The following is a 230,686-nucleotide window of genomic DNA, read 5'->3' as shown; positions in this document are numbered from 1 at the left end:
CACAACGAGATCACAACTCATACGGTAAAACCGAAATGTGGTACATAATGGATCACGAAGAAGAAGCAGAGATCATATTAGGTCTTAAAGATAAAAATGCAAATACAGAGATCTTACGTGATGTGACAGGAGATAATGTATATGATGTATTTAATAAAGAAAAAGTAACAAGAGGCGATGCCTATTTTATCCCTGCAGGAAAGATACACGCCATAGGAGCAGGTGTACTCGCAGCAGAGATACAGCAAACCTCAGATATCACCTATAGAGTATATGACTGGGATCGCACAGATAAGGAAGGTCAAAAAAGAGATTTACACCTTGACCAGTCTGTAGCAGCAACTAAGGAGTTTACTGAAGAATGTAAGAAAGAATGTAAAGTAGAAGATAATGTATCACAGAATGTTGTTGCTTGTGATTATTTTACAACAAATAGCTTTAATGTAAATAGTACATTTCAAAGATCATTTACTAACCTAGATTCGTTTGTTATCCTTATGTGTGTTGAGGGTACAGCATCTGTAACTGTAAATGGTAAAACTGAGATAGTATCTATGGGAGAAACACTTCTCTTACCAGCACAAAGTGAAGAAGCATATTTTTTTGCTCAGAATGCAAAATTTCTAGAAGTGTATATTGATTAATCAAAAAATCTATGATTTAGAAATCTTTGTGAACCTATAATGTACGTTGTTGTTATTGTTACATAAGATAGGTTACACTAAACGGAGAATAATTAATAGATTATAAATAAATCCGCATCAACAATGTAGCGTTGTTTGCGGATTTTTTTTGCGCTTTCGCGAAAGCGTACTACAACACTCTACATCTAAAATAATTTATAGTATTTTAGTCTATCCCACATAAGCTAACCGGTACTTGTGGGGGCAATTGTAAATTGCGTACAGCCTAACCTCAATATAATGGAAGATCTTCTTACTTTTTCTTTAACCGTATTTACCAGCTTTTTTGCGATTACAAACCCTATATCAAATATGACAATCTTCTTGTCACTTACAGATGGTGCCAGTAAAAAGGTAAAAAAGGATATTAATAAGAGAGCAACGATTGTGGCCTTTATTATTGTAGCTCTGTTTGTACTATTAGGTAAGTTTATTTTTGAATTATTTCACATAACAATTCCAGCTTTTAAAATTTTTGGAGGTATACTCGTTTTTCTTATAGGTTTTGATTTACTTCAGTCTAAGAAGTCTAGTGTAAAACACCTCAAAACGGTAGATGTAGATGAGAATATTGCGATATCACCTCTAGCTATACCTATAATCGCGGGACCGGGTACCATTGTTACTGCGATGAACTCTGTTGCAGATGCGAGTTATATGCAAATAGGTCTTGTAATTTTAATTTTTGGGCTTATGTGCTTATTGACATATATCACATTTCGCGCAAGCGATTTTATCGTAAAAGTCTTAGGTAATAATGTGATCTCTGTGATAGGTAAGATTATGGGATTAATCATTGGCATAATAGGTACTGGGATGATTATCGAGGGAATTAAAATTTCGTTTAATTTATCATAAGTAAGCTCGTTCTAAACGTGAGTTGTGAGATATACTATAAATTAAACCTCAGACGTTGATATCTTTGTAAATGATAAACCTCCTGCTCAGACATATACTAGAAAACAAGACAGCCTTTTTATAATATCTAGAGATAATAAAAGGCCTCAGATCTATAAAGAACCTATTAATTATACGACCATCCAATTATTTTTTGAAGAGCCCATAGGTTTAACGAGCTGTTATTCTGAGGAGGATGGAAGTATTAATAAACTAGTAGCGCTGGGTAATCATTGGTATAAAAAGGTAAATGCTAAAGGCCGAGAAAACCTTTACTTCTATAAAGAAGGGAGACTTATAAAAGCAAGTATAGACGGTGGGATTATACAATTTGAACTTGTAGCCACAGCTAAGATGTAAAAGTCCAATTATAAGAATGTGTAGAAATAAAAAAAACCTTACAATCATTTGATTGTAAGGTTTTTGTGACCTCGACAGGATTCAAACCTGTAACCTCTTGAGCCGTAATCAAGTGCGCTATTCAGTTGCGCCACGAGGCCGTTTAGAAACAATAATTACTTGTTTGTTTCGGGGTGCAAATATACAATCATTTTATTGTTATGCACAAGTAAAAGATGAAAAAAATGAGATTGTTTTTCTATACAAAAGTATAGTTGTCGTTCATTCAGTGTTTTACATCACAGATTAATTTAAGGCAGAAACTTTTATATATCTTAGTGCTATAAATACTCACTTTATCTATGCAAATTTCAGACTACATAAGAGACGTTCAAGACTTTCCCAAAGAAGGAATAACTTTTAAAGATATTACACCTTTGCTGGGAGATAAGACCGCTTTCGCGAAAGCGGAAGAAATTCTATACACACTAGTGCCAGAAGTAGCAATAGATGTAGTAGTAGGAATTGAAGCGAGAGGTTTTTTTTATGGACCACTGCTTGCAAAAAGACTCAATGCTGGATTTGTACCCGTGCGCAAGCCTAATAAACTACCTTATACTACCATTAAGAAAGAATATGATCTCGAGTATGGTACAGATGTGCTAGAGATGCACAGTGACGCTATAAAGCCGGGAGATAAAGTATTATTGCACGATGATGTACTCGCCACGGGAGGAACAGCTGCAGCTGTCGTTGCAATGATTGAGGAGCTAGGGGGAGAGGTAGTACAGTGTAATTTTATTATAGAACTCGATTTTTTAAATGGTAGAAGCAAACTGCCAGGTAAACACGTTGCTGCTGCTATAACGTATTAAAAACTGTACTGAAGACTAAAGTTAGGGGTGATACCTAGAGACTTAACCGTGATTTTTTGAATTTCATCTTCACTGTTAATTAGATAATAAGTGTTAAGAATATTATTGTTGTCTAGTAAGTTCCAGATAGAAGCTCCTACCTGTACATCTTTATCAAAAAGTTGAAATTTGTATATGGCAGATATATCAAAACGTAAGAAGCTATCTGAGAGACTACTATTGGGTAAGTCATAAATAATAGCTCCATTTACAACAGGTTGTTCTTCTCGTGGTTGTGTAAGAGGTGTGCCTGTACGCCAGTTAAAACCTAAAGAAAATTTAAAATCATTAATGGTATACGTAGAGCCATAAGTGAGAGAGTGCCTTATATCTGTGTTATTAGGGAAGCGACTACCATTATTTAAACTCTCAAAATCAAAATTATTTTTACTAAACGAGTATGACAGCCAAGAGCCAAACTTATTAAACTGTTTATTTACTAAGAAGTCTATACCCATCACATCATATGAGCCTACCGCATTTGTAAATTGAAACTGATTTTGAAAGCCTTGACTACGAGAGGAAATTCCATCTACATTTTTCACATATCCTTCTAGGCTTAATAGCCACTTGTTTTGGGTGTAATCTAGACTCACCGAGGCTTGTTTACTTTTTAAAACGGGTAGCGTGTCATCATTTGCAGCAACCCAGCGACTGCGTTGTAATCCCAAAAAGTCATTAGGTTGATCTATGATTTGAAAGATAGATTGACTTTTAAATTCACCTAAGGCACTTACTTTAAAATAACTCAAAACTCGCTGGCTAAAGCGTACTCTAGGCTCTATAATAACTGTATTAAACGCATCTAGGTAATTACCTCTTACACCAGTAATAAATTGAGTTTCCTTAGAAGGTGATAAATATGAAAGCTCAGAGTATAGACTATGTGTGCGTATCACATTGCGGGTATTTCTAAAGAAAACAGGTCTATTAGTCTGAGCAAGATTACGTGCGCCTACCTCTGTAAATTGATACCCATTGTTCCATATAAAGGAATCACTTAGTTTACTGCTTAGCTGTAATTTTGACCCTATATCAAGCACCTCATTTTCTTGATCTAGTTGCTGGCCATTTTCTAAATTAAAATTACGTGCATTAAGATTATAGTTAGATAGATAAAGTGTAAAATCTGTAGTGTGTTTATCATTCCACTTTCTGGTATAAGCTAGCCTTACTCCATTATTACTTTGATTAATACCACTACGTTCATTAATGTCTAGAGCTTTGATAGTCTCATCATAACCTAATTTATTGTAAATACTGGTGGCGCTTATTTTTAGATTATCCTTTTCTGTGATGTCGTAAATAAGGTTTGTGCTTACATCATAAAAGTAGAAGTTAAGGTCAGAGACTTGTGAGTCTTTATCACTATTTACACTTAAGTCTGTGTCTTGAAAAATGCGATCTGTATAGCTCGTATATGTAGGGCTTTGTATAAAGTCTGTGTTAGACCTTCTTGCAGAGAGTGAGAGGGTGATTTTTTTAGAAAGCGGTAAAGTTGTATAGCCTTTAAAATGGAGTAAGTTTGCACTTATACTCCCTTCATAATCTGTAGCAACCTTGTCATCTAGCTCGATATTTATAGTTCCAGATACACCATCTCCATATCGTGCACTTGTGCCGTTTTTAATTACTTCTACACGTTTAGTTAAATAGGGGTTAAAAGCAGATATGAGACCAAAAAAATGTCCAGATTGATACATTTTTATACCATCCCATAAAATAAGATTTTGATCATTTGTACCACCTCTTATATTAACATTAGACACGGTTTCTTCGGTACTTATAATACCGGGTAATGCCTGTACCGTTTGTAAAACATCTGGTTCTATAATACCCGGTAGTATACCAAACTGTGCCGGTTTTATGCGTGTTACCCCAGATCTAGATTTTGAAATCCCGGTAGTAAGAAGGTTAGAGATGTAAATCTGGTCAAGCTCTTGTACCTCATTTATAATATTTTCTGTGATGACTATAAAACGTTCATTAAGAAAGTCAAAGCTTAAATCTGTGGTGTTCTCTATAAGAGATAGTGCTTGTGCTAGGGTACTATTATCTAGTAAATCCCTTGTGTATATAGGTGCAACAATATGATCTGCATAAGAAAAGCTCACATTAAAGAGCGTCTCTATTTTACTTAAAACTGTGGCTAGAGGTACGGTTGCTGTATTTTGTTCTTGAGATTTTAAATCAGAAAAAAATAAGCAACAAAGTAAGGTACAGCATATAAGTACTCCTTTTTTAGTCACGAGATAAAGTTACCTTATTTCCCTGTTTTTTGTGGGATAAATTAAACGGTAAGCTTATTGACTTTAAGGCAATTTTCATATTAGTATGAGTAAAAGAACCTGTAAAGAGCACATCTTCAACATCCTTGTCAACCGTTACAGATACATCATAGTGTCTTTCAAATTCTTTAAGAACTTCTTTAAGAGGTGTTTTTTCAAAAGAAGTTTCGTCACTTACCCAAGATGGTTGTAGTGTGGTAGATTGAGGTGTGTTACTTGAGATTTTTACGCTTTCGCGAAAGCGGTCTCCAGGTTTTAATATCACAGTTTTTGTTGCTGTCTCTACTTGTACAGAGCCTTCGTAGCAATATACTTCAAACTTATCATCTCTATTGCGCACATTAAACTGGGTCCCTAGTACTGAGACGAGCCCATTAGGGGTTTCTACACTAAAAGTTGCACCTTTTGCTACCTGAAAATATGCTTCACCATCTAGCGTTACGGCTCTGTTATCATCCCAAGTGGTTGGGTCATAATATAAGTTAGTCATCGCATTTACGGTAACTACAGAGTTATCTGGTAGGGTAATAACTTCTTTTTGGGCAATGTCTGTTTGTAGATTTACTGTTTTTTGAGTTGAGGTTGTTGCATAGTAAATACCAGCAAATAAGATGAGAACTGCTGCAATTTTAAGTAGCGGTTTTAAATATATTATTACAGATTTTTTATCTGTATCTAATGTTTTTCTTAATCTTTTATACTCTCCGGGAGTATGATATACTGGCGGTTCTAGTTGCTTTGTGATCTCTGCGATGCGCACAAGATCATCATAGTCTTCAAGACTTTTGAACGCCTGTAGCTCTGCTTCAGAAAGCTCGTTGTCTAGCCATTTTGATATTAATTGTTCTCTTTCCATAGTATTACCTGTGTATATAACAGTGTGCGTTAAGAAAGTCCTACTTAAGTTCTGTAATTTCTTTTTTAAGCTTTGCTAGCGCTCCATAAATACGCTTTTCGACTGCTTTTTTTGAGATGCCTAGCATCTCTGCAATTTCTTTGTGTTTTTTCCCTTCTATTCTGTTTAATAGAAATGCGCTACGTTGTGCTTCACTTAAATTTGCAATGGCCGCTTGTAGTCGGGCGTTGTACTCTTGTTCTTCTAGTACAAATTCTGGAGACTCATTAGTATAGCTTTGCGGCTTTGTTTGTCTAAACTTTAAAACTACCTTTTGATGTGCGTAAGCATTAAGTGTAAGGTTATTTGCGATGGTAAAGAGATAACTCTTTGCTTTGGCCTCGGGTACTTTTGAGCAATTTTCCCATAATTTCACAAATGCTTCTTGAACCTTATCCTCAGGGTTGTAAAGGCTTCCGTACTTGTAATATAAAAAGTTGAATAGGTTTTTAGAATGCGCGTTAAAGACCCTGTTATAAACAGTTTCTTTGCAAACACCTTCTTTATTTTTACTACTCATTGATACTGCAATATTAAATAAACACTTATAATTACTAGGGCAAGGTAGGAGTTTTTTAAATGTAGATGTTCTATAATTGTAATCACTCAAGCGATTACTTCATTATGATTTTTAAAAACCTGTCTTTACGTTATTACCTCGCTAGCCTATCGCTATTTATAGTGCTTATAGGTGCAGTGAGTTGTCAAGATGATTTATCTCAAGATGAGTCGCTTACAGAGGTGATGAACGAGGCAAATGCAAGTGCACAATTGTTGCAGTTTATGCATAATGTGGCGCTTAATGATGGCTCTGTAGATAATATTATAGACAGAGCAAGCTGCCTTGAGATGGTGTTGCCTATGACTATTGAGCTAGGCTCATCTACCTTTACCGTAGAGAATCAAGAAGATTTAATTACAGTAGAAGAACATCATTATGAGCACCCTGAAGATTCTATTACTATAAACTACCCTGTAGACGTAATTTTAATGAATCACGAAGTTGTTACTGCAACTTCACAAGATGAAATGGATGTCCTCGTAGAGACTTGTAGTGACCCTTCATTATCAGATATAGATATAGAATGTGTAGATTTTCAATATCCTATTACCTTCAACACATTTGATCCAGAATTTCAAGTTGCCGAAACTGTCACTGTAAGTAGCGATGCACAGCTACTAGTATTTATAACCTCTTACACAGGTAGTAGCAATGTAGTAGGAGTTGCATTTCCCATATCATTATTAAATCACGATGGTACCATCGTAGAGATTACAGACTATACAGCCCTAGAAGATGCTCTTGTTGAAGCGGTATCAAGCTGTGATGAGGATGATGGTGTAGACTTCGAGACGCAACAAGGCTGTCCAGAAGAGCAAATTGATCAATACCTAACGAGTTGTTACTGGCAAATCACATCATATAATGATGAAAATACGTTAAGTAATTATACCTTTTTCTTTAGTTCAGAAGATGGTTATATGTTCTTTTATGATGTAAACACCTTTGTTGAGTCTACCTGGTCTACCTCACAGTCTGACTTAGGTGGTGTTCTCTCGTTTACAAGTATCCCAGTGCTTAGTCAAGAGTTACAAGGCGACTGGACTGTTACAGAGTGCAGCGCGACCACATTATTAATGCAACGAGGTGACGACACCCTGGTTTTTGAACGTAACTGTTTTAATGAGCCACTAGATTGTTTTACAAGTGCCATACTGGGTGTGTGCGATAATGGTACTACAAATGAAGCCAGCCTAGATCTAGAAGCTGCTCTTTTAGGATGTGATACCACAGAGGTGAATGTAGATTATTACATTTCTGAAGAAGATGCAATGGCAGAGATAAATGCTATTTCTAATCCAGAAACGTATGAGTTTACTGGTGATATAGTAATCTGGTCTCGTATAAGTTTACTTAGTGATCCTAGTACATATAAAATTATATTCTTAGACCTCACTGTGGTAGATTGTTGTGACAACCCACAATTGTTTCTTGAAGAGGCTGTAATCTATATGCCTATGTCTGAGTATCCATTAGAACTTTTGAGCGGTTATTATAATGAGACTGCTCTTAATGACTGTGTGGTAGACAGAGATGGTAATGATCACTGTGCAATTGCTTTTGCACAAAATGATTTTACAATACCCGTGACAGATGATAATACACTGTTACAAGGAGACGCATTCTCTATAAGTATTTGGTTTAAAATGCAAAACGAAAACCCTGGAGATTACGAGGTGTTTTTTCAAAAAGGAACTTCTTCTGGAGAAGGGTTTCAACTAGGTGCATATGACCTTAACGCACCCATTTTTTCTAGTGGAAACTTTAGTATTTGGGATGAAGACTGGTCTAACGAGGTGGATGTTACTTGGACTAATACAGACTGGCATCACCTTGTGGTAACTGTAGATGAGAGTAATACGGTGAGACTTTACAGAGACGGTATTTTACGTAATGAAATTACAAACGCTGTACTAGATATAGGAAGTACAGCACTTAATGTATACACACTTGGACAGGGCTTTCAGGGTTATCTAGATGACCTTAGAGTGTATAATAGTACTTTAAATCCTACTGAAATCAGTCAGCTCTATGCACTAGAGGGTGATTGTTATACCTGTCTATAGAGCAGCTTAATTTTTAAGGTTATTAAGTTGTATAAAGGGCTATCTTCTCAGATAGCCCTTTATTATATTATGCTGTTATGTTTTATGCTTTCGCGAAAGCGTAAGACGTATCGTATTTATAGATTGCAGATTACTCATCGTCTTCTGTAGACTTTTCTACATTGCGTAATTTGTAGCTTTTTACGGCTCCTAGAAGTCCTATTACGGAGAGTGCAAGTATCACACTCTCTACAGAGATAAGTGATAAAAGAGCACTTATCCCACCGGTTACGAGAAGTATAAGACCTATGATAGTATTACTTACAGAGACGTAGTTTGTTCTATCATCACCAGTGGCCATATCTATGACATAGGTTTTTCTTCCTTGACGCACGCCACTGTGTGCGATTCCCAGTATAAAGAAAGCAATAGGGTATAACCATAGTTGCGTTTTAAGGTCATTACTAAAAGAGATAATAAAAAATAGCACAAGCCCGCAAATAGAGGCAATAGTAACTGCATATGCCATTGTGTTTTTACTTGATTTATCTGCCATTTTACCCCAGTATGGTGAGCTTATAATTGATGCCAGCCCGTTAGATATGATGAGTAAACCTAGAAGGTAACTCGTGTCTTTTACATTAGTTTGTGCTGCTGTTACATAAAATGGAGCAGACAGGGCAGAGCATAATAAGAGTGACCTAGCGATTACAAAATCTCTTAGATGTGTATCTTCTTTGAGCAACTTGAAATTATCTATGATTCCATTGCGCTCATTACCATCCCTGTTTACCGAGCTAGGAAACTCCTTTATTGAGGCATAAATGAATGATGCAATAATCCACATAGAGGCCGCAAAAAAGATTAGGTTAGTATAAAACTGTATGTTTTCTGTGGTTTTTGAAGTATAGGTGATATATAAACCCGCTATAAGCACGAGTATACCAGAAAAGGACGAGGTGTACCCACCTAGTTTTCCCCTACGAGTTTTTGGTATAGCTTTACCCTTTATATCTTTAGAGCTTACCGAGGCTAGACTGCGCGCAAGACTAAATATCACTAAGCAAAGTATTATTAACCATCCCGCTACCTGTTTATCAAAATGTAAGGCCACAAGACCTATACCTGCAATGGCAAGCCCTTGTATGACAGATCCGGCTATCCATATATACTTACGTATGGGTTTTGTCTTTACATAATTTGAGATGGCTACTTGCGGGATAAGAGCACCAGACTCACGTATAGGCACTATAAGACTTATAAGAAACACAGGGGCGTTTACATAATTCATTAACCAGGTGAGTACAGTTTTTGGGTTACTGAGCGTGTCACCTAGTTTTGTAAAAGTGTGAGTAAAGAGTATGGCAAAAAAGTTTTTTGCAACGTGATCACACGCCTCATCTGTTATGCCTTTACATACACGGTCTTTACTTTCATTATTGAGGTAATCATAAAGTTTATTAAAAGTAGATGTTAGCATATGGTGTGACTAAGTAGGAGGTATGTTTCTTATACTAATCCTAAATATACACCTATTTTACAAGGTGTTTACAAAGAATGATTGTTTAGAGTTGTGTATACGCTTTCGCGAAAGCGTAAAAAAGAAGAAGACCTTATGATCTTCTTTTCTTTAATTGTACTCTTACTACCGTTATCCCTATAAGCACGAGCAGTATGGTCGCCGCGGCTATTTTGCCAAAAATAAGCCATAGTAACCAGTAGGCTAGTAGCAGTGCACTAGCATAAAAAGAGACCGCTAGCAGCATTACAAGGTATAAGGCTATTGTCTTCATTTACTCGGTATGCTTATTTTGTTTTAGGCTCAAAAACTGGTAATAGCTTAGTTGATACTTCGCCAAAACCAATGCGTGGGTAATCCTTAGACTTAGAGTAACCACGTATAATTACCGTATCATTATCTTCTATAAACTTGCGGTCACCACCTTCTTTAAGTTTTACAGGTTTCTCACCTCTCCACGATAACTCAAGCATAGAACCGTATGAGTCTGGTGTAGATCCAGACAGTGTACCACTACCCATCATATCTCCAGCATTTACTGGGCAACCATTTACTGTGTGGTGTGCAAGCTGCTGGCTCATATTCCAGTACATATATTTAAAGTTAGACTTACACACGGTAGTCTCCTTCATACCTTCTGGCTGTAATGCCACCTCAAGGTTAATGTCAAAACTCTTTTTACCTTCAAACTTAAGGTAAGGTAAAAGTTCTTTTTTAGGCGCTGGGCTTTCTACTCTAAAAGGCTCAAGTGCATCTAGTGTGACAATCCACGGAGAGATAGATGAGGCAAAGTTTTTTGCAAGAAATGGTCCTAGTGGCACATATTCCCATTTTTGAATATCACGTGCACTCCAGTCATTAAATAGTACAAGTCCAAAAATATTTTCTTCGGCATTTTCTGTAGAGATAGATTCTCCTAAATTATTTGCATCTGTTGTTATAAAAGCCATCTCAAGTTCAAAATCTATAAGTCTTGATGGTCCAAATATCGGGTTTGTCGCACCGTTAGGTAGCTTTTGTCCTTTTGGTCTGTGTACTGGTATTCCAGATGGTATTACAGAAGAGCTACGACCGTGATATGCGACAGGTAGGTGTAACCAGTTAGGCATAAGCGCGTTTTCTTCACCACGGAACATTGTACCTACATTAGTCGCGTGCTCAATACTTGAGTAAAAATCTGTGTAATCACCTATCTGTACTGGAAGTTGCATTTCTACTTCATCCAGTTTAAAGATAACCACGTCACGATCTTTTGCATTGTCACGCAGTGCTGCGTTGCTTTCCTCAAAAATTTCAGAAATACGGTTACGTACGAGCCTCCACGTCTTACGACCATCTGCAATAAAGTCATTAAGCGTGTCTTGTAAAAAGATATCATCTGTAAGAGGTATTCCTTTAAAGTACCCTAATTGATGTAGCGCGCCTAGATCTATCGCATAATCACCTATGCGTGTACCTATTGTAATTACATCATCACGAGTTAAGAACACTCCAAAAGGAATATTCTGTATAGGAAAATCTGTATTCTTAGGCGTGTCAAGCCACGTTTTTCTAGATGGGTCGTTTGCAGATAGAGGCATTCTATATGTTTTAATAAGTTGTTTGTAAATCTCTTCCTCAAATATAGGATTTATAGCAGTCTTAAAAAGAGTTTATAGTATTTTTGTATCACTTTAACAAACATTATAAATATGCAACGCGACACCGCCATTTTTGACCTAATACAAGAAGAAAAAGAACGCCAACTTAATGGCCTTGAGCTTATTGCTTCAGAAAATTTTGTAAGTGACCAGGTAATGGAAGCTGCTGGATCTGTACTAACTAACAAATATGCAGAAGGGTATCCTGGTAAGCGTTATTATGGTGGTTGTGAAGTAGTAGACGAGGTAGAGACACTTGCAATTGAGCGCGCAAAGGAACTTTTTGGAGCCGCCTATGCAAACGTACAGCCGCACTCAGGTTCTCAAGCAAACACGGCTGTTTTTCACGCTTGTTTAAAGCCAGGAGATAAATTTTTAGGTTTTGACCTTGCTCACGGTGGTCACTTAACACACGGGTCGCCAGTTAACTTTTCTGGTCGTTTATATACACCAGTTTTTTATGGAGTAGATAAAGAGACAGGACTACTTAATTATGATAAAATACAAGAAATCGCGACTGCAGAGCAGCCTAAAATGATTATCGCAGGTGCCTCTGCATACTCACGTGAGATAGATTATAAACGCTTTCGCGAAATTGCTGACTCAGTAGGAGCTATCCTTCTTGCAGATGTTGCTCACCCAGCAGGTCTTATTGCAAAAGGAATTATAGCAGACCCTATACCACACTGTCACGTAGTAACAACTACTACACACAAAACCCTAAGAGGGCCACGCGGCGGAATGATACTTATGGGTGAAGATTTTGAAAACCCTTTTGGAATCACACTTAAGAGTGGAAAGAAACGTATGATGTCCTCTCTACTAGATAGTGGTATTTTCCCAGGGAACCAAGGAGGACCATTAATGCACGTGATAGGAGCAAAGGCAATTGCCTTTGGAGAAGCACTTACAGATGAGTTTTTACACTATATGGTGCAGGTTAAGAAAAATGCAACTACACTAGCAGATGCACTTGTGCTTAAAGGGTATGACATTATATCTGGAGGTACAGATAACCATATGATGCTTATAGATCTACGCAATAAAGATGTAACAGGTAAAGCTGCCGAAGAAGCGCTAGGTAAGGCAGACATTACGGTAAACAAGAATATGGTTCCATTTGATGACAAGTCACCTTTTGTAACTTCTGGTATACGTATAGGTACTGCAGCGGTTACTACACGTGGTCTTGTAGAAGGTGATATGCACGAGATTGCAAACTTTATAGACAAGGCAATACAGCATCACGATAATGACGAGGTGCTAGAAAACGTTGCAAAGAGTGTAAACGAAATGATGGGCCACAGACCATTGTTTAAAGCCTAGTAAACACACACACACACACACACATATATTTAAAAAGCCAGTAATTTTATTACTGGCTTTTTTATGTTTGCTTGTAACAAAAGTTTAAAAGTACAGACCTACTATAAGAAAATAAGATTTATGAAACGTATACATTATAATCAGAATAGTTGGTTTTGGGTAACCGTGCTGGTACTCTCTCTGGTATGTATACTCGCAGGCACCTTTGAGTTTTATGAATTTGAAAATCCTGGTATAAACAGGAAGATTGCTGCAGCTGGTTTTTTGCTACAGGTGATATACTTTTTTCGATATTTTATTTATAAGAATGATGTGCAGGTAATTAAAAATGTAATAATGATACGTCTTAATTCGTGGAATGGTAAACGCATATATTTTGACCACATTTCTAGTACAGATCTTACAGAAAGTACTCTTATAGTAACTAAAACGAATGGCGAGCAAATTACTTTTGATGCAAAAAGAATTCATCCAGAAGATTTGCAAAAACTAAACGAACTTCTATTAAGTAAGTCAGAAAGTCACTTAAAAATAGGGTAAGGACCTATTTATGGGGTGTTTGTATGTAGGTTGTTTAAGTCTTTAAGGTTTTAAAACCAGTTTGATTAAAAACAGAAGCACCACAAACCCAATAAAACCAAGCAATACCCATTTACTTCCTTTGTATTGCTTTTTATGCAGGTTAAGATCTTTGCGATAACTCCATATAATGAGCGTTATGAAAGCAATCACAAAAAAAAGTACGAATATAACCTGACCAGTGCTAAACATTTGGAGTATTTTAGAAGTGTAAAAATACGTATGAGTACGCTTTCGCGAAAGCGTAATAAAATAAATTTAACTTATGAAAAATAAAATAGCAGCCGTAACTCTTTTTCACGACACTTATGGGCTGGATAAAAAGGCTTCACCTACAGCTCAACTCTCTAAAGCAAAAAATGAGTTACGTTATAACTTGATGAAGGAAGAAAATGAAGAGTATCTAGAAGCTGCAAATAATGGAGATCTTGTAGAGGTGGCAGATGCGCTAGGGGATATGCTGTATATTTTATGCGGGACTATTATAGAACACGGTATGCAAGATAAAATAGAGGAGGTTTTTAATGAGATACAGCGATCTAATATGAGTAAGCTGGGTGAAGATGGAAAGCCTATTTATAGAGCGGATGGTAAAGTGCTTAAAGGGCCTAACTATTTTAAGCCAGATATCGCGAGTATACTTAACAAGTAAAACTATAAAAAAGCCGCTCTCTTAAGAAAGCGGCTTTTTTTATGATGTAGTACGGTTATTACTCCTCTATTTTGATGCCCATTTTTGCAAGTACAGCCATCGTGATGTCTGATGCAGGATCTGCATATGCAAAGTTGTTATTATTACCTATAGTAAGGATGTGTGAGAAGCCTTGCTCTTTTGCCACTACAGTTACTATTTCACCTATTTTCTTATAAAGTGGTTGTACTACTTCAGATTGTTTAAGTTGTAAAAGTTGTGCTCCATTCTGACGGAATTTTGAAATATCATCTTCTAGAGCAATGATTTCTCCTTGCTTAGTTTTTCTTTCTTCGTCTGTAAAGCCTGCTTGTCCCGCTTGGTATAGTTTTACTTTTGCTTCATAATCTTCAATCTTTACTTTCATTTGAGACTCAAGATCAAGATTATATTTTTTTACTTCTTCATTTGCAGCAGTAAGTTCGGGCATTTTTGTAAGGATAAAATCTGCATCTACAGTTCCTACTTTACTTTGTGCGAAAGCTGTTGCTGTAAATAGCACGACTAACATTGCGAGTACGATTTTTTTCATTGTATGTGTTTTGTTAAGGTTTATCATTTGCGCGTGCAAATATATGTGATTGAAGACAATATCTGTGCCAAGGGTGCTTTTTTAAGTAAAGAGCTGTCCTCTGTGTGGTTTTAAGTCGTCTCTCACTGGTTTCATAGCATCCTTGTCTACAACGAGATAAGCGAGTGCAAAGTCTTCAGATTGGCTTTCTACGCCTGTAAGAGGTGCGTTAAGTCCTTTTGCACTAGCATACTCTTTAAGATGTATCTCGTGATGAAGGGCAATTTTTTCTGAGTCTGGACCCCTAAAGTCCCATATAAGTTTAAGTCTTTTCAATGGTGTTGCTCTAATATTGTGAGTTCAAAAGTATATAATATGCTGCTTACACAGCAGCATAGATGTACTAAAGATTACTTAAAACCGTTGGTATTGCACAGTGGTTGATTATGCCTATTTTTGCAAATAACTAATCCCTTATATGCGTTACCTCTTTATAGTTTGTTTTTTTATGTCTTTTGTCTCTTTAGGACAGCAAGATGTATTACTTAAAGTAAATAATGATGAAGTAACTACAGCAGATTTTGTGCGTGTTTATGAGAAAAATCTTGCTCTCATAAACGACGCAGAAGAAAACTCACCAGAACAATACCTAGACCTATTTATAGATTATAAGCTTAAAGTTCAAGAAGCTTATAGAAAAGGGCTTCATAACAAAGCGTCTTATAAAAAAGATATAGCCTCATATAGAACACAACTGGCAAAAGATTATCTCAATGATGTACAAGTAACAGATAAGCTTGTAGAAGAGGCCTACAATAGAACTAAAAATGAACTTAGAGCTAGGCATATTCTTGTAAGAGTGCGTCCAGATGCATTACCAAAAGATACGCTAGCGGCTTTTAATAAATTATTAGAGGCAAGAAACCGTATTGTGGCAGGAGAAGATTTTGCTTCCATTGCACGTAAGTATAGTGAAGATCCATCTGCCAAGCAAAATGGCGGAGACTTAGGGTGGTTTAAGGCTTTTAAAATGGTTTATCCTTTTGAAAACGCCGCATATACTACTGAGGTTAATGAAGTTTCTCAACCCTTTAGAACGAGTTTTGGGTATCATATAGTACAACCTACTGCTTCCAGAATAGCACAGGGGTCTGTTCAGATTGCTCATATAATGATTGCTTTAAAGCAAAAAGATTCTAGTATTATAGCAGAGGAAAAGATCAAAGAAGTAAGAGCGTTACTTGCAAAAGGCGCAGCTTTCGAAACATTAGCACTTAATTATAGTGATGATAAAAACTCTGCAAAAAAAGGAGGGGTATTAAGTGCTTTTGAAAAAGGTCAATTAAGTAGTTCCAAGTTTGAGAATACGGCATTTGATCTTAAAAAAGTAGGTGACATTTCTGAGCCGTTTAAAACGAAATTTGGATGGCATATTTTAAAATTAATTAAGAAGAATCCCGTGCTATCTTTTGAAAAAATGAAGCCTTCACTTACTAAGAGGGTTACAAGAGACTCCCGTGCTCGTGTTCTATCACAAGAACTTAATACTAGATTACGAGAACAGTACAACATCACTCAAGAACCAGAAATCATAAGCTATTTTACATCTGTTTTACCAGAGGTTTATGATGAGAAGTTAAATGTGTTTACAGATGGTAGTGCGTTGTCAAAAGAGGCATTTAAGGTTGGAGATCAAGTTTTTACTTATAAAGATATTGCTCAAGTACTTGAAAAAAAATACCGCAAGGCTCCATACGTTTCAAGAGACTATTTTGTAAAAAGAGAAGTTGAAAATTTTGTCAATAATGCGCTAATCACTTATCACAAATCACATCTAGAGGAGCAAGACTCAGATTTTGGTCTTCTTATTAAAGAGTATAAAGAGGGATTGTTACTTTTTGACCTTTTAAAAACAGAAATCTGGGATAAGGCTCAGAAAGATAGTGTAGGTTTAAATACATTTTATGTAAATAATATAGAAAGGTATAAGTCGCCACAAACTTTTACAACGCGGGTCTTTACTACATCTCAAAAGAAGATTGCCAGTACTTACTTAAAGCGCAATACACAAGGAGAAAATAGTAATAGCGTACTAAGTGTATTAAAGAAAAAGCACGATTCGCCTATTATTATAACCTTGAAAGATTATGTAAAAGAAGACCTTCCTATGTCTGGAATAGTAAGAATAGGAGATAAAGAACTTTTAAAAGAAGGCGGGAACTATGTGGTATATGAAGTTGTTTCTATTAATGAAGCAATGACTAATACATTACAAAATGTAAGAGGGCAAGTTATGAGTGATTATCAAAAATTTCTTGAAGATATATTTGTAAATCGTCTAAGGGAAGATAGTAACATCACTGTAAACAAAACAGTTTTAAATAAGCTTATATCTAGATATAATGAGTAATTATAAATCATTTTTTATTTTAGGTAGCTTAACTTTTTTGTTGGCTGGATGTGGTTATTTTCAAAAGACAGAAGAAGAGACTGTCATTGCTAGAGTAAATGACCATACACTTACAGAAGAAACATTAAAAGATATTCTGTCATCAAATACGATTACAGATAGTGCGTCTTTTGTACAGAACTATATAAATAATTGGGCGACAGATCAATTACTGCTAGATGGTGCTATGCGTAATTTACCCAAAGATGATCAAGAAGCCTTTGAGGCGCTAGTATCAAATTACAGGAAGGATTTATATATACGCTATTATAAAGATGCGCTTATTAACAAGCAGTTGGATAGTATAGTTTCAGATAATGAAGCAAAAGCATTTTATGAGAATAATAAACAGAATTTCTTACTTAACGAACCCTTGCTTCAGTTTAAGTTTATACAAGTAGAAGAAGACTATAGCGACTTAAGTGAATTAAAAAAGTTATTTCGAAGTTCAGATTATAGAGACGCCAAGACATTAGATTCTCTAAGGTTTCAATATAAAAATCATTTCCTTAACGACTCAATATGGGTAAAAGAGCGAGTTGTGATAAACCAAATAAATATTATTAACAACGAAAATTCAAAACAGTTGTTAAAAAAAACAAATTTCATACAGCTACGAGATTCATTAGGATTATATTTGATCGCTGTAAAAAATACGCTAGGACGTAACGATATCGCACCGTTAGAATATGTACGTCCTACTATAAATCAGATTATTAATAACAAAAGGAAGTTAGCCCTTATAAAAAGGCTTGAAAAGGAGATTAAGGATGATGCTATTAAAAACAAGAAATTTGAAATTTACAACTAACATATTAGTCCTACTTTTTGCTATACAAATAGGTTTTGCGCAAACTACAGAGGTGACTGCAGCAGCAGTAACTACAGAAGTTGAAGAAGCACCAGTAGTAAAAAAGGACACTATAAAAGTATCTATAGACAAATTTAAGGTAGATGGAGTTGCAGGTGTAGTAGGAGAGTACCTTATTCTAGAAAGTGATATAGATAAGTTCCTATCAGATATAAAAAATCAAGGACAAGCAGCTTCAGAGGTTACACCTTGCCAAGTAATGGGTAATTTACTTGAAAGCAAATTACTTGCTCACCAGGCAGTTCAAGATAGTCTTATCGTACAAGATGCTAGAGTAAACAGTGAGGTAGATCAAATTATACAACGTTTTTCGAGCCAGTTAGGTTCAGAACAAAAGGTTGTAGAATTCTACAAGAAGGATAATATGGCAGATCTAAGAGCCGAACTTTTTGGAATTAGAAAAGACATTATCTTATCAGAATTAATGAATGATAAAATCATTGAGACGGTAGATGTAACACCAGACGAGGTTAAGACATTTTTTGAGAGCATTCCAGAAGATCAAGTACCTACTGTAGGAGTAGAGTTAGAAATATCAAGAATCGTAATTGAGCCCAAGGCTTCAGAAGAAGAGCGTCAGAAGGTGATAGATCGCCTTAAAGGTTTTCGTAGAGATATTCTAGAGAACGGAAGTAGCTTTGCGACAAAGGCTGTACTATATACTCAAGACCCAGGTTCAAGATCAGAAGGTGGTCTTATGGTAATAGACCGTAGCACACCGCTTGTAAAAGAGTTTAGGGATGTTGCATTCAGTCTTCAAGATGGTGAGATAAGTGAGCCTTTTGAGACAGAGTTTGGTTTTCACATCGTGTATGTAGAAAAAACAAGAGGAGAGCGCAAGGATGTACGTCACATACTGCTTGTGCCAGAAATTAAAGAGGCTCAAGAAGAAGAAGCAAAAGATCTAGTAAAACTTGTAAGAAAGCGCATTGTAGACGGTGAGTTAACCTTTGAGGAGGCTGCAAAAGAGTTTTCAGATGAGGAAGAAACAAAGTATGATGGAGGGTTACTTACAATACCACAAACCGGAAGCAGACGTTTTGAGCTCACTAAAGTAGATCCAGATATTTACTCAAAAATAGATGACCTTGAGGATGGTGAGGTATCACTTGTTTTTACAGATCAAACTAGAACAGGGCAAAAGCAGTATCTTTTGTACTCAGTAAATAATAGACTGGAAGAGCATAAGGCAGACTATGTAAACGATTACATAAAAATTAAAGAACTTGCCTTACGCCAAAAGCAAATTAAAGCCATAGAGAAGTGGCAAGAAGAAAAAATTGCAGAGACTTATATCAAAATCAATGGAGAAAACCGTGATTGTGATTTTGTAAGTAACTGGTTAAAAAAATAAAGAAATAGATGTCTGACGTTGCAGCCATAAAGAATCTTGTGCAAAAGCACGGATTACTCAAAACAGAAATATCAAAAATAATAGTAGGTCAAGAAAAGGTAATAGATGAAATTCTCCTCTCTATTTTTTCTGGTGGCCACGCTCTATTAATAGGTGTTCCTGGGCTCGCAAAGACATTAATGGTAAACACTATTGCCACTACCTTAGGTCTTGATTTTAAACGTATACAGTTTACTCCAGACTTAATGCCTAGTGATATATTAGGATCAGAGATACTAGATGAGTCTAGACAGTTTAAGTTTATTAAAGGCCCTATCTTTTCTAATATTATTCTAGCAGATGAGATTAACCGTACACCACCTAAGACTCAAGCTGCCCTTCTAGAAGCAATGCAAGAGCGTGTGGTTACAGTTGCTGGGCAGAGATATCCTTTATCACTACCATATTTTGTGCTAGCTACTCAAAACCCTATCGAGCAGGAGGGTACCTACCCACTGCCAGAGGCACAGCTAGATCGCTTTATGTTTTCTATTAATCTTGATTACCCATCTTTTCAAGAAGAGGTAGATGTTGTAAAAGCGACCACATCAGACAGTAAGCCTACAGTAAGTGCATTATTAAATGCAGCTCAGATTATAGAATTTCAGCAACTAGTGAGGCGCATCCCTGTTGCAGATAACGTGATAGAGTATGCAGTAAATCTAGTAAGCAAGACGAGACCTAAGACAGAAAAAGCTGCTCAGATAGTAAATGATTACATAGACTGGGGAGCGGGACCACGTGCGTCTCAAAACTTAATACTTGGTGCAAAGACACACGCAGCTGTAAATGGTAAATTCTCGCCAGATATAGAAGATGTACAGGCCGTAGCTACCGGTATCCTTAGGCATAGAATGATTAAAAACTATAAGGCAGAGGCAGAGGGACTCACTATAGAGTCTATTATTAAAGATCTTTTTTAGTACGCTTTCGCGAAAGCGCTATTACCTAATACTTCATATACAGCAAGTGATTGATAAACAGTAAAATGTTTATTTTGGGGTTTGTGTTGTCTAATATTTTCTCAATATCTGCCATATTTAAGATATTTCAATACTTGGGTAAAAACGCAAAATTTGTGTATTTCATCGAATATTTGTGTTTTTCAACGATGATTTGAAGTGTTTGTCATACATTTGACTTATACGCCCCAAATCATAAGTATGATGAAGAAATATATATACTATGCAGCGCTAAGCTGTTTACTAGCTTTTACTTCTTGCTCAGTAGAAGAAACAGTGCCTAATAATACATTAGGTAATGAGAATGGATTTCAGTACAATAGCGTTGCTTACATTACAGATATGGTATATGTGACGCCAGAGGGAGATGTTATTCTTACCAGTAATAATCTTTCAGATGATGGATCTGCAAATGATGTTGATGCAGCTGTCTTTAAAACCACTGCAAATAGCTTAATTGAAAAGTCGTATTATGTAGGCGGTGACCTCACAAATTTTGTTACTGTTGCAAATGGTAACCTCAATCAAGGAGAAGTGACAGACGGTGAGTTTATTCTTGATGAGCAAATCGTTTCTTCTGGTTTCTTCAGAATTGTTTCGCTTGACAGAAATAAAAAAGAAATCTATATCATTTTTGAATTTCAACGCACAGATGGTGAGCTAGTAGCTGGTTCTTTTGATGGGAATTACGCATTGAGTACATTTTAATACAACGTTTTCGCGAAAGCGTAATTAGCAACACATAAATTTAACCCCTTCAAATTATTAATATGATAATTTGAAGGGGTTCTTTTTTGGAATTGTGTAATCTGAAGTTTAATTTTTATGCACCTTCATAAATCTCACTTTCTTTAGATGAAGCGCCCATCGTACTATTGCTATTAAGTAGGGTATTTTGTACTTTCGTAGACCGTTTTTAGAACGGAATTATTTAACAACCTAATACATAAATATATGGCATTTGATATTGATATGATCAAGAAGGTTTATGCAAGTATGGCAGAGCGTGTAGACGCGGCTCGTGATCTTGTAGGTAAGCCCCTTACACTTTCTGAAAAGATTTTATATTCTCACCTTTGGGATGGGAAGCCTTCTACGGCATTTACACGTGGTAAAGACTACGTAGACTTTGCTCCAGATCGTATCGCTTGTCAAGATGCTACAGCGCAAATGGCGCTATTGCAGTTTATGCAGGCTGGTAAGGATAAAGTAGCAGTGCCTACAACGGTGCACTGTGATCACCTTATACAAGCAAAAGAAGGTGCAGCAACAGACCTTAAAAATGCAAACAATGTCTCTAGCGAGGTTTTTAACTTCTTAGAGTCGGTTTCAAATAAATACGGTATTGGTTTTTGGAAACCAGGAGCAGGTATTATACACCAGGTAGTTATTGAGAACTACGCATTTCCTGGAGGAATGATGATAGGTACAGATTCTCACACTGTAAACGCAGGAGGTCTAGGTATGGTCGCAATAGGAGTAGGTGGAGCCGATGCTGTAGATGTTATGGCTGGTATGGCTTGGGAGCTTAAATTCCCAAAGCTCATAGGTGTAAAACTTACAGGTACTATATCTGGATGGACAGCGCCAAAAGACGTTATCCTTAAAGTAGCAGAGATTCTTACTGCAAAAGGTGGTACAGGTGCTATTGTAGAGTACTTTGGCCCTGGTGCAGAGTCTTTATCTTGTACAGGTAAAGGTACTATTTGTAATATGGGAGCAGAGATAGGAGCAACAACTTCTACCTTTGGATATGATGCTTCTATGGAGCGTTACTTACGTGCTACAGATCGTGCAGATGTTGCAGATGCTGCAAACAACATAAAAGAATACCTTACTGCAGATGCAGATGTATATGCAAATCCAGAACAATATTTTGACCAAGTAATTGAGATTAACCTTACTGAGCTTAACCCATTACTTAACGGTCCTTTTACTCCAGACCTTTCTACAGCTGTAGGGTCTGATATGACAGAAAAAGCAACAAAAAATGAGTGGCCACTAGAAGTAGAGTGGGGGCTTATAGGTTCTTGTACTAACTCTTCTTATGAAGATTTATCTAGAGCTTCATCTATTGCACAACAAGCTATAGATAAAGGAATAAAAATGAAAGCAGAGCTTGGTATCAACCCAGGGTCTGAGCTTGTACGTTTTACAACAGAGCGTGACGGTATCTTAGATATTTTTGAAAATCTAGAGGCAAAAATCTTTACAAATGCTTGTGGACCTTGTATTGGGCAGTGGGCTCGTTATAGCGATCCTAAAAATGCGCCAAAAAACAGTATCGTACACTCGTTTAATAGAAACTTTGCAAAGCGTGCAGATGGTAACCCAAATACTCACGCCTTTGTAGCATCACCAGAGATTACTGCTGCTATAGCAATTGCAGGTAGACTTGATTTTAACCCAATGACAGATACGCTTCTTAATGAAGATGGTCAAGAGGTTAAATTTGATGAGCCTACAGGATGGGAATTACCTCCTAAAGGATTTGAAGTACAAGATAATGGTTACCTAGCTCCAGTTGAAGATGGAAGTGGTGTCGTTGTAAGTGTATCTCCAGATTCTGAAAGGCTAGAGCTCTTAACGCCATTTACACCTATCCAAGATAGTGAGATGCAGGGTATGAAGTTACTTATCAAAGCATTTGGTAAGTGTACAACAGACCACATTTCTATGGCAGGACCTTGGTTACGTTATAGAGGACACTTAGATAACATTTCTAACAACTGTCTTATAGGTGCTGTAAACGCCTTTGGAAAAAAGACAAACTTTGTTAAAAATCAACTTACAGGTGAGTATGGTGGAGTGCCAGACACACAACGTGAGTATAAAAAGGCAGGAATTAAAACTGTAGTTGTAGGAGATCATAACTATGGTGAAGGTTCTTCTCGTGAGCACGCGGCAATGGAGCCTCGCCACCTAGGCGTAGCTGCAGTGATTGTAAAATCTTTTGCACGTATACACGAGACCAACTTAAAGAAGCAAGGTATGTTAGGTCTTACCTTCCAGAACGAGGCAGATTATGACCTTATTCAAGAAGATGATACTTTTAACTTTATAGATATTGCAGATTTTGCTCCAGATACTCCACTTACAGTTGAGATCGTTCACGCAGATGGAAGCAAAGACACTATTAAAGTAAACCACACGTACAACGATGCTCAAATCGCTTGGTATCGTGAGGGAAGTGCTCTTAACTTAATTAAAAAAGAAAGCGCTGCATAAGCACATCTCTTTTAAGTATATAAAAAACTCCGCTAGTAATAGCGGAGTTTTTTTGTTTATGCTGGTTTGCCTGTGTAAGCGCCAGATGAGTAGGTTAACTCATAACTATGTGTATATACCTCAAAAACAATCCCAAAAGGATCTTCTACATAACACATCTTAAATGGTTTCTCTTTTGGGTAATACTCACGTATAGGCATTCTTTGTTTTCCCCCGTGAGCGACTATTTTATCTACGAGTTCTTCAATATGAGGATCTTGTATACAAAAGTGAAATAACCCAGTATGAAACGGATTAAAAGCAGGAGCTTCTTTGACTCCGTGCGGAAATGAAAATAGCTCCACACCGATACCGTCTGATGTGGCTAGGTGCGCAATTTCAAACTCTTCCCAGTCTGTCCCAAAAACATCAATACACATTTGCCCTATCGCAGTATCTGTTTCTTTTTTTACGGTAGATGGTTCCATAATTACATACCATCCCATAACCTCTGAGTAAAATTGTACTGCAGCTTCTATATCCGGAACGGTGAGCCCAATGTGGGAAAATGATTTTGGATAATTATTTTCTGTTTTCATAGATTGTTATTTTAAAGTCAAAATTAGAGTATATTGTACTCTAAGGCAATAACGCACCATAAAGTATGATAGTTACTAAAAGGTGTAAAATAATGATTATTAAATGATTAAAAATTAAACATTTGGAAAATAATAACATTTGCCCACTCCATTATACGATGCAACTTATAGGCACAAAGTGGAAACCGCTTGTACTTTTTCATTTACTTGACCAGCCGCTTAGATCTGGTCAACTCCAAAAGCACATTAAAGGGATATCAAATAAAATGTTTACTCAAACGGTAAGAGAGCTCGAGAGGGATGGACTGGTTTTTAGAAAAGTATACCCTGTAGTGCCGCCTAGGGTAGAGTACGGACTTACTAAGAGAGGCGAAACGCTTAGGGATATACTACTCAGTTTAGATAAATGGGGAGTAGATGATGCTGCGAGTAGCTAGCATTTATAAGACGCTCTTAGGTTTTTAACAGTTTTGAGTACGCTTTCGCGAAAGCGTGATTAACCTCTCAATATTTACTATAGTTGTAAGAAAATGTTAAAATGTTCGACATAGCTTATGATCACTAACTTCATACTGCGATGTCAAAAATTTGGTTTTTAGAAGATGTAAATGTTTTTGGAGCCTTATGCCCACATAAAACAAAAAGATATAGAGAGCGCAATCATTTTTGCCAGTACGGAAAGCAAGATTATATCTACTTTGAAGAAGATGCGGCTACAAAGGTCTACCTGATAGAAAAGGGTAAAGTAAAACTAGGTTACTATGCCGAAGATGGTAAAGAAGTGGTACGTGCAATACTTACAAGGGGAGAATTATTTGGCGAAAAAGCAATACTAGGTGAGGAGTCTCGCAGTGAGTTTGCACAATCGCTAGATGCTCAAACTATGGTGTGCCCAGTGCCAGTAGGGCAGATGCAGGAGTTAATGCGGTCTAATAGAACCTTTAGTCTCAAAGTATATAAGTTTTTAGGAATGCGTTTTAAAAAATTAGAACGTCGCTTAGATTTATTACTTTTTAAGGATGCTACGACTCGTGTAAAGGAATTTCTTGATGAACTTGCCGAAGATTTTGGCTACTGCTGCCCAAATACTGGAGACACAGTAATAAAACACCCATATACACAAAAAGATATTGCTAGTCTTATAGGAACCTCACGTCCTACTTTAAATGCTATAATGAATGATCTCAAGGCGGTAAATTTTTTAGACTTCTCACGCAATGAAATTAGACTTAAAGTCGCATAATTTTTCCAAATGTAAGCTAGCTTACATTTAAAGATAACAGATGGTAATAGTTTTACAGTATAAAAAACAAATTACTATCAAATGAAAAAACAATTGCTATTAGGATGCTTAGCTCTAGGAGCTTTATTTGCATCTTGTGAGTCTGATGATGACAACACAAACACAATCACTCCAGAGGCAGGTATGCTAGAAGGAGGTCCATTTACATTCTTTGTAGACGGTATGCCAGATATGGTAACAGGAGTCTCAGTGAGTGGTGAACTTGCCGGTGATGTTACTACCTTTGTGGTAACAGATGCAGATCGTAATATTTTAGGAATCCCACCTACGATTGATGCCTTAGAAGGAGTAAACTTTGATGATGCTGGAGTAGGTGCTTGTTATGTGTACCATCTTGCTTATCAAGACGGTCTAGCTGGACTTGCAATGGGTGAAAATCTAGATGACTTTTCTGGAGATTTTGATTTATCTAACTTTATTATCGTAAATCGTAATGCAGGACCTATGGCTGCAGAGATTGTAGGAGGACCTTTTGAGTTTTGTGTAGATGGAACACCAGATATGGTGAGCGGTTTATCACTTACTGGAGATTCTGTAGGATCTGAGAGAACGTGGGTAATCACCTCGGACGCAGGGGAGATTTTAGGATTACCACCTACACTTGAAGCGGTACAAACTGTAGTAGATTTTGATGCTGCCGGACCAGGAGTATGTCTTATATGGTATATGCGATATGAAGAAGGCGTAGAGGGTCTAGAAGTAGGAGGAAATACAAATGATCTCACGGGACCTTTTGATCTTTCAGAACCTGTAGAAGTTGTGCGTAACCAAACCCTAGCTGCCGAAATTACGGGAGGACCTTTTACCTTTACTGTAGATGGCACGCCAGATATGGTTTCTGGTTTAGGCCTAACGGGTGACAGTATGGGGTCGCTTAATACTTGGGTAATTACATCAGATACTGGTGAGATTTTAGGATTGCCACCTACGCTTACAGCTGTAGAGGGAGTAAACTTTGACGATGCAGGTACAGGCGTTTGTCTTATCTGGTACCTACGTTACGAAGATGGGCTTGAAGGTTTAATGGTAGGAGCAAATGCAAATGATCTAGAAGGATGTTATGACCTCTCTGAGCCTGTAACGGTTACTCGTAACTAGCGGTTACACCGTTTTAATAATAAAATATGTAAGTTTAATGCGTGTATACGACTCTTGTATACACGCATTATTTTTTATGAAAAAGCAAAAGAAGTTTACCTGGCAAAATGTTCTATTTATAGTAGTGATATTGTTGTTACTTATCCCACAAACTAGAACGCCTATACAGGTGGCCTTAAATAAAGTTAAGGTGGCAATTTTCTCTCCTTCCGCTTTCGCGAAAGCGGACCAACACCAACTTAAACCATTTACATATAGCCTTACATCACTAGATGGTGCGCCCAAAGAAGTATCTATAGGAACAGGAAAAGTAACCTTTATAAGTTACTGGGCTACCTGGTGCCCGCCTTGTATAGCAGAGCTACCATCTATAGAAGCTTTATATAAAGATTATGGCGACAAAGTAGAATTTTTACTTATCACAAATGAAAACCCAGAAGTAGTAGCGCGGTTTATGGCAAAAAAAGATCACAAACTACCGGCAGTCTTACCTGCTATGGAAACTCCAGAACAACTCTTTGAGCGCTCTATACCTACAACATATATTATAGATAAAACAGGTCATATCACTATAAAAGAAAAAGGAGCTTCAAACTGGAACAGCGATACTGTGCGTACTACACTAGATAAGCTTATTGCCGAAGATTAATCTTCCATTCTCCAGAAGATAAATGGTATCTCTGTATCCTCTGCAGAGATAGTTGCAGTGAGCACATCATCAAAGTACGAGTACGTAATTACCTTTGGGAACTCATTTTCAGGATTTACAGCTGTAAATGCACTGTTAGTATGTTGAGTGATTTTAAAAAGTGTCGGGTTTTCATTAGGACCACTTATAGAAAGCATCCACTGTTCTTGCTTTTTATAAATGCGCATACGTTCATTAAAAACTGTATCCTCGTCTTCTATAGTATAACCGTGACCTCTCAAGTCTTCGCTAGTTACCGCCCTCCAGTGTTCTGAAGTTGCACTACCACCTTTACTATTAGTACGTTCCCAATCACCTATGAGGTAATCAAATTGAGTAGTAACATCAGCGTGTTTCTCTTCATTTTTACAAGAGTAGAGAAGGAGTGTAAAGAGAGATAATAAAAGTAATGTGTAGCGCATAATGATGATAATTATACCTTATCCGTGCATTGTTTCTTTAACGCTTAGATCTTTCATTACTTGCTTTTCAAAATCAAGTAATTCTTGCCACTTAGCGTCTACCTTTTTGCGATCTCCATATTGACGAGCAAAATTTAAGAACATTGTGTAGTGTCCCGCCTCACTTATCATAAGCTTACGGTAAAACTTAGCGAGTTTTTTATCTTCTAGTTGTTCAGAAAGTAATCTAAAGCGCTCACAACTTCTTCCTTCTATAAGTGCTGCTACGAGTAATCTATTTATCAAGCTTTCTACTCTTGAGCCACCTTTTGGGAAGTAAAAACGTAGTTTATGTACATATTCATCTTTACGCTCTCTACCTAAATGTAAACCTCGTTCTACCATAAGGTCGTGCACCATTTTAAAATGGCTCATCTCCTCGATAGCTAGATCACTCATTGCAGCTACAAGTTCTGAGTATTCTGGAAAACCTATAATAAATGAAATTGCGCTTGAGGCTGCTTTTTGCTCACAATATGCGTGATCTGTAAGGATTTCTTCTATGTTTTTTTCTACAATATTTACCCACCTTGGATCTGTAGGTAGTTTAAGATGTAGCATCTGTATTGCTTCTTTATTTTCCATAGCAAAGGGTTTTATAAGTCTAGGTCAAAGGTCTTTCTTAAAATATCTAGAGCAGGATTCTGCTCTCTTAATTTATCGTATTTTTCTTGAGGAGTGTAGGCATATTTGCGCTGTACTTCTTCATTTACAGTGATATCAAGGGTGATATCATAGTTTTTTAAACTTCTTTTTAAATATTCAAGTAGTGGGCCTTGAGCTCGTTCTACCTCAATTTTCATTGTTTCGTTAGGGTACTCAAGTTCTATGGTAGTACCGTTAAGAGTAGGTTGGTCTGCCTCAAGATTTGAAGCGATGATGCGTTCTCCTTTTTGTAGCAATTTTTGTACGTAAGAAGCCCAAGCGGCTTGCATTGCGATTTCTGTAAAATGTTCTGATGGCAGGTTTTGCACATCTACTTTTTTATCTGCCTTTTGTTGCTCAAGTTCTTTTTTGCGTTGCAATCCTTTTAGAGAAAGCCCTGATATTCTGTCTTTACGTATAGATAGGCTAGGGGTTGCCTGTGTAGTAGGTGAGCCTTGGGCAGGTACAGGTTGCTCTGGTTGAGTAGGAGTAGCTGGACTTGTTTGTTCTGTTGCCGGTGCAGTTGCATTAGCTTCAACGGTGGTTGGTGAGACTTGTGCACTCACTTGCGACTCATCATTACTTACTGGAGTAGCTGTATTGTTATTTACCGTCTGCTTTTCTGTAATAGCTGGTTCTTGCACCTGTTGTACAGGTGATGTTTGTTGAACTTGCGTAGGGCTATGTACGGCTTGCTCTTGTGGAGTTTCCGGTTGTGCTACTTGCTGTACGGCCGGAGTGTTAACTTGAATTTGTACTGTTTGTGTAGCACCTACCTTGTAATAAGATGGCGGAACTATGAATGGACCGTCATTTTTTTTTTCTCCATCAAAAGTGATAGAGGCAAGTTGCATAAGGCTTAGTTCTACCAGTAATCTCTGGTTACGGCTAGTTCTATATTTGAGATCACAACTGTTTGCAATATCTATCGCTTCCATTAAGAAAGCCATTGTTGTCTTTTGTGATTGCTCGTAATATTTTTTCTTAGTACTGTCACCTACTTCTAGTAAATGTATTGTAGGTGGGTTTTTACAAACCAATAAGTCTCTAAAGTGGGATGCAAGACCTGCGATAAAGTGATGCCCGTCAAAACCTCTTGCCAGGATATCATTAAACTGTACTAGCACTTGTGGGATATCATTTGCAAGTAAAAGATCTGTAGTGGTAAAGTAGGTGTCGTAATCTAATACGTTTAGATTTTCGGTTACTGCTTTTCGCGAAAGCGTTTTTCCACTAAAACTTACTACTCTGTCAAAAATTGATAATGCGTCACGCATTGCTCCATCTGCTTTTTGTGCGATAATGTGCAGTGCTTCTTCATCTGCTTCTATCCCTTCTTCGGCAGCGATTTGTACAAGGTGCTTGCGCGCGTCTGCTACTGTGATACGTTTAAAGTCAAATATTTGACAACGTGAGAGTATAGTAGGTATGATTTTATGCTTCTCTGTGGTGGCAAGTATAAATATGGCGTGCTTAGGTGGTTCTTCTAGTGTTTTAAGAAAAGCATTAAAAGCCGCTGCAGAGAGCATATGAACCTCATCTATAATATAGACTTTGTACTTACCTACTTGAGGAGGGATACGTACTTGATCTATGAGGCTTCGTATATCATCTACAGAGTTATTTGAAGCGGCATCTAGCTCAAAAACATTGAAGGCAAAGTCTTCATCTGGGCTAGTATTTTCGTCTGTATTTATCTGTTTTGCTAGTATACGTGCACAACTCGTCTTTCCCACTCCTCTAGGACCACAAAAAAGTAGTGCCTGTGCTAGGTGGTTGTTGTGAATCGCATTTTCAAGCGTGTTAGTAATAGCCTGTTGTCCCACAACATCTTTAAAGGTAGTAGGGCGATATTTTCGAGCTGATACTATGAAGGGTTCCATACTCACAAATATAAAGGGGTATGTAAAATTATACTAGTGAGTATGGTCTCTTTCTTGTTTACTTATTAACAGTAAGGGCAGATACTTTTTGATCTATGACCTTTACCATTATTTGATAGCTGTGACTTGCCATCTCATCTCTACCGTTCCATTTTTTTGCATTTGTGATTGCTTTTTTACGGTACGACTTTAAACGCCTCAGTTTTTCTGAGGAATAGAATAGGGATTTCATATAAGAGTGTTTAAGGTTTGCTGTTGTAAAATAGAAAAAATCTTACAATACTTAATAGAAAATCAAAACATTATGTTAAAAAGTTATGAATGTCGTGATATCTCTTTTTCTATTTCGGCAGCTTCTGCATATAGCTTATCGCTTGCACTTCGGTCACTCTTAGATAGTTGGAAGGCTTGTTCTAGTATCTTTTTGTGCTTTTCTTGTAGTTTTTCAACTGGGCTTTTCTTTTTAAATAATCCAAACATTTCTTTTTTCTTTTAAAGATACGGCTTGTGGCGATCTTTTTCAAGGCTACCGCTGCCAGTTTTACAATTGGGGGCATATTTTCTACAATTCGGTAACTGCAACTTTAAAAAGAAGCAATTTGATATGATATTTACACCATCAATCAATAACAAAGTAATTATGAGAACTTCAGATCAAGAAAACAAATATCAAAGAGCACAGGCAAGAGTAGGAGAACTTAAAGAGTTTTATAACCATCTAGGCATTTATTTAATTTTTGTCGTATTCTTTCTAGCGCTTAACTATTTTACGAGCGGTTATTTTTGGGCAATCTTCCCTATATTAGGCTGGGGGCTTGGTATATTAGGCCACGCAGCAAATACCTTTAGATGGAATCCTTTTTTCTCAAAAGACTGGGAGCAGCGCAAAATAGATGAGTACTTACGTAATGATGATTTAAAATAATAACATATGGAAACGCCACAAGAAAAATATCAAAGAGCTGCGGCTCACGTACAAAAGGTACGTAAGTTTTATGGTAAAATCATAAATGCTGTCATCGTTTGTGCCGTTATCGCAGGGATAAATTATTATGTAAATGAGTTTAGAAATCCTTGGGTACTGTGGGTAGTAGGCTTCTCACTTCTAGGCATTGTGATAGACGGTCTCAAGCTGTTTGGTCTAGGTATCTTTTTAGGAAAAGGATGGGAACAGCGTAAAATACAAGAACACCTAGAGAGAGATGAAAGAGAAAATTCTTCAAACCCTATAATAAGAAAGTAATGGAGTATAGTAAAGAAAAATATGAACGCGCAAAAAAACGCGTAGCAGATGAGAAAGGTTTTTACAATCACCTTACCGTCTATCTAGTAATAAACACCTTACTACAGCTGTTTTATTCAGGAATCTTTTTTGACTTACATATTGGTGAGTATGCGCCGTGGTGGGTGCGATTTACAACACCATTTTTTTGGGGATTGTCTCTATTTATACATTGGATTTATGTTTTTAAAGGCTTTAGATTCTTAAAAGGCATACGTAAGTGGGAAGAACGCAAGATTAAAGAGTTTATGCAAGAAGAGGAGGAAGAGTTTTCTTCACGCTTTCGCGAAAAATAGAAGCTATGAAAACACTATTACTCTCGCTCCTGCTAGTTATAACTTCTATATCTAGCGCTCAAGGAGATTTTGTTATAAACAATGTAACCCTATTTAATGGAGAAGAAATTTTAGAAAACCGTTCTGTAGCAGTAAGTAACGGAACGATAACCAAAGTATCTAAAAGACCTCAAAAAGCCGAAACCATCATAGACGGGCAAGGCAAATTCTTAATGCCAGCTCTTACAAATGCACACGTGCACACTTGGGCATTACCACAGCTTAAAGAAGCAGCTCAAGCAGGAGTGCTCAACCTACTAGATATGCACGGTATGGAACCTATACAAAAAGTAATGGTAGATGCAAGATCTTCTGTAGATGGCGCTAGATTATACAGAGCAGGATATGCTGCCACCACAGAGGGTGGTCACGGTACACAATATGGATTTCCTATACCTACTTTAAGCAAACCAGCAGATGCTGAACCGTGGGTGAATGACAGAGTAGCTGCAGGGGTAGATTATATTAAAATCATAGTAGAGCCGTGGAAAAAGACACTGGATAAAGAAACGGTAGCACAGATTATAAAAGAAGCACACAAAGCAAGTAAAATTGCAGTTGTACACGTTTCAAATGAAGAAGATGCTTATAATTCTTTAGTAAATAATGCAGATGGACTCGTACATATCTATCACGATAAACCTATGACAGACCAGCATTTACAAGAGCTAGTAGAAGAGAAGGACTTCTTTGTAATTCCTACAATTTTAACCACAGTGTTGATACAGCCTTTATACTTTAATAAAACTACAGAGGAGACAGCTCTTATAGAAGCAAATCTTTTAAAAGAGGTAAAACGTTTGTTTGACGCTGGTATACCTATACTAGCAGGTACAGATCCACCTAATGCAAATATTAATATAGGAAGTGATTTGTATAAAGAGTTAGCTTTTTTCGCGAAAGCGGGATTACCCATAGAGGCTGTACTAGCAAGTGCTACGTCACTACCTGCAGAGAAGTTCTCTCTAGAAGGAGTAGGGTACATAAAGAAAGGCTATAAAGCAGATTTGCTATTGCTGGAGCAATCACCAGTAAATGATGTAATGAAGCTCAATACATTATCACATATCTGGAAAGAAGGTACCCTTGTCGAGCAAGAATAAGAATTAGTATTTTTACGTAAATCAAAGCATAAATAAATGAATGTACTCATCATAGAAGACGAAAAACCATCTGCTAGAAGACTTAATAGAATGCTAGCCGAACTAGGAGTAACTGTAAACGAAATGCTACACTCTGTAGCAGAAGCAGTGGCTTGGTTTAAGTCTAATGCGCATCCTGATTTGATTTTTTTAGATATCCAATTATCTGATGGCTTGTCTTTTGAAATTTTTGATGAGATAGAGGTTAAGAGTGCTATAATTTTTACTACAGCTTTTGATGAGTATGCTTTACAGGCTTTTAAACTTAACAGTGTAGATTATTTACTTAAACCCATAGATGACGAAGATCTTGAGAAGGCGGTAAATAAGTTTAAGGAGCGCGCACCTAAGCCGCAAGATGTGGCACTTAACTTTGAAGATATACGTAAGCTTCTAGGCGCTACACCGGTAGAGCGGGAGTATAAAAAGCGTTTTACTACTAAGATAGGGCAGCATATAAAAATGATTCCTATAGACGAGATTGAGTGTTTTTATAGCGAAAACAAAGGGACATATGCAGGCACTATAGAGGGGCGCAATTACTTGCTAGATACTACGCTGGAGCTTCTGGAAAATGATCTAGAGCCTGAAACGTTTTTTCGCGTAAGCAGAAAGTATTATGTAAATATTAATGCCATTGCAGATATTATAGCATACACAAATTCTAGACTTAAGATAAAACTTAATAACTGGGATGAGCAAGAAATAATTGTGAGCCGTGAGCGCGTAAAAGATTTTAAAACCTGGATTGCTTAATCTTCAAGGTTTTCATTAAAAGCACTTGGAAGCATTTTTGGGATAAGTCGCACGAGTATAGGTAGTAACAAACCACCTCCAGGCAGTAAAAATACTGCCAGTGACGGTATACTTTTACAAATATCTAACAGCTGATTTTTTACTAGTTTTCGTTCGTCTTTAGATAAATCGCGCGTGGTAGATTGCCCCAGTAATATGACCAAATCGCGGCTCTCACGTATCTCTCTTACTAGTCTTTTACTATTGCGAGAGATGAGATTACTTACCGTGCTAGTGGTCTGGTTATAAAAATGCTTTACGGGATTACTGTAGTTGAGATAAGCAACTTCATCACTATGCTCGGTAAGGAAGGTTTTTACAGCCAGTACACCCTCTAGATAGCCTTTTTCATCTAGGCCCATTACTCTGCAAAATTCCATAATAAAAAGACGCTCGTGCTCATCTATTTTTTGATCATCCCAAAGGGATAAACTACATAAGTCAAGCAGGTATTGTTGCTCTAGCGGTTCTGTGACTATACTTAAGTCTATCTCTGTAACCCGTGTATGTGTGTGCTTAATTAATGAGTTATAACGCAGCGAACTTTCAAAAAGTTTTATGAGTAGCTTGTTGTACTCATCTTTACTTTCCTTTTGTTGCAAGGCTAGCCAGATGGTCTCAGTAAGTACTGCTTCTAGCTTTTTTGCATACTCATAAGGATCTTGTTGTGTAATAAGGTAGTGGTCAAAACTTAAGATGTCTATATAAACCAGTGCATTAGTTATAATATGACTAAAGTTTTTTTGTAAAACAGACTCGTTAGTCTGTACACGCTGGTGTATGATTTTTTCTACCTTATACTCAAGTGACCCCTTACCTATAGGGATATTTATGATGTACTGTTCCTTCTTATCAAGTAATTTGTAAAAGGCAATGATGGCCTCGAGGCAATCTTCTTTTCTTGCATTTGTAATAGTATCGTAATAGGTGAATGCAAGTGCGTCAAAAAGGTTGACCTTTGTCTTTTCTTGAGTAGTCCAGGTAAGACCTTTTGATTCTTTTTCTGTAAGTGTGTCTAGTGAGTGTCCATAAATAAATCCCACTGCTCGCAAAGCCTCGTAGAAGTCTTCTTCATCCATCGTATTCTTGTCTATAAAGTCAAGAAATGATGAGAAGTGCTTTTTTACCCAGCCAGTTGCAGAGGGATTCATTTTATTTATTTTTTAAATAGATTGCTATCTGTTATGCATTTTTTTGAGCGGTAAGCTCTGCAATTTTTACAATGACCTCAACGGCTTTCATCATACTCTCTACGGGAACATATTCATACCTACCGTGAAAGTTATGACCGCCAGCAAAAATATTAGGACAAGGTAGTCCCATAAAAGATAGTTGCGATCCATCTGTACCACCACGTATAGGTTTTATGAGTGGCTCTATATCAAGTGCCTTCATAGCTTCTTCTGCAATGTCTACAATGTGCATTACAGGTTCTACCTTTTCACGCATATTAAAATATTGATCTTTTACCTCAACGGTAACGAGCTCTTTTTCTAGCTGTGCATTAAGCTCATCTGCTAGTTGTACCATCATAACCTTGCGAGCTTCAAAATGTCCTTTATCGTGATCTCTTATGATGTACTCAAGTTTTGTGCTATCTACACTCCCTTCTATGTTATGAAGGTGAAAGAATCCTTCTCTATCTGAGGTATGCTCTGGAGTTTCTAGTCTAGGTAAGCTATTTATATAATCTGTAGCGATATACATACTGTTTACCATCTTACCTTTTGCATAACCGGGATGAACTATTTTGCCCTCTATGGTAACCACAGCACCTGCGGCATTAAAATTTTCATACTCAAGTTCACCTATCTGGCTACCGTCCATCGTATATGCCCAAGCGGCTCCAAATTTATCTACATCAAATTTATGCGCTCCGCGGCCTATTTCTTCATCTGGGGTAAAGCCTACACGTATCTTACCGTGTTTTATTTGAGGATTTGCCAGCAAGTATTGCATTGCTTCCATAATCTCAGTAATCCCAGCTTTATCATCTGCTCCTAGAAGGGTAGTACCATCTGTAGTTACAATAGTTTGACCTTTGTATTGTTTAAGATCTTCAAAATAATCTGCAGATAATACAATATTCTGCTCCTTGTTAAGCATAAGATCGCCTCCATCATAGTTTTCCCATATTTGCGGTTTTACATCTTTACCCGTAAAATCTGGAGTGGTGTCAAAGTGTGCGACAAACCCTATAACTGGCACCTCATAATCTACATTGCTAGGTAATGTAGCCATTACGTATGCATTCTCATCTATAGTAACCTCTGTCATCCCCATTGCTTCTAGTTCATCACGCAGTTGTCTTGCGAGGTCCCACTGGCACTCAGTACTAGGGGTTGTGTCACTTGCGGGATCACTTTCGGTATAGGTGGTTATGTAGCTTATAAATCTTTTGAGTAGTGCGTCTTTATCTATCATTGTGAGTGGTTATGAGTGCGCTTTCGCGAAAGCGTAAAAATCATCATTCAGTTCTACTTCAAAAATACCTCTTTTTGGAGTATTTTTGCACCACAGAAATCACCGAAATGTACAAACTTCTTATACGCCCGATTCTATTTTCTTTTGATCCAGAAAAAGTGCACTATTTTACCTTTAGATGGATAAAACGCCTGCATAAACTCGGACTTTCTGGAATACTCAATAATATGGGTAAAGTAGAAGATAAGCGCCTAGAGAGAAAAGTATTAGGTCTTACCTTTAAAAACCCCGTAGGGCTTGCCGCAGGGTTTGATAAAGATGCAAAACTCTTTAATGAGCTAGGAGATCTTGGTTTTGGTTTTATAGAGATAGGTACGGTTACACCTAGAGCTCAAGAAGGAAACCCAAAGCAACGCCTCTTTAGACTAAAAGAAGATCAAGGTCTCATAAACAGAATGGGGTTTAACAATGGCGGTGTAAAAGAAGCAGCAAAGCGTCTTAAGACTAGAAAGAATAATTCTATTATAATAGGAGGGAACATAGGCAAAAACACCGACACAGACCCAAAAGATTATACAGCAGACTATCTTACGTGTTTTCACGAGTTACATCCCGTGGTAGATTATTTTGTACTTAATGTAAGTTGTCCTAATGTATCTAGTCACGCAAAACTTAATGATAAGGATTACCTAGAAGAGCTCATACAAGCAGTACAAAAAGCAAATGCGTCTTATGAAATACAGCGCCCTATTGTTCTTAAAATCGCACCAGACTTAAATGACCAGCAGCTAGATGAGATTGTGGAACTTGTAAATGACACAGGCCTAGATGGTGTAATAGCAAGTAATACATCTGTAAATCGTGAGGGACTTAAAGCTACAGATGCTAGGCTAGAAGAGATAGGTAACGGTGGTTTAAGTGGTAAACCTGTAACAGATCGCTCTACAAGAGTTATAAAATATCTAGCAGATAAGAGTAATAGATCATTTCCTATTATAGGGGTAGGTGGTATACACAGTGCGCAAGATGCGCTAGATAAAATAGAAGCTGGTGCCTCGCTGGTGCAATTGTATACGGGGTTTGTGTATGAAGGGCCAAGTCTCATAAAAGACATAAATAAAGCAATACTAGCGAAAGGTTAATACACAACTCTCGTCTACAAGTTTTTGTTTACAACTATGAGAAATTCTCACAAACTTATTTTTGCCTCCATTGCCGTTATGCTTTTTGCAATGAAGCCAGATGTGGCAGCATTTATACCACAATGGCTCAAACTTGCAGTTGCGGGCTTGTTACTATTTTTAGGTTTTTACACAATGTGGAAAGAACGACAGTGGTAATCGTATTTGCTTTTTCCTTATTTTAGGGCTTTATAAACCTACCTATCTGTGATAGCATCTTTACTAGCCTTTCTTGCAGCAACTGCCTTACTAGCATTTTCACCTGGACCAGATAATATATATGTACTTACTCAAAGTATTGCAAATGGGAGTAAATCTGGACTGGCAACTACAGCAGGACTTATTACCGGTTGCATTGTGCATACAACGCTAGTTGCCTTTGGACTCTCTGCAATTATAGCAGCTTCTCCTTATCTGTTTCTTGCTATAAAAATTGTAGGGGCAATTTACTTACTCTATCTGGCTTACAAAGTATTTAAAAGCGACAGTACCATAAACCTAGCAGAAGGAGCGCCAAAGAAAACATATCTCGAACTCTTTAAACAAGGCGTACTTATGAATATCCTTAACCCCAAGGTGACTATATTTTTTCTAGCATTTTTTCCAGGTTTTCTCTGGGATCCTGAGGGTAATACGGTGTTTCAATTTTATGTGTTAGGTCTTCTATTTATGTTAGAGTCGTTTTTGATTTTTGGAAGTATAGCCGTTGTTGCTGGTAAAATATCACATATACTTCGCACCAGTGAGAAAGCTGGGGTTGTCTTAAAATGGCTGCAAATTATTGTATTTATTGGTATTGCGATATTTGTACTATCAGACTACTAGTTTTCTAATTTATATACAATAGCTTGCCAAGGTCTTAATAAGAATTCTTTAAAAGTTTTATCATCAAGTATTTTGTCATTTGAGATGAGTTTTATCTTTCTATTGTAACTTAATGATAAGGGTAATGAGAATCGCTCCACCTCGTCAGAAAAATTGAGAAGTATGAGGAACCTCTGGTCCTCTTGGGTTCTTGTATAACAGTATACACGGTCGTGCTCTGGGCGTATGCACTCATAATCTCCATATACTAGTGCCGGGTGCGCTTTTCTAAATGCAGTAATTTCTTTAAAATAAGAAAGAACAGAGTGCTTGGTTTTTATCTGGGCTTCTACATTTACACCTTCTTCATAATCTGGATTTACTTTTATCCAGGGTGTTGCGCTTGTAAATCCAGCATTTGTGCTTGCATCCCATTGCATAGGTGTGCGTGCATTTTCTCTAGCGGCGTGTTGTTCACTTTGCATAAAGGCTTCTAGATCGCCTCCTCGATTTTGTACAGTTTTATATCTATTTATTGTATTTATATCTCTATAATCTTCTATATCTGTAAAGCATACATTAGTCATACCTATCTCATCACCTTGATAGAAGTAAGGCGTACCTCGCATAGTGAGTAAAAAGGTGTGAAGCAGGGTAGCACTGTTTTTCCAGTGTTCTGGACTGTCATTTCCCCAGCGGCTTACTGACCTCGGGAAGTCGTGGTTTGCGAGAAATAAGGAGCCCCATCCAGCTTTTTGAAAAGCAGCATCCCAGTCACTAAATACTTTTTTAAATTCTACAAGACTATATCCTCCTTCTCTCATTTTAAAAACTTCGCCTGGAGCTCTATCTAAGCTCATCAAGTCAAAATGAAAGAACATATCCATCTCCTTGCGATCTTCGTGCACAAAATCTAGCGCTTGGTCTATAGCTATGCCAGGACCTTCACCTACGGTAAATGCATCATATTTTGAGATTACCTCTGTATTAAGTTCATTAAGATACTCGTGTACCTTAGGCCCATTTGCATAATAGGCAATATACTCGTGCGGCTCAGTCGCATTAATCTCTGGATAGCTAGTGTCTTTACTTATAAATGGAATAACATCCATACGGAAACCATCTACTCCTTTTTTAAACCAGAAATGCATCATATCATATACCTCCTTGCGCACGGCTGGGTTTTCCCACTTGAGATCTGGTTGCTTTACGGCAAAGTAGTGCAGGTAGTAGGCATCTGTTTGCTCATCATATTTCCAAGCATTTTCTTCTACATCAAAGTAGCTCCATCTTTTAGGCGGTGTTCCTTTTTCGGCGGGCCACCAGTGAAAGTAATCTCGATAGGCATTATCTCTAGAAGATCTACTCTCTTTAAACCACTTGTGCTCATCACTGGAGTGATTAACTACAAGATCCATAATGAGACGTAACCCTCTTTCTTTCATACCAGAAAGTAGCTCATCAAAATCTTCCATAGTGCCAAACTCTGCCATTATCTTGCGATAATCGCGTATGTCGTACCCATTATCATCATTTGGCGAGTCATATATTGGGTTTAGCCATATAATGGTAACACCAAGACTCGCTATATAATCTAGTTTTTCTATAATACCACGTAAATCTCCTATACCATTTCCGGTAGTGTCATTAAAGGATCTAGGGTAAATCTGGTATACAATACCTTCTTTCCACCAGGTTTTAGTTTGCGACATAATGTGTAAAATATGATGAGTTACGAAGTTAGGTATCTGTACGCTTTCGCGAAAGCGTAAAAAGTTCTTCTCTTCATCTAAGCTCGCGTTTTGATAATCAAGGCGTTAAACAAAAACAGCAAATCTAGACTTTATTAATTAAATTTTGTAAGAATAATCTTCGAAATAAATTGCTAATATTTTTTAAAAGTAGTTAATGTTAAATTCGTAAAACACTGAAAACGTTATGCTTAATCGGGTGTTGAAAAAGAATTTTCTCACATTATCGAAAAATTGTAAGAATTTACTTTTTGTTTAATTTTCTGTTTTAGCTTTACAATGTTGATAAAGAGCAAACGCCTTCCCCCTTTAGTTTGTATCTCAACACTCTCCCCGTAATAGATTGATTATATGCACGTTTGTGCACACCATACTATTGTAAAAAATAGCATAGGATACTGTATTTATTAACCATTTATTATTAATCTAATTTTTTAAACTATGAAAAAATTAATGATCAGTGCTGCGGCGCTAGTATTTGCTACAACAGTTGTAGCGCAAGACAATGTAAGCTCTGTAGAGCAAGTAGGAGATGCAAACCTTTCTGGGGTATTACAAGTAGGATCTATTAACAACAACAAACTAGTTACTAAGGGGGACAATAATACTGCAGAGGTAGTATCTCTAGGTAGAAACAACCGTAACGTAAACAGTCAAGGTGGAGATGATAACAACTTTGAAGTATTACAAACAGGAAGTCACAACTCTTCTAGAATTAATCAAGGTCAAGTATCTAGTAACGGTGCTGTGACACGTGTAGGTAGCCGTAATGAAGCAACTCTTCTGCAAGATGGAGGAGGCAATAAATCTGTTATAAACCAGTATTCTGCAACATCTGGTCAATTATCTAACGATAATATCGCTACTGCAGAACAACTAGGTGATAATAATGAGAATGTTATAGCGCAAGATGGTGATGATAACCTAGCAACTATCATACAAAGTGGAGACTCAAATGATTCAAACATTTTACAGCAAGGAGATGACAACAGAGCTATTACAAGGTTTTATGGTGATAGTAATTTAAATGATGTAGACCAAGTAGGTGATAGAAATAACACTGTTGTACAGGTTTTAGGAACTGGTAACAGTACAAGCGTATCACAATCTGGAGATGATAACAGTGCTCTTACGGCTATAGATGGCGATCGTAACATTTCAAGTTTTTCGCAAACTGGAGATCGTAATAATGCAGGTGATGATTTCTTGCCAGGTGACGGGATAAATATAACTGGAGATGATAACACTACAGAAATTATCCAGACTGGTAATGATAACAATAGCTTTGCAACAGTTTTAGGAGATGATAATGTGTCTTCATCTAGACAAGTAGGAGATGATAATAACTCTGTACTTACACAAACAGGAGATGATAACCGTTCTATCTTACGTATAAACGGAGATGTAAATACTACAGTTATTGATCAGTTAGGTGATCGTAATAATGCGGTTACAGAAGTTTTTGGTAATTCAAATTCTGTAACAATATCTCAAGTAGGTGATGATAACAGTGCTCTTACAGATATAGATGGTGGAAATAATAACACAGTATTATTTACACAATCTGGTGATCGTAACAATGCTGGTGATGATTTTCTTCCAGGAGATGGTGTTTACATTAAAGGAGATAGTAACCTAGCTGTTATTGGACAGTTTGGAAATGATAATGATGGTTTTACAACTATTAATGGTAATAATAACCTATCTGTAACTTTGCAAGTAGGGGATATGAACACTTCTAGTATAACACAAACAGGAGATAGTAATGGAGCATTAACTGCTCAATTCGGTACAGGAAACGTATCTACAGTATTACAAGACGGTACGTCTAACGGGTCACTAGTAGGTCAGTTAGGTACAGGTAACACAAGTACAGTTTCACAAACAGGAACTGGTAACGCTTCTGTAGTATTACAAGCTGGATTCTAAGCATAAAAACATAAAGCCATTATAGACATTGTAGTTATTATTAATTAATAATTATATAAATGGTGAAAGCACTACCGTATGGTGGTGCTTTCTTTTTTTAGAGAAGGGGTTGCAGAGTACGCTTTCGCGAAAGCGTAACAAACCCTACCAGTAAACCTTAATATTATGTAACTTTGTCCTCCGAACAGATTTCGGAAATATCTATGAGCCAAAAAGTACTTCTTAACGCGACAGAGATCAACATCATTCTCAATCGTCTGGCTTGTCAACTCATTGAGAATCATCTAGATTTTAAAGAAACCGTTTTAATAGGTATACAGCCTAGAGGTGTCTACCTAGCCGAACGTATTAAAAAGTTATTAATAGAAGAATATGCCATAGAAGAAATAAGGCTAGGCTATCTTGATATCACTTTTTATAGAGATGATTTTAGAAGAACAGAGAAGACGCTAGAAGCAAATAAGACCAAGATTGATTTTGTAGTAGAAAAGAAAAAGGTAGTCTTTATAGACGACGTTCTTTATACAGGTAGAAGCATTAATGCTGCTCTTACTGCAGTACAAAGCTTTGGACGTCCAGAAGAGGTAGAGTTACTATGTCTTATAGATAGAAGGTTCTCTCGACACCTACCTATACAACCAGATTACAAAGGGAGACAGGTAGATGCCATTAACGAAGAAAAAGTAAAGGTGTGCTGGAAAGAAAATGAAGGCGAAGACACCGTATATCTTGTAAAAAGCTAATTTTTGAGTATGAGTGAGCTTAGTGTCAACCATTTGCTGGGTATTAAATATATCACCGCTGCAGATATTGAACTTATTTTTAAAACGGCAGATCATTTTAAGGAAGTGATTAATAGACCTATTAAAAAAGTTCCTTCTTTGCGTGATATTACCATCGCAAATCTATTTTTTGAAAACAGCACCCGTACAAAGCTCTCTTTTGAGCTAGCCGAAAAGAGATTAAGTGCAGACGTGATTAACTTCTCTGCTGCAGCCTCTTCTGTTAAGAAGGGTGAAACACTTATAGATACCGTAAATAACATCTTATCTATGAAGGTAGATATGGTGGTAATGCGTCACCCTAACCCTGGAGCAGGTATCTTTTTATCAAAACATATTAAGGCGAGTATTGTAAACGCTGGAGATGGAGCACACGAGCACCCTACGCAAGCGCTACTAGATAGTTACTCTATACGTGAGAAACTAGGTGATGTTGCTGGAAAAAACGTGGTTATAGTGGGCGATATTTTACACAGTAGAGTAGCACTCTCAAATATTTATGCCCTTAAGCTACAAGGAGCAAATGTAAAAGTTTGTGGGCCCAAAACATTAATGCCTAAGTACGTTGAGTCACTAGGTGTTGAGGTAGAACTAGATTTAAGAAAAGCACTAGAGTGGTGTGATGTGGCAAATATGCTTAGAGTACAAAACGAGCGTATGGACATAAGTTACTTCCCTAGTACTAGAGAGTACACACAGCAGTATGGAGTAAATAAACAACTGCTTAACTCGCTTAATAAAGAAATTGTAATAATGCACCCAGGTCCTATAAATAGAGGTGTAGAGATTACCAGTGATGTTGCAGACTCAGACCAGGCTATTATTCTAGATCAAGTACAAAATGGGGTAGCCGTGAGGATGGCTGTCATCTATTTACTTGCTTCAAAAATTAAGCAATAATGAAAATTACAGAAAAAGATACATACACTATACTAGGAGACGAGCGTGATGACGTGTTAGACTTTGCGATGTATCTGGAGAAAATAGTGCCACTACATTACGATAAAAAAAATCTAGTTATAGATTTATTAAAGTATGAGAATCTCACTCTAGACCAGCTAGTACAGTTTATAAAGTTATCTAACTACCAGCGTGGTGGTAAGCTCTCTTATGTGATTGTAAATACAGGTATAGATTATGATCTAGTACCAGATGAGATGGTGGTAGTCCCTACGCTAGAAGAGGCTGGAGATATTATCGCAATGGAAGAGATAGAGCGCGACCTCGGATTTTAAAAAGTGTCATAATGTCTAGCAATCTACATCTTACCATTTTAGGTTGTTATGCAGCAGCGCCAGGTAGTTATAAAAATCCCACCTCTCAAGTTTTAGAAATACGCAATAACCTATTTCTCATAGACTGTGGTGAAGGTACTCAAGTAGCCTTACGACGCAATAAGATTAAGTTTGCCCGCATTAAACACATTTTTATATCACACCTGCACGGTGACCATTTTTTTGGTCTTATGGGCGTGATAACAACTTTTAGTTTACTTAAACGTACTGCACCACTTACCATTTATGGCCCTAAGGGTATAAAAGAGCTTATCTTACTGCAATTAAAACTCACAAAAGGATTTACAAGCTATCCCTTACACTTTCGTGAAATAACAAGTAAGGAGCCAGAAGTGATTTTAGAAAATGAAGAGATTACGGTAACCACTATACCACTCAAGCATCGCATCTATACAAATGGTTTTTATTTTGAAGAAAAACTAGGTGAGCGCAAGCTAGACATAACCGCTTGTTTAAAATTAGATATAGATCGTGCATATTATAATAAAATAAAGCAGGGAGGAGACATCACATTAGATAACGGGACAGTTGTAAAAAATGAACAACTCACCTTTGATCCGCCACAACCTAAAAGTTATGCTTATTGTAGTGATACTGCTTATTATGAAGCAATTGTTCCACAAATACAAGGGGCAACAGCATTGTATCACGAGGCTACATTTTTAGAAAGTCACGCACACTTGTGTAAACCTACTGGACACAGTACAGCAGCACAAGCAGCTCAAATAGCAGCTATGGCTGGAGTAAAAAATTTAATATTAGGTCACTACTCTGTACGATATGGTGATTTACAAGAATTTATAAAAGAAGCCACACCCTACTTTGAAAATGTACATCTAGGTGACGATGGTAAGAATTTTACCTTTTAAAAAAGATTATGATGGAAGAAGAAGTAAAGAAAATAGCAAAACCTATTTTAGCAAGATTACAAGTACATTTTGATGGTTTAATCCCTCGTAACCTGTTTCTTGTTAATCCAGATATACGTCTTAAAAAAGTTAATAAAACCTACGGGTCTACCTCTGTAAAGGATAGCATAAGTATTGCGTTTAAGGTTTTCATTTTTGAAGATCAATATATCTGTGAGTACTTTTTAAATGCAGATGGATACACTGAGCACCGCAGGTATAATATAGATAGAGATCAGGTAGAAATGCTTGAGAACTTTGAGGGGCAGTTTGGTGCAGAAGATTTTGAAGATGATGATATGGACTATGAAGAATTTACCCGTATTAGAAAGCACAATGATAAGGTGAGAAAACTCTTGATAAAGAAAGGGTTTATGAGGAAATAATACTCCTGCTTCCACTTTTAATTTTATAGCGGTCTTTGTACATTTACTACAATGAACAGAGACTTACACGACTACAGAAAATCATACGAAAAAGGCGAGTTACTTATAGAAAACGTCGCACAACATCCTATAGATCAATTTAAAACTTGGTTTAAAGAGGTAGAAGAAGCTGGAGGTGTTGCAGAGCCTAACGCGATGACGATTGCCACACTAGGTGATGACGGTTTTCCAAAATCAAGAATTGTACTTCTTAAAGAATATGACCAGCAGGGTTTTGTATTCTACACAAACTACACGAGTGAGAAAGGAGTGAGTATCGCACAGCACCCTAAAGTGGGGGTTTCTTTCTTTTGGCCTAATTTAGAGAGACAAGTTATCATTAAAGGCGATATAGAAAAAGTTTCGGACGCTCGTTCGGATGCATATTTTAATAATAGACCTAAAGACAGTAAGCTTGGGGCTTTAGTTTCAGACCAAAGCACCGTTATAAAAGATAGATCTGTTCTTGAGGAAAAGATGATTTCGCTTAAAGCGAAATATAAAAATCAAGATGTACAGCGTCCCTCACATTGGGGTGGTTACATCATAAAGCCAGTTACAGTTGAGTTCTGGCAAGGTAGACCTAGTAGATTACACGACCGTGTGCGCTATCGTAAAGAAGGTGATAACTGGATAATAGAGCGACTAGCCCCTTGATATGAAAACACTATACCTTGTAAGACACGCAAAGTCAAGTTGGAAATTTGATGTAATAGACCACGAGCGACCGCTTAATGAGCGCGGCCTTGAAGATGGACCAAAAATGGCTGCACATATTGCGGCTACAATGCCTAAGCCAGATCTTTTAATGAGTAGTGACGCCTTAAGAGCAAAGACTACTGCAGTGTTTTTTGCAAAGGCATTTACAATTCCAGATACAGAGATTATACTTAATCATAAAATGTACGATTTTGAGGGACGTGATCTGGTTGAGGTTATAAAGAGTGTAGGTGATGAGGTAGATACACTTATGGTTTTTGGTCATAATAATGCAATGACAAATTTTGTAAATTCCTATGGTGATTTACGAGTAGATAATGTAGCTACTGCAGCCTTTACGGCTATCACATTTGAGATTCATAGTTGGCAAGATTTAATACCCGGAAAGACAATTTATCATAAGGCTCCAAAAGAACTTTAAAATGACGCAGACTAAAGAAAATAGGTATATAAATAGAGAACTAAGCTGGTTACAGTTTAACGCACGTGTATTGCAAGAAGCAGCAGACGAGAGTGTACCGCTTATAGAACGCTTTAGGTTTTTAGGGATTTTTTCAAATAACTTAGACGAGTTTTTTAAAGTGCGATATGCCACTGTACGTAGGATTGTAGATGCAGGTAAGACGGGTAGAAAAGCACTAGGAGTATACTCTGCCGAAGAGTTGCTAGGTAAAATAACCGAGATTGTTATTGAGCAACAGACTGAAAGTCTCGAGATTCTAGAAGATATTTACAAAAAGCTAGAAGAACAAAATATTTATATGCTTACTGAGGAGGAGGTGACACTTCCTGAGCATAAGGAATTTATAAAAGACTTTTTTACAGATAAAGTAGCCCTTGCGGTAGAGACTATCATATTGCGTGAGGATTTAGAATTGCCACGTATACAAGATCTTGATGCTTACCTAATGGTAAAAATGAACCTTACAGAAGAGCAAAAGCCGCTATATGCACTGCTTGAGATACCTAGTACATTAGATCGTTTTGTAGTATTACCGCAGGTAGATGGTAAAGATTATATAATGATTCTTGATGATTTGATTCGTTATAACCTAGATACCATTTTTAGCATTTTTGAATATGACAGCATTACTGCACATATGATTAAAATAACGCGTGATGCAGAGCTAGATATTGAGTCAGATCTTGGTAAAAGTTTTTTAGAGAAACTTACTCGTAGTGTAAAAGGAAGAGAAGATGGAGAGCCTGTACGTTTTGTATTTGATAAAACTATAGAAGAAGAGACACTGCAATTCTTACTCAATAAACTAGGTATAAAACGTAAGGATAGTATTATACCCGGCGGGCGTTATCATAACCGTAAAGATTATATGAATTTTCCTGCCTTTGGAAGGCAAGAGCTTTATTATCCTAGTGTAAAACCTCTTCCTATACCTGGTATCACTCTAGAAGATAACTTATTCTCTATTGTTGCAAAAAAAGACTTTTTACAATATACTCCTTATCAGAGCTTTTCATATACCATCAAGTTCCTTAGAGAAGCTGCTCTAGACCCCAAAGTGAGATCTATAAAAATCACCATTTATAGGCTTGCAAAGCTCTCAAGTATAGCGAGCGCATTGATAAACGCTGCTCAAAATGGAAAAGAAGTAACCGTGCAGATTGAGCTTAGAGCGAGATTTGACGAGGAGTCAAATATGCGTTATGCAAAAAAGATGCAAAACGAAGGTGTAAGACTCATATTTGGCGTGCCTGGTCTCAAAGTACACAGTAAAGTATGTGTGATTGAGCGTGAAGAAGAGGGTAAAATTGTGCGTTACGGCTTTATAAGTACTGGTAATTTTAACCACGCTACGGCGCGTATATATACAGATTACACACTGTTTACAGCAAATAAAGAAATACTTAAAGACCTCTCAAAACTCTTTAACTTTTTCGACACAAATTATATCGTAAATAAGTACAAACATTTAGTAGTATCTCCTCATTACTCACGTACTAGAATGTATAAACTCATTCAAGAGCAAATAGAGATTGTTCAAAATGGAGGAGAAGGTCTCATAAGACTTAAGCTCAACAGTATCTCAAACTATGACATTATAGATAAGCTATATGAAGCTAGTCAAGCTGGTGTAAAAATACAAATGATAGTGCGTGGTATATGCTGCCTCATTCCAGGAGTACCCGGTATGAGTGAAAACATAGAAATCATAAGTATTATAGATAAATTTTTAGAGCATCCACGTGTATATATCTTTGGTATACCTGGAGAAGAAAAGGTTTTCCTATCATCATCAGACTGGATGAGTCGTAATCTAGATAATAGAGTAGAGGTCTCAGTACCTATATATGATGAAGATATAAAGCAAGAAATTATAGATACCCACGAGATATCTTGGAGCGATAATGTAAAAGCGCGTGTACTTAATAAGCAAATGGATAATAGGTACAAAAAAGATGATTTACCTTTTGTGAGATCACAATTTGCCACTTATGAGTATTATGTAAATAAACTTAAAGACCTATAGTGCTTAACATATCAAAATACGCTGCAATAGACATAGGGTCTAACGCAATAAGATTGCTCGTTGCAAATGTTATAGAACAAGAAAACGGGCCTACACTATTTAGAAAAAATGCCCTTGTGCGTGTCCCCATAAGGCTAGGAGAAGACGTTTTTATTAATGGAGAAATATCATTAAAAAATCAAAAGCGTATGGAAGATGCAATGAAAGCCTTTAGATTGTTAATGAATGCTCACGAGGTAAAGCAGTATCGTGCTTGCGCTACAAGTGCGATGAGAGATGCAAAAAATGGTCACGCTTTCGCGAAAAAAATAAAAGAAACAACAGATATAAATATAGAGATTATAGATGGTGAAGAAGAAGCACAAATCATTGCCGCTACAGATCTTCAAAGTTTCATTAAAGAAGATAGAACTTATATTTATGTGGATGTAGGAGGTGGGAGCACAGAGATAACCATTTACCATATGGGAGAAGTTGTGGCCTCAAAGTCTTTTAAAATTGGAACAGTAAGGCTGCTTAATGATCTAGTTTCTTCAGAAGATTGGGATGTGTTTAAAAACTGGATACACCAGCACTGTAAAGATTTTAGCCATATCGATCTTATAGGCTCTGGTGGAAATATTAATAAAGTGTTTAAGCTAAGTACAAAGAAGCCAGGTAAAACCTTATCATATTTATTCTTATCACAATTATACAAGGACTTAAGTGCGATGAGTTACGAGCAACGTGTGATAGATTTACAGCTCAACCCAGACCGTGCAGACGTTATAATACCTGCCTTAAGAATATACCTACAAGCAATGAAGTCATCAAAAGCAAAACAAATTATAGTCCCAAAAATTGGTCTTGCAGATGGTATTATCAAAAGTTTATATCTTTCAAAAAAAATGTTGACATAGTATAAATAATGTATATTTGTCCCCTAACCCTCTGAAAATTCGATAAATGAAAAAGTTTTTATTTAGTACAATTGTCATAAGTTTATTTGTATTTACGACTGTAAATGCTCAAGTTACATCAGGATTTAAAGCCGGAGTAAACTTCTCAGACATTAATAGCTTTGAGTTTAATAATGATGGTTCTTCTGCGGCAAATACGATAGAAGATCAGCTAGATGGAAGGCGTACAGGTTATTTTGTAGGTTTTTTAGTAGATATTCCTCTTACAGAAAAGTTAAGTTTTGTTCCAGAATTTATCTTCTCTCAACAAGGTAAAAATTTAGAGAGCTTTAGACTTGATTATTTAAACTTACCACTTGGTCTTAAGCTAGAGATAAGTGATTTATATGTAAGCGTAGGCCCACAAATAGGTGTAAGGGTTTGGGATTCAGATAAATCTGGTGAGTTTGCAAACTTTGAAGCATCGGCTTTTGGAGGAATAGGGTATATTTTTGAGTCTAACATTTTTATTGAGGCGAGATATACACTTGGTCTTACAGATATCTTTCAAGATAATAATGCAACTACCTTTAGTAATGGAGGCGGAACAACGTTTACAAATCTTGAAGGAAAAAATGCGGTAATACAATTAGGCGTTGGTTATAGACTTTAAGTCTAGAATTGCAGCTTGTCGATTGTAAGTTGTTTTTTATAGTATTAAGAAGGCTTTCTTATATAAAAGCCTTTTTATATTTAATATAGCGATTATCTTTACATTCTAGTAGTTTCCCAGCAACACAAAAATGTTATTAACGACTATTATATTATTGATATGAAAAAACTAGTACTTTCTTTATTATTTTTTGCATTTATATGCAGTACACAATTGTTTGCTCAAGGCGCAAGAGTTGGCTTTAAGGCTGGATTAAGCTATAGTCAAATAAGTGGTTATGAGTTCGATCTTTTTAATAGAATGGGTGATGCCGCTAGACCTGCACCTACCGGAGCAGAAGAAGGACGTTATGGGTTTGCTGTAGCATTTCTAGCCGAATTCCCTATTAATGATAAAATAAGTTTTCAACCAGAATTTGCATTCTCATCACAAGGTAATAAGTATGAGGGAACACGTTTTGATAACTTACAGTTGCCACTAGGTTTGAGAATAAACTTCAATCAGCTTTTTGTTATTGCTGGACCACAAGCTGGTATTAAAATATCTGATCCATTACAGTCTAAAAATTATAAATCTTTTGATGTCTCTGCCTTTGGAGCAATAGGGTATCATTTTAACGAGAGTGTTTTTATAGAAGCACGTTTTACAAGAGGATTTTTAGAAGTATTTGAGGATGATTCTCAAATAGTAGTTCCTTATACGCCAAGCGGTGATGATCCTGGGGCAAATAGCAATAGCCTTGTAAATAGCGATAATTTTCTTATCAACAATACTGGAAACAATCAGTACTTTACCTTTAGTGTAGGATATAGATTATAAGACCATAAATACACATTAAAAGCCTAGATTATAATATAATCTAGGCTTTTTTAGTTTGACAAATATATGAGCTATTAGACTTTCATTCGTAGTATGATACATACAGGTACAAGTAACGTGTATGTTATAAAGAAAGGGATACTAAGTTCTGGGCTTTGTAGTACCAGTAATGTAGCCATTATTAATAGTTGAAAACCTAAGCCAAAGGTTGATACAAGAGTCATTAACCAGTTAGGTATAAGCTTACCTTTAGCGGCTCTAGGATCTAGCGTATAGATTATTTTATCAAATAATCCATATAGAACTTTATAGGTGTAAAAAAGAGCTGTTACCGTAACTTGCTCTTCACCCGGTAATGCTTGGGGTGTTCCCGTTTCGGTGATTCGGCTTGTAGTATCACCGTTGAGTTTATATCTCAAGATAACATAGTAGTAATTATATAAAGTCCCTTGTATTTGAAGTGCTATAAATGCAAGAATAATAAGCCAAACATCTGCATCTGTCTTATAACCTATCATTAAAAGGAATAACGCATTAAGTACAATATCGAGTATAGAATCTAGATATCGACCCGTGTAGGAGGGTGTTTTTTTTACTCTCGCCAGTTCCCCATCTGCGGCATCAAGTATAGATTTTAGAATCATAAAAATTGCCGCGAGTATATAATATTCTGTGTAGATACAATAGATAGCAATCATTCCCGAAACAAAAAAGAGAAGCGTAACCTGGACAGGAGTAGCGCTGGTATCCTTTAAAAATCGTACTATATACTGAGCGGGTTTTCTTCCATAGTCTGATAAATCTGTAAAACGATGCGCCTGTGGTAATTTTGACATAAAATCTAGGTTTTAGCATTTTTAAAAACCTAGAAGGGCAATTTAAAACAGCAATTGTTAATTAAATATAACTAATACAAAGGTAGTTTACGCTTTCGCGAAAGCGTAATTAATCACTTGTTAATTTGACTGGTTATAAAAGGATATATAGATAGCATTAGAAACATAAGCACACTAAGAACTACACTTATTGATATGAAACTAAAGACTTCTTCAAGATTAAAGAGTATGATAGCAATGGGTTGAAATACACCAAAAATTATAAGTAATACAACGAGTGTAAAGGCTATATTCATAATTTTTGGGACGCGCTTTACTGCCTGAAGGGTGAGTGCGAGTAATTGCGGTATAACCTCATCAGAGAGGTGCATACCTAGTTTGGAAATGAGTTCTTCACTAAAGCCTACATCTTGATAGCGTATGGTGTCTATTTGAACAGCATAATTTATAATCTTTTCTTGATGTCGTTCATATATTCTTGAAACATCTAGCTCTTCTTTAAACTGATTATATTTAAAACCAAAATAATGGTTCCAGCCAGTACCTACTTTGTGCTCTGCCCATTTTTTGAGCATACGGCTATCGTACTCTTTTGGGTTCATATAGTTATCTACTCTTCCTTTACTTGGGTCGTTAAGAAGTATGGCTTTAGTCTCTAAATATAAAATTTCTGTTTCTCCATAGCGATCTTTTTCTTCTATATACTCAAGTGCAAGCTTAGATCTACCTTTATAAAATTCTTTTACTAGAAAGTAGTTTAGGTTAGTAAACTCTTCATCTATATATTCTTTTAAGCCAGGTGCCCAAACTTTTGATCGTACAAGTATATCTGCAATATCTCTAAAGTAATGCACTTGCTGGGTGAGCTTCTGTATTTCTAATGTTGTAGAGTCTCCTGTAAATTGTAGTTGAGACGTTTTGGTAAGAATGAAACCTAAAATAACAACAACGAGCAGTATGCTTATAACAACTATTATTTGTACAGTGGTAAGTAGTTGTGATTTATTGTCAAGCGGGAAATATAGTATAAGACCTATAACCAGCAGTAGGCCTCCACAAACGCTTATAAACGCCGGGATAAAGGGTGTGACCAACTTGACAAAATTACGCAATTTTATCTAACTTTTTAATTATTAAGTAGTTGGGCCCCTTACCGTGAGGTAATAAAAGGTAGGCAAATAAACAATTTATAATTGGATATACAAAATTGTAAGAAAACGATTTTTAATAACAGTATTTATGTAATCTTTAATAGCTAGTGAGTTGTTAGTCACAAAATCCTTATTCATTTATAAATGCCACGCTGTGACAGGCTACAATGGCAGCGGTCTCAGTACGTAGTCTACTATGACCTAGTGATACAGGTGTTATATTTTTTTGTAGGGCTTGTTGTATTTCTGTAGTTGAGAAGTCTCCCTCAGGGCCTATTAAAATTGTGTAGTCTGTTCCAGGAGATAGGTCACTTTTAAGGAGACTTTTTTTATCGTCTTCACAATGGGCTATAAATGTATTGCTATGTGCATTTGTTATAAAATCTTTAAAAGGCGTGAGCGGGTTTAGTGCGGGTAGGTGATAGTGCAGTGACTGCTTCATTGCACTTTGCAATATTTTAAGAAAGCGCTCCTCCTTTATTACTTTGCGTTCGCTATGATCACAAAGTAGTGGTGTGATTTCTGTAACACCTATCTCTGTTGCTTTTTCTAAAAACCACTCAAATCTATCATTGAGTTTTGTGGGGGCTACAGCGAGGTGTAGTTTGTAATCTCTTGGCTCTTGGTATGTGTGGCTTGTGATAGATAATTTACATTTATTAGGATTTGCATCATATACCTGCGCAGTAAACAGGTAACCATTACCATTAGTAAGATAGATAGTATCACCAGGCTGCTTACGTAGTACCCTTATAACGTGCTTACTCTCATCCTTAGGTAAAGTGTATGAGGTGCTTTCTATATCAAGACTCTTGCTGTAAAATAGTTGCATACTTATATTTTCAATCTAGATTGAGCACTTACTTCTAAGTTTTGAAAAGAATCTTTCTCTACAAGATCTTTATACTTAAGGTATCCCACAATGCCTATCATCGCTGCGTTATCTGTCGTGTATTGAAATTTTGGTAAAAATGTTTTCCAGCCGTGAGTAGTTTCTGCCTTTTTTAGCGCGGTTCTTATACCACTGTTTGCAGATACGCCACCACCTATAGCGATTTGAGTAATGCCAGTTTCTTTTACCGCTTTCTTAATTTTATCCATTAAGATATTTACAATGGTATATTGTATTGAGGCGCACACATCATCCCTATGTTCTTTTAAAAAGTCAGGGTTTGCCTCCTGTTGTCTTTGTACAAAGTACATTATTTGTGTTTTAAGACCGCTAAAGCTAAAGTTAAGACCATCCACCTTGGGTTTTGTAAAAGGAAAAGCTTTTGGATTACCCAGTTGTGCATACTTATCTATGAGCGGTCCTCCTGGGTAGGGTAAATCCATAATTTTTGCACTTTTATCAAAGGCTTCACCCACGGCATCATCTATAGTCTCACCTATGACTTCCATTTTAAAGTAATCATCTACACGCACTATTTGTGTATGGCCACCAGATATTGTCACTCCTATAAAGGGAAAACTAGGTTTATCATATCCTTCTTCATCTATAAAATGGGCTAGTATATGCGCTTTCATATGGTTTATGTCCAGCAGCGGTATGTCTAGCCCCATCGCAAAAGATTTTGCAAATGAGGTGCCTACCAGAAGGGACCCAAGTAAGCCAGGTCCACTTGTAAAAGCAATGGCGCTTAGTTGTTTTTTGTCGATATTTGCTTTACGTAATGCAGCGGTAACAACTGGCACTATATTTTGTTGATGTGCACGCGAGGCAAGCTCTGGAACTACACCTCCATATTCTTGATGAATCGCTTGGTTTGCAACAACATTTGAGAGTACCTTATCGTTTTGTAATACAGCAGCAGCAGTATCATCACAAGAAGATTCAATAGCGAGAATGTAAGTTTTTTGAGAATCAGTATTCATAAGGCACGTAAGTTGCAATAAGTTTACAAAGTTAAAACAATAAGCCCTATCAAGAAATTTAAAAAAATAGCACTTCGCACGCTTTTGGTGTTGTTCTTACTATTTGGGCTCATCGTGCTACTTTTTTCTATTCCAGCTGTACAAACGCATATTGCAAAAAATGCAACAGATCGTATTAATGAAAAATATGGTACAGAAATACACCTAGAACGCGTAGGACTTAAATGGAATGGTGATGTACTGGTAAAAGGTACTCTCATAAGAGATCATAAAAATGATACAATGATCTATGTGCGTGAGCTTGCCACAAGTGTTTACAGTGTTAAAAAGGTATTGGATAGTGATCTTGATCTAGGTGATATAAGTCTAGAGGGTGCACGGTTTTACCTTACTAAATATGAAGGAGACACCTCAGATAACCTTACAATCTTCTCACGTAAATTTGCTTCAAACAATTCTCAAGGAAACACAAATTTTCTATTAGCATCAGACGATGTGCTCATTACCGATGGCAGGTTTATGTATATAAATGAGGAGCTTAACGATCCCTTTGTGTTAGATTACCAAAATCTCACTACAGAGTGGGAAGATTTTGTTATCAATAATCAAACTGTTGATGCACATATAACTTCGCTCTCATTTGATGCTATAAAAGGATACCAGATTAGAACACTAGATGGTATATTTCACTATGATCCAGATTTAATTTCTCTCAACGATTTTTCATTAACTACAAATGATTCTTCACTTGAAGGTGACATTACCTTAGATACCTCAGACGGAGCACTAGACGATTTTAACACGCTGGTAGAGGTGAAGGCCGCTTTCGCGAAAGCGGAAATATCAACAAACGATATACGCCCATTTTACAATGACATTGCACCAGATGTTACCTTAAGCATACAAGGAGATCTCTCCGGCTATCTCAATGATTTTAGAGTACCTAATCTCGAGGTGAAAGGTCTGGGGAACTCTATGATACGTGGAGATGTCTTTTTTGAAAATTTGCTAGACAGTAACAAGTTTAGAATTAGTGGTGATTATAAAAGTGTGCAAACAAATTATTTTGACCTTAAAAAGTTACTCCCAAAACCACTGGAAAGCCTACCTACAGAGATGACGCAGCTAGGTACAATACGCTTTACGGGTAAAAATAGCCTTACAAGAGCTACTGTAGTTACAGCGGGTGTTATAGGTACAGATCTAGGTACTGTTAACCTAGACCTGGCAATGACAGGCTTACAAGATGCCGAAAATGCTGGTTATGAAGGTACTGTAATGGTAGATGATTTTAACTTAGGAAAGTTGCTTAATGACGATAGGCTGGGTAAGGCAACTTTTAATCTAGATGTAGACGGTAAAGGGTTTATACAAGAGACTATTAATACTAAGCTTTCTGGTACTATAGCAAGTATAGGCTACAATGATTATGATTATAAGGATATTACCATATTTGGAAATCTTAAGGCTCCGGTTTTTGACGGAGAAGTGCTTATAGATGATCCTAATGCTCGTGGTAAGTTTAATGGTCTTGTGGATATATCAAAAGAGATTAATAGTTACGACCTAGAAGCACAAATAGATTATGCAGATCTTGTTTCTCTTAATTTTATAAACGACAGTATCTCTGTACTTAAAGGTAACGTTGTTGTAGATATGAGGGGTACTGGTATTGAGAATATGTATGGTCGTATTTCTTTTGAAGATGCGAGTTACCAAAATAAAAACAACACTTACAGTTTTAAAGATTTTGAGATCACTTCAAAGTTTGATAAAAAACAAGTGCGTACCATTGCTATAAACTCTACAGACATAATAAGTGGTGAGGTGAGTGGTATTTATAAATTTGGCGAAGTGGTGCCACTTTTTAAAAATGCCATAGGTAGTTTATATACAAATTATCAACCTGAGATTCTCACAGAAAATCAGTTTATGGATTTTGAGTTTACGATCTATAATAAGATTGTAGAAGTATTTGTGCCAGATTTAAAACTTGAGCCAGAAACTATTATAAGAGGTAGTGTGGTGGCAGACGACTCTGAGTTTAAACTCACCTTTAAGTCACCGCAAATAGATGCCTTTGGGTATATGGCAGAAGCTATAGAAGTACGTGTAGATAATAAGAACCCACTATTTAATACATACGTCGCTGCAGATAGTATAAACGCAGGATTTTATGCGGTATCAGACTTTAACCTAATTAATGTGACTCTTAAAGATACACTCTTTATGCGCTCAGAGTTTACGGGTGGTAAGCGCAATGATGACTCTTTTGATTTGTCATTATATCATACTATTAATGAAGAAGGAAACTCGGTATTAGGTTTTAAAAAATCTGAAATTGTATTCAAGGATACGCCTTGGTTTATAAACGAAAAAAACGACCAGAATAACAGTGTCGTATTTGATAATAACTTTAAAGATATAGATATTAAGACCTTGGTGTTAAGTCATAAAGATGAGCTTATTGATCTTAAAGGCCAGATACGTGATAGCACCTATAAGAATATAAAAGCAAATTTTAAAAACGTAGATCTAGCCAAAGTAACTCCAGAGCTCGATAGTCTCAACCTGGGAGGACGCATTAATGGACAGCTAGATGTACTTCAGAAAAATGGTGCTTATTTACCTGTTACCTCACTAGCAATTTCAGACTTCTCTGTAAATGAGACTAACCTTGGGCAGCTAGATATTAATGTAAGAGGTAATGCAACTTTATCAAAATATGAGATTGAGTCTCGCCTTGCACGTGAGGGATTAAAATCCTTTACAGCAAATGGGACTATAGATGCTGCAGGCACTATACCTATTATAGATATGGCTGTGGGCCTTAAAGATCTTGATTTAAGCCCATTTAATCCTATGGGGCAGGGCGTGATAGATAGAATACGTGGCTTAGTGAGTGGTAATGCAAAAGTAGAGGGAGACTATCGCAACCCTGAGATAAATGGTAATTTGACCTTAAAAGATGCAGGTTTACAAATTCCTTATCTCAATGTGGATTATGATTTTAGAGGTATTTCAAATGTTGTTTTAAGAAAACAAGAGTTCGAGTTTCAAGCTGTACAACTGGAAGATATCAAGTATAAAACCTTAGGTGTCCTTAATGGCAAGATAAGCCACAAATCCTTTAATGATTGGAAACTCGATTTAGGTATAAGCGCCTCTCGAATTGCCGTACTCGATACCGAAGAAAATCTAGAGTCGCTCTATTATGGTACAGCTTTTCTAGAAGGAGAGGCATTTATTAAAGGCCCTACAGATAATCTAGTGATAGACGTTTTTGGAGAAACTGCCAAGGGTACCGTTTTTAAAATCCCTATAGATGACTCAGAAACTCTAGGTGACAACTCCTACATAAAGTTTTTAAGTCCAGAAGAAAAAGAGGCTCGTATTAACGGTGAGAAAATTATCACAGAAGCGGTAAAAGGTCTTTCTGTAAATTTTGACCTAGATATAGATCCAGATGCAGAGGTAGAGGTGGTTGTAGATAAAACTAATGGTAGTACCTTAAGAGGGAGAGGAGTAGGTACCTTACTTATACAACTTGATACGAATGGTAAGTTTATAATGAATGGGGATTTTATTGCCACCGAAGGAGTTTTTAATTTCCGTTACGGAGGTATTGTAACAAAAGACTTTATATTACAACAGGATGCAAACATACGCTGGGATGGTGATCCAGCAAAAGCTATACTAGATGTAAGCGCAATCTATAGAACGCAGGCTAATCCAAGTACATTACTAGAAACTTCTACCGTAAATAGAAAAATACCAGTTAACGTAATTATTAACCTAGCAGGAGAGCTGTTAAAGCCAGATATTACTTTTGATATTGAGTTTCCTGGTGCCGGTAGTACCGTGGTGTCAGAGTTAGAATTTTTATTACAAGACCGTAATGCAAAAGAGCTTAACGCTATATCTCTCGTTTCGCAAGGAGCATTTTTAAGCTCGGCTAGTGTAAATACTGCTACTGCAGCTGTAAATAATCTTCTTGAGACTACGTCTTCTATACTATCTGGTATTCTCTTTAATGATGATGATAGTATTTTTGACGTGGGAGTAGATCTTGTACAAGCAGAGCGTGACCCTACGGCAAATATCCAATCTGCAGGTAGAGTAGGAGTGACCCTGTCTACTCAAATTACAAACCGAGTTCTTATAAATGGTAAAGTAGGAGTGCCTACAGGAGGTATTAGTGAGAGTGTGATTGTGGGTGATGTAGAGATAGATTTCTTACTTAATGAAGATGGAACGTTACGAGCAAAAGTCTTTAACCGCCAGACAGATATTCAGTTTATAGGAGAGATAGAAGGTTATACCCAAGGAGTGGGACTTTCATATGCTGTAGATTTTAATACTTTTAAAGAACTACTACGTAAAGTATTTAAAGGCAAAGTAGAAGAAGCTGTTCTTCAAGCTCAAGGCGAAAGAGATGTCCCAAAAAAGATTGGACCAGATGGCGTTCAATTTAATAAATAGGAAAAGTCTTTTTTTACGCTTTCGCGAAAGCGTAATTCTTCCTCATTTTATCATTTTCGGCTTCTTTTTGATGTGTCATAATTAAGAATTCCAAAAAACTTTTCAACCGAAAACGTTTGAAATTGACAATCCAATAAATTACACCCCAATTCATTGATTTTTCTACATTAAGTTTGCTAAATTTAATCTAAAATTGTGCTTATATGAGTAAAAAAATCACCAAAATAGCAGTTATGACCTCTGGAGGAGACGCCCCAGGAATGAATGCTGCAGTAAGATCTGTTGTACGTACTTGTGCTTATCACGAGTTAGAATGTGTAGGGATACACAGAGGGTATGACGGTATGATTGAGGGTGATTTTATTCCGCTAGACGCAAGAAGTGTACGTGGTATAATTAATAAAGGAGGAACCTTTTTAAAATCTGCCAGGTGCGAGCGTTTTAGAACTACAGATGGTAGACAGATTGCTCATAACCAGATGGTAAAGGCAGGTATAGATGCACTTGTAGTAATAGGTGGTGACGGTACATTTACAGGAGCACTTCATTTTAACGCAGAGTTTGACTTCCCAGTGATAGGTATACCTGGTACAATAGATAATGATATAAGTGGTACAGACCGCACACTAGGGTATGATACAGCACTTAATACTGCTGTAGATGCTATAGATAAAATACGTGATACTGCACACTCACACGATAGGCTCTTTTTTGTAGAAGTAATGGGCCGCGATGTAGGTCACATTGCTCTAAATGCTGGAGTAGGTGCTGGTGCCGAAGAGATCTTAATACCAGAAGAAGATATGGGTATAGAACGACTAGTAGAATCACTACAGCGTTCTAAAATATCTGGAAAATCATCAAGTATCGTTGTCGTAGCCGAAGGTGATAAAATAGGGAAATCTGTTTTTGAACTTAAAGATTATGTAGATGAAAATCTTGAGGGGTATGACGTACGTGTTTCTGTACTAGGGCATATGCAGCGAGGAGGATCTCCTACTTGCTATGATCGCGTGCTAGCTAGCCGTATGGGAGTAAAGGCTGTAGAGAGTCTTATAGAAGGAAAAAGTAATTATATGGTAGGTACCATACACGATACAATGACCCTTACACCGCTAGAACAAGCAATTAAGGGGGAGAGTAAAATAAATAAAGAATTAATCCGTGTGTCAGAGATAATGACCACATAATAATAGAGAAGAACAATGGCAAATTTAAAATTAGGAATAAACGGTTTTGGACGTATTGGACGTATCGTATTTAGAGCGACAGTAAAGCGTGATAATGTAGATGTAGTAGCAATAAACGATTTACTGGATGTAGATCACCTAGCGTACCTTCTTAAATATGACTCTGTACACGGACGTTTTGATGGAACTGTAGAGGTAAAAGATGGACACCTTGTTGTAGACGGTAAAACTATACGTGTTACTGCAGAGCGTGACCCAAAAAACCTTAAGTGGGATGAAGCTGGAGCAGATGTTGTAGCAGAGTGTACGGGTATCTTTACGACTCTAGAAACTGCAAATTACCATATAGAGGGTGGAGCAAAGAAAGTCGTAATATCTGCGCCTTCTAAAGATGCACCTATGTTTGTAATGGGAGTAAATGATGGAGATCTTACGGCAGAACACACCGTAGTGTCTAACGCCTCTTGTACTACAAACTGTCTAGCACCTATGGCAAAAGTTATAGAAGATAACTTTGGTCTTGAAGAGGCTCTTATGACTACAATACACGCAGGTACTTCTACACAATTTGTAGTAGACGCACCTAGCCGCAAGAACTATCGTCTAGGCCGTAGTGCTTTAAATAACATTATACCTACATCTACAGGAGCTGCAAAAGCAGTAGGGAAAGTACTACCAGCAGTAGATGGAAAACTTACAGGGATGGCTTTCCGTGTACCTACAGCAGATGTTTCTGTAGTAGACTTAACTGTGAAGACTTCAAAAGCAACGTCTGTAGAAGCTATTAAAAAAGCATTTAAAGATGCTGCCGAAGGATCTATGAAAGGTGTGGTAGGTTATACAGAAGATGCAGTTGTATCTCAAGATTTTGTAAGCGAAACACGTACTTCTGTATTTGATGCAGATAGTGCAATAGAATTAAACCCAACTTTTTTCAAGCTTGTATCTTGGTATGATAATGAGTTTGGATACTCAAACAAACTCGTTGACCTTGCAGAAAAAGTAAATACACTTTAAGATGCATTAGCGCGCTTTTGTAGTTATATATCTAACAACCTAAGAATATTAGGTTGAGTATATATTGCTGCAAAAGCGTTTTTTATTTTTTTCTTCATACACGTATTATATGATTTTAGTAGTAGATAGCGGTTCGACAAAAACAGATTGGATTGCGCTAACTGATGATGGTAAAAGTCTTTTCCAAACACAAACCTTAGGGTTAAACCCTCAAGTATTGTCTCAAGAGATATTGAGAGAACGTATTGTAAACAACTTTGAGCTTTATAAACATAGAAAAGATGTAAAAGCACTTTACTTCTATGGTGCTGGTTGTGGTACAGAGCGCCCTCGTGTTTTAATGAGAAGTGTTTTTGATGAGATATTTACAAAAGCTACAGATATAGTACTTAAAGAAGATACCTTTGCTGCATTATATGCTACTGCTAAAGAGGGAGAGAAAAGTATAGTTTGTATATTAGGTACAGGTTCCAACTGCAGTTACTTTGATGGAGAAAAAATAATCCAAAAGGTAGTATCTCTAGGGTATGTAGTAATGGATGATGCTAGTGGTAATTACTTTGGACGTCAACTTATACGTGATTATAAATTTGGTAAAATACCAGAAGCGCTAGCCCAAAAATTTGAGTCAGAATATGATTTAAGCTCAGAAAATATAAAGAATCACCTTTATAAAAATCCTAATCCTAATACGTACCTAGCAACCTTTGCACGTTTCATTATTGAAAATAAAGATGAGGAGTATTGCCAAGGCGTTATAAAGGAAGGGCTTTCTGTATTTGTAGAACACCAGATTGTTCTTCAGTTTCCAGATGCAAAAGACATACCTATACACTTTGTAGGTTCTATAGGTTTTTATTTACAAGCAGAACTCAAAGCAGTATTAAATAATTTTGGACTTACAGCTGGTAAGATTCTTAAGCGACCTATAGATGGCCTTGTCGCGCATCATAAAGAACACATTCTTGCCAAGTAGCAACACTATTAATTATAAAAAGAAAACAGCTGGAGTATATTAAGTTTTAATACCGTTATACAGAGAATTATAACCCATAAAACAACACGAATCCAGTTTCTTGAAACAAGTGACCTAAGATCTCCATCTGTGTGAGTATTTTGGGTCACTTTTTTATGTAGCGGTACAAATATAAGTGCAGTGGTAACCCAAGTAGATAATACGAAGACTAGATAAATAGTTCCTATCGTATATAAACTACCAGTAAATTCAGTATAAACAGCTAGTAAAAGTTGTATGACCATAAGTGGCCCCACTATTACAGCAATCTTACCTGTATACTTGTTATGCCAGTTTACAAGATTATCACGATTATAATATAAGAAGCTAGGGTATATTATGAGCTGTACGATTAAAATAAGTACGACTAGAGCCGCATCTACAGCAAGACTTATGAGGCTTAGTAAATCTATCATAAATGTGTTACCCGTATAAATGTGTTCTATAAATCTTTGCGATACGTTCTTCTACGTTTGTGAAGCTTGTGTTCGTAATTTTTCCAGAGCTGTTGTATGGCTTTATTTTCTTCTAGTTCTGGGTTTGTTTCAACTTGTGTAATCCCTCTAGAGTTAAATAGTTCTTGCATTTTCTGAAAAATAACAGCCGTAACCCCTTTGTTTTGATACTCTGGATCAATACCTATAAGGTAGAAGGCAGCAGTGTCATTTTTCTTTTTTGCTTTAAGCAAGTGATAAAAACCAAAAGGAAAGAGCGATCCATTTGCTTTTTTAAGCGCTTCATTAAAAGATGGCATTGTAATAGCAAAAGCAACTAGTTTACCCTCCTTATCTTGTACACACTTTATAAAATCTGGATGAATATATTTTATATATTTCTCCTTGTAGTGATCTATTTGATACTGCTGTATAGGTACAAAGGTGCTAAGAGTATTATATGTTTTATTAAGTAACCCAAACATCTCATCTACATACGGCTTTACATCTGCAGAGGTTTTAAACTCTAGTGGGCTAAGCTCATAGCGCTTTGCAATAATATCTGCAAATTTCTTCACTTTAGGGTTCTGCTTTTCTGGTGGGTCTATTTGAATTTTATATTCAACCCATTCGGCAGCTTTTTCAAAACCTAGTTGTTCAAAGTGATCCTTGTAATACGGGTAGTTATACCAAGTAATCATTGTGTTGAGATACTCAAATCCCTCTATAAGTAATCCTGCTTTCTCCATATTAGAAAAACCTACAGGTCCTTCTATAAACTCAAGATTATTTTCTTTTCCAATAACTGAGACTTTAGATAACAGTGCTTTAGTTACTTCTATATCATCTATTACATCAAACCAGCCAAAACGCATTTTAGGTTTCTTTTGCTCGTTGATTTCTATATGATTGATGATAGCACAAATTCTTCCTACGGCTTCTTGTTTTCCGTTTTCCGCTTTCGCGAAAGCAAGAAAATAACGTGCCTCTGCATTTTTAAACACAGGATTTTTTGCAGGGTCCATACTATCTAGCTCATCTGCTATGATGGGAGGTACCCACTTAGGTTCATCTTTATATAGGGAAAATGGGAACTTAACAAATTGTTTAAGTTCTTTAGGGGTAATCATTTCCTTAAGCGTAATCATTTGCAATATTTAGGGGGTATTATTTAATGCCGTCACCGTCAGGATCTACTGCATCTTTACGTTTTTTGTTTTTATTTATGCGCTCCGCTTGACGCTTTGATGAGCTCCTTTTGTCACCATCTGCATCTCTATCTTTTATAATCTCATCCTTCTCGTGTAAATCTAGTCTATAAGAAACTCCTGCAGAGACGTTCCAGCGGGTAGGGGTGTCTTTAAAGTTTGCCAGACCACTTAGGTCTACTTGTAGGTTTTTTGTGATAAGATATGCAGCTCCCGCTCGTACTAGATAATCTGCATAGAGATCACCATCTATAAGCTGGTACTCTGCAAAGCCAGCAAATTTTGAATTAAAGGAGTGTGTTAAGGTTGTAATCCAAGAGTTAGTAGGGTATGTGGTACCTGCTCTATCTACTATAATATTATTTACCCACACCCAGCGACCCCAGTTATGCTGGAGTATAAGCGCTAAGTTAGGACTAATACCATCCTCACGAATAGAATTAAACTGGCTGTTTTCAAAATCAAAAACACCTCCAGCATATACTGTTACAGCAGGGATAAGTGACTTCCACTTAAAACGTCTATTTGCGTGGTAACTGTATAGATTTACCTCGTCACTAGCATATTTATATGGGTCATAAATAAGGTATTTGGCACCTATTTGTACCGTCTCTAGTCCTGCGATAACATCTGGCGTGGCAGATCCAGAAATAAATGATACCTCATTGCGCTGGTATCTCATAAACCCGTTAAGCTCTAGTTTTTCAAAAAATAAACCGTAACGTAAATTGAGGTTATACCCCAGTATATCCTTATCTGTTTGTAAAAGCGAGTGGGTGTCATTCCCTATGTCAAAACCAGTTTCTACCTGTAAAACACGAGTACCCACACTAAAAGCGCCTTGAGATTCTCCAGGTCTGTTTGAGTTAATTGTCTCTGTGTATTGTGCTGTAATGGAGCTTGTTGTAGCGACACAAATTAATAGAGTAACAATAATACGTACGGTGTGCATAAAGGTTATGGGTTAGTCGTTCAAATATAGAAGAATTTATCTTTTTTTTAGGCTTCTGCATCTCTTTGTTGCAAGCTATAATTACTAATTTTGAAAAAAAAGTAAAGATTATGCTGCTAGTTGCAGAAATTCCAAGTTTTATTAAAACGATTGCCATCATACTTCTGGTATATTTTGGACTTCGTTTCTTGGCAAAATTAGCTTGGCCATACATTGTAAGGTACATTACAAAAAAAGCCGGTCAGAAAATGGAAAATGCCTTCAAAGGCTTCCAGCAACAGACGCAACACTATGGGCAATCACAACAAGAGCCTACAAGAGATGTTCCTAAAAAATCTTCAAAAGTAGTAGGAGAGTATGTAGACTATGAGGAGATAGATTAATGTTGAGTACGCTTTCGCGAAAGCGTAAAAACCACATTTCTACCCCCATTTTTTAGAGTCATTACGCACTTCAAGATTGCAAAGCACTTATCTTTGCGCTATGTCTACACTTGTACAAATAAATGTTCTCCCACACCAAGCCGAAGATGATGACTACATCGCAGAGGTTGCTTTTAAAAAAGCCCGACTTCGTGCAGACGACGTGCGTGAGTGGGATATACGTAAGCGCTCTATAGACGCTCGTAAATCACCGGTAAAAATATCGCTACAAATAGAGTTTTGGAAAAAAGGCGAGGAGCGACCTAGTATCCCTCCATTTGTGCCTCAAGATGTTTCTAACGCTCCAGAGATAGCCATTATAGGAGCTGGTCCTGCTGGACTGTATGCCGCATTACGCGCCGTAGAAGGGGGACTAAAACCCATAATTTTTGAGCGAGGTAAAGATGTAAGAGCTAGAAGACGAGATCTTGCGGCTATAAATAAAGATCATATTGTTAATCCTGATTCAAACTACTGTTTTGGAGAAGGAGGCGCAGGCACTTACTCAGACGGTAAGCTTTATACACGATCAAAAAAGCGTGGTAATGTACTTAAAGCTCTAGAGTGGTTCGTACACTTTGGCGCGGTAGAAGATATACTAGTAGATGCGCATCCTCACATAGGTACAAACAAGCTTCCTAAAATTATTACGGCGATGCGTGAGGCTATTATAGCACACGGCGGTGAAGTACGTTTTGATACGAAACTCACAGATCTCAAAGTGGTGGATAACCAGATTACGGCTATACAAGTAAATGATACAGATTGGCTAGATTTTGATAATGTGATACTAGCGACCGGTCACTCGGCGAGAGATATATTTTACTTACTTCATAAGCGTAATATTAAGATTGAGGCAAAGCCATTTGCCATAGGTGTACGTATAGAGCACCAGCAAGAACTTATAGATGATATACAGTATCACTCAGATGGTGATAATCCTTATTTACCTCCAGCGTCTTATAGTCTAGTACAGCAGGTAGACGGTATGGGGGTCTACTCTTTTTGTATGTGTCCAGGTGGTATTATAGCACCTTGTGCAACAAGTCAAGAAGAAGTAGTGACAAACGGCTGGAGTCCCTCTAAGCGTGATAATCCGTATGCAAACTCAGGTATTGTCGTGAGTGTAACTCCAGAAGATTTGCCTAATTATAAAAAGGATGATCCCTTTGTATGTCTTGATTTTCAAAAGTCTGTAGAGCGTGCTTGCTGGGAAGCCGCAGGAAAAACCCAAGCAGCACCTGCACAGCGTATGCGCGACTTTGTAGACGGTCGGGTGTCAAAAAACTTCCCAAAGACGTCATATCAACCCGGTATTGTTTCTGTAGATCTCAATAAAGTTTTACCAGATATTTTATCTAAACGTTTAAAGAAGGCGTTTAGAGCTTATGGTAGAAAGATGAAGGGCTACCTTACTAATGATGCCGTAATACACGCACCAGAGAGTAGAACGTCATCACCCGTATCCATACCACGTGAGTGGGAAACCCTAGAGCACGTAGAGGTAAAAGGCCTTTATCCTTGCGGGGAAGGAGCTGGATATGCTGGAGGTATCATCTCTGCAGCCATAGATGGTATAAATTGTGTTGATAAGATTATTGAAAAGAAGCAGGCGTAAAGTAACACAACTCTTACAAGTCCGTTTTTAAAATCCTATTTTTACAAAGTGAGTAAAAAGGTAAAAATAATAGAGTGTCCTCGTGACGCGATGCAAGGCATAAAAGATTGGATTCCTACGGAGTCTAAAATACAGTATATCCAGTCGCTACTGCGTTGTGGTTTTGATACGATAGACGTAGGTAGCTTTGTGTCTCCTAAAGCAATCCCTCAGATGAAAGACTCTGCAGAAGTATTGCATAGCCTTGACCTCTCAAAAACAGATAGTAAACTTCTTACCATAGTCGCAAACCTGCGTGGTGCGCAAGATGCTGTACAACACGAGATGGTAGACTACCTAGGTTATCCTTTTTCTATCTCAGAAAACTTCCAGATGCGTAACACGCATAAAACCATAGACCAGTCTATAGATTTACTACAAGACATTATAGAGCTCGCAGACTCAAAAAGTAAAGAGCTTGTAGTTTACATATCAATGGGCTTCGGAAATCCATATGGAGACCCTTGGAATGTTGATATCGTAGGGGAGTGGACAGAACGACTAAGTAAGATGGGAGTAAAAATATTATCACTATCAGACACGGTAGGTACCTCAGACCCAGAAACTATAGACTACCTTTTTTCTAACTTAATACCAAGGTACTCAAATATAGAATTTGGAGCACATTTACATACCACACCTACTACCTGGCACGAAAAGGTAGATGCCGCTTACAAGGCAGGTTGTGTGCGTTTTGATGGAGCAATACAAGGTTTTGGCGGTTGCCCTATGGCAAAAGATGATCTTACCGGTAATATGCCTACAGAGAAGCTAGTTTCTTACTTTGCCTCTGTACAAGCATATGATAACATCAACACGATGAGTTTTGAGAGCAGCTATAACGAGGCGCTCAAAATATTTCAAAAATATCACTAGAAGAAAATAGTTTTTAGGACGCTTTCGCGAAAGCGTAATCTTACTCCCTACGAGCAAATCTATAAAAGGCAATAGACGCCACAAGCCCCACCGCCGAAAAGATGGCTAGCATCCAAAAAACAGCAAAGTGACCTTCTTTACCAGGAATACCATCAAGGTAATAGCCTATCATAGGCCCTGCAAAAATATCTGGAGTATAGCCTATAAAAGAGATAATACCCACCGCCGTACCGGTTAACTTAAGCGGTATTTTACCCTCTTGCATAACAGCAAAGTAGAGGACTCGTGCTGCATAAACTCCAAGAGCTGTGATGATGATGGTTAAGAAGAAAAGTACGGTAGTATCTTCACTAAGTATGTCTGATGCAAAAAGTATGGCTCCTATAATAGATAGTGCAAAACCCATACATAGGTAAAGTGAGGCACGCGACCTATCTGCCAGAAATCCAACGATAACACCCACTAGCGGCCTTATAAATAGTAAAAATGTACCCGTCTTTGCGGCGTCTACCTCGCTATAATTCATCACATCTTTTGCATAAAGAGAGAAGATGTCTGTGATTTTATAACCTACATAGGCACATAAAATGATGATCATAAGTAACCACACAGATGGTAGTTTAAGGACTGTTTTTATAGCATCTAGCGTAATGGTTTGCTTGTTATTTTCTTGTTGAGTCACATTAGTTTTCAAAAATAAGAGTACAATAATACCTACCAGAGCTACTATAGCAGAAGAGGCATATACAATAGTTTGGAAAGCTTCTACTTGTTGTGCACTTGTAAGTGCTACATTATCTTCTACTATAAAAAGTGAGAAGATAACAACCCCAAGCAACCCAAAAGATGCGCCTACCAGACCACGACCGCCGTCTAAAAAGCCAAAGGCTTTACCTTGATTATTAGCTCCACCCCATACACGTGTAGCTTTAATCATCGCAGCCCAAAATAAAAATATAGTCGTAAATCCCCAGAAACCGTAAAGTACCCGCAGTGTGAGCAATGATGGATTACTAGCATACACTATCCCGCCCAGAGCTGTGAGTATAAGACCTATACCCATTAGGTTTTTTGGCGGATATTTATCGGCGAGTGGGCCGCCTATTATATATGATATTAAAGCAACAATCCCATAAATGGAGAAGCAATAACCTAGTTCTGTATTTGTAATTTGAAATACGTCAAGCACTGTTGCTCTAAAAACTCTTGCTAGTACAAAAGGAAGTATAAATACTGCCTCGCCAGCTAGTACAAGTAGTATAATGTAAAAAGGAGATTGATAACGTGTGGTACTTTGCACAGAGCTGTGTATTAAATAGCTTGATAGTTTTTAGAATTATTACGCTTTATGTAACCGTCGAGTAAGCCGTTTGTTTTCTGTTGGATTTTTTTACCCATAAAGCCTGTCCAGCCTAAAAGTAATCCTGGAGTGCCCAGTGCCTGTTTTGACCACGTATACATATCAAAGGTGTCGTGATGTGCTATAATCTTTCCATCCTGAAGTTCAAACGCCGCTTGGACGTGGTTTACAACCTTTCGCTTTTTTGGGCCGTAGGTATAATGAGCCGTCCATTTTGCTGTTGCTGTATTACCAGAAACTTGGACATCACTATAATCTATAGTCATAGCCCCGTTTGAGCGCTCTATAAGCATATGCCACATAGCTTTTGCTCGATTGCCTTGAAGCTCTCCAAATGCAGGATCAGAAAATACGATATTATCGTGATAGCAAGCAGTCATCCCGCTAGCATTACCTTCTTGGAATGATTTATAAAATGTCTCTATGGTATTCATATTTTTTTGCTTTCGCGAAAGCGTCATTAAGGTTATATAACAACTATAGCGGTTTGCTATTCTTGCATTCTAAGTATACAGCGATTAGGCTGTAAGATACTTATTAAAAAAGGCAATTGTTCTATCCCAGGCTAGGGTTGCGGCCTTCTCATCATATCTAGGTGTTGTGTTATTATGAAAACCGTGATTTGCACCTTCATAAAAATGTGCTGTATGCGGGATATTATTTGCTGTGAGTACTTTTTCATAAGCAGGCCATCCAGCGTTAACGCGTTCATCAAGGCCACCATATTGAAGTAGTAGTGGTGCTTTTACCTCTGCGGCTTGCTCATCTTCTGGTTGTCTACCATAAAATGGGACCGCAGCAGCAAGATCTGGGACGAGTACTGCCATCATATTAGAAATCCATCCGCCAAAACAAAAGCCTACAACAGCAACCTTGCCATTACAATCTTTGTGGTTTTTGAGATGGTGATATGCAGCAATAAAATCTTCTAGCATTTCCAGTCTATCTCTTTTGCGTTGCATTGCACGACCCTCATCATCATTACCAGGATAGCCGCCCAGCGGTGATAGTGCATCTGGAGCTAGTGATAAGAACCCTGCCTTTGCAGTACGCCTGCCTACATCTTCTATATAAGGATTAAGACCTCTGTTCTCGTGTACCACTATGACCCCTGGTAATTTGCCAGAAGCATTTGCAGGTTTACTATATAATGCCTTGATAGACCCACCACCTTTTGGTGAGTCATAGTTTATAAATACACTTTCTATGGTAGGATCATTTTTTGGGACCGTTTGTGTAGTCTCATAATCTGGACTTATAAAACTCAAGAGTGCTGGAAGGGTCACCGCACCTACAGCAAATACAGATAATCGCTCAATAAAAACTCTGCGATCTATTTTATTATGAGCATAATCATCATAAAGGTCAAAAACTTCTTGTGAGATATCTTCTTTGCGTAGTGGTTTCATATAATAGGTGTTTAATTATTATGAGTTAATCAAGTCCTCCTTTTCTTATGGGAGAACGAGGCGTAGGCCATTCTCTTTGTTTACCAGACCTTCTATCTAGTGGGAGCACTGCTTGCTCACGAGAGGTAAATTCTGGGTCTTCACTGGCCATATATGTAAGTATTGCAGTAAGGATTACATTATTGCGTACATCATCAAAAACTATTTTGTCATAAGTGTCACGGTTAGTGTGCCACGTATAATTCCAGTACGACCAGCTCAAACTACTGAGACTAAACCCTGGAGCTCCAGCAGCTTGAAATGAAGCGTAGTCTGACCCTCCTCGTGCTGGCGCACCAGGAAATGTAGTTTCTATCTCATCTGTTATTTCCTTAGGTACAGCATTTAGCCATCTGTTTAAATAATCATAACTACGTAAGAACCCGCCACCATTAAGGCGCACAACACGACCTGTACCATTATCTTGATTAAATGATGCTTGCACTTTTTCAACAATTTCTGGGTGATCTTCTACAAAGGCTCTTGAGCCATTAAGCCCTTGTTCTTCACTTCCCCAATGACCTACTAGTATAGTACGTTTTGGGTTAGGATAGATTTTTTTAAGTACACGCATAGCTTCCATCATTACAAGAGTACCCGTTCCATTGTCTGTAGCTCCTGTACCACCATCCCAAGAGTCAAAATGAGCCGATAATATGACATACTCCTCTGGCTTTTCTGTTCCCTTTATTTCTGCTATGGTATTAAATGTAGGTACGGTACCCAGTTCTTTTGAGATTGCTGTAATATTTATTTTAGGAGTATTACCAGATTCAGATAGTCTATAAAGCATACCGTAATCTTCTAGTTCAAGATCTACGGTAGGTATTTCTTTTGTTCTAGCACTAAATATCTTATTAACTCCAAAACCTCTTGACCAGTTCGAAGTTACGATACCTACGGCTCCTGCATTTTCTAATGCTTCTGGTAAACCTCTACTAGTGTATCCCGTGCGCTGTATGTTGTCATTCCATAAGTTTGATAGAGAGTCCCGTTGTTTTTTCATTTTGGCAAACGACTTTTCGGTAGCAAACTCTTCCCAGTTATAATCTGGGCGTCCCGTGATTTGCGGTTTTGAAATAAGAACAATCTTACCCTTTACTGTTGGCAGCCATTTTTTAAACTCCGTTGCGTTTTTAATAGTAGGTAGGGTGATAACCTCTGCAGTAACACCTTCCTTTGAAGTACTTGGATTCCAGGCTAGTTGCGTACCTCTTAAACTCTGTACTCTGGGCTCAAGCATATCTATGTGAGAAATTCCTCGTTCCCATCCTCGCCATTCTCCCCATTGCTCATTGCGAGCCTCTATACCCCAAGATGCGTATTGTTGTACAGCCCAGTCATTTGCAGCTTGCATTTGTGGTGTACCCACAAGTCTTGGACCAAGCACATCTGTGATCTGGTGGGCAAGCGATTCTAACTGTGAATTTTGTGTGGCTTCCTTTATTAAAGCCTGCACCGTAGCATTGTCTCTCTGAGCTGTGAGTATTGAGCCCATAAGCATACAAAGTACAAGTGAAGTAATACGTATTTTCATTTGGATTGATTTTAGACGTAGAAGTTACGAATGATAAATCAAACTCAATTAGAAAAAGAGGCAATTAACCTCATATATGCTTTGTAATGACTAGCCGGTGCTTAAAGTTTAAGGGATAAAGTTGCCGCTTTCGCGAAAGCAAAATTCGCCCTACTCATTAGTGATAACTACGTTCTCACCATTCTCTTGGTATGAGATTTTAAAGCGATTTGTTTTAAGGTTTGCTTGTAATACAACCTTGTTTACATCATTAGACCACGTGATACCCATTTCGTTTGTAGTACTGTTTGATATAGCCATCGTACCATTAAAAGCAGGAGATGTGTTACGTAATCGTAGCATCGCTAGTTGCATTTGTACCACTGGTTTCTGTAAGCCAGATGCAATATCTTCTTGAGTAAGAGTTGTGCGGTTTATCTCTTTATGACCACCTGTCCCGGCAGCATCTGCGGCGGCATAGTCATTTTTACCTGCAAAGAGGTCTAGGTACCACACCTGTGGGATACCTGGCATAAATATTTGTAACGCTCTTGCCAGTAGTAGCTTATTATCATCTTCACCTAGCGCACTGTAAAAGGTTGCATTTACTTGGTAGTATGAGATTTTATTACCCTCTGGGTCATATATATTTTTAACGCGACCACCACGGTCAAGTATCGTATCTATAATATGCTCAATCTCTTGGTCTTTAAGTAGTCCTTGGTGTGTATTTCCTTCTTTATCTATGATGCCCTTAAGGTCTAAAACAGGGATTCCGTCGTGGCAACCTAGCATATTTACTGTCTTATAGCCCTTTGTAACAACTTCTGTTGCCCATTTTGTGAGCGCCGTATTATCACCAGTCTCAATGGTATGAATCACTAGACCCGGAAAGAAAAAATCATAAATCTGATATCCCTCGCTTGCCACCTCGTCGTGTAAACCTAGTCCATACTCTGAGTGTATTTCTGGTAAAAGGGTAAGATCATACTTTTCGGCAATCTGGCGTATGCGCTCTAAGTAGGTCCAGGTGCCGGGTTTATTAAAAAAGTTAGTCTGTCCTACTTCTTTATGTAAGTAAGCAAAGGCATCAAGACGTAGTATCTTACATCCAAAACTTGCCACCTTGCGCAGTGTTTCATCATAAAAATCCCATACTTCTGGCGCATTTGCATTTACATCCATCTGGCCCAGGTATGATCTATTTTTATGTACTATGTTTAATACATCTTGCTTGTGGGGTTGTACGCTTTCGCGAAAGCGTAATTCCTCTAGTATTCCTCCTGCCTCAATGGTGTCATTAATAAGAGTTATAGTGTGATCTTTATCATCTTGTGATAGACCTAGATGTGCTATGTCTTCAAGAGTAATGGGTTGTAGGGTAATTTTTTGGTAAAAGGTATTCCAGTAAGGGTGCTCTGTGCCGTCTGGAAAAAGTACGTTAAGCACAGGTAGGCCTGGCTTACGCATAAATAACTTATCGAGATATTGCTTTTCTGGAACTGCAACGCCATCTTTATAAGTTGCGGTATGATTTTTCCAGAAGTTATTCCAGTCTATAAAGAAGTCTTTATAAGGTGATGCGTCACCGTTTTTTAATATATCCTTAAACTGTGGAGAACCTACAGAAAGGTGGTTGAGCACAATATCAAATTTGAGCATAATATCTAGCTCTTTAAGTGCGTCAAGATCTGCTTGAGAGACAAGCTCTTTATTAATATTATAATCTACGATAGAAAACCCTCTGTCTAAATCACTATTAAAAAAGGTAGGTAAGACGTAAAATAACGAAAATACATCCTTAAGCGCTGGTTCTTGAAGCAATGCAACGATATCACTGAGGTTAGTACCTATGCTATCTGGATATGCGTTAAGCATAACGCCGTTAGGGATTTGCGAAGTATTTTTTGCCATATCGGTAGTTCTTTGTGTTAACAGGTAAAGACCGTGTTTGAGTAGTTAAAAATAAAGAATCTTTGCTAGTCACAAATAGATATGCACCTACAATTATAATGTTGTATGCTACAGTACCTGTACTAAGCTATAAAAAGAAGTTACAACACTAAAAGTCCTTTTTCTTTAAGTGTTTCCAGAGGTTTTGAAAACCAAAAAAGCTCAAAGTGCTCAAACTGTTCTTCATACGAGCTTTTAAGTTTTGAGAAAGTCATTAACTGCTCACTCTGAGGGATTAGAGCCGGTAGTATAGTAATAAGCCATCTCGCTTCTTCCTCGCTGAGAGTAATTGTAAACTCGTCACTTGTGGTGTGAAATAGGAGTGTGGCAAGCTGTCTCTTTTTCTTTGAGAAGTAACTCACGATAGGCGTTGTACCTATCCAAACTATTTTTGCCGTAGGTTTTACACTTAGTTTTGCCTCTGTGTTGAGACAGTCTTCTATGTAATATGGATCTATAGTAGATGGAGGGATATTAAAATCAAACCAGTCTTGTAACGGCATATCGAAGCCTATACCGTGCATATAATTAAAGAGCGATTTCTTGAGTCCGTAGCTAAAGCTAGCGTGGTCTATCCCTGTGCTATCTGTAAAGTCTACATCATTATTTGCAAAGGTAATCTCATTATAATGGGGTGTCACACCATATGCTTCTGGATCTTGCCCTACGGGACTGTGAGCTGTAAGCGCAAACTGATGCCAAAATCCAGATTGTATAATACCTAACTCAAAGAGCTGTCTTACCATCTCAAGGCTATCTACCGTTTCTTGTACCGTCTGTGTGGGATATCCATACATAAGGTAGGAGTGCACCATAATGTTTGCCGCTGTAAAATTACGAGTAACTTGTGCCACTTGTGCAACCGTCACACCTTTGTCTATAAGTTTAAGCAGCCTATCTGAAGCTACTTCAAGCCCTCCAGACACGGCAATACATCCAGATTCTTTAAGAAGTAAACATAGATCTGCAGTAAAGTTTTTTTCAAATCTAATATTTGTCCACCAGGTTACTACAAGCCCTCTTCGCAGTATTTCTAATGCTACGGCTTTCATAAGAGCCGGAGGAGCAGCTTCATCTACAAAGTGAAAACCGTTTTCGCCCGTTTGAGCGATAAGCGCTTCCATACGGTCTACAAGCGTGCGTGCTGCAACAGGTTCATAAATCTTTATGTAGTCTAGTGAGATATCACAAAAAGTACATTTACCCCAGTAGCAGCCGTGTGCCATTGTGAGTTTGTTCCATCTACCATCACTCCAGAGGCTATGCATAGGGTTTGCAATCTCTATCACAGAGATATACTCATCTAGTAGCAAGTCATTATAATCTGGAGTTCCTACTTGTGCTTGCTTATAGTCTTGTCTTGCCGTGTTATTTTTATAAACCACAGCACCATTTTCTATGAGAAACGTACGTTTATAGGTTGGGTTTTCTACTTTATGTATCACTGCATCTATGAGCAGTGCAACAGGTAGCTCGCCATCATCTAGAGTGATAAAATCTATAAACTCAAAAACTCTGGTATCTGTAATAGAGCGCAGCTCTGTGTTAGGAAACCCGCCGCCCATAGCCACTTTTACCTCCGGGTAATTTTCTTTGATGTAAGCACCACATCTTAGGGCGCTGTATAAATTTCCGGGAAAAGGTACTGAGAGTAGTACTAGTTTTGGAACGCTTTCGCGAAAGCGGGCTTCTAGCAACCCAATGGTTATCTCATCTATATATGTGAGTTCTTGCTGTAACTCGTTATATAATTCGTCGAAGTTATTTGCGCTTTGACCTAGACGTTCTGCATATCTACTAAAGCCAAAATTTGGGTCTACACATTCTACTAGAAAATCTGATAAATCTTCTAGATACAAGGTAGCAAGATGCTTTGCTCTGTCTTGCATTCCCATTTCACCAAAAGCCCAAGAGAGATCATCTAGTTGCTCAAAACGAGAGGCACGCGGTAAGAAGTTATCTGTACAAATGAGTCTAGCAAGCGTCTGGTTTTTACCTTGTAAGAAGGCAATTATTCTATCTAGCGGTTGCACGTACTGCGTACTAAGTGCGAGTATGCGCTGTGCATTTTCTGAGAGTGATAGGTCTTGTGTTTTTACACTATCAAATATTTCTTGAAAGCTATCACTGGTAAATAAATTGAGTATTACCTCAATACCCAGATCCATCTGGTAGCTTGTAATATCTATAGTATTAAGAAAACCTTTTATGTATGCTGTTGCCGGGTATGGCGTGTTAAGCTGTGTAAAGGGTGGTGTTATGAGAAATACGTCTTCCAATAGATTGAGAGGCTCTTTTGTGAGGTGCAAAGATAGTTTAATATCTTACTATCGTTGTGCTGCGATTATTTCTCCTACGGCTTTTTGATACTTCATAGGGTTGCTTGCTTTTTTTATAGCCTTAAAAACCTTCTGTGGGTTGTGTGTAGATTGTGCAAAAAACTCCCAGAAGCCTTGCATTTTCATTTTGATAGGAGTGGGGCCAGAGAGGGCAGCATCATATTGTGCATAAATCTCATCGTGAAACTCTCTAAAGATTGCCCATCTATTTTCTGGATAGGCAGTAGTATCTGCCTTAATCATACTTGGTAAAAAAGGATCTGCAATAAGACCGCGACCTATCATAAAATGCTCGATAGAAGGGAAGCGCGCTCTCATTTTTCTAAACTGTGCTACCGTTGTGATATCACCGTTGTAATATAATTTGTGTTTTGCCGTGTCTATGCATTTTTGAAAACCTTCAAGATCTACTCCGCCTTTATATAATTGCTTACCTAGACGTGCGTGTATAGCCACACTCTTGAGCGGGTATTTTTCAAGAATAGGAAAAGAATCTATAATCTCTCCTGGACTTTCATAACCCAGTCGCATTTTCATTGAGATGGTAACATCTGTTTCCGTATGCGCACGGTCAAGTATGTGGTCTATTTTTTCTGTATTGCAAATAAGTCCAGATCCCATACCGCTTTTTGTGACCATAGGGTAGGGACAGCCTAGATTCCAGTTAAGTTCTTTATAACCTAGCGACTGTATATATTTAATTACAAAAATAAAGTCATCTGGGTCTGCCGTCATTACTTGCGGGATGACCTCTAGCGATGTGTTTACTTCTGGATTTAAGTCTCGCTGGTAAGAGCCTTTTATAACTTGTTTTTTATTAAGTCGTATGTAAGGAGCATAGTAAGTGTCTATACCTCCAAAATATTTTTGTTGTGCATTACGAAAACGAAAATCTGTAAACCCCTGTAAGGGCGAAGAAAGGAGGTGGTAACTCATTAAAACTAGTATCTGCTGCGAAGATAATTTTAATACACCTTAGTCTCGTTATTTTGCACAAAAAGTTACACCCCTATGTATGACATTGTGCCTTACATAGGGGTGCAATAATAATAGGTGTTATCTCGGCTATATCTTAACGAGCATCTTACCGGTGTTTTTACCATCAAAGAGGTCTATAAACGCTTGCGGTATATTTTCAAAACCTTCTACAATAGTATCTTCGTGGTGAAGTTTACCTTCTCCGTACCACTTACTAAGTTGTTGTACTCCTTCTGGAAAAGAATCCATATAATTAGACACTATAAACCCTTGCATCAAGGCACTATTCTTTATTAAAAACACCTGCGGACTCACACCTGTAGGGACTTTATTGTCATTATACACGGCAATTGCACCGCAGTTTATAATACGTGCTTTCTGGTTGATATTAAAGAATACAGCGTCTGAGAGTTCTCCTCCCACGTTATCCCAGTACACATCTACACCATCTGGGCAGGTTCTCTGTATAGCAGCGTTTAGATCATCTTCTGTGTTGTAATTGAAGCCATCGTCATAGCCAAAATCTTTCTTAAGCTTTTCTATCTTTTCATCAGAGCCTGCAACACCTACCACGCGGCAGCCTTTTATTTTTGCTATTTGCCCTACGATACTTCCTACGGCGCCTGCTGCACCAGATACGAGTATGGTTTCTCCTTCTTTAGGTTTTCCTATTTCTTTAAGGCCAAAGTATGCAGTAAGACCGGTCATACCTAGAGTACCAAGATATGCGGGTAGGGGAGCATTGTCTTTTGACACTTTATGTAATTCTTCTCCAGTAGATTTCTGTATCTCTTTCCAGTCTAGCATCCCAGATACATAATCTCCTTCTTTAAAGTTGTCATTTTTGGTCGCTATAACTTTTGCCACTACACCAGAGTGTATAGGCTTATTAAGCTCGAAAGGCGGTACGTAAGATTTTGCATCTTGCATTCTTCCTCTTAGGTAAGGATCTACAGAGACGTATGTAGTTTCTAAGAGTATCTCACCATCATTTATTTCTGGTACTTGCTCTTCTGTAAATTCAAAATCACTAGATGACGGTTTGCCGCTCGGTCTATTTTTAAGTAGTATAACTTTTGTAGTATTCATATCGATTTAGTTTTAATTTAAAGTACAAGTTGTGTTGTATAATTCCTATTCCCTAGGTGATATTAGGTTTTATTTAACGCCGGTTGTAAATATGAAGTTAAGGTACTTTTGAGATGGGGTTTTATTACGCTTTCGCGAAAGCGGACTCACAAACTATAAAAGTAATTGTACTATTGAGAACAAAAAAAGCCGCCTGTCAAGAGGCGGCTTTACCGAGTATCTCACCAAAAATTGTGAGATGCAGGGGGTGGCTTATTCAAGAGTTACAACGAGATCATCTTGAGACACCATTGTTCCATCTGTCACGATTATAGATTGTACTGTACCATCTTTAAAGGCAACAACGGTAGTTTCCATTTTCATAGCTTCTATTATAAAAAGTGGGTCATTTTCTTTTACTTCTTGCCCTTTTTTGACCAGTACTTTATACAGAGAGCCTTGTAATGGAGCGCCTATGTGGTTTTCATTATCTGGATCGATTTTTATGTTTTCTACCTTTTTGATATTAAGGGAAGTATCGTGTACCTCTACAAAACGATTTTCTCCATTTACTTTAAAGAATACCGTGCGCATTCCCTCATCATTAGGAATACCAATAGAGAGTAATTTGATGATCACCGTTTTTCCAGGTTCTAGCTCAATGAGTGTTTCTTCACCTAGTTTCATACCAAAGAAGAAATTCTTAGTAGGTACGAGCGCTAGGTTACCGTATTTCTTATAGTTTTCGTGTGCTTGCTCAAAAACCTTTGGGTAGAGCATATATGATAGAAAATCTTCTATCTCTAGTGGTCTGGTAAACCCTTTTTGGAAGGTCTCTGTAAAGACTTTATACTCCTTATCAAAATCTACTGGCGCAAGGTGTGCATTAGGTCTATCTGTATAAGCTTCTTTATTTTTTAAGATAATGGCTTGTAACTTTTTTGGGAAACCACCTACTGGCTGACCTAGATCTCCTTTAAAGAAGTTTATAACAGACTCTGGGAAGGAAATGGTATCACCACGCTCCATCACATCTTCTGGTGTGAGGTTATTGGTCACCATAAAAATGGCCATATCACCTACCACCTTAGAACTAGGCGTAACCTTTACTAGGTTGCCAAACATTTTATTTACAGCGGCATACATCTTTTTTACCTCAGTAAACCTATCTGCAAGACCTAGAGCAGTTGCCTGAGGGCGCAAGTTTGAGTACTGCCCACCTGGTATCTCGTGCTGAAAGACTTCTGCCGTTCCGGCTTTAAGTCCAGACTCAAAAGGGTAGTAGAGCTCACGCGTATCTTCCCAATAATTTGAAAACTGATTGAGTTTTTCCATCTCAAATGGGTGTTCTCTATCTTGATACTTAAGCATCTCTACTACAGCATTAAAGTTAGGTTGTGAAGTTAATCCAGAAAGTCCTCCTAGAGCTACATCTACCACATCTACATTTGCCTCAATGGCCTTGAGGTAAGTAGCTGTTTGTAAAGAAGACGTGTCGTGTGTGTGCAGGTGTATAGGTACATTTACCGTGTCCTTAAGCGCTGTAACAAGTTCTGTCGCGGCATATGGTTTTAATAATCCTGCCATATCCTTAATGGCAATCATATGTGCCCCAGCATTTTCTAGGTCTTTTGCAAGTTGTGTGTAATACTTGAGGTTGTACTTAGTTTGCTTAGTATCTAGAATATCCCCCGTATAACTTATAGCACCTTCGGCTATTCCTCCTGTAAGATTACGCACGTATTGTATACTAGGTTCCATCGCTTTTACCCAGTTAAGAGAGTCAAAAATACGGAAGAGGTCTACACCATTCTCCCAAGACTTCTCTACAAACTTTTCTATAAGGTTATCTGGATATGCTTTGTAACCCACACCATTAGATCCACGAAGGAGCATCTGGAACAAGATGTTAGGTACTGCCTTGCGTAACTCTCGTAAACGTGTCCAAGGGCTCTCGTGTAAGAATCGCATACATACATCAAAGGTTGCACCTCCCCATACTTCCATACTAAAGGTGTTAGGGTGATTTTTTGCAAAACTTGATGCTACTTTGAGCATATCATAAGAGCGCATACGCGTTGCCAGTAAAGACTGGTGTGCGTCACGCATTGTGGTATCTGTAAAGTGTATTTTTTTCTCCTCTAGTAACCACTTACAAAATACCTCTGGACCTAGCTCTGTAAGCATATCTTTTGTCCCTTTTGGAAACGGATCAGACAGGCTGTAAAGTGGCACTTTTGGGGTTGTAAATACCTTTTTTGGATCTTTTGTTTTTACATCACTATTACCATTTACACTCACATCTGCCAGAAACTGAACAACCTTAGAGGTACGATCTTGAGAAAGTTTAATATTAAATAGGGAAGGAGTATTCTGAATGAAATTTACTGTGGTCTCTCCATTTTTAAAAACATCTGTCTGTATGACATTTTGAAGAAAATGAATGTTGGTCTCTACACCACGTATTCTAAATTCTTTTAAGGCGCGCACCATCTTACGTATTGCACCATCCAGCGTTCTTCCGTGAGCAGATACTTTTACAAGCATCGAATCAAAAAATGGACTCACTTTATACCCTTGATAAATGCTACCGGCATCTAGACGTATGCCCATACCAGAGGCGCTACGGTAGGTTGTTATCTTTCCGTAATCTGGTGTAAATTTATTAGTAGGGTCTTCTGTGGTAAGTCTACACTGTATTGCAAAGCCGTAAGTACCTATAGACTCTTGTCCATAAATCTTTATCTGCTTATCTGATAGTTTATAACCACCAGCCACAAAGATTTGTGTCTTTACAAGGTCAATACCTGTAACCATTTCGGTTACTGTGTGCTCTACTTGTATACGTGGGTTAACCTCGATGAAGTAAATATTATCATCTGCATCTACGAGAAACTCTACAGTACCTATGTTGTTATAATTTACCTCTGTAGCAATAGCTACAGCATACTTATAAAGGTTATCGCGTAGCGTTTGTGATAAGTTATATGAAGGAGCCATTTCTACCACCTTCTGGTGCCTGCGCTGTACAGAGCAATCACGTTCATAAAGGTGTCTTATATTACCGTGTGTGTCTGCTACTATTTGTACTTCTATATGTTTTGGATCTTCTACATATTTTTCTAAAAACATTGTATCATCTCCAAAAGAGTTGAGCGCCTCATTACGTGCAGAGTCAAAACTAAGCTGTAAATCTTCTTCCTTACGTATGATACGCATACCGCGACCACCGCCACCAGAGGCAGCTTTGAGCATTACTGGGTATCCTATTTTTCTAGCTTCACTTAGGGCAGTTTCTAGTGAATCTAAGTCTTTTTTATTACTCTCTATTATAGGTACTCCACAAGATTGTGCTACTTTTTTTGCGGTGATTTTATCACCTAGTGCATCCATTACTTCTGGCTCAGGGCCAATAAATATAATGCCATTTTTTGCACATCTTCTTGCAAATTCTGAGTTTTCAGATAAGAAGCCGTAGCCGGGGTGAATGGCATCTACATTTTTAGATTTTGCTAGATCAATGATTTGATCCATATCTAAATAGGGTTTGAGCGGCTCATTATCTGCTCCTATCTGGTAAGACTCATCTGCTTTGTTGCGATGTTGTGAGTATCTATCTTCATAGGTGTAGACAGCTACGGTTGCAATATTAAGTTCTGTACAGGCACGCAGTACTCTAATAGCAATCTCCCCGCGATTTGCGACGAGGACTTTTTTAATTTTCATTGTGTAAAATAGGTTGTTGTGTTACGAAATCGTTGTAGTAGTAGGGTACAAAAAAAGCCACTTCGATAGGGAAGTGGCTTTGTTGATATTAAATTTTCGCGCAAGCGAATACATAAACATTTAAGTCATTTTCAATACGTAATCTAGTACACATAGTTTTAGTGACTTAAAAAAATGTATTATCCGTCAAAGCGGTATTTACCATTTTCTTCAACATCTGCAGCAATCTGGTTGCGCAGTGCGATTACATTAGGTTGGTTTGTATACTTTGTAAAACGTTTAAGTCCCATAAGCATCATACGTTGCTCATCACCTTCGGCAAAAGAGATAATAGCTTCTTTTGCTTTAGTCTGGATGATATCTACAGCGTTAAATAGGTATAGTTGAGACATTGCAACCTGTGTTGCTTGACTCTCTAGACCAGTGCGCTTAATGTTTTTCTCAGTACGTAGTATAGCACTCTCTGCCATATAGATTTCTATAAGAATATCTGCAGCTGCCATAAGTAGTTGCTGATTTTTCTCTAGCTCTGTTCCAAACTTTTGAGCTGCAGATCCTGCAACCATAAGGAATACTTTCTTAAGGCTCTTGATAAGTGCTTTTTCTTCAGAAAGTGTCTCAGAGTAATCTGGAGTGTCAAAAGAAGGGATACCCATAAGTTCATCCTTTACAGCCATTGCTGGTCCCATAAAGTCTACGTGTCCTTTCATTGCTTTCTTTACCATCATACCTACAGCGAGCATACGGTTAATCTCATTTGTACCTTCATAGATACGAGAGATACGTGCATCACGCCAAGCAGACTCCATAGGAGTATCTGCACTGAAGCCCATTCCTCCAAAAATCTGGATACCTTCATCTGTAGTATTCTGTACATCTTCAGATACTGCAACCTTAAGGATAGAACACTCTATAGCATACTCCTCAACACCTTTAAGCTCTGCTTCTTGGTGTGTGTTACCTTCTGCCTGACGCATAACGATACGGTCTTCAATGTTTTTGGCAGCACGGTAAGATGCAGACTCATCTACATATACGTTTGTAGCCATAAGCGCAAGTTTTTGCTTAATTGCTCCAAAGTTTACAATAGGAGTTTTAAACTGTACACGCTCTTTTGCATACGTTACAGCCTCATTTATCACACGTCTCTGTGCATCAAGACAAGCAGCTGCAAGTTTAATACGACCTACGTTAAGTGCGTTCATTGCGATTTTAAAACCGTTACCACGGTCAGAAAGCATATTCTCTACGGGTACTACTGTATCATTAAAGAAGACCTGACGAGTAGAAGAAGAGTGTATACCTAATTTCTTTTCTTCTTCACCTAGTGTGATTCCATTAGAAGGATCATTTTCTACGATAAATCCTGTAATGTTTTTATCATCTTCTATTCTAGCAAAAACGATAAATAGATTACAGAAACCGGCGTTAGAAATCCACATTTTTTGTCCAGAAATCTTATAGCTCTTTCCATCTTCAGATAGAACGGCTTTTGTTTTTCCAGAGTTTGCGTCAGATCCTGCACTAGGCTCTGTAAGACAGTATGCTCCAAACCACTCACCAGTAGCAAGTTTTGGTACATATTTTTTCTTTTGCTCTTCATTACCATAAAGTGTGATAGGCATTGTACCTATCCCAGTATGTGCTCCAAAGGCAGTACTAAAAGATCCAGTAGCTCCAGAAATGTAATCACAAACAAGCATTGTAGATACAAATCCCATCCCAAGACCATCATACTCTTCTGGTACAGCAACACCTAGTAAACCTAGTTCACCAGCTTTGCGCATAGTCTCCTCTGTGTATGCATAATCTTTCTTTTCAAAACGCTCCCAGTGTGCCCAAAGATCGCGGTCTACAAATTCTCTTGTAGATTCACGCATCATCTTTTGCTCTTCATTAAGATCTTCCATTGTGAAGACATCTTCACAAGCTGTTTCCTTTACGATAAATTGACCACCGCGTAGGATATCATTTTTTGTTGTTTCTGTGCTCATTGCTATTGCTAATTAATTTTTTTCTTTCTCTATAAGAAATATGTACTATAATTTTTTGTTTTTACGCTTTCGCGAAAGCGGAATTACTTCAAGAATTCATAAATCCCTGCAGCTCCCTGTCCGGTACCTACACACATTGTAACCATACCGTATTTACCTGACATATCACGCTTGCGCATCTCGTCAAATAACTGTACTGATAGTTTACCTCCAGTACATCCTAATGGGTGACCTAATGCGATCGCTCCACCATTTACGTTTATAATATCTGGATCAAGTCCTAACTCGCGTATTACTGCAAGTGACTGTGATGCAAATGCCTCGTTAAGCTCGATAAGCTCAATATCATTTTGCTTAAGTCCAGCTTGTTTAAGCGCTTTTGGAATGGCAGCTACGGGGCCTATACCCATTATACGTGGTGGTACACCTGCTGCTGCATAATTTACCATACGTGCGATAGGCTCGATGTTAAGTTCTTTTACCATCTCCTCACTCATAACCATTACAAAGGCTGCACCATCACTCATTTGTGAAGAGTTACCAGCAGTTACACTTCCTCCAGCAGCAAATACTGCTCTAAGTTTTGCAAGTGCTGCTTTATTTGTTCCTGCACGAGGACCTTCATCCTTGTTTACTGTATAAGATTTTGTAGCTTTCTTACCGTTTGCATCTATATACGTTTGCTCTACATCTATAGGTACAATCTGGTCTTGAAAACGATCTTCGGCTAGTGCGCGTAGGGCTTTCATATGTGAGTTATATGCAAACTCATCTTGATCTTCACGAGAGATGTTAAATTCATTTGCTACTGCCTCTGCGGTGTTACCCATTCCCCAGTAGTAATCTTCGTGTCCAGACTTTACTACGGTATCGTAGTTAAGTTCTGGTTTAAATCCTGTCATAGGTACAGAAGACATAGACTCTGCTCCACCGGCGATAATACAATCACCCATACCAGCTTGAATCTTTGCTACTGCCATCCCTATAGTTTCTATTCCAGAAGAACAAAAACGGTTTACAGTTACACCAGGTACGTCTATTACGTCTAGTCCCATAAGAGATATAAGACGCGCCATATTAAGACCTTGAGATCCTTCTGGCATTGCGTTACCTACGATAACGTCATCTATTCTCTTTTTATCAAATTCTGGCAGCTCCTTCATCATATACTGAATCGTTTCTGCAGCAAGCTCATCTGCTCGCTTGAATCTAAAGACACCTTTGGGAGCTTTCCCAACGGCTGTTCTATATGCTTTTACTATATATGCTGTTTTCATTTTAGTTTGCTTTTGGCTATAAGCTGAAAGCTTTAAGCGGTTTATCATTGCCTATAGCTTAGCGCTTAAGGCGTATTGCAGAAACTTTAGTTTCTTAATGGTTTTCCTTTTTGTAACATATGCTGTATACGCTCAAGTGATTTTCTCTCAGTAGCTAGAGATAAGAACGCTTCACGCTCTAGATCTAGTAAATACTGCTCAGAAACTCTTGTAGGCTCAGATAAATCTCCTCCGGCCATTACATAAGCAAGCTTGTTTGCAATTTTCTTATCGTGCTCTGATATATAGTTAGATGCTTGCATAGAGTCTGTTCCTACTAAGAACATACCTAGTGCCTGCTTACCTAATACTAGTACATCGTTACGTTTTACAGGTTGTGTGTATCCCATATCTGCCATTTGGCGTGCAACAGCCTTTGCCGTAGCAATCTGGCGATCGCGGTTTACAACTACAAGATCTTTACCGTGCTTAAGGATGTTAAGATCGTACGCCTCGTGTGCAGAGGTAGATACTTTTGCCATACCTATAGTAAGGAAGTGCTCCTGTAATACGTTAAGTTGTACATCACCTTTATCAAACTTATCTGATGCTCTAAGGGCCATTTCCTTAGATCCACCACCACCTGGTATTACACCTACACCAAACTCTACGAGTCCTATGTAAGATTCGGCAGCTGCGACAACTCTATCTGCGTGTAGTGTCATCTCACAACCACCACCTAGTGTCATACCGTGAGGTGCAACAACTGTAGGAATAGCAGAGTAGCGTAAACGCATACACGTATCTTGGAAATATTTTACAGCAGCATTAAGCTCATCATACTCTTGCTCTACAGCAAACATAAAGATCATCCCAATGTTTGCTCCTACAGAGAAGTTGGTACCTTGATTACCTACTACTAGACCATCAAAGTCTTTTTCGGCTAGATCTATTGCTTTATTTACTCCTGCAAGTACATCACCTCCTATAGAATTCATCTTAGAGCGGAACTCAACGTTTAAGATTCCATCTCCTAGATCTTGTACAGATACTCCCGTGTTTGAGAATACTTCTGTTTGTTTTCTAATGTTATCAAGAATGATAAATGAATCTTGACCTGGTTTCTTTACGTGCGCTTTCGCGGAAGCGGAATACACATAAGTAGCACCATTTTTTACAGAGTAGAAAGTCTCACTTCCAGCAGCAATCATATCTGTTACCCAAGTGGCAACTTCAAGACCTTCTGCCTTCATAAGCTCGATACCTTTTTCTACACCTACAGCATCCCAAATTTGGAATGGTCCGTGCTCCCAGCCAAAACCAGCCTTCATAGCATCGTCTATTTTGTAAAGCTCGTCTGTAATCTCAGGAATACGATTTTGTACATAAGCAAATAGGTGTGCAAAAGACTTGCGGTAAAACTCACCAGCTTTGTCTTTACCACCTACAAGCACTTTAAAGCGATCGTAAACGCTGTCTATATTTTTAGTAAGCTCTAGGGTAGCAAATTTTGCTTTCTTGTTAGAGCGGTACTCCATAGAATCAAGGTCTAGTGTAAGAATTTCTTTCTTACCAGCCTCATTTACACTCTTTTTATAAAAACCTTGACCAGTTTTAGACCCTAGCCATTTGTTTTCCATCATTGTACTAATGAAGCCTGGAAGCTCAAAAAGAGACTTGCGCTCATCATTAGGACAGTTTTCTGCAATACCGTTTGCAACGTGTACAAGGGTATCAAGACCTACAACATCTACCGTACGGAAGGTTGCAGATTTTGGACGTCCTATAACTGGACCTGTAAGTTTATCTACCTCTTCTACCGTCATACCCATATCTTTTACAGTATGGAAAAGTGACATAATAGAGAAGATACCTATACGGTTACCTATAAAGGCAGGTGTATCTTTTGCAACAACAGAGGTTTTACCTAAGTATTGCTCACCATAGTTATTTAAGAAATCAAGAACGCTCTGGTCTGTTTTTGGCCCAGGTATGATTTCAAATAATTTTAAGTAACGTGCTGGGTTAAAGAAGTGAGTTCCACAAAAGTGCTTTTGGAAATCTTCACTACGTCCCTCAGACATAAAGTTAATAGGGATACCAGATGTGTTTGAAGTAATAAGTGTACCTGGTGTTCTATGCTTTTCAAGGTTTTCAAAAACTTGTTTCTTAATATCAAGTCTCTCTACTACCACCTCAATGATCCAGTCTACGTCTTTTACTTTTGCGATATCATCTTCAAGGTTACCCGTTGAGATTCTTTTTGCAAAAGCTTGGTTGTAAATAGGTGACGGCTTACTCTTAAGTGCTGCAGTAAGCGAGTCATTTACCATTCTATTACGTACAACTTTGTCTTGAAGTGTAAGTCCTTTAGCTTCTTCTTTTGCAGTAAGCTCACGAGGAACGATATCTAGCAAAAGAACGTCAACACCTATGTTTGCAAAATGGCAAGCAATACCACTTCCCATTATTCCACTACCGATGACGGCTACTTTCTTTATTCTACGTTTTGCCATTATTTTATTGCGGTTTCTTTTTGGTTAAATACTCTTCTATTTTGAATCAAGTCATTAATGGTCTCAATGACTTCGTAAAAATTATTAATCTTTTCTTCAGATATATTACCGCGCACAGCATCATTAAAAGTTACGACGCGGTTTTTTGAGAAATTTCTTTTTTCTAGCCCAAATTCTGTAAGATGTATAAGAACGCCTCTGCCATCTGCAGGATTAGGTTTACGTTCTATAAGACCTTTTTCCTCCATAGTCTTAAGTGTACGTGATAGGGAAGTAGCTTCCATACCCATACGAGGCCCCAGTGCTGTAGAGGGAGTTCCCTCTTCTGGATCTATACTAAGTAGTGCAAACCCTACTGCCATAGTAACATCATACTCGGCAGCCTGTTCATTATACATTTTCATAACTGCTTGCCAGGTGGCTCTTAAGCAGTAGTCTATAGTTTTATCTTTCATATAGTGCTTCACAAAGTGATTGTAAAGATAATAAAATATACTATGCACGCACAGTAATTAATGCAAATTTATATGAAACTTTTAAGAATATGGTAGTTACGCTTTCGCGAAAATGAGAACATCATAAATATAAGCCATATTATTTAATAAATATGAAGTCAACCATTTAGATAATTACAAGTACAATCAATAACGTTAACATATTCTGTAATAAAGCAACATCATTTATGATTGAATGGTATTTTTGTATCTTAAATACTTAAAAAGTTTACAAGTTATATGATTGCACCAGACATTCCTCAGAATGAAAAACAGCGTATGCTATCGCTATTAAGTTTAGGTCTACTGGATACAGAACAAGAAGATGATTTTGACTACATAACAAAGCTTGCAGCCTACATCTGTAAGACCCCAGTAGCTTTAGTAACACTTGTAGATGAAGATAGACAGTGGTTTAAAAGTAAAGTAGGTATGGCGTTATGTGAGACTTCACGTGAAAGCTCATTTTGTGCGCACGCCATCTTAACTCCAGATGAGATACTAGAAATACCAGACGCCACAAAAGACATTCGTTTTATAGATAATCCACTTACTAAAATGGATGATCCAGTTATCTTTTATGCCGGAGTACCCCTGCGCACCACAGATGGTATGACAATGGGATCTTTATGTGTTATAGATCATAAACCTAATAAATTGAGTAATGAACAGCGCACTGCCCTCATAACACTCGCAAAACAAGTTGAAAGATTATTTGAGTTAAGACTAGTTAATAATCAATTAGAGCAAACCAAGGCGAGTCTTACAAAACATAATACATTGCTCAAGGATTTTGCAGGTACTGTATCACACGATTTAAAAATGCCTCTTGCAAATTTGATACTTACCTCAGATATATTAAAAAAGAAGTATACAGCATCACTAGATGAGTCTGGAGTAAATTACCTTGGGTATCTCAAGAAGTCTTCACTCTCTATGAGCAACTATATAACAAACATACTTGCTCACTACGAGAGCACAGCATATGATAGAGAAGACGCCCACGAGTTTATGTTTAACGATATGTTAGAAGATCTAGTAGATCTATTAAATATAAACTTTGAGTGTGAATTTCATTTTCCAGAAGTGAATATAGAACTTAGATGTAACCGGTCTGCACTTGACCAGATATTTTTAAACCTTATAGGTAATAGTATAAAGTATAATGATAAAGACCATACTATTATAGATATAGATGCTACAGAATATGATGATTATTATGAGTTTACCATCAGAGATAACGGGCGTGGTATAGAAGAAGAAAAGTTAGAAGGTATTTTTACCCTGTTTAGTACAGTTGGGCACCTAGATAAAAATGGAGAGAAAGGCCACGGTATAGGATTATCTACGGTAGAAAAATTAGTACATAATCTAGGTGGTACCATAAGTGTATCCTCAGTGCTAGGTGAGTACACAACATTTACGTTTACAGTTGCCAAAAGTTAAAGTATATTAAATATTCGGTTCTGGTGCGCTTCTTCTGTTAGTAAAGCGTTAATAGATATGGATGTTGCTGTTTACTCTATTACCTTTAGGTCACACTATCCAATCTAACCAATAAATGATCAAAATTTACAAAGCATTTCTTGTGATACTATCTATTGTAATCACAAGTCAACTTGTTGCTCAAGACTTACCCGTCGCAACAATCCAGAAGAATATCGAATCTTTTAAAGAAAATCCGCGAGGCCCCTATAAAAAAATAGAGTGGTTTTGTGAAGATGGTACGATGCGAGAAGCACGTGACCCTTGTCCAGATAATATAGGTGGTGGTGTGCAGCACGCAAGTTATAGTGAAGATCTAATAACGCTAGGTACTAAGTATCACCTCTTTTTTGCAGATATACTTGCAAACACAGATAAGGTAGCTTTCTGGGATGTAACAAATGATAATAGCCGCATCAAACAATATCAACTAGCTAGATACCTTGCAAGTGTAGATAATGGTTGGGTACAGCGCAAGTCACAGTTTTACCGTGGTGCCATCCAGTCTGAAGATGAGGAGGCCTGGGGCGTTGAGTTTTATGAGTGGTTATTGCGTAGCGATACTCGTTTTAGACAAAACTACTATTTACTACGCCAGACCTTACGTGATATTCCTCACGATGGCGATAGCAACATTGCCCAGCGTATGCGTAGTGAGTCAAAAATACTCGCAGAGACCTACCCAAAGTTTATGGATGCCCGTATTAAAATACACGGTAAGCCCAGTGTGAGTGACATCCAGATGGTTCAAGAGTTTAGAGCAAAACATAAGAAAGACCTCTCTGATGAAGTGAAAAAGCAGTTTGACCAACTAGAAAAAACGCTCGCCGAGTTTTATACACCTATCAATTTTAAGGAACTACAGAGCCAAGTAAATGCTATCTCTGTAAAAAATGATTTAACAGAACGCATTAGCACGTTTTTAGAATCAGCTGCTCAGGATACCTCTGCGCAAACACTTGTGCCAGAAATTGCAGATGTACTCTGTTATATACGTCAAGACGTACTTACTTTACGTAGATCTAGTGACCGCCTTGCGATGCTAGATTTATCTAATGAGCTGGAAGATATATTACTCCTAAAGACACAAGAGTGGCAACCAGAAACTTTAAAGGAGCTACTTTATAAAATACAAACCCTTTCATATGCAGCAACAGGTACAGGACTTATTGAGTTAAATGAGTGGGCAGCAGTAGAGCCGTATTTACAAGCAGATAGTTACCACAATGACAAGAGTGTCGAGCAGCTTAACGATTTTCTGGCGACAGCTAGAGGAGTTGTAGAGTGGAGCGCCTCACAAGTAAAAGCAAAGTATCAAGAAGTAGTTGACACTTACGCAACTTTTGAGCCTAAGGCTTATGGATTTATAGATGACCGCGTGCGATCTTCTGTTGCATTAGATCTCGGTGAGAGTGTGAGCACGCTAGGTGCGTTTATAGCAAAGCATTCTGGGCTTGAAAATAAGGTAATGGATATAGATGGACAGTCTTCTGTGAGAGGATTAAACCCTGGTTATGCCTACGGTGAGCTTGTTGTTATAGAAGGTTCTCCAGAAGGTATAGAAGTGGATACAGAGAAGATATACGTCTTTGAAAAACCGCCGTCAGACCTCAAGCCTGTGGCTGGTATTATGACGGTATCAGAAGGTAATCTGGTTTCACACGTGCAGCTACTAGCTCGTAATTTGGGAATCCCTAATGCGGCATTGTCTCAAGAGAACCTTCAAGATTTGAGCAAATATAGCGGCAAGAAGGTCTTCTATGCTGTTTCAAATAAAGGAAGTGTTATCATAAAAGGCGAGGACGATATTACAAATGAGGAGCGTGAGTTATTCTCAAAGAAGCAACGTTCTACAAGTCAGGTGACCGTGCCTGTAGAGAAGATTGCGCTCGATAAGAAAGACATCATAAATATGCGTGATCTAGATGCAAGCGCGTCTGGAAAGCTCGTAGGGCCTAAGGCAGCAAACCTTGGGCAGCTCAAAAAGATGTTTCCAGAGCAGGTGGTAGAAGGTCTTGTTATTCCTTTCGGCATTTTTAAGGACCATATGGATCAAAAAATGACTAATTATGAGGGTTCTTACTGGGAGTTTTTAAATAACGCTTTCGCGAAAGCGGAACAAATGAAAAGTAACGGCGCGTCATCAAAAGAGATAGAGACGTACCAACTGCAAGAGTTGAAGCGATTACGAGAGGCCATAAATGTGATGACGCTCAAGCCGTCATTTGTAAATAGCCTGCGTGCAGATTTCCAAAAAGTCTTTAAATCGCCTATGGGTAAAACTCCGGTATTCTTGCGTAGTGATACAAATATGGAAGACCTTGAAGAATTTACTGGCGCAGGATTGAACTTGACGCTTTTTAATATTCTTGATGAGGATAAAATTTTAAAAGGAATTAAAGACGTGTGGGCTTCTCCATATACGGAGCGTAGTTTTAAATGGCGCCAGCAGTATCTAAGCAACCCAGAAAATGTGTTTCCTTCTATACTTATCATTCCTTCGGTAGATGTGGAGTATAGCGGTGTGATGATTACAAAGGGTATTAATCAAGGTACAGATGAGGATCTTACTATTGCCTTTAGCCGTGGGGCAGGAGGAGCAGTAGATGGACAAGCCGCCGAAACTAGACTTGTTACCGCTACAGATACACGCTTACTATCGCCAGCGAGACAGGCAGATTTTATTAGACTGCCAGCAACGGGAGGTGTGAAGAGAAACATCGCAACCTTTGACGAAGAGATTCTCAATGAGAAAAACATAAAGGATATACGTGCCATTGCCCAGTCTATAAGAACACGATTACCAGAAATGACAGGTTCTGACTATGATGGGGCTTATGATGTGGAGCTTGGTTTTGAAAATGACAAACTATGGCTGTTCCAGATACGACCATTTGTAGAAAATAAAACGGCAAAGTCCTCAGAATATCTTGAGGCAATCTCACCAAAAATTGACAAAGACTTTTTAATAACGCTTGACGCACCTATAAACTAATGAAAACATATATCACACTAACATTTATCGCCTTATCGACTTTATTTGTAGCGATGCTTTATCCTATAGACGGATATGATACAACGGGTATAAAACGATTGTACCGACTTCAGAAAATGGAGATGGATAGTATTGCAAACAAGCGTATTCCTAATGGCGCTTATTTAAAGCTGGAGGATATCAAGCTCAATTTGCTTTCGCGAAAGCGTGATTCTCTTGGAGCAATACTAGTAGAAGACAATGATTTTGCCAGAAAGATTGCGAGAATTACACCCGGTGGAAACTACTCACTTGCGGTACTTGATATGACTAATCCAGATAGTTTAAAATATGCGGCTCACAGAGAAAACGTAGGGTACCAGCCAGGAAGTGTAGGTAAAATTGCTGTTCTCAACGGTTTCTTTACAGAGCTTGCAGAGGTATATCCAGATAACTTTGAGTTACGTACGGGGCTTATGTGTAATAAACGAGTGAAGGCTCGCTACTGGGGAACAGGAGATCACCACACGATACCTGTGTATGATATAGACAGTGATAAGTTAACTAAGCGACAAGTGGTTGCTAGTGATGAGTTCTCACTGTATGAATGGGCAGATCATATGGTCTCTGTGAGTAATAACGGAGCTGCGAGTGTGTTGTATAGAGAGACAATGTTGCTAGACGCCTTTGGACGAAAGTATGCAGACCTCACCGAAGAAGAAGCAGAAAATTACTTTGTAGAGACCGATAGAGACTCTCTTACGAGTCAAGCAAACCGAGTGGTGAATCAGCCATTAAGAGATCTAGGAATTACAGAAGACGACTGGAGACTAGGAGGGATGTTTACGCGTCCAGCTGGTAAGTACGTAGGTCGTGAGGGTGGAAGTATAGGAACACCTAAAGGGCTTATGAAATTTCTAGTAGCGCTAGAGCAAGGAAATGTAATAGATGAAGAAAGCTCGCTTGAGATGAAGCGATTGTTATATATGACAGACAGACGTATACGTTATGCACACTCTAATAGACTAGATGATGCGGCGGTGTACTTTAAGTCTGGCTCGTTTTATAAATGCGATCGAGAGAAAAACCCCAACTGTAGCGACTATGCAGGTAATGTGTTTAACTATATGAACTCAGTGATTATTGTGGAGCAGCCTAATGGTAAAAAATACATCGTATGCTTGATGACTAACGTACTTAATAAAAATTCTGCAGGTGCGCATATGTACTTAGCAAGTAGTATTGATAAGGTGGTAAATCCCACATAAAAGACTATTACAGTTTTATTAAAACGCCTTCTAGTTGGTACTAGAAGGCGTTTACTTTTGTTGCTGTTTTACGCGTTGTAGACTTGTTGATACACGCATAGCAAGTTTTGCAATGTTTGTGTTTTTATGCTTTGTAAAAGATTGAGTAATGGCAATATACTTTGTGTCTTCTAGTATCTCAATAAGGTGGAGCATAGCGATATTCATCTGTCTGCTGCGATTACGAATGAGGCTTCGTACAGCATCAAATTCTGTTTGTTCTACCATTTCTTGAGAATGTAGATTATCAACATCTGTGTCAATGATATGTACTTCAAGCAATGGCAGGATCTTATTTTTAAGTTTGATATGTAAGAGGTTGTCAAGAAACTCTATGGCGTTAATTCTCGCTGTATCATCTTTACTTTTAATACCTAAAAACGCAGCACTTATATCTTCTTGATTGTAACGTATACTTAATAATGTAAAGATGCTATGTAGACTTTGATCTACTTGTTCCTTTAAAATGAGTACTATGGCTTCACGGGCGAGTAAGACCTCTGTTTCTTTAGCTTCCTCTTGAGAGTCTGCTGGCGGATTGTTTACAAGTTTTGTGAAGGTAGCAAGGGCGTTAAGCGTGCTTTGGTAGTAGTTGCTCTCTAGTAATATGTATCTGGAGATTTTACGCTTATCAATAGTAAGCGACGGGTTTTTACTACTTAGTTTTAGTAATGACTTTGAGGCATTTTTACGTACGATGAGGTTGTTACTACCTAAAAATTTGAATAAGATTTTTACCGCATTTTGAGAGTTAAATGTTGCGATCACCTTTGGTAGATTTCTTTTGATATCTAGACTAAAGGCATCTTCATTTTCTAGCCTGAGAAGTGTTTTTGTAATCTCTGGCCCATATTGAGTAAGGCTTTTTATTGCTGCTTTACGTAGTTTTTTATTTTCTAGAAACTGGAGGAGATTCCCAACAAAGAGTGGGTCTGTGGTAATGCCTGCAGCTTCAATAGCTTTCTTTGCTACCTTTTTATTTTTATTGCTGAAGTGAATTGAGATGAAGTAGTAAAACTCGTTAAGCCCTGAGTAGGCAATGCTAAGAAGCAGATCTGAAGTTTCGGCAACATTTTCTAGTCCTTCTGGTGTGCCTAGCCGTTCTATTTGAGTTGCAATACGATCTCTTAAATTAAACTGCTTTCCAAGATTTGTATTGAGGCGTGCATCTTGTGCCAGGCATAACAGCGCGGCATTTGCAATGGGTTTTTCTGGATGATCTAGATAGGTTGTAAATAGTTCTTTATCGTCTATTTTAGTGTGATGTAGTAAATACTGTAATGTGGCTATAATAAGTGCGTTGTCGCTAGTGTGAAGCAGGGCTTTGATTTTATGTAATGCAGTACCTTCTTTATAATAATACAACTCCTCAATAGCTGCTATTTTTATAGCATTAGAAGGATGATCTAAAAGTGCTACTATTTGCTTTTTTAAAGGATTAAGCCTAGCCGATGATAATCTAGATAATAGAGTGAGAATCTCGCTTTCTTCGCCATTTTGTAAAATATGTCTTGCAGTAGCGATGGTACGTTCTTTTCTGAAGTTTCGTTTGGACTCATCTTTATTGAGCAGTAAACTCTTGAGGTTGGACCTAAACGAATCAAAGTAGGCATCTCTAAGCTTGTAGATTAATAAGAGCCATATAAACAAGAAAAAGATCGTAAGAATGGTCACAAACTTCGTGTCTAGTTCCATACCCTTGATTACAAAAATGAGTAGAAAACCAGCAATACCTGTGGCTACACTATCTACCACAATATCTATAAATGATTTTGCTTGATTTTTTATAGCATACGGTATGGGTAAAATAGAAAGTTCTGCAGCTGCTTTGTTTATAGACTGCTTAAAACTACCGTCTAACCCTTTTATGATAATAAGTACCCAAAGCTCCGGAACCGTAAGAAATAGGAGGGAACCTAAGGCAATACCTAGTGGTAGTATAAGCATTGTTGAGGTTACGCCTAGATAGCTTAAGACTCTATTGGTAACAAAAAGTTGTATGAGTAAAGCTACCACATTAAAGGAAGAAAACCAGAACCCTAAAAAAGAAGCAAGCTCATCTGAGTCTGGAATAGCCTTGTGCGCAAAATCACTAAATTGGAAATCAACCAGCTTTGCTACCAGCACACTTATCCCGATTATAGATGCTAGGTATAGTAAATGCTTAGATTTTAAGATGATTTGAAAAGCATTACGATCTGGGTTAGACACTTGGTGTATCTCTTTCTTTCTCGTATACATAGAAAGCGTGCGTAACCTTAAATTCCAAATACGATAGAGTATAGGCACACAGCATAAAATGAGAATCCCTGCAATAAGAATAGACGTTTTATTCCCAAAAGCCGCCGAAATTAAGGTCGTTAAGTACCCACCAAAAATCCCACCGGCAATAGCGCCAGAGCCTATAAAACCAAAGAGTCTCTTTGCCTCTCTCACATTGTAAACCATATTTGCCAGTATCCAGAATTGTGAGGTAACCACCACAGCAAACAAGGATATGAGAACGTAGTAATAATAAAGCAGCCAGACCTCAAGAAATTTATAATGCAAGGCGACAGAAAGCAACATAAAAAAGAAGCCAAAAGCGCATAAGGTTATCGTAGCGACCTTTTTAAAAGAATATCGTTTTAGAGCTTTGTTATAAAAGTAAGAACTTAAAATAGCCACAGCGGCAACAAGAAGATACCCGTAAGGCAATCGCTCTGCACCAAGAGCCGATAGAAATAATGCGTTTACAGTAGGCTTTACAATAAGTAGCACTGTAATCACCAGAAAGATGTACAGCTGCATAAAAAAAGAGATGGTGATCTCACCATCTCTTATATCAAAGGCTTTCTTGTAAAGACTTTTAATCATTTATTGCGTTTATAATGAGTTTCCCTAGTTATAGGCTAAAGCTCGTGATTTTTTCATTGCTTTTTCTAAAGGAATTACTAAATCTCTTACAATTTGCTCACCCTGTGTATCTTCTATAAGAGCCACTAGTATATACTTGCGCTCAGGTCCCCATACCAATACAGAGTCAGAGTGCCAGTTCTTCCAAGATCCAGATTTCCTGTAGATGTCTGCCTTAGGAGCAATTTTATCTAGCGTGTTTACAAATTTATGGTGTAGCGCTGGGTCTTTCATAATATCCAGCATCTCTTCAGACTTTTCTGTACTTACTAGATTACCCATTGCAAGCTGGTAGTAAAAACTACATACCTGTCTAGCTGTAGCCGCGTGACTTAATCCTTTCATAGGGTCTGGGTTACGCTTTCCGCCAGCAGCATATCTCTTGCCTACCCATAAACCACCGCCTACTTCTTCATCATACAGCTTGAGTTGGTCACTGCGCAGTACTTGTTCTATTTTATCATAGCCCACACGGTCTATCATACGAGTAGAGGCAGCATTATTAGACTTACTTATCATAAGTCGCATATCCTTACGTATTTCTCTAGAGTCTTGTAGTTCGCCATTTTCTATAGCATCCATTGCGGCAAGAAGTATGGCAATCTTAGGTAAACTTGCGGCATACATCATAAACTCATCATTGATACCTGCATACTCTATATTCTCTAAGTTGGACATATCTACAACGCCTATAGACATTCTATTAGACTTCACTAGATTTTTCCATTTTGAGTTTTTATTAATCTCTTGTATTAAAAGCTCTCTCAATATAGGACTCGTATGAGTCTCAAGAGGCTCTACAGCGTCCATCTGTATAGGAAGCTCCTGAGCACTAAGTACAGAAGACATTATAACGCACACTATAAGCGTGATATATTTCATATAATTCTATTTATTAAAGGTTCAACCTAAGTATACAAAAAGGCTGCCAAAGATAGCTAGTATTACTGTTAATTCCATCCCAAACTGTTAATGTTTACAGCGCCCAAGTGTTAAGTCTAGTAACGGTTTTGATATGGGTTTGTTGTGAGTGGTGTTTGATAAATTACGCTTTCGCGAAAGTGGAAAATCAGAAAGATCGTATAGTAAAAATTATTGATTAAAAGGACTTAGAATTTTGTGCTGAGTGTCGCTTAAGTAGACTTGTTTTTAACTCAGTTTTTTTGCTACGTAATGTTTTTTATTCAATCGTTAAACCTCTATCTATTAATATTGAGTAAGCATTATCAAAATCAGATGAAACAGTTTTCCAGTCAGATTTCAATTTTTCAGGTCTCTTTATAAAATTCAAGAATTTTCTTCCTTTGTGTAATTTTTCAGTTTCTAAATCTGTTAACCTTTTTAATGTAGAAATCTCATTTATTACATTTTCTAGTGTTTTTCTTTCTTTTTTCAGTCTTTTATTATTTAAAGACATTCGTAAACCAAGTTCAAATTTTGTTGCTTTTTCAAAATACGAATCAGGTAAATCACTATCATTTATCTCTCCAAATTTTAGATAACATTTTTTATAAAATTCTATTAATGATTCTTCAGATTTAATTAATCCAACATAATCAATATCATCTTTTTTAATGTTTACATCATTATCAATTAAACCGCTATTATAGACTACTATAAAGTCAATTTTCTTTCCGATTAATTTAATGAAATCAAAATAGTCACCGTGTCTTATTGCTGCAAATTCATTTTTAAAATCAGAAGTGTCAAGATTGTTTTTCAAGACCTTATACATATAGCCAATTACGACTTGTACTATTAATTTTTGTTGCATTTCATAATGTTTGGTAACGGTTTCGGCTATGAGTAATTGCGTGGTTTAGTATTTAATTTTGCAAGTACATACTAAACTGAAAATCTGCAAGAATTTTCAGAAGTATTCGAAAATAAACAGGTTGACTAAGAATAATATGTGTTTTCCTCATCTCGAGTTTTGCTTTTCTGTCTGTAACTTGTAATCAATAAAATTGATTAAATTACGTATCCCTTTTGGGATTCCTTGGGTAGATTTTATTGTCTTTGTGTAGCTGTTAGTTATTAAATTCAATTCAAAACTAGGCCCATCAAATCCAGCAAAGTTATACTCTTCCTCATATTTCTCTAGTTGCAATATTTCTATGTATTGTTCTATTTGATGGAATGTAGAATCAGACAATGTATTTTTAGTTAGTTCAAAATCATTATCTGCCTTTATGTATTCTATCTTCTTGTTATTTGTGATACTTAATCGTCTAAAACCATTTGAAGATATAAATGTTGGATTTATTTTTATCTTGAGTTCTACGATTTCTAAATAAGGCAGCTGTATTAGTTCTTTTTTTAATAAAACTATTGGGTAATCATATTGATTCAATGGGCTTAAAAACATTTTGTTTTTAGAAATTGGCTCTAAATAGTACTTTTTCACCTCATCAAAATCTGTCTGGAAGTGAAGTTGAATTTTATTAGAAGAATGAAATTTACCAATTTCACTATAATCAGATTCTTTTTGAAATAATAGATTTCTTACAACGAGTGAATCCTTAAAATGATAACTGTTGCAAAGTGAATCTATCCAAACTGAATTTTCTAATTTATGTATAGAATCTGAATTGCCATTTTTGTTACTACAACTAGTTAACAAACCATAAACTATTACAATGATAATTATTCTCATTTTAGATCTTTTGATTGATTCAATTTAGATTTATATATAATTTAATCTAACTCAACCCCCTAAAACCCTACCGCAGTATCATCACCACGTCTATCTGCACCGCCTTCTAGTGTGCCATTAGGGAGGACTAAAATACCGTCTACTTTACCTATTACGGGAGAGCGCTCTTCATTGGTTTCATAACCCTTTTCTTGTAGTCCGTTTATGATGGCTGGATCAAAGCTGTTAGGTTCAAATAATACCACATCTGGTAACCACTGGTGGTGAAAACGTGGTGCGTTTACCGCCTCCTGCATTGTCATCCCAAACTCGTGTACATTAAGTACCGTTTGTAACACAGAGGTAATTATGGTAGATCCTCCAGGCGTACCTACGGTCATCCAGAACTCGCCATCTTTTTCTACTAGGGTAGGAGTCATACTAGACAGCATACGCTTGCCTGGCTCAATTTTATTTGCCTCGGCGCCTATAAGCCCAAACATATTAGGCACTCCAGGTTTACTAGAGAAGTCATCCATCTCATTGTTTAAAAAGAAGCCTAAATCACTCGCATATAACTTAGATCCATAAGCGCCGTTAAGTGTGGTTGTTACTGCAATGGCATTACCATACTGGTCTACCGCGCTGTAGTGCGTTGTTTCCATACTCTCATAACCTGGCAAGGCACCGTGTGTCATATCGCTAGACTTTGTAGCGGTGTCCCAAGAGAAGGTTTCCATTCTGTTTTTTGCATACACATCAGAGATGAGTGTGTCTATAGGGATGTTTACAAAATCTGGATCTCCTAGGTAAAAACTTCTATCTGCATACGCGCGACGCTCTGCTTCTGTAAGTAGTTGTATACTCTCCACACTGTTGTGACCATATTGTGAGATGTCATACGGTTCTATCATTTGCATAATTTGTGATAAACAAACCCCACCAGAACTAGGCGGACTCATAGAGATCATTTTTAAGTTATCATACTCAAAGGTTACCGGTGTGCGCCACTTTGCTTCGTATGCCGTAAGATCTTCCATTGTGATGATCCCACCTTTAGATTGTAAGAAGTCTACCAGTTTTTGGCCCGTCTCACCTTTGTAAAACTCGTCTTTACCATTTGCTACGATGCGCTCTAGTGTTTGTGCGAGAGCTTCGTTTTTAAGAGTGTCCGCTTTCGCGAAAGCGTTTACATATATAATACTATCTCCGTTAAGCTCTTTAAATTTATCTTGTAAAGCGCCAAACCTTCCTGCTTGGTTTTCTGTAATCACATACCCATTGCGAGCAAGGTCAATTACTGGCTTGAGAATGGTCTCCATAGGTAGTGAGCCAAATTTCTCGTGCACGGCAAACATACCTGCAAGCCCACCTGGCACGCCCACAGCAAGACTTCCCTCTGTGCTTAAACCTGGTATCACATTACCGTCTTCATCTAGGTACATATCACTTGTAGCCGCACCAGGTGCCATCTCGCGATAGTCTAGCGCTCCTATATCACCATCTTTAGTACGGTATACTAGAAAACCACCACCACCTAGACTACCGGCAAACGGGTAAGTCACATTGAGCGCCATATCTGTAGCAATCATTGCGTCAAAAACGTTACCACCTTGCCTCATAATCTCAACGCCTATGCGTGAAGCCTCCTCTCTCGCCGAAACGACCATAGCCTCCTGAGCAATAAGTCCCTGTACGGGTGCGGGAGCAGGTGCTTCTGTCTTACAGTTTATAAATAATAGGGGAATGCAGAGTAAGAGTAAATACTTCATAGGTTGGATTTGTAATTATATGATAAACTTAAAGTTCTTCTAGTTTTAATGCAACAAAGGCTTGTAATTCTTTAAAGAAGCGTGTGAACTCATCTTCAAAGGCTTCATAATGTTCGGCAAGGTCTTCTATGGCTTTGTCCATCGCTACGCGCCGTTTTGTGCGTATGTTCATATTGTAAAGCACAGTGCCTATGCCTTGCATAGTTGCATAGCTGAGGAGCCAGTTTTGCTCCATCATAGGGATCATCATTTTCTGTATGCGACCCGTGAGCAAGTGGTGATGGTCTTGTAGTAGCTGGTAAAAGTCATCTATGTACACATCTAGCGATGTGTCGTGATAGTTGTTCCAGTTTTTGGCTAGAAAGTGATCATAAATAATATCTACTATCACACCAGAGTAGTGACCATACTTTGCGTGCAGGCGTTTTGTACTCTGCTTTACAATAGGGTGACTATCTGTGTAGCTATCTATCCAGCGATGCACGAGTATACCTCGCTGTATATCATCACTATACTTGAGGTACTTTTTACCTTTTATACCATCTGCCATAAAGTTGCCTATAGTTTCCATAGGTAAGCCATCGGTAAGGTAAATGTGTGCGAGAAAATTCATAGTGGTGAAGTTAATAGGAAAAATTAACCTGTTCAAAGATTTTATGAGGCATTGTGAAGCAATGCATTCTTGTTAGGCTGGTACGTATGTGTTTTAGTACTTTTGTTTAACAATCAAAAAAACGAAGATTAATTACGCTTTCGCGAAAGCGTACTCAAAATTTACATATGACATTAATAAAATCTATATCAGGAATACGTGGTACCATAGGAGGTCGCACGGGTGAAAACCTTACACCAGTAGATGCAGTAAAATTTGCTGCAGCATACGGTGCGTGGCTCAAAAATGATCGTAATAAAGAAACCTACAGAGTAGTAGTAGGGCGTGATGCACGTATATCTGGATCTATGATACAAGAGCTTGTGATGAACACGCTCGTGGGTATGGGAATCCATATTATAGACCTTGGCCTCTCTACCACACCTACGGTAGAAGTTGCCGTACCTATGGAACACGCAGATGGTGGTATTATACTCACTGCCTCGCATAACCCAAAACAATGGAACGCGCTTAAACTATTAAACAGTAAGGGGGAGTTTCTTAATGGAGTAGAAGGGGAGAAAATTTTAAATTATGCAGATAATGAAGATTTTACCTTTGCAGAGGTAGATGATCTAGGTAAAATCACAAAAAATGATGCCTACATAGATTTGCATATAGAAGAGGTAAAAAACCTTGAGCTTGTAGATGTAAACGCTATTAAGGAGGCTAAGTTTAAAGTAGTGGTAGATGGTGTAAACTCTACGGGAGGTATTGCCATACCAAGATTACTAGAAGAGCTAGGCGTAGAGGCAGTAAAATTATACTGTACACCTAACGGGGAGTTTCCTCACAACCCAGAACCACTTAAGGAGCACCTAGGTGACATTTGTAAGATGGTGGTAGATGAAAATGCAGATTTTGGTATCGTAGTAGATCCAGATGTAGATCGTCTTGCTTTTATAGATGATAAGGGAGAAATGTTTGGAGAAGAGTACACCCTCGTTGCTTGTGCAGATTATGTGCTAGGAGAGACTAAGGGTAATACGGTGTCAAACTTATCTTCTTCACGTGCGCTACGTGATATCACGAGAAAACACGGCGGAGAATACTTTGCAAGTGCCGTAGGAGAGGTAAACGTAGTACAAACTATGAAGGACCAAAACGCTGTAATAGGCGGAGAAGGAAATGGTGGAATTATCTACCCAGCATCGCACTATGGTCGTGATAGCCTGGTAGGTACGGCGCTTTTCCTTACACACCTTGCAAAGCTTAAAATCTCTGTGAGCGAACTCAAAGCTAGTTATCCTCCATACTTTATGAGTAAGCAAAAGATCCAGCTCACACCAGGTCTTGACGTAGATGCTTTACTAGAAAAGATGGCTGCCAAATATGCAAACGAAGACGTGTCTACGGTAGATGGTGTAAAAGTAGATTTTGAAAATCACTGGGTACACCTACGTAAGTCTAATACAGAACCTATTATACGTATCTACACAGAGGCAAGCACACAAGCCGAAGCAGACCAAGTTGCAAATGATATGATTGCTACCATAAAGGAAGTAGCTGGTATCTAGAGAGATATAGCGATTAAAAAAAGAGGGCAATCGCCCTCTTTTTTTGTGCTTAATTTTAAATATCTTTACAATGCAAACTATTGATTATGAATACATTAAAGTCTACTAAACCTAGCGGTAAACTAGAGAATTACTTTTCACGCTTTCGCGAAAACATCATTGGTATTAACCAAAGTTTTCAATCTCCATACGGAACAAAGCAGCTTTTATATACAGACTGGACCGCCTCAGGAAGATTATATGGTCCCATAGAGGAGAAGATGTTACGCGACTTTGGTCCCTACGTAGCAAATACCCATACAGAGACGACCGTCTCAGGTACTGCTATGACAATGAGTTATCATAAAGCAAAACACATTATAAAGCAGCACGTAAATGCAGATGAGAATGATGTACTCATAGTAGGTGGTAATGGTATGACGGGTATGATCAATAAATTTCAGCGCATACTTGGATTAAAAGTACCAGAAAACATAAAGAAATTTACAGAAGTACCTGCAGAGATAAAGCCCATTGTTTTTGTAACACATATGGAGCATCACAGTAATCAAACTACGTGGCTAGAGACTACGGCAACAGTAGTGGTCGTACCTGCCAAAAAAGATGGACGTTTTTGTATACAAATGTTTGAACAAGAACTGCTCAAATATGAAGATCACCCTTTCAAAATAGCATCTATTACTGCTTGTAGTAATGTAACAGGTATACAGACACCATATCACGATGTGGCGAGACTTATGCACGCTCACGGTGGTTTATGCTTTGTAGATTTTGCGTGTAGTGCGCCTTATGTGCATATTGATATGCATCCAGATAATAAAGAAGAGCGCCTAGACGCTATTTTCTTCTCTCCACACAAGTTTTTAGGAGGTCCAGGCTCTTCTGGAGTTTTAATCTTTAATAAAGATTTATATAAAAACGTGGTACCAGATAACCCAGGTGGAGGCACCGTATCGTGGACAAACCCTTGGGGAGAGCATAAGTATATAGATAATATAGAGGAGCGTGAAGATGGAGGTACTCCGGGTTTCTTGCAAACCATACGTACAGCCTTATCAATTAAAGTAAAAGAAGAGATGGGTGTAGATAATATACTCGCTCGTGAGCACGAACTTATAGACATCATTTGGAATGAACTAGAAGCGGTAGAAAACGTAAAAATTCTTGCAGGTGATCATAAGGATAGACTAGGTGTTATTTCTTTTTATATAGAAGAGTTGCACTTTAATCTAGCGGTAAAATTACTCAATGACCGTTTTGGGATACAAACTAGGGGCGGTTGTAGCTGCGCAGGAACTTATGGGCATTATTTACTCAATGTAGATCAAAAAACATCAAACTCGCTCGCCTGTGAGATAGATGCAGGTAACTTAATACAAAAGCCAGGATGGATACGTATGTCTATTCACCCTACCATCACAAATGAGGAAATAGCTTATGTATGCGCGTGTATAAAAGAACTAGCTTTACATCACAAAGACTGGTCTCAAGATTATATATACCAACCTTACTCAAACGAGTACCTACATAAAGACGATAAGGCAACCTCTTTGAGTCGTAGTACTGCTATAGACTCTTGGTTTGAATTTTAATGCTATTTCTTAGGCTTATTAATTTCAGAAAGGATTTCTTCCTTTTTGCCTAAGAGCTTAAAACGTTTATGAGTCCAGAGGTAATACTCTGGATTTTTACGTATTTGAGCTTCTAGAGCGGCGGCATAATTTGTCATAATCTCACCATCTTCGGTTTGAGAACCATCTGGTGTAATAAGTTGGAAAGATCCTTTGTAGTAGCCACGTTTTATCTTTTCTGTACCGTAATAGAGTACAGGTAGCTTAAACTCTTTTGCAATACGTTCTACTCCTGTAAAAAACGGTAACTCGTGACCTAAAAATTGTGTCCAGTAGCGAGCACGGTGAAATCTAGGCGATTGATCTGCCACAAAACCATAACAGCCTGTTTTATTCTCACTCTCATTTTGTCTTATAAAGCGCATTGTATCCTTAGAGTCTATAAGATAGGTGTTCCATCTACTACGTATCTTGCGTATGAGGTTATCAAATTGTTTGTGTTTTATCTTCTTATAAACTCCGTAGCCGGGATTTTCCATAGATAGTTGCAGTGCAAATATCCACTCATAACTTGCGTAGTGTCCCATCATAAGGAGTGAGCTTTGTCCTTCCTTATCATATTTTGTGATGAGTTCCTTGTTAGAAAATTGGTAACGTTCAAGGAGGTCCTCCTTTTTTATATTCATAGATTTTATCATCTCTAGAAACATATCACAGAGATGGCTATAAAATTTACGTTCTATGGTATGGAGTTCTTCTTTAGATTTTTCTGGGAAGGTAGTCTTTAGGTTATATCTCACTACTTTCTTACGATAACCTATAACTTTATAAATAACAAAATAACAGAAATCTGAAAGCAGGTAAAGCCCTTTAAAAGGGAGTATGGAGATGAGCCATAATAGTGGGTAAAACAACCAGAAAACAATAGCTTTCATTCAGATATAGTTAAGATATTAGTCTCACAAATATAGCTATCTTTACAAGTAAAACTTAGTATTTATGGCGGATTTACATCCAGTTACAATTGCAATTATCTTAGCAAATGTCTTATTCTCTATGAGTGGTTTTAAAAACTACTCAATGTTTGAAAAATATAAATTTAACGTAGGAGCTATACGTAGAGGAGAGCAAGTACGTATGGTATCTTCTGCCTTTTTACACGCAAACACGCAGCACTTGTTATTTAATATGCTCACGCTGTATTTCTTTGCAAATGCTGTTATCTACACTATAGGCGTACCTAGATTTTTACTGGTGTATGTTTCTAGTTTACTATTAGGAAATTTACTTTCTTATTTTCTACATAAAGATGAGTATCACTACTCTGCAGTAGGAGCTAGTGGTGCAGTAATGGGTGTAGTGTATGCTGGGATACTTCTCAATCCAAGGTTAGAAATTTACTTTATGCCAGGTTGGGTATTTGGAGTAGGGTATATGATTTACTCTATTTATGGTATGGTGAAGCGTAACGATAATATAGGGCACGATGCCCATTTTGGAGGAGCTATTGCGGGGTATATAATTGCCATTGTGTCTGCTCCAATTCTTTTAGAAGAGCGTCTTTTAATAGTAATTGCGCTAGCTTTACCTATTATTGCTTTCTTTATTCTTTTTAAATTAGGAAAGATTTAAGGAAACCTCTTTTATTGTTTTTTATATTGAGGGAAACAAAAAATCAATAATTATGAAATATATAACCGCATTAATTCTATTAATCACAATGTCTATATCTGCTCAAAACAACACAATGCAACCCCTCGTAAATGTTACCGGTGAAGGTATTGTTAAGGTCGTGCCAGACGGTGTAAACATACGCGTGCGCGTAGAAAATCAAGGCAAGGAAGCAAAGCAAGTAAAAGCAGAAAATGATCAAGCTATAGATAATGTTATAAAGTTCTTACGTAGTCAAGGTATAGATAGTAAGTATGTGCAGACAGAGTACATAAACCTTAATAAAAACTATGATTATAACAGTAAGACCTACAACTATAATGCAAATCAAACACTTACCATAAAACTCAAGGATTTAAAGATGTATGAAGGTGTAATGGCAGGACTTCTTAATTCTGGTATAAATCGTATAGATAATGTACAGTTTACCTCTTCACAGATGGATGCTCTTAAGGCAGACGCGCGTGTGAAAGCCATCAAAGATGCCAAAGATAAGGCCACAGCATATGCTGGTGCTTTAGGTCAAACTATAGGTAAAGCAGTACAAATAAGTGAGCAGGGTAGTGCTTCACCACAACCACCTATGTACAAGGCCAGAATGATGTCTATGGAGATGGATAACGCTGCAGGAGGAGAGACCATCGCTCCAGGAGAGCTTACAATCACTACAAAAATCTCTGTAAGTTTTGAATTAAAATAAGCTTAACTAAGATTAACGACTTGTTAACCATTCTTATAGCTTTCTCAAAGTATCTTTAAGATATGAAAAGGAAAGAAGAAGAAAACAACAAGTCTGAGCGCGAAAAAGAGATAGATGCACGCATCGTAAGAGATGACCCACAACCTATATCTATAGGTAACGGTGTTCATAGAGAACGGTCAAAGCTCGCAAAGAAAGAATCAAAAGATGAAGCGCAGCAAAGAGCGAAAAAAAACTAGTTACTATTTGTGTGTAAATAAAAAGGTCAAGGATATTTATCCTTGACCTTTTTACTATGATGATGTCGTTACTACCTATTTCTGTTTCTGCGTAGATTAGGGTGTCTAGGTTCTTTAGGAGCATCTGTATGGGTCTTTGCAGAGTCTTCTACAAGTCTATTAATCTCCTCCATCTCTGTATCACTAATGTAACGCCATTTACCTACTGGTACATCTAGTTCAATATTCATAATCCTATTTCGCTTTAAGCGAGTAACCTCATATTCTAGTGCCTCACACATTCTACGTATTTGCCTGTTGAGGCCCTGTGTGAGTATGATTTTAAAAGAAAACCTACTCAGTTGCTCCACGTGGCATTTACGTGTAACGGTATCTAGTATAGGTACACCATTACTCATTTGCTGTATAAATGACGGTGTGATAGGCTTATCTACCCACACTTCATATTCCTTTTCGTGGTTATTACGAGCTCGTAATATCTTGTTTACAATATCACCATCATTAGTTAGGAAGATTAGACCTTCAGAAGGTTTATCAAGTCTACCTATAGGAAAGATACGAGAAGGGTAGTTTATAAAATCAATGATATTATCCTTTTCAACCCGAGTATCTGTCGTACAAACGATACCTACAGGCTTGTTAAGAGCGATATACACAGGCTTTTCTGTAGAGCTTGTTATAAGTTCACCATTTACACGCACTTCATCACCTTCCGTAATTTTTGTACCCATTTCTGGCACCTTACCATTTATGGTAACGCGACCTTGGTCTATAAGTTTATCTGCAGCGCGACGTGAGCAATAGCCAGCCTCGCTGAGGTATTTATTGATACGGGTTTGTTTTTTCTCTTCCATTATGAGCAAAAGTACTATTTATAGAACAAAAAAATGCCAGTCGTGAGACTGGCATTACAAGTTCATAAAAGTGAACTAAAAAGTTATATGTGCTTAGTCAATTACTTTGACGTTTACTGCATTTAATCCTTTTTTACCTTCTTTTAATTCAAACTCAACAGCATCACCTTCTCTTACCTCATCGATAAGTCCTGTTACGTGTACGAAGTGCTCTTGGTTTGCTTCTTCTTCATTGATAAATCCAAAACCTTTAGTTTCATTGAAGAATTTTACTGTTCCTTTGTGCATTATAATAATTTAAATATGTTAAGTTGCAAACTTACTGCTATTTAATCCAGAAACTCACAATTGTGTGTTATTGTTTTAAAATACTTTTTTACGCTTTCGCGAAAGCGTAATCACCTCTCATCCCATTGTTTATAGTGCGTGACAATCTTAAAGCTTAGTCTTATGGGTATGTGTTGCGGTGTTTTTGCAAATAATAAGTTGGGATATTTTGTTTGTTAACCCGTAACTTGCGCTTAAAACCGAAATAAATGGCACTTACAAACAACGATATATTTAAGAAACTACGAGTAGCACTTCAGCTACGTGATGACGAAATTATAGAAATTTGTAAGCTCGTAGATTTCCAAGTTTCTAAGAGTGAGCTAGGCGCAATTTTTCGTAAGCCAGATCATCCTAAATTTATGGAGTGTGGTGACCAGTTTTTACGTAATTTTTTAAATGGTCTAGTAATACACAAGAGAGGACCTATGCCTCCTAAAAAGAAGTAGGGCTATTGGGTCACTTTTTTAGTAGAGATAACTACTTTGTTACCATTATCTAGCGTGGTAAAAAACAGGTATACGTCTCCACCATCTTTTATCTTTAACTTTTTACGTATTACATCTACTTGCATAGGGAAGTTGCGAGTAGTGATATTTGCCTTTGTGATCCCTAATTCCTTTGCAATTCTTTTTGAGTAAGGAACAATCTTCTCTATCACAAAACGACGGCCTGCAAATGAGATGAGCTCTTCTGAGGTATATAAGTGTGAGTGCTCGTGTAGTTTTGAAACATTAAAATATGTACTCACCCAGTTAAAGGCGCCACTCTTCATAAGCGCACTGTTAGGCTCATAAAGATACTTTTGAGGACTTTCTATAACGGCTTGCGCATTAAGGGCGTCACTATGAGAGAAACTAACTACAGGATCTGATGATTGTAAGTTTACAACAGTAAACTTTATGTCTTTACAGCGCTGTGAAGTAAGTTTCCATAACAACTCTTTTACCTCATTTTTTACAGCTACAATGTGTATTTCGGTCACGCTGCCCAGTTCTTCTATACCTGCTGCAATGTCTAGTATGGGAGATGTTTTTATCCAGAGGGTTTTACACTTTGACAATAACAGATTTTTGTAAAGCGGTACATTAGGTAGACAATCTTTAAGCATAAAAACTTTTCCCTTACTATCTGTACGTCTCCCTGGGTCTAAAAAAATGGTGTCAAAACGAGTATCGCAGGTTTCAAAATAATGCATTGAATCATCTACTATAAACTCTATGTTTTCTTGTTTGAGAACTTCTGCATTAGACTGTGCAAGTCTTGATAAACTGGCGTCCATCTCTATGTGGATTACCTGCTTGTTAGTCTGTGCAAAGTGATAAGCATCTATACCAAAGCCACCTGTACCATCTGCTAGGGTAGTACCTTGCATAATACTGGCCTTGTAACTTGCTGTTGCCTCAGAAGAGGTTTGCTCCATATTGAGTTTAGGCGGGAATAAGATACCAGCGGTGTTATACCATCGCGGTAATTTTCCTTTGGCTTTACGTTTACCTTCAAGTTGTTGTGCAAGCTCTTGTACTGTAATATCTTTAAAAGGGCTTCCTTTTAAAATAAAAGAGTGCAGTGGTGTATGCTCGTGCTCTTGTAAATAAGCACGCACTTCGGGCTGTAAAAGCGCGGTGTTCATTATAAGTCTTGTGTAAGTTTTTGTACAATCTTATACTCGCTCAAAAATTCTTTTGAGATCACTTTAAGTGCGGTATAAACAGGAACGGCAAGTATCATCCCAAATACTCCAAATAACAATCCAGCAATAATAATAGCTAAGAATATCTCCAGCGGATGTGACTTCACACTGTTACCAAAAACAAAAGGTTGTATCACAAAATTATCAACCATTTGTGCTGCGCCATAGCATAAGGAGATCCAGAGTAATTTAGGTAAAATAATGGTTCTAAAATCCATCTCAATATTACTCGAGGTAACCAGTAATAGCATAACAGCACCACCTACAAGAGGCCCTAAATAGGGAACCAGGTTAAGTACAGCACAAAAGAGCGCTATGGCAAGCGCGTTTTCTATACCAAATGATAAGAGTATTATAGCGTATAAGACAAACATTGTAAATACTTGTATTATGAGGCCTATAAAGTAGCGAGAAAGAAGGTATTTTATCTTTTCAAACACGCGTAAGAATTTGCCCTCATTGCCTTTTTTCGCGAAAGCGAGTAGACTATTTACAAGCAATCTATTATCCTTTAAAAAGAAGAAAGTAATAAATATAATAGCAAATGTACCAATGCCCGCGGCACCTAGATTACCTATAATTCCGTTTAAAAATGCAGGGATGATACTAAAATCAAAATTCTTTACGAGCTCTGCCTCTTGAACTCCTTGTATTATAGTCATCTTATCGAGGCCAAAATAAGTTGCAATCTCGCCAAAGAGCCTATTAATATTAACCTTTACCTCTTCAAAATCTATCTGACCCAGATGCTGGCTTTGGTCGATAACCACAGGTATAAAAAGCATAAAAACACCTAGTATCACCAGTAATAATATAAAGATGGTAACTATCGCTGCCCAGGTAGGGCTAAACTTAAGTGTGTATCTTAAAAACTTTACAACAGGCCTACCTACTAGTGATAGTACAGCTGCAACGGCAAGATAAACAAGCACACTTTGTATGGTATAAAGAAGCCAGAGTAAGATTAAGATACCCACAACGACACCTACGGCGCGTAAGATTCCATAACTTATTTCTTTTGCTTTTAGTGGCTTCATATAATGGTCAAAGATACTGGTTTTATTATCGTGTGAGCTCGTAAAGTGCGATGCCTGCGGCTTGTGCTACATTCATACTACTATTAATGCCGTGCATAGGTATATGTGCGATTACGGCACATTGTTCTAAAGCTTCTGGAGTGACACCAGTACTTTCGGCTCCTATAACAAGTGAAATTTTTGACATATTAGCAATATGAACTTCGGCAATGGGAATACTTGTAGAATCTATCTCTAGTGCGATAGTGCTAAACCCTTGCTCTCTTAGATTAATAAGTGTAGTGCTTATATTCTCGCTTTCGCGAAAGCGGACCGTACGTTCTGTATTGCGAGCCGTCTTACGTAGTCTACTACTAGTAACATCTGGAGCGTTGCCGCAAAAAATGATCTCTTGTACACCAAAAGCATCTGCCAGCCTAAAAATGCTACCCGCATTTGCCGGGCCAGAAACGTGATCGCATACAATGATAATCTCTTTGTTATGAGAAGCTGGGGTGTGATGTGTATGAGTTAATTGCAAGGGGTGAGTTATATAATGTTTATGATTAGTTACTTGTCATCTACCATCACTTTGTTAAAATTGCTCGACATATTATTTGCATATGAAAAAGCAAGGATAGGTATTGTAAATGTAAGTGTTGCTATCCAGCCTAGGTTCCATAAAAATACTGTAGTAATAACCCCAAGAGCGAGACCGGCTAGAACAATACCTAGGTTTGGTTTGGCGTGCACTCGATTTACTCTTCTTTTAACTTGAGACCCACACGAGTTACAGCGTTCGTTTATGTGGTTTCCTCTTTCTTCTTGAAGCTCAAAGCGGTTTGTAGCTTTAGTCTTAAAACTATTTTCTTTTTTACAAGAACTGCAGTAGTAATATAATCTCAATTTTACTGATTTATTGGTTGTTAATTTTCAAAAGCATACTTAACAATGTTTGCACCCATTTGGAGCGCTTTTTGTCTCACACTCTCTGGATCGCCGTGTACTTCTGGATCTTCCCAGCCATCACCTATGTCTGACTCTGTTGTAAATAATACGACGAGTCTGTCTTCATAAAAGAGCCCTAGTGCTTGTGGTCTCTTTCCATCGTGTTCGTGTATTTTGGGTAGTCCCTGCGGAAATTTATAAGCACTAGAAAAAATGGGGTGGCTAGCTGCAAGCTCTGTAAGCTCTTGGTCTGGAAAAATCTTTTTGAGTTCCTTAGGTAAATACTCAGCCATTCCATAATTATCATCTATGTGTAAGAAGCCTCCGCTAGTGAGGTAATCCCTAAGGTTCTCTACATCGTCATCTGTAAAAAGTACATTACCGTGACCCGTCATATGCAGCAGTGGGTATTGAAACACGTCGATACTACCAGCATCTACAGATTCTGGTTTATCATTCATCTTTGTGTTTATGTTCTTATTACAAAAACGTATAAGATTAGGCAGGGCAGTGGGATTACTGTACCAGTCTCCACCTCCTTTATATTTTAGTACTGCAAGATCTTGGGCAGTTATAAACCCGCTGGTTAACAATAGTATAATGACTGCTAGTAAGGTGCGATGCATAAATGAATTTATAAAATTAAAAATAATGATAACTTAAATTATGAGTGTACTAAATTATATTAAAGTTAAACAGAAATCATAAAGTTCTAAAATCCAGCTTCTAGTGAGATGATAACTACTGCCTAGGCTTGCCGTTAGTACAATGAGTTCTTAAATTTACTCTAGTAAGTTGTAACAATTTACAACGATTGCGACTTACGTACTAACACTAATTTTAATTTTTAATATGAAAAAGAAAATGTATGCTTTGGCAGCTTTTATGTTGAGTGGCGTAGTCCTTACAGCACAAGAAGTTAGCTTTGAAGAGTATGATCTTGATAACGGTATGCACGTTATTTTACATCAAGATAACAGCGCACCTGTAGTAACAACATCAGTTATGTATCACGTAGGAGCAAAAGATGAAGATCCAAGTAAAACAGGATTTGCTCACTTTTTTGAACACCTTCTTTTTGAAGGGACAGAAAACATTGAGCGTGGTGAGTGGTTTAAAATAGTTACTTCTAATGGAGGTAAAAACAATGCAAATACAACACAAGACCGTACTTATTATTATGAGGTCTTTCCTTCTAATAACCTAGAGCTTGGTTTGTGGATGGAGTCTGAGCGTTTACTTCACCCTATTATTAATCAAATAGGTGTTGATACTCAAAAAGAAGTAGTTCAAGAAGAAAAACGTCTTAGAGTAGATAACCAGCCTTACGGTCGTTTTCAAGAAGTAATAGGTAAGATGCTTTTTAAAAAACACCCGTACCGTTGGACTACCATAGGATCTCTTGACCATCTCGCTAGTGCAACACTAGAAGATTTTCAAAAATTTAGTGATACATATTATGTGCCTAATAATGCCGTGCTCGTTGTGGCTGGAGATATTGATGTTGCAGAGACAAAAAAGATGATTGACACGTATTTTGCACCTATACCTAGAGGTAAAGATATTATACGTAATAATTTTAAGGAAGATCCTGTAGTGCCAGTAAGAGAGACATTTTATGATCCTAACATACAGATACCAGCTATTTTTCTAGCTTATAGAACACCTGCTCAAACAGAGAAGGATGCTTATGTGCTCGATATGGTATCATCAGTATTAAGTGATGGTAAGAGTTCTAGACTTTACAAGAAATTAGTAGATACTAAGAAAAAGGCGCTGCAAGTATTTGCTTTTAGCGGTGCACAAGAAGATTATGGATCATATTTAATAGGTGCTTTACCACTAGGTGATAACTCTCTAGATGATTTAATTACAGAGATGGATGAGGAGATTGTAAAGCTTCAAACAACATTAATTTCCGAAAGAGACTACCAGAAGCTTCAGAACAAATTTGAAAACCGCTTTGTAAACTCTAACAGTAGTGTAGAAGGTATTGCAAACTCACTTGCGCGCAACTATATGTTATATGATGATACTAATCTTATTAATACTGAGATTGATATCTATAGATCAATAACTAGAGAAGATATTAAGGCAGCAGCTATCAAATATCTTAAAGAAAATGAGCGTGTAATATTAGAGTACTTACCAGAATCTCAAAAAGAAAAATAATGAAGAAGAATATTATAATAGGTGCAATGTTATTGCTAGCAACAGCTAGTTATGCACAAGTGGACAGAAGTAAACAACCTGAGCCGGGTCCAGCTCCTGAGATAAATCTTAAAGACCCAGCCTCTTTTGAGCTCAAAAATGGTCTTAAAGTACTAGTTGTAGAAAATAAAAAGCTACCTAGAGTATCTATACAACTTACTATAGATAACCCTCTTATTGTAGAGGGAGAAAAGGCTGGAGTAGCTGCCCTTACTTCATCTATGTTAGGTAAAGGGTCTAAGAGTATTGCAAAAGATGTGTTTGAAGAAGAGGTAGATTATCTTGGAGCAAACATAAGCTTTGGGTCTCAGAGCGCATTTGCAAGCGGTCTATCTAAGTATTTTGAACGTCTAGTTGAACTTACTGCAGATGCTGGTATAAATCCAAATTTTACACAAGTAGAGTTTGATAAAGAAAAGGAACGTCTCATAGAAGGATTAAAATCTAATGAGAAGAGTGTGACAGCTATCGCTGGTCGAGTACAAAGTGTACTAGCTTATGGTGCAGACCACCCTTATGGAGAGTTCACTACAGAAGAGACTGTAAATAATGTAACTCTTGCAGATGTTGAGAAGTTTCATTCAGACTACTTTAGACCTAATAATGGATACTTAATCATTATAGGTGATGTAAATTTTGATACTGTAAAGAAGGTAGTAAAAGACAACTTCAAGAAGTGGAAAAAAGGAACTATACCAGAAACACCATTTTCTGAAAAGCAAAATGTTTCTACTACAGAAATCAACTTTGTTAATATGGACAATGCCGTTCAGTCAGAAATTGCAGTTCAAAATACTGTTGAGCTTAAAATGACAGACCAAGATTATTTTCCGGCTCTTATTGCAAATAACATCTTAGGAGGTGGAGGAGAAGCACGTCTTTTTAATAACCTACGTGAAGATAAAGGATATACTTATGGATCATACTCAAGAATAGGTTCTAATGAAAAGACAGTAACTCGTTTTAGCGCTACAGCAAGTGTGCGTAATGCAGTTACAGATAGCTCTGTGGTAGAGATTGTAAAAGAGATTAACCGTATAGGGTCTGAGCCGGTATCGCCAGAAGAGTTAGCAAATGCAAAAGCTAAGTATACAGGTAGCTTTGTACTCGCTCTAGAGCGACCGCAAACTATTGCAAACTATGCATATAACATAGAGAGTAAAGGTCTCCCTAAAGATTTTTACAAAAACTACCTGTCTAATATAGATAAGGTATCTCAACAAGATGTACAAAATGCAGCTAGTAAACTATTTAAAGGTGATAACGCGAGAATCGTTGTGACTGGAAAGGGTAGTGAGGTAATAGATAATCTAAGTAAGGTGGTTATAGACGGTAAGACTATCCCTGTAAAGTACTTTGACGTATACGGTGAAGGAATAGAAAAACCAGAATTCAAAAAAGAACTACCTGCAGATCTTACGGTAAATAAGGTGCTCGAATCTTACATTGCTGCTATAGGTGGTAAAGATAAGCTTGCTGCGGTAAACTCGGTTTATATCAAAGCACAAGGAGCTATGCAAGGTATGACGCTTGATCTAGAACTCAAAAAAACTACAAAAGATCAGTTTGTACAAAACATTATGATGGGAGGAAACTCAGTTTCAAAACAAGTACTTGATGGAGATAAAGGATATGTAGTTGTACAAGGGCAACGCAAAGATCTAGAAGGAGAAGATGTTGAGAAGGTAAAAGCTGAGTCATCTCCATTTCCAGAAGTAAACTGGTTAAATGGTGGAGCGAGCCTAGAAGGTATAGAAAAAGTAAATGGAGAAGATGCTTATGTGGTTAAAGTAGCAGATGGTAAAATGAACTACTACAGTACAAAAACGGGGCTTAAACTTCAGGAGGTAACTATACAAGAAATGCAAGGTCAGACTGTAAAAACGTCTATCACTTTGAGCAAATATCAAGATGTGGGAGGAATCAAATTTCCTTTTGTATTAAGTCAGTCATTTGGCCCACAATCTATAGAGTTTAATGTGACAGAAATTAAGGTAAATGAAGGCATCACAAATGCAGATTTTGAGTAATTTCATTCTATAAACTACTATTAAAGGTCAGCTTTTGCTGGCTTTTTTTTTATGTCTCAAGATTACACTGCTGGCTGCATTTTTAAAATGCAATACACTACAATGTAATAAAACCAAGCTGCTATAAAGGGGGAGTTTTACGCTTTCGCGAAAGCGTACTCATATCTAGTAAAAATTATAGTTAGATATAATGAAATAAAAATGCCCGAAAACGATTGCAAATAATATATTTTAAACCAAAGACAGTCTTTTTTTATGAGATCGCCAAAACTAGTATTGTAGAGCCTGCAATACTTGAGGTTTACGTATTTTTAGTAAAAATATTAACAGATGTCAAGAGAACCGAAAATAGAGAGATTTAACGCAAATGTAAAGTCAAAATACGAAGTCTATAATGGGATATTTATGACGCTTCCCTTTGATGGTATCTCAAACACGGGGGTCCTTTTACCGCTGTTTCATTCTATATGTAAGGAAGGGTATAAAGACAATAAAAACCCGACAGAAATTATTGAGTACTTCTTTGAGCGTTATATGCGTGATGCTACAGAAAAAGAACGCGAAGACATATTGTTTAAATTTATACAGTATATCGAGCGACAAGTAGTGTTATTTGACGCGATTGAAGACGCTTCATATCGTATTGTAAATAATATGGATGGTCGAGGTACCCTGCGTAATATAAAAGAAGAGGCAGAGGCAACGGGTAAAAAGGAAGAGCTCATCTCTTACTTAAACATGTTTACTATACGTCCCGTACTTACGGCACACCCTACACAATTTTATCCAGGCGTAGTATTAGGTATCATAAATGATCTAAGTGCTGCAATAAGAGATAATCGACTTGAAGATATAAAAACCTTACTTGCACAGTTAGGTAAAACACCATTCTTTAAAAAAGAAAAACCTACGCCATATGATGAAGCTGTGAGTCTTATCTGGTATTTAGAAAACGTGTTTTATCACAGTGCGGGGGCTATATATGACTACCTGCATAGGCACTTAATACAAGATGAAAGCTTTAGTAATACGCTTGTAGATCTTGGTTTTTGGCCAGGTGGTGACCGTGATGGTAATCCATTTGTTACCACAGCTATAACACTTAAGGTTGCCAGAAAGTTGCGTAGTTCTGTACTTAGAAATTATTATAGAGAGATAAAGCAATTACGTAGGAGAATCACCTTTAGAGGTACTGAGGCACCACTTTCAGAACTAGAAGATCAAGTATATACAGCTATTTTTTCTGAAGAGAAACCAGCCATTTCACAAGCCTCTATTCTCAATACACTTAAAGATATCCGTGATATTGTAAGAGATAAGCACCAGAGCTTATATTTAGATAAAATAGATAGTCTTATTCATAAGGTAGAACTTTTTGGACTTCACTTTGCATCGTTAGATATACGACAGGATAGTAGTATTCATAAAATAGTTTTTGAGCAAATTGTTGAAAATGCAACTATAAATGGATCAAAGATTTTTCCAGAGGGTTATCTCGCTTTAAGCGAAAGCGAGCAAATAGACTTCTTAAACAACGTGCACGGAGCGCTAGATCCAGAAAATTTTGAAGAGGAAGTTGTGACTAAAACCCTTGGCTCTATCTATGCGATGAAAACCATTCAAGATGAAAATGGTGAGCGTGGCTCAAACAGATATATCATAAGTAACTCACAAAGCGCACTACACGTGATGCAAGCCTTTACATTTTTAAGACTATGTGACTGGGAATCTCCTACGGCAGATGTAGCACCACTGTTTGAGACCGTACCAGATCTTATTGCTGCACCCGCTGTGATGGAAGCGCTGTATACAAATCCAACTTACAGTAAACACTTAAAGAGTCGCGGTATGCGACAGACTATAATGCTAGGCTTTTCTGACGGAACAAAAGATGGTGGTTATTTAATGGCAAACTGGAGTATCTTTAAGGCTAAGGAGGCAATGACCGCTATGTCTAGAAAGTATGGGGTAACGGTAATTTTCTTTGACGGTAGAGGAGGACCACCAGCACGTGGAGGTGGTAAAACACACCAATTTTATGCATCATTAGGACCTAATATAGAAGCACAAGAAATTCAGATTACAGTACAAGGACAAACTATAAGTTCTAATTTTGGAACGGTAGATTCTTGTCAGTACAATCTAGAGCAACTACTTAGTAGCGGTGTTAATAACGAGGTCTTTAAGGGAGCACATAATGATATCTCACAATCAGATAGAGAAACGCTAGAAGCACTCGCACAAAAGAGCTATGAGGCTTATACGGCATTTAAAGGACACGATAAGTTCTTGCCATACCTAGAGCGTATGTCGACCCTGAAGTATTATGCAAAAACTAATATAGGTAGCCGCCCTAGCAAGCGATCTCAAAAAAGCACTTTAGATTTTGGAGATCTTAGAGCGATTCCATTTGTAGGTAGTTGGAGCCAGCTTAAACAAAATGTACCTGGTTTTTATGGAGTAGGAACAGCACTTGCCTTTTTTGAAGATGCTGGAAAACTAGAGGATGTAAAGCAGCTATATAAAAATAGTTCATTCTTCCGAACGTTACTTGAGAATAGTATGATGAGTCTTACAAAATCATTTTTTGGACTTACAGCATATATGCAAGAAGATCAAGAATTTGGCGAGTTCTGGAAGTTACTCTTTGAAGAGTATAAGCGCAGCAAGCGATTAATGCTAGAAGTGGCGGGACTTACGGAGTTAATGGAAAATGAGAAGGCAGGTAAAGCGTCTATTCAAGAAAGAGAGAATATTGTACTACCACTATTGACTATACAGCAGTATGCGCTTAGAGCCATACAAGATATGCAACGTTATGGAGAGCAAACAGATAAGGCAAAGGTATACGAGCGTATGGTTACAAGGTCACTCTTTGGAAACATAAATGCGAGTAGAAATTCGGCATAAACTAGTAATGATAAGGGAGTAAGTATTGCTCCCTTGTTATACTTAGACTACCTTTGCGACAGCAGGCCGCCTTATTGATCCAGCAATGGATAGGAAAGTCCGGACACCACAGGATAGCATAGCGGCTAACGGCCGTCATCCCAAACTCGTTTTGGGAGAGGACAAGTGCAACAGAAAGAATGTACAGGTAATGCTGTAGCGAACCCAGGTAAACTCTATGCGGTGCAATGTCAAGTATACTCACAGTTAAGTGCGATCCGCGCGTTGTGGGAGGGTAGACAGATAGAGATTATTAGTAATGATAATCCCAGATAAATAATAAGGAATTTCTAGAAGCATCTAGATTGAACAGAATCCGGCTTATAGGCCTGCTTATTTTATGATTATAAATAAATCTATATAACAATAAATCCCGCGACTAGCGGGATTTATTAATTTTAGTGTATGTTGTTACGCTTTCGCGAAAGCGTTCTTATTCTTCTTCATTACTTTCTGGGAGTTCAAAAAAGCTAAAGGCATTACCACCATAATGACGGGTCTGCACGTAGTTTGTAAAGCCATCAAGTTTTGAATACTTACCGTGCTCGATGATGAGTACACCATCTTGCTCTAAGAGATTATTTTTAAATACCAGTGTTGCAATCTTTTCAAAGTGCTTAATGTCTATATCGTATGGGGGGTCTGCAAATATGATGTCGTAACTTCCTGTAGCACGTTCTAAATATTTAAAGACATCGCTTTTTATAGTGTGTATAGAAAAATCAAACTCTTGTGACGTTTTGTTTATAAACTGTACACAGCCATAATGACCATCTACTGCAGTGATTTGATCTGTACCCCTAGAGGCAAACTCATAGCTTATATTTCCAGTACCCGCGAACAGGTCTAACACGCTAAGCTGGCTTATGTGATAGTTGCTTCTTATAATATTAAAAAGGGCTTCCTTTGCCATATCTGTAGTAGGGCGAACGGGTAGCTTTTTTGGTGCCGCGATTCTTCGGCCTTTGTATTTTCCAGATATGATACGTGTCATAATAAACTGCCAAGTATAGCTTGGTCTTGTGGTATTTGTGTATGTACTGCTTCTAGAACGCTAAGGTGTCGTACATAAGTGTGTGCTAGCTCATAATAAGGATCATCCTTTGTAATAGTACCTGTAAGCACTACTTCTATAGTTTCTGGACTCAATTCTAATTGCTCCATTGTAAAGAGCATATAATAGATGAAGTCTTCCTTAGTTCTAATTTCAAAACGGTTTACAAAGAGCAGTTTCTTATTTGCTACAATACCCATTTCGAAGTATGAGTCTTGAAAATTTGTCAAGATTTTTGGTTCTGTGCTATTTACAAACTTGTTTAATAGAAATTTTGTAAAAACCGTTGTACTATGGTAATAATCAAAAGAGCCAAAGGTTTCAAAAAGAAAATTATTTACACTGGTGTATGGCACATATACGTTTACAAGGTCATAAAAGTCTATCACATCGTGAGAGATGTGATCTGTACTAAGAATTTTTGTATTGAACTTTAAATAATCTGCACCTTTTTCGACATCAAAGAGTGCCTTTGGAACCATTGTAAATAGCTCGTTAGAATAGACTACAATTACCTTTGCAAAATTTTGGGAGAGTATCTCATTATTTTTAAAAGCCTTTTCTACCTCATTACTCAATGAAGTAGGATTTACATTATTTGTAAATTTTATAGTCTGTGTGGCTATTACTTCTTTGCTATGGCTGTTTTGGGTAAAAAAAGAAAGTCCATCCAAGTGTATTTGGATGGACAGACTATATAATGAGTTTGTGTTGTCTTGACTAGTCATTAGCCCCATAACTCTTAGGCCAGTTACCGTTTGTGTTGATAGTTTCCATAGATCCCACAGTAAGTGCGTCTCCATTTACCCCATCTACTGAGACTACTTGCTTTTCTTTTGCAACATAATCTTTAGGTTGATCTGCAAGTAAGACATCTTTATCAATAGAGATAAGAAACACAGGGTACATTGTGTTACTCTTTTCTATTTGACCAGCATCCATAGTATACTTTGCGTCTATTCCCTCTATTGGCACATTGATCATAGTCTTATAACGATCAGACCCTTTGAATAGTGAATCTTTAACTGGGCGAGTACCTAGTGTGTCAACTACTACTATTTCTTTAAATGTATCTACACGGAAACGTTTTGTTTTTTCTTCGTCTAGTACAGTTGTATCTCTACGTTGAGTAATTGTAAACTCTGCAGTATCAATAAAACGTACTAATTTATCAAAATCCTTCTGGTAAGTACCTGTAACTGTTTTATGAGCTAGTTGCGCCTGTCTTAGATCACGCATATTTTTTATGGCAGCACTGTAACGCGCTTCCTTAACTTCATTAAATTTTACTTCTCCCCAAATTGCGTTAAAAAGAAGGTAACCTAATGCGGCAATTACTACCCAAAGTACAAGCTGTAATACTAGTTTCATGTAATGATGTTTAAATTAGTTATGGTGAGCAACAAATCTACAATTTTTTTTTACACACAAAAATTTATTATCTCATTTTTCGTTTGCTTAATTTCGTTGTATTCTAAGCCTTCTATGATTAAAGACGCCCGAGCATTCTATAAGCTATTAGTAAAAGATTTTGAACATCAACCTACCATAAAACAAGATAGGCTACTAGAGCAGTTATCTCACTTTTTGTTTGATAGTTCTAAGGATAAAGTATTCGTTCTTAAAGGGTTTGCAGGTACAGGTAAGACTACAGTGATAGGTACGGTTGTAAAAAATCTATGGCACGCAAAAATGTCATCAGTTCTTATGGCACCTACGGGTCGAGCAGCAAAAGTTGCCAGTAATTATAGTAAAAAACAGGCGTATACTATACATCGCAAAATTTATTTCCCAAAAAAAGAACGTGGAGGAGGCGTTTCTTTTACGCTACAGCCTAATAAACATAGAAACTGTCTCTTTATAGTAGATGAGGCATCTATGATTTCTGATAAAGCTACTAGCTCCAAGTTTTTTGACAATGGATCTCTGCTAGATGATATGATGCAATACGTGTATAGTGGTTACAAATGTAAACTTATATTAGTAGGAGACGAGGCGCAGTTACCTCCTGTAAAGCTTGAGATGTCCCCAGCTCTAGATATTGATATGTTGTCATTGCAGTTTAATAAAACCGTAGAGACTATACAGCTAGACGAGGTAATGCGTCAAGGAGAAGATAGTGGCATACTTATGAATGCAACCGCTCTAAGAGAACAGCTTTCTGAAGGGTTTTATGAAGATTTTAAATTTGAATTAGATGGGTTTAAGGATATTGTTAGACTAGTAGACGGTCACGAGATTATGGATGCCATAAATGATTGCTACAGCTCTGTAGGTACAGAAGAAACTGCAATCATTGTAAGATCTAACAAGAGAGCAAACCTATATAACCAGCAAATAAGAAATCGTATTCTCTTTCAAGAAGAAGAAATATCTGCAGGAGATCACTTAATGGTGGTAAAAAATAATTACTTCTGGCTAGATGCAAAAAGCGATGCGGGGTTTATTGCAAATGGAGATATAGTTAAGGTGTTAGAAATACTAGCCATTAAGGAACTCTACGGCTTTCGCTTTGCAGAGGTAAAAGTACAAATGGTAGATTACCCTCAAATGCAACCATTTGAGACAGTAGTTATGCTAGATGTGCTTACACTAGAGACGCCTGCACTACCTTATGAAGATGGAGATCGGCTCTATAAAGAAGTTCAAAAAGACTATGTAGACGAGAAGTCTAATTACAAACGATTCCAAAAAATAAAAAACAACAAATACTTTAATGCCTTACAGGTAAAGTTTTCTTATGCTATTACTTGTCACAAATCACAAGGAGGACAGTGGGAAAATGTTTTTATAGAGCAACCCTACCTTCCAGACGGGATGAGTAAAGATTACCTACGCTGGTTATATACAGCTATTACAAGAGCAAAGAGTAAACTCTACCTCATAGGTTTTAAAGATGATATGTTTACAGATCGATAATATCCATTCTGGCTAAATAATAATTTGGAGCTATTTCCCGCTTTACGCTACAATTCCTCATCGCGGCTACGCCAGCTTTTGCGGGATTTTCACTACAATCGGGGCTAGGGACTAGATAGTTATATATTTATGGCTAGTTTTTTGATTATAACGTCTGTATATAAATAAGTTTACAAATATGAGTTTTGAATTAATAGTAAGTATCATATTAGGATTTTCACTTGCCGCCGCCGCTGGTTTTAGAGTGTTTGTACCTTTATTAGTCTTAAGCTTATCTGCGCACTTTGGTTGGTTTCCAGTAAACGATACTTGGCAGTGGGTAGGTAGCGTTCCGGCGCTAGTTTTACTTGGTGTTGCTACATTATTTGAAGTAGGAGCTTATTTTATTCCTTGGGTTGATAACCTACTGGACACGATATCTGTACCACTAGCTGCAATCGCGGGTACATTACTTATGGTAGCTACTATGGGAGATATGGATCCTACTATTACTTGGGCACTGGCCATCATTGCTGGTGGCGGAGCAGCGGCAGCTGTTTCTGGTACTACGAGCGCCACCAGATTAGGGAGTACAGCAACGACAGGTGGTGTTGCAAATCCACTAGTTGCAGGGACAGAAACCATTGCAGCGACTACAGTTTCAGTAGCGAGTATCTTTTCGCCTATACTCGCACTAGTGATTGTATTGTTACTTGTAGGTCTTGCCTGGAAGATTATTTCTAGGCTAAGAAGGGCCTAAATTTTACATTTCTTTTTAAGTAACTTTGCAACTTGTTTTAAGGTGTTTTATGCTTTCGCGAAAGCGTAATTATAACCAGAATAAGACATTCAAAAAGTCAATATATTGAAAGAAAATCTGAAGATTATAGCAATGATACCTGCACGTTATGCTGCGTCTAGGTTTCCAGGTAAGATGATGAAAGATCTTGCAGGTAAGCCTGTTATTGTGCGCACCTATGAGAGTGTAGTGGCCACAAAGTTGTTTGACGAAGTATATGTAGTTACAGATAGTGATGTTATTTATAACACCATAGAAGCCGAGGGCGGTAAGGCTATTATGAGTGTTAAAGAGCACGAGTGCGGTAGTGATAGAATTGCAGAGGCAGTGGCTTCTCTAGATGTAGATGTGGTTGTAAACGTACAAGGAGATGAACCTTTTACGAGTAGGGAGGACTTAGCACCAGTGTTAGACGTGTTTTATGGAGATGATGCTGCACAAATAGATCTTGCTAGTGTGATGATGCCTATGAAGGAGGAGCAAGAGATTGTAAACCCTAATAATGTAAAGGTTATTGTGGATAATTTTGACTTTGCATTATACTTCTCTAGGTCACCACTTCCATATGTACGCGATAATGAATCTGGTATAATCACATATAAGCATAAAGGTATTTATGCCTTTAGAAAGCAGGCAATACTTGACTTTGCATCTATGCATATGACACCCCTTGAAAAGGCAGAAAAAATAGAGTGCATACGATTCTTAGAGTATGGTAAAAAAATTAAAATGGTACGTTCATCAAGGCTTGCAATAGGTATTGATACTCCAGAAGATTTAGAAAAAGCAATTAAAATTTATTCGAATAAGTAGCGCATATGGGACTTGCAAAGTTTATATATAAAAATATTTTAGGCTGGAAGGTAAAAGGTGACTTTTCTCAAGACACAGTAAAGAAGGCTGTAGTAATCGCTGTGCCCCACACCAGCTGGCACGATTTTTATATGGGTATTTTACTTCGTACTATGCTCGATGTTAAGATAGGCTTTATCGGTAAGAAGGAGCTTTTTAAATGGCCTATGGGACCTATTTTTAAAGCAATGGGAGGTGCGCCTATAGACCGTACACCAGGTCAAGATAAAGTACAATCTATCGCAAATGTTTTTAAGGATAAAGAGGAGTTTAGACTTACCATAGCCCCGGAGGGAACACGTAAAAAAGTTGATAAGCTTAAAACAGGGTTTTATTACATTGCTCTTGCAGCAGAGGTGCCTATTATAATGGTTGCTTTTGATTTTGGTAAAAAGGAGCAACGTATATCTAAGCCTTTATATCCGTCAGGTAATATAGATGAAGACCTTGCACTTATACACGAGTTCTTTGTGGGAGCTGTAGGTAAGGTGCCAGAATATAGTTTTACTCCAGATGAGTAGAAATTTTATAAATACTTAAATAAAATGCCTCAATACTATTTAAAGTATTGAGGCATTTTTTATTTGTAAAAGTGATTAGGATTTATGCTTCTTTGTAAGTGCCTGCAGTTTTCTTTCTCCAAGCGTCCAGCATCCAGCTAGTTTTTTCTAGTTCACGTATGTAAGCTCCTATAAGGTCTATGGTACCTTCGTCACCAGCATCGTCTGCTTTTTTCACAACAGCGCTTAGTTGTTTGAGAATTTTTCCGTGATCACCAAGTATCGTGTCTACCATATCTCTGTCAGACAGATCAGATTTTGACTCTTTAATACTAGATGCTTCAAGATAATCTGAGAGATTACTTACCGGTGCAAAACGCAAAGTTAGGATACGCTCTGCAATCTCATCGATTTTAATTTTGGCATCATCATAAAGTTGTTCAAACTGCTCGTGTAAGTCAAAAAAGTTCTCACCTGAAACATTCCAGTGAAAATTGCGAAGTTTTTGGTAGTATACGTGATAGTCAGATAAAAGTATGTTGAGCTCTGTAACTGTCTCTTTGGTTTTTTTTGTGTCTAAGTTTAAATAATTCATAGTTCTTTGGTTTTTATATAAAATTACAAAGGCTTAGAGGTCTGTGGGTTATTTGCGGGTTGGTTTGGGATAAGTTTAACCCGATATGCTAAGATTGTGATAAAAAAACAATGTTCTGAGGGCATAGAAAATACTTTATATTTGGATTAAAAAAATAATGGATACAGACCTGACTAATGAGCTTGAAGGTAAAAGGATTTTAGTGACAGGAGGAGCTGGTTTTATAGGTTCTAATATCTGTGAAGTTCTTATTAATAATGGTGCAATTGTAACTTGTCTAGATAACTTTGCAACTGGGCATAGATATAATCTAGATGCTATCATAGATCATTCAAATTTTACTTTTATTGAAGGAGATATAAGAGATGTTGAAACTTGTAAAAAGGCAGTATCTCAGAGTGACTATGTGCTGCATCAGGCTGCATTAGGATCTGTGCCAAGATCAATAAAGGATCCTGCAACGAGTAATGAAGTCAATGTAGGTGGATTTTTAAATATGCTCATCGCATCTAAAGACAAAGGTGTAAAACGTTTTGTGTATGCGGCAAGTTCTTCGACATACGGAGACTCTCAAGGATTACCAAAGCAAGAAGATATTATAGGGAAACCATTGTCTCCTTATGCAATAACAAAATATGTAAATGAGTTGTATGCAGATGTATTTCATAAAACATATGGGATAGATTGTATAGGGCTTAGATATTTTAATGTTTTCGGTAGAAAACAAGACCCAAATGGCGCTTATGCGGCGGTGATACCTAAGTTTACAAATCTTTTGATGAATCAAGAATCACCAGTTATAAATGGGGATGGGAGTTATTCTAGAGATTTTACATATATAGACAATGTAATAGAAATGAATATTAGGGCGATGCTTTCTAAAAATAAGGAAGCCTTAAATACAGTCTATAATGTAGCTTATGGTGAACGCATTGATCTTATGGAATTAATAAGAATTTTGAAAAAAGAATTGTCATTTTTTGATGCTTCAATAAGTAATATTGAAGTGATTTTCGGTCCCAATAGAGTAGGTGATGTCCCTCATTCTCTTGCAGATATAAGTAAAGCAAAAAAATTATTAGGGTATAATCCAGAATACAGCGTACGTCAAGGTTTGGTAGAGGCTGTAAAATGGTATTATGATAATCTAGTCTAATACTAGATATTTGATTAAATTGCTTATTCTGCAATTTATAAAAATGAGGGCTTGTAAGCCTTTGGAGGTCTATATAATGGAAAATATTAAAATAGGAGTAATTGGACTAGGGTATGTTGGTCTGCCTTTAGCTTGTTTGTTTGCATCAAAATATAATGTTGTGGGTTATGATATTAACAACAAGCGAGTAGAAGAAATTAATTCAGGTATTGATACTACCTTAGAAGTTCAAAGTAGTCATCTGAAAAATGTCTTGCGATCAACTTTAAAAACTAACGGACTTAAGTGCTCAAGTATCTTAAATGATATTGCAGATTGTAACGTTTACATTGTTACGGTACCTACTCCAATAGATGTGCACAAGAAGCCAGTCCTCCAGCCTCTTTATGACAGTAGCGCAGCTATTGGAGCTGTACTAAAGAAAAATGATATAGTCATTTATGAGAGTACGGTATATCCTGGAGTAACAGAGGAGGAGTGTGTTCCTATTTTAGAAAAACATAGTGGATTAATATTTAATAAAGACTTTTTTGCTGGTTATTCTCCAGAAAGAATTAATCCAGGAGATAAATTGCATACGGTAGATAAAATTTTAAAAGTTACATCTGGAAGTACGCCTGAAATAGGTAAGAAGGTAGATGATTTATATGCTTCTGTGATAACCGCAGGAACGCACCTAGCACCTTCAATTAAAGTTGCAGAGGCAGCAAAAGTCATTGAAAATTCTCAAAGAGATATCAATATAGCTTTTGTAAATGAGCTAGCTAAGATTTTTAATCTTATGGATATAGATACTCAAGATGTACTCGAAGCGGCAGGAACAAAATGGAATTTTCTTCCTTTCAAGCCTGGCTTGGTAGGTGGGCACTGCATTGGTGTGGATCCATATTATCTTGCTGAAAAAGCACTAAACTTAGGGTATAATCCTGAAATTATTTTGGCAGGTAGACGCCTCAATGACAGTATGGGATCATATGTGGCTAGTCAAGTAATAAAGCTATTACTTAAAAATGATATTCCGGTTAAAGGTTCTGAAATCCTTGTGTTAGGAATTACTTTTAAAGAAAATTGTCCCGATGTCCGCAACTCAAGAGTTGTTGATATTCATAAGAATTTAATCGAGTATGGCGTAAATTTGACAACATTCGATCCTTGGGTAAATAATGAAGAAGTTTTTAAAGAATTTGGAATTGACGTAACGACTGAATTGCCTAATCATAAATTTGATGCAATTATTCAAGCGGTTTCACACGATGAATTTCAAAAAATAGATTTTTCATTATTGAGAAAAGATGGATCTATTATTTATGATGTAAAGGGAACATTAAAAGGTAATGTAGACGGTAGATTATAGATGAATATATTAATAACAGGCGGAGCAGGTTTTATAGGTTCTCATGTGGTGAGGCTATTTCTAGAAGTTTTTCCAGAGAGTCGTATTTACAATCTTGATGCGCTAACATATGCAGGTAATCTAGAGAACCTAGTAGATGTAGAAGCGTCTAGCAATTATACATTTATAAAAGGGGACATTAACGATGCCCCCTTTTTGATGACCTTATTTTCCAAATATCAATTTGATAAGGTAATACACCTAGCAGCAGAGTCTCACGTAGATAGAAGTATTAAAAACCCTCTAGCTTTTGTGCAGACTAACGTTATTGGAACATTAAACTTGCTCAATGCAGCTAAGGAAATATGGAAAGATAACTTTAATAACAAGCTTTTCTACCATATCAGTACAGACGAGGTGTATGGTACACTTGGTGAGACAGGCTTGTTTACAGAGACTACATCATACGACCCAAACTCACCCTATGCTGCGTCTAAGGCAAGCTCAGATCATTTTGTAAGAGCTTATGGAGAAACCTATGGTTTGCCATATATCATTAGTAATTGCTCTAACAATTATGGGCCTAATCAGTTTCCAGAAAAACTCATTCCTCTATTTATTAATAACATTATTTTAAACAAGTCCCTGCCTGTTTACGGTGATGGAAATTATACAAGAGATTGGTTATTTGTAAAAGATCACGCAAGAGCTATAGCACGTATATTTAAAGAAGGAAAACTTGGCGAGACCTACAATATAGGTGGGGTTAATGAATGGAAAAATATTGATCTCGTGAAGTTATTATGTGATAAGATGGATGAGAAGCTTTCGCGAAAGCGTAATACCTCTCAATCTCTTATTACCTTTATAAAAGACAGACCAGGTCACGACAAGCGATATGCGATAGATGCCTCAAAAATTGAAAAAGAACTGGGGTGGAAACCATCTGTTACTTTTGAGGAAGGGCTAGAACTCACAATAGATTGGTATCTTGCCAATAGCTCTTGGCTAGAGAACGTTACTTCTGGAGCATATCAAGAATATTACAATAAAATGTATACATAATGAAAGGTATTGTACTTGCTGGAGGATCTGGAACTAGACTGTCACCACTTACCATTGCTGTAAGCAAGCAATTGCTACCTGTGTATGATAAGCCTATGATATATTACCCTATATCAGTACTTATGCTTGCTGGTATACGTGAGATTCTCATTATCACAACGCCAGAAGATAGTCATCTATTTAAAAGGCTATTAGGTGATGGATCAGGACTTGGGTGCTCTTTTTCTTATGAAGTCCAAGAACAGCCCAACGGACTTGCAGAAGCGTTTATTATAGGAGAATCCTTTATTGGGAATGATAAAGTAGCTCTTGTACTAGGTGATAATATATTTTATGGTAATGGTCTCAGTAAATTATTACAAAGCAAAGTAACAGTAGATGGAGGTGCCATATTTGCATATCCTGTGCGTGACCCAGAGCGTTTTGGAGTTGTCGCTTTTGATAAGGATATGAATGTCACGAGTATCGAAGAAAAACCAGAGAGTCCACAATCTAACTACGCCGTACCAGGTATTTATTTTTATGATAATGATGTAGTTGCTATTGCAAAAGAAATTAAGCCCTCTCATAGGGGAGAGCTTGAGATTACAGCAATAAATCAAGAATATTTACTTCGTAAAAAGCTTACTGTAGGAGTTATGAGTAGAGGAATGTCTTGGTTTGATACTGGCACGGTAGATGCGCTAGATGATGCAACAGAATTTATAAGAGTATTACAACGTAATCAAAGCACAATGATAGCTTGTCTTGAGGAGATTGCTTACAAGATGAATTGGATATCATACGAAGCACTTAAGGCAAGTGCATCAAGATATGGTAAAGGTGCATATGCACAATACATAAATACACTATAGTGGAATTTCAAAAAACAGCATTCAAAGATTTAATTATATGCACTCCACAGGTCTTTGAAGATGATCGAGGTTATTTTTATGAATCCTTTAATGCAAAATCATTTCAAAGCTTTGCAGGATTTGAGCCAGAGTTTGTTCAAGATAATCAGTCGCAGTCTACATATGGCGTCTTGCGTGGACTTCATTTTCAAATAGGGGAGTTTGCACAATCTAAGCTCGTACGGGTTGTAGCAGGTGAGGTACTTGATGTAGTTGTTGATTTAAGAAAAAACGAACCTACCTATAAGAAAGCTTACAGCATACGTCTCAGTGCAGAAAATAAAAAACAACTTTTCGTTCCAAAAGGGATGGCACACGGTTTTGTAACACTTAGCGATACCGCAACGTTTATTTATAAATGCGATAACTACTATAATAAAGCGAGTGAGCGTGGTCTGGCATATAATGATCCATCATTGCAAATCGATTGGTTATTAGATAAGCAGGATATCATCCTTTCAGAAAAAGATAAGGAAAATACGCTACTTGCAGATTTACCTTCTAACCTGTTTTAAATGAGTACGCTTCCGCGAAATATACGATTACTCATTACAGGTGGTGGTGGTCAGCTGGCACAAGCCATTAAGGAGGAAGAAGCTACTTTTGAGAATGTTACGAGTATACATCTGTCAAAATCTGAGTTAGACATCACATCAACATCTTCTATTAAAAAAGCACTTGATTTACATCAACCAGATGTTATAATAAACACAGCCGCATACACCGCTGTAGATGCCGCCGAAGAGGATAAAGAGAAAGCATTTCTAGTAAATGAAATAGGCGCTAAGAATCTAGCTCAAGCTTGTAAGGATAATGGAATCAAACTCATTCACATCTCTACAGATTATGTCTTTGACGGAGAAAAAACAGAAGAATATACAGTGGAAGATATTCCAAATCCAACAACGGTTTACGGCAAGTCTAAACTTGCTGGTGAGCAGGCCATAATTACTTCAGGGCTTCTTGACTATGCTATTATAAGAACCTCCTGGGTGTATAGTGTTTATGGGAGTAATTTTGTGAAGACTATGTTACGATTAGGTAATGAGAAAGACGAGATTTCGGTTGTAAACGATCAATATGGGTCTCCTACGTTGGCAAATAATCTAGCTTCTGTTGTTTTACAGTTGTCAAACGTGCTTACTACACACAATGCAGGTGTATATCATTATACAAATGAGGGTGTCACTACGTGGTACGCTTTCGCGAAAGCGGTATTCAGCTATAAAAAAATGAGTGTAAATGTTTTGCCTGCGTCCAGCGACCGCTTTGTAACAAAGGCCACGCGCCCAAAAAATAGTAAATTAGAAAGTTCTAAAATCATCAACCTTTTAGGGATTGAAAATGTGCCTTGGGAAGAAAGTCTTGAGAAAATGCTGGTTAAATTATGATAAGTGATCAATTTAAAGGTATCGCTGTCAAAGCTGCGCTTCAAGCTGGTGATGTAATTAGAGAGGTATATGCGACCGCATTTAACAGCATTCTTAAAAGTGATGATTCACCCCTTACAGTTGCAGATACTCGTGCCCACGAGGTAATCTGTAAGGAGTTAAGCGCTACAGACATTCCTGTTTTAAGTGAAGAAGCCGTCGAAATTCCTTATGAAGAAAGAAGTACTTGGGATACCTTCTGGCTCGTAGATCCATTAGACGGAACCAAAGAGTTTATAAATCGCAATGGAGAATTTACCGTAAATATTGCATTGATAGTAGGAACTAGGCCAGTTTTTGGTATTATCTATATACCGGTGTCTGATACACTATATTTAGGTGGAAGCTTACTATGCAAAAGCTATAAAATATCAAATCCTATAATAGAGAGTGGGTGGGATCAAGTAGTGGATGATAAGCATATAATTTTTACAAATAAGCTAAAAGCACAAAAAGAGATACGAGTCGTGACAAGTCGCTCTCACCTCAATGAGCAAACAGTATCGTATATAGAGGATTTAAAAAAAACAACCACTTCAGTAAGCTTACTTCCTGCGGGTAGTGCGCTTAAATTCTGTCTACTTGCAGAAGGAAATGCAGATAGATACCCTAGATTTGCTCCTTGTATGGAGTGGGATACGGCTGCTGGTGATGCTATATGTGAGACCGCTGGAGTTACTGTTTTTATTGCAGGAACAATGGAGAAATTAACATATAATAAGAAGTCCTTATTTAGTCCTAACTTTGAAGCTTATTAATACTGTTTATGAAAATTCTTGTTACAGGTGGCGCTGGTTTTATTGGGTATCATCTTTGTGAGCAATTGCTCAAGGAAGGACATACTGTAGTGGCTCTTGATAATGTTAATGATTATTACGACCGTAATCTCAAGTATGATAGATTATCGCAATTAGGTATATCAAAAGCAGAAGCATCAGTAGGGAATTTGACAGTGGCAAGCCACAAGCATAAATCACTGCAATTTGTGCGTATGAATCTTGAGGATAGGGAAGCGTTGCCTGAGCTTTTTAAAAAAGAGTCTTTTGACCTCGTATGTAATCTTGCGGCTCAAGCGGGTGTGAGATATTCTATTGAAAATCCAGAGGTATATATAGATACAAATGTTGTAGGCTTTTTAAATATCTTAGAATGCTGTCGTAATAATGAAATAAAAAAACTTGTTTATGCGAGTAGCTCTAGTGTATACGGCAATAGTATAGACGTCCCATTTACAGAAAAACAGTCTGTAGACGAGCCCATAAGTATCTATGCCGCTACAAAAAAATCTAATGAGTTAATGGCGCATACCTATGCACATCTATTCGGTATAAATGCTGTTGGTTTACGTTTTTTTACAGTGTATGGCCCTTGGGGAAGACCAGATATGGCAATGTTTTTATTTACAGATGCGATAATAAATAATAAGCCTATTAAGGTTTTTAACGAGGGTGATCTCTCACGTGATTTTACATATATATCAGATATTATTGCTGGCGTCACGGCTGTAATTCAGAATGAAGTACAACCCGGAAATACAATTTTAAACATAGGTAATAGCAAGCCTGTAAAGCTATTAGACTTTATAGAAGCCTTAGAGCTGGAACTTGGCAAAAAAGCAAAAAAAGAAATGCTTCCTATGCAAGATGGTGATGTAAACCAGACTTGGGCAAGTGTAAAGGCTATGCGTAAACATTATAACTATAAACCATCTGTAAGTGTAGAAGATGGGATAGCGGCCTTTGTAAAATGGTATAAAAGCTATTATAAGGATTAGTACGCTTTCGCGAAAGCGTAAGATTCCCCTGTCATTAGTATGCAAACTGCTATATTTGCGATTTGCCAATAATTTAAAAAATATGAGCATAAAAAACATTTGTTGCATTGGAGCAGGCTATGTAGGAGGGCCTACAATGTCTGTAATTGCGTTAAAATGTCCAGATATAAAAGTTACCGTAGTTGACCTCAATGAGAAGCGCATCGCCGCTTGGAATGATGAGGATGTAAGTAACCTACCCATTTATGAACCAGGCCTAGCTGAAGTTGTAAAAGAAGCTAGAGGGAGAAATCTATTTTTTTCTACAAAAGTAGATAAGGCGATAGATGAAGCAGAGCTTATTTTTATATCTGTAAACACGCCTACAAAAACGTATGGAGTAGGTAAAGGGATGGCAGCAGATCTAAAGTACATAGAATTATGTGCTCGCCAGATTGCCAGAGTAGCGACTACAGATAAAATTGTAGTAGAAAAATCTACGCTACCTGTGCGTACTGCCGAAGCATTACAGAATATACTTCACAATACGGGTAAAGGTGTACGCTTTGATATTTTATCAAACCCAGAGTTTCTAGCCGAGGGTACTGCTGTCCAAGATTTACTCAATGCAGATCGTGTGCTTATAGGAGGAGAAGATACTCCTGGGGGTCAAAAAGCTACCGAAGCTCTTGCAAACATTTATTCAAATTGGATTCCAGAAGAGCGTATCTTAAGAACAAATGTATGGTCATCAGAGCTTTCTAAACTCACAGCAAACGCCTTCCTTGCGCAACGCGTTTCTTCTATTAACGCGATGTCTGAGCTTTGTGAAGTTACTGGAGCAGATGTTCAAGAAGTTGCCAGAGCAATAGGTACTGACTCAAGGATAGGGCCAAAGTTTTTAAAGGCTTCCGTTGGTTTTGGCGGATCTTGTTTTCAAAAAGATATCTTAAACCTCGTTTATATCGCAAAATCATATGGACTTAATGAGGTGGCAGATTACTGGGAGCAGGTTATTATTATGAATGACCACCAAAAAAGACGATTTGCAGAAAAGATAGTAAAGACGCTGTTTAACACCGTTTCTGGTAAGAAGATTACATTATTAGGTTGGGCATTTAAAAAGGATACTAATGATACGAGAGAATCGGCAGCCATTTATGTGGCAGATTATTTGCTCAATGAACAAGCAGAGGTAGTTATATATGACCCAAAGGTTTCTCAAGAACGAATTCTAGCAGATCTGGATTATTTAAACACGCGTTCTGAAGCTGAAAATAGAGCTTTGGTTACAGTGGTTAATAACCCTATGGAAGCCTGTGATAATGCGCACGCCATTGCGATTATGACAGAATGGGATGAGTTTGTTAGTTATGACTGGAAAACTATTTATGATAAAATGTATAAACCCGCTTTTATTTTTGATGGAAGGGCTATATTTGCGCCGTCAAAAATGGAAGATATTGGTTTTGAAATGTATACAATTGGACAAGGATAAATTATGAAAAAGAAAATACTCATTGTTTTCGGAACTAGACCAGAGGCTATAAAAATGGCTCCATTGGTAAAAGAATTTCAACAACAAACAGCAATATTTGAAACTAAAGTTTGTGTTACGGCACAGCATAGAGAAATGTTAGATCAAGTATTAGACTTTTTTTCAATTCAACCTGACTTTGACTTGAATTTAATGAAGCCTGGTCAAAATCTATACACTATTACTGCGGCAATTATCGAAGGAATGAAACCTGTTTTAGAAGCGTTTAATCCAGATTATGTATTTGTGCACGGTGATACTTCAACCACTATGGCAACAAGTATTGCAGCGTTTTATAATCAATCTAAGGTTTGTCATATTGAGGCAGGCCTACGTACACAAAATAAGTGGTCTCCTTTTCCAGAAGAAATTAACAGGCAAGTTACAGGAAGAATAGCAGATTTTCACTTTGCTCCTACATCAACTTCTAAGGATAATTTACTTTTAGAAAATGTTCAAGAAAACTTGATCTTAGTTACGGGTAATACTGTTATAGATGCGCTAGTAGATAGCGTTTCAAAAGTAAAAGAAGACCCTAGTGAACTCATTAAAAAATTATCGGGACAACTAGGTGACAAAGAAATGATTTTAGTAACAGGTCACCGAAGAGAAAATCACGGTGATGGTTTTATAAGGATTTGTGAAGCTTTAAAAGAAATTGCTTTAAAAAAACCGGAAATGGAGATTGTGTACCCTGTACACCTTAACCCAAAGGTTCAGGAACCTGTCAAGAGGATTTTAAGTGAGGTTTCGAACATCCATTTAATTGACCCATTAGCTTATCAAGATTTTATTTGGATGATGAATAGGTCAAAGTTAATCATTACAGATAGTGGTGGTGTTCAAGAAGAAGCACCAAGCTTAGGAAAGCCCGTGCTTGTAATGCGTGATACCACAGAGAGACCAGAGGCTGTTGCCGCAGGAACTGTTATTCTTGTTGGTACGGATAAGGAACTTATAGTAAAAGAAACAATTGATCTTTTAGAAAACGAAGAAAGATTTATGAATATGAGCAAACTTCATAACCCATATGGAGACGGTAATGCTTGTAAAAAAATAGTACAATTTATAGCACAATTATGAGACAACCAGAAGTAGTAATGATAGGTTTAGGGTATATAGGGCTTCCTACGGCAGCACTTATAGCCTCAAATGGAGTATACGTACACGGAGTAGATATAAATCAATCTGTGGTTGATACAATTAATCAGGGTAAGATACATATTGTTGAACCTGCACTTGATGTAGCTGTGGCAGGAGCTGTAAAAGATGGCTTTTTAAAAGCATCTACCACAGCTGTAGAAGCAAATAATTATTTAATAGTAGTTCCTACTCCATTTAAGGATAAAAATGAACCAGATATCTCGTTTGTAGAGGCTGCTACTCGTGGTATACTCCCGTTATTAAAAGAAGGTGATTTATACATTATAGAATCTACTTCACCTATAGGCACTACGGAAAAAATGATGGATCTCATATATATTGAGCGACCTGAACTTAAGGGCAAATTACATATTGCATATTGTCCAGAGCGAGTACTGCCAGGTAATGTGATGCACGAGTTAGTTTATAATGATCGTGTTATAGGGGGGGTAGATGATAAAAGTACAGAGAAAGCTCTTGCTTTTTATAAAGCACACGTAAAAGGAGAATTACACGCTACAAATGCTCGTACAGCAGAAATGTGTAAACTAGTAGAAAATTCTTCAAGAGATGTACAAATAGCGTTTGCAAATGAGCTATCTCTTATTTGTGCGAAAGCAGATATTAATGTTTGGGAACTTATTAATTTAGCAAATAAGCATCCTAGAGTAAACATATTACAGCCTGGATGTGGGGTAGGAGGACACTGTATAGCGGTAGACCCATACTTCATAGTTGCAGATTTCCCAATGGAATCTCAAATTATTGGGAAAGCAAGAGAAATTAACAATTATAAGTCATTCTGGTGTGCTGAGCAGGTTAAGAATGCAAAACTTCAATTTAGGTTAGATCACGGTAAGCTTCCTAAAATTGCGATAATGGGCCTCGCTTTTAAGCCTAATATTGACGACTTAAGAGAGTCACCGGCAAAGTATATAGCTCAAAAGGTGCTCCAAGATGCAAATGATGAAGAATACTATATTGTAGAGCCAAACATTGAGGAGCACAAGGTATTTAAACTAACAGATTATAAAGATGCTTTTGCGAAAGCTGATATTGTAGTATATCTCGTAAATCACAACGAATTCCAAGAATTACCTAAAGATTCAGGTAAGATTGTCTTGGATTTTTGTGGGGTTAATAGATAGATGCAATATGACTTTTAGTTATAAATTTCGGAATTCGATAAACGCTTCTAGTATTTTTATTAGTAGCGTTTTTTTAGCACTTTGTAATTGGGGACAACTTTCACTGATTACTAAATATTTAGAACTAGAAGAGATAGGTCTTTATACATTAATATTAGCAATTAGTAATCCTTTATTTCAATTTTTCAACCTACAATTACGCCAACTAGTTGTTACAGATAGGAGTGAGTTGTTTAAATTTAATGAATATTTTTCAGTAAGAGTTTTTTTAAGTTCTATTGTTCTAATAATTGGCGGAATAATAGGTTTATTTTTTACGGAAGATGGAATATCTAGGGTATTATTTTGGCTTATTTTTGCAAATTACGCTCTTGATGCAATTATTGACATTTTTAATGCTCAGATGCACTTTTATCAAGATTATATTAGAATATCTAAATCGACTTTTCTTCGTGGAGGGGCAGCTATATTGGGTACAGCCATTGGGTTGATTTTTCTTGAAAGTTTAACTGCTTCTTTTTGTTTAATTATTTTATTTAAAGTTATTGCAGCTTTTTTTTATGATTTAAAATTGATTAGGCGTCTGTATATTAAATCTCCAATAATTTTAGTTTCAAGTGAAAATCTTTTTTCGTTGATAAAAAAAGGAATTCCTTTAGGAGCGACTTTATTTGTAGTATCAATGAATTTTAATATGTCGAAATATTTCGTGGATTATTACTATGGAATAGAAGTTCAAGGTGCATTTTCTTCAATGTCATATCTTATAGTTTTAGGAACTCTCTTTGTCTCAACATTTGGGCAACTTCTCTTACCGAAAATGGCTATTATGTTTCAAAATAAAAATTTTCAGAAACTAAGAAATACTCATTATCTATATCTCCTTTGCACTTTAATTCTCGGATTGACTCTTTCAGTTGTAAGTGTACCTTTTGGAAAAGTATTTATTGAGATATTCTTTTCGTCAAAAATATCTTCCTTTAGTCACCTTTTTCCTTATATAATGGCTTCTTCTTTATTTGTATATTTAGCATCGGCACAAGGCTATGCTTTGACTTCTGTCTCTATATTGAGAATTCAACCTATCATAAGCTTAATAGCTTTAGGAGTAAATCTTCTACTAAATTTCGTTCTTGGAGATACTTATGGTTTAGAGGGGATGATTTTATTTTCTGGTATTACTTTTTGTGTGCAATTTATTTTATCATTTGTAATTTTTATTATTAAGACAAAGAATAAATGAAGTCAGTATCAAAAAAAATAAGGCCTTTAAATTTAGAAGGCCAGCAATGGGCTTTAATAATATTAATTCCTTTTATTGCTTTAATTTTTTCTAAAGGTATGTTTATTCAGCTGCAAAGTGTTACTATATTTTTAGCGTGCTGTTTAATAATAACTAAAGGGATAAAAGTGAAAACAATATATTTTTCAAATCTTTTATTCTTCTTGTTTTTTTATGGAACCATTTTAGGTTTAGTCTATACAATTTTAGGAGATAATAGTTTTTATAAATGCATTCAATACTCATTTCTTTCGTTTTCAGCCTATATAGGTTTTCGTTCAGCTTTTGTCTATTTAAGTAAATTCTCAATAGTTCATATTGTTATTTTTTTCATTGCGGCGGATGTTTTGATGTTTTTCGCTCTAAGATTTGGGGGACATTTTGGAAGGACATCAATAGGCACTACAAATCTGTATCCGGCTCTTCTTTTTTTAGCTTTTAATTCAAAAATTTTTAATAAATTTTCAATTAAAATTGGTCTCTTTATACTTCTGTTTTTCTGTATTATCGCATACTTGACATCTGGTATGAGATCATCTATAGGAGTTATGATTTTTTCCTCAATAATTATAGTTTTATATGCTTTTAAGATTAAAAATGTTGGGAAAATTCTAAGAATTAGTGTTTTAGGTGGTGTGCTTCTTTTATTAATGAATGTGTTTGTTCCATCTAATTTTTTTGATAATGTTATCAAACAATTAGATAATGTCGCTTACAGATTTCAAACAACATTATTAAATGATGAAGGATTCAGGCTAGATAGTAAAAAAGGTGAGGGTCGTGATTTAGAGGCTCAATCCGCCCTAGCAAAAATAAATAAAAATACAGGTGTCCATCAAATTTTAGGCTACGGTAACGGTTTTGTATATTTTGATCAAATGCAATCTAGAATAAAAGCCCATTTACATTTAACTTATGTAGCTTATTATGTACGTTATGGAATTTTAGGTTTATTTGTTCTGGCATCGTTATATTTATTGGTAATATTTAAGTCGATAAAATCTTTTTTTAGAAAAAAATCTTTTGAAAATGGCCTGTCTCTTGCTTTATGGATTTCTGCAATTCAAATTTGTGTAATTTCTAGTGTAGCAGCAAGTTTAATTTCAATATTACATTGGATTATCATAGGTATGGCTTTTGCCTATGATAAATATTTAGAAAATAAAAAATATACTAATGAATGGCAAAGATTATAATTAATGCCACAGCTGCAAAAAGTGGTGGTGCACTTACAATTTTAAGAACATTTCTTGAGTCGATTCCTCATAATAGAAGGAAGGATTTTTTGTTACTTGCTCCTCAGTCTTATGAAATAGATCAATTGAAAAGTATTCGTTTAAGTACCTGTGGAATATTTACTTATATTTTCTCCGTAATAGGCATAGGTTTTTATCAATTAGTATTTAGTTCGAGAAAGGTATTAAGTTTTAATAATGTTAATACCATATTCTACTCTAGTAGTAGTATGACTTATTTTCATCAATTAAAAATGTTCGACAGGTCTTATAAAGATCTGAAATTATCTCTATATAGGTTTACAATTAGATACATTAATTCTCGAAGTTTGTTCATAGTACAAACAAAGACTGTTAGGGATTTATTTATAAAATTTGATACACGCATTGGTGATAGAGCGTTAATAGTATGGCCTGGATTCATAAAAGAAAAATTGGAAGAGAATACCTTTAAATTACCTAACTATCCTATCGATTTTGATATTGAAGAATTTGGACTTATTCCTATAGCATATGATACTGATCATAAAAATTTATCATTTTTATCCAAAATCAATCATTTTTTTCATCAGAAAAATATCAAAAATATAATTCTTACAAAAAATGCAAGTTCGCTAACAAATCTTGAAAGTATTTTTGAAATAGGTCAAGTTTCAAGAGAGCAACTTTATTATTTATACTCAAAGGCTAAATTTTTAATATTCACATCTCTTTCTGAAACTGTTGGACTACCCATTTTTGAATTTTTGGAGACTGGTAAGCCTACATTTGTATTTGGTGCTCAATATGCTGTAGATTTTTATTACAAATTTCATCAACCCAGCAATTTGATTTTATTCAATACTGAGGATGAATTTAAAGAGCTATTTTTACAGAATATCGATAAAGTTTATACTTCCAAGTCATATTCAGATGGAGAATGGATTAAAATATTAGAAAAACTATGAAACAAATTATACAGTCCTTTAAAACAGGAGAAACAATTTTAGAAGAATTGCCAGCCCCAAAAGTAAAACGTGGGCAGGTACTTATACAAACTACAAAATCATTAGTTTCTCTAGGTACAGAGCGTATGCTTGTAGAATTTGGAAAATCTAATTTAATATCCAAGGCAAGACAGCAGCCGGATAAGGTAAAAATGGTTCTTGATAAGATTAAAACAGACGGTTTACTTCCTACTGTTGAAACTGTTTTTAATAAACTAGGCGAGCCTTTACCACTGGGTTATTGCAACGTGGGTAAAGTAATTGCAGTAGGAGAAGGAGTATCTGAATTTAGTGTAGGAGATCGTGTTGCGTCTAATGGAGGTCACGCAGAGTTTGTTTCGGTTCCTAAAAACCTAGTGGCTCTTATACCTGATAATGTAACAGATGAACAAGCTTGTTTTACAGTAATAGGTAGTATAGGTTTACAAGGCTTGAGACTTTTAAATCCAACACTTGGAGAGACCGTTGTTGTAACTGGCTTAGGTCTTATAGGCCTCCTTACAGCACAACTACTTAAAGCAAATGGATGTAATGTTATAGGAATTGACTTTGATCAATCTAAGTTAGATCTAGCTCATCAGTGGGGCATCACTACTATTAATCCTGCAAAAGGAGATGATCCTGTAAAAACTGTAATGAGTCTAACGGGTGATGTAGGAGCAGATGGTGTAATTATCACAGCTTCTACAAAAAGTAATGAGGTAATCTCACAAGCAGCTCAAATGTCTCGTAAACGAGGTCGCATAGTGTTAGTAGGGGTTATCGGTCTAGATTTAAGTCGTGCAGAATTTTATGAGAAAGAACTAACTTTTCAAGTATCTTGTTCTTATGGCCCGGGTAGATATGATGAAAATTATGAAAACAGAGGGCAAGATTATCCACTTCCATTTGTTAGGTGGACAGAGCAACGCAATTTTGAAACAATGCTCAATGCTATTTCAAAACAATATATAGAAGTAGACCCTATGATTACCGAGGTCATAGATCTTGAGAATTACAAGGATATTTATGGTGAGATAGGAAGCTCAAAGTCTATCGCTTCCATATTAAATTATGGAAATGAAGCCGTGTACAGTAATACAATAACTTTTGATACAAATTCAAAAAGTGGCTCAGCAAACGGTATCGCTATTGTAGGAGCAGGTAATTTTACAAAAATGACAATGCTCCCTGCGATGAAGGGAATCGATGCAAATTTACAGCAGATTGTAAGCTCTGGTGGTCTTTCCGGAACTACACTTGCAAAGAAGTTTGGAATTGCAAAAAGCGCTACAGATTATAGTGAAGTTTTAAAAGAAAACGACATTAACACTGTAATGATAACTACCAGACATAATTTACACGCGTCTATGGTTGTGGAAGCACTTGAGGCAAGTAAAAATGTGTTTGTAGAAAAACCATTAGCACTTAACCAGGTAGAGCTAGATAAAATAATAGGTGCTTATAACAAGACTAATAACTCTGTTACGGTAGGTTTTAATAGAAGATTCTCTCCTTTTGCTATAAAAATGAAAGAAGTGCTAGGGGGAGGTGACACCCCAGTAAATATTGTAGCTACTATGAATGCTGGTATGATACCCTCTAATGTATGGATACACGATCTCAAAATAGGTGGCGGGCGTATTATAGGAGAAGCTTGTCATTTTATTGATTTAATATCATTTTTAACAGGTAGTAAGGTTAAAAGTGTTTGTATGACTGCGATGGGTATAAATCCTGAAGAAAATACAGATAATGCTACACTTTTATTAAAGTATGAGAATGGCTCAAATGGGGTAGTAAATTATTTTGCAAATGGAAGTAAGAGCTATTCAAAAGAGCGTGTAGAAGTGTATAGTCAAGAACGTACACTCACCCTTGATAACTGGCGTAAATTAAAAGCATATGGCTTCAAGAATTTTAAAGGTATGAAGTCTAAAATGGATAAAGGACATAAAAATCAATTCTCATTATTTGTAAAACACGTAAATGAAGGTGGGGAAGCATTAATACCAATGGACTCACTTGTAAATACCACAATGGCTTCATTTGCTGCTATAGAAAGTCTTAAAGAAGGGAAGTGGATAGATGTTAAATAAACCTAGTCTTATTTTTGATTTTATAAAGAATATGGGTTTACGCTATATTCTTTTTAGAGTATGGCATACTTTCCAGGTGAAAACTGGGATTTTCAAAAAGAAATTCCCAAGTGCACCAAAGGCTAAAAAATTTATTTCTAAAAAGGAGTGGGTAGAAAAAAATATCCCATTCTTTTTTGACTCAAAGTATGATTTACAGTTAGAAAAAGAACCAACTGAGATATTAGAATCACGCTTTCGCGAAAGCAAAAAAAATATCATCACTTTTTTTAGTAATCGGAAAATTCAATTAGAAGAAGATAATCAATGGTTTAAGAATCCAGATTCTGGATTTATTTATGATGCTACAAAACATTGGTCTCAGATACCAGATTTATCTACAGAAGCTGGTGATATAAAATTTGTTTGGGAAAAAGCTCGATTCTCATTTTTATATGATATCATAAGATATGATTATCATTTTGAATCTGATCAAGCGGCTTATGTTCTAAGTGAAATAGAAGATTTTATAGATAAGAACCCTATAAATTTAGGCCCACAATATAAGTGTAGTCAAGAGATAAGCTTACGTATACTTAACTGGTCTTTTGCTCTACACTATTATAAACATAGTGAACACCTTACAGAAGAATTATTTAGTAAGGTAATGAATGCGATTTACTGGCAACTTCATCACGTATACCATAACATTAATTTTTCAAGAATCGCGGTTAGAAATAATCACGCTATAACGGAAACTTTAACACTCTACCTTTCTCACTTACTATTTCCTTTTATTCCCGAAACAAAAGCGTGGAGTAAAAAAGGCAAACAATGGTTTGAACAAGAAGTAGATTATCAAATTTATGATGACGGTACTTTTTTACAGTATTCTATGAATTATCATAGGGTAGTTATACAATTACTCACTTGGGGAATAAGACTTGCAGATTTAAACAATGAGAGATTTGCTCAATTTGTATATGTTAAAGCGCAAAAGTCTTTAGACTTTTTAGATGCTTGTTTAGACAAAAGTTCTGGCACTTTGCCTAATTATGGTAGTAATGACGGCGCATTGTTCTTTAAGTTAACAGATTTAGATTATCGTAATTATACAAGCCAACTTGATGATTTACGTATGTCTCTACAAGGCACTGCAGTTGTAAAATCTGAGAGTTTTGAGTGGTATGGACTTAAAAATGCGAGTATTGTAGAGAGAAACCAAATGGCTATAAGTAGTTTTGATATTGGAGGATATTATATAATTAATGAACCCGATGTAAAAACGTTCATACGTTGTGGTGCTTATAAAGATAGACCTGCTCAAGCAGATAATCTACATCTGGACCTATGGGTAAATGGTGAGAATTACCTTTGGGACAGTGGGAGTTATAAATATAATACTGATTTAAATCTTATAAAGCACTTTACAGGTACGGCAGGGCATAACACGGTAAGTATAGATCATAAAGATCAAATGCTTAAAGGAGGACGTTTTATATGGTTTAAATGGATTAAGGAAGCTCAAGCGACACTTAAGAAGGATCAAAATTATACATTTAGAGGGTCTATAAATGCTTATAGACATTTAGGAGGTATAACTCACAGCCGAGTTGTAGAAAAATCACCCAAAACATTAAGCTGGAATGTGATTGATACAACAAATAAAAACAAAGATTCCATAATGTCTCAACACTGGCATATCAACCCGAGGTTTAAGGGTAAAATATCTTTTATTGCTAAAGATAATAATGGTAATGAGTTACTGCCTAAGGTAGAAAGCAATTGGTATTCGGGGTATTATGGACTTAAAGAAAAGTCGATTTCCATTAGTTTTTCAACACCGACCAATTTAATTCACACACAAATTATAATACATACTTAAATGCGTATTTTACTCATACACCAATATTTTTTAGAAAAAAATGACGGAGGTGGTTCTAGGTTTAATGAGATGTCAAAATCTTGGGCTGCTCAAGGGCACGAAATAACCGTGCTCTCGGGAATGGTACATTATAATACAGGAAAGAAAATGCCTCGTTATAAAGGGAAGTTTACTTTTAAAGACTCACAATTTTATAACAACGTGGATGTAGTGAGATGTCACGTTTCAGAAAGTTATAATGCTAGTTTTATAGGTCGACTTTGGGCCTATTTTTCATTTGTATTTAGTAGTATATATGCAGGTATTTTTAAAGTAAATGGAAAATTTGATATTATTTTGGTGACTTCTCCGCCATTATTCGTTGGGATCACAGCATATGCGCTATCTCTATTAAAAGGTGTTCCTTTTGTTTTTGAAGTTCGTGATTTATGGCCAGAGAGCGCAATAGATACCGGAGTTTTAAAGAACAAGGTTATAATAAAATTTGCTTATTGGTTTGAAGGGTTGATGTACAAAAAAGCAAAATTAATAAATGTGTTAACACCAGCTTTCAAAACAAAATTAATAGAAAAGGGGGTTCAGAAGGAAAAGGTTATTCTTATCCCTAATGCTGCCGATTTTACTCTAGCAAGTGAGGTGAGAAAGGATTTTGATTATAAAAAATTTAAAAATGATATTGGGCTTAGCGACAAATTTGTCATAACGTATGTAGGAGCACACGGCGTTGCAAACCATTTGATCCAGCTTCTCGATGCGGCAGAGTATTTAAAAAACACTAATGTTATTTTCCAGCTTATAGGTTCAGGAATGGAAAAAGAAATGTTAATGACCGAGAAGCTAAAGCGCAATCTAGATAATGTTATTTTTAGAGATCCTATAGCAAAGGCTGAAGTGTTTAAATACATTTTATCTTCTGATATGGGCGCATCCGTTTTAAAGAAAGTCGATACTTTTAAAACAATATATTCTAATAAGACATTTGATTATATGTCTTGTAAAATACCAACGCTACTCGCTATAGATGGTGTGAGTAGAGAGCTTGTAGAGCAAGCAGAATGTGGTATTTATGTTGAACCAGAAAATGGTTTAGCAATTGCAGATGGTATTAAGGATATTATGAATAATCCTTTAAGATTGACAGAAATGGGAGAAAATGGTTATGAGTATGCTTTATTGCATTTTGACAGGTCAGTACTAGCACAGAAGTACCTCAATCATATGAAATTAATTGTAAAGTGATGTATAGACTTGTGATTAAACCAGTAGCCGATGTACTTACTGCAAGTATCGTCTTTATTTTATTTCTCCCTGTTTTTCTTATAGTTTGCATTCTTTTAATAGTTGTAAATTCTGGAAATCCATTTTTTACGCAAATGAGACCAGGCAAAAATGGAAAAATTTTCAAAATCTTTAAATTCAAAACAATGAATGATAAGAAAAACGAGAATGGGGAATTACTAAGTGATAAAGAACGTATTACAAAAATAGGTCAGATAGTAAGAAAAACCTCTTTAGATGAGTTGCCGCAACTTTTTAATGTGATAAAAGGCGATATGAGTTTTGTAGGACCTAGGCCGTTATTAGTTGAATATTTAAAACTCTATAACAGTCATCAAACAAAACGATTAGAGGTGAAACCAGGTATAACAGGATGGGCACAAGTAAATGGACGCAACGCAATAAGTTGGGAGAAAAAATTTGATTATGACGTTTGGTATGTAAGTAATCAAAATATGCTACTTGACATTAAGATTTTGTTTATGACTGTGATGAAGGTATTTAAATCTGAGGGAATTACTGCCGAGGGCGAAGTTACAACTAAAAAATTTGAGGGTTAATGGTAATATACGGAGCTAGTGGTCACGGTAAGGCTATAAAAGCTATAGCAGATAGTTTAAATATTATAGTCGACGGATTTATAGATGATAATTATGAAAAAGAATCATTTTTGAATGTGCCAGTACGCGAATTAGGTACATTTGATGAAATAATCATCGGAATAGGTAATAATAATATTAGAAAGAAAATAGCCGAATCACATACTCACAAATGGCATAATGCATTAATTCATAAAAGCGCGATTGTCTCTGTTGAAAATGACATCGGAAGCGGTACGGTTATTATGCCGGGTGTTGTTATTAATGAGTGTAACTTCATAGGTGAACACTGCATAATAAACTCAGCATCGGTTATTGAGCACGATTGTATAATTAATGACTACGCACACATTTCACCTAATGCTACTTTGAGTGGTGGTGTTAATGTAGGAGTTGGGGCTCATATTGGAGCAGGAGCATCTGTTATACCAGGTATTACAATAGGTAAATGGTCTGTAGTGGGGGCCGGTGCAGTAGTTATAAGGAATATTCCCGATTTCACTGTGGTAGTGGGGAATCCCGCTAGAATAATAAAAACTTTAGCAATTGATTAAAATACTATTTGATTTTATTATATCACTAGTTTTAATTGTTCTTTTGATTCCTCTTTGGGTGATTATTTTAATTACTCCTTACGTTTCTATTTTTAAACAAACTCGTGTAGGTAGGTTTGGAAAATACTTTACTATTTATAAAATAAAAACGATGAAAGATGGACGTGTAACCTTTTTAGGAAAATTTCTTAGGAAATATAAAATTGATGAACTTCCTCAGCTCTTTAATATCTTAAAAGGAGATATGTCTTTTGTAGGTCCAAGACCAGATATACCTGGTTATTATGACAAGCTCATAGGTAAGGATAGGGGTGTTCTTTTGTTAAAGCCTGGTCTTACTAGCTTAGCAGCTATTAAATATCGCAATGAAGAGGCTCTCTTAGCACGGCAAGTAAACCCTAGTAAATTTAATACTGAAATTATTTTTCCAGATAAAGTTAAGATGAATCTAGATTATCTTGAAAAACGAAGTTTTTGGTACGATATAAATATCATTGTTTTAACGATTAAATCTCTCTTTTTCTGAACTATATTTGCAAATACAAAATAATAATATGTCTCAACAAAAAATCTGGCTTTCATCGCCACATATGGGAGGTACAGAGCGTAACTTCGTAACAGAAGCCTTTGATACTAACTGGGTTGCTCCACTTGGACCTAATGTTAATGGTTTTGAAAATGACCTGCAATTATATCAGGGTCAGGATACTCACGTTGCTGCCTTAAGCTCAGGAACTGCAGCAATTCACCTTGCATTAATACAATGTGGTGTTGAGGCAGGAGACGAGGTTATTTGCCAGTCATTTACCTTTTGTGGTAGTATTAATCCTATAAAATATTTGGGAGCAAAGCCTGTACTTGTAGACAGTGAGTCTACAACCTGGAATATGTGCCCTATTCATCTAGAAGAAGCCATAAAACATAGAATCAAGCAGGGTAAAAAACCTAAGGCAATTGTTGCCGTACATCTTTATGGTATGCCCTACCAGGTAGACTTAATAAACAAGGTTGCTAGTAAATATGATATACCTGTAGTTGAAGATAGTGCAGAGGCTCTGGGTTCTACCTACAAAGGCCAAAAGTGCGGTACATTTGGTCGCTTTGGTATATTATCATTTAATGGCAATAAGATTATCACTACAAGTGGTGGTGGGGCAATGGTTTGTCATTCCCAAGAAGACAAAAAACAAACTGTTTTTCTTGCTACGCAGGCTCGTGACGAAGCTGCGCATTATGAACATACTACTATAGGTTACAACTATAGGTTGAGTAATATTTCTGCAGGTATTGGTCGTGGTCAAATGGAAGTGCTTGATAGGCACATTGGATTACGAAGAAAGATGCACGAATTTTATATAGAGCAATTCAAGAATATAGAAGGAGTTTCTGTCTTTTCAGAGCCTTCATCAGATTATTTTAGTAATCACTGGCTTTCGGCAATTTTAATTAATCCATCAAAGACTAATGGAATTACTAGAGAAGATTTGCGCCACGCTTTCGCGAAAGCGGATATAGAATCAAGACCGCTGTGGAAACCAATGCACCTGCAACCTATTTTTAAAGATGCTCCTTATTATGGGTCAGGTATAGCCGAAGAACTATTTGAAACTGGATTATGCCTTCCTTCTGGATCAAACTTAACAAATGATGATAGAGAACGAATTCAAAAAGTTATATTTGAATTATTCAAAAGCGCTTAATAAATGTTAACTAGATTAAAAGCGGCCATAGGTAGATTATTTTCAGATGACAATAAGCTAGATATACGTAATGTACGTTATCTACCTAGATGGGCCGTCTTATTTATAGATACTTTGCTAATTTTAGTATCAGCCCTTCTTACGTATTTTTTACTATTAGATTTACATATTCAGCCGCTCGATGTAATAACAAATGGGCAGCAGTTGAGTCTTGTAATAGGGGTTAGTTTTGTTTTCTTATTAGTTTTCAAAACTTACGCTGGCCTCATTAGGCATTCTTCATTTATGGATGCTATGAAGCTTATGTTTGCGACTATAGCTACATTTTCTTTATTAATGGTCCTTAATCTAATATTACAAGAGTTCTATAGTTTAAAGATTTTTATAAATACAGGCCTTATACTTTTTTCATTTATTTCTTTTACAGCTTTATTTAGTTTTAGACTTGCGGTAAAACAATTATACGAGCGTTTTAAAATTGCTCAAAAGAATGAAGAAATAATAAATGCCGTAATTATAGGAGTTGATGATGGTGCAATATCTGTAGCTGCAGCATTAGATATCGAGCATCCACAGCGTTTTATAATCAAGGGTTTTATCTCAAAAAGACAGAATAAGAGTTTAAGAATTCTTGACAAACCTGTACTAGAGCTTGATAATAGCATTCAGCATTTAGTACAAAAACTCAAAGCAGAAGCAATTGTCTTTGCAGGTAATTCTATGACTGCCGAAGAACGATTTTCTATTGTTAAAGAGTGTTTAGAACACGATATTAAAGTATTTAATTCACCTCTGGTTATAAACTGGAGTGAAACAACGACAGTTACTGATCAATTAAAAAGTCTTCAAATTGAAGATCTATTGAATAGAGACCCAATAGAATTAAATGATAATGTAAAGTCGGGTAAGATAAAAGGGAAGACTATTCTTGTAACGGGAGGAGCAGGATCAATAGGTAGTGAAATAGCAAGGCAAGTGGCATCCTATAACCCCAAAAGACTTATTGTACTAGACCAAGCAGAAACTCCTTTACATTCACTTAGCTTAGAATTGCAAAATTCCTTTCCTAAAGTCGATTTTGAGTTTGTTATATGTGATGTCGCCAACAGAAATAGGTTAAGAATTCTTTTTGATACTTTTAAGATTGATATTATTTATCACGCTGCGGCTTACAAGCACGTACCCCTAATGGAAAATAATCCATCTGAGGCCATATTGACAAACGTTTACGGTACAAAAAACCTAGCAGATATTGCGGCTAAATATAAGGTTAGTCACTTTGTGATGGTTAGTACAGATAAGGCTGTAAACCCCACTAACGTGATGGGAGCAACAAAAAGAGCAGCAGAAATGTATGTGCAGTCTAAATTTTTTGATTTACAAGATAAAGGGAAAAAGAGGTACACTAAATTTATTACAACTAGGTTTGGTAATGTATTAGGATCTAATGGTTCTGTTGTTCCATTATTTAAAAAACAAATAGAAAGTGGTGGACCTGTTACAATTACACACCCCGATATTATTCGTTACTTTATGACTATTCCAGAAGCCTGTCAACTAGTCTTAGAGGCTGGAACAATGGGTGAAGGTGGCGAGATTTTTATTTTTGATATGGGAGAACCGGTTAGAATTATGGATCTTGCTGAAAAAATGATAAAACTCTCTGGCTATACGGTTAATGAAGATATAGAGATTAAAATCACAGGTCTTAGGCCTGGAGAAAAATTATATGAAGAATTGTTAAGTGATGAAAGCAAGACATTGCCTACTCATCACGAGAAAATTATGATTAGCCAAGATTCTACTAGTAATTTTGATGACATAAGTACAACGATAAATAAAATTGTTAAGGCCGCGATAAAAAATAATAATGCTATAAGTGTATCAAAATTGAAATCTTTAGTTCCTGAATTTAAAAGCAAAAATTCTGAGTACGAAATTTTAGATATTGAGGTTGATAATGATACTTCTTTTATAAAGACAGAAAAACAATTGTCTAAAGAGGGATAGTGTAGTATTTTTGCAGTCAAATTTATAAGTATGTCAATCAAATTTTTGAGCAGAATTACTGCTCTTGTTCTTTTATTCAGTTTAGTATGTACTTCGTGTATTTCAAAAAGAGAGGTTTTATATTTTCAAGATATAGAAGCCTTAAATAATCAAACGGATAACACTAATTACAATACGATAATAAGACCTGATGATTTGCTATCCATTACTGTTTCGTCACAAGATCCAGAATCTGTTGCCATCTTTAATCCTGTGGCGGGTGTTTCAGCAGGTTTAAGAACCACAAATGACCGGCTTGGTACATATTTGGTTGATTCTACTGGAAACATAGAATTTCCGTTCATAGGGAGGCTACAAATAGCGAATAAAACTAGGGTAGAAGCAATAGCTTTGCTTAAAGGTGAGATTAATAAATATGCAAAAGAGGCCGTTGTAGATATTCGTATTCTAAATTTTTCAATTTCAGTTTTAGGAGAAGTACAACGTCCAGGAACGTTCACAATTCCTAATGAAAGGATAACAGTTCTGGAAGCATTAGGCCTTGCAGGGGATATGACCATATTTGGTGAACGTAAAACTGTGAAAATAATAAGAGAAGAAAATGGAGTAAAAAGTTATGGAGAACTTGATTTTACAAGTATTGATATGGTTAATTCACCCTTTTATTACTTACAACAGAATGATGTGGTAATTGTATCCCCAAATAAAGCGCAAGTTCAAAGTGGTGCATTTAATCGTAACTCTACAATTTTTATTTCAATTGCAGGTATTGTTATATCTGTACTTACTATTCTTACTCGATAATACAACATAATGTCAGAACTTAGAACATCTATAAAAGAGGAAGATTTTAATCTTAAAGAATTAATTGCACCTTATGTCCGTTTTTTACCTTGGTTTATTTTATCGGCATTAGTTTTTTTATCGTTGGCATTTCTCTATATAAGATATAGCACCTATGTATATCAGAGTGAGGCAACTATTTTAATAAAGGACACTAATAATGGTTCTCTTTCCGAGCTCGCTGCATTTGAAGATTTAGGACTTGGAGGAGCAGGACTGAGTAAGTCTGATTTTGAAAATGAAATCGAAATATTAAAATCTAAACGACTCATATCAGAAGTTGTTAGGGATTTGAATTTGAATGTTAAGTATTACAGGGAAGGTAATGTTAAATCCTCAGAGGTCTTTTTAGAAACACCTTGTACAGTAACTGTGGTTTCTTTAAAAGATTCATCTCCATATTTTCTTAAGTCTCTTTATATAAAGCCAATTTCAGTTAAAGAATTCATCATAAAAGATAGTGAAGATGCTCAAGAGAGTACTTATAGTTTTGGTGATATATTGAATTTGGATTTCGGAGAACTAGTAGTTAATTCAACAACTATCCGTTCTAGAAGAAGTGATAAAAAGGGATTTAATGACTTTATACTTGTGAGTATATCTAGTGTTTCACAAGCAGTAATAGATTTAAAAAATAATCTTAATATTGAAGCAGCCAATAAGAATAGCAGTGTTCTAAAGATATCTTTTAATTCTTCTGCACCAAACAAGTCCGAGGCTATACTAAATACGCTTATAGATGTCTATAATAATGATGCTATACAGGATCGTAATCTAGTATCGGCCAATACTGCTAAATTTATTGATAGAAGATTAGAAATCATTACAAGTGAATTAGATTCGGTAGAGACAAAAAACGTAAACTTTAGAGAAGATAAAAATGTAACTGACATCGCTACTGAAGGACAATTGTTTTTGCAAAGTAAGACAGAACTTGAGCGTAAACGACTAGAGGTTTCAACAAAAATTGGTCTAGCTAGTGCTATGAATGAACTTTTGCAAAATGGTTCTGATAATGAGTTGTTACCAGTAAACTTAGGTCTGTCTGGTGATGGTCTTGCCACATCAATACAAGAATATAATAATTTGATTTTAGAAAAGGAACGTTTATTAAAAAGCTCCACATCTGCAAACCCTGTTATAATTACTTTAGATAATCAATTAAAGCAGTTACGATCGAGTATAACTTCTAGTTTAGACAATGTTAAGACTTCTCTAGAAATAGAAGATAGAGACTTAAGAAGACTAAGTGGTTCTATAGGTGGTAAAATTGCTGCTATACCAAGTCTCACTAAAGCTGCTAGAGATATAATGAGACAGCAAGAGATTAAGGAGGCCTTATATTTATATTTGCTTCAAAAAAGGGAAGAAACTGCAATTTCTCTAGCCGTAACAACACCAAAGGCAAAAATTGTTGATAGAGCATATAGTTTAAGGCAGCCTATATCTCCTAAACCTAAAATTGTTTATTTGGGTGCTTTGGTTTTAGGCTTATTAATTCCTTTCGGTATAGTGTACGTAAAAACACTATTAGATACTAAAATTCATAACCGCCTTGATATTGAGAAAGCACTGCCAGAACTTGCAATTTTAGGGGAGGTACCTACTATAGATAGTAAGGAGAGTGAAACTATTACGAGCAATGATAGATCAGTACTTGCTGAGGCGTTTAGAATTTTAAGAACAAACTTAGGTTACTTTATTAAAAGTTCATCTAGTGTTAACGGAAATACTATTTTTGTTACATCCACTATTAAGGGAGAAGGTAAAACATTTGTTGCTTACAATCTTGCGTTATCGCTAGCTACAACAGGAAAAAAGGTTCTTTTAGTGGGAGCGGATATAAGGAACCCGCAACTTCACAGATACATAGATAAAAATATATGGACTATTGGATTATCAGAATATCTTTTTGATGATACAGTAGATGTAGATTCCATAACCTTTGAGGTCAAAAATCAAAGTGATAAACTAGATTTAATCTTATCAGGTAGAATACCGCCTAACCCGGCAGAACTTCTTATGAATGGACGCTTTGAAACTTTAATCAGTGAGGTTAAGGATGACTATGATTATGTAGTGGTAGACACAGCTCCAACATTACTTGTGACGGATACATTACTTATAAGTCAAAATGCAGATATGACAGTATATGTGAGTAGAGCAGATTATACAGAGAAAAAATTATTAGAGTACCCAAAAGAGCTTTACAGGGACGGTAAGCTTAAAAATATTGCATTTGCAATAAATGGTATTAAAATCAATAATTTTGGTTATGGTAGTAAATATGGTTACGGTTACGGCTATGGTCAGACTAAAAAATCTTTATTTAAAAGACTAAAAGATAGATTAGGTTTATCTTAATTACTACTAGTTTATTATAAAATAGCCTCTCAATTCTGAGAGGCTATTTTTATAATATTTCATTTCTAGTAAAATCACATATGGTCTGTAAATTTTCTTGATACTTCTTTGGAATTTTAAAGCTCTCTACTTTCTCTAAGTGATCTATGCGATGGGTATCTGTACCTATATAATCGTACAAGTTTTCAGAAAGTAATTTGAAGGCAATTTTTTGTACTCCCTCCCCATAATGTGGTGTAAGTGATAAGGCGTTAAGTTGTAACAAACAACCCTTTTGTTTAAATTCTTGATAAATGTCAAAGCGCTTGTGATAATAAGCATAACGTTCAGGATGGGCCATAACAGGTATATAACCTAAAGTTCCTATTTTGTAAATAATTTCAAAAAGGTTTTCTGGAGGTTGGAAAAAAGACATTTCTACAAGCACATACTTGTCATAAAGAGGTATAATATTACCCTCTTCTAGAAGTTTACTAAAATTTTCGTCTAGCATATACTCAGAAGAATAACTCAAAGCTATGTCCTGTTTGTCACTTATACTTTCATATGCACTTTTAATAATCTCTGGCGTATTATCATAAATACCCGCCATAGTATGCGGTGTAGCTATAATTTTTGTACAACCTAAAGCTGCATATTTTTTCAAAAGCTCCTCACTTTGATCGGGAGTCTTTGCACCATCATCTATCCCAGGTAAAACGTGACAATGCATTTCAGGAGTTCCAGACCAGATCTCAAGAAATGATATTTTATTATTAAATAGTCCAAACATAGCGTAAAAATACCTTAATTATTTTAGAAACTCGTACCTTCATCTTATGATAAGAAGCACAATTATAATCATTCTAATATCTTTCCTAAATCTATCGCTTTTTGCCCAAAATAACTTAGATTTTGACGCGACTTTTAGTGCTCGTAGTTTTATACATTCAGACAGATTACCATTTTGGTTACATACTAATACCCAAGGTTTACTTAGCGAGAATAGTGATTATGGCGTTTCCGCTTTCGCGAAAGCGGAATATAAACTAGCAAAAAAATATAAGCTTAGTCTTGGAGTAGGGGGATACTTTGCTGATGGATTTGAGAATAGTATTAGAAGAAGTGATCTCTTTCTAGAGTATGAGAATAGCTTAATTAGGGTAATAGTAGGTTCTAAAAGTTTACCAGAGTCAGAATTATCAAATTCTGTTATTAATAATAACATTCTTTTTACTGGAAATGCGCGCGCGCTTCCTGGTTTATTTCTTTCAAATAACAAACCTATAAAGCTTTTTAAAAATATTTCATTTGATACAGAGATAGCTCATTATCAATTTAATGACGATCGTTCGGTTGATAATGCAAGATTGCATTATAAGAAACTTGGATTAAATTGGCGTATTCAGGATAGGTCATCATTACACGTTTCTTTGCGACATTACGTACAGTGGGCGGGTAGGCAGAGTGATGGCACAAAATTACCCAGTGATTTTAATGCATTTATTAGAACATTTACAGGAGCCAATGGAGGAGATATTGATAATGATAATGAAGCTATTAATGCTCTAGGAAATCACCTAGGAACTTATGAGTTAGCATATCTCGGCACATATAAAAACATAAACTTTAAATTGTATCACAATACTTTATTTGAAGATCGATCTGGTCGTGAACTTAATAATTTTCCAGATGGTGTGTGGGGAGTAAGTGTATTTCCAAAAGCTTCATCTTTTATAGAAAATTTTACGTACGAATATATCCAAACCATATCACAGAGTGGTAGTCCCACAGCAACCGAGGGTCTTAATCAACAGAGTGGTGGTGATAATTATTTTAGAAATGGTATATATAGGTCTGGCTGGACCTATAATGGGGTTATATTGGGATTACCTTTAATTAACCCATTTGGTAATACTACAACTCCAGCAAGTAATAGAGTTATTGCTCACCACTTGGGAATGTCTGGTACTATCTATAAGGTTAATTATAAGGTAAAAGGGACTTATCAAGAAAGCTTAGGTACATATGCTGCACCTATTTATCCAAGACAGCGTTTAGTCTATACATCAGGAGAACTTACCTTACCAACGAAGGAGTTCGGCTCATTTACTCTATATGGAGGGGCAGATTTTATAAATAACTTTGAGAATACCTATGCCGTAGGGCTTGGTTATAATTTTTCATTTGATTGATAGTACTTCTATTAATCAAAATACGCTCATAAAAATAATCTTATAAGCGTATTCTACCTACCTTCTAACCACTTCAAAAAGATCTGTGCGTCTGTCACGTAAATTCTTTACTGCGCCAAATTGATTTAGTTCTTTTAGTAAATCTAGGTCAACATCGGCTATTAATATCATCTCTGTATTTGGTGTTGCCTCTGCTTTTATGCCATTGGTAGGGAAGGAGAAGTCACAAGGAGTAAAAACCATAGATTGTGCAAACTGTATATCCATATTTTCTACATTAGGTAAGTTACCTACACTACCAGCAATTGCTACATAACATTCATTTTCTATAGCTCTTGCTTGTGAGCAGTGGCGCACTCTTGAATATCCATTTTGTGTATCTGTAAGAAAGGGAACAAATAGTATATCCATTCCTTCATTTGCTAGTAGTCTACTTAACTCTGGAAACTCAGAATCATAGCATATTAATATTCCTATTTTTCCACAATCTGTATCATATGTTTTAAGTTCAGTACCACCTTGCATACCCCATACTTTGGCCTCGTCTGGAGTAACGTGTAGTTTTTCATAACGCTCTGTACTGCCATCACGTCTACATAGATAACCTACATTGTATAAGCGTCCATCGCGTATCTCGGGCATACTACCGGCTATAATATTGATATTATAGGTTATTGCAAATTCTGAAAATTGCTGAACTATAGCTTCCGTATGCCTTGCAAGTTTTCTTATTGCATCTGACGTTTTGAGATGATTATCTTTTGCCATAAGGGGAGCATTAAAAAACTCAGGAAATAACACGAAGTCAGATCTGTAACCAGCAACAGCATCTATAAAATATTCTGCTTGGTTAAGTAACTCCTCTAAGCTATTGTAAGGCCGCATTTGCCACTGTATGAGCCCTAAACGAACATTTGATTTTTTTGTAGCTGCTTTTCTAGATGGTTTTTTATAGTAAATGTTATCCCATTCCATCAGTATAGCAAACTCTCCAGATGCTTTATCTCCTTCTAGATACCCTCTCATAACTTTTGCTGGGTGAAAGTCATTAGAGATTTGAAAGTTTAGTACTGGGTCATTAATTTCTTTGCGCTTGACTTTTTCAATATATTCTTTAGGTTTCAGGTCTTCTGCATAAAGATTGTAATTGGGCATTCTACCGCCAAAGGTGATACCTTTTAAGTTAAGTTCTTCACATAGCTCTTTGCGATAATCGTAGAGCCTTCTACCTAAGCGTAGACCTCTATAAGTCGGTTTGATAAATACATCTATACCATAAAGAACATCTCCGTCATCTGAGTGGGTAGAAAATGTATAGTTACCAGTAATATCTCTATACGTGTGATCATCTTCAAAATCATCATAGTTGACAATGATAGATAGTGCACAGCCGGCAATTTGGCCATTAATTTTTATGACCGCTTGTCCCTTTGGAAACTTTTTAATCAATGTTGATATATGTTTCTCTTCCCAGTATGAATCTGGCATATTTGTATATGCAGATATCATAGCCGTTTTAAGTTCTTGATAGTCATTGAGCTCAAGATACTTGAGCTCAATGTGTTGTATATCTCCAGTTTTCATTATTCTTTTATATCCTCGTCTGTGTCAAAAGGATCTTGTACAGCTGTGGAGTCATTATCTTGGTATGACTCGTAATCATCTTCATCATATTGTTCCATCACACGTTCTAGTTTTGCACTTATTTTTACTAGGTACTTTGTGTCTTCTGTTATAATTTCAATACACTTTACTAGTTCATCTTTTACGTTTCTAAAACGTATGATATCACTATCATCATAACCGTAAGGATACTTCTCGACCACTAGGGCAAGTATCTCAGGAGTTAACTTCTTAAAGTCTACGATTACTCTATTGAGGTTTGGATTATTTGAGCTTTTCATAATTACATATCTAGAAGGTAAGCAAATATGAGTGGTGCTACGATAGTTGCATCACTTTCTATAATAAACTTAGGCGTGTTCATATCTAGTTTACCCCAGGTTATTTTTTCATTAGGCACAGCGCCACTATAAGAACCATAGCTAGTTGTGGAGTCACTGATCTGGCAGAAATAACTCCAGAATGGTGTATCTGTGCGATCCATATCTTGATAAAGCATAGGCACAACACAAATAGGAAAATCGCCAGCGATACCACCACCTATCTGAAAGAAACCTATACCGTTATCTGAGTTTGCCGTATACCAGTCTGCTAGATAGGTCATATACTCAATACCAGATTTTACGGTACTTGCTTTAAGTTCACCCTTCATCACGTAGCTAGCAAAAATGTTACCCATTGTACTATCTTCCCAACCTGGCACTATGATAGGTAGGTTTGCCTGTGCGGCAGCATACATCCACGAGTCTTTTATGTCTATCTCATAATATTCTTCAAGTACGCCAGAGAGTAATAATTTATACATAAACTCGTGCGGGAAGTAACGCTCACCGGCAGCCTCTGCATCTTTCCAGATTTTTACAATATGTTCTTGTATTCTCCTAAAGGCTTCCTCTTCTGGAATACACGTATCTGTAACTCTGTTCAAACCACGTTCTAATAAATCCCACTCATCTTGTGGGGTTAAATCACGATAGTTAGGCACGCGCTCGTAGTGGCTGTGCGCTACAAGATTCATTACATCTTCCTCTAGGTTTGCACCAGTACAAGAGATGATTTGTACTTTATCTTTACGTATCATCTCTGCAAATATTTTACCTAGCTCTGCCGTACTCATAGCACCTGCAAGAGATACAAGCATTTTTGAGCCCTTATTAAGTCGCTCCTCGTAGGCCTTTGCCGCATCTACTACAGAGGCTGCGTTAAAGTGTAGGTAGTACTTCTCTATAAATTGAGAGATTGCTCCTTTAGTCTTCATCTTGATCGTATTTTAACTTTGTGATTGTATTTTGATTTTTTGCATAGAGATTATCATTATCCTCATCTGCACTTTGCTCCATAAATTTGTAGCTCAACATTTTATAGTAAAGCTTAGCCGCTAGAAAGTCTGAAGATTTTTCTGAGGGATTAGGACATAGCTCTACAATGTCAAAGCCTACCACATTTTTTTCTTCAAAAACCTTTCTTAAAAATTCAAGTGTCTCATACCATAAAAGTCCACCTGGTTCTGGAGTGCCGGTAGATGGCATAATAGAAGGGTCTAAGGCATCAAGATCTAGTGTGATGTATACATTATCTGTCATAAGCTCTATGGCATTATCCATCCAGTAGTCATCTGTACTCATATCGTGTGCATAAAACACGTTTTCTTCATTGAGCACTGTTTTTTCTGAGGCGTCCATACTGCGTATACCTACTTGTACAAGGTTTGTAGTCTCATTTGCTTCATACATCGCACAAGCGTGATTATATACAGATCCTTCATACTCCCTGCGCAGGTCTGTGTGCGCATCTAGTTGTAGTACAGTTAAGTCATCATAACACTCATTAAAAGCGCGTATAGACCCTATAGATACAGAGTGCTCTCCACCCATCATAGTGACAAACTTATTGCGTAAAATAGCATCTTTTACCTCCTTGTGTACTTCATCTACCATTTCTTCTGGCGTGTTATGACCCGTAAGAGCTTCTGCAAGAAATACACCTTGTTTATAAACCTCTGTATCTGTCTCTATATCGTACAGCTCCATATTTTCAGATGCGTGTAAAAAGGCATCAGGACCTTTATCTGCACCTTTTCCCCAGGTACTAGTACCGTCATAAGGGACAGGGATTAATACGATTTTTGAAGATTCGGCGCTGGCATATTTTTCATCTATACCGGCATACGTTTTTTGAGATTTCATTGTAATTTGTTTAAATTTTGTTACTTGTGTTAGTTTACTGTTTTTTCGGTTTGTGAGGCAGTTTTTGATTCCGCTTTCGCGAAAGCGTCATTAACCCCATAATCATATCCCAAAATGGATAGTAGTTGCTCAGAGGTTTGCTGCTCTGCAAAAACGCTAGTTACCAGCTTACCATTTTCATCACGATCTATCAAAACGTGTTTTGGGGTAGGGATGAGGCAGTGTTGTAACCCGCCAAAACCGCCTATACTTTCTTGATAAGCACCCGTATTAAAAAAGCCTATATACAGCGGTTTATCCTTATTGTACTTAGGTAGATAAATCCCGTTCATATGCTGCTCACTGTTATAATAATCATCACTATCACAGGTAAGACCACCTAGTAAAACGCGCTCATATTCCTTTTGCCAGCCGTTTATGGCAAGCATTACAAAACGTTTATTAATCGCCCAGGTATCTGGTATGGTGGTGATAAATGATGAGTTTATCATATTCCACTTTTCGCGATCATTCTGTTGTTTTTGATATAGCACTTGGTAAATCGCACCGCCACTTTCTCCTACGGTAAAACTGCCGAACTCTGTAAAAATGTGAGGCACCGCTACGCCCGCCTCATCACAAGTTTGCTTAATCTGGCCTATAATCTCGCTCACCATATATGCATAATCATAGTCAAAGGCGAGTGAGTTTTTTATAGGAAAACCACCACCTATGTTAAGGCTATCTAGTGATGGGCATACCTTTTTAAGAGAGACATACACCTTCATACATTTAAGAAGCTCGTTCCAGTAGTATGCGGTGTCACGTATGCCCGTATTTATAAAAAAGTGCAGCATCTTAAGGGTCACCTTAGGGTTATCCTTTATCTCTTTATTAAAAAAGGGCACAATGTTTTTATAACCCAGACCTAAACGAGAGGTGTAAAATTCAAACTTAGGTTCCTCTTCTGAGGCGATACGTATACCTATGTTATAATTACCATCTATAGCATCACTTAGCAGGGTGATCTCTTCATAATTATCTATAACAGTGATACAGTTTTTATGACCATTGTTTATGAGACGCGCAATGTTTTGAACATATTGGTCACGTTTAAAACCGTTGCTAATGACAAAGGTGTCATCATTGATCTTGCCCTGTGCCTTGAGATTTTCTACAATATCTATATCAAAAGCAGAGGATGTCTCGATATGGATATCATTTTTTAAAGCCTCGTCTAGCACGTGCTTAAAATGCGAACTCTTAGTACAATAGCAGTAATTATAACTACCGGCGTAGTTATGTTCTTTTATAGCAGCTGCAAACCAGGTTTTTGCCCTGTTTATATTATCAGAGATTTTAGGTAGGTATGTAAACTTAAGTGGTGCATCGTGTTCTTTTATAAGTGCCATTAAATCAATCCCGTGGAACTGGAGCTCATTTGTTTTTAGGGTGAACTCTTCCTGCGGAAAATCAAAAGTTTGATCAATAAGATCAAAGTATTTTGTCTTCATTATAAAGTTGTAAAATATGTAAATAGAGATGTGGGCCCAGTGATAATAGGGCAGTGGAGTGATCTTCTAGTACATTCAGATGCGGAAAATGAATACCGTATAAGGATCAAAGCTTAGAAGCTTTAATGAAGTAAGGGTAGTAATGATTTCAGAAGTCAGCCTAAAAATTCGGGTCTCTATCCCTAGAGCAGCTTTCGAAGTAGACTTCCTTATCCTTCTAAGCCCGAATATGAAAAAAGATTTCATCGTTATGACAATTCGATTTAACTATGCTCGAATTATGCGGTAAACATAGTGAAAAAAACAAATCAAAAAACTTTTTTGTAAAAATTTTAAAATTATTTTTAACTAACTGAATAACAATAGTTTGATTTGGCGTTTAAGGTGGTAATTATTACTCAAGTATGTTATATTCTAGACTTAAAAGATCTTAATGTAGTGTGATTACGCTTTCGCGAAAGCGTACTTAATACCATTATACCTCTGGAGTACATAATAAGTAGTAAAAATGTGTTTAGGGATGCGATGTACCTATTAAGACGTTCTTAATATCTTGTCCATCTTGCGACCTTTTGCCAGCTCGTCTATAAGCTTTTCCATCTGCCGGCACTGCCTGTAAAGTTCAAACTCATCATCTATCTCCTCAATGCGGTAACCGCATACAACGCCTTTTATGAGATGTGCGTTAGGGTGAATGGTTGCTTCTTTAAAAAAGGTTTGAAATGTCACTTTCTCGTCTATAAGTGACTGTAATTGTGACTCATTATAACCGGTAAACCATTCTATAACTTGATGAAACTCCTCCCTGGTACGACCATTTTTTTCTAGTCTATTCCAGTAAAGTGGGTATATGGATGCAAATATCATTTGTGCAACCTTATCTTCTTTGGCGGCAGTAACTTTCATAGTGTTGTGTATATTAATGAACCTAAATATACAATTATTTACAGATAGCGATGAAGATGTGATGATGTACTGAGTGTAATTGAGGTAGAGTTGTTTTTAACTCAGTTCTTTGTTGTACATAGTGCTTTTTTAGTTTTCAAATTTCACATATTTGGTATCAACGTCAAAGTCAGCCCATTTAATTTTTAGCGTGTCATTTTCTGTTGAAGTTATTGTTCCTTTTTGAACAAAGTCATTATAAAATATCGTGATTTTATTTCCGTCCAAAATGTATGGCATATGTCCATCGCCATCGTAGTCCGCAACAAGGAAATCCTTTGCGGTTAACCAAAAATCAGCGTGAGGTCCGTTTGGGTCTTGAGTCCAAATTCCGAAAGCTTGGGTCGTGTCAATTGCTAAATTCCGTATGATTGTTTTTTCAGGTCGTTTTATGTTTTCAATTTCTGGATTGTCGGTATTATATTCCGAAATCGTAAACGTTTCTTTTTTGTCGGGATTAGCTAATTCGTTGTAAGCGTTCATAGAATCAGTTTTTAATTCCGGTTCCGTGCTTGAGTTTAGTCCGTCATTTTTCTTTTCGTTTTTACACGAAATACTGATTAAAATCAGAAAGAAAATCGATATGTAATTCAGTTTTTTCAGCATTATGTACAACAGGCCACTACATAAAGCGAGTGCGGCTCCCGATAGCTATCGGGATTGCTGGTTTACTTCACTTTGTGGTCTTGATTTGATTGGACTAAATATACAATGAATTTTGGATTTGTACGCCGCGCATAGCGGTTTGAAAATTAATTGTGAGAAATACGCTTTCGCGAAAGAATAACACTAGTCAGCTAGGAGTAATTAACCCTCATCGCAGTAGCAAACAAGCTCTTAAAACAAGCCTTTGCCATCATAAAATCAGGAAGACCCTACGATGAAAATTATAGATCAAAATTAGCTTAAAAAGGCTTGTTTTTTAACTCAGTTCTTTGTTGTCCACAGTATTTTTATTTTAATTCTATCCATAACAAAATCGAAAATCCGATTGCTATTAATATTCCAATTCCGTTTAAGATTATTTTGTTCTTAATAATTAGTGTCAGAATAAAGTCAGCTAATAAGCCAACGAGACCTAATGACATTAACCCAACCATAGCTACAACTCCCCAACCTTCTTCATATGACAATATTTTCCATTTAGCAATTGTGTAAATTATGCAACAAACTAAATAGATAAGAAAATAAACTCTTAAAATTGTCCACTTTTTCACTTGTTTCATTCTCAATAAATTGGTGCATCAAATTTTACTATTATCGTGTCATTCTCTACGATAAAGTCAACCCAATGGTCAAGTGAACCTCCATTCGTGTAATATCCTCCACCACTAATTTCCTTTTTTCCACTCGCACGAGTAAAAGTCAGAGAGTAAGCTCCGTCAGATTTGTTTTTACGCATCGATAAAAATTCCGTGACGCTTTCATTCGGTTCAATTCGGTCAATTTTTATTACTTCCAGTTTTTCAGTCGTTGTAAATTCCACATTTGCTATCGGTTCGCTTGAGTCATTTTTGATTTTCATTTCAATCCCATCCTTTTTGTAGAAAAAACAAGAGTTTAAAGTAAAAATTAATATTAATGCAAGCAGTTTTTTCATATTGTGGGCAACAGGCCACTACATAAAGCGAGTGCGGCATTTTGCTGGATAGCCTGTATTTATTTGTTTTTTAATTGATTGTTTAAATATACACTTATTTGTGAATCTGTCGCCGCGCATAGCGCTTTCAAATCCCGATATACTTAGGGACACGTTATGTAATAGTTCTTGCATCCGACGAGAGAGGAACGACCGAGAGTAAGGCACAAGGTGGCGGCTGATTGAGTAGGGTGGGAGCTTTAAAATCCTAGCAGATTTGCTCTATGATCCATCTGTGCCAGATTCTTGATTATTGCTCTTACAATCGCTCTTAAACCGATTTTGAAGCGTAGCCATACGATTGCGGTAATAATCAAGTATGCAACTGCCTTTTGTGTAGCTTATTTTGTCGTGAACTGCGAGCCCTTGGGCAATCAGCTGCCACGTTCCGGCTATGAAGCGTAGGAACGGTTTGGTTGGTTAGGCCTATGCTTTATAGCCATTGTTGTAGGCAGTTATTTTATTATTCTTTTGTCAAATTTGAAGTTCTTTCTCTGATCTTCAGATATTACATTTTTGACCATTGTTGAATCACACACACCATATTTCTCAAAATTCAAACGTCCTTCTCTTAAGGTTATATGATTGGGTCCTGAATGTGCGTCTAAGTCTTCTAAATCAATCCCATCGTCTTCCCAAAAGCAGATTGGACAAATTTCATATCCACCTTTTTCTCCTAATGTGAAGTAGTCGCAGCAAGGACATTGAAGTTCGTTACCGTTTGGTTTAACCTTTTTCCAATCGCCCGATTTCTCCATTTCTTCAAGTTCTTTTAATTCGTCTTTAAAGGTCTCTTCAAACTCTTGGTCAAAAGTGTCCTCTGATTTCTTCACAGAGGTATTGCATCCGAAAATGAGACCAAGCAATAATATTGAAATTAAATTCTTCATTTTAAATGCCTACAACAGGCCAATACATAAAGTGAGTGCGGCATACTTTGACAAGCTCAGTACAAGCTTTGCTGGTTAGCCTGTATATATATGTTTATTAATTGATTGTCTAAATATACGCTTATCTGTGGATTTAAGCGCCTCGCACAGCGGTTTGAAAATTAATTGTGAGAAATACGCTTTCGCGAAAGAATAACACTAGTTAGGTAGGAGTAATTAACCCTCATCGCATTGGGAAACAAGCTCTTAAAACAAGCCTTTGCCATTATAAAAATAGGAAGACCCTATGATGAAAATTAGCTTAAAAGCTTGTACTGAGCGTAGCCGAAGTAGGCTTGTTTTTTAACTCAGTTCTTTGTTACCAGACGTTTTTTATTAATCCGATTTAATATCATCTTCAGTTCCAAATTTTCCATCAGAACCAGCAGATGTAATAATAAATCTTTTTCCATTTTCCATAACCTTTAATTTATATTCTCGATTCCAAGCATCTTTTTTCCAATCTTGTCTTAAAGGACTATTTCCGATTAATTCATTCAGTTCCGTTGGGTATGTTCCTAAATTTTCGTTCCAATTATCCATTCTGTCACTCATTTCCGATATTTCTTGTTTTGTTTTTTCAGGAAACACAGACTTTCTTTGATAAGTAAAAAACAGAATAGCACTTAACCCCCCAATGACTAAAACAGAAATAACCATAATTGAACTCGGCTGTAGAAAATATCTTTGGAAAGGTCGTTTCTTTCCATCAGATTTTTCCATTTTCGAGATTCTTCTATGATGTTTAAAATCTTCTCGAATGAGTCCAAATTCTGCTAAAGTCGATAGTATTAATTCAATCATTCGGTTGTTTTGGTAAATATGCTACAACAGGCCACTACATAAAGCGAGTGCGGCATACTTCGACAAGCTCAGTACAAGCTTTGCTGGTTTGCTTTACTTTGTGGTCTTGATTTGTTTACAATAAATATACAATGAATTTTGGATTTGTGCGCCGCGCATAGAGCTTTCAAACCTGCCTCCGACGAGCGTAGCGAGAGGAAGGCATAAATTCGCGTTATGTAATAGTTCTTGCATCCGACGAGAGAGGAACGACCGAGAGGAAGGCACAAGGTGGCGGCTCATTGAGTAGGGTGTGAGCTTTAAAATCCTAGCAGATTTGCTCTATGATGATTCTGTACAAGATTCTTGATTATAGCTCTTACAATCGCTCTAAAACCGATTTTGAAGCGTAGCCATACGATTGCGGTAATTACCAAGTATGCAACTACCTTTTGTGAAGCTTATTTTATCGTGAACTGCGAGCCCTTGGGCAATCAGCCGTCACGGTTTTGTGTATGATTAGTGGCGTGGGTTGGCACTTAACTTTGCAAATAAAAACCGAATAGAAAATCCGTGAGGATTTTCGTAAGTAAGCTTGAACTAGCCATTAATTATAAACGTTGTTGCCAACAGTTTTTTATCGATTAATTAAAGTTATATAGTGAATTGCAAAAATCAGTCTATTGGTTTTATTGTTCAAATCAATTTTTTCTATATTCCTTGAATAACCACCGATTACTGAAGGCGCAATATCTCCCCAATTTTCAAATTTATCAGCATAGTCTTTTATCAATTCAGAGTTTTCTCCTATGGCTTTTAAATACTTTTGGTAATTGCTATTATATTTTAAGTTAAAATAGTCTTTGTTAGTAATAGAGTCTGTATTAGTCTGCCATATTTTATCAAATACTTTTAGTTTTTTTGCGTCAGAGCTAATTTTATCATATTCTTTTAAATCTGGAATAGCCATATCATTAAAAACACTATTTGAAAATTCCACATACGCTTTTGTTTTAGATTCAGATTTGTATTCAGATATAAGAATTCTGTCAAATTCAGCTACTAGTGAGTTCAGTTCAACAAGTTCAGATTCTGTCCAAATTTCGTTTGGATTTTCAATTTCAGATTCTTTCGAATTCACACAGGAAGTCAGAAATAAAATTGGCAATAAAATTCCGATTATTTTTTTCAATTTGAAGTTTTTTTAAATTGTTGGCAACAGGCCACTACATAAAGCGAGTGCGGCTCCCGATAGCTATCGGGATTGCTGGTGTGCCTGTTTTTTGTTTTTTCATTGATTGTCTAAATATACACTTATTTGTGAATCTGTCGCCGCGCATATAGCTTTCAAGCCTGAATCCCACGAGAGGAACACCCGAGAGGAAGGCACAAGGTGGCGGGTGATTGAGTAGGGTGGGAGCTTTAAAATCCTAGCAGATTTGCTCTATGATCCATCTGTGCCAGATCCTTAATTATAGCCTTTACAATCGCTCTCAAACCGATTTTGAAGCGTAGCCATACGATTGCGGTAATTACCAAGTATGCAACTGCCTTTTGTGTTGCTTATTTTATCGTGAACTGCGAGCCCTTGGGCAATCAGCCGCCAACGGTTGAGCTAAGAACAGTACGGGAGCAAACTAGCTTTTGCTTTCCGCCATTCACTAGCGAAATCTTTTGGTTTTGTTTTTTCTTTTTTTTGTCAAAGCGAAATCCCAAAGATTTCGCGACATTATAAATATACACAGACCTTAGCGTTTAAAACCTAAGCCCGTATTGTTTATAGGTTTTGTTGTGCTTTCGTTATTTCCGTTCGCAATTCATCTCCGATATTTACCCATTCCGTTTTGTCGGTCAATTCGAGTATAACCGAACATTCAGTTTTAACTACTCCCGAAATATGTAAATACCATTCTAAATAACTCCAGTCCGTTGGTTTAGGGGCGTACAGAGTTTTTCTGATATTGTCCCAATGCACTTCGGTTGCAGACCTATAGATGAGCGTAAATCTTGACTTTTCAGGCCTCAAATGGAGTCGACCTGATTTATCTATTTCAATTAGTACTATATTATCTCGTTCCAATTTTTGATTTATTTTGAAAACTACTCATAGATTGAAGCTCCTTTCAGTATTGTTTTGAAGTTCTCCCAAGATGGTTCATCTGCATTTATGTCCATTTTCATATTGTCGTAAAAACCTTGAACATCGGATGTATAAGCTTGCATTGCTTCTAGAAAGTCCTCTAGAGTTCTATTCTCCCATTCAGATTTATTCTCCTTTAATTCTTTTCTAAACTCTTCTAAAAACTCTATGAATTGAATTCTTGTCATTTGGTGATTTATAATGAAGCACAACAGGCCACTACATAAAGCGAGTGCGGTATTTTGCTGGTGTGCCTGTTTTTTGTTTTTTAATTGATTGTTTAAATATACACTTATTTGTGAATCTGTCGCCGCGCATAGCGCTTTCAAATCCCGATATACTTAGGGACGCGTTATGTAATAGTTCTTGCATCCGACGAGTGAGGAACGACCGAGAGGAAGGCACAAGGTGGCGGCTGATTGAGTAGGGTGGGAGCTTTAAAATCCTAGGAGATTTGCTCTATGATCTATTTGTACCAGATCCTCGATTATAGCCCTTACAATCGCTCTTAAACCGATTTTGAAGCGTAGCCATACGATTGCGGTAATCACCAAATATGCAACTGCCTTTTGTGTGGCTTATTTTATCGTGAACTGCGAGCCCTTGGGCAATCAGCCGTCACGTTCCGGCTATGAAGCGTAGGAACGGTTTGGTTGGTTAGGCCTATGCTTTATAGCCATTGTTGTAGGCAGTTATTTTATTATTCTTTTGTCAAATTTGAAGTTCTTTCTCTGATCTTCAGATATTACATTTTTGACCATTGTTGAATCACACACACCATATTTCTCAAAATTCAAACGTCCTTCTCTTAAGGTTATATGATTGGGTCCTGAATGTGCGTCTAAGTCTTCTAAATCAATCCCATCGTCTTCCCAAAAGCAGATTGGACAAATTTCATATCCACCTTTTTCTCCTAATGTGAAGTAGTCGCAGCAAGGACATTGAAGTTCGTTACCGTTTGGTTTAACCTTTTTCCAATCGCCCGATTTCTCCATTTCTTCAAGTTCTTTTAATTCGTCTTTAAAGGTCTCTTCAAACTCTTGGTCAAAAGTGTCCTCTGATTTCTTCACAGAGCTATTGCATCCGAAAATGAGCCAAGCAATAATATTGAAATTAAATTTTTCATTTTAATTGCCTACAACAGGCCACTACATAAAACGAGTGCGGCATACTTCGACAGGCTCAGTACAAGCTTTGCTGGTTTGCTTTACTTTGTGGTCTTGATTGGTTTGGACTAAATATACAATGAATTTTGGATTTGTACGCCGCGCATAGAGCTTTCAAACCTGCCTCCGACGAGAGAGGAACGACCGAGAGGAAGGCACAAAGTGGCGGCTGATTGAGTAGGGTGGGAGCTTTAAAACCCTAGGAGATTTGAGTTATAATACATCTCTGCCATTTATGCGTGTAACAAGGAGCAATACCCTTTCGCGAAAGCGGAATTAAGTAAGTTACACTTCAAAGTGAAGAAATAATCATCTCAGGGTGCTAGACTTTTGTGCATTTAAACCGTCTCGTGACAAAATAACAAATGATGACAAAACAGACGCTAACCGCTCGTTTTGCAAAGGATATATCTCTCCAAAATTAGTAAAGCTCAGAAAGAAATATCAATCTGAGCTTTTTAAAAAATTAGCGATGTCTTTGCACATCTATTTTAATGGGTTTCATCTGGATAAGGTTAATACGATGTAAAAAACGCATTATAAGATAGGTTACATCTATCTCATACCAACGCACACCTCCAAAGTTAGGTCTAGACCCAAACTTGTGATGATTGTTGTGATATCCTTCTCCCATCATCAAGAAGTCAAAGCGAAAGAGGTTCTTAGAAGTATCTTTAGTTTTAAAGTTTCGGTAACCTAAAATATGTCCAAACCAGTTAATGATGACACCGTGTATAGGAGCCATAGCTAGCACTACAGGTAAAAATAGCCATTGCCACCAAGCGGTTGCAAATACAGCAAAAAAGGCAATATACAATGCACCCCAAAGCAATCTAGAGAAACGAGAACTGGCAAAAGCATCAAAACGTTTCCATTGTGGGACGTTCTTTTTAAACTTTGCATCTACTTCAACTCGGTCGTTATTAATGTCTTGGTAGATATTTTTTGTTTTCCACATCATAGCAAATGGATTTTCATCATAACTAGGGGAGTGTGGGTCCTTATCTGTATCTGTATAGGCGTGGTGCATTCTATGCATAATACCATAGCCATAGGCACTCAGGTAACTAGGCCCTTGAAAAATCCAGGTTAGTACAAAGGTTATTTTTTCGGCTGTTTTTGACATTGTAAATGTTTGGTGTGCCGCATATCTATGTAGAAAAAATGACTGAAAAAACAGGCCACTGTACCACATTACGATTACAAAGAGGAGAATAAGCATTTCTTTTTTATGCAAAGGTACTCTGGTGAGCAAACTCGCACAATGAACCTACATTAACTAATGCGCTTGCGTATGCGGCTAAGTGCTTGAGGCGTTACACCTATGTAAGAGCTTATGTACTTGAGAGATATCTCCTTGAGAAGTTGTGGGCGCTCTTTAAAAATACTGAGGTAACGCTCTTCTGCCGTTTGATCAAGAAGCGATTGTAGCCTTTTTGACTTAGTAATAAATAGATTTTCGGCAGTGAGTCTACCTATAAGGTTGCCTATGGCTGTTTTATTGTAAATTTCTTGAAGATCGTTATAAGAGATACTAAGCATACTTGTATTAGAGAGTGCTTGTACGGCGTGCTCAGAAGGTTTTTGAAGCAAGAATGAGTCATAAGCACTTACAAACTGATTTTCAAAACAAAAGCCAAAGGTAATTTCCTTTTCTGTCTTTGGTTTAGGTATAAACAGTCTTACTGTACCAGAGGTGATAAATGAGATATAATTTTCTACCACACCAGCTTTGTGTATGATGTCCTTTTTCTTAAAAGTACGCTCTTTTAGCTTTGAACTAAAGAGCTCCCAATCACTGTCTGAAACGGGTGAAAATTTATTTATATAATTACGTATCTCTGTCAATGCTTTACAAATTTGCTTTACAAAGATACTACTCAACAACCTCTTTAAAATCGTTATCTAAAGATGTTTTACTATTGTTTTATTATAACTAAGTTCGTACGGCCTTAAAAAACGTATAATAATTGCAATCATTATGAAAAAAGAAACCTACTTAATTATACTGGCTTTTTTCTCTATTTACGTCTTTTGGGGCTCTACTTATCTATGGAACAAGATTGTGGTAAGTGAGGCTCCTGCCTTTATGCTTGCTGGTTTACGATTTACCACGGCAGGCCTTCTTATCTTTTTTATAGCAAAAATTACAGGCAAGTCACTTAAGATTACTCCTAAGCAATTACGCAATTCTGTACTGGCAGGATTCTTTTTTTTAGTCTATGGTAATGGTGTATTTGTATGGGCACTTAACTATGTAGATAGCGGTTTTGCCGCATTGCTTGCTGCACTACAACCTTTATCCATACTTCTATTGATGAGAATTACTCAGAAAAAGGGTCTAAAACCTAAATCTATTGTAGGTGTTGTACTCGGTCTCATAGGGATGTATTTACTAGTATCACAACGTGAGATTGCAATGCAAGAAGGAGCTGCACTCGGTATAGGGATGATTTTTACCTGTATTTTAAGCTGGAGCATAGGGAGCCTCTTTGTGGCTAAAGCAGATCTTCCTAAAAACTTTTTTATAACAACGGGTTACCAAATGGTAAGCGCCGGTATACTTTTATGGACAGCAAGCTTTGTGATTAATGAACCTTGGAGCTTTCCAAACTCCTGGAGTACACGTGCACAATTCTCTATGGTGTGTCTCGTGATTTTTGGAGGGATTGCCGCCTTTACATCTTTTAATTATCTCCTTAAAAAGGTATCTACAGAGAAGGTTGCTACCTCTGCTTATGTAAATCCAGTGGTTGCATTATTTTTAGGGTGGTATTTTCTTGATGAGCAGGTCACCTTACAATCTATGATTGCTGCCGTAGTACTTCTAAGCGGTGTTTATTTTATAAACAGTGTGAAGAAAAATGACAAAACAACCCTAAGAAAGCCCTGGCGTAGAGGTAGAGGCTAGCGTTTAAGGTATTTGTAACGCATAAAAAAGTCCCGAGTTATATCGGGACTTTTTTATATCGCTATGTCTAATTATACAAAGGTGGTCTCACCTTTATCTAGTGCTTCTTTTGCGTCTACAATAGTAGCATCTTCTATATCATCTGGATGAGCGGCTCTGCGGTTTGTAGTTTTATTAGCCTTTGAGAGTTCTTTGTCAAGCGCATTTTTTAAACTCGTGAGCTTTTCAGACACTTGCTCTTCTACATCATTATATGTTTCCTTGAGCGTGTCTCCAGCTCTTTTTGCCTTGTCTTTAAGCGCGGCTTTCTCTTCTGGTGATAATTTATTGTACTTATATAAACCTAGGGCACCCGCAGCTACTGCAAGTAAACCTAGTATTCCTTTTGTGTTATTGTTCATAGTATAGCTTGTTTTTAGGTTGCTTACTAAATATAAGTTATCTGTATTAAAATACCTCCGGCTACCACGATATTAGTATTTTATTAATACACTTTTAGTAAAATCACTCACTGTTTTAAGATATACTGTTTATGGTGGATATGAGTACGCTTTCGCGAAAGCGTATCAAAAAAACTACTAGGCAACAGCCTCTGTCATTGCATAATAATGCAAGATGTTTTTATAAAACGAAATGTTTTCTTCTGTCTCACGTATGCAAGACTTTAAAAACTTCTCAAGGCTGTTAAACGTGATTTCAACCTCGGCACCTCGTTCTAGCATATCTATACCTAGTAAAACGGTTCCTTTTTCTACATCAAGCACCACTGATGAAGCGTTAAAGTGATTCTTTATAATAGCCGTGTGCAACTGCTTAAAGTTTGCTCTGCGCTTAAAGCGAAAATCTGTAGAGTACTCTATAAGATTATTGAGACTTCTTACAATGTTGTTGTTTGATTGGATCATAGCGTTTGGTTTTTTTCTTTTGAACATCATAAAAATAAAATCTAAAGTGTTAATAAAAATCTAATAGTCAGCATTTTATAAATTGTTTAACTTTTGCACTACTACGCTATAGGGTATACTATGCTGGTATAAGTAATACGTAAGAGATCTATGGTTTGGATCTCAAGAGCAAGCCTTTTTATAAGAAGTTTTCTTTTACATAAGGTTCTAATTAAACCATTAATTAGGCGTACTTTCGCGCACTGATAAAAGCCCTGATTATGAAGCGTATAAATGAATACAAAAAACTCTTTGGAGTTGAGAAAGAAATAGATCTTAAAATGCTCAAAAAGAGCTATAGAAATCTTGTAAAAGAGTGGCATCCAGATAAGTTTCAAGCTGGAGACCCAAAACAAGAGGAGGCAGAGATACAAAGCCGTCGCATCATAGATGGTTACCACTTTCTAGTAAGTATGGCGCCAGAGACTAAGGAGGCAAATCTTGAAGCATATACAGAAACCATAACTAATGCAGCCATTGCAGATTACCAGCATAAAGGTTTACTACTTGAGGTAACTTTTACAGATGGTACTACTTACGAGTACTTTGGGGTGACAAAAAAGACGTATATTAAAATGATTAATGCAGGTAATCTTAACCGTTTTGCAAAACGTAGTATTTACCCTAAGCATAATTACCGTAAGTCAAAAAGACACTTACAAGAAGCATAATTAAGGCAACATCAAGTTTACAGATTACAAAGCGCCAGCATATATGACAAGTACATTTACCGCTCTAGGAGTAACAAACGGAATACAAGAAGCTCTAGCTGCGCTAGATATTGTACAACCTACAGATATACAACAGCAGGCCATCCCGGCGTTGCTCACATCAAAAAAGGATGTAGTTGCACTAGCGCAAACAGGTACTGGTAAAACGCTAGCTTTTGGGGTTCCTTTATTACAACTTATAGATCGTACTAACCCTACGGTGCAGGCTGTTATACTTGTCCCTACACGAGAACTAGGACAACAGATATACTCAAACATTGTAGCCTATGCGGCACAATTACCAAAAGTATCGGCAGCGGTTTTTTATGGAGGAATACCTGTAAAAGAAAATATAGAACGTCTTAAAGAACCTGCTCAAATTGTAATTGCAACACCTGGACGTCTTATCGACTTAATGGAGCGTAAGGCAATAAACATCTCTCAAGTCAATTACCTTGTGCTAGACGAGGCAGATGAGATGGTAAGTGCTCTTAAAGATAGTATAGATGTCATTGTAGAGACAATGCCTAATAATAGGCGTACCTTCTTATTTTCGGCAACGATGCCTGGTGCGGTTAAACAACTCGTGCAAAATTACCTGTCTAAAAATCCGCTAGAGATTACAGCAGAGCGAGCAAATCTCGCTAGTCACAAAATCACACACGATTATGTAGTGGTGGAGCCTATAGAGAAGCTATATGTATTAATGCATTTCTTAAACTCAAAAATAGGGGAGCGTGGTATTATTTTCTGTAAGACAAAGGCTGCTGTAAATAAACTTGCAAAAAACCTGGCTATTAATAAGTTTTCTTCTGGGGCATTACATGGTAGCTTGAGCCAGGCTATACGTGATCGTATGATGGGACAGTTTAGAGAAGGTCATATAGACATACTCGTAGCCACAGATCTTGCGGCACGTGGTATAGATGTAAAAGAAATCTCTTATGTGGTTAACTACCACTTACCAGAGTTTTATGATATGTATGTACATAGAACGGGACGTACTGCCAGAGCAGGAAAAACAGGCTATGCGCTTACTGTTTTACAACAAGAAGAGGTTGCAGAAATACCAGAATTTGAAGAGGAGCTGGGAATCACTTTTTCCGCTTTCGCGAAAGCGTCACCTCAAGAAATCGCAGATAATAATCTCATACTCTGGGCTCGTAAAATCTTTAAAACAAAGCCTAATCGTGAGCTCTCACCAGAACTAAGAGACAAAGTACACAAGGTTTTTCACCATCTCACCAAGGAAGAACTTATAGATAAACTACTTGCAAGAGAAACTGTAAGCAAGTAAATTAAGCGCTAAAATTGCTTTATTATATACTTATGACTTTGTTTTAATTACTTAGCTTTGGTTATGACATTAAAACAAAGCCTTTTACTAGTAAGTCTTATCTTAACTAGTAACCTATTTGCTCAAGAAAAGCAACCATCAGATATATTTTGGGAAACACTCTCAAGCCATTGTGGTAAAGCTTACAAGGGTCACCTTGCTTTACCAGAAAATGACGAAGCCTTTGGCGGTAAAGAGCTCGTAATGCACGTGCGCTCTTGCTCAGATAACGAGATAAAGGTTCCTTTCTTTGTAGGAGAAGATAGATCGCGCACTTGGGTCTTTACAAAGAAGGATGGTATTATCACTTTAAAACACGATCATCGCCACGAGGACGGTAGTCAAGATGCAGTAACTCAATATGGAGGTACAGCAAGTAATGTAGGAAAAGAAGATATTCAATTCTTTCCTGCAGATCCACATACACAACAACTTATACCTGCCGCAGCAACAAATGTCTGGTGGGTAACTCTAGATGACACCACCTTTACATATAACTTAAGAAGACTAGGCCGCGATAGTGTCTTTAAAGTAGTGATGGATATCACAAAGCCTATTGCCACGCCAGAAGCGCCTTGGGGCTGGAAAGATTAAATAATAACGAGATTACAACAAACACAACCAACTATGAAAAAACTATGGTATTTCTCAATGATTGCTGCCAGCTTTATAGCCTGTGAGCAGTCTGAGCAAAAAAATGAAACACACCCTGAGGTAGTCTTTGACGGCATATCTGAACAAATTGCCCCCGGTGATGATTTTTATAATCACGTAAATAAAACTTGGTATGATAATGCTGTCATTGCAGATGATCAAGTAGGAGTAGGGGCATATCGCTTTCTCAACATACCACAACAAGAGCTTCTTAAAAATATACTAGAAGAGGTTTCTGAGCAATCACACGACAAGGGTAGTGTTGAGCAACTAGTGGGAGATTTTTATGCCTCTGGTATGGATACGCTCAGTATTAATAAGCGTGGTATCAAGCCTATACAACCACTGCTAGAAAAGATAGAGGGTACTACTACTACAAAGGAGCTGATGGATGTGGTAGCAAATCAAATCAAGACGGGTGATTATTCCTTTCTTGCACCTTACATCTCACCAGATCAAAAAAACAGCAAGCTTAACATCTTGCATCTAGCTCAAACGGGATTAGGTCTACCAGATCGTGATTACTACTTTAATGAAGATCCTTCATCTGTAGCCATACAAGATGCATATAAAACGTATTTAGCTACACTTTTTAAATTAGTAGGTGATACAGAAGCGGCGGCAAACGCGGCAATAGTCTACGCTATAGAAAAAGAACTTGCAGATTCTCATAAAACAAGAATACAGCGTCGCGTTATAAAAGATAATTACAACAAAGTCTCGGTAGTAGATCTAGATAATGGACATAATCAAATAGACTGGAAACATATTTTTACAACGCTAGGTACAGATATAGACTCATTAAATGTAAGACAGCCGGCATACTATGATAAAGTAAATGATGTACTTGCGAGCACTGCTCTCAAAGATTTAAAGCTTTATGTAAAGGCAAAGTCTTTAAGCAATCACGATAATATTTTAAGTACACCTTTTCAAGATGCCTCTTTTGCATATACTAAGGTAATCTCTGGACAAAGCGAGCAACAGTCACGTACTAAACGTATGGTGCGCAATGTAGATAGACAAATAGGATTTGCCTTAGGCCAGCTGTATGTAAAGCGATATTTTAATGAGGAAGCAAAGGAAAGAGCCCTAGACCTGGTAAACAATTTTCAGAAATCACTCGAGCAACGTATAGAAAACCTGGAGTGGATGAGTGATAGTACAAAGGTAAAAGCCAAGGAGAAACTCTTTGCTATCAATAAAAAAATAGGCTATCCAGATGTATGGAGAACCTACGACGTAGAGATAAACAGGGGTCAGTTTTTTGAGAATGTAGTTGCCTTACGTAATGATAGTTACCATTACGAACTTAAACAACTTAATAAAGCACCTAACCGTGATGAATGGGGTACTACACCATCTACAGTTACCGCTTATTACAACCCATCACTTAACGAGATAGTCTTCCCTGCAGGAATATTACAGGCGCCATACTTTGACCTATATGCAGACGATGCTGTAAACTATGGTGGTATAGGGATGGTAATAGGTCACGAGTTTACACACGCTTTTGATGACCAAGGAGCCCAATATGACAAAGAAGGAAATGTCAAAAACTGGTGGACAGAAGAAGATTATACCAAGTTTAAAGCAAAAACACGGCAAATTATTGAGCAGTACGACAGCTTTACTGTTCTTGACAGCGTGCACCTTAAAGGAGCACTTACTGTAGGAGAAAACACGGCAGATAATGGCGGAATCTCTATCGCTTATGATGCCTTTAAAAGAACAAAGCAAGGTCAAGACACCACAAAAATAGGAGGTTTTACTCCAGACCAGCGCTTCTTTTTATCTGTAGCACGTATCTGGCGTGTCAAGACAAGAGATGAGTATTTAAGAAATTATGTAGCTACAGATCCGCACTCACCACCTATCTGGCGTGTAAATGGACCACTTATGAACTTCACTCCATTTTATGAAGCTTTTGATGTAAAAGAGGGGCAAAAGAATTTTAAAATACCAGAAGAAAGAATTAAAATCTGGTAATACGATTTACAAGAGATTTGTATTTACGATATTTGCCACGTAAAAAATTAAAAATAGTGATGAGGAAGAAGAGATTACAATCACTAGGACTTAATTAAAACAACCAAAATAAAATTAAGATATAATGATTAAAGCATTTTTTAATAGACTATTTGGGTCTACTAAAGCATCGATACGAAAAGAAGGAAAGGTAAAGTTCTTCAATACAAAAAAAGGATTTGGATTTATTGCCATAGACAATTCTGACGAAGAGGTTTTTGTACATACTACAAACGTAACTGGAAGATTGAGAGAGAATGACAAAGTTACATTTGAAGTAGAAGACGGAGAAAAAGGGCCTAGCGCTGTAAATGTAAAGCGAGTAAAAAAGTAATATTCGTTTTATAAGATCTGTATAATTAACTCCATAAGCACAATAGTGTTTATGGAGTTTTTTTTACGCTTTCGCGAAAGCGTACCTATACTTTTTAATAGTAAATAGATAAAGGTGGTCTACTTAATGTAAACCGCCTTTATCTAAGATATAGACATCTTTTATTCTTCTTCGCCAGTAAGAGAGTCTGCCATTGCCAGCTCTTCATTCTCACTATTGTCTACAGGCACAGAATCTTTTACTCTTGTAAACTCTTCCAGACGCTCTAGATCTCCTTCTTCACCAGAAAAGTATGGAAAGACATCTTCTATAGGCGACTCAGCAATGGCTGGTATGGTGTATTCACCCATAGTATCCTTCATAGTAGAAACAGTGTTGTCAAAAGCTTCTTTAACGTCATTTGCCTGTACGAGTAGGTATAGACTCGTTTTTCGTTTCTTACCGCTTTCTTCATCATAAGCTATGAGAGATACGCGTGATTTAAACCATCTGTCGGTATTTTCAAAAGGGTGAATCTCTGCATAGTTTGCCACCTTGATGTTTGTAATTTTAATTTCTTCACTATCTGGAAGGTAAGCTGCCATCTCTTGTGTGATTCTACTTTCGGCCTCTGTATATGAAATTGCATCTACTAGAAAAGGTGCTGTTTTTACCTTTTGAGTTCCAGATGCTTCATCTAGTTTTCTATATTTTACTTTACACTCGTACCACGTTGCGCTCATACTATTTTTGTTTTAAGGCTGCCAAAAATAGGGTATAGCAAAGTTGCAAAATATCATAAGATGCAATAGATATTCACAATTTGAAGATCAAAATTATACATTATTAAATACGAGTGCATTAAGGTGACTAACTTAGTAAACATTTTATGTAATTTGTTATGCAGATGCAATCTGTGTGTGGAATTAGGTTTTCAAAATATAACAACATTAGTAAATATCTTATATTAACGATTATGATTTTTATCCCATTTAGAAACATTAAATTATATATTGCTTTATTTACAACCTTACTATTCTTGAGTTGTGGTAGAAACAGTACAGATCAAAATGAGTTTAAAAACATAGATAACACCACTATATCTATTAGTTCTCAAGGTACTTTTTCTGTTGGGGGTAAAATAAAAACTAGTGACGGCGTGTTTGACCCTATAGCTCACGGAGCTTTTAACCCGACAGATCAGAATACGGATGGACAAACTTTGCACGGCGATCACGCTTCGGTATTGTACCAAATACCAACAAACGCTAGAAGCTTACCACTTATATTTTGGCACGGTTATGGGCAGTCAATGCGTACTTGGCAAACAACACCAGACGGAAGAGAGGGATTTCAAAGTATATTTTTAAGAAAAAGATTTCCAGTTTATTTAATAGACCAACCTAGACGCGGACTTGCGGGTCAAAGTCTAGAACCAAGAATACTACAAGCGCGAACGGAAGACCAACTGTGGTTTGGAATTTTTAGACTAGGAGAGGGATCTACCTTTTATCCAGATATTCAGTTTTCAAAAGATCCTGAGGCTTTAAATCAATTTTTTAGACAAATGACACCTGATACAGGACCCTTAAATATTGACATCAATGTTGACGCCGTATCTACATTATTTAATAAAATTGGCGATGGTATTCTAGTCACTCACTCTCATAGTGGCGGTCAAGGCTGGTTAACAGCTCTTAAAACTGATAATATAAAGGCAATTGTTGCTTATGAACCTGGAAGTAATTTTGTTTTTCCAGAAGATAATCTACCAGATGTAATTCCTTATGTAGGTGGTACATTAAAAGCTCGGGGTGTATCAAAAAGTGAATTTGAGAAACTCACTAGGATTCCCATTGTGATATATTATGGTGACTATATTCCTGAAGGGGCAGTAGAAAACCCAGGAAAAGAACAATGGAGAGCTGCACTTACAATGGCTCGAAGATGGACTAAATTTGTTAACGATAGAGGTGGTGATGTGACTTTAGTCGTGCTACCAGAACTTGGAATTAAAGGAAACACCCATTTTCCTATGTCTGACTTGAATAATCAAAAAGTCGCATCATTGATGTACGATTGGATTGATAAAAAAAACTTAAATTAATTTAAAAGAAGGAAAGATGAAAAAAATAGTATTGGTTTTAGCTCTTATAACATCATTAAGTACAATAGCTCAAGATGATCATTATAATATAGTCTCGTATACAGACGAAGGCACAAAAGCACCAAATACACATTACATAGGAGAGGCCTGGCTTAGTAGATTACTACAAGAAGATAATGAGTTGCCATATAATGTCGTAAAAGCAACTTTTAAAGCAAATTCAACACTAGACTGGCATAAGCATAGTACACCACAAGTGTTAATTGTAGTAGACGGCATAGGTTATTATCAAGAAAAAGGCAAGGCACCTTATAAAATGAAAAGTGGTGATATTATAAAGTGTGCAAAAGATACAGAACACTGGCACGCATCATCAAAAGAAAGTGATGTAACTTACTTAGCACTGTATAGTGGTCAAATACCAACAGAATGGACAGAAGTTGTCACTCAAGAATATTATGATAGCGTCGCTGTTAAACTAGGTAAGGAGTAATAGTGCTAACTATTTTATAGTTATTTGACATAATATTGAAAGACTCAGAAAAAATAGCAATCAAAAGAATGCTATAGCGTATGTGTGAATAGATTCACAAAGCCTTTTGCAGTTGATTAGTATACGGCGAACTATTTAATAAATGGCTTAGAAAACTTTTTATGTACAATTGTGCAGAATAAGCGAGTATTTGAAATTATAAAAAATGAATTTATTGATGCTATTAAGAGTTGATTTGCAATATGTAAAGAAACTGAGGTTATACATAGATTCTTTGCGCATTATATCTGTAACCTATATCAAATAGCGCTGAAAAGCCAATAATCACTATTTTTTAAATCGCAGTAAAATGTATTATAATTTATATTATGTCAAATAGAGTATTTGATAACATAATATATGTTTCAATACCTCCCTTATATATTCCTCATTAAAATAAAATCGCTCTAATTCTCATTAGAGCGATTCATTAAATTTTGAGTTAGTTCGTTACAGGTGCTGCTTCAATTTTCGCGAAAGCGTACCATACACTATAACCAACTTATTGTTTCTGTAAATCCGCAAGTTTTTTCTTTGCCGTAGGTACAAGTTCATTTGTAGGATCTTGTCTTATAAGCTTTGTATAGTTTGCAATTGCTTTATCGGTTTGTTTCATTTCTTCTTGCGCACTTGCAAGACTGTACAATGCACCCATAGACGCTGGATACATTTCGGCTACCAGTTCCAGAATAAACAACCCGCCTTCTTTATTACCGCCTGAAAATAGTCTGTAGCCAGCCGTACCAAATTCATCTTCAAAATTATAGTATTTATACTTTGGATCTTTTGCCACTTGCATACCTACAGATTTTACCTCTGCAAATTTACCTGCTGTAAATAGCTCCGTAAGATAATCCATTGGGTTTAAAATAGCTCCCTTCTCAGTATAATTGAGTGCTACGTCCAGTACTGGGTCTTGATTTGTAAAGTACTGCTCAGAAGTCATCGCTACAGCTAGATGTGGTATCGTCCAGTCTTTATTATCCCACTGAGATCTATCTTGCCACCAGGCAAATGAGAGATATGCGTTAAGGCCTGAGTTAGGTAAAGTAACGCGCCTTGTATCGCCATAAAAGTTTATATTTTCGGCTGTGGGCTCTCCTACTATAATTGCCTCTGTGTACTGTTCTATTTCATTTGTAAGGTTTTGACAAGCAGAAAAGGTGTTACGACCTATGATATAAAAGAATTTACCACGGCTATTTATCTTAGGTCTCGCCATAAGTCCTTTTATGAGGGGTTTGTTATTATAATTATTTCCGCCACCATTGAGGCGCACGTCATACACAAGCTTCTGTACATCTGTCGTATCTATAAACTCAAAAAGTCGTTTATAAAAATCTTGTAGGGTTTCTTCATCATCGTGAAAAACGGAGCTCTGACGCACATATAAAGTTTTTGTGCCTGGTATCATTTCAAAATAATACAGTTTATCATTAAGATGTTTTAAATAAAATGGAGTCGTGTCTTGCGCTCTCCCACTCTCCCACTGCTCACTAGGGATAGTAAACCCATAATCTCTTGATAGTCCATCAAGGGGTATTGTGTTAAGGGTGTGGGTAAACTGTTTTCCATCCTTTTCTAATGTAAGTGTAACTGCTGTACTATACGTAGGGATCACTCCTTGAGCGTGTAATACTGCTGGTACGGTGAGAAAGCGCATCCCGTAGGCTTTTAAATATGATTCATTTTCTACTGGCACAACAGCACGTACTTTTTCTATTGCCTGCAATACAGGTATAGTTCCTATTTTGAGAACTCTGGCACCTATAATCGCTGCATTTTCCTTAGTCGCTCCTTCTACAAATACACCATCTTCAAAATGGTATAGATTTACTGGTAGCACTCCCTGTGATGCAACAGTACTAAAAGGTACTTGCGTGTGACCGTACTTAAAGAGTGAAACCATACGACTTAACCCTACTTTTACCTCGTGATCTTGCATTGTAGGGATTTTGTCATAAAAAGCCGTAGCGGCTGCATCCCATTTTTCTGCAGTGATTTTTTTAAATAAGAAGGGATAGTCCTTATGTACTGTTTCTTTTAGATAAGTAAGGTCTTCTTGCCACTGTGCAGCAGTATGAGACTCTTGAGCAAAGGCACTAGAACTACATAGTAGTACTAAGAAAGCAAGGCTAAGTTGTTTAAAGATGGTCATTAGTTCGTTTTTTGATTTATATAAGAGACCACAAATAACACACAATGTTACATCACCGCCATATGATATGCCCTGAACAGTCACAATTCAATCCCGAACTGTAATTCATTACATATAAAATGATTCATAGGTATTTAAAGGACTTTTTTACGCTTTCGCGAAAGCGTAACCTTACTCATAACAAATACTCCACACAGTGCTAAAAGCTCGTTAAACCTTTATAAACTGGCGTTAAAGACCTAGCGATTGCCTCATACGAGCGTTAATTTTATGAAAAAAGAAACATTATGAGCACAAAGAACCTATCTAATCAAGAAGCATACGATAAACTGAAAGAACTAGCCGAAAGCATAGACTATGCAATGTTTGAGACTAATCTGGGCGCAAGATCTACACACGTGATCCCTATGAGTACAAAAAAGTGTGATCAAGAAGGAAGCCTCTGGTTTTTAAGTAATAAAGACAGTGATCACAATAGCTTTATCCATAAAGACAAAGACGTACAACTACTCTACTCAAAGCCTACAGCGATGGAGTATATGAGCATCTACGGTCAAGCTTTTATTTACAACGATCTGGAGACCATAAAAAAGCTGTACACAACCAGCGATGATGCCTGGTTTAACGGACCTATAGATCCTAATATTACAGCTATCAAGGTCGTACCGCAAGAAGCACATTACTGGGACACAAAAGATGGTATGATTACTACTTTATTTAAAATGGGACTGGGAGCCTTAACTGGCAACAAGCAAGATCTGGGAGAGTCTGGAGATTTAGATTTATAGAGCTACTACCCTAGTGAGATTTACAAAGCCGGCTGTTGCTGGCTTTTTTATGCGTTAAGGTCACACATTTTTAATATTCCTTTAAGGAAATAGCAACGGCTAGCTTATAAATACGGTGTACTTTTGCCAGATGCAAAAATCCCGTAGTTCGCAAATAGAATTTATCGCCCTTATGGCAGCACTTATGTCTGTCACGGCGCTCGCTATAGATGCATTGCTTCCTGCTCTTGATATCATAGGAGAAGCCATACAAACTAAGACACCGGCAGATAACCAACTGCTCATCACAATGATCTTTTTAGGGTTAGGTATTGGTCCGCTTATTTTTGGGCCACTGGCAGATGCTCGCGGGCGTAAATCTTCGGTTTACATAGGTTTTTTTATTTTTATAATAGCCTCATTTATATGTGTTTACACGCGTAGTTTTGAAGTGATGATTTTAGGGAGAATATTGCAAGGAGTTGGACTTTCTGCACCGCGTACTATTTGCGTTGCTATCATAAGAGACCTGTATGAGGGCGATTATATGGCACGTATAATGTCTTTTGTAACGGTAGTTTTTTTGCTCATACCCATCGTTGCTCCAGCAATGGGAAAAGTAGTTTTAGACACCTGGAACTGGCAAGGTATTTTTATAGTACAGGTTATCATAAGTGTGCTCGTTATGTTCTGGTTTTGGAAACGCCAGCACGAGACGCTCACTCCAGACAAGCGCATCCCTTACTCAGTAAAACGAATTTTAAGTGGCTTTTATGAAACCATAAAGTACAAGCGCACCATCGCATTTACTATTATACAGGGATTCATCGTTGGCTCTTTTCTAGTATACCTAAGTGCCAGCCAGCAGATTTTTGAAAATCAATATGGGCTCGAAGATGAGTTTCCATACATATTTGCAGGACTAGCAGCCTCTATAGGTGCTGCCATACTTCTTAATGCCACACTGGTAGTACGTCTAGGTATGGAAAAACTAGTTACCTATGCCCTTGCAGGCTTTTTTTGTGTGTCATTACTTTATGTGACACTCTTTTATGATGTACTTCACCCTTCTATTTATATACTTGTCGCTTTCTTTGCGCTACAGTTCTTTTGTATAGGTTTTATGTTTGGAAACTTACGTGCACTTGCAATGGAGCCAGTAGGTCATATTGCTGGTATAGGAGCGGCTATCACGGGGCTCATCTCCACACTTATGGCTGTACCTATAAGTACCTTTATAGGTCGCTTTGTAGAGAACACTACCCTACCGCTTTTTATAGGTTTTTCTAGTTGTGCAGCAATATCGTTAGGCATATTATTCTGGATAAAGAAAAAGGCCCCAAAGAAAATTTCCTTGAAGCCCTCATCATAATATGGATCTTTAGTTCGCTTTTGCGAAAGCGTATTTCTTACGACTCCTCTACGAGCATTACAGATTTTGCATTTACAAACTCTTTAAGTCCAAAACCTCCGTGCTCTCTACCATACCCAGAGTCTTTTACACCTCCAAAAGGCATCATAGGCTGGGCAAGTCCGTATGAGTTTACAAATACCATCCCGGTATCAAAGTGCTTTTGAGCAAGTTCTATAGCAGCTTTTTCATTTTTTGAGAAGATTCCTCCTCCTAGTCCAAAACGACTATCATTTGCAATGCGCATCGCGTCTTCATTATCTTTTGCTCGTATAAGTGATGCTACTGGGCCAAAAAGCTCATCATCATAAGCAGGTTGCCCTGGCTCTACATTACTTAATACGGTAGACGGGTAATAAAACCCAGTGTTATCTGGCACCTCTCCTCCTACTTCTATCACGGCACCTTTTTCTACACTTTCCTTTACTTGGTCTGCAAGTAAATCTCTTAAATCTTCACGTGCGATAGGACCCAGCTGTGTTTCTTCATTGTTAGGATCTCCCATTACGGCATCTTTCATACCCTGTACAAACCCTTCCTTAAAAGCATCATACACTTTATCTACTACCACAAAACGTTTGGCAGCGATACAGGTTTCTCCGTTATTAATGAGACGTCCTTGTACACAGGCCTCTACAGCCTTTTCAATATCTGCATCATCTAGCACTAGATATGCGTCATTACTACCTAGCTCAAGAACTGTTTTCTTGATGGCAGCACCAGCTTTTTCGGCTACTTTGCGTCCACCTGCAGAGCTTCCTGTAAATGTTACACCGCGTACCTTATCATTCTTAATCACATCATTAGACTGGCTGTGATCTATCACTAGTACTTTAAAAAGTCCTTCCGGCACTCCTGCTTTACGTAATACTTCTTCTACTAGCAATGCACTACCTGTCACATTTTGCGCGTGCTTTAAGAGCACTCCATTACCTGCCATTAAGTTTGCTATCACAACACGTAGCGGTTGGTATGTTGGAAAATTCCACGGTTGTATACTATATATTACACCTTCTGGTGAGTAGGTAATGATACCTTTACCTCCATTTGGTAACTCACGCTCTACTGGTTCTAATTCTTTTCCTGCATTTGCTGCGGTATACTCTGTAATGGCAATGCATAAATCTATTTCAGATCCTCCTTGCGTCACCACTTTCCCCATCTCGTCTGTCATTAATTGTACGAGTTGTTCTTTATGACTCTTAAGCTCCTTACCTATGTTTTTTATAATAGTGGCACGCTCGTCTAGTGACTTTTCTTTCCACTCTAGAAAAGCTTCGTGACAATTGTCTATTGCGTCATTTACTTCACTTTCTGTAAAGTATGTATAGGTTGCAATCTCTTTTTCGGTATGCGGATTAATGGTTCTAAAACCTCCTTTTATTTCTCTTTCCATAGTGTTTTGTTTGGTTTTTTTCTAAAATTACAAGGATTATGTGCTGAGCAAAGTGGCTTTAATAGTTTTTGTGAAGTGTATTGAGAGAAGTTTAACAATGGAGTTTTACGCTTTCGCGAAAGCAAAAAAAAAGAAGCCTCTCTATCATATTGATAAAAGGGCTTCTCTTATGATGTAAGTACATTTTAGGCTCGTGCCTAGTTTTCTTCTGTATCTAAAGTCACGTTGCCATCACCCTCTACGGCAAAAGTTTCCTTTGGGATAATGCGTCTAAAATTTGACGAACGACGATAGGGATCTTGAAAATCTGCGTGTTTTTTTGTGGTTGACTTATGCATAGCTTTTTTTTATTGTAAAGGTATTTTAAAATCTAAATGCTGTCTTTTTAAATAACAGATAATTAACAATTTACCTATTACTCAAACCTATTTTTATAAGAATATAAAATATTTCGAATATCATAATTCATCATAGATACATTTAGAATTATCAAAACGAATTAGGCTGTAAGTATCTGTATTTCATATAATAAAAAATAATTAATTCTTGTTATGCTTTCGCGAAAGCGTATATACACACCCTCTTAACACGATAACGTTTTCGGACTTTGGCACGCTACTTGTAATTAGTTAATCGTGAACATCAATCCACATTGATAAAAAACGAATATTATGAAACAGATAGCATTATTATTTATAGGTCTACTCACCTTTGCAGGAAGTACCTATGCAGCAGAAGAAGATACATCGATAAGACGAGGAACAGTTTACGACGGAAGCAAATACATCTTTGTAGAAAACGGGATAGAGTTTTCTGTCTTTCCAGATGGCGAATTTGATTTTTACATTCCAGAATATGTAGAGGGCGTAAGTCTATCTGTAAACGCTGGACCTGTAGGGATAAGTTTTAACACAGGTTTTGATTATGACCCTTACGTACAGTATGACGAGTATGGAGCTGTGATACAGATAGAAAATACACCACTATATTATGACAACTATGGTCGTATCTCACAAGCAGGTGATGTAAATATCTTTTACAGAAACAACAGAATCTCTCGTGTAGGTGGCTTACAGATATTCTATAATAACTTTGGCGCTTTTTCACACTACACAGGTTTTATAAATGTGTATAACAGAAACTATGTTTTTCACCCATATCACAACTATTACTATAGACCACTCTTTAATAGATGTCTAGTGTATACAACGCCTTACAGAAGATTTTATACTCCTATACGTTATAACTACGCGTTTCATAGAAACAACTATTACAGAGGTTATAATAATGGATATAGAAATGCTCGTAGAGACTTTAGACGTCCAGATAGAGGCCGTGTAGCACATAACAATGGTCGTCGTGATAATGTAGATCGTAACAACGCTCGCTTTACTCGTGCAAATACTGGTAGAGTAGCAAGTCGAGGAAACTCACAAAGAACTATAAGTCGTGCAAATCGTACTACTTCAAGAGGTAATACAGCTGCAAGAACTACAAATGCAAAAAGAAATACTGCAGTAGCTCGTGATGGCGCTCAACGTGGGAGACCTACTACAACAGCAAGAGGAAACTCAAGCAGAGGTACAAAGGCGATAACGTCAAGATCTGGTAACACAGCTCGCAAGGCTACTACTAGAACGACGAGACCAGCAACAAGACCTACTACTAGAACAGCGACAAAACGTTCTAGCAATAAGTCTGTAGCAAGTAACAGAACATCACGCCCACAGGCGAGAACAACGCAACGCTCTTCTCAAAAGAGAGCAACTACATCAAGAAGCAGAAGTGCTAGAAAAGCAATTTCGCAACGTAGTACACAGCGTAAAGCAACACCACAGCGCAGCACAAGAAGTACAAGCGCTAGATCTTCATCAAGTAAAAAATCAAGTAGAGCAACCACTACGAGATCAAGAAGAGGATAGGAGAAAATAACTTTGGTTGGTTAGTTTGGAAGACCCTAGTTGCTATATGCGCTAGGGTTTTCTTTTTGTTATATAGTGCCATATCTTTTAGACAATAAAGCAGACATTTTTAGTACCTTAGGATGCTTAATCCAAACATCCTAACCAATGAATAAACTATTTTATGTTGTTGCTTGTGTGCTACTCTTACAATCTTGTCAAGAGAAAGAAGTAAAAACTCCAGAAAAAATGACAGAAAGCCAACTTATAGCAAAGGCTACGGCCATCCATAAAAATGTAATGACGCTAGACACCCACTGTGATATAAACGTCAAGAACTTTACAGACTCTATAAATTATACACAAAAGCTTACCTCTCAAGTAAACTTACCAAAAATGCAAGAAGGCGGTCTAGATGTGCCTTGGTTTATCGTTTACACAGGTCAAGGTGAACTTAATGAAGAAGGATATAAAGCCGCCTATGAAAATGCTATGTCAAAATTTGACGCTATCCATAAACTTTGTGAAGAGATTGCTCCAGAGCAAATCCAGCTAGCCACAAGTGCAAAAGAAGCTAGAGAAATCTGGAAATCTGGTAAAAAAGTAGCAATGATAGGAATAGAGAACGGATATCCTGTAGGTACAGACATCACAAACGTTGAGAAGTTTTACGACCTTGGTGCGCGCTATATGTCTCTTGCTCATAATGGCCACAGCCAGCTAAGTGATAGTAATACCGGTGAGGCAGATGATGTATGGCTTCACAATGGTCTAAGTGATCTAGGTAAAGAGGTTATTGCAGAGATGAATCGCGTAGGTATGATGATAGATGTATCACACCCTAGTAAAGAAGCGATGCGACAAATGATAGAACTAAGTGAGACACCTATAATCGCTTCACACTCCTCTGCGAGAGCATTATGTAACCACAGCCGTAATCTTGATGATGAGCAACTACAGTGGATGGTAGAAAACGGTGGTGTTGTACAGACAGTGGCTTTTAAAAGCTACCTAAATACAGAGAAGCACGATGCCTATGAAGCCGAAGCACAGCAAATACTAAAAGAAATTGCAGACTCAATAGGTCTTAAATGGATGGAGCGCAAAGAGGTAATGGCTTTACCACAAGAGCAACGAGCAGATTATTATGAAAAGTATACAACCGTAATGCTCCCGGTACAAAAAAAGAAACTCGCACAGCGCACAGATCTCCCTCCTGCTGTAGATGTGACAGACTTTGTAGATCATATAGATTACCTAGTTGAGAAGATGGGAATAGATCACGTAGGCATCTCATCAGATTTTGATGGTGGTGGCGGTATAGAAGGATGGAGCGATGCTTCAGAAACGATGAATGTTACTATAGAACTTGTAAGGAGAGGGTATACAGAAGCACAAATAGAACAACTATGGAGTGGTAATTTACTACGCGTACTTGACGAGGTGCAAGCCTACGCCACAGAGATGAAATCTTAGTGAGCTGTAAATGATTAAAAAGAAAGAGCCCAAACAATCTCGTATTGTTTGGGCTCTTTTATTTTATATGATTGAGAGATATTACATATCTCGCTCACGACATATTTGGTTAATCCTACGCTTTAACTTACGCTCGTAATCTTCTTGTAACCAGTCTCTATAGTTTTGAGTATTATTCATAATACTATAAGAATACTGGCGTACTCTATAAGCAATATCATCTCGTAATTTACGAGCCAGTACACGAGCATCAAAAACATCTTCACTGTTTTCTACCACCATCTGTGCGTGTTGCTCGATGGCATTTTCTAGTGCTGTCTTTGCTTTCTTACCTTCTTTAATTACCTTTTTATATTCCTTCTTTATATCAAAGTGTATCTTTTCTGTATTTGCAAACTCTTTACGAAGATCTGGAGGCATAACGTATGTAAAGTTGCGCTCTATCTCCTCATCTGCAATAAGGTTTTCAAGGTAAAAATCTGGGTATGCAAATATCTCTTTCCAGTCTATAGGTGCTTCCCAAAGACCAAAACGTGCAGCATTATTTCCTAAGTCTAATACTTTAAAGGTAGTCTTACCAGGCGCTATACGTGACCCACGACCTATCATCTGGAAGTAAAGTGTAAGCGACTTTGTTGCTCTGTTGAGTATAATGGTATCTACCGTAGGTTCATCAAAACCTGTTGTAAGGATACTTACAGAGGTAAGTATCGCGTCTGGTGTGTTTTTAAACCAGTCTAATATCTCTGCACGCTCCTTAGCACTATTTGTGTTATCTAGGTGGCGTATGTCGTATCCCGCTTGTCTAAAGGTCTCGTGTACGTATCTAGACGTATTAATACCATTATTAAAAATGAGGGTCTTCTTGCCTTTAGATTGATCTTCGTAGGCGCTAAGCAGCTTTTGCTGCATAGAGGCATCTGTATATAAGATATCAGAAGATTTTACAGTATAATCTCCATTAATACCCAGCTTTAAGGTACTTAGTCCTACATTATAACTTATGGTTTCTGCCTTAGACAAGAACCCTCTTTTTATAAGTGCAGGTATGCTCTCTCCTATCATAAGTTCTTGATAGTTGTCCTTCATAGGCAACTTTATATTAGAACTTAGCGGTGTTGCTGTCACACCTAGTATAAAAGCATTTTTAAAGTAGCTAAAGAGTTTTCTAAACGAGTTATAGTGTGCCTCATCTATAATCACGAGCCCCACATCTTCCATTGTGATTTGCTCTTCTTGTAGTCTGTTTGTGAGTGTCTCAACCATTGCTACGTAGCACATATAATCATCTGCGCCATCTAGGGTTTTTACATCACTACTTATAATCATATTAGGCACCTTAAACTCCGTAAGCATACGTGAGGTCTGGTTAGAGAGCTCTATACGGTGTGTAAGGATAACTACCTTCTTATTTGCACGTTTTATATAGTTACGTACAATCTCAGAAAATATTACCGTCTTACCACCTCCGGTAGGCAGCTGGTACAACAGGTTATAATCTGGAGTGGTTCTATCCATCACGCTAAAAACGGCGTCTAGATCCTTCAGCTGGTAGTCGTATAATTTCTTTTCTGGAGTGTCTTTTTCTTTAATGAGGTCGCTCAAAAGTGTAGGTTTCTTCGGTTAAAAGTCAATCTTGCAAAACTAAGGGATTTTTCTGCTTTCGCGAAAGCGTACCGCAAAAAAATAGTACTAATCTTACAAAATCTTACTCTGGGTCTGCTGCTTCGTCAAAAAGTGCTGCATTAGGCCAGCGCTCATCTTCAGTAAGACTTACGATGAGCTCTATGCGATCTCCTATCTCTTCTAGTAAATGATGATAGGTCGCATACTGTACAAGTTCTTTAAAAGAGTTGAGCATACTTTTATAAAAAGCATCTGGTTGTGGTGTGGTGCCCTGGGCGTAGGTTTGTGCTATCTCAATATTAAAAAGCATTACATCTACTAGCAGTAAGGGGTTCATCCCTAGTGTTTTAAAGTGCTTGATGTATTTTTGAGCAACAGACCTTCTTTTTCTTGCTCGTTTACGGCGGGTAGGAAAATATTCATTACTTATTTTAACCTTTGCTTCGTCTACCAGCTTGTCTTCTTTAGGGTTAAAAACAAAATCATAATAGGTCTTAACCGCTGGTATACGGTCATATAACTCCATAATTTGCTCTTGAAGGGCAGCATTATCTAAGTCTAGAAGGTGTTTTTTAAGTGCTCGTTTACTCATTAAGAAGTGATTACCTGTAGCGAATTTAAAATAAAAAATAGTGGCAAGAAGCGATTCAAAAACCTATTTTTGTAACAATACCAATACAGTTACTAAACCACCACCTGCAATGAATACATTACAAGATAGTAAAGCCGTAAACTTGATCAAAAAATTGATCGCTGATGTTGCTCAAAACGGAATCATTACAAATACCGTAGTTGAAGATCTTAAAGCTTTACGACCATATACAATAACAGAACAATTACCATTACTTGCAAAGGCTACACGCCTCTCTGCAGAGCATATAGAAGAGTATGGAACTTTTGCCATCCCTATCCCACAAGATGAGGATATCGCAGATGAGAATGATGAAATCATCTCTGAAGTAGAAGTTGCCGAAAGTACTCCAGAAGAGAGTTTTCACTACTTTATGTCTCTTATAAAAAATATAGACAAAAAGACAAATGAAGACGAGCTACGTGTGTATGTACAGGCGCTTAGAGATTACTAAGCCTATAAGTCACAAATAAAAAAAGCCTCAAATTGATATTTGAGGCTTTTTTTTATGCGCTTATTTTGTGGGTGGTTTTGCTGGTCTCACTTCTACTTTGCTAGGTAGCGTTCTAGGGTGCATTTTAAGTAAGTCTACCGTGAGTTGCCCTAGATCTTCTGGTTGTATGCGCCAGTCTGTACCCTCATCTGGTGTTCTCCCGCCAAAATGGCTACTCACAGACCCAGGCATAATGGTCGTTACCTTAACATCATCCTGACGTACATCCATCATTAAGGCTTGTGAAAACCCTGTAAGGCCAAATTTACTCGCATTATATGCCGTACCCTTCTCAAAGAAGTTGGTACCCGCAAGACTAGAGATGGTAATCATATACCCTTTTGACTCTTTTATAGCTTCTAGCGATGCTTTTACAGAGTAAAATACGCCCGTGAGGTTTGTATCTATAGTCTCGTTCCATTGCTGGGGTGTCATATCTGTGATGTTTTCAAAATGTCCCAAGCCCGCGTTTGCAATGAGTACATCTATCTTCCCAAACTTATCAAGCGTTGCCTTTACGGCAGCCTGCTGGCTATCGTAATCTCTTACATCTGCAGCGACGCCTAGTATGTAATTATCGTTTTCGGTAAGCTCTGTGGCAGCTTCTTTGGTGCTTTTTTCATCTCTTCCGGTGATGGCTACTTTCATTCCTTGATGGAGTAATGCTTCGGCTATACCTCTCCCTATTCCTTTGGTACCGCCCGTGATTAGGGCAACTTTATCTTTTAAATCTTCCATTGTGATTGAGTTTTGCATAAAGGTAATCACGCTTTCGCGAAAGCGGAAACATACTATTTTAAAGTATTGTGAAAATTTGCCACACCCTTAATCTAGAATGATAACGTTCTATTATCATAAAATGACAGACCTTTGTAACCTAAAATGATATGCACCTATGCAGCTACGTAGCCTACTCCCGCTTCTTTGTTTATTACTCATAACTTCTTGCAACTCCTTACCAAAAGGTGTAAAAAACACCGCAAAGGCCGAAATTACAGCGCTCACTTTTATAGATGAGACTATTATACCTGCAGCTACCACTTATAATGGGACTAAGGTGGGCGGTCTCTCTTCTATAGATTATGCAAACGGACAGTGGTTTATGATTTGTGATGACAGAGCACAACCTAGATTTTATACAGCGCGCATAGCAACTAGCGCTGCCGGTATATCACAACCTGTGTTTACAGCAGTTACCTATTTTAAGGATAGGGACAGCGTGTTTACACCTGGCATTGCAGATCCCGAGGCGCTACGTGTTACAAATGATAATCACATTATATGGAGCAGTGAGGGTAATGTGGCAAAAGGGATACAACCCTTTGTACGTGTGGCATCACAAGACGGAGCTTATGTAAAAGATATGACGGTTGCCCCTAAGTTTTTGATCTCTCAAAAGGATAAAGGACCTCGTAATAATGGCGTTTTTGAAGCACTCACAAGAGACTATAGCGATAATAGCTACTGGATTACCACAGAGTTACCGCTTAAGCAAGACGGTAATGAACCTACATATAAAGAAGCACAGTCACCGGTGCGTATGGCACATATAGAAGCAGATGGCACCTTTGCAGCAGAGTATGTGTATCTACTAGATAAGGTGGCAAGACCTGGCAAGCTAGAGGTAAATGGTGTGACAGAGATCCTCTCTTATGATAAAGATTCTTTTCTGGTACTAGAGCGATCTTATGCCTCTGGCCATAGTGATGGTGGTAATGATGTAAAAATTTATAAGGTAAATACCGCAGGTGCTACAGATGTGCGTGATATAGCAAGCTTGGAGGAGGCATCATATACTCCTGTTACTAAAACGCTTTTACTAGATATAGAGACCTTGCGACCACAACTTACAGATGGTATGATAGATAATATAGAGGGAATGACCTTTGGACCCTTACTAGAGAGTGGGAAACGGTCACTTATAATTATTTCTGATAATAATTTTAACTCTTTTGGGAAACAGCTTAGCCAGCTTATCCTCTTTGCGGTAGAATAAGTGTGGCTTATTGTTGGCTCATTTTAGGTTGCGTATTATTTTTGTAAAAAAATAAACAATGCTCAAAAGCTTTAGAATACTTAGTTTACTAGAAGGAGTTTCATTTCTTGTGATTCTCTTTATCACGATGCCATTAAAATATGCTTTTGACAATGGTGCGCCAAACAAAGTAATCGGGATGGCACACGGTTTTTTATTTCTAGCCTATGTTGTGATGGCTATTATGATGAAGCCCGTATTAAAATGGAACAATAAAACACTTGCCATTGTACTGCTGTGTTCTATCATTCCATTTGGTACTTTCTGGATGGATAAAAAATATCTCCGCCCGCTAGCTTAAAAACTTGATGCTTATATAATAATTAGGCTTCTCTCCCCTATTTACTCTTACGGCATTTACAATAGGTAGTACAAACCCTAAGATAGCAATCCCTAGTAACGTGATGAGCCCCAGCCCCAGTAAAAGGATAGCCGGTATGCTCAATAGTGCATATACAATAAGGCTTATCTGGAAGTTAAGTATCTGCTTTCCATTTTCATCTAGTTCTTGCACGCGCTCCTTATTTGCCGCCCAGATAATGAGCGGTACGATAAGACCGCCAAAGCCTACTACATAATGTAACAGCTGTGATAAATGTGTGAGTACTAGAAGCGTTTTGTCTTCCCTTACGTGTGGTGTTTGTTGTATAATTTCCATAATAACAGATTTTTGATTGATTAACATATACGTCTACGCTTACGCGAAAATGTTACACGTTTGTTTAATTTTGCAGTGATGAATATACAAGACACCATAGTTGCCCTCGCCAGTCCTGCAGGAGCTGGAGCCATTGCCGTGATACGCGTTTCTGGTCCAGAAGCACTTGCCATATGCTCACCCATTTTTAAATCTGTAAGCGGTAAAGTACTTGCAAATCAAAAAACCCACACCATACACCTAGGGCATATTATGGACGGGCAGCGCACCATAGATGAGGTGCTTGTATCCCTCTTTAAGGGAACAAACTCTTATACCGGAGAACCCACCGTGGAGATCTCTTGTCACGGCTCAAGTTATATACAGCAAGAGATTATACAGCTCTTACTGCGCTCTGGTTGTAGAGCAGCAAAGGCTGGAGAGTTTACCCTGCGCTCCTTTATAAACGGTAAGATGGACTTGAGCCAGGCAGAAGCCGTGGCAGATCTTATTGCAAGTGATAATGAGGCAGCACACCAGATAGCAATGCAGCAAATGCGTGGTGGCTTTTCTAACGAGATTGCACAACTGCGACAAGAGCTACTCAACTTTGCCTCACTTATAGAACTAGAACTAGACTTCTCTGAAGAAGATGTAGAGTTTGCAGATCGTACCCAGTTTAAAGACCTTATAGCCCGTATTACAAAAGTACTCAAGCGCCTTATAGACTCCTTTGCCACCGGTAACGTTATAAAAAACGGTATACCTGTAGCCATTGTAGGAGAACCTAATGTGGGGAAGTCTACCCTACTCAATGCCTTGCTTAATGAGGAGCGCGCCATCGTGTCTGACATAGCGGGTACCACCAGAGACACTATAGAAGACGAGCTATCTATAGGCGGGATAGGCTTTAGATTTATAGACACGGCAGGGATACGTGAGACCCAAGACGTGATAGAAGGTCTCGGCATTAAAAAGACTTTTGAAAAGATAAAACAAGCACAAGTAGTTGTATTACTACACACCGCTAGCGAAGTCATACACCAGACAGCCAGCGTAAAACTTGAGATAGAAAAAATTAAAAATCAATTCCCACTCAAGCCACTACTAGTTGTGGCAAATAAAATAGATGCCCTATCTCCTACAGAACTCAATGAGATAGCGACAAAAATAGATAACCTACACCTACTCTCTGCCAAAGAAAACGAAGGTGTAGACGCTCTTAAAAACAAACTCTTAGACTTTGTAAATACGGGCGCTCTGCGCAATGACGAGACCATAGTTACAAACTCACGTCATTATGATGCCCTCCTCAAAGCCCTAGAAGAAATAGAAAAAGTACAATACGGTCTTGACACCGGTCTCTCTGGCGACCTTATGGCAATAGATATACGTGAGGCGCTCTACCATTTTGGGGAGATTACTGGTCAGGTGACCAACGATGAGCTACTGGGCAACATCTTTTCAAACTTTTGTATCGGGAAGTAATACAGACTATGTAATAAAACTTTGCTGTAGTATTTAAAAATCAAATGTAAAAGGGATAAGATGTATGTGTGCTTGCTTATATAGCTTTAGTAATGTATCATATTCTTTTTGGGATATCTCATTTATCTCTTTATTATATAAGGAAGCAATGTCTTCTTCATCCATCATAAAAAACTCGGTTTCTAAACGGCTCATTAAGTCGCTAAAAAAGTGTTTTTGAGAGAGCTCATAACTATCTGCAGCATCTAGGTATAGCGATACTAGAGCCTCACGCTGTGGCTTTGTATAAAAAGTTTCTTCGTGTTCATTGATGAGTTGCAATACAAATTCTGGAGCCCCTGCTCCTAGCCCCTTATTGCAATTCCATTCTGGATAGGCTAGCTGTAAGAAGTGTACAACTTCTGTATATATTGTTGTACTAGCATATTCATTCTGTATAAGTTTATAATCTTCATTTATAAACGGTAACTCTATAAAGTGATCTTTTAATAGCATATGAGATGTGTTTTATTTTATTATTAGTACGCTTTCGCGAAAGCGGAATAGGTTATAGAAAATCTAAGGGACTCTTTACCTGTTGCATTGATCTGGTAGTGACGTGAGTGTAAACCATTGTGGTTTTTATATCACTGTGACCTAGGAGTTCTTGTATCATACGTAGGTCTGTACCGCTGTCCATAAGGTGCGTGGCATAGGCGTGACGCAAGCTGTGTAGGGTTACTTTTTTATGTATTTGTGCTTTCTTGCAACTGGCTCTAAAAACCGAACGGAGGCTTGCAGCCGTATATTGTGGCTTAGACTGTCCCTCAAAGAGATAATCTGTAGGTTTATATTCTTTATAATACTCGCGCAGTAAGGGTTTGAGACTGTCTGGAAATGGTAGCTGGCGGTCCTTTTTACCTTTGGCTGTTTTTATGGTGATGGTGTTGCGCTTTTTATCTATGGCGGCTAGTCTTAAATCTACAAGTTCGCCTACGCGTAAACCCAGTGCATATATGGTAGTGAGGGCTGCTTTATGTTTTAAATTTTTTGTGTGGTCCAGTATATTTTTTACCTCGTAGGTAGAGAGTATGTCTGGAAGTACACGCTGTGGAGAGCGCGGTCGTAAGGTGCTTAGATCTATCTCTTGCCTGAGGGCTTCTTTATAATAAAGACTTACCGCACTTATGAGCTGCTTCTGTGTGTTAAAGGTGTATTCTTTCTTTAGAATAAAATCTCTTAGTGTTGTAATAAGATATGAGGGATCTAGCCGGTCTAGGGGACGGCTATCTCCTAAGTAATTTTGATAGCTTACTAGCAAGCCTATGTAAGTGGTAACTGTGCTATCACTGTACCGCTTTGCTGTTAATATTGTGTTAAAATTATCAAACATTCGTTTATACGCTGAAAATCGAGATTGCTCAATATAAGCAAAAACATTCGTTTATACACCCACTACGGGTATGATAACTTATATGTTTTTAGTAACTTGCGTTTATATATACGTTGGCATTCATTAAAACAAACTGCTTCGAAATAAATGACATTAAGAAAAGGAAAAACAAAATCGACTCTCGAAAGCTCTATTGAATCAGCTCTTTTAGCTGTGGAAATTTATAATAAACCGAGAACACCATTTCGAGTAGAAGGATTTATCACGCAAATGATAATGGCTTGGACTCGACTTTTTCACGCTCATTTTAATAACACTATTGGAAGCAGATATTATTACAAAAATGCAAATGGCAGATACCAAACAATTGACGGAGAAAAAAAGTCTTGGGAATTAAAAACTTGCATTACAAAACACGGAGGAATTCCATCTTCAGTAAAATCAAACTTAACTTTCTTTATAAAGCTTCGTAATAAAATTGAACATCGACACATTGACCGAGAAGAAGTCGGAATAATGATTTTTGGAGAATGCCAAGCACTACTCTACAATTATGAAAATACCCTAATTGATTTTTTTGGAGAAGAATATGCTTTAAACGAAAGTTTGTCTTTTTCTATTCAATTTTCGAGATTACGAAAAAAATCTCAACTGAAAGCGAGCAAAAAATTACTATCGAAAGAAATTAAGGAATTAAAAACTTTTATTGAGACTTATCGAAATTCTTTAACTGACGAAATTTTTAACACGCAAGAATATAGTATCAAACTAATTCAAGTTCCTAAAATATCAAATACCAATCGAAATGATTTGGCAGTAGAATTTGTTAATTGGAATTCAATTTCTGACGCTGATAGAGAGAATTATGATAAAGTAACTGCAATAATAAAAGATAAAGTAGTAAAAAAAGAAGCAATAAATCCGGGGAAAAGAAAACCAAGTGACGTTATTACCAAAGTTAATTCAGAAATAGATTTTACAATAAATCATTACGACCATAAGTGCTTATATTGTTGTTTTAAAATAAGACCTGGAAGTGCAAATGATATAGACGACCCTTTTGATACAAATGCGAATTATTGTCATTATGACGAAGTGCACGATGATTATGTATATCAAGATGCTTGGGCTGAATTAATAATTAGAGGAATAAACGCAGGAACACTATCAAAAGATATTTGGAAAGCAAAATTTAAAGCTAAAGAGAGTTTTGAATTAAGTGAATTTGAATTAGTAGAAGAATAACGAAATGCCAACACCGTGTATAATTCATTGCTAGTTATAGCCTACTTACGAAAGTCCTCGCGGACTTTCTATCTGTGTTTTATTTGCTAACTTAGTGCTTAAACACGCAACGAAATCATACACAAACACGTGGCGGCTGATTGCCCAAGGGCTCACAGTTCACGACAAAATAAGCCACACAAAAGGCAGTTGCATTCTTGGTTATTACCGCAATCGTATGGCTACGCTTCAAAATCGGTTTAAGAGCGATTGTATGAGCTATAATCAAGGATTTGGTACAGGTAGATCATAGAGCAAATCTGCTAGGATTTTAAAGCTCCCACCCTACTCAATCAGCCGCCACAGGCCACTACTCAAAAATGCCTAAAGGTTGCAAATCTCAATTATAGAAAGCTCAGACGTAGTTGCAACCAGCCACAACTATTACATAACGCGAATACGACATTTTTGAAAGCTCTATGCGCGGCGACAGATTCACAAATAAGTGTATATTTAGACAATCAATTAAAAAACAAATAAATACAGGCTATCCAGCAAAATGCCGCACTCGCTTTATGTAGTGGCCTGTTGTACACCATTTGAGAAAAGCATTTTACATATCATTAATATTCGGATTTCTAATCAGCTGTGGAAATGACAAAACATTAGCTGAAATAGAAAAATACGTGAACGAAATTGAGAATCGAAAAGATTTATCGGAATCGATTACTGAATTTAACACGGAGGATTTGGATGGCGAAATTGTTGGTGGAATATCAATCTATGAACTGACTGACAAAGACGGAGAAATTTATAGAATAATAGCTGAAGTTGGACAACCAAATCAATCACCAGCGAATTATGAATTCTATTTTAGAAATGATAGTCTGACTTTTGCCAAAATTGTGGAATTTAATGAAACTGGAACTGACACGATTCTGAATAGTGAATACTATTATGACGGAATTGAATTAATAAAACAAATCGATAAAAAGAAAGAAAAAATGGACGCGGAAACTGTAAGACAAGTGTCTGAATTTTATCTTGTTTATGGAAAAGAAACAACTGAATAAAAAACGGTGTACAACAATGTATAACCGCAATTACGGCGGATTCGACTACGTCCGAATCCACTCGGAATTGCTACCGTCGGTCTCTGCCGAAAGATTGTTTAACTTTAAGCCGTAACTGACGGTTATACGAAACCGTTGCCACCAATTAAAAAATGACCTCGGAAAACTTTAAAATTGAACTTCTAAAAACAAATTGGATATCTGAAAAAGATACTCAAATGGACTTGTGTGCACACGGACAAATGCGAGTGAAAATCGGAAATGAAATTGTCGTTGACCAATCCGAAAATGATGGTTGGACAATAAGTGCAAGTGCTCAACATTTACTTCGGACATTGGAGCGAAATCATACTAAAGAGAATCCCGTTGGCGACCAATTAATTCCGTGTTGCGGTCACTTTTTAGTTTTCGACAATGATATGGACGAAGTTTATATTGGAAGTTGTCCGACAGGAATTGACTGGGAAGTAAAACACAAAAACGGAAACGTAATCCTGAAAACGGAAAGCGGAACTGAAACGAAAATAATTTTTGCGAAATATAAAAATGAGGTGCTGAACTTTGTCGACCAAGTTGAACAGTTTTATAAAGAAAGTCCTGAAAAGGAAATACCGAAAGACGAATTTGACCGAAAAGGGTATTTGCAGTTCTGGAAAGAATGGAATGAAAAAAGAACAGAGTGGAAAAAATAACTGGTGGCAACATCGTATAAAAACAATAGGGCAATTGTAGCAAAACCGAATGGTTCGAGAGCATTTGCGAGGTCGCCAAATTTTTAAATTTGGCTTATTGAGAAAAGAAAAAATAATAAGAAAAATTTAAAAATTCGGCTTGTGTCCCAACCGAATGGATAGCGTGCAAATCCGCGCTACTGTTCTTATACACAACCGTGGCGGCTGATTGCCCAAGGGCTCGCAGTTCACGATAAAACAAGCCACACAAAAGGTAGTTGTATACTTGGTAATTACCGCAATCGTATGGCTACGCTTCAAAATCGGTTTTAGAGCGATTGTAAGAGCAAAAATCAAGGATCTTATACATATAAATCATAGAGCAAATCTATTAAGATTTTAAAGCTCCCACCCTACTCAATCAGCCGCCACAGGCCACTACTCAAAAATGCCTAGGGCATACATCTTAAGTATAGAAAGCTCACACGTAGTTGCAACCAGCCACAACTATTACATAACGCGAATACGACATTTTTGAAAGCTCTATGCGCGGCGCACAAATCCAAAATTCATTGTATATTTAGTCCAAACAAATCAAGACCACAAAGTAAAGCAAACCAGCAAAATGCCGCACTCGCTTTATGTAGTGGCCTGTTGCCAATAATATGAAAAACCAGCAGAACGAATGAAAAGTGAATTATGGGACAAAGACTCAATTAAAGCGTTTACGACTGGATATTCGACAGAAGAACTTGATTTTTTTGACAAGGAATGTGAAGATTTTCTAACTGTAGTAATTAACCTATCGAGAACACAAAACGATAAATTTGATGTTAAATCAAGAGAATTAAAAAAAGCAAATTGGTTAATTCTTAACGACATAAGCTGTTCCCTTTTCGATTGTTTAACGGAACTAAAAAAAGGGAATATCAGAATTGCTGGACGAGTATTTAGAGACGTTTTAGAAAGTATGCACTTGCTGGAATTACTGAACAAATCAGACGACGGAAAATTGTTAGAAAAATGGTTTGACAATGAATTTATACCTCATAAAACTTACAGAGATTGGTTAAAGAAAAAAGACGAGAAACTTGCAACTTTAACAAGAGACGTTTATCGATTATATTCACAATTTTCTCACCGGAATTTCAAACCGATTAGCGATAGTTATTATACAAATCAAAATGGGAATTTAGAACACAAATGGCATCTTGACAGAAAGAATATTGACGATTTAAAAATTTTATCAATATACTATAGTCATTTATCATATTTTGTTTTTAACTCAAGTCTGAATTATGGAGATTACGAAGTACTGAATTCATTTGAATTGAGTGTAATGGCTAAAGAAGCTTTGAAAAATACAGAAACTGAAAAATAAATACTATTGGCAACACCGTGTATAATTCATTGCTAGTACTCGCCTACTTACGAAAATCCTCGCGGATTTTCTATTCGGTTTGTATTTGCTAAATTAGTTGCTCAAACACGCAACGAAATCATACACAAACACGTTGTGGCACATTAAAAATGAACATCCGAATTGACATTAAAAATCTTCTAATTTTCTCGCTTGCTTTCATTCTGTTTACTGCAATCGGAACAATCAGTCACGAATACGGACATATAATTGTAGCCAAAAGTTTAGGTTATGAAACCACTCTGCATTACGGAAGTATGAACTATGATAGTGGCGAACTAAATGATAATTTAATACAAATTTATAATCAGCACGAAACTGAAATAAAGAATAATCTTGATTTCGAAAAGCGGAATGAATACGAAACTGGAATTGAAAGATTAAAATCAAACGGACTTCTAATAACTATTGGAGGTCCTTTACAAACAATACTTACGGGAATTATAGGCTTGATAATATTACTTTGGCGCAGAAAACAAATACGGCAAAATGGATTGAAAATAATTGATTGGTTAGCTGTTTTCTTGTCTTTGTTTTGGTTAAGAGAAGTTTTTAATCTTGTAATGTCAGTTGGTCGTGAAATTTTATCGCCAAATGGAACTTGGTTTGGTGGCGACGAAAAAAATATCTCTCAAGGATTTGAATTATGGTCAGGCACTTTTCCAATTTTATTGGGATTACTTGGATTACTAATTTCAATATTTGTTATTTTCAAAATCATTCCGAACAAAATAAGATTGACATTTATATTAAGTGGATTTTTAGGTGGAATAATCGGATTTATTTTGTGGATGAATATAATCGGCCCGAAATTGATACCGTAGAAATAACGTGCCACAACAACGTGTATAGCTCATTGTTTTTCAGTTGCTTAAGGCGAAGTTAAGGCATATTTGGAAAGTCGCCAAATTTTTAAATTTGACGATTTCCAAGAAAAAAGATAAATAGTAAAATTTAAAAATCTGGCTTGTGGCTCAACCGAAAAATAATCGCTAATTTGCACGCAACAAGCCATACACAAGACCGTGGTGGCTGATTGCCCAAGGGCTCGCAGTTCACGACAAAATAAGCTTCACAAAAGGTAGTTGCATACTTGGTTATTACCGCAATCGTATGGCTACGCTTCAAAATCGGTTTAAGAGCGATTGTAAGAGCAAAAATCAAGGATCTTGTACAGATAAATCATAGAGCAAATCTCCTAGGATTTTAAAGCTCCCACCCTACTCAATCAGCCGCCACCTTGTGCCTTCCTCTCGGTCGTTCCTTCCTCGTCGGAGGCAGGACTCAAAAATGCCTAGGGCATACATCTTAAGTATAGAAAGCTCACACGTAGTTGCAACCAGCCACAACTATTACATAACGCGAATACGACATTTTTGAAAGCTCTATGCGCGGCGACAGATTCACAAATAAGTGTATATTTAGACAATCAATTAAAAAACAAATAAATACAGGCTAACCAGCAAAATGCCGCACTCGCTTTATGTAGTGGCCTGTTGCCAAACATATGACCAAACCAACAAAATTTAGTGATTTATTCAAAGATTTAGTTCATTTAGCAAATAAAGAATCTGAAACACTTACGAATAATTCTGACTTGAAAACAAATCCATATTATGTAGGATTTGGAAAGCCAAACTCGGATGTTTTAATTGTTGGTCAAGAAAAAGCTATTAAGTCTGACAATTTGATGCAGATAAAAGCGGAATCATTAGAAAATCCAAAACATTGGAATTATTTAGTCGAAAATGAAATAGTAGATATTGATTACAAATTTTATTCTGACTATTATTTCAAAAACCCATTGCATCCTTATGACGGAAAACCAACGAAAGGAAATACTTGGTTGCAATATCAAAAATTATTGAATTTTATATATCCAGACTTTAATAGCGAAAAGTGGAATAGTTTTTTACTAAATTCATTTATCACAGAAATTAATCATCAAGTTTCACCGAGACAATTAGGAAATCAAAAAGATGAAAAAAGGAAAAGTATTAATAATCACGATTTCTATAAAAGTTTCAACGTTACAATTTTAGCAGTTGGAAAATATTTAAAAAATAACGAAATTGAAGACCAATTTAACGTTAGGTTTCAAAAAGATTATTCAGAACCAAGAAAGCGACTTCTGCTATTTACGAATGAATCTGAAAATAGAATTGTATTGAATATTAGACAGTTAAGTAATGACATTAGTACTGAGTATTTGAAAAGAATAGCCGAAATATCAAAAAAATACGTTTGGCAACAACGTGTATAATTAATGGCTAATTCTCGCCTACTTACGAAAATCCTCGCGGATTTTCTATTTAGTTTTTATTTGCTAAATTAGGTGCTTAAACACGCCACTAATCATACACAAAACCGTGGCGGCTGATTGCCCAAGGGCTCGCAGTTCACGACAAAATAAGCTTCACAAAAGGTAGTTGCATACTTGGTAATTACCGCAATCGTATGGCTACGCTTCAAAATCGGTTTTAGAGCGATTGTAAGAGCAATAATCAAGGATCTGGTACAGATAAATCATAGAGCAAATCTCCTAGGATTTTAAAGCTCCCACCCTACTCAATCAGCCGCCACCTTGTGCCTTCCTCTCGGTCGTTCCTTCCTCGTCGGAGGCAGGACTCAAAAATGCCTAGGGCATATATCTTAAGTATAGAAAGCTCAGACGTAGTTGCAACCAGCCACAACTATTACATAACGCGAATACGACATTTTTGAAAGCTCTATGCGCGGCGACAGATTCACAAATAAGTGTATATTTAGACAATCAATTAAAAAACAAATCAATACAGGCTAACCAGCAAAATGCCGCACTCGCTTTATGTAGTGGCCTGTTGTGCATAATGCGGAAATCGTGCTGAAATTGAACATTTGAACTAAAAACGCCAACGCGCAAACAGCACATTCATTTTTTTGCCAACGCGAAAAGCCAACGCGAAAAAAATAAAAGAGCTGTTTCTTGCCAACGCTCAAAATGAATTAATTATTTTTATAGCGAAAATATGGCGAAATTTATACAACACTTAGTAGATGAAATAATTGACCAATATATGTACGCTGACGAAACAAAACGTCCGTGGATTATTGGTTTTAGCGGTGGAAAGGATTCTACCGTAATGCTTCAACTTGTTTGGGAAGCAGTTTCACAAATCAAAGAATTAACTGGAATAGTAGAACGTGATATATACGTTGTCTGCAATGACACAATGGTTGAAAACCCTGTAATAACAGAATATGTTTACAGAGTATTAGACAAAATTGAAATAGCTTCGAGAGACCAAGATATACCAATTCGAGTAATTAAAACAATTCCTCGTTTGGAAGATTCATTTTGGGTAAATCTTATCGGAAGAGGTTATCCTGCACCAAATAACGCATTTCGTTGGTGTACTGAACGTCTTAAAATTAGACCTACTTCAAGATTTATTTTAGAGCAAGTCGATGAAGTTGGCGAAGCAATAATCCTTATTGGCACAAGGTCTGCCGAAAGTGCACAACGAGCAAAATCGATGAAAAAGCACGCCATCAAAGGCAAAAGACTTACAAAACACCCAACGCAGGCTAATACTTATATGTATGCGCCAATTAGGAATTTATCTTTGGAAGAAGTTTGGTACGTTATTAACACAATGCCATCACCTTGGAAAGCTGACAATTCAGAATTATTTAAAATTTATTCAGATGCAAGTGCTGATGATTATGAATGTCCAACGGTTGTAACTTCAAAAGAGCATAAATCCTGTGGTCAAAGCAGATTTGGTTGTTGGGTTTGTACAGTAGTCAAAAAAGATAAATCAATGAGTGCACTCATTGAAAATGGTTTGACTTGGTTACAACCTTTACTTGATTTTAGAAATCAACTTTATGACGAAAGAAACATTCTAGAAAACAGAATGCCACAACGAAGAAATGGTACAGATGCTGTTAACGGAATGGGACCATACACACCAAAATATCGAGCATCCATTTTAGAAAGGGTAATTTCTGCTCAAAAAGAAATCCAGATTGACCGACCACACGTCGAGCTTATCACAAATCAAGAATTGGTAGCCATTCAAACAATTTGGTATAGAGATTTAATCTTCAATTATAAAGTTTCAAACATTTATCATTCTGCATATAATACTAATATGAATATGGAAGAACAAAACAAAAAACAGGAAAAAGAACTTGAATTACTTAAAAAATCCTGCGAAAAGAATCCAGATGATTTTGAACTCATCCAAGAGCTGTTGATGCTTCAAAAAAACAAATCCTTACTAAACAAAAAAAGAGGATTAAAAAACGATATTGAAAACAAAATTGAGGAATATTTAAAGAAAGATAAATAGATGTTTATAAAAGAAATTGAACTCAATAATTTCAGAATCTATAAAGGAAAAAACACTATTGACCTTTCGCCAGATACTGATAAAAATATAGCACTAGTTAGTGGTAAAAATGGTTTTGGTAAAACCACTTTTTTAATGTCTTTGGTTTGGTGCCTCTATGGTAAACAAATGCAAAACGTTGATGAACTTTACCTAAAAGAAATATCTGATAAAGGTGGTTATGGTAAATACATAGGCAATAGTTTAAATAGATTAGCTAATGTTGAAGGAGAAACAAAGTTTTCTGTTTCAGTAACATTCAACGATGTTAAAATTCAAGAAATTCCTTGTAAAGAAATTAAGATTACTCGCTCATTTGACACCGTTACAAGCACAAGTGATAAAGTTGAAGTATTAGTTGATGGATTTGAAAATGAACTTATACTCGACTTAACTACTGACGGACAACAAGGAGAAGAAATTTTTATACGAGATTATATTTTACCAATTGAAATAGCTAAATTTTTCTTTTTTGATGCAGAGAAAATTGTAGCACTCGCTGAAATTAATTCGCCAGAGCAAAGACGTTTATTGAGTAAAGCTTACACAGAAGTTTTAGGGATAAAAAAATACGAGGATTTAAAAGAGCAATTAGAAAATATTCAAGACGATTACCGAAAGAAATCTGCTAAACCAAAAGAGAAAACGGAACTAAATTCTATAATTGCAGATATAGATAATGCAGATATAGAAATTGAAAGTATTGAGAAAGAAGTATCTCAACTTGACGAAGAAAAGATAGAAAAGGCCAACGCTTCAAACGATATTCAAAGAAAACTGATTAGCGAAGGTAATAAAATGACTTTGGAGCAACTCAATAAATTAAAGGACGAAGAAAGAGAACTAAACAACAAAATGATTGGTTTGCAAGATGGCTTAAAAGAACTATTCGATTTAATACCTTTTGGACTGGCTGGAGAAACTTTAATGGAAGTTTCAACGCAATTAAGTAATGAAAAAGATTATCGAGATTCTAAATTCATTCAAGAAGATGTTGATGTAAAAACCAAGAATATTTTAGATGATTTGGAGGATAAAAAGCGTAGCTTTCCAACGGTAATTCCTACTGATATTCGAAATTTTTACGAAAAACAGATTAGCGCATTAGTCAAAAAACACTTCTTTTCAGACACACCAGAATTACCAAGTAATTTTAAACCATTACACGATTTTTCAGATACTGAAACAAATGAGTTCAACACGTTAATTAATACGCTTAAACATTCATTTAAAAGTTCATTTACAAGCCTAAACGATGAATATTTAAGAACGAAAAATTCAATAGATAGTATTCGCAGAAAAATTCGTGATGCAGAAAAAGATGCAGAAGATGAACATATCGCAAGTTTAAGAGCCGAAAAAGAAAAGTTAGATACAAGGGTTTTAACAATAGAATCTGAAATTCGTGATTTGAATCAGAAAATTGGAACTTTTAAAAACACAAAAAAGACATTAAAACAGAGACAAGAAGAATTAAGAAAAAAAATAGATAATTCAAGAAAATACTCTGACAAGGATGCAAAGGCACAAGAGATTATCAATAAACTCAAGCTATTTATCAAATCATTTAAAGAAGAAAAGAAAAAATCTCTTGAAGAAAACATTTTGAACGAGTTGAATATCTTGCTTCACAAAAAAAACTTCATAAAAAATGTTGTTGTGGACATAAACCAAGCAGGCGATGATGTAGATATAAGCCTTTTTAATTCTCGTAAAGAAAAAATTGACAAAGGCTCTTTATCTATGGGAGAAAGACAAATGTACGCTTCTGCCCTACTAAAAGCACTTGTTGACGAATCTGACATTGAATTTCCAGTATTTATTGATTCGCCAATGCAGAAATTTGACGCAGACCACGCTCAAAACGTTATAAAAGAATTTTACCCAAATGTTTCTAAACAAGTTGTGCTTTTTCCTTTATTACATAAAGAATTGACTGTGCAAGAATTCAATTTATTAAAGCCTAAAATGAGTAAAGCATATTTAATTCATAATTACAGCACAGACGCTTCCAAATTTATAGAAGCAACACCTGAAAATTTATTAACTAAATACGACGAACTCGATGCAAATTAATATAAGAACTTCAGAAGCAAACCAAGACATCGTTCGTAGCTTAACAAGCAAATTACCAACTGGCACAAAAGAAAATGTAATTGCACGTATTGCGCTTGGTTATTCATTACAAAATGGTAGAAAATTTACTTCGAATGACTTTAGTCTCTACGATTCAAAAGGTAAAGAATACAAAGACCATATTTTATTTGACGCGAAGCATCGTGACTTTTATATAGCAAGTATTTGTCAATATTACGGCATTTATAAAACAGATGAAAATATTCCGAAGTTTGTAAAACTTCATATTGACCACGGATTGGAATTGATGGATAACCTATTTTCCAATAGTAAAAATTATACATTTTTTGATTTCTTAATTGGTCATTTAGACAAAGGAATTGAAATGTTAAACAGCGTAGAAGTGAATCTTGATGCTGTAAGAAACAACAATCAAAATATTGAAAAGACTTATTTTAAAGAACCAATTAAGCTTAAGGTTGGTTCTAAAATAGAGGAAAATGAACCAATCACTTTAGAGTTTAATAATACAGAAGTATATAACAATTCTCATATAGCGATTGCTGGTGCATCTGGTACAGGAAAAACACAATTTGCTCTCGAATTACTTAACCAAATTAGTCAAGAATCTAATCATCACGTCAATTACATTTATCTTGATTTTAAAGGTCTAAAAGATGATGACTTGAAAGAATATCAACCGTTTTTTGAAAAAACTCGTGCAAAGTTTGTTGATGTACCTTCAATCCCATTTCCTGTAAATCCACTTTCATTTATAGATAGTATTAATGAAACTGATAGACAAATGGGAATCGATAAGTTTGTCGATATTATATGTAAATATTCGAACTTAGGCCCAAAACAACGTGGTCAGTTAAGAGATGTTATTTTAGAATGTTTCCACGAGAAAAAAGCTGGAGAGTATCCAACACTACCAGAAATCAACGAAAAATTATTAGAAAGCGTTGGAGATAAAAGAGATACATTAACGGAAATAATCTACGAATTAAGTAGTTACAATATTTTTGAAGAAGAACAAAAAGGTAAATCATTTCTAAATCAAAACATATATTTATCCTTATCTGGCGATTTATCGAATTCTGTACGTTTTACTTCACTTTTTTTAATCATAAATTACATTTACAATACGTTTGCTAATATGGAAAGCACACCTATTGAAAATGGTTACAGAGGTATGCGATATGTATTGTTAATTGATGAAGCCCACGTAATATTTAAGGAAAAGAAATATCAAGAAATATTAGATAAAATTTTACGAGAATTCCGCTCTAAAGGTGTAGCAACAGTTTTACTCTCACAAGGTATAGCAGAATTTAATCAACCAGGATTTGACTTTTCAAGCAACTGTGAAATATCGTATCTTATGAACATAAAAGATAAGACCAACTCTAAAGCGATAAATAAATTTTTAGGTTTTAGCGATAAAGAAGGAATCACAGGAGCAAGAAGTTTAGAAAAAATATCAAAAGGACAAGCAATATCAAATATGAAAGAATTTGATAAAGCAAAGCTTTTTAAAATTGCTCAATTTTGGGAAAGTTAATTTATGGCATACTTAACTCACGACGAAATATTATTAGCTTACCCATTTGGTCCACCACATCGATTACAAGTGGTACACAATCCTGAATGGTGGTCGGAAATCAATAATCATAACCTACCAGAACCGGTTAAAATTGAATTCAACGAGAATGTTCGAGAGAATATGCCTGAAAATATACATTTCGGAAAAGGAATATATATGTTTTTTTTAGAACCGAATCATCCATTTCCTGCGCAAGTTGACATTAAGCACCTTTTGTATGTAGGTCGGGTTCAAAATGGAAAAACAAACTTTAATTTTTTCCAACGTTTTTATAAATACATTAAAGCTATTGGAAACAGAACTGTAGCTTTAAATACAATGCGATTGACAAATTTATGGCCAGAAAAAACTTTCGTATATTATTTTGATTTATCTGATAGAACAGATGAAGAAATTAAAAATATAGAGAATAATATATATAATAAAATAGTTCCGCCCCTAAATGAAGCTCTAGAAGGGAACGCTAGATTAACTAGAAAACTTTATTAATATGATACATCTAGCTTGTACCCACGGAAATTTAGGTTATTGGGATTACTACTCAACAGTAATCAAAGTTGAGGATGTTGTTCGTAATAACAGGATAATAACGGTTGCCGAATCTGAGGAATTGTTTACTGAAAATATTAATGCTATTCTTCAAAGAGAAATTAAGACATCTCGAATAAAAGCATTGAAAACATATATAAATGAAACTGATGAACGTTTTATTGGAAGCATTGTTGCTGCAATTCATAAAGGAGAACCTAAGTGGACAGAAATAGATATAAATCAGAATTTTGAAATAGACGGCTTATCGATTGATGAATTATCAATTGATTTTCTGAATAGCAAATTTGGTGTTTTAACACTTATGGGTAACGAACAAATATTTGCGTTAGATGGTCAACATAGGCTTAAAGGATTAAGAAAAGCTTATGCTGAAAATCCTGAAATCGTAGGTAAATTAGAAGTATCTATTTTGTTTGTTGTACATCAGCATACCAAATTAGAAAAAACAAGAAGACTATTTACTGTATTAAATAAATATGCTGAAAAACCTAAAGGTGCTGAACTGATAATTCTAGACGAAGATGATGCTGCGGCAATAATTTCAAGAAGATTGGTTACCGAGCACGAACATTTATCTAAGTCCAATGGTATATCGAATTCAAAAAGTGCTAATATTCCGACAAGTGATAATAATTCATTTTCGACATTAGTAACAATCAATGCAGTAAATAAGATTTTATTTAAGAAATCAAGCGCATACTACACCAAAAGACCTTCAGATATAATTCTGAATAATCTGTATCAAAAAGCTTGTGAATTTTGGGATGCTATTTTTGAAGCTTTTCCCGAGTTGATTCTATACATAAACGGACAAACTGACATTAATATAAATGGACAGCCAATAAATAGAGCAGATGAAACAGGTGGCAGCCTTTTACTTAGACCTGTAGGTCATAAACTTTTAGCTCAGACTTATATAAAATTTGATGAGAATCAAAGACAACAATTTATTGATAAAATTAGATTGGTAGATTTTAATCTGTCCTCTCAAAATTGGCAGTATATATTTTGGAATGAGAAAATGATTGGTAAAGAGCTTACTCTAAAGAAAAACCTTCTTGCTTATTTAGTCGGAAAATATGACGATGCAGATTATATCCACGATGGAATGAGTAGAATTTATGAAACTTACAACGAAGATTACGATAATCATATTGAACCTGTTTAATTGGTAAGCCATTCCTAAAAGCCATACACATTTACAGTCGCATCATCCAAGCTTCACCAAAACTGCAAAAGAGTATGTCTTGCCAACGCTCACATTTGAACTAAAAAACATACATCGGAAAACCAAGTTTGACTGACAATCTGAACGTGGAAAGCACTATACACAACAACGTATATAGCTCATAGCTAGTTAGTTGCTTAATCAAAATTAAGGTATATTTGCTAGTCCGCCAAATTTTTTAATTTGGCTTATTAAGAAAAAAAGATTATAAGAAAAATTAAAAAATTCGGCTCGTGCTTAATCCGAAAATAATTTCATAATTTGCACGCTACGAGCCATATACAGAGACGTGGCGGCTGATTGCCCAAGGGCTTGCAGTTCACGATAAAATAAGCTTCACAAAAGGCAGTTGCATACTTGGTGATTACCGCAATCGTATGGCTACGCTTCAAAATCGGTTTAAGAGCGATTGTAAGAGCAAAAATCAAGGATCTTGTACAGATAGATCATAGAGCAAACTAGCCAGGATTTTAAAGCTCCCACCCTACTCAATCAGCCGCCACAGGCCACTACTCAAAAATGCCTAGGGCATACATCTTAAGAATAGAAAGCTCACACGTAGTTGCAAGTGTGCATTCCTCTCGTTCGTCCCTCACTCGTCGGATGCAAGAACTATTACATAACGCGAATTTATGCCTTCCTCTCGCTACGCTCGTCGGAGGCAGGTTTGAGAGCTCTATGCGCGGCGACAGATTCACAAATAAGTGTATATTTAGACAATCAATTAAAAAACAAATAAATACAGGCTATCCAGCAAAATGCCGCACTCGCTTTAGGTAGTGGCCTGTTACCCACAATTATGAAAAAAATACTGCTGACATTAATAATTTGCCTTTCTAGTATAATTAATTATGCCCAAGAAAATATCACATCTGAATTAGAAAAAGTTTACGGAGAAGAAAAATATGATTTGATTATTTCCGAACATTCTGATAAAGTAAACGACTATCCAGCAAAAGCTGTTTACTATGTTGCTATGGCTTATTATATGAAAGCGAATGATAATAAAGTATTAGAATTAATGGATTTGTCAATTCAAAAGGACGAAACTGACCCTGATGCATATTTTATTAAAGGAATGACTTTTAATTATATGGGACAATTCGACAAAGCAGTTGAATCTTTCAATAAAGCAATCGAATTAGATTCTACAAACTCAAATTACTTCAGCGGTTTAGGAGATTCATATGTTAGTAAAGAAAAATACAAAGATGCGCTAACTGCTTATACAACTGCAACTGAAAAAAACGAGCCGATTGACCGTCCATTTACAATGATTCCACAAATCTATGCGGAACTGAATCAACCTGAAAAGGCTTTAGAAGCTTTTTATATATCAAAACAAACCATATCAAAAGAATCTGATTCTTATATAAACGCATTGTATAATATTGGTCTTTACGAGTTTCTAAATAAGGAATTTGAAAAATCCGAAATTGCTTTTAAAGAACTAATTGAATTAGTTCCAAATAATTATCATTCAATTTCAAAGTTAATACAAGTTTATTATGGGCAAAAAGAATATGGAAAAGCGAATCCTCTAAAAGAAAAATTATATCAGGCTTATAATCAAGGTACACTCAAAGACAATTTGAAAAACCAGTTTTGCTTTGACCAATTTGATTGGGAAGATAAATACATTTTTGCGTTTGAAAGGTTTGCCGAAAAAGAGGGAAAACTTTATTACAAGCATATTTTTCAAGTAACGAACAAAGAAAGTGGAAAAACTGAATTTACTATTCAAACAGAGAATTCGCCAATTTCGGTCGAGTTAGGTGGACCAAAATATGTACTTGGAATGGACAAAAACGGAACTCATTCAACTTTTAGATATGGATTTGAAGAGGACTTTAATTATGAGGATTTGAAAAAAACTGTAATTCTTGTCCTTGAAGAGAAAATTAAAGCTGGAGCGAGTTCAAGACCAACTAAAAAGAATAAATAACTGTGGGTAACAACGTGTATATTTCATTGCTAGTTATAGCCTACTTACGAAAGTCCTCGCGGACTTTCTATCTGTGTTTTATTTGCTAACTTTAGTGCTTAAACACGCAACGAAATCATACACAAACACGTGGCGGCTGATTGCCCAAGGGCTCGCAGTTCACGATAAAATAAGCTTCACAAAAGGTAGTTGCATACTTGGTAATTACCGCAATCGTATGGCTACGCTTCAAAATCGGTTTAATAGCGATTGTAAGAGCAAAAATCAAGGATCTGGTACAGATAGATCATAGAGCAAATCTGCTAGGATTTTAAAGCTCCCACCCTACTCAATCAGCCGCCACCTTGTGCCTTCCTCTCGGTCGTTCCTTCCTCGTCGGAGGCAGGACTCAAAAATGCCTAGGGCATACATCTTAAGTATTGAAAGCTCACACGTAGTTGCAAGAGTGCATTCCTCTCGTGCGTCCCTCACTCGTCGGATGCAAGAACTATTACATAACGCGAATGTGTGCCTTATTATAAATCTCATCCAGCATCATTCTCTCAGTCGCTAACTCCTTCGTCGATGATGAGAGAGGGAGGTTTGAAAGCTCTATGCGCGGCGACAGATTCACAAATAACTGTATATTTAGACAATCAATTAAAAAACAATAAACAGGCACACCAGCAAAATGCCGCACTCGCTTTATGTAGTGGCCTGTTAGCCACAATTAGAAAAAAATGACAGTATTTCCAGTTACAGCCAGTACAATTTCAGAAAAAGAATTAGGCGAGTTTGCAAAAGAAAAATACGGATTGAATAAAAATTACGATTGTAAATTATTTAGAACTGGAATGAACCATACTTATTTTCTTTCTAATAACGAATCAAAATATGTTTTAAGAGTTTATAGTCATAATTGGAGGACTAAATCCGAAATTACTGAAGAATTAAAACTTTTAAAGTTATTAAGTGAGCATAATTTGAGTGTTTCTTTTCCAATTAAAGATAAAAATGGAGAATATATTCAAGAAATAAATGCACCAGAAGGTATTAGATATATTGTAGTTTTTTCATTTGCAAAAGGTGGAAAAATTAGATTTATGGATAAAGAAACCTGTTCAAAAATTGGTTCTTTAATGGCAAAAATTCATAACCTTACTCTGAATAAAACTATTGACCGAATTTCTTATAGCAAAAAATCACTTATAGAAAAGCCTTATGAATATTTAAAACAATTCTTTTCCGAGGAGTTATCAGAAATGAAATTAATAAAAGAGATTGGAGATACTTTTCATAATTCAGATTTCGACACCATTCAGAACGGAGTAATACATATGGACATTTGGTATGATAATATGGCTATTACGCAAGAAAAAGAAATTACGCTTTTCGACTTTGACTTTTGCGGAAATGGATGGCAGATTTTGGATGTTGGTTATTTTTGCAAACAATTATTTTTCATAGAATCGGACAAAAGCAAATATGAATTGAAAGTTCAAAGTTTTTTAAAAGGCTATCAAAAAATCAAAGAATTATCAAATAAGGAATTGAAATTAATACCAAAAGCAGGAACTTCTGTTTTTGTATTTTATCTTGGAGTACAAGCACAGAGATATGATTGGTCTAATGTATTTTTATCAGAAAATTATCTAAAAATGTTTGTTGGAAGAATAAAATCTTGGAATGAATATTATGAAAAGAAAGAAATAACTGTGGCTAACAACGTGTATAATTAATGGCTAGTTCTAGCCTACTTACGAAAATCCTCGCGGATTTTCTATTCGGTTATTATTTGCTAAATTAGGTGCGTGGAACACGCCACTAATCATACACAAAACCGTGGCGGCTGATTGCCCAAGGGCTTGCAGTTCACGATAAAATAAGCTACACAAAAGGCAGTTGCATACTTGGTTATTACCGCAATCGTATGGCTACGCTTCAAAATTGGTTTTAGAGCGATTGTAAGAGCAAAAATCAAGGATCTGCTATAGATAGATCATAGAGCAAATCTCCTAGGATTTTAAAGCTCCCACCCTACTCAATCAGCCGCCACAGGCCACTACTCAAAAATGCCTAAAGGTTATAAATCTCAATTATAGAAAGCTCACACGTAGTTGCAAGTGTGCATTCCTCTCGTTCGTCCCTCACTCGTCGGATGCAAGAACTATTACATAACGCGAATTTATGCCTTCCTCTCGCTACGCTCGTCGGAGGCAGGTTTGAGAGCTCTATGCGCGGCGACAGATTCACAAATAAGTGTATATTTAGACAATCAATTAAAAAACAAATAAATACAGGCTATCCAGCAAAATGCCGCACTCGCTTTATGTAGTGGCCTGTTGGCAAACATTTGAGAATGACGAAAAAAACAGAAAATCATTACGGACTTTTATCTATCGGAATGTTTGAAAATATAGCAAACCGAAGTCCTCGATTTCACAGAATTTCTGCTATGTTGTTAGACCATTTTATAATGTGCGTATTGACAATTCCGATTGCAATTCTATTTGGAATTGTTTTGGAAAAATCTGAATTTAGATTGAATGACGGAATGATATTATATGTTTGGATTTTGATAATCTTTATCTATTATAACAAAGACTTTTTTAATGCCAAAAGTCCTGCAAAACGAATAATGGGTTATCAAGTCGTTGACAAAACAACGGAAAAACCTGCGACTGAATTACAATGTTTCGTGCGGAATTTTACAGTTTGTGTTGCTTGGCCAATAGAAGTTATAGTTGGATTTTTTAACCCAGAAAGAAGAATTGGAGACTTTTTAGCGAACACCAAAGTTGTTTTATCGGAAAAAGAAAAATTAAAAACGATTTGGACTGACTTAAAAAGGACTAAACTGAAAATGAATTATATCGGAATTATAATAATCGGAATCATATATTTTTACGGATTGAGTTATATTATTCCTTAAAAACAAAAAAACGATTTGCCAACACCGTGTATAATTCATTGCTAGTTCTAGCCTACTTGGAAATTCCTTCGGAATTTCCTCTGGTTCGTTTTAGTTTACTAATTTAGTTTCTGAAACACGCAACGAAATCATACACAAACACGTGGCGGCTGATTGCCCAAGGGCTCGCAGTTCACGATAAAATAAGTTACACAAAAGGCAGTTGCATACTTGGTAATTACCGCAATCGTATGGCTACGCTTCAAAATCGGTTTTAGAGCGATTGTAAGAGCAAAAATCAAGGATCTAGCACAGATAGATCATAGAGCAAATCTGCTAGGATTTTAAAGCTCCCACCCTACTCAATCAGCCGCCACCTTGTGCCTTCCTCTCGGTCGTTCCTTCCTCGTCGGAGGCAAGACTCAAAAATGCCTAGGGCATACATCATAAGTATAGAAAGTTCACACGTAGTTGCAAGAGTGCATTCCTCTCGCTCGTCCCTCTCTCGTCGGATGCAAGAACTATTACATAACGCGAATACGACATTTTTGAAAGCTCTATGCGCGGCGACAGATTCACAAATAAGTGTATATTTAAACAATCAATTAAAAAACAAAAAACAGGCACACCAGCAAAATGCCGCACTCGCTTTATGTAGTGGTCTGTTGCCAGTAATTAGGACAAAAAATGAGAGACATTACAAGTCAGAGTAAAATTAGAGAGGTTTTGTCTGAATTTATCCCGAAAGATAAATGGCTTCACATTACAGAAATTTATTCCATTTTCGAAAAAAATCACACGGATTTTAGACCTGACGATAATTTACCTTTAGCAGATTATAATAGTCAAGAACAATGGAAAAGGAATATCCGAGTTGCTCTTCGCCAATATAAATTGAAACATTTAATCGTTTGGAATGGTAATGAAAAATATTTATTTCCAGAAAATGAAATTGTTGAACAAAAGAAAGTTCTTTCCAAAAACAAAGGTTTGTCAGAAAAGGAACTTTGGGAACAATTAGAGAAGAATAGAATTATTGGATTACAGGGAGAGGAATATGTTGTAAATTTTGAAAAAAGTAAGCTAATTGAATTGAATTTGAAAAAATTGGCTGATAAAGTAAAAAGAGTAAGTGATACTAATGTCGCAAATGGCTATGATATAATTTCATTCCAGCCAAATGGAGAAGAAAAGTTTATTGAGGTAAAAACAACTGTAACCTCAAAATTTGAATTTGACATTTCTACGAACGAATTAAAACAAGCCGAAAATTTATCTGAGAATTATTATTTGTATTTTATTAGGAATTTTGATAACCTAAATTCTGAGAACGAAATATTGATTTATAGTTCCAAAGATTTAAAGAATAATTTTGAACTAAAAGCCACAAGTTATAAAGCAAAACTGAGAAAATAACTACTGGCAACTCCGTGTATAATTCATTGCTAGTTCTAGCTTACTTGGAAATTCCTTCGGAATTTCCTCTGGTTCGTTTTTGTTTACTAATTTAGTTGCTGAAACACGCAACGAAATCATACACAAACACGTGGCGGCTGATTGCCCAAGGGCTCGCAGTTCACGATAAAATAAGCTACACAAAAGGCAGTTGCATACTTGGTTATTACCGCAATCGTATGGCTACGCTTCAAAATCGGTTTTAAAGCGATTGTAAGAGCAAAAATCAAGGATATGGCACAGATGAATCATAGAGCAAACCCGCTAGGATTTTAAAGCTCCCACCCTACTCAATCAGCCGCCACCTTGTGCCTTCCTCTCGGTCGTTCCTTCCTCGTCGGAGGCAGGACTCAAAAATGCCTAGGGCATACATCTCAATTATAGAAAGCTCACACGTAGTTGCAAGTGTGCATTCCTCTCGGTCGTCCCTCTCTCGTCGGATGCAAGAACTATTTTATAACGCGAGTTTATGCCTTATTATAAATCTCATCCAGCATCATTCTCTCAGTCGCTAACTCCTTCGTCGATGATGAGAGAGGCAGGTTTGAAAGCGCTATGCGCGGCGACAGATTCACAAATAAGTGTATATTTAAACAATTAATTAAAAAACAAAAAACAGCCACACCAGCAAAGCTTGTACTGAGCTTGTCGAAGTATGCCGCACTCGCTTTATGTAGTGGCCTGTTAGCAACTATTAGAAAAAAAAACCAAATCTTGAAATTAAAATGGAGGAATTTGAATTAAAAGGACAAGATGGTTGGATAAAAATATGGATTAATGAAGTGTTTGGATTCCCGAACAGAACAAGTCATTTTGGTGGCTACGACTGCATATTAGGAATTGAAATAAAAATCGGAAATTACAACGTGAAAAGCCAATTCTACTCAACTACTGGCGAATTGTTTGATTTTAGAAATAAATTCAAAATATGCCAAGCTGAACTGAATGGAATTGCAGAGTTTAACTCTTATGAAAACAATCTGGAATTGACAGTAAAATACTCGCAAGGAAAAGTTGCTATATATGGGAAATTTCAAGAAAATTTAGCGATTGATACTATTTTGGAATTCGATTTTAATACAGACCAATCCTATTTGCAGAATACGGAAAATGAATTGAATCGGATTATTGAGAAGTACGGCGGAATGAAAGGAGTAACGGAAAAATAACAGTTGCTAACAAAGAACTGAGTTAAAAAACAAGCCTACTTCTACAGAGCTCAGCACAAGCTTTTAAGCTAATTTTCATCTATAATTCTCATCGTAATGTCTTCTTGATTTTAAGCTTTCGCGAAAGCGTAATCTTTCTCAAATACTTGTATATTTAAACAGTCAATTAAAAAACAAATAAATACAGGCAAACCAGCAATCCCGATAGCTATCGGGAGCCGCACTCGCTTTATGTAGTGGCCTGTTAGCACCAATTTGGACAAATCAATACAAGAAAAAAAGAATTATTATGATACTTGAATCCAACGCAGCTATACAAATTCAAAAACCGATTGAAGAAGTTTTCGAAGGCATTGTAAATCCAGAAAAAATGACAAAGTATTTTATTTCTGAAAGTAGCGGAAGACTTGAATCTGGTAAAGAGGTGATTTGGAAATTTCCTGAGTTTGAAGGTAAGTTTCCTGTTAAAGAAATTAAGATTGTAAATAATAGTTCAATTTCCTTTGTTTGGGATCCAGAAACAGTCGTAATAATCACATTAGAAAAATTACCAGATGATAGTACCATAGTAAGAGTAAACGAAAATGGTAAAGAACTTAATGATGATAATTTGAAATGGGCTTTAGAAAATTCGGGAGGATGGGCAAATTTCCTCGCCTTTATGAAAGCCTACTTGGAGTATGGAATACAGCTTCGTAAAGGAGCGTTTGACTTTATGAGAAAGTAATAAAGATCAAAATATTATCAAAATGAAAGTGACAGCTGAAAAAAACGAACAAGTTGCAAAAATGACTTTCGCATCTGTATAGCCTCATTATATAAATAGGTTAGAGAAAAATGGTAGAACAAAAGAAGAATTACACGAGGTTATAGAATAGCTAACTGGATTCGATACAAAAAAAAACAGTAACTGATTGATGAAAAAACAACTTTCGAAACATTCTTTCAAAAAGCAAAATTGAATCCCAATAGTCACCTCATTAGAGGTGTAATTTGTGGTTATCGTATTGAAGAAATACCTGATAAATTTGAAGTATATAGAAAATGTAGATATTTAGATAAGTTGTATGATGAATTAGCTAAAGGTCGTAAAATCGAAAAAATTTTGCGAGTAGAAAAGAAATAAAAACAGACTACAACAAAGAACTGAGTTAAAAAACAAGCCTACTTCTACAGAGCTCAGCACAAGCTTTTAAGCTAATTTTCATCTATAATTCTCATCGTAATGTCTTCTTGATTTTAAGCTTTCGCGAAAGCGTACTCTTTCTCAAATACTCGTATATTTAAAGAATCAATTAAAAAACAAAAAACAGGCACACCAGCAAAGCTTGACTGAGCTTATCGAAGTATGCCGCACTCGCTTTATGTAGTGGCCTGTAGGCAACAAGCTATGAAAAAATTCAACAAACAAATAAGATTATTATATTTTAAATGGTCAATATTACAACCATTGAAATTTATCATTATTACAACTATACTGAGTCTAATACTTATGATTCCACTAGCATTTGCACTCGAATTATTAAATGTAGGAGAAAATGAAATCGGAGGAATAAAAGCTGACGAATATTCTTTTCTAGGACTGATTATATCAGTGGTGATTGCTGCTCCTTTGATTGAAACTTTAATTTTTCAATCAATTCCTATTAAAATAATTCAAAAATTAGTGAATAACAGATTTAACTTATTTACAATATTGATTTCTTCACTTTTGTTTTCATTTGCTCATTACTTTTATAGTGTTTGGTATAGCATTATGATTTTACCATTAGGTGTTTTATTAGCTCTAACCTATCTGATTTTTCAAAAAAGAAAGGAATCAAGTTATTGGATAACAACATATGTTCACGGATTGAGAAACTTGATTGGAGTAATTTTGATTTTGACTGAAAGGATATAAAAAGCCAGTTGACAACAATGGTTATAATTAATTGCTCGTTCTCGCCTACTTCTGAAAATCATCGCGGATTTTCAGTTTGGTGTATATATACTTGGTGTTTAAACTTTTAAGTTAAGAATAGCCGTGGTGCGCTGTAATTCTTTATTAAAATGCTCTTTGGTGATTTCTTCCTTGTAGCTAGGTACAATTTCTTTAAGTTTTTTCTTTCCCTCTGGGGAGTTCATTATCTCTGGGAAGGCTTGCTCTAGTACGTCTAGCATTATTTTGGGCGCGGTAGATGCTCCTGGAGATGCTCCAAGTAAACAAGTGATCTTACCATCAGAACCACTTACAATTTGAGTTCCAAATTCTAGTTTACCACCTTTAAACTCATCTCTTTTTATGGTTTGTACACGCTGGCCGGCAACTTCTATACGCCAGTCTTCGTTTTTTGCATCTTTAATAAAATTACGTAGCTCGTTCATACGGTCATCAAAGGTCATTGTCACCTGACCTATGAGGTATTTTGTAAGATCTAGATTATGCCAGAAAGCGCCTAGCATAGAAGGGATATTTTTAAAATTGACACTCTTTACGAGATCTAGATTAGACCCCTGCTTTAAAAACTTGGGACTAAAACCAGCAAAAGGGCCAAACATAAGTTGCTTCTCACCATCTACATAGCGAGTGTCTAGGTGCGGCATACTCATAGGTGGCGCGCCTTCTCCCGCTTTACTATATACTTTTGCATTGTGTTGCTCTATAAGCTCTTTGTTTTTACAAACCAGCCAGCCACCGCTCACAGGAAAACCGCCAAAACCATCTTTCTCCTCTATCTCTACAGTCTCAAGTAGTAACAACGCACCGCCGCCTGCACCTATAAAAATATGGTCTGCCTCTATAGATTGTTTGTTACCTGTTTTAAGATCTTTTGTAATTGCCGTCCAGTTACCATTTTCTAATGGGTCAAGATCTTCTACCTCTTTGTGAAAGTGTACGGGTGTATCAAAGGCTGTTGCCAGTATTTCATATAAACGTTTGGTAAGCACGCCAAAGTTAACCTCTGTGCCACGATCTATACGTGATCCAGCCATTACCTCATCTTCTGTGCGATCGTTCATTATAAGCGGGAACCAGTCCCTCATCTTACTTATTTGATCTGTATACTCTATAGTATCAAACATAAAGTGCTCTTTAAAGGCTTCAAAACGCTTTTTAAGAAACGTGACGTTCTTTTCTCCTGTTACCCAACTATGATGTGGTATGGGTTTTAAAAAGCGCTGAGGATCCTCTATAAATCCTTTTTCTACGAGATGTGCCCAGAACTGTTTTGTAATTTCAAATTGCTTACAGATCTCTATGGCCTTTTTTATGGAGACAGAACCATCTTCTTGCTCTGGGCAATAATTGAGTTCACAAAGTGCGGAGTGACCCGTACCTGCATTATTCCAAGCGGCCGAACTTTCTTGAGCAACATCACCTAGACGTTCTAAAATTAAAATGCTCAAATCTGGCTTAAGCATCTTTGCCATAAGTGCAAGATTTGCACTCATAATTCCACCACCTACACAAATGAGGTCGTAATGATTTTTCGGAATTTCTCTATTCATAAAAAAGAGTTTATGGTATAAAGGTATCGAAATCTAAACTTACAATTTGAACCCTCATTTATTAATAAAATAAACAAGCTGCTATGTTGCTAAACTGGTCTCAAAAACCCAGTATAGATATCTCTTATACGTTAAATTTTAACTTAAAATCACTATTTTGAGATCTATAGGACTTCTCTATAAAGCACATACTTAGTATTAAATAAAAGCTTTATATAAAACCTATAAGTATTTGATTATAAGTATTTAGAATAAGTATGTTTAATCAAAAACCCCCACTATAAACAATGTCTATAGTGGGAGTTTTACATAAATTTAGCACTACTGTAGCAGTCCTTCTATTTTTTCTATGACAGCCTGAGCAGCTCTTTCTCCAGAGATCATTGCGGCGTTAAGAGAGCCGTTAAGAAGATGGTCTCCAGCAAGAAAAATCGTGTCTTTAAGTTGCGTTTCAGACGCTTCACAATCCATACGTAAATTGTCAAGTTTAGGTAGAGCTCGCGGTATAACATATGCTTTTAAGAAAGTAACATCTGTGATATTGCAGTAAGTTGCAAGCTCTGAAGTAACGGTTGCAACAAGTGCTTTTTCAGATAAATCTTGATCGTCTACTACGGTTACAGAGAGTAAATTTTTTGCTCCAGTAGTTGCAGTTTCTAGCGCATCTACATAGAAGAGGTTATTAATTCTCGTGTTCTCATCTGCCACAAGTTGGATTAAGGGTTGCTTCTTCCCTACTGCTTCCACCTCATAATATAAGTTTACACAAGACTTCCAGGGAGTCTCTTGACCTCTTAGGTTTGCTATAAATTGGCTAGCTTCTGTAGCTATAATGGTATAATCGCTCTCTAGTGTAGTTCCGTTTGTGAGGGTAATGGTGTTATCTTCTACACTTGCTACACTCGTATTAAACATAAAAGTGGTGTTTATGAGCTGTGAAGCGAACTGTTTAGGTATTGCTTCTATTCCAGCTTTTGGCACAGTAGCCATCCCTTCTCCAAACATTTTATACACAAACTCAAACATACGGCTTGAGGTACTAAGCGCTGTCTCTAAGAAAATACCACTGAAAAATGGCTTAAAGAAATCTGTAATCATCGCCTGGCTAAAGCCTCTCTTGCGCAGGTAAACTAGTGTAGAGCTCTCAGGAGAATTGAAAATCTCATCTATCGATTTATTTTTTAAATCTTTGTTAAGCTTAAGCACCTTAACCTTGTCACCTAGTGTGCCAACAGAAGAGGTCATAGTGGGTATAAGCATCTTGATACTACGTGTAGGGTCGCCTATAGATTGAGATTTACGATTTTTAAATATGGTAGCGCCTGGTAAAAAAGATTGTAGCTCTAAGGCCTTATAATCTAGATATTCCTTTGCTTTTGGGTATGCGTCTAGTAGCACTTGAAAGCCGTGATCTAGCTGGTAACCGTTTACAACATCTGTCTTTACACGACCACCTGCCCTATCTGTAGCTTCTATAATGGTGGGTGCATATCCCTTCTGTTCAAGTTGTATGGCAGCAATGAGGCCACTTATTCCAGCGCCTATAATGTATATTTTATGAGTAGAATTGTTCATATATGAAGTAGTATGAGTATTATTTTTTTGCTTTCGCGAAAGCGTAAATACATTAAAATGGGTAACCAATTGCAAAATTAAAGATAGGCTCATCAAATTTAAAATCCCAGCGTTCTCCCTCTGCAAGCGATGGATCGTGAAAAGGAGCAGCGAGATCAAAACGTATTACAAAGCCCTGAACATCTACACGTAGCCCAAAACCACCACCTATACCAAGCTCGTTTATAAAAGCTGAGGTAAACTTATCTTTACCCGGTAGATCTTCGTTCTCAACGCTATTCCAGATATTACCCGCATCTACAAAAAAGGCTCCTTTAAGGTAATTAAAAATAGGGAATCTATACTCTGCATTTGCCTCTAGGCGTATGTTACCTATCTGGTCAAAAAAGCTCCCACTCTCAGAGTTACCTGTTGACGTACCAGGCCCTAAAGAGCGTATTCTGAACGCTCGCACGCTATATGGACCGCCAGCATAATACTGTTTAACAAAAGGTAATATCTCTGAGTTACCGTATGCATACCCATAACCCGCAAATAAGCGAGTAGCAATCTTTTGCTCCTTACCAAAGTTAAAATGATACCTAAAATCTGCATCTATCTTTGCAAACTGTGCATACTCTAGTCCTAAAAAGGTGTTGTTTTCTGTATCTTGATTTTCTTGGCCAAGTAGACTTACGGTGTTACCAGCAATCTCAACATTTGTGTTAAGAAATACTTGATGTGTATCACTAGTATCTACCATCCCGTTGTAGGTAAAACTATAGGTAAGACCGGCGATAAATTGCTGCTCAAAACTCTGTTCTAAAAATGGATTTTCTTCAAGTATCTCGTCAAAGGCTTCTGTAGTGTTAGACAATCTCGTATAGCTTAGTGAGATAGGGTTTATTTTATGCGTCACATATTTATTTGCATCCCAAGTGTAGCCAAAGCCTGCATTACCAGAGAGAAGCGTGTATAGCTTTGACCTGTTTAAATAATCAAAACCTAGCGCCGTGACCGTTTTTGGGATGTTGTATTTAAAGAAATCTGTGTTAATCTTAATCGGGAAAATCACTCTGGGGAATACAAGTTCACTTGCAAGTCCCAGCTCAATACTACTCAAAGACTCGCCACCACCTACTTGCACTTCATAACCTGCAGAACCTGTAATATTAAGTACTTCTCCCCCTTTAAAGAGGTTTCGGTTACTATAGGTAAGTGCAAGGCCTGGCCCAGCAAAATTATTAGACTTTGTAACCGCTTGTATCTCTGCTCTTATGGCTCTTTTATTAAGAGGTGATAAGTATATGTTTGCCTCTAGAATCCCTAAGCTATCTGTGCGCAGGCTATCTACTTCTTCATACTGGATATTTACAAATTTATAAGCCCCTATGGTGGATAATCGTCTGGCTGTATTACGTGAGATATCTGGATTATAAAGCGATCCTTCTTTAAGTGTGATGTATGGCGCAAGATATTTAGGTTTAAAATAGGTCTCATTCTGTATTATATTGAGACTATCGTAGCGGACTATATTTTGCTGTAAGGTATCCTTTAGCTCATAGTTAGGATACACATTAATTTTTTGCACCTTATAAGGCACAATGACTTTATTAGGAACATCTTTTTTAATCTTTAAGAACATATCAAAACGCTTGTTCTTATATTGATTAGTGTCAATCTCAAAAATGAGAAACGATGGGTTAAAGTTGTAATATCCCTTTCTCTTAAGCTTGTAGTCTATGCGGTCGCGCTCTTGTTTTAGATTTGAGAGGTCATAGCGCATTCCCTTTTTGAATGGCGAACTCTTGACCGTACTTATCATCTCTCTATAAATAGGCGGCGAGAGTGTGTCGAGCTGATAGGTCTCCATACGGTATGGTGTAGGCACCTTAACCGTATATGCTATAGAGGCTCTTTTCTTTTTTTCGCTTTCGCGAAAGCGAGAACTCACATCACTATAAAAGAAGCCACGGTTCTCAAGTCTGTTTCTTAACAATGCCTCTACCTCAAACTCCTCTACATCTGACTGGTAAACAGGCTCCTCTCCTATTTTTTTATTGAGCCATTTATTTATAACTCCGGGGTTTTCTCGCTGTGCTTTGTAATGTATACTTAGGTTAGGATACATCCCTAAAATCTTAGTATTAGGAGAAGGTCTTAAAACACTTTCTAACTCTGCCTTGAGTAAATTTTGATTAACTATAGTACTATCTGAGTTAATTATAACCTCACCACCCGTATATAAACGTTCTCCCTCAGGTATATACTTTTCTACACTACACGAGCAGAGCGTGATACTTACTATGACAAGGACTATGTGTATTAATTTACGGTACTGCACGTGATTAATCTATCTTATTAGTTTTTCTATTTTCTGGAGAGGGCTCTAGAGCTTCCTTTTCTTTTTCTTCTTCTATAAGTTGTTGCTGTTTCTTTCTTAAGATAGCATCCCACAACTGACTAAATTTATTAAACTCTTGCTGAAATATGAGCGAGATCCCGCTTACAATGGTCTGCCCATCTATCACGTTTTCAAACTCACTACGTCTAAAGCCTTTGAGGCGGTACTGTCCGTCTTCAGTAAGTTCATACTCTAGACTCACATTACCTATAAGCGGTGTAGCATCGCCATTTGCACTCTCGCCCGCCACGTCTACACTACTCCCCACACGTACGGTAAGCTTATCATTAAAGAATTTACGTTGTGCAGCAATATCCAGCTGCGTGCGTTCTTGCGGGGTTGTGCCTTGATAGTCTGTAAATGTATCCAGCCCAAAATCTAATTGGAACCCTGTGTTGCCTAATAATTTATCAGAAAAAATATTAAGCTGGTCAGACAAGGCATCATTAAGGTTATCTCTAGCAATGCTAGCAAACCCTCCCTGACTCCCATCTGAATTAGAGTCAGGATAAAATCTATTGAGTACTAAGAGTGAAAAGACCTGTCTGTTTAATTCTCCAGTTTGTTGATTTACTTGTTGCACTCTACTGTACACTTCGCCTCCTAGTGCTCCTTGCTCATCTTCTGGCAGGTCTAATGCAAAGTTTATCTCTGGACTTAATAACTCTCCATCTACATTAAGATAGACTAAAAACGGCAGTTGCTGTCTGTATTGAGACTGGGCTGCGGGATCATCACTAGTACTTGTAATAGCCATAAGTGGCGCCGCAGAAGCATCAACCGAATATACGGCACGCACATCAAGTTTTGCATCAAAAGGATCTCCAGACCAAGATACTCGGCTGCTTGGGTCAAGTGTAAATGTGCGGTTTACCAAGTTATATAAGTTCATCTCATACTGCCCACCAGCCACGTCGTACACCCCTGTTAGATTCATACGCCCATTGGGTTGTAATGTGAAATTTAAATCTGCATCACCATTTACCTTTAGATTATCACCTGTCTCTTCATCTATAAGTATGGTTACTTGTGCATCTCTATTTACTTTAAGTAGTGATTTTATATCAAAACCTGTAATTGTTCCCGTTTCTTCTTCGGTGCGTGTTAGAATGGCGTCTGGATTTTGTCTATTAACAAACACTACAATACCTTCACTAGACTCTATGTTTGCCGCTGCAGTAGGCATTATGTAGGTGATATCTGTACTACCGCCCACTGTAGCGTCAAGATCTATTACCGGGATTTGTAAATCACCGGTGATGGAGGCAGTAGCGTCAAAAACCGCTGTCCCGTATACAAAGTCGTTATCGCCTTTTTCGGCATTAAGGGCTTGAAAGTCATTTGCAACCACTTTTAAATCAAACGTTGGGTTTATAAAACGCTCTGTACCTACAAGACCGTCAACTGTCAGTTTGTTTTCTTTTGCATCACGTATGGTAAAATTTGACATTGAGATACCTTCATTGTCTATTGAAACAGTTTCTTTAAGTAAAGTAAATGGTGCATTAAGCTTAGTAACAGTAAATCCTGCTTCATTAAAACGCAAGAAACCTTGATACTCAAGATCTACCAGCTTACCATTCATTTTAAAATTACCATTGAGCGTTCCAGATCCATCTTTAAGCTCGCCTAGTGAAAAACCATCTAAGGCTTCCATTTTGAGTTCATTAATATCTAGATCCATATTAATGGTAGCGCCATCTATATCTGCAATGTAGTCTCCGGTAAGTTCTAGATCTGCCACACCTTCTGAAACAGCGAGATTAAAGTCGTATTTATTGCCCTTTATAGATCTCCCTGCAAGTTCTAAAATACCTAAATCTTCTCCCAGCACTCGTAGTTGCTCAACATATATATCTGCCAGAAAACCAAAGTCACCAAAGGGCTCTTCTACCACAAAGTCACCATTGAGATTACCGCTGGCAAGTTTTTCGTCAGGATTAAGATAAGCAAGAAACTCACTTATTTTAAAATTTTGAAAATCAATACCTATGTGATCCTTTTCAATTGTAGGAAGTTTGTCTGTAAATTCCACAGATTGCAACTTTCGCGTAAAGCGAAAATCATTAAAAGCCAATTTTCCATCTGTAATAAGAACTTCATTACTCGACGTAGTTTTCCAATCTTTTTTATTGAAAATAAGACTGTCTTCACTTACGTGAAAACGTAATCGCTCCTTGCTCCCTGTAATGTCTGACTGCACTTGAATGAGCTTTTCATCATTTGCATAGGCTAGAAAATCTAGTGAAAGCTCATTGTTAGTTTGATTACCCTTTATACGTGTTTCTTGTATAGCGATAGGCCCTGCAGTT

At 36.9% G+C, this 230,686-nt stretch carries 209 protein-coding genes, 1 tRNA gene, 1 other RNA gene and 1 pseudogene (2 of these 212 running past the window's edge); 122 read left to right on the top strand and 90 right to left on the bottom strand.

What is annotated here, in order from left to right; translation table 11 throughout:
• From ABVM49_RS12930 to ABVM49_RS12920, 3 genes are all read left to right on the top strand, one after another.
• Window positions 1-644, top strand: the 3' portion of a protein-coding gene (locus ABVM49_RS12930; protein ID WP_405202284.1) for a type I phosphomannose isomerase catalytic subunit. It extends 325 nt beyond the left edge of the window; only the last 644 of its 969 coding nucleotides appear in the window; its start codon lies beyond the left edge, outside the window; it ends in the stop codon at window positions 642-644.
• A 279-nt stretch (window positions 645-923) separates the two neighbouring features.
• Entirely contained in the window at window positions 924-1,541 is a 618-nt protein-coding gene (locus ABVM49_RS12925; protein ID WP_035324975.1) for a MarC family protein, read from the top strand.
• Between the two features lie 60 nt (window positions 1,542-1,601).
• Entirely contained in the window at window positions 1,602-1,940 is a 339-nt protein-coding gene (locus tag ABVM49_RS12920; protein ID WP_405203681.1) for a DUF6134 family protein, read from the top strand.
• 66 nt (window positions 1,941-2,006) lie between these two features.
• On the opposite strand, the gene ABVM49_RS12915 is transcribed toward ABVM49_RS12920, so the two are convergent.
• Window positions 2,007-2,080, bottom strand: a tRNA-Arg gene (locus ABVM49_RS12915).
• 201 nt (window positions 2,081-2,281) lie between these two features.
• On the opposite strand from ABVM49_RS12915, the gene ABVM49_RS12910 reads away from it, so the two are divergent.
• On the top strand, window positions 2,282-2,794 hold the full coding sequence (locus tag ABVM49_RS12910) for an adenine phosphoribosyltransferase (protein WP_021779302.1): 513 nt from the start codon (window positions 2,282-2,284) through the stop codon (window positions 2,792-2,794).
• Here ABVM49_RS12910 and ABVM49_RS12905 read toward each other — a convergent pair.
• From ABVM49_RS12905 to ABVM49_RS12895, 3 genes are read right to left on the bottom strand one after another with little or no spacing between them, the layout of a single operon-like run.
• Window positions 2,791-5,082, bottom strand: a complete 2,292-nt coding sequence (locus ABVM49_RS12905; protein WP_405202282.1) for a TonB-dependent receptor plug domain-containing protein — start codon at window positions 5,080-5,082, stop codon at window positions 2,791-2,793. The two genes, ABVM49_RS12910 and ABVM49_RS12905, sit on opposite strands and share 4 nt — an antisense overlap.
• A complete protein-coding gene (locus ABVM49_RS12900; protein WP_405202281.1) occupies window positions 5,075-5,977 on the bottom strand; it encodes a FecR family protein in 903 nt (300 codons plus the stop codon). Before ABVM49_RS12900 ends, ABVM49_RS12905 begins: the two co-directional genes overlap by 8 nt.
• A gap of 40 nt (window positions 5,978-6,017) precedes the next feature.
• A complete protein-coding gene (locus ABVM49_RS12895; RefSeq protein ID WP_021779299.1) occupies window positions 6,018-6,536 on the bottom strand; it encodes an RNA polymerase sigma factor in 519 nt (172 codons plus the stop codon).
• A 104-nt stretch (window positions 6,537-6,640) separates the two neighbouring features.
• Between ABVM49_RS12895 and ABVM49_RS12890 the strand changes: the two genes are divergently transcribed.
• Window positions 6,641-8,644 (top strand): LamG domain-containing protein, encoded by a 2,004-nt coding sequence (locus ABVM49_RS12890; RefSeq protein ID WP_405202280.1) that lies wholly within the window; start codon window positions 6,641-6,643, stop codon window positions 8,642-8,644.
• 130 nt (window positions 8,645-8,774) lie between these two features.
• Here ABVM49_RS12890 and ABVM49_RS12885 read toward each other — a convergent pair whose 3' ends face one another.
• The 3 genes from ABVM49_RS12885 to fahA form a co-directional block, all read right to left on the bottom strand.
• Window positions 8,775-10,103, bottom strand: a complete 1,329-nt coding sequence (locus ABVM49_RS12885) for an MFS transporter (protein WP_405202279.1) — start codon at window positions 10,101-10,103, stop codon at window positions 8,775-8,777.
• 133 nt (window positions 10,104-10,236) lie between these two features.
• Complete coding sequence (locus ABVM49_RS12880; protein ID WP_035324969.1) at window positions 10,237-10,416, bottom strand: hypothetical protein; 180 nt, start codon at window positions 10,414-10,416, stop codon at window positions 10,237-10,239.
• A 13-nt stretch (window positions 10,417-10,429) separates the two neighbouring features.
• Window positions 10,430-11,722 (bottom strand): fumarylacetoacetase, encoded by a 1,293-nt coding sequence (gene fahA, locus ABVM49_RS12875; RefSeq protein WP_035324968.1) that lies wholly within the window; start codon window positions 11,720-11,722, stop codon window positions 10,430-10,432.
• Between the two features lie 111 nt (window positions 11,723-11,833).
• Between fahA and glyA the strand changes: the two genes are divergently transcribed.
• The 3 genes from glyA to ABVM49_RS12860 all read left to right on the top strand — a co-directional run bounded on the left by glyA (window position 11,834) and on the right by ABVM49_RS12860 (window position 14,339).
• Window positions 11,834-13,108 carry a serine hydroxymethyltransferase gene (gene glyA, locus ABVM49_RS12870; protein ID WP_375251969.1) on the top strand — a complete coding sequence of 425 codons (1,275 nt, stop codon included), beginning with the start codon at window positions 11,834-11,836 and terminating at the stop codon, window positions 13,106-13,108.
• A gap of 120 nt (window positions 13,109-13,228) precedes the next feature.
• Window positions 13,229-13,648 (top strand): hypothetical protein, encoded by a 420-nt coding sequence (locus tag ABVM49_RS12865; RefSeq protein WP_405202278.1) that lies wholly within the window; start codon window positions 13,229-13,231, stop codon window positions 13,646-13,648.
• 304 nt (window positions 13,649-13,952) lie between these two features.
• Entirely contained in the window at window positions 13,953-14,339 is a 387-nt protein-coding gene (locus ABVM49_RS12860; RefSeq protein WP_035324966.1) for a nucleoside triphosphate pyrophosphohydrolase family protein, read from the top strand.
• A gap of 58 nt (window positions 14,340-14,397) precedes the next feature.
• Here ABVM49_RS12860 and ABVM49_RS12855 read toward each other — a convergent pair whose 3' ends face one another.
• Together ABVM49_RS12855 and ABVM49_RS12850 are read right to left on the bottom strand one after the other, a co-directional pair.
• A complete protein-coding gene (locus ABVM49_RS12855) occupies window positions 14,398-14,910 on the bottom strand; it encodes an OmpH family outer membrane protein (RefSeq protein WP_405202277.1) in 513 nt (170 codons plus the stop codon).
• An 81-nt stretch (window positions 14,911-14,991) separates the two neighbouring features.
• Window positions 14,992-15,225 carry a hypothetical protein gene (locus ABVM49_RS12850; RefSeq protein ID WP_405202276.1) on the bottom strand — a complete coding sequence of 78 codons (234 nt, stop codon included), beginning with the start codon at window positions 15,223-15,225 and terminating at the stop codon, window positions 14,992-14,994.
• Between the two features lie 172 nt (window positions 15,226-15,397).
• Between ABVM49_RS12850 and ABVM49_RS12845 the strand changes: the two genes are divergently transcribed.
• The 6 genes from ABVM49_RS12845 (at window position 15,398) to ABVM49_RS12820 (ending at window position 23,792) form a co-directional block, all read left to right on the top strand.
• On the top strand, window positions 15,398-17,299 hold the full coding sequence (locus ABVM49_RS12845; protein ID WP_405202275.1) for a peptidylprolyl isomerase: 1,902 nt from the start codon (window positions 15,398-15,400) through the stop codon (window positions 17,297-17,299).
• The gene (locus tag ABVM49_RS12840; RefSeq protein WP_405202274.1) at window positions 17,292-18,149 is read left to right on the top strand and encodes a peptidyl-prolyl cis-trans isomerase; all 858 of its coding nucleotides are present in this window, start codon (window positions 17,292-17,294) and stop codon (window positions 18,147-18,149) included. The genes ABVM49_RS12845 and ABVM49_RS12840 overlap by 8 nt, the downstream gene beginning before the upstream one ends.
• Complete coding sequence (locus ABVM49_RS12835; RefSeq protein WP_380035183.1) at window positions 18,133-19,563, top strand: peptidylprolyl isomerase; 1,431 nt, start codon at window positions 18,133-18,135, stop codon at window positions 19,561-19,563. The genes ABVM49_RS12840 and ABVM49_RS12835 overlap by 17 nt, the downstream gene beginning before the upstream one ends.
• An 8-nt stretch (window positions 19,564-19,571) precedes the next feature.
• Complete coding sequence (locus ABVM49_RS12830; RefSeq protein ID WP_035324651.1) at window positions 19,572-20,525, top strand: MoxR family ATPase; 954 nt, start codon at window positions 19,572-19,574, stop codon at window positions 20,523-20,525.
• 240 nt (window positions 20,526-20,765) lie between these two features.
• Window positions 20,766-21,272, top strand: coding sequence for a hypothetical protein (locus tag ABVM49_RS12825; protein WP_148305624.1), 507 nt, complete (start codon window positions 20,766-20,768; stop codon window positions 21,270-21,272).
• Between the two features lie 246 nt (window positions 21,273-21,518).
• Complete coding sequence (locus ABVM49_RS12820) at window positions 21,519-23,792, top strand: aconitate hydratase (protein ID WP_405202273.1); 2,274 nt, start codon at window positions 21,519-21,521, stop codon at window positions 23,790-23,792.
• Between the two features lie 56 nt (window positions 23,793-23,848).
• On the opposite strand, the gene ABVM49_RS12815 is transcribed toward ABVM49_RS12820, so the two are convergent.
• A complete protein-coding gene (locus tag ABVM49_RS12815; protein ID WP_405202271.1) occupies window positions 23,849-24,370 on the bottom strand; it encodes a VOC family protein in 522 nt (173 codons plus the stop codon).
• 158 nt (window positions 24,371-24,528) lie between these two features.
• On the opposite strand from ABVM49_RS12815, the gene ABVM49_RS12810 reads away from it, so the two are divergent.
• From ABVM49_RS12810 to ABVM49_RS12795, 4 genes are all read left to right on the top strand, one after another.
• Window positions 24,529-24,807, top strand: a complete 279-nt coding sequence (locus ABVM49_RS12810) for a winged helix-turn-helix transcriptional regulator (protein ID WP_375251989.1) — start codon at window positions 24,529-24,531, stop codon at window positions 24,805-24,807.
• A 140-nt stretch (window positions 24,808-24,947) separates the two neighbouring features.
• Window positions 24,948-25,613, top strand: a complete 666-nt coding sequence (locus ABVM49_RS12805; RefSeq protein ID WP_405202270.1) for a Crp/Fnr family transcriptional regulator — start codon at window positions 24,948-24,950, stop codon at window positions 25,611-25,613.
• Window positions 25,614-25,694: 81 nt separating this feature from the next.
• Window positions 25,695-26,771 (top strand): hypothetical protein, encoded by a 1,077-nt coding sequence (locus ABVM49_RS12800; protein ID WP_405202268.1) that lies wholly within the window; start codon window positions 25,695-25,697, stop codon window positions 26,769-26,771.
• A 76-nt stretch (window positions 26,772-26,847) separates the two neighbouring features.
• Complete coding sequence (locus ABVM49_RS12795) at window positions 26,848-27,420, top strand: TlpA family protein disulfide reductase (RefSeq protein ID WP_405202267.1); 573 nt, start codon at window positions 26,848-26,850, stop codon at window positions 27,418-27,420.
• Here the strand turns inward: ABVM49_RS12795 and ABVM49_RS12790 are convergent.
• The 5 genes from ABVM49_RS12790 to ABVM49_RS12770 form a co-directional block, all read right to left on the bottom strand.
• Window positions 27,417-27,881 carry a hypothetical protein gene (locus ABVM49_RS12790; protein ID WP_405202266.1) on the bottom strand — a complete coding sequence of 155 codons (465 nt, stop codon included), beginning with the start codon at window positions 27,879-27,881 and terminating at the stop codon, window positions 27,417-27,419. The two genes, ABVM49_RS12795 and ABVM49_RS12790, sit on opposite strands and share 4 nt — an antisense overlap.
• Before the next feature lie 18 nt (window positions 27,882-27,899).
• Window positions 27,900-28,481 carry a tRNA-(ms[2]io[6]A)-hydroxylase gene (locus ABVM49_RS12785; RefSeq protein WP_035328543.1) on the bottom strand — a complete coding sequence of 194 codons (582 nt, stop codon included), beginning with the start codon at window positions 28,479-28,481 and terminating at the stop codon, window positions 27,900-27,902.
• A gap of 35 nt (window positions 28,482-28,516) precedes the next feature.
• Window positions 28,517-30,448: a DNA polymerase III subunit gamma/tau gene (locus ABVM49_RS12780; RefSeq protein ID WP_405202265.1), complete on the bottom strand. Its 1,932-nt coding sequence runs from the start codon at window positions 30,446-30,448 to the stop codon at window positions 28,517-28,519.
• Between the two features lie 58 nt (window positions 30,449-30,506).
• Window positions 30,507-30,680 (bottom strand): hypothetical protein, encoded by a 174-nt coding sequence (locus ABVM49_RS12775; protein ID WP_405202264.1) that lies wholly within the window; start codon window positions 30,678-30,680, stop codon window positions 30,507-30,509.
• An 83-nt stretch (window positions 30,681-30,763) separates the two neighbouring features.
• A complete protein-coding gene (locus ABVM49_RS12770) occupies window positions 30,764-30,928 on the bottom strand; it encodes a Lacal_2735 family protein (protein ID WP_021779273.1) in 165 nt (54 codons plus the stop codon).
• A 160-nt stretch (window positions 30,929-31,088) separates the two neighbouring features.
• Between ABVM49_RS12770 and ABVM49_RS12765 the strand changes: the two genes are divergently transcribed.
• Genes ABVM49_RS12765 through ABVM49_RS12745 form a run of 5 tightly spaced genes read left to right on the top strand, consistent with a single transcriptional unit; the run spans window position 31,089 to window position 33,963 of the window.
• On the top strand, window positions 31,089-31,373 hold the full coding sequence (locus tag ABVM49_RS12765; RefSeq protein ID WP_035328545.1) for a 2TM domain-containing protein: 285 nt from the start codon (window positions 31,089-31,091) through the stop codon (window positions 31,371-31,373).
• 6 nt (window positions 31,374-31,379) lie between these two features.
• A complete protein-coding gene (locus tag ABVM49_RS12760; RefSeq protein WP_021779271.1) occupies window positions 31,380-31,691 on the top strand; it encodes a 2TM domain-containing protein in 312 nt (103 codons plus the stop codon).
• On the top strand, window positions 31,691-32,026 hold the full coding sequence (locus ABVM49_RS12755) for a 2TM domain-containing protein (protein ID WP_021779270.1): 336 nt from the start codon (window positions 31,691-31,693) through the stop codon (window positions 32,024-32,026). The genes ABVM49_RS12760 and ABVM49_RS12755 overlap by 1 nt, the downstream gene beginning before the upstream one ends.
• A gap of 5 nt (window positions 32,027-32,031) precedes the next feature.
• On the top strand, window positions 32,032-33,168 hold the full coding sequence (locus ABVM49_RS12750; RefSeq protein WP_405202263.1) for an amidohydrolase family protein: 1,137 nt from the start codon (window positions 32,032-32,034) through the stop codon (window positions 33,166-33,168).
• 36 nt (window positions 33,169-33,204) lie between these two features.
• Window positions 33,205-33,963: a LytTR family DNA-binding domain-containing protein gene (locus tag ABVM49_RS12745; RefSeq protein ID WP_035324661.1), complete on the top strand. Its 759-nt coding sequence runs from the start codon at window positions 33,205-33,207 to the stop codon at window positions 33,961-33,963.
• Here ABVM49_RS12745 and ABVM49_RS12740 read toward each other — a convergent pair.
• On the bottom strand, window positions 33,960-35,153 hold the full coding sequence (locus ABVM49_RS12740; RefSeq protein ID WP_405202262.1) for an LETM1-related biofilm-associated protein: 1,194 nt from the start codon (window positions 35,151-35,153) through the stop codon (window positions 33,960-33,962). The genes ABVM49_RS12745 and ABVM49_RS12740 overlap by 4 nt on opposite strands.
• Window positions 35,154-35,184: 31 nt before the next feature.
• Window positions 35,185-36,426, bottom strand: coding sequence for a peptidase T (pepT, locus tag ABVM49_RS12735; RefSeq protein ID WP_405202261.1), 1,242 nt, complete (start codon window positions 36,424-36,426; stop codon window positions 35,185-35,187).
• A gap of 107 nt (window positions 36,427-36,533) precedes the next feature.
• On the opposite strand from pepT, the gene ABVM49_RS12730 reads away from it, so the two are divergent.
• Genes ABVM49_RS12730 through ABVM49_RS12720 form a run of 3 tightly spaced genes read left to right on the top strand, consistent with a single transcriptional unit; the run spans window position 36,534 to window position 38,432 of the window.
• Complete coding sequence (locus ABVM49_RS12730; RefSeq protein WP_405202260.1) at window positions 36,534-37,568, top strand: quinone-dependent dihydroorotate dehydrogenase; 1,035 nt, start codon at window positions 36,534-36,536, stop codon at window positions 37,566-37,568.
• 36 nt (window positions 37,569-37,604) lie between these two features.
• Window positions 37,605-37,766, top strand: a complete 162-nt coding sequence (locus ABVM49_RS12725; protein ID WP_405202259.1) for a hypothetical protein — start codon at window positions 37,605-37,607, stop codon at window positions 37,764-37,766.
• A 48-nt stretch (window positions 37,767-37,814) separates the two neighbouring features.
• On the top strand, window positions 37,815-38,432 hold the full coding sequence (locus ABVM49_RS12720; protein ID WP_405202258.1) for a LysE family translocator: 618 nt from the start codon (window positions 37,815-37,817) through the stop codon (window positions 38,430-38,432).
• On the opposite strand, the gene ABVM49_RS12715 is transcribed toward ABVM49_RS12720, so the two are convergent.
• A complete protein-coding gene (locus tag ABVM49_RS12715) occupies window positions 38,429-40,123 on the bottom strand; it encodes an alpha-glucosidase (protein ID WP_405202257.1) in 1,695 nt (564 codons plus the stop codon). The two genes, ABVM49_RS12720 and ABVM49_RS12715, sit on opposite strands and share 4 nt — an antisense overlap.
• Before the next feature lie 480 nt (window positions 40,124-40,603).
• On the opposite strand from ABVM49_RS12715, the gene ABVM49_RS12710 reads away from it, so the two are divergent.
• The 12 genes from ABVM49_RS12710 to ABVM49_RS12655 all read left to right on the top strand — a co-directional run bounded on the left by ABVM49_RS12710 (window position 40,604) and on the right by ABVM49_RS12655 (window position 51,080).
• Window positions 40,604-42,091, top strand: a complete 1,488-nt coding sequence (locus tag ABVM49_RS12710; protein WP_405202256.1) for a hypothetical protein — start codon at window positions 40,604-40,606, stop codon at window positions 42,089-42,091.
• A gap of 203 nt (window positions 42,092-42,294) precedes the next feature.
• Complete coding sequence (pyrR, locus tag ABVM49_RS12705) at window positions 42,295-42,834, top strand: bifunctional pyr operon transcriptional regulator/uracil phosphoribosyltransferase PyrR (RefSeq protein WP_021779260.1); 540 nt, start codon at window positions 42,295-42,297, stop codon at window positions 42,832-42,834.
• Between the two features lie 9 nt (window positions 42,835-42,843).
• Window positions 42,844-43,773, top strand: coding sequence for an aspartate carbamoyltransferase catalytic subunit (locus ABVM49_RS12700; RefSeq protein ID WP_405202255.1), 930 nt, complete (start codon window positions 42,844-42,846; stop codon window positions 43,771-43,773).
• Window positions 43,773-44,108 (top strand): hypothetical protein, encoded by a 336-nt coding sequence (locus tag ABVM49_RS12695; protein ID WP_021779258.1) that lies wholly within the window; start codon window positions 43,773-43,775, stop codon window positions 44,106-44,108. Before ABVM49_RS12700 ends, ABVM49_RS12695 begins: the two co-directional genes overlap by 1 nt.
• A gap of 11 nt (window positions 44,109-44,119) precedes the next feature.
• Window positions 44,120-45,037, top strand: a complete 918-nt coding sequence (locus ABVM49_RS12690; protein WP_405202254.1) for a ribonuclease Z — start codon at window positions 44,120-44,122, stop codon at window positions 45,035-45,037.
• 8 nt (window positions 45,038-45,045) lie between these two features.
• Window positions 45,046-45,462 (top strand): hypothetical protein, encoded by a 417-nt coding sequence (locus tag ABVM49_RS12685; protein WP_148305625.1) that lies wholly within the window; start codon window positions 45,046-45,048, stop codon window positions 45,460-45,462.
• Between the two features lie 51 nt (window positions 45,463-45,513).
• Entirely contained in the window at window positions 45,514-46,158 is a 645-nt protein-coding gene (pdxH, locus tag ABVM49_RS12680) for a pyridoxamine 5'-phosphate oxidase (RefSeq protein ID WP_405202253.1), read from the top strand.
• Between the two features lies 1 nt (window position 46,159).
• Window positions 46,160-46,642, top strand: a complete 483-nt coding sequence (locus ABVM49_RS12675; protein ID WP_405202252.1) for a SixA phosphatase family protein — start codon at window positions 46,160-46,162, stop codon at window positions 46,640-46,642.
• A gap of 1 nt (window position 46,643) precedes the next feature.
• Entirely contained in the window at window positions 46,644-48,710 is a 2,067-nt protein-coding gene (gene ppk1, locus ABVM49_RS12670) for a polyphosphate kinase 1 (RefSeq protein ID WP_375252690.1), read from the top strand.
• Complete coding sequence (locus ABVM49_RS12665; protein WP_405202251.1) at window positions 48,710-49,609, top strand: Ppx/GppA phosphatase family protein; 900 nt, start codon at window positions 48,710-48,712, stop codon at window positions 49,607-49,609. The genes ppk1 and ABVM49_RS12665 overlap by 1 nt, the downstream gene beginning before the upstream one ends.
• A 46-nt stretch (window positions 49,610-49,655) precedes the next feature.
• A complete protein-coding gene (locus ABVM49_RS12660) occupies window positions 49,656-50,261 on the top strand; it encodes a porin family protein (protein WP_405202250.1) in 606 nt (201 codons plus the stop codon).
• A gap of 159 nt (window positions 50,262-50,420) precedes the next feature.
• A complete protein-coding gene (locus ABVM49_RS12655; RefSeq protein WP_375252693.1) occupies window positions 50,421-51,080 on the top strand; it encodes a porin family protein in 660 nt (219 codons plus the stop codon).
• A gap of 74 nt (window positions 51,081-51,154) precedes the next feature.
• On the opposite strand, the gene ABVM49_RS12650 is transcribed toward ABVM49_RS12655, so the two are convergent.
• From ABVM49_RS12650 to tsaD, 4 genes are all read right to left on the bottom strand, one after another.
• Entirely contained in the window at window positions 51,155-51,916 is a 762-nt protein-coding gene (locus tag ABVM49_RS12650; RefSeq protein ID WP_405202249.1) for a CDP-alcohol phosphatidyltransferase family protein, read from the bottom strand.
• 113 nt (window positions 51,917-52,029) lie between these two features.
• Complete coding sequence (locus ABVM49_RS12645; protein ID WP_405202248.1) at window positions 52,030-53,010, bottom strand: hypothetical protein; 981 nt, start codon at window positions 53,008-53,010, stop codon at window positions 52,030-52,032.
• Window positions 53,011-53,197: 187 nt separating this feature from the next.
• A complete protein-coding gene (locus tag ABVM49_RS12640) occupies window positions 53,198-53,899 on the bottom strand; it encodes a 16S rRNA (uracil(1498)-N(3))-methyltransferase (protein ID WP_405202247.1) in 702 nt (233 codons plus the stop codon).
• A gap of 2 nt (window positions 53,900-53,901) precedes the next feature.
• Window positions 53,902-54,942 carry a tRNA (adenosine(37)-N6)-threonylcarbamoyltransferase complex transferase subunit TsaD gene (tsaD, locus tag ABVM49_RS12635; protein WP_021779245.1) on the bottom strand — a complete coding sequence of 347 codons (1,041 nt, stop codon included), beginning with the start codon at window positions 54,940-54,942 and terminating at the stop codon, window positions 53,902-53,904.
• 87 nt (window positions 54,943-55,029) lie between these two features.
• On the opposite strand from tsaD, the gene ABVM49_RS12630 reads away from it, so the two are divergent.
• The 4 genes from ABVM49_RS12630 (at window position 55,030) to ABVM49_RS12615 (ending at window position 62,607) form a co-directional block, all read left to right on the top strand.
• Window positions 55,030-59,424: a translocation/assembly module TamB domain-containing protein gene (locus ABVM49_RS12630; protein ID WP_405202246.1), complete on the top strand. Its 4,395-nt coding sequence runs from the start codon at window positions 55,030-55,032 to the stop codon at window positions 59,422-59,424.
• Between the two features lie 203 nt (window positions 59,425-59,627).
• Window positions 59,628-60,614 carry a 6-phosphofructokinase gene (gene pfkA / locus ABVM49_RS12625; RefSeq protein WP_021779243.1) on the top strand — a complete coding sequence of 329 codons (987 nt, stop codon included), beginning with the start codon at window positions 59,628-59,630 and terminating at the stop codon, window positions 60,612-60,614.
• A 15-nt stretch (window positions 60,615-60,629) separates the two neighbouring features.
• On the top strand, window positions 60,630-61,631 hold the full coding sequence (gene gap, locus ABVM49_RS12620) for a type I glyceraldehyde-3-phosphate dehydrogenase (RefSeq protein ID WP_035324680.1): 1,002 nt from the start codon (window positions 60,630-60,632) through the stop codon (window positions 61,629-61,631).
• A 109-nt stretch (window positions 61,632-61,740) separates the two neighbouring features.
• Entirely contained in the window at window positions 61,741-62,607 is an 867-nt protein-coding gene (locus ABVM49_RS12615) for an N-acetylglucosamine kinase (RefSeq protein WP_405202245.1), read from the top strand.
• Between the two features lie 8 nt (window positions 62,608-62,615).
• Here ABVM49_RS12615 and ABVM49_RS12610 read toward each other — a convergent pair whose 3' ends face one another.
• The 3 genes from ABVM49_RS12610 to ABVM49_RS12600 are packed head-to-tail and all read right to left on the bottom strand — an operon-like array spanning window position 62,616 to window position 65,240.
• Window positions 62,616-63,062 carry a hypothetical protein gene (locus tag ABVM49_RS12610; RefSeq protein WP_405202244.1) on the bottom strand — a complete coding sequence of 149 codons (447 nt, stop codon included), beginning with the start codon at window positions 63,060-63,062 and terminating at the stop codon, window positions 62,616-62,618.
• A gap of 26 nt (window positions 63,063-63,088) precedes the next feature.
• The gene (locus ABVM49_RS12605; protein WP_405202243.1) at window positions 63,089-64,228 is read right to left on the bottom strand and encodes a GTP cyclohydrolase; all 1,140 of its coding nucleotides are present in this window, start codon (window positions 64,226-64,228) and stop codon (window positions 63,089-63,091) included.
• 19 nt (window positions 64,229-64,247) lie between these two features.
• Window positions 64,248-65,240: a transporter gene (locus ABVM49_RS12600; RefSeq protein ID WP_405202242.1), complete on the bottom strand. Its 993-nt coding sequence runs from the start codon at window positions 65,238-65,240 to the stop codon at window positions 64,248-64,250.
• A gap of 110 nt (window positions 65,241-65,350) precedes the next feature.
• Between ABVM49_RS12600 and ABVM49_RS12595 the strand changes: the two genes are divergently transcribed.
• The 3 genes from ABVM49_RS12595 (at window position 65,351) to ABVM49_RS12585 (ending at window position 68,195) form a co-directional block, all read left to right on the top strand.
• On the top strand, window positions 65,351-65,623 hold the full coding sequence (locus ABVM49_RS12595; protein WP_405202241.1) for a DUF4834 domain-containing protein: 273 nt from the start codon (window positions 65,351-65,353) through the stop codon (window positions 65,621-65,623).
• 100 nt (window positions 65,624-65,723) lie between these two features.
• Window positions 65,724-67,280 (top strand): NAD(P)/FAD-dependent oxidoreductase, encoded by a 1,557-nt coding sequence (locus ABVM49_RS12590; RefSeq protein ID WP_405202240.1) that lies wholly within the window; start codon window positions 65,724-65,726, stop codon window positions 67,278-67,280.
• 48 nt (window positions 67,281-67,328) lie between these two features.
• Window positions 67,329-68,195, top strand: coding sequence for a hydroxymethylglutaryl-CoA lyase (locus tag ABVM49_RS12585; RefSeq protein WP_405202239.1), 867 nt, complete (start codon window positions 67,329-67,331; stop codon window positions 68,193-68,195).
• Between the two features lie 40 nt (window positions 68,196-68,235).
• Here the strand turns inward: ABVM49_RS12585 and ABVM49_RS12580 are convergent, their stop codons facing one another.
• The 13 genes from ABVM49_RS12580 to ABVM49_RS12520 all read right to left on the bottom strand — a co-directional run bounded on the left by ABVM49_RS12580 (window position 68,236) and on the right by ABVM49_RS12520 (window position 88,804).
• Window positions 68,236-69,495, bottom strand: coding sequence for a nitrate/nitrite transporter (locus ABVM49_RS12580; RefSeq protein ID WP_405202238.1), 1,260 nt, complete (start codon window positions 69,493-69,495; stop codon window positions 68,236-68,238).
• Window positions 69,496-69,506: 11 nt separating this feature from the next.
• Complete coding sequence (locus ABVM49_RS12575; RefSeq protein WP_405202237.1) at window positions 69,507-69,989, bottom strand: nuclear transport factor 2 family protein; 483 nt, start codon at window positions 69,987-69,989, stop codon at window positions 69,507-69,509.
• A gap of 84 nt (window positions 69,990-70,073) precedes the next feature.
• On the bottom strand, window positions 70,074-70,964 hold the full coding sequence (locus ABVM49_RS12570; protein ID WP_405202236.1) for a dienelactone hydrolase family protein: 891 nt from the start codon (window positions 70,962-70,964) through the stop codon (window positions 70,074-70,076).
• A 25-nt stretch (window positions 70,965-70,989) separates the two neighbouring features.
• Window positions 70,990-72,540, bottom strand: coding sequence for a M20/M25/M40 family metallo-hydrolase (locus tag ABVM49_RS12565; RefSeq protein ID WP_405202235.1), 1,551 nt, complete (start codon window positions 72,538-72,540; stop codon window positions 70,990-70,992).
• A 150-nt stretch (window positions 72,541-72,690) separates the two neighbouring features.
• Complete coding sequence (locus ABVM49_RS12560; protein ID WP_405202234.1) at window positions 72,691-74,433, bottom strand: glycosidase; 1,743 nt, start codon at window positions 74,431-74,433, stop codon at window positions 72,691-72,693.
• Between the two features lie 140 nt (window positions 74,434-74,573).
• A complete protein-coding gene (locus tag ABVM49_RS12555) occupies window positions 74,574-76,751 on the bottom strand; it encodes a B12-binding domain-containing radical SAM protein (protein ID WP_405202232.1) in 2,178 nt (725 codons plus the stop codon).
• A 48-nt stretch (window positions 76,752-76,799) separates the two neighbouring features.
• Window positions 76,800-77,747 (bottom strand): tRNA dihydrouridine synthase, encoded by a 948-nt coding sequence (locus ABVM49_RS12550; protein ID WP_405202231.1) that lies wholly within the window; start codon window positions 77,745-77,747, stop codon window positions 76,800-76,802.
• A gap of 129 nt (window positions 77,748-77,876) precedes the next feature.
• A complete protein-coding gene (locus tag ABVM49_RS12545; RefSeq protein WP_405202230.1) occupies window positions 77,877-78,878 on the bottom strand; it encodes an NADP-dependent oxidoreductase in 1,002 nt (333 codons plus the stop codon).
• Window positions 78,879-79,130: 252 nt separating this feature from the next.
• Window positions 79,131-82,583 (bottom strand): pyruvate carboxylase, encoded by a 3,453-nt coding sequence (locus tag ABVM49_RS12540; protein WP_405202229.1) that lies wholly within the window; start codon window positions 82,581-82,583, stop codon window positions 79,131-79,133.
• Window positions 82,584-82,762: 179 nt separating this feature from the next.
• Window positions 82,763-84,577 carry an acyl-CoA dehydrogenase family protein gene (locus tag ABVM49_RS12535; protein ID WP_405202228.1) on the bottom strand — a complete coding sequence of 605 codons (1,815 nt, stop codon included), beginning with the start codon at window positions 84,575-84,577 and terminating at the stop codon, window positions 82,763-82,765.
• Window positions 84,578-84,660: 83 nt separating this feature from the next.
• Window positions 84,661-85,854: an acetyl-CoA C-acyltransferase gene (locus tag ABVM49_RS12530; RefSeq protein ID WP_405202227.1), complete on the bottom strand. Its 1,194-nt coding sequence runs from the start codon at window positions 85,852-85,854 to the stop codon at window positions 84,661-84,663.
• 86 nt (window positions 85,855-85,940) lie between these two features.
• On the bottom strand, window positions 85,941-88,349 hold the full coding sequence (locus ABVM49_RS12525; protein ID WP_405202226.1) for a 3-hydroxyacyl-CoA dehydrogenase/enoyl-CoA hydratase family protein: 2,409 nt from the start codon (window positions 88,347-88,349) through the stop codon (window positions 85,941-85,943).
• On the bottom strand, window positions 88,349-88,804 hold the full coding sequence (locus ABVM49_RS12520) for a MarR family winged helix-turn-helix transcriptional regulator (RefSeq protein WP_375252334.1): 456 nt from the start codon (window positions 88,802-88,804) through the stop codon (window positions 88,349-88,351). Before ABVM49_RS12520 ends, ABVM49_RS12525 begins: the two co-directional genes overlap by 1 nt.
• Before the next feature lie 279 nt (window positions 88,805-89,083).
• Between ABVM49_RS12520 and ABVM49_RS12515 the strand changes: the two genes are divergently transcribed.
• The 3 genes from ABVM49_RS12515 to ABVM49_RS12505 all read left to right on the top strand — a co-directional run bounded on the left by ABVM49_RS12515 (window position 89,084) and on the right by ABVM49_RS12505 (window position 94,570).
• Complete coding sequence (locus ABVM49_RS12515) at window positions 89,084-90,289, top strand: ATP-binding protein (RefSeq protein ID WP_405202225.1); 1,206 nt, start codon at window positions 89,084-89,086, stop codon at window positions 90,287-90,289.
• Window positions 90,290-90,404: 115 nt separating this feature from the next.
• A complete protein-coding gene (locus ABVM49_RS12510) occupies window positions 90,405-93,323 on the top strand; it encodes a PEP/pyruvate-binding domain-containing protein (protein WP_405202224.1) in 2,919 nt (972 codons plus the stop codon).
• Window positions 93,323-94,570: a serine hydrolase gene (locus ABVM49_RS12505; protein WP_298350849.1), complete on the top strand. Its 1,248-nt coding sequence runs from the start codon at window positions 93,323-93,325 to the stop codon at window positions 94,568-94,570. Before ABVM49_RS12510 ends, ABVM49_RS12505 begins: the two co-directional genes overlap by 1 nt.
• A 51-nt stretch (window positions 94,571-94,621) precedes the next feature.
• Here the strand turns inward: ABVM49_RS12505 and ABVM49_RS12500 are convergent, their stop codons facing one another.
• The 6 genes from ABVM49_RS12500 to ABVM49_RS12475 all read right to left on the bottom strand — a co-directional run bounded on the left by ABVM49_RS12500 (window position 94,622) and on the right by ABVM49_RS12475 (window position 102,524).
• The gene (locus ABVM49_RS12500; RefSeq protein WP_405202223.1) at window positions 94,622-97,465 is read right to left on the bottom strand and encodes an NTP/NDP exchange transporter; all 2,844 of its coding nucleotides are present in this window, start codon (window positions 97,463-97,465) and stop codon (window positions 94,622-94,624) included.
• A 24-nt stretch (window positions 97,466-97,489) separates the two neighbouring features.
• Window positions 97,490-98,386 carry a serine hydrolase gene (locus ABVM49_RS12495; protein ID WP_405202222.1) on the bottom strand — a complete coding sequence of 299 codons (897 nt, stop codon included), beginning with the start codon at window positions 98,384-98,386 and terminating at the stop codon, window positions 97,490-97,492.
• 298 nt (window positions 98,387-98,684) lie between these two features.
• Window positions 98,685-99,278 (bottom strand): hypothetical protein, encoded by a 594-nt coding sequence (locus ABVM49_RS12490; RefSeq protein WP_405202221.1) that lies wholly within the window; start codon window positions 99,276-99,278, stop codon window positions 98,685-98,687.
• Window positions 99,279-99,425: 147 nt separating this feature from the next.
• Window positions 99,426-100,160, bottom strand: coding sequence for a hypothetical protein (locus ABVM49_RS12485; RefSeq protein ID WP_405202220.1), 735 nt, complete (start codon window positions 100,158-100,160; stop codon window positions 99,426-99,428).
• A 59-nt stretch (window positions 100,161-100,219) separates the two neighbouring features.
• Window positions 100,220-101,911, bottom strand: coding sequence for a gamma-glutamyltransferase (gene ggt, locus ABVM49_RS12480; RefSeq protein ID WP_405202219.1), 1,692 nt, complete (start codon window positions 101,909-101,911; stop codon window positions 100,220-100,222).
• 28 nt (window positions 101,912-101,939) lie between these two features.
• A complete protein-coding gene (locus tag ABVM49_RS12475) occupies window positions 101,940-102,524 on the bottom strand; it encodes an ACP phosphodiesterase (protein ID WP_405202218.1) in 585 nt (194 codons plus the stop codon).
• A gap of 167 nt (window positions 102,525-102,691) precedes the next feature.
• Here ABVM49_RS12475 and glmM point away from each other — a divergent pair, with 167 nt between their 5' ends.
• Window positions 102,692-104,080 carry a phosphoglucosamine mutase gene (gene glmM / locus ABVM49_RS12470; protein ID WP_405202217.1) on the top strand — a complete coding sequence of 463 codons (1,389 nt, stop codon included), beginning with the start codon at window positions 102,692-102,694 and terminating at the stop codon, window positions 104,078-104,080.
• Between the two features lie 86 nt (window positions 104,081-104,166).
• Window positions 104,167-105,672 carry an aminotransferase class V-fold PLP-dependent enzyme gene (locus tag ABVM49_RS12465; RefSeq protein WP_405202216.1) on the top strand — a complete coding sequence of 502 codons (1,506 nt, stop codon included), beginning with the start codon at window positions 104,167-104,169 and terminating at the stop codon, window positions 105,670-105,672.
• 2 nt (window positions 105,673-105,674) lie between these two features.
• Here the strand turns inward: ABVM49_RS12465 and ABVM49_RS12460 are convergent, their stop codons facing one another.
• On the bottom strand, window positions 105,675-106,586 hold the full coding sequence (locus ABVM49_RS12460; protein WP_405202215.1) for a lysophospholipid acyltransferase family protein: 912 nt from the start codon (window positions 106,584-106,586) through the stop codon (window positions 105,675-105,677).
• Between the two features lie 64 nt (window positions 106,587-106,650).
• Here ABVM49_RS12460 and ABVM49_RS12455 point away from each other — a divergent pair, with 64 nt between their 5' ends.
• From ABVM49_RS12455 to ABVM49_RS12445, 3 genes are all read left to right on the top strand, one after another.
• Window positions 106,651-107,283 (top strand): rhomboid family intramembrane serine protease, encoded by a 633-nt coding sequence (locus ABVM49_RS12455; protein WP_375252438.1) that lies wholly within the window; start codon window positions 106,651-106,653, stop codon window positions 107,281-107,283.
• A gap of 52 nt (window positions 107,284-107,335) precedes the next feature.
• Window positions 107,336-108,022, top strand: coding sequence for an SIMPL domain-containing protein (locus tag ABVM49_RS12450; RefSeq protein WP_380035358.1), 687 nt, complete (start codon window positions 107,336-107,338; stop codon window positions 108,020-108,022).
• Between the two features lie 62 nt (window positions 108,023-108,084).
• Entirely contained in the window at window positions 108,085-108,261 is a 177-nt protein-coding gene (locus tag ABVM49_RS12445; protein ID WP_375252440.1) for a hypothetical protein, read from the top strand.
• Window positions 108,262-108,332: 71 nt separating this feature from the next.
• Here ABVM49_RS12445 and rluF read toward each other — a convergent pair whose 3' ends face one another.
• Together rluF and ABVM49_RS12435 are read right to left on the bottom strand one after the other, a co-directional pair.
• Window positions 108,333-109,115 (bottom strand): 23S rRNA pseudouridine(2604) synthase RluF, encoded by a 783-nt coding sequence (gene rluF / locus ABVM49_RS12440; protein ID WP_405202213.1) that lies wholly within the window; start codon window positions 109,113-109,115, stop codon window positions 108,333-108,335.
• Window positions 109,116-109,208: 93 nt separating this feature from the next.
• Window positions 109,209-109,403, bottom strand: a complete 195-nt coding sequence (locus tag ABVM49_RS12435; protein WP_021779202.1) for a cold-shock protein — start codon at window positions 109,401-109,403, stop codon at window positions 109,209-109,211.
• Between the two features lie 248 nt (window positions 109,404-109,651).
• On the opposite strand from ABVM49_RS12435, the gene ABVM49_RS12430 reads away from it, so the two are divergent.
• Window positions 109,652-109,891 (top strand): DUF1456 family protein, encoded by a 240-nt coding sequence (locus tag ABVM49_RS12430; RefSeq protein WP_021779201.1) that lies wholly within the window; start codon window positions 109,652-109,654, stop codon window positions 109,889-109,891.
• 2 nt (window positions 109,892-109,893) lie between these two features.
• On the opposite strand, the gene ABVM49_RS12425 is transcribed toward ABVM49_RS12430, so the two are convergent.
• From ABVM49_RS12425 to ABVM49_RS12405, 5 genes are read right to left on the bottom strand one after another with little or no spacing between them, the layout of a single operon-like run.
• Entirely contained in the window at window positions 109,894-111,075 is a 1,182-nt protein-coding gene (locus ABVM49_RS12425; RefSeq protein ID WP_405202212.1) for a THUMP-like domain-containing protein, read from the bottom strand.
• Window positions 111,075-112,172: an AI-2E family transporter gene (locus tag ABVM49_RS12420; protein ID WP_298350802.1), complete on the bottom strand. Its 1,098-nt coding sequence runs from the start codon at window positions 112,170-112,172 to the stop codon at window positions 111,075-111,077. The genes ABVM49_RS12425 and ABVM49_RS12420 overlap by 1 nt, the downstream gene beginning before the upstream one ends.
• Window positions 112,173-112,197: 25 nt before the next feature.
• Window positions 112,198-112,692: a TrmH family RNA methyltransferase gene (locus ABVM49_RS12415; RefSeq protein ID WP_405202211.1), complete on the bottom strand. Its 495-nt coding sequence runs from the start codon at window positions 112,690-112,692 to the stop codon at window positions 112,198-112,200.
• A gap of 29 nt (window positions 112,693-112,721) precedes the next feature.
• Window positions 112,722-113,057 (bottom strand): hypothetical protein, encoded by a 336-nt coding sequence (locus ABVM49_RS12410; RefSeq protein ID WP_405202210.1) that lies wholly within the window; start codon window positions 113,055-113,057, stop codon window positions 112,722-112,724.
• 20 nt (window positions 113,058-113,077) lie between these two features.
• Window positions 113,078-113,725 (bottom strand): DUF4159 domain-containing protein, encoded by a 648-nt coding sequence (locus ABVM49_RS12405; RefSeq protein ID WP_375252444.1) that lies wholly within the window; start codon window positions 113,723-113,725, stop codon window positions 113,078-113,080.
• Window positions 113,726-113,951: 226 nt separating this feature from the next.
• Here ABVM49_RS12405 and ABVM49_RS12400 point away from each other — a divergent pair, with 226 nt between their 5' ends.
• The 4 genes from ABVM49_RS12400 to rnpB all read left to right on the top strand — a co-directional run bounded on the left by ABVM49_RS12400 (window position 113,952) and on the right by rnpB (window position 120,629).
• Window positions 113,952-115,271 carry a M16 family metallopeptidase gene (locus tag ABVM49_RS12400; protein WP_405202209.1) on the top strand — a complete coding sequence of 440 codons (1,320 nt, stop codon included), beginning with the start codon at window positions 113,952-113,954 and terminating at the stop codon, window positions 115,269-115,271.
• Complete coding sequence (locus ABVM49_RS12395; RefSeq protein WP_405202208.1) at window positions 115,271-117,340, top strand: M16 family metallopeptidase; 2,070 nt, start codon at window positions 115,271-115,273, stop codon at window positions 117,338-117,340. Before ABVM49_RS12400 ends, ABVM49_RS12395 begins: the two co-directional genes overlap by 1 nt.
• Before the next feature lie 330 nt (window positions 117,341-117,670).
• A complete protein-coding gene (locus ABVM49_RS12390; RefSeq protein ID WP_405202207.1) occupies window positions 117,671-120,250 on the top strand; it encodes a phosphoenolpyruvate carboxylase in 2,580 nt (859 codons plus the stop codon).
• Window positions 120,251-120,308: 58 nt separating this feature from the next.
• Window positions 120,309-120,629, top strand: an RNA gene (gene rnpB, locus ABVM49_RS12385) — RNase P RNA component class A.
• 93 nt (window positions 120,630-120,722) lie between these two features.
• Here the strand turns inward: rnpB and ABVM49_RS12380 are convergent.
• The 3 genes from ABVM49_RS12380 to ABVM49_RS12370 are packed head-to-tail and all read right to left on the bottom strand — an operon-like array spanning window position 120,723 to window position 122,714.
• Window positions 120,723-121,283, bottom strand: coding sequence for an RsmD family RNA methyltransferase (locus tag ABVM49_RS12380; protein ID WP_405202206.1), 561 nt, complete (start codon window positions 121,281-121,283; stop codon window positions 120,723-120,725).
• The gene (locus tag ABVM49_RS12375) at window positions 121,280-122,146 is read right to left on the bottom strand and encodes a DUF3822 family protein (RefSeq protein WP_405202204.1); all 867 of its coding nucleotides are present in this window, start codon (window positions 122,144-122,146) and stop codon (window positions 121,280-121,282) included. Before ABVM49_RS12375 ends, ABVM49_RS12380 begins: the two co-directional genes overlap by 4 nt.
• The gene (locus tag ABVM49_RS12370) at window positions 122,064-122,714 is read right to left on the bottom strand and encodes a hypothetical protein (protein ID WP_405202203.1); all 651 of its coding nucleotides are present in this window, start codon (window positions 122,712-122,714) and stop codon (window positions 122,064-122,066) included. The genes ABVM49_RS12375 and ABVM49_RS12370 overlap by 83 nt, the downstream gene beginning before the upstream one ends.
• Before the next feature lie 114 nt (window positions 122,715-122,828).
• On the opposite strand from ABVM49_RS12370, the gene ABVM49_RS12365 reads away from it, so the two are divergent.
• From ABVM49_RS12365 to ABVM49_RS12350, 4 genes are all read left to right on the top strand, one after another.
• A complete protein-coding gene (locus tag ABVM49_RS12365) occupies window positions 122,829-124,262 on the top strand; it encodes an ATP-dependent RecD-like DNA helicase (RefSeq protein WP_405202202.1) in 1,434 nt (477 codons plus the stop codon).
• 178 nt (window positions 124,263-124,440) lie between these two features.
• Window positions 124,441-125,001: a DUF4126 domain-containing protein gene (locus tag ABVM49_RS12360; protein ID WP_405202201.1), complete on the top strand. Its 561-nt coding sequence runs from the start codon at window positions 124,441-124,443 to the stop codon at window positions 124,999-125,001.
• A gap of 132 nt (window positions 125,002-125,133) precedes the next feature.
• The gene (kdsB, locus tag ABVM49_RS12355; protein ID WP_405203680.1) at window positions 125,134-125,853 is read left to right on the top strand and encodes a 3-deoxy-manno-octulosonate cytidylyltransferase; all 720 of its coding nucleotides are present in this window, start codon (window positions 125,134-125,136) and stop codon (window positions 125,851-125,853) included.
• Between the two features lie 5 nt (window positions 125,854-125,858).
• The gene (locus ABVM49_RS12350; protein ID WP_405202200.1) at window positions 125,859-126,413 is read left to right on the top strand and encodes a 1-acyl-sn-glycerol-3-phosphate acyltransferase; all 555 of its coding nucleotides are present in this window, start codon (window positions 125,859-125,861) and stop codon (window positions 126,411-126,413) included.
• 82 nt (window positions 126,414-126,495) lie between these two features.
• Here the strand turns inward: ABVM49_RS12350 and ABVM49_RS12345 are convergent, their stop codons facing one another.
• Complete coding sequence (locus tag ABVM49_RS12345; protein WP_021779185.1) at window positions 126,496-126,987, bottom strand: Dps family protein; 492 nt, start codon at window positions 126,985-126,987, stop codon at window positions 126,496-126,498.
• Window positions 126,988-127,144: 157 nt separating this feature from the next.
• On the opposite strand from ABVM49_RS12345, the gene ABVM49_RS12340 reads away from it, so the two are divergent.
• The 24 genes from ABVM49_RS12340 (at window position 127,145) to ABVM49_RS12225 (ending at window position 155,238) form a co-directional block, all read left to right on the top strand.
• Complete coding sequence (locus tag ABVM49_RS12340; RefSeq protein WP_405202199.1) at window positions 127,145-128,143, top strand: SDR family oxidoreductase; 999 nt, start codon at window positions 127,145-127,147, stop codon at window positions 128,141-128,143.
• Window positions 128,144-128,219: 76 nt separating this feature from the next.
• On the top strand, window positions 128,220-129,497 hold the full coding sequence (locus ABVM49_RS12335; protein WP_405202198.1) for a nucleotide sugar dehydrogenase: 1,278 nt from the start codon (window positions 128,220-128,222) through the stop codon (window positions 129,495-129,497).
• Window positions 129,498-130,541: a dTDP-glucose 4,6-dehydratase gene (rfbB, locus tag ABVM49_RS12330; protein ID WP_405202197.1), complete on the top strand. Its 1,044-nt coding sequence runs from the start codon at window positions 129,498-129,500 to the stop codon at window positions 130,539-130,541.
• The gene (gene rfbA, locus ABVM49_RS12325) at window positions 130,541-131,395 is read left to right on the top strand and encodes a glucose-1-phosphate thymidylyltransferase RfbA (protein WP_035324727.1); all 855 of its coding nucleotides are present in this window, start codon (window positions 130,541-130,543) and stop codon (window positions 131,393-131,395) included. The genes rfbB and rfbA overlap by 1 nt, the downstream gene beginning before the upstream one ends.
• Complete coding sequence (gene rfbC / locus ABVM49_RS12320; protein ID WP_405202195.1) at window positions 131,395-131,949, top strand: dTDP-4-dehydrorhamnose 3,5-epimerase; 555 nt, start codon at window positions 131,395-131,397, stop codon at window positions 131,947-131,949. Before rfbA ends, rfbC begins: the two co-directional genes overlap by 1 nt.
• The gene (gene rfbD, locus ABVM49_RS12315) at window positions 131,950-132,825 is read left to right on the top strand and encodes a dTDP-4-dehydrorhamnose reductase (protein WP_405202194.1); all 876 of its coding nucleotides are present in this window, start codon (window positions 131,950-131,952) and stop codon (window positions 132,823-132,825) included. It begins immediately after the preceding gene.
• Complete coding sequence (gene cysQ / locus ABVM49_RS12310) at window positions 132,822-133,622, top strand: 3'(2'),5'-bisphosphate nucleotidase CysQ (protein WP_405202193.1); 801 nt, start codon at window positions 132,822-132,824, stop codon at window positions 133,620-133,622. Before rfbD ends, cysQ begins: the two co-directional genes overlap by 4 nt.
• Before the next feature lie 8 nt (window positions 133,623-133,630).
• Entirely contained in the window at window positions 133,631-134,638 is a 1,008-nt protein-coding gene (locus ABVM49_RS12305) for an NAD-dependent epimerase/dehydratase family protein (protein WP_405202192.1), read from the top strand.
• An 82-nt stretch (window positions 134,639-134,720) separates the two neighbouring features.
• Window positions 134,721-136,115, top strand: a complete 1,395-nt coding sequence (locus tag ABVM49_RS12300) for a UDP-glucose 6-dehydrogenase (RefSeq protein ID WP_405202191.1) — start codon at window positions 134,721-134,723, stop codon at window positions 136,113-136,115.
• Between the two features lie 3 nt (window positions 136,116-136,118).
• Window positions 136,119-137,237 carry a non-hydrolyzing UDP-N-acetylglucosamine 2-epimerase gene (gene wecB / locus ABVM49_RS12295; RefSeq protein WP_405202190.1) on the top strand — a complete coding sequence of 373 codons (1,119 nt, stop codon included), beginning with the start codon at window positions 136,119-136,121 and terminating at the stop codon, window positions 137,235-137,237.
• Window positions 137,234-138,445 (top strand): UDP-N-acetyl-D-mannosamine dehydrogenase, encoded by a 1,212-nt coding sequence (gene wecC / locus ABVM49_RS12290; protein ID WP_405202189.1) that lies wholly within the window; start codon window positions 137,234-137,236, stop codon window positions 138,443-138,445. The genes wecB and wecC overlap by 4 nt, the downstream gene beginning before the upstream one ends.
• A gap of 7 nt (window positions 138,446-138,452) precedes the next feature.
• Window positions 138,453-139,688, top strand: coding sequence for a lipopolysaccharide biosynthesis protein (locus tag ABVM49_RS12285; protein WP_405202188.1), 1,236 nt, complete (start codon window positions 138,453-138,455; stop codon window positions 139,686-139,688).
• Window positions 139,685-140,923 (top strand): hypothetical protein, encoded by a 1,239-nt coding sequence (locus ABVM49_RS12280; RefSeq protein WP_405202187.1) that lies wholly within the window; start codon window positions 139,685-139,687, stop codon window positions 140,921-140,923. Before ABVM49_RS12285 ends, ABVM49_RS12280 begins: the two co-directional genes overlap by 4 nt.
• Window positions 140,908-141,909, top strand: coding sequence for a hypothetical protein (locus ABVM49_RS12275; protein WP_405202186.1), 1,002 nt, complete (start codon window positions 140,908-140,910; stop codon window positions 141,907-141,909). Before ABVM49_RS12280 ends, ABVM49_RS12275 begins: the two co-directional genes overlap by 16 nt.
• The gene (locus tag ABVM49_RS12270) at window positions 141,906-144,026 is read left to right on the top strand and encodes a bi-domain-containing oxidoreductase (RefSeq protein ID WP_405202185.1); all 2,121 of its coding nucleotides are present in this window, start codon (window positions 141,906-141,908) and stop codon (window positions 144,024-144,026) included. Before ABVM49_RS12275 ends, ABVM49_RS12270 begins: the two co-directional genes overlap by 4 nt.
• On the top strand, window positions 144,016-145,890 hold the full coding sequence (locus tag ABVM49_RS12265; RefSeq protein ID WP_405202184.1) for an alginate lyase family protein: 1,875 nt from the start codon (window positions 144,016-144,018) through the stop codon (window positions 145,888-145,890). The genes ABVM49_RS12270 and ABVM49_RS12265 overlap by 11 nt, the downstream gene beginning before the upstream one ends.
• Window positions 145,891-147,129 carry a glycosyltransferase family 4 protein gene (locus ABVM49_RS12260; protein ID WP_405202183.1) on the top strand — a complete coding sequence of 413 codons (1,239 nt, stop codon included), beginning with the start codon at window positions 145,891-145,893 and terminating at the stop codon, window positions 147,127-147,129. It abuts the gene before it with no gap.
• A complete protein-coding gene (locus ABVM49_RS12255) occupies window positions 147,129-147,728 on the top strand; it encodes a sugar transferase (protein WP_405203679.1) in 600 nt (199 codons plus the stop codon). Before ABVM49_RS12260 ends, ABVM49_RS12255 begins: the two co-directional genes overlap by 1 nt.
• Entirely contained in the window at window positions 147,728-148,321 is a 594-nt protein-coding gene (locus ABVM49_RS12250) for an acetyltransferase (RefSeq protein WP_405202182.1), read from the top strand. The genes ABVM49_RS12255 and ABVM49_RS12250 overlap by 1 nt, the downstream gene beginning before the upstream one ends.
• Window positions 148,314-148,847 carry a sugar transferase gene (locus tag ABVM49_RS12245; RefSeq protein ID WP_405202181.1) on the top strand — a complete coding sequence of 178 codons (534 nt, stop codon included), beginning with the start codon at window positions 148,314-148,316 and terminating at the stop codon, window positions 148,845-148,847. Before ABVM49_RS12250 ends, ABVM49_RS12245 begins: the two co-directional genes overlap by 8 nt.
• A gap of 28 nt (window positions 148,848-148,875) precedes the next feature.
• Entirely contained in the window at window positions 148,876-150,021 is a 1,146-nt protein-coding gene (locus ABVM49_RS12240) for a DegT/DnrJ/EryC1/StrS family aminotransferase (RefSeq protein ID WP_405202180.1), read from the top strand.
• 3 nt (window positions 150,022-150,024) lie between these two features.
• Complete coding sequence (locus ABVM49_RS12235) at window positions 150,025-152,031, top strand: SDR family NAD(P)-dependent oxidoreductase (RefSeq protein WP_405202179.1); 2,007 nt, start codon at window positions 150,025-150,027, stop codon at window positions 152,029-152,031.
• Between the two features lie 30 nt (window positions 152,032-152,061).
• Window positions 152,062-152,835, top strand: coding sequence for a polysaccharide biosynthesis/export family protein (locus ABVM49_RS12230; protein ID WP_405202178.1), 774 nt, complete (start codon window positions 152,062-152,064; stop codon window positions 152,833-152,835).
• A 9-nt stretch (window positions 152,836-152,844) separates the two neighbouring features.
• Window positions 152,845-155,238 carry a GumC family protein gene (locus ABVM49_RS12225; RefSeq protein WP_405202177.1) on the top strand — a complete coding sequence of 798 codons (2,394 nt, stop codon included), beginning with the start codon at window positions 152,845-152,847 and terminating at the stop codon, window positions 155,236-155,238.
• A gap of 49 nt (window positions 155,239-155,287) precedes the next feature.
• Here the strand turns inward: ABVM49_RS12225 and ABVM49_RS12220 are convergent, their stop codons facing one another.
• Window positions 155,288-156,010 carry a tyrosine-protein phosphatase gene (locus ABVM49_RS12220; protein ID WP_405202176.1) on the bottom strand — a complete coding sequence of 241 codons (723 nt, stop codon included), beginning with the start codon at window positions 156,008-156,010 and terminating at the stop codon, window positions 155,288-155,290.
• 46 nt (window positions 156,011-156,056) lie between these two features.
• On the opposite strand from ABVM49_RS12220, the gene ABVM49_RS12215 reads away from it, so the two are divergent.
• Complete coding sequence (locus ABVM49_RS12215; RefSeq protein WP_405202175.1) at window positions 156,057-157,412, top strand: capsule assembly Wzi family protein; 1,356 nt, start codon at window positions 156,057-156,059, stop codon at window positions 157,410-157,412.
• Between the two features lie 57 nt (window positions 157,413-157,469).
• Here the strand turns inward: ABVM49_RS12215 and ABVM49_RS12210 are convergent, their stop codons facing one another.
• The 17 genes from ABVM49_RS12210 to ABVM49_RS12130 all read right to left on the bottom strand — a co-directional run bounded on the left by ABVM49_RS12210 (window position 157,470) and on the right by ABVM49_RS12130 (window position 172,164).
• Window positions 157,470-158,996, bottom strand: a complete 1,527-nt coding sequence (locus tag ABVM49_RS12210) for a GNAT family N-acetyltransferase (RefSeq protein WP_405202173.1) — start codon at window positions 158,994-158,996, stop codon at window positions 157,470-157,472.
• Window positions 158,996-159,316, bottom strand: coding sequence for a hypothetical protein (locus ABVM49_RS12205; protein WP_405202172.1), 321 nt, complete (start codon window positions 159,314-159,316; stop codon window positions 158,996-158,998). Before ABVM49_RS12205 ends, ABVM49_RS12210 begins: the two co-directional genes overlap by 1 nt.
• 2 nt (window positions 159,317-159,318) lie before the next feature.
• Window positions 159,319-160,293, bottom strand: coding sequence for a deoxyhypusine synthase family protein (locus tag ABVM49_RS12200; RefSeq protein WP_405202170.1), 975 nt, complete (start codon window positions 160,291-160,293; stop codon window positions 159,319-159,321).
• Complete coding sequence (gene speB / locus ABVM49_RS12195; protein ID WP_405202169.1) at window positions 160,283-161,221, bottom strand: agmatinase; 939 nt, start codon at window positions 161,219-161,221, stop codon at window positions 160,283-160,285. The genes ABVM49_RS12200 and speB overlap by 11 nt, the downstream gene beginning before the upstream one ends.
• 29 nt (window positions 161,222-161,250) lie before the next feature.
• A complete protein-coding gene (locus tag ABVM49_RS12190; RefSeq protein WP_405202168.1) occupies window positions 161,251-162,714 on the bottom strand; it encodes an arginine decarboxylase in 1,464 nt (487 codons plus the stop codon).
• A 534-nt stretch (window positions 162,715-163,248) separates the two neighbouring features.
• On the bottom strand, window positions 163,249-163,620 hold the full coding sequence (locus tag ABVM49_RS12185) for a DUF2200 domain-containing protein (protein WP_405202166.1): 372 nt from the start codon (window positions 163,618-163,620) through the stop codon (window positions 163,249-163,251).
• Between the two features lie 129 nt (window positions 163,621-163,749).
• Entirely contained in the window at window positions 163,750-164,142 is a 393-nt protein-coding gene (locus ABVM49_RS12180) for a hypothetical protein (protein WP_405202165.1), read from the bottom strand.
• A 470-nt stretch (window positions 164,143-164,612) separates the two neighbouring features.
• Complete coding sequence (locus ABVM49_RS12175; RefSeq protein WP_405202164.1) at window positions 164,613-164,885, bottom strand: hypothetical protein; 273 nt, start codon at window positions 164,883-164,885, stop codon at window positions 164,613-164,615.
• A 2-nt stretch (window positions 164,886-164,887) separates the two neighbouring features.
• Window positions 164,888-165,259 (bottom strand): hypothetical protein, encoded by a 372-nt coding sequence (locus tag ABVM49_RS12170; RefSeq protein ID WP_405202163.1) that lies wholly within the window; start codon window positions 165,257-165,259, stop codon window positions 164,888-164,890.
• Between the two features lie 494 nt (window positions 165,260-165,753).
• Window positions 165,754-166,188: a CPCC family cysteine-rich protein gene (locus tag ABVM49_RS12165; RefSeq protein ID WP_405202161.1), complete on the bottom strand. Its 435-nt coding sequence runs from the start codon at window positions 166,186-166,188 to the stop codon at window positions 165,754-165,756.
• Between the two features lie 375 nt (window positions 166,189-166,563).
• Window positions 166,564-167,031: a type II secretion system protein GspG gene (locus tag ABVM49_RS12160; protein ID WP_405202160.1), complete on the bottom strand. Its 468-nt coding sequence runs from the start codon at window positions 167,029-167,031 to the stop codon at window positions 166,564-166,566.
• A 616-nt stretch (window positions 167,032-167,647) separates the two neighbouring features.
• Window positions 167,648-168,202: a hypothetical protein gene (locus tag ABVM49_RS12155; protein ID WP_405202159.1), complete on the bottom strand. Its 555-nt coding sequence runs from the start codon at window positions 168,200-168,202 to the stop codon at window positions 167,648-167,650.
• Between the two features lie 585 nt (window positions 168,203-168,787).
• Window positions 168,788-169,090 (bottom strand): hypothetical protein, encoded by a 303-nt coding sequence (locus ABVM49_RS12150; protein WP_405202158.1) that lies wholly within the window; start codon window positions 169,088-169,090, stop codon window positions 168,788-168,790.
• Between the two features lie 20 nt (window positions 169,091-169,110).
• Complete coding sequence (locus tag ABVM49_RS12145; protein ID WP_405202157.1) at window positions 169,111-169,338, bottom strand: hypothetical protein; 228 nt, start codon at window positions 169,336-169,338, stop codon at window positions 169,111-169,113.
• Between the two features lie 504 nt (window positions 169,339-169,842).
• Window positions 169,843-170,220, bottom strand: coding sequence for a CPCC family cysteine-rich protein (locus ABVM49_RS12140; protein WP_405202156.1), 378 nt, complete (start codon window positions 170,218-170,220; stop codon window positions 169,843-169,845).
• Between the two features lie 562 nt (window positions 170,221-170,782).
• Window positions 170,783-171,538 (bottom strand): acyl-CoA desaturase, encoded by a 756-nt coding sequence (locus tag ABVM49_RS12135; RefSeq protein WP_405202154.1) that lies wholly within the window; start codon window positions 171,536-171,538, stop codon window positions 170,783-170,785.
• A gap of 53 nt (window positions 171,539-171,591) precedes the next feature.
• Entirely contained in the window at window positions 171,592-172,164 is a 573-nt protein-coding gene (locus ABVM49_RS12130) for a Crp/Fnr family transcriptional regulator (RefSeq protein WP_038600752.1), read from the bottom strand.
• Between the two features lie 133 nt (window positions 172,165-172,297).
• Between ABVM49_RS12130 and ABVM49_RS12125 the strand changes: the two genes are divergently transcribed.
• Window positions 172,298-173,227: an EamA family transporter gene (locus tag ABVM49_RS12125; protein ID WP_405202153.1), complete on the top strand. Its 930-nt coding sequence runs from the start codon at window positions 172,298-172,300 to the stop codon at window positions 173,225-173,227.
• Between the two features lie 71 nt (window positions 173,228-173,298).
• Here ABVM49_RS12125 and ABVM49_RS12120 read toward each other — a convergent pair whose 3' ends face one another.
• Window positions 173,299-173,628 (bottom strand): hypothetical protein, encoded by a 330-nt coding sequence (locus ABVM49_RS12120; protein WP_405202152.1) that lies wholly within the window; start codon window positions 173,626-173,628, stop codon window positions 173,299-173,301.
• Between the two features lie 177 nt (window positions 173,629-173,805).
• Window positions 173,806-174,132: a hypothetical protein gene (locus tag ABVM49_RS12115; RefSeq protein WP_038596828.1), complete on the bottom strand. Its 327-nt coding sequence runs from the start codon at window positions 174,130-174,132 to the stop codon at window positions 173,806-173,808.
• Between the two features lie 260 nt (window positions 174,133-174,392).
• Between ABVM49_RS12115 and ABVM49_RS12110 the strand changes: the two genes are divergently transcribed.
• From ABVM49_RS12110 to ABVM49_RS12090, 5 genes are all read left to right on the top strand, one after another.
• Window positions 174,393-174,842, top strand: a complete 450-nt coding sequence (locus ABVM49_RS12110) for a KTSC domain-containing protein (RefSeq protein ID WP_035324769.1) — start codon at window positions 174,393-174,395, stop codon at window positions 174,840-174,842.
• 43 nt (window positions 174,843-174,885) lie between these two features.
• Window positions 174,886-176,178 carry a DEAD/DEAH box helicase gene (locus ABVM49_RS12105; RefSeq protein ID WP_405202151.1) on the top strand — a complete coding sequence of 431 codons (1,293 nt, stop codon included), beginning with the start codon at window positions 174,886-174,888 and terminating at the stop codon, window positions 176,176-176,178.
• Between the two features lie 63 nt (window positions 176,179-176,241).
• Entirely contained in the window at window positions 176,242-176,811 is a 570-nt protein-coding gene (locus ABVM49_RS12100) for a hypothetical protein (RefSeq protein ID WP_405202150.1), read from the top strand.
• Window positions 176,812-176,844: 33 nt separating this feature from the next.
• Window positions 176,845-178,860: a M13 family metallopeptidase gene (locus ABVM49_RS12095; RefSeq protein ID WP_405202148.1), complete on the top strand. Its 2,016-nt coding sequence runs from the start codon at window positions 176,845-176,847 to the stop codon at window positions 178,858-178,860.
• A gap of 124 nt (window positions 178,861-178,984) precedes the next feature.
• On the top strand, window positions 178,985-179,233 hold the full coding sequence (locus tag ABVM49_RS12090; protein WP_021779133.1) for a cold-shock protein: 249 nt from the start codon (window positions 178,985-178,987) through the stop codon (window positions 179,231-179,233).
• Window positions 179,234-179,394: 161 nt separating this feature from the next.
• Here the strand turns inward: ABVM49_RS12090 and ABVM49_RS12085 are convergent, their stop codons facing one another.
• Entirely contained in the window at window positions 179,395-179,955 is a 561-nt protein-coding gene (locus tag ABVM49_RS12085; protein ID WP_405202146.1) for a DUF4494 domain-containing protein, read from the bottom strand.
• 296 nt (window positions 179,956-180,251) lie between these two features.
• On the opposite strand from ABVM49_RS12085, the gene ABVM49_RS12080 reads away from it, so the two are divergent.
• Both ABVM49_RS12080 and ABVM49_RS12075 read left to right on the top strand, forming a co-directional pair.
• The gene (locus ABVM49_RS12080; protein WP_405202145.1) at window positions 180,252-181,319 is read left to right on the top strand and encodes an alpha/beta hydrolase; all 1,068 of its coding nucleotides are present in this window, start codon (window positions 180,252-180,254) and stop codon (window positions 181,317-181,319) included.
• Between the two features lie 16 nt (window positions 181,320-181,335).
• On the top strand, window positions 181,336-181,812 hold the full coding sequence (locus ABVM49_RS12075) for a cupin domain-containing protein (RefSeq protein ID WP_405202143.1): 477 nt from the start codon (window positions 181,336-181,338) through the stop codon (window positions 181,810-181,812).
• A 541-nt stretch (window positions 181,813-182,353) separates the two neighbouring features.
• Here ABVM49_RS12075 and ABVM49_RS12070 read toward each other — a convergent pair.
• Complete coding sequence (locus ABVM49_RS12070) at window positions 182,354-184,009, bottom strand: tetratricopeptide repeat protein (protein ID WP_405202142.1); 1,656 nt, start codon at window positions 184,007-184,009, stop codon at window positions 182,354-182,356.
• Between the two features lie 287 nt (window positions 184,010-184,296).
• Between ABVM49_RS12070 and ABVM49_RS12065 the strand changes: the two genes are divergently transcribed.
• Complete coding sequence (locus ABVM49_RS12065) at window positions 184,297-184,797, top strand: pyridoxamine 5'-phosphate oxidase family protein (RefSeq protein ID WP_405202140.1); 501 nt, start codon at window positions 184,297-184,299, stop codon at window positions 184,795-184,797.
• 115 nt (window positions 184,798-184,912) lie between these two features.
• On the top strand, window positions 184,913-186,148 hold the full coding sequence (locus tag ABVM49_RS12060) for a multidrug effflux MFS transporter (protein ID WP_405202137.1): 1,236 nt from the start codon (window positions 184,913-184,915) through the stop codon (window positions 186,146-186,148).
• Window positions 186,149-186,185: 37 nt separating this feature from the next.
• Here ABVM49_RS12060 and ABVM49_RS12055 read toward each other — a convergent pair whose 3' ends face one another.
• Together ABVM49_RS12055 and ABVM49_RS12050 are read right to left on the bottom strand one after the other, a co-directional pair.
• Window positions 186,186-187,583 (bottom strand): NAD-dependent succinate-semialdehyde dehydrogenase, encoded by a 1,398-nt coding sequence (locus tag ABVM49_RS12055; protein WP_405202135.1) that lies wholly within the window; start codon window positions 187,581-187,583, stop codon window positions 186,186-186,188.
• 197 nt (window positions 187,584-187,780) lie between these two features.
• Window positions 187,781-187,921, bottom strand: coding sequence for a hypothetical protein (locus tag ABVM49_RS12050; protein ID WP_021779118.1), 141 nt, complete (start codon window positions 187,919-187,921; stop codon window positions 187,781-187,783).
• Between the two features lie 333 nt (window positions 187,922-188,254).
• Between ABVM49_RS12050 and ABVM49_RS12045 the strand changes: the two genes are divergently transcribed.
• Window positions 188,255-189,505, top strand: a complete 1,251-nt coding sequence (locus tag ABVM49_RS12045; RefSeq protein ID WP_405202134.1) for a hypothetical protein — start codon at window positions 188,255-188,257, stop codon at window positions 189,503-189,505.
• Window positions 189,506-189,652: 147 nt separating this feature from the next.
• Complete coding sequence (locus ABVM49_RS12040; RefSeq protein ID WP_405202133.1) at window positions 189,653-190,960, top strand: dipeptidase; 1,308 nt, start codon at window positions 189,653-189,655, stop codon at window positions 190,958-190,960.
• Window positions 190,961-191,041: 81 nt separating this feature from the next.
• On the opposite strand, the gene ABVM49_RS12035 is transcribed toward ABVM49_RS12040, so the two are convergent.
• Together ABVM49_RS12035 and ABVM49_RS12030 are read right to left on the bottom strand one after the other, a co-directional pair.
• Window positions 191,042-192,565: a DEAD/DEAH box helicase gene (locus ABVM49_RS12035; RefSeq protein ID WP_405202131.1), complete on the bottom strand. Its 1,524-nt coding sequence runs from the start codon at window positions 192,563-192,565 to the stop codon at window positions 191,042-191,044.
• Window positions 192,566-192,668: 103 nt separating this feature from the next.
• Window positions 192,669-193,178: a DUF6155 family protein gene (locus ABVM49_RS12030; RefSeq protein ID WP_405202130.1), complete on the bottom strand. Its 510-nt coding sequence runs from the start codon at window positions 193,176-193,178 to the stop codon at window positions 192,669-192,671.
• A gap of 109 nt (window positions 193,179-193,287) precedes the next feature.
• Here ABVM49_RS12030 and ABVM49_RS12025 point away from each other — a divergent pair, with 109 nt between their 5' ends.
• Complete coding sequence (locus ABVM49_RS12025) at window positions 193,288-193,671, top strand: hypothetical protein (RefSeq protein ID WP_405202129.1); 384 nt, start codon at window positions 193,288-193,290, stop codon at window positions 193,669-193,671.
• 60 nt (window positions 193,672-193,731) lie between these two features.
• On the opposite strand, the gene ABVM49_RS12020 is transcribed toward ABVM49_RS12025, so the two are convergent.
• Window positions 193,732-194,448 carry an SDR family oxidoreductase gene (locus ABVM49_RS12020; protein ID WP_021779112.1) on the bottom strand — a complete coding sequence of 239 codons (717 nt, stop codon included), beginning with the start codon at window positions 194,446-194,448 and terminating at the stop codon, window positions 193,732-193,734.
• Between the two features lie 157 nt (window positions 194,449-194,605).
• Between ABVM49_RS12020 and ABVM49_RS12015 the strand changes: the two genes are divergently transcribed.
• Both ABVM49_RS12015 and ABVM49_RS12010 read left to right on the top strand, forming a co-directional pair.
• Window positions 194,606-195,706, top strand: coding sequence for an esterase-like activity of phytase family protein (locus ABVM49_RS12015; protein WP_405202128.1), 1,101 nt, complete (start codon window positions 194,606-194,608; stop codon window positions 195,704-195,706).
• Window positions 195,707-195,764: 58 nt separating this feature from the next.
• Complete coding sequence (locus ABVM49_RS12010) at window positions 195,765-196,046, top strand: DUF3817 domain-containing protein (protein WP_298350603.1); 282 nt, start codon at window positions 195,765-195,767, stop codon at window positions 196,044-196,046.
• Here the strand turns inward: ABVM49_RS12010 and ABVM49_RS12005 are convergent.
• Window positions 196,038-196,403 (bottom strand): DUF4870 domain-containing protein, encoded by a 366-nt coding sequence (locus tag ABVM49_RS12005; protein WP_405202127.1) that lies wholly within the window; start codon window positions 196,401-196,403, stop codon window positions 196,038-196,040. The two genes, ABVM49_RS12010 and ABVM49_RS12005, sit on opposite strands and share 9 nt — an antisense overlap.
• Window positions 196,404-196,481: 78 nt before the next feature.
• Between ABVM49_RS12005 and mnmE the strand changes: the two genes are divergently transcribed.
• Window positions 196,482-197,870 (top strand): tRNA uridine-5-carboxymethylaminomethyl(34) synthesis GTPase MnmE, encoded by a 1,389-nt coding sequence (gene mnmE / locus ABVM49_RS12000; protein WP_405202126.1) that lies wholly within the window; start codon window positions 196,482-196,484, stop codon window positions 197,868-197,870.
• A gap of 33 nt (window positions 197,871-197,903) precedes the next feature.
• On the opposite strand, the gene ABVM49_RS11995 is transcribed toward mnmE, so the two are convergent.
• Entirely contained in the window at window positions 197,904-198,365 is a 462-nt protein-coding gene (locus ABVM49_RS11995) for a hypothetical protein (protein ID WP_405202125.1), read from the bottom strand.
• A gap of 52 nt (window positions 198,366-198,417) precedes the next feature.
• Entirely contained in the window at window positions 198,418-199,242 is an 825-nt protein-coding gene (locus tag ABVM49_RS11990; protein WP_405202124.1) for a tyrosine-type recombinase/integrase, read from the bottom strand.
• Window positions 199,243-199,389: 147 nt separating this feature from the next.
• On the opposite strand from ABVM49_RS11990, the gene ABVM49_RS11985 reads away from it, so the two are divergent.
• The 19 genes and pseudogenes from ABVM49_RS11985 (at window position 199,390) to ABVM49_RS11895 (ending at window position 222,827) form a co-directional block, all read left to right on the top strand.
• Window positions 199,390-200,487, top strand: a complete 1,098-nt coding sequence (locus ABVM49_RS11985) for a DUF3644 domain-containing protein (protein ID WP_405202123.1) — start codon at window positions 199,390-199,392, stop codon at window positions 200,485-200,487.
• 578 nt (window positions 200,488-201,065) lie between these two features.
• Window positions 201,066-201,539: a hypothetical protein gene (locus ABVM49_RS11980; RefSeq protein ID WP_405202122.1), complete on the top strand. Its 474-nt coding sequence runs from the start codon at window positions 201,066-201,068 to the stop codon at window positions 201,537-201,539.
• A 152-nt stretch (window positions 201,540-201,691) separates the two neighbouring features.
• Window positions 201,692-202,231, top strand: a complete 540-nt coding sequence (locus ABVM49_RS11975) for a hypothetical protein (protein WP_405202121.1) — start codon at window positions 201,692-201,694, stop codon at window positions 202,229-202,231.
• A 664-nt stretch (window positions 202,232-202,895) separates the two neighbouring features.
• A complete protein-coding gene (locus tag ABVM49_RS11970) occupies window positions 202,896-203,591 on the top strand; it encodes a hypothetical protein (protein WP_405202120.1) in 696 nt (231 codons plus the stop codon).
• 149 nt (window positions 203,592-203,740) lie between these two features.
• Window positions 203,741-204,454, top strand: a complete 714-nt coding sequence (locus tag ABVM49_RS11965; RefSeq protein ID WP_405202119.1) for a hypothetical protein — start codon at window positions 203,741-203,743, stop codon at window positions 204,452-204,454.
• A 683-nt stretch (window positions 204,455-205,137) separates the two neighbouring features.
• On the top strand, window positions 205,138-205,893 hold the full coding sequence (locus tag ABVM49_RS11960) for a hypothetical protein (protein ID WP_405202118.1): 756 nt from the start codon (window positions 205,138-205,140) through the stop codon (window positions 205,891-205,893).
• A gap of 745 nt (window positions 205,894-206,638) precedes the next feature.
• Window positions 206,639-207,967, top strand: a complete 1,329-nt coding sequence (gene dndC / locus ABVM49_RS11955) for a DNA phosphorothioation system sulfurtransferase DndC (RefSeq protein ID WP_405202116.1) — start codon at window positions 206,639-206,641, stop codon at window positions 207,965-207,967.
• Window positions 207,968-210,082 (top strand): DNA sulfur modification protein DndD, encoded by a 2,115-nt coding sequence (dndD, locus tag ABVM49_RS11950; RefSeq protein ID WP_405202114.1) that lies wholly within the window; start codon window positions 207,968-207,970, stop codon window positions 210,080-210,082.
• Entirely contained in the window at window positions 210,072-211,646 is a 1,575-nt protein-coding gene (locus ABVM49_RS11945) for a DndE family protein (RefSeq protein ID WP_405202112.1), read from the top strand. The genes dndD and ABVM49_RS11945 overlap by 11 nt, the downstream gene beginning before the upstream one ends.
• Window positions 211,647-211,649: 3 nt before the next feature.
• On the top strand, window positions 211,650-212,177 hold the full coding sequence (locus ABVM49_RS11940; RefSeq protein WP_405202111.1) for a hypothetical protein: 528 nt from the start codon (window positions 211,650-211,652) through the stop codon (window positions 212,175-212,177).
• Window position 212,178: 1 nt separating this feature from the next.
• Window positions 212,179-213,408 carry a DGQHR domain-containing protein gene (locus ABVM49_RS11935; protein WP_405202110.1) on the top strand — a complete coding sequence of 410 codons (1,230 nt, stop codon included), beginning with the start codon at window positions 212,179-212,181 and terminating at the stop codon, window positions 213,406-213,408.
• An 859-nt stretch (window positions 213,409-214,267) separates the two neighbouring features.
• Window positions 214,268-215,413 (top strand): tetratricopeptide repeat protein, encoded by a 1,146-nt coding sequence (locus ABVM49_RS11930; RefSeq protein ID WP_405202109.1) that lies wholly within the window; start codon window positions 214,268-214,270, stop codon window positions 215,411-215,413.
• A 719-nt stretch (window positions 215,414-216,132) separates the two neighbouring features.
• Complete coding sequence (locus ABVM49_RS11925; protein WP_405202108.1) at window positions 216,133-217,131, top strand: phosphotransferase; 999 nt, start codon at window positions 216,133-216,135, stop codon at window positions 217,129-217,131.
• Window positions 217,132-217,751: 620 nt separating this feature from the next.
• A complete protein-coding gene (locus ABVM49_RS11920) occupies window positions 217,752-218,324 on the top strand; it encodes an RDD family protein (protein WP_405202107.1) in 573 nt (190 codons plus the stop codon).
• Window positions 218,325-218,990: 666 nt separating this feature from the next.
• On the top strand, window positions 218,991-219,719 hold the full coding sequence (locus ABVM49_RS11915) for a DUF3883 domain-containing protein (protein ID WP_405202105.1): 729 nt from the start codon (window positions 218,991-218,993) through the stop codon (window positions 219,717-219,719).
• Window positions 219,720-220,483: 764 nt separating this feature from the next.
• Window positions 220,484-220,927, top strand: coding sequence for a hypothetical protein (locus tag ABVM49_RS11910; RefSeq protein ID WP_405202104.1), 444 nt, complete (start codon window positions 220,484-220,486; stop codon window positions 220,925-220,927).
• A gap of 289 nt (window positions 220,928-221,216) precedes the next feature.
• On the top strand, window positions 221,217-221,654 hold the full coding sequence (locus ABVM49_RS11905) for an SRPBCC domain-containing protein (RefSeq protein WP_405202102.1): 438 nt from the start codon (window positions 221,217-221,219) through the stop codon (window positions 221,652-221,654).
• 22 nt (window positions 221,655-221,676) lie between these two features.
• Window positions 221,677-222,053: pseudogene (locus tag ABVM49_RS11900) on the top strand (DUF2200 domain-containing protein).
• Window positions 222,054-222,419: 366 nt separating this feature from the next.
• Entirely contained in the window at window positions 222,420-222,827 is a 408-nt protein-coding gene (locus ABVM49_RS11895; RefSeq protein WP_405202101.1) for a type II CAAX prenyl endopeptidase Rce1 family protein, read from the top strand.
• A gap of 98 nt (window positions 222,828-222,925) precedes the next feature.
• Here the strand turns inward: ABVM49_RS11895 and mqo are convergent, their stop codons facing one another.
• The 4 genes from mqo to ABVM49_RS11875 all read right to left on the bottom strand — a co-directional run.
• Window positions 222,926-224,416, bottom strand: a complete 1,491-nt coding sequence (gene mqo, locus ABVM49_RS11890) for a malate dehydrogenase (quinone) (protein WP_405202100.1) — start codon at window positions 224,414-224,416, stop codon at window positions 222,926-222,928.
• A 321-nt stretch (window positions 224,417-224,737) separates the two neighbouring features.
• Window positions 224,738-225,991, bottom strand: a complete 1,254-nt coding sequence (locus ABVM49_RS11885) for an NAD(P)/FAD-dependent oxidoreductase (RefSeq protein ID WP_405202099.1) — start codon at window positions 225,989-225,991, stop codon at window positions 224,738-224,740.
• A 52-nt stretch (window positions 225,992-226,043) separates the two neighbouring features.
• Entirely contained in the window at window positions 226,044-228,314 is a 2,271-nt protein-coding gene (locus ABVM49_RS11880; protein WP_405202098.1) for a BamA/TamA family outer membrane protein, read from the bottom strand.
• Between the two features lie 4 nt (window positions 228,315-228,318).
• Window positions 228,319-230,686, bottom strand: the 3' end of a protein-coding gene (locus ABVM49_RS11875) for a translocation/assembly module TamB domain-containing protein (protein ID WP_405202097.1). Its footprint extends 2,675 nt past the window's final position; only the last 2,368 of its 5,043 coding nucleotides appear in the window; its start codon lies off the right edge, out of view; its stop codon occupies window positions 228,319-228,321.

Origin of the sequence: Dokdonia sp. LLG6352-1, assembly GCF_045055815.1 — a bacterium.
Lineage (GTDB): Bacteria > Bacteroidota > Bacteroidia > Flavobacteriales > Flavobacteriaceae > Dokdonia > Dokdonia donghaensis.
Note: the sequence above shows the minus strand (reverse complement) of the source record. Positions and strands in the feature narration are given on the sequence as shown.

Excerpts from the sequence above, each read along its gene's own strand:
- ABVM49_RS12925 (WP_035324975.1), top strand. The coding sequence starts at position 924 with ATGGAAGATCTTCTTACTTTTTCTTTAACCGTATTTACCAGCTTTTTT.
- ABVM49_RS12910 (WP_021779302.1), top strand. The coding sequence starts at position 2,282 with ATGCAAATTTCAGACTACATAAGAGACGTTCAAGACTTTCCCAAAGAA.
- ABVM49_RS12900 (WP_405202281.1), bottom strand. The coding sequence starts at position 5,977 with ATGGAAAGAGAACAATTAATATCAAAATGGCTAGACAACGAGCTTTCT.
- ABVM49_RS12895 (WP_021779299.1), bottom strand. The coding sequence starts at position 6,536 with ATGAGTAGTAAAAATAAAGAAGGTGTTTGCAAAGAAACTGTTTATAAC.
- ABVM49_RS12890 (WP_405202280.1), top strand. The coding sequence starts at position 6,641 with ATGATTTTTAAAAACCTGTCTTTACGTTATTACCTCGCTAGCCTATCG.
- ABVM49_RS12885 (WP_405202279.1), bottom strand. The coding sequence starts at position 10,103 with ATGCTAACATCTACTTTTAATAAACTTTATGATTACCTCAATAATGAA.
- ABVM49_RS12880 (WP_035324969.1), bottom strand. The coding sequence starts at position 10,416 with ATGAAGACAATAGCCTTATACCTTGTAATGCTGCTAGCGGTCTCTTTT.
- fahA (WP_035324968.1), bottom strand. The coding sequence starts at position 11,722 with ATGCCTCTATCTGCAAACGACCCATCTAGAAAAACGTGGCTTGACACG.
- glyA (WP_375251969.1), top strand. The coding sequence starts at position 11,834 with ATGCAACGCGACACCGCCATTTTTGACCTAATACAAGAAGAAAAAGAA.
- ABVM49_RS12865 (WP_405202278.1), top strand. The coding sequence starts at position 13,229 with ATGAAACGTATACATTATAATCAGAATAGTTGGTTTTGGGTAACCGTG.
- ABVM49_RS12860 (WP_035324966.1), top strand. The coding sequence starts at position 13,953 with ATGAAAAATAAAATAGCAGCCGTAACTCTTTTTCACGACACTTATGGG.
- ABVM49_RS12855 (WP_405202277.1), bottom strand. The coding sequence starts at position 14,910 with ATGAAAAAAATCGTACTCGCAATGTTAGTCGTGCTATTTACAGCAACA.
- ABVM49_RS12845 (WP_405202275.1), top strand. The coding sequence starts at position 15,398 with ATGTCTTTTGTCTCTTTAGGACAGCAAGATGTATTACTTAAAGTAAAT.
- ABVM49_RS12840 (WP_405202274.1), top strand. The coding sequence starts at position 17,292 with ATGAGTAATTATAAATCATTTTTTATTTTAGGTAGCTTAACTTTTTTG.
- ABVM49_RS12830 (WP_035324651.1), top strand. The coding sequence starts at position 19,572 with ATGTCTGACGTTGCAGCCATAAAGAATCTTGTGCAAAAGCACGGATTA.
- ABVM49_RS12825 (WP_148305624.1), top strand. The coding sequence starts at position 20,766 with ATGATGAAGAAATATATATACTATGCAGCGCTAAGCTGTTTACTAGCT.
- ABVM49_RS12820 (WP_405202273.1), top strand. The coding sequence starts at position 21,519 with ATGGCATTTGATATTGATATGATCAAGAAGGTTTATGCAAGTATGGCA.
- ABVM49_RS12815 (WP_405202271.1), bottom strand. The coding sequence starts at position 24,370 with ATGAAAACAGAAAATAATTATCCAAAATCATTTTCCCACATTGGGCTC.
- ABVM49_RS12810 (WP_375251989.1), top strand. The coding sequence starts at position 24,529 with ATGCAACTTATAGGCACAAAGTGGAAACCGCTTGTACTTTTTCATTTA.
- ABVM49_RS12805 (WP_405202270.1), top strand. The coding sequence starts at position 24,948 with ATGTCAAAAATTTGGTTTTTAGAAGATGTAAATGTTTTTGGAGCCTTA.
- ABVM49_RS12800 (WP_405202268.1), top strand. The coding sequence starts at position 25,695 with ATGAAAAAACAATTGCTATTAGGATGCTTAGCTCTAGGAGCTTTATTT.
- ABVM49_RS12795 (WP_405202267.1), top strand. The coding sequence starts at position 26,848 with ATGAAAAAGCAAAAGAAGTTTACCTGGCAAAATGTTCTATTTATAGTA.
- ABVM49_RS12790 (WP_405202266.1), bottom strand. The coding sequence starts at position 27,881 with ATGCGCTACACATTACTTTTATTATCTCTCTTTACACTCCTTCTCTAC.
- ABVM49_RS12785 (WP_035328543.1), bottom strand. The coding sequence starts at position 28,481 with ATGCTACATCTTAAACTACCTACAGATCCAAGGTGGGTAAATATTGTA.
- ABVM49_RS12780 (WP_405202265.1), bottom strand. The coding sequence starts at position 30,448 with ATGGAACCCTTCATAGTATCAGCTCGAAAATATCGCCCTACTACCTTT.
- ABVM49_RS12775 (WP_405202264.1), bottom strand. The coding sequence starts at position 30,680 with ATGAAATCCCTATTCTATTCCTCAGAAAAACTGAGGCGTTTAAAGTCG.
- ABVM49_RS12770 (WP_021779273.1), bottom strand. The coding sequence starts at position 30,928 with ATGTTTGGATTATTTAAAAAGAAAAGCCCAGTTGAAAAACTACAAGAA.
- ABVM49_RS12765 (WP_035328545.1), top strand. The coding sequence starts at position 31,089 with ATGAGAACTTCAGATCAAGAAAACAAATATCAAAGAGCACAGGCAAGA.
- ABVM49_RS12760 (WP_021779271.1), top strand. The coding sequence starts at position 31,380 with ATGGAAACGCCACAAGAAAAATATCAAAGAGCTGCGGCTCACGTACAA.
- ABVM49_RS12755 (WP_021779270.1), top strand. The coding sequence starts at position 31,691 with ATGGAGTATAGTAAAGAAAAATATGAACGCGCAAAAAAACGCGTAGCA.
- ABVM49_RS12750 (WP_405202263.1), top strand. The coding sequence starts at position 32,032 with ATGAAAACACTATTACTCTCGCTCCTGCTAGTTATAACTTCTATATCT.
- ABVM49_RS12745 (WP_035324661.1), top strand. The coding sequence starts at position 33,205 with ATGAATGTACTCATCATAGAAGACGAAAAACCATCTGCTAGAAGACTT.
- ABVM49_RS12740 (WP_405202262.1), bottom strand. The coding sequence starts at position 35,153 with ATGAATCCCTCTGCAACTGGCTGGGTAAAAAAGCACTTCTCATCATTT.
- pepT (WP_405202261.1), bottom strand. The coding sequence starts at position 36,426 with ATGATAGATAAAGACGCACTACTCAAAAGATTTATAAGCTACATAACC.
- ABVM49_RS12730 (WP_405202260.1), top strand. The coding sequence starts at position 36,534 with ATGTACAAACTTCTTATACGCCCGATTCTATTTTCTTTTGATCCAGAA.
- ABVM49_RS12725 (WP_405202259.1), top strand. The coding sequence starts at position 37,605 with ATGAGAAATTCTCACAAACTTATTTTTGCCTCCATTGCCGTTATGCTT.
- ABVM49_RS12715 (WP_405202257.1), bottom strand. The coding sequence starts at position 40,123 with ATGTCGCAAACTAAAACCTGGTGGAAAGAAGGTATTGTATACCAGATT.
- ABVM49_RS12710 (WP_405202256.1), top strand. The coding sequence starts at position 40,604 with ATGAAAAAATTAATGATCAGTGCTGCGGCGCTAGTATTTGCTACAACA.
- pyrR (WP_021779260.1), top strand. The coding sequence starts at position 42,295 with ATGAGCCAAAAAGTACTTCTTAACGCGACAGAGATCAACATCATTCTC.
- ABVM49_RS12700 (WP_405202255.1), top strand. The coding sequence starts at position 42,844 with ATGAGTGAGCTTAGTGTCAACCATTTGCTGGGTATTAAATATATCACC.
- ABVM49_RS12695 (WP_021779258.1), top strand. The coding sequence starts at position 43,773 with ATGAAAATTACAGAAAAAGATACATACACTATACTAGGAGACGAGCGT.
- ABVM49_RS12690 (WP_405202254.1), top strand. The coding sequence starts at position 44,120 with ATGTCTAGCAATCTACATCTTACCATTTTAGGTTGTTATGCAGCAGCG.
- ABVM49_RS12685 (WP_148305625.1), top strand. The coding sequence starts at position 45,046 with ATGATGGAAGAAGAAGTAAAGAAAATAGCAAAACCTATTTTAGCAAGA.
- pdxH (WP_405202253.1), top strand. The coding sequence starts at position 45,514 with ATGAACAGAGACTTACACGACTACAGAAAATCATACGAAAAAGGCGAG.
- ABVM49_RS12675 (WP_405202252.1), top strand. The coding sequence starts at position 46,160 with ATGAAAACACTATACCTTGTAAGACACGCAAAGTCAAGTTGGAAATTT.
- ppk1 (WP_375252690.1), top strand. The coding sequence starts at position 46,644 with ATGACGCAGACTAAAGAAAATAGGTATATAAATAGAGAACTAAGCTGG.
- ABVM49_RS12660 (WP_405202250.1), top strand. The coding sequence starts at position 49,656 with ATGAAAAAGTTTTTATTTAGTACAATTGTCATAAGTTTATTTGTATTT.
- ABVM49_RS12655 (WP_375252693.1), top strand. The coding sequence starts at position 50,421 with ATGAAAAAACTAGTACTTTCTTTATTATTTTTTGCATTTATATGCAGT.
- ABVM49_RS12650 (WP_405202249.1), bottom strand. The coding sequence starts at position 51,916 with ATGTCAAAATTACCACAGGCGCATCGTTTTACAGATTTATCAGACTAT.
- ABVM49_RS12640 (WP_405202247.1), bottom strand. The coding sequence starts at position 53,899 with ATGCAACTATTTTACAGCAAGAGTCTTGATATAGAAAGCACCTCATAC.
- tsaD (WP_021779245.1), bottom strand. The coding sequence starts at position 54,942 with ATGAATACTGATTCTCAAAAAACTTACATTCTCGCTATTGAATCTTCT.
- pfkA (WP_021779243.1), top strand. The coding sequence starts at position 59,628 with ATGAGTAAAAAAATCACCAAAATAGCAGTTATGACCTCTGGAGGAGAC.
- gap (WP_035324680.1), top strand. The coding sequence starts at position 60,630 with ATGGCAAATTTAAAATTAGGAATAAACGGTTTTGGACGTATTGGACGT.
- ABVM49_RS12615 (WP_405202245.1), top strand. The coding sequence starts at position 61,741 with ATGATTTTAGTAGTAGATAGCGGTTCGACAAAAACAGATTGGATTGCG.
- ABVM49_RS12610 (WP_405202244.1), bottom strand. The coding sequence starts at position 63,062 with ATGATAGATTTACTAAGCCTCATAAGTCTTGCTGTAGATGCGGCTCTA.
- ABVM49_RS12605 (WP_405202243.1), bottom strand. The coding sequence starts at position 64,228 with ATGATTACGCTTAAGGAAATGATTACCCCTAAAGAACTTAAACAATTT.
- ABVM49_RS12600 (WP_405202242.1), bottom strand. The coding sequence starts at position 65,240 with ATGCACACCGTACGTATTATTGTTACTCTATTAATTTGTGTCGCTACA.
- ABVM49_RS12595 (WP_405202241.1), top strand. The coding sequence starts at position 65,351 with ATGCTGCTAGTTGCAGAAATTCCAAGTTTTATTAAAACGATTGCCATC.
- ABVM49_RS12590 (WP_405202240.1), top strand. The coding sequence starts at position 65,724 with ATGTCTACACTTGTACAAATAAATGTTCTCCCACACCAAGCCGAAGAT.
- ABVM49_RS12575 (WP_405202237.1), bottom strand. The coding sequence starts at position 69,989 with ATGAATACCATAGAGACATTTTATAAATCATTCCAAGAAGGTAATGCT.
- ABVM49_RS12570 (WP_405202236.1), bottom strand. The coding sequence starts at position 70,964 with ATGAAACCACTACGCAAAGAAGATATCTCACAAGAAGTTTTTGACCTT.
- ABVM49_RS12565 (WP_405202235.1), bottom strand. The coding sequence starts at position 72,540 with ATGAAAATACGTATTACTTCACTTGTACTTTGTATGCTTATGGGCTCA.
- ABVM49_RS12560 (WP_405202234.1), bottom strand. The coding sequence starts at position 74,433 with ATGGCAAAAAATACTTCGCAAATCCCTAACGGCGTTATGCTTAACGCA.
- ABVM49_RS12550 (WP_405202231.1), bottom strand. The coding sequence starts at position 77,747 with ATGAGTTACCACCTCCTTTCTTCGCCCTTACAGGGGTTTACAGATTTT.
- ABVM49_RS12545 (WP_405202230.1), bottom strand. The coding sequence starts at position 78,878 with ATGAATACTACAAAAGTTATACTACTTAAAAATAGACCGAGCGGCAAA.
- ABVM49_RS12540 (WP_405202229.1), bottom strand. The coding sequence starts at position 82,583 with ATGAAAATTAAAAAAGTCCTCGTCGCAAATCGCGGGGAGATTGCTATT.
- ABVM49_RS12535 (WP_405202228.1), bottom strand. The coding sequence starts at position 84,577 with ATGAGCACAGAAACAACAAAAAATGATATCCTACGCGGTGGTCAATTT.
- ABVM49_RS12530 (WP_405202227.1), bottom strand. The coding sequence starts at position 85,854 with ATGAAAACAGCATATATAGTAAAAGCATATAGAACAGCCGTTGGGAAA.
- ABVM49_RS12525 (WP_405202226.1), bottom strand. The coding sequence starts at position 88,349 with ATGGCAAAACGTAGAATAAAGAAAGTAGCCGTCATCGGTAGTGGAATA.
- ABVM49_RS12520 (WP_375252334.1), bottom strand. The coding sequence starts at position 88,804 with ATGAAAGATAAAACTATAGACTACTGCTTAAGAGCCACCTGGCAAGCA.
- ABVM49_RS12515 (WP_405202225.1), top strand. The coding sequence starts at position 89,084 with ATGATTGCACCAGACATTCCTCAGAATGAAAAACAGCGTATGCTATCG.
- ABVM49_RS12510 (WP_405202224.1), top strand. The coding sequence starts at position 90,405 with ATGATCAAAATTTACAAAGCATTTCTTGTGATACTATCTATTGTAATC.
- ABVM49_RS12505 (WP_298350849.1), top strand. The coding sequence starts at position 93,323 with ATGAAAACATATATCACACTAACATTTATCGCCTTATCGACTTTATTT.
- ABVM49_RS12500 (WP_405202223.1), bottom strand. The coding sequence starts at position 97,465 with ATGATTAAAAGTCTTTACAAGAAAGCCTTTGATATAAGAGATGGTGAG.
- ABVM49_RS12495 (WP_405202222.1), bottom strand. The coding sequence starts at position 98,386 with ATGAAATATATCACGCTTATAGTGTGCGTTATAATGTCTTCTGTACTT.
- ABVM49_RS12490 (WP_405202221.1), bottom strand. The coding sequence starts at position 99,278 with ATGCAACAAAAATTAATAGTACAAGTCGTAATTGGCTATATGTATAAG.
- ABVM49_RS12485 (WP_405202220.1), bottom strand. The coding sequence starts at position 100,160 with ATGAGAATAATTATCATTGTAATAGTTTATGGTTTGTTAACTAGTTGT.
- ggt (WP_405202219.1), bottom strand. The coding sequence starts at position 101,911 with ATGAAGTATTTACTCTTACTCTGCATTCCCCTATTATTTATAAACTGT.
- ABVM49_RS12475 (WP_405202218.1), bottom strand. The coding sequence starts at position 102,524 with ATGAATTTTCTCGCACACATTTACCTTACCGATGGCTTACCTATGGAA.
- glmM (WP_405202217.1), top strand. The coding sequence starts at position 102,692 with ATGACATTAATAAAATCTATATCAGGAATACGTGGTACCATAGGAGGT.
- ABVM49_RS12465 (WP_405202216.1), top strand. The coding sequence starts at position 104,167 with ATGAATACATTAAAGTCTACTAAACCTAGCGGTAAACTAGAGAATTAC.
- ABVM49_RS12460 (WP_405202215.1), bottom strand. The coding sequence starts at position 106,586 with ATGAAAGCTATTGTTTTCTGGTTGTTTTACCCACTATTATGGCTCATC.
- ABVM49_RS12455 (WP_375252438.1), top strand. The coding sequence starts at position 106,651 with ATGGCGGATTTACATCCAGTTACAATTGCAATTATCTTAGCAAATGTC.
- ABVM49_RS12450 (WP_380035358.1), top strand. The coding sequence starts at position 107,336 with ATGAAATATATAACCGCATTAATTCTATTAATCACAATGTCTATATCT.
- ABVM49_RS12445 (WP_375252440.1), top strand. The coding sequence starts at position 108,085 with ATGAAAAGGAAAGAAGAAGAAAACAACAAGTCTGAGCGCGAAAAAGAG.
- rluF (WP_405202213.1), bottom strand. The coding sequence starts at position 109,115 with ATGGAAGAGAAAAAACAAACCCGTATCAATAAATACCTCAGCGAGGCT.
- ABVM49_RS12435 (WP_021779202.1), bottom strand. The coding sequence starts at position 109,403 with ATGCACAAAGGAACAGTAAAATTCTTCAATGAAACTAAAGGTTTTGGA.
- ABVM49_RS12430 (WP_021779201.1), top strand. The coding sequence starts at position 109,652 with ATGGCACTTACAAACAACGATATATTTAAGAAACTACGAGTAGCACTT.
- ABVM49_RS12425 (WP_405202212.1), bottom strand. The coding sequence starts at position 111,075 with ATGAACACCGCGCTTTTACAGCCCGAAGTGCGTGCTTATTTACAAGAG.
- ABVM49_RS12420 (WP_298350802.1), bottom strand. The coding sequence starts at position 112,172 with ATGAAGCCACTAAAAGCAAAAGAAATAAGTTATGGAATCTTACGCGCC.
- ABVM49_RS12405 (WP_375252444.1), bottom strand. The coding sequence starts at position 113,725 with ATGCATCGCACCTTACTAGCAGTCATTATACTATTGTTAACCAGCGGG.
- ABVM49_RS12400 (WP_405202209.1), top strand. The coding sequence starts at position 113,952 with ATGAAAAAGAAAATGTATGCTTTGGCAGCTTTTATGTTGAGTGGCGTA.
- ABVM49_RS12395 (WP_405202208.1), top strand. The coding sequence starts at position 115,271 with ATGAAGAAGAATATTATAATAGGTGCAATGTTATTGCTAGCAACAGCT.
- ABVM49_RS12390 (WP_405202207.1), top strand. The coding sequence starts at position 117,671 with ATGTCAAGAGAACCGAAAATAGAGAGATTTAACGCAAATGTAAAGTCA.
- ABVM49_RS12380 (WP_405202206.1), bottom strand. The coding sequence starts at position 121,283 with ATGACACGTATCATATCTGGAAAATACAAAGGCCGAAGAATCGCGGCA.
- ABVM49_RS12375 (WP_405202204.1), bottom strand. The coding sequence starts at position 122,146 with ATGGAGACGCACTTACTGTGGGATCTATGGAAACTATCAACACAAACG.
- ABVM49_RS12370 (WP_405202203.1), bottom strand. The coding sequence starts at position 122,714 with ATGAAACTAGTATTACAGCTTGTACTTTGGGTAGTAATTGCCGCATTA.
- ABVM49_RS12365 (WP_405202202.1), top strand. The coding sequence starts at position 122,829 with ATGATTAAAGACGCCCGAGCATTCTATAAGCTATTAGTAAAAGATTTT.
- ABVM49_RS12360 (WP_405202201.1), top strand. The coding sequence starts at position 124,441 with ATGAGTTTTGAATTAATAGTAAGTATCATATTAGGATTTTCACTTGCC.
- kdsB (WP_405203680.1), top strand. The coding sequence starts at position 125,134 with ATGATACCTGCACGTTATGCTGCGTCTAGGTTTCCAGGTAAGATGATG.
- ABVM49_RS12350 (WP_405202200.1), top strand. The coding sequence starts at position 125,859 with ATGGGACTTGCAAAGTTTATATATAAAAATATTTTAGGCTGGAAGGTA.
- ABVM49_RS12345 (WP_021779185.1), bottom strand. The coding sequence starts at position 126,987 with ATGAATTATTTAAACTTAGACACAAAAAAAACCAAAGAGACAGTTACA.
- ABVM49_RS12340 (WP_405202199.1), top strand. The coding sequence starts at position 127,145 with ATGGATACAGACCTGACTAATGAGCTTGAAGGTAAAAGGATTTTAGTG.
- ABVM49_RS12335 (WP_405202198.1), top strand. The coding sequence starts at position 128,220 with ATGGAAAATATTAAAATAGGAGTAATTGGACTAGGGTATGTTGGTCTG.
- rfbB (WP_405202197.1), top strand. The coding sequence starts at position 129,498 with ATGAATATATTAATAACAGGCGGAGCAGGTTTTATAGGTTCTCATGTG.
- rfbA (WP_035324727.1), top strand. The coding sequence starts at position 130,541 with ATGAAAGGTATTGTACTTGCTGGAGGATCTGGAACTAGACTGTCACCA.
- rfbD (WP_405202194.1), top strand. The coding sequence starts at position 131,950 with ATGAGTACGCTTCCGCGAAATATACGATTACTCATTACAGGTGGTGGT.
- cysQ (WP_405202193.1), top strand. The coding sequence starts at position 132,822 with ATGATAAGTGATCAATTTAAAGGTATCGCTGTCAAAGCTGCGCTTCAA.
- ABVM49_RS12305 (WP_405202192.1), top strand. The coding sequence starts at position 133,631 with ATGAAAATTCTTGTTACAGGTGGCGCTGGTTTTATTGGGTATCATCTT.
- ABVM49_RS12300 (WP_405202191.1), top strand. The coding sequence starts at position 134,721 with ATGAGCATAAAAAACATTTGTTGCATTGGAGCAGGCTATGTAGGAGGG.
- wecB (WP_405202190.1), top strand. The coding sequence starts at position 136,119 with ATGAAAAAGAAAATACTCATTGTTTTCGGAACTAGACCAGAGGCTATA.
- wecC (WP_405202189.1), top strand. The coding sequence starts at position 137,234 with ATGAGACAACCAGAAGTAGTAATGATAGGTTTAGGGTATATAGGGCTT.
- ABVM49_RS12285 (WP_405202188.1), top strand. The coding sequence starts at position 138,453 with ATGACTTTTAGTTATAAATTTCGGAATTCGATAAACGCTTCTAGTATT.
- ABVM49_RS12280 (WP_405202187.1), top strand. The coding sequence starts at position 139,685 with ATGAAGTCAGTATCAAAAAAAATAAGGCCTTTAAATTTAGAAGGCCAG.
- ABVM49_RS12275 (WP_405202186.1), top strand. The coding sequence starts at position 140,908 with ATGGCAAAGATTATAATTAATGCCACAGCTGCAAAAAGTGGTGGTGCA.
- ABVM49_RS12270 (WP_405202185.1), top strand. The coding sequence starts at position 141,906 with ATGAAACAAATTATACAGTCCTTTAAAACAGGAGAAACAATTTTAGAA.
- ABVM49_RS12265 (WP_405202184.1), top strand. The coding sequence starts at position 144,016 with ATGTTAAATAAACCTAGTCTTATTTTTGATTTTATAAAGAATATGGGT.
- ABVM49_RS12260 (WP_405202183.1), top strand. The coding sequence starts at position 145,891 with ATGCGTATTTTACTCATACACCAATATTTTTTAGAAAAAAATGACGGA.
- ABVM49_RS12255 (WP_405203679.1), top strand. The coding sequence starts at position 147,129 with ATGTATAGACTTGTGATTAAACCAGTAGCCGATGTACTTACTGCAAGT.
- ABVM49_RS12250 (WP_405202182.1), top strand. The coding sequence starts at position 147,728 with ATGGTAATATACGGAGCTAGTGGTCACGGTAAGGCTATAAAAGCTATA.
- ABVM49_RS12240 (WP_405202180.1), top strand. The coding sequence starts at position 148,876 with ATGTCTCAACAAAAAATCTGGCTTTCATCGCCACATATGGGAGGTACA.
- ABVM49_RS12235 (WP_405202179.1), top strand. The coding sequence starts at position 150,025 with ATGTTAACTAGATTAAAAGCGGCCATAGGTAGATTATTTTCAGATGAC.
- ABVM49_RS12230 (WP_405202178.1), top strand. The coding sequence starts at position 152,062 with ATGTCAATCAAATTTTTGAGCAGAATTACTGCTCTTGTTCTTTTATTC.
- ABVM49_RS12225 (WP_405202177.1), top strand. The coding sequence starts at position 152,845 with ATGTCAGAACTTAGAACATCTATAAAAGAGGAAGATTTTAATCTTAAA.
- ABVM49_RS12220 (WP_405202176.1), bottom strand. The coding sequence starts at position 156,010 with ATGTTTGGACTATTTAATAATAAAATATCATTTCTTGAGATCTGGTCT.
- ABVM49_RS12215 (WP_405202175.1), top strand. The coding sequence starts at position 156,057 with ATGATAAGAAGCACAATTATAATCATTCTAATATCTTTCCTAAATCTA.
- ABVM49_RS12210 (WP_405202173.1), bottom strand. The coding sequence starts at position 158,996 with ATGAAAACTGGAGATATACAACACATTGAGCTCAAGTATCTTGAGCTC.
- ABVM49_RS12205 (WP_405202172.1), bottom strand. The coding sequence starts at position 159,316 with ATGAAAAGCTCAAATAATCCAAACCTCAATAGAGTAATCGTAGACTTT.
- ABVM49_RS12200 (WP_405202170.1), bottom strand. The coding sequence starts at position 160,293 with ATGAAGACTAAAGGAGCAATCTCTCAATTTATAGAGAAGTACTACCTA.
- speB (WP_405202169.1), bottom strand. The coding sequence starts at position 161,221 with ATGAAATCTCAAAAAACGTATGCCGGTATAGATGAAAAATATGCCAGC.
- ABVM49_RS12190 (WP_405202168.1), bottom strand. The coding sequence starts at position 162,714 with ATGAAGACAAAATACTTTGATCTTATTGATCAAACTTTTGATTTTCCG.
- ABVM49_RS12185 (WP_405202166.1), bottom strand. The coding sequence starts at position 163,620 with ATGAAAGTTACTGCCGCCAAAGAAGATAAGGTTGCACAAATGATATTT.
- ABVM49_RS12180 (WP_405202165.1), bottom strand. The coding sequence starts at position 164,142 with ATGAACGCTTACAACGAATTAGCTAATCCCGACAAAAAAGAAACGTTT.
- ABVM49_RS12175 (WP_405202164.1), bottom strand. The coding sequence starts at position 164,885 with ATGAAACAAGTGAAAAAGTGGACAATTTTAAGAGTTTATTTTCTTATC.
- ABVM49_RS12170 (WP_405202163.1), bottom strand. The coding sequence starts at position 165,259 with ATGAAAAAACTGCTTGCATTAATATTAATTTTTACTTTAAACTCTTGT.
- ABVM49_RS12165 (WP_405202161.1), bottom strand. The coding sequence starts at position 166,188 with ATGAAGAATTTAATTTCAATATTATTGCTTGGTCTCATTTTCGGATGC.
- ABVM49_RS12160 (WP_405202160.1), bottom strand. The coding sequence starts at position 167,031 with ATGATTGAATTAATACTATCGACTTTAGCAGAATTTGGACTCATTCGA.
- ABVM49_RS12145 (WP_405202157.1), bottom strand. The coding sequence starts at position 169,338 with ATGACAAGAATTCAATTCATAGAGTTTTTAGAAGAGTTTAGAAAAGAA.
- ABVM49_RS12135 (WP_405202154.1), bottom strand. The coding sequence starts at position 171,538 with ATGCTTATTCTCCTCTTTGTAATCGTAATGTGGTACAGTGGCCTGTTT.
- ABVM49_RS12125 (WP_405202153.1), top strand. The coding sequence starts at position 172,298 with ATGAAAAAAGAAACCTACTTAATTATACTGGCTTTTTTCTCTATTTAC.
- ABVM49_RS12120 (WP_405202152.1), bottom strand. The coding sequence starts at position 173,628 with ATGAACAATAACACAAAAGGAATACTAGGTTTACTTGCAGTAGCTGCG.
- ABVM49_RS12115 (WP_038596828.1), bottom strand. The coding sequence starts at position 174,132 with ATGATCCAATCAAACAACAACATTGTAAGAAGTCTCAATAATCTTATA.
- ABVM49_RS12110 (WP_035324769.1), top strand. The coding sequence starts at position 174,393 with ATGAAGCGTATAAATGAATACAAAAAACTCTTTGGAGTTGAGAAAGAA.
- ABVM49_RS12105 (WP_405202151.1), top strand. The coding sequence starts at position 174,886 with ATGACAAGTACATTTACCGCTCTAGGAGTAACAAACGGAATACAAGAA.
- ABVM49_RS12100 (WP_405202150.1), top strand. The coding sequence starts at position 176,242 with ATGACATTAAAACAAAGCCTTTTACTAGTAAGTCTTATCTTAACTAGT.
- ABVM49_RS12095 (WP_405202148.1), top strand. The coding sequence starts at position 176,845 with ATGAAAAAACTATGGTATTTCTCAATGATTGCTGCCAGCTTTATAGCC.
- ABVM49_RS12090 (WP_021779133.1), top strand. The coding sequence starts at position 178,985 with ATGATTAAAGCATTTTTTAATAGACTATTTGGGTCTACTAAAGCATCG.
- ABVM49_RS12085 (WP_405202146.1), bottom strand. The coding sequence starts at position 179,955 with ATGAGCGCAACGTGGTACGAGTGTAAAGTAAAATATAGAAAACTAGAT.
- ABVM49_RS12075 (WP_405202143.1), top strand. The coding sequence starts at position 181,336 with ATGAAAAAAATAGTATTGGTTTTAGCTCTTATAACATCATTAAGTACA.
- ABVM49_RS12070 (WP_405202142.1), bottom strand. The coding sequence starts at position 184,009 with ATGACCATCTTTAAACAACTTAGCCTTGCTTTCTTAGTACTACTATGT.
- ABVM49_RS12065 (WP_405202140.1), top strand. The coding sequence starts at position 184,297 with ATGAGCACAAAGAACCTATCTAATCAAGAAGCATACGATAAACTGAAA.
- ABVM49_RS12055 (WP_405202135.1), bottom strand. The coding sequence starts at position 187,583 with ATGGAAAGAGAAATAAAAGGAGGTTTTAGAACCATTAATCCGCATACC.
- ABVM49_RS12050 (WP_021779118.1), bottom strand. The coding sequence starts at position 187,921 with ATGCATAAGTCAACCACAAAAAAACACGCAGATTTTCAAGATCCCTAT.
- ABVM49_RS12045 (WP_405202134.1), top strand. The coding sequence starts at position 188,255 with ATGAAACAGATAGCATTATTATTTATAGGTCTACTCACCTTTGCAGGA.
- ABVM49_RS12040 (WP_405202133.1), top strand. The coding sequence starts at position 189,653 with ATGAATAAACTATTTTATGTTGTTGCTTGTGTGCTACTCTTACAATCT.
- ABVM49_RS12030 (WP_405202130.1), bottom strand. The coding sequence starts at position 193,178 with ATGAGTAAACGAGCACTTAAAAAACACCTTCTAGACTTAGATAATGCT.
- ABVM49_RS12025 (WP_405202129.1), top strand. The coding sequence starts at position 193,288 with ATGAATACATTACAAGATAGTAAAGCCGTAAACTTGATCAAAAAATTG.
- ABVM49_RS12020 (WP_021779112.1), bottom strand. The coding sequence starts at position 194,448 with ATGGAAGATTTAAAAGATAAAGTTGCCCTAATCACGGGCGGTACCAAA.
- ABVM49_RS12015 (WP_405202128.1), top strand. The coding sequence starts at position 194,606 with ATGCAGCTACGTAGCCTACTCCCGCTTCTTTGTTTATTACTCATAACT.
- ABVM49_RS12010 (WP_298350603.1), top strand. The coding sequence starts at position 195,765 with ATGCTCAAAAGCTTTAGAATACTTAGTTTACTAGAAGGAGTTTCATTT.
- ABVM49_RS12005 (WP_405202127.1), bottom strand. The coding sequence starts at position 196,403 with ATGGAAATTATACAACAAACACCACACGTAAGGGAAGACAAAACGCTT.
- mnmE (WP_405202126.1), top strand. The coding sequence starts at position 196,482 with ATGAATATACAAGACACCATAGTTGCCCTCGCCAGTCCTGCAGGAGCT.
- ABVM49_RS11995 (WP_405202125.1), bottom strand. The coding sequence starts at position 198,365 with ATGCTATTAAAAGATCACTTTATAGAGTTACCGTTTATAAATGAAGAT.
- ABVM49_RS11990 (WP_405202124.1), bottom strand. The coding sequence starts at position 199,242 with ATGTTTGATAATTTTAACACAATATTAACAGCAAAGCGGTACAGTGAT.
- ABVM49_RS11985 (WP_405202123.1), top strand. The coding sequence starts at position 199,390 with ATGACATTAAGAAAAGGAAAAACAAAATCGACTCTCGAAAGCTCTATT.
- ABVM49_RS11975 (WP_405202121.1), top strand. The coding sequence starts at position 201,692 with ATGACCTCGGAAAACTTTAAAATTGAACTTCTAAAAACAAATTGGATA.
- ABVM49_RS11970 (WP_405202120.1), top strand. The coding sequence starts at position 202,896 with ATGAAAAGTGAATTATGGGACAAAGACTCAATTAAAGCGTTTACGACT.
- ABVM49_RS11965 (WP_405202119.1), top strand. The coding sequence starts at position 203,741 with ATGAACATCCGAATTGACATTAAAAATCTTCTAATTTTCTCGCTTGCT.
- ABVM49_RS11960 (WP_405202118.1), top strand. The coding sequence starts at position 205,138 with ATGACCAAACCAACAAAATTTAGTGATTTATTCAAAGATTTAGTTCAT.
- dndC (WP_405202116.1), top strand. The coding sequence starts at position 206,639 with ATGGCGAAATTTATACAACACTTAGTAGATGAAATAATTGACCAATAT.
- dndD (WP_405202114.1), top strand. The coding sequence starts at position 207,968 with ATGTTTATAAAAGAAATTGAACTCAATAATTTCAGAATCTATAAAGGA.
- ABVM49_RS11945 (WP_405202112.1), top strand. The coding sequence starts at position 210,072 with ATGCAAATTAATATAAGAACTTCAGAAGCAAACCAAGACATCGTTCGT.
- ABVM49_RS11940 (WP_405202111.1), top strand. The coding sequence starts at position 211,650 with ATGGCATACTTAACTCACGACGAAATATTATTAGCTTACCCATTTGGT.
- ABVM49_RS11935 (WP_405202110.1), top strand. The coding sequence starts at position 212,179 with ATGATACATCTAGCTTGTACCCACGGAAATTTAGGTTATTGGGATTAC.
- ABVM49_RS11930 (WP_405202109.1), top strand. The coding sequence starts at position 214,268 with ATGAAAAAAATACTGCTGACATTAATAATTTGCCTTTCTAGTATAATT.
- ABVM49_RS11925 (WP_405202108.1), top strand. The coding sequence starts at position 216,133 with ATGACAGTATTTCCAGTTACAGCCAGTACAATTTCAGAAAAAGAATTA.
- ABVM49_RS11920 (WP_405202107.1), top strand. The coding sequence starts at position 217,752 with ATGACGAAAAAAACAGAAAATCATTACGGACTTTTATCTATCGGAATG.
- ABVM49_RS11915 (WP_405202105.1), top strand. The coding sequence starts at position 218,991 with ATGAGAGACATTACAAGTCAGAGTAAAATTAGAGAGGTTTTGTCTGAA.
- ABVM49_RS11910 (WP_405202104.1), top strand. The coding sequence starts at position 220,484 with ATGGAGGAATTTGAATTAAAAGGACAAGATGGTTGGATAAAAATATGG.
- ABVM49_RS11905 (WP_405202102.1), top strand. The coding sequence starts at position 221,217 with ATGATACTTGAATCCAACGCAGCTATACAAATTCAAAAACCGATTGAA.
- ABVM49_RS11895 (WP_405202101.1), top strand. The coding sequence starts at position 222,420 with ATGATTCCACTAGCATTTGCACTCGAATTATTAAATGTAGGAGAAAAT.
- mqo (WP_405202100.1), bottom strand. The coding sequence starts at position 224,416 with ATGAATAGAGAAATTCCGAAAAATCATTACGACCTCATTTGTGTAGGT.
- ABVM49_RS11885 (WP_405202099.1), bottom strand. The coding sequence starts at position 225,991 with ATGAACAATTCTACTCATAAAATATACATTATAGGCGCTGGAATAAGT.